This window comes from Rhizobium sp. CRRU65 (genome assembly GCF_048551595.1).
Lineage (GTDB): Bacteria > Pseudomonadota > Alphaproteobacteria > Rhizobiales > Rhizobiaceae > Rhizobium > Rhizobium leguminosarum_J.
Window position 1 is genome coordinate 511,985 of sequence record NZ_JBLYZH010000001.1, and the last position, 163,584, is coordinate 675,568.

Annotated in this window: 140 protein-coding genes and 4 pseudogenes (1 of these 144 running past the window's edge); 73 read left to right on the plus strand and 71 right to left on the minus strand. The window is 60.4% G+C overall.

The genetic code is table 11. From position 1 onward, the window contains the following. Window positions 1–95 carry the final stretch of an alpha/beta fold hydrolase gene (locus ACM5SV_RS02450; RefSeq protein ID WP_113327734.1) on the plus strand. The gene continues 691 nt to the left of window position 1, outside the view, so 95 of the gene's 786 nt are visible here — the last part of the coding sequence; its start codon lies off the left edge, out of view; it ends in the stop codon at window positions 93–95. A gap of 370 nt (window positions 96–465) precedes the next feature. Here ACM5SV_RS02450 and ACM5SV_RS02455 read toward each other — a convergent pair whose 3' ends face one another. The 3 genes from ACM5SV_RS02455 to ACM5SV_RS02465 all read right to left on the minus strand — a co-directional run bounded on the left by ACM5SV_RS02455 (window position 466) and on the right by ACM5SV_RS02465 (window position 4,799). Then, window positions 466–2,997 (minus strand): S8 family peptidase, encoded by a 2,532-nt coding sequence (locus ACM5SV_RS02455; RefSeq protein ID WP_245510189.1) that lies wholly within the window; start codon window positions 2,995–2,997, stop codon window positions 466–468. Then, on the minus strand, window positions 2,903–3,973 hold the full coding sequence (locus ACM5SV_RS02460) for an AAA family ATPase (protein WP_131607127.1): 1,071 nt from the start codon (window positions 3,971–3,973) through the stop codon (window positions 2,903–2,905). The genes ACM5SV_RS02455 and ACM5SV_RS02460 overlap by 95 nt, the downstream gene beginning before the upstream one ends. Window positions 3,974–4,157: 184 nt before the next feature. Further along, entirely contained in the window at window positions 4,158–4,799 is a 642-nt protein-coding gene (locus ACM5SV_RS02465) for a hypothetical protein (protein ID WP_419424987.1), read from the minus strand. A gap of 264 nt (window positions 4,800–5,063) precedes the next feature. On the opposite strand from ACM5SV_RS02465, the gene ACM5SV_RS02470 reads away from it, so the two are divergent. The 3 genes from ACM5SV_RS02470 to ACM5SV_RS02480 all read left to right on the plus strand — a co-directional run bounded on the left by ACM5SV_RS02470 (window position 5,064) and on the right by ACM5SV_RS02480 (window position 7,896). Further along, window positions 5,064–5,843, plus strand: a complete 780-nt coding sequence (locus ACM5SV_RS02470; RefSeq protein ID WP_131607123.1) for a phage Gp37/Gp68 family protein — start codon at window positions 5,064–5,066, stop codon at window positions 5,841–5,843. 21 nt (window positions 5,844–5,864) lie between these two features. After that, window positions 5,865–7,124: a three-Cys-motif partner protein TcmP gene (locus tag ACM5SV_RS02475; protein WP_131607122.1), complete on the plus strand. Its 1,260-nt coding sequence runs from the start codon at window positions 5,865–5,867 to the stop codon at window positions 7,122–7,124. 271 nt (window positions 7,125–7,395) lie between these two features. Beyond that, window positions 7,396–7,896 (plus strand): hypothetical protein, encoded by a 501-nt coding sequence (locus ACM5SV_RS02480; protein WP_131607120.1) that lies wholly within the window; start codon window positions 7,396–7,398, stop codon window positions 7,894–7,896. 932 nt (window positions 7,897–8,828) lie between these two features. Here ACM5SV_RS02480 and ACM5SV_RS02485 read toward each other — a convergent pair. The 4 genes from ACM5SV_RS02485 to ACM5SV_RS02500 form a co-directional block, all read right to left on the minus strand. Continuing rightward, window positions 8,829–9,689, minus strand: a complete 861-nt coding sequence (locus ACM5SV_RS02485; RefSeq protein WP_131607118.1) for an RES family NAD+ phosphorylase — start codon at window positions 9,687–9,689, stop codon at window positions 8,829–8,831. Window positions 9,690–9,752: 63 nt separating this feature from the next. Then, on the minus strand, window positions 9,753–11,333 hold the full coding sequence (locus ACM5SV_RS02490) for a hypothetical protein (RefSeq protein ID WP_419424988.1): 1,581 nt from the start codon (window positions 11,331–11,333) through the stop codon (window positions 9,753–9,755). A 6-nt stretch (window positions 11,334–11,339) separates the two neighbouring features. Beyond that, window positions 11,340–14,297, minus strand: a complete 2,958-nt coding sequence (locus ACM5SV_RS02495) for a TrlF family AAA-like ATPase (RefSeq protein ID WP_131607115.1) — start codon at window positions 14,295–14,297, stop codon at window positions 11,340–11,342. A gap of 50 nt (window positions 14,298–14,347) precedes the next feature. After that, a complete protein-coding gene (locus ACM5SV_RS02500) occupies window positions 14,348–14,866 on the minus strand; it encodes a hypothetical protein (protein WP_245510187.1) in 519 nt (172 codons plus the stop codon). A gap of 244 nt (window positions 14,867–15,110) precedes the next feature. Between ACM5SV_RS02500 and ACM5SV_RS02505 the strand changes: the two genes are divergently transcribed. Both ACM5SV_RS02505 and ACM5SV_RS02510 read left to right on the plus strand, forming a co-directional pair. Next, complete coding sequence (locus tag ACM5SV_RS02505) at window positions 15,111–15,737, plus strand: hypothetical protein (RefSeq protein ID WP_131607113.1); 627 nt, start codon at window positions 15,111–15,113, stop codon at window positions 15,735–15,737. A 190-nt stretch (window positions 15,738–15,927) separates the two neighbouring features. After that, entirely contained in the window at window positions 15,928–16,749 is an 822-nt protein-coding gene (locus ACM5SV_RS02510; RefSeq protein ID WP_205928536.1) for a potassium channel family protein, read from the plus strand. A 144-nt stretch (window positions 16,750–16,893) separates the two neighbouring features. On the opposite strand, the gene ACM5SV_RS02515 is transcribed toward ACM5SV_RS02510, so the two are convergent. Further along, window positions 16,894–18,042 carry an RHE_PE00001 family protein gene (locus ACM5SV_RS02515; protein WP_419424989.1) on the minus strand — a complete coding sequence of 383 codons (1,149 nt, stop codon included), beginning with the start codon at window positions 18,040–18,042 and terminating at the stop codon, window positions 16,894–16,896. Window positions 18,043–18,212: 170 nt separating this feature from the next. After that, window positions 18,213–19,103, minus strand: a complete 891-nt coding sequence (locus ACM5SV_RS02520) for a LysR family transcriptional regulator (protein ID WP_419424990.1) — start codon at window positions 19,101–19,103, stop codon at window positions 18,213–18,215. A 74-nt stretch (window positions 19,104–19,177) separates the two neighbouring features. Here ACM5SV_RS02520 and ACM5SV_RS02525 point away from each other — a divergent pair, with 74 nt between their 5' ends. Together ACM5SV_RS02525 and ACM5SV_RS02530 are read left to right on the plus strand one after the other, a co-directional pair. Further along, a complete protein-coding gene (locus ACM5SV_RS02525; RefSeq protein ID WP_003562163.1) occupies window positions 19,178–19,504 on the plus strand; it encodes a helix-turn-helix domain-containing protein in 327 nt (108 codons plus the stop codon). Window positions 19,505–19,547: 43 nt separating this feature from the next. Beyond that, window positions 19,548–19,697, plus strand: a pseudogene (locus ACM5SV_RS02530) (integrase); the annotation flags it as partial. A gap of 203 nt (window positions 19,698–19,900) precedes the next feature. On the opposite strand, the gene ACM5SV_RS02535 reads toward ACM5SV_RS02530, so the two are convergent. The 8 genes and pseudogenes from ACM5SV_RS02535 to ACM5SV_RS02570 form a co-directional block, all read right to left on the minus strand. Further along, window positions 19,901–20,080, minus strand: coding sequence for a hypothetical protein (locus ACM5SV_RS02535; protein ID WP_419424991.1), 180 nt, complete (start codon window positions 20,078–20,080; stop codon window positions 19,901–19,903). Continuing rightward, window positions 20,073–20,225: pseudogene (locus ACM5SV_RS02540) on the minus strand (type II toxin-antitoxin system RelE/ParE family toxin); the annotation flags it as partial. The pseudogene ACM5SV_RS02540 and the gene ACM5SV_RS02535, both read right to left, overlap by 8 nt. Before the next feature lie 158 nt (window positions 20,226–20,383). Beyond that, window positions 20,384–21,430 (minus strand): ABC transporter ATP-binding protein, encoded by a 1,047-nt coding sequence (locus ACM5SV_RS02545; protein ID WP_419424992.1) that lies wholly within the window; start codon window positions 21,428–21,430, stop codon window positions 20,384–20,386. Window positions 21,431–21,443: 13 nt separating this feature from the next. Then, a complete protein-coding gene (locus ACM5SV_RS02550; protein WP_419424993.1) occupies window positions 21,444–23,144 on the minus strand; it encodes a glycoside hydrolase family 32 protein in 1,701 nt (566 codons plus the stop codon). A gap of 2 nt (window positions 23,145–23,146) precedes the next feature. After that, on the minus strand, window positions 23,147–24,040 hold the full coding sequence (locus tag ACM5SV_RS02555; RefSeq protein WP_003562168.1) for a carbohydrate ABC transporter permease: 894 nt from the start codon (window positions 24,038–24,040) through the stop codon (window positions 23,147–23,149). Next, window positions 24,033–24,965, minus strand: a complete 933-nt coding sequence (locus tag ACM5SV_RS02560) for a carbohydrate ABC transporter permease (protein WP_003550718.1) — start codon at window positions 24,963–24,965, stop codon at window positions 24,033–24,035. Before ACM5SV_RS02560 ends, ACM5SV_RS02555 begins: the two co-directional genes overlap by 8 nt. A 73-nt stretch (window positions 24,966–25,038) precedes the next feature. Next, window positions 25,039–26,331: an ABC transporter substrate-binding protein gene (locus ACM5SV_RS02565; protein WP_419424994.1), complete on the minus strand. Its 1,293-nt coding sequence runs from the start codon at window positions 26,329–26,331 to the stop codon at window positions 25,039–25,041. 47 nt (window positions 26,332–26,378) lie between these two features. Continuing rightward, window positions 26,379–27,389, minus strand: coding sequence for a LacI family DNA-binding transcriptional regulator (locus tag ACM5SV_RS02570; RefSeq protein ID WP_419424995.1), 1,011 nt, complete (start codon window positions 27,387–27,389; stop codon window positions 26,379–26,381). Window positions 27,390–27,523: 134 nt separating this feature from the next. Between ACM5SV_RS02570 and ACM5SV_RS02575 the strand changes: the two are divergent. Beyond that, window positions 27,524–27,842 (plus strand): annotated as a pseudogene (locus tag ACM5SV_RS02575) (transposase); the annotation flags it as partial. A gap of 26 nt (window positions 27,843–27,868) precedes the next feature. Here the strand turns inward: ACM5SV_RS02575 and ACM5SV_RS02580 are convergent. From ACM5SV_RS02580 to ACM5SV_RS02605, 6 genes are all read right to left on the minus strand, one after another. Further along, the gene (locus tag ACM5SV_RS02580) at window positions 27,869–28,618 is read right to left on the minus strand and encodes a ribonuclease activity regulator RraA (RefSeq protein ID WP_419424996.1); all 750 of its coding nucleotides are present in this window, start codon (window positions 28,616–28,618) and stop codon (window positions 27,869–27,871) included. A 19-nt stretch (window positions 28,619–28,637) separates the two neighbouring features. Then, window positions 28,638–29,801, minus strand: coding sequence for a mandelate racemase/muconate lactonizing enzyme family protein (locus ACM5SV_RS02585; RefSeq protein WP_419424997.1), 1,164 nt, complete (start codon window positions 29,799–29,801; stop codon window positions 28,638–28,640). A gap of 33 nt (window positions 29,802–29,834) precedes the next feature. After that, on the minus strand, window positions 29,835–30,932 hold the full coding sequence (locus tag ACM5SV_RS02590) for an ABC transporter ATP-binding protein (RefSeq protein WP_128450170.1): 1,098 nt from the start codon (window positions 30,930–30,932) through the stop codon (window positions 29,835–29,837). Window positions 30,933–30,943: 11 nt separating this feature from the next. Continuing rightward, on the minus strand, window positions 30,944–31,834 hold the full coding sequence (locus ACM5SV_RS02595; protein ID WP_128450169.1) for a carbohydrate ABC transporter permease: 891 nt from the start codon (window positions 31,832–31,834) through the stop codon (window positions 30,944–30,946). Beyond that, window positions 31,831–32,790: a carbohydrate ABC transporter permease gene (locus ACM5SV_RS02600; protein WP_221975110.1), complete on the minus strand. Its 960-nt coding sequence runs from the start codon at window positions 32,788–32,790 to the stop codon at window positions 31,831–31,833. The genes ACM5SV_RS02595 and ACM5SV_RS02600 overlap by 4 nt, the downstream gene beginning before the upstream one ends. Window positions 32,791–32,862: 72 nt before the next feature. Further along, window positions 32,863–34,341 carry an ABC transporter substrate-binding protein gene (locus tag ACM5SV_RS02605; protein WP_128439846.1) on the minus strand — a complete coding sequence of 493 codons (1,479 nt, stop codon included), beginning with the start codon at window positions 34,339–34,341 and terminating at the stop codon, window positions 32,863–32,865. 203 nt (window positions 34,342–34,544) lie between these two features. Between ACM5SV_RS02605 and ACM5SV_RS02610 the strand changes: the two genes are divergently transcribed. From ACM5SV_RS02610 to ACM5SV_RS02625, 4 genes are all read left to right on the plus strand, one after another. Then, window positions 34,545–35,255, plus strand: a complete 711-nt coding sequence (locus ACM5SV_RS02610; protein ID WP_003562179.1) for a GntR family transcriptional regulator — start codon at window positions 34,545–34,547, stop codon at window positions 35,253–35,255. Between the two features lie 53 nt (window positions 35,256–35,308). Further along, window positions 35,309–36,475 (plus strand): mandelate racemase/muconate lactonizing enzyme family protein, encoded by a 1,167-nt coding sequence (locus ACM5SV_RS02615; protein WP_222052437.1) that lies wholly within the window; start codon window positions 35,309–35,311, stop codon window positions 36,473–36,475. Between the two features lie 76 nt (window positions 36,476–36,551). After that, window positions 36,552–37,913 (plus strand): mandelate racemase/muconate lactonizing enzyme family protein, encoded by a 1,362-nt coding sequence (locus ACM5SV_RS02620; RefSeq protein ID WP_222052436.1) that lies wholly within the window; start codon window positions 36,552–36,554, stop codon window positions 37,911–37,913. Between the two features lie 17 nt (window positions 37,914–37,930). Further along, window positions 37,931–39,130, plus strand: coding sequence for a mandelate racemase/muconate lactonizing enzyme family protein (locus ACM5SV_RS02625; protein WP_222052435.1), 1,200 nt, complete (start codon window positions 37,931–37,933; stop codon window positions 39,128–39,130). A 157-nt stretch (window positions 39,131–39,287) separates the two neighbouring features. Here the strand turns inward: ACM5SV_RS02625 and putA are convergent, their stop codons facing one another. Beyond that, the gene (gene putA / locus ACM5SV_RS02630; protein ID WP_419424998.1) at window positions 39,288–42,995 is read right to left on the minus strand and encodes a trifunctional transcriptional regulator/proline dehydrogenase/L-glutamate gamma-semialdehyde dehydrogenase; all 3,708 of its coding nucleotides are present in this window, start codon (window positions 42,993–42,995) and stop codon (window positions 39,288–39,290) included. A 27-nt stretch (window positions 42,996–43,022) separates the two neighbouring features. Next, window positions 43,023–43,229, minus strand: a complete 207-nt coding sequence (locus ACM5SV_RS02635; RefSeq protein ID WP_419424999.1) for a hypothetical protein — start codon at window positions 43,227–43,229, stop codon at window positions 43,023–43,025. A gap of 150 nt (window positions 43,230–43,379) precedes the next feature. On the opposite strand from ACM5SV_RS02635, the gene ACM5SV_RS02640 reads away from it, so the two are divergent. Continuing rightward, a complete protein-coding gene (locus ACM5SV_RS02640) occupies window positions 43,380–43,874 on the plus strand; it encodes an Lrp/AsnC family transcriptional regulator (protein ID WP_128406445.1) in 495 nt (164 codons plus the stop codon). Between the two features lie 87 nt (window positions 43,875–43,961). Here the strand turns inward: ACM5SV_RS02640 and ACM5SV_RS02645 are convergent, their stop codons facing one another. Further along, window positions 43,962–44,342, minus strand: coding sequence for a winged helix-turn-helix transcriptional regulator (locus ACM5SV_RS02645; protein WP_128406446.1), 381 nt, complete (start codon window positions 44,340–44,342; stop codon window positions 43,962–43,964). Window positions 44,343–44,502: 160 nt separating this feature from the next. Here ACM5SV_RS02645 and ACM5SV_RS02650 point away from each other — a divergent pair, with 160 nt between their 5' ends. Together ACM5SV_RS02650 and ACM5SV_RS02655 are read left to right on the plus strand one after the other, a co-directional pair. Further along, window positions 44,503–44,895 carry a DoxX family protein gene (locus ACM5SV_RS02650; protein ID WP_221975117.1) on the plus strand — a complete coding sequence of 131 codons (393 nt, stop codon included), beginning with the start codon at window positions 44,503–44,505 and terminating at the stop codon, window positions 44,893–44,895. Between the two features lie 40 nt (window positions 44,896–44,935). Then, window positions 44,936–45,682: an SDR family NAD(P)-dependent oxidoreductase gene (locus ACM5SV_RS02655; RefSeq protein WP_419425049.1), complete on the plus strand. Its 747-nt coding sequence runs from the start codon at window positions 44,936–44,938 to the stop codon at window positions 45,680–45,682. A gap of 83 nt (window positions 45,683–45,765) precedes the next feature. Here the strand turns inward: ACM5SV_RS02655 and ACM5SV_RS02660 are convergent, their stop codons facing one another. Beyond that, window positions 45,766–46,662 carry a LysR family transcriptional regulator gene (locus tag ACM5SV_RS02660; RefSeq protein ID WP_221975118.1) on the minus strand — a complete coding sequence of 299 codons (897 nt, stop codon included), beginning with the start codon at window positions 46,660–46,662 and terminating at the stop codon, window positions 45,766–45,768. A 94-nt stretch (window positions 46,663–46,756) separates the two neighbouring features. Here ACM5SV_RS02660 and ACM5SV_RS02665 point away from each other — a divergent pair, with 94 nt between their 5' ends. Genes ACM5SV_RS02665 through ACM5SV_RS02675 form a run of 3 tightly spaced genes read left to right on the plus strand, consistent with a single transcriptional unit; the run spans window position 46,757 to window position 49,206 of the window. After that, window positions 46,757–47,944 carry an MFS transporter gene (locus ACM5SV_RS02665; protein ID WP_017995971.1) on the plus strand — a complete coding sequence of 396 codons (1,188 nt, stop codon included), beginning with the start codon at window positions 46,757–46,759 and terminating at the stop codon, window positions 47,942–47,944. Between the two features lie 31 nt (window positions 47,945–47,975). Further along, the gene (locus tag ACM5SV_RS02670; RefSeq protein ID WP_221969043.1) at window positions 47,976–48,722 is read left to right on the plus strand and encodes an SDR family oxidoreductase; all 747 of its coding nucleotides are present in this window, start codon (window positions 47,976–47,978) and stop codon (window positions 48,720–48,722) included. 13 nt (window positions 48,723–48,735) lie between these two features. Then, window positions 48,736–49,206, plus strand: coding sequence for a cyclophilin-like fold protein (locus ACM5SV_RS02675; protein ID WP_003562190.1), 471 nt, complete (start codon window positions 48,736–48,738; stop codon window positions 49,204–49,206). Between the two features lie 134 nt (window positions 49,207–49,340). On the opposite strand, the gene ACM5SV_RS02680 is transcribed toward ACM5SV_RS02675, so the two are convergent. Further along, window positions 49,341–50,237: a LysR family transcriptional regulator gene (locus tag ACM5SV_RS02680; RefSeq protein WP_003562191.1), complete on the minus strand. Its 897-nt coding sequence runs from the start codon at window positions 50,235–50,237 to the stop codon at window positions 49,341–49,343. Window positions 50,238–50,366: 129 nt separating this feature from the next. Here ACM5SV_RS02680 and ACM5SV_RS02685 point away from each other — a divergent pair, with 129 nt between their 5' ends. Then, window positions 50,367–51,224, plus strand: a complete 858-nt coding sequence (locus ACM5SV_RS02685; protein ID WP_003562192.1) for an NmrA family NAD(P)-binding protein — start codon at window positions 50,367–50,369, stop codon at window positions 51,222–51,224. A 123-nt stretch (window positions 51,225–51,347) separates the two neighbouring features. On the opposite strand, the gene ACM5SV_RS02690 is transcribed toward ACM5SV_RS02685, so the two are convergent. Continuing rightward, a complete protein-coding gene (locus ACM5SV_RS02690) occupies window positions 51,348–52,385 on the minus strand; it encodes a class I SAM-dependent methyltransferase (RefSeq protein WP_419425000.1) in 1,038 nt (345 codons plus the stop codon). A gap of 180 nt (window positions 52,386–52,565) precedes the next feature. Here ACM5SV_RS02690 and ACM5SV_RS02695 point away from each other — a divergent pair, with 180 nt between their 5' ends. Both ACM5SV_RS02695 and ACM5SV_RS02700 read left to right on the plus strand, forming a co-directional pair. Next, complete coding sequence (locus ACM5SV_RS02695; RefSeq protein WP_017995975.1) at window positions 52,566–54,563, plus strand: putative bifunctional diguanylate cyclase/phosphodiesterase; 1,998 nt, start codon at window positions 52,566–52,568, stop codon at window positions 54,561–54,563. A 281-nt stretch (window positions 54,564–54,844) separates the two neighbouring features. Further along, the gene (locus ACM5SV_RS02700) at window positions 54,845–56,497 is read left to right on the plus strand and encodes an acyltransferase (protein WP_419425001.1); all 1,653 of its coding nucleotides are present in this window, start codon (window positions 54,845–54,847) and stop codon (window positions 56,495–56,497) included. 10 nt (window positions 56,498–56,507) lie between these two features. Here ACM5SV_RS02700 and ACM5SV_RS02705 read toward each other — a convergent pair whose 3' ends face one another. Continuing rightward, window positions 56,508–57,395: a LysR substrate-binding domain-containing protein gene (locus ACM5SV_RS02705; RefSeq protein WP_222017332.1), complete on the minus strand. Its 888-nt coding sequence runs from the start codon at window positions 57,393–57,395 to the stop codon at window positions 56,508–56,510. A 111-nt stretch (window positions 57,396–57,506) separates the two neighbouring features. On the opposite strand from ACM5SV_RS02705, the gene ACM5SV_RS02710 reads away from it, so the two are divergent. From ACM5SV_RS02710 to ACM5SV_RS02720, 3 genes are read left to right on the plus strand one after another with little or no spacing between them, the layout of a single operon-like run. Then, window positions 57,507–58,760: an aromatic ring-hydroxylating oxygenase subunit alpha gene (locus ACM5SV_RS02710; RefSeq protein ID WP_003562199.1), complete on the plus strand. Its 1,254-nt coding sequence runs from the start codon at window positions 57,507–57,509 to the stop codon at window positions 58,758–58,760. Between the two features lie 10 nt (window positions 58,761–58,770). Next, the gene (locus tag ACM5SV_RS02715; RefSeq protein ID WP_221995450.1) at window positions 58,771–59,841 is read left to right on the plus strand and encodes an FAD-binding oxidoreductase; all 1,071 of its coding nucleotides are present in this window, start codon (window positions 58,771–58,773) and stop codon (window positions 59,839–59,841) included. 60 nt (window positions 59,842–59,901) lie between these two features. Then, entirely contained in the window at window positions 59,902–61,182 is a 1,281-nt protein-coding gene (locus ACM5SV_RS02720; RefSeq protein ID WP_222017338.1) for a M24 family metallopeptidase, read from the plus strand. A gap of 116 nt (window positions 61,183–61,298) precedes the next feature. Here the strand turns inward: ACM5SV_RS02720 and ACM5SV_RS02725 are convergent, their stop codons facing one another. The 18 genes from ACM5SV_RS02725 to ACM5SV_RS02810 form a co-directional block, all read right to left on the minus strand. Continuing rightward, on the minus strand, window positions 61,299–62,312 hold the full coding sequence (locus ACM5SV_RS02725; RefSeq protein ID WP_419425002.1) for a GlxA family transcriptional regulator: 1,014 nt from the start codon (window positions 62,310–62,312) through the stop codon (window positions 61,299–61,301). Window positions 62,313–62,367: 55 nt separating this feature from the next. After that, window positions 62,368–63,366: a 4-hydroxyproline epimerase gene (locus ACM5SV_RS02730; protein ID WP_128439865.1), complete on the minus strand. Its 999-nt coding sequence runs from the start codon at window positions 63,364–63,366 to the stop codon at window positions 62,368–62,370. Window positions 63,367–63,382: 16 nt separating this feature from the next. Further along, a complete protein-coding gene (locus ACM5SV_RS02735) occupies window positions 63,383–64,234 on the minus strand; it encodes an ABC transporter permease (RefSeq protein WP_003562204.1) in 852 nt (283 codons plus the stop codon). Beyond that, on the minus strand, window positions 64,231–65,079 hold the full coding sequence (locus tag ACM5SV_RS02740) for an ABC transporter permease (RefSeq protein WP_017995985.1): 849 nt from the start codon (window positions 65,077–65,079) through the stop codon (window positions 64,231–64,233). Before ACM5SV_RS02740 ends, ACM5SV_RS02735 begins: the two co-directional genes overlap by 4 nt. Window positions 65,080–65,084: 5 nt before the next feature. After that, window positions 65,085–66,191: a quaternary amine ABC transporter ATP-binding protein gene (locus tag ACM5SV_RS02745; RefSeq protein WP_419425003.1), complete on the minus strand. Its 1,107-nt coding sequence runs from the start codon at window positions 66,189–66,191 to the stop codon at window positions 65,085–65,087. An 85-nt stretch (window positions 66,192–66,276) separates the two neighbouring features. Further along, complete coding sequence (locus tag ACM5SV_RS02750; protein WP_419425004.1) at window positions 66,277–67,128, minus strand: glycine betaine ABC transporter substrate-binding protein; 852 nt, start codon at window positions 67,126–67,128, stop codon at window positions 66,277–66,279. A 79-nt stretch (window positions 67,129–67,207) separates the two neighbouring features. After that, window positions 67,208–68,554 carry an NAD(P)/FAD-dependent oxidoreductase gene (locus ACM5SV_RS02755; protein WP_419425005.1) on the minus strand — a complete coding sequence of 449 codons (1,347 nt, stop codon included), beginning with the start codon at window positions 68,552–68,554 and terminating at the stop codon, window positions 67,208–67,210. Further along, window positions 68,551–70,068: an aldehyde dehydrogenase gene (locus tag ACM5SV_RS02760; RefSeq protein ID WP_419425006.1), complete on the minus strand. Its 1,518-nt coding sequence runs from the start codon at window positions 70,066–70,068 to the stop codon at window positions 68,551–68,553. Before ACM5SV_RS02760 ends, ACM5SV_RS02755 begins: the two co-directional genes overlap by 4 nt. Continuing rightward, window positions 70,061–70,972 carry a dihydrodipicolinate synthase family protein gene (locus ACM5SV_RS02765; protein WP_128450151.1) on the minus strand — a complete coding sequence of 304 codons (912 nt, stop codon included), beginning with the start codon at window positions 70,970–70,972 and terminating at the stop codon, window positions 70,061–70,063. The genes ACM5SV_RS02760 and ACM5SV_RS02765 overlap by 8 nt, the downstream gene beginning before the upstream one ends. After that, window positions 70,969–71,685 carry a GntR family transcriptional regulator gene (locus tag ACM5SV_RS02770; protein WP_017995991.1) on the minus strand — a complete coding sequence of 239 codons (717 nt, stop codon included), beginning with the start codon at window positions 71,683–71,685 and terminating at the stop codon, window positions 70,969–70,971. The genes ACM5SV_RS02765 and ACM5SV_RS02770 overlap by 4 nt, the downstream gene beginning before the upstream one ends. Window positions 71,686–72,187: 502 nt before the next feature. Continuing rightward, complete coding sequence (gfa, locus tag ACM5SV_RS02775) at window positions 72,188–72,760, minus strand: S-(hydroxymethyl)glutathione synthase (RefSeq protein WP_065283259.1); 573 nt, start codon at window positions 72,758–72,760, stop codon at window positions 72,188–72,190. A 54-nt stretch (window positions 72,761–72,814) separates the two neighbouring features. Continuing rightward, window positions 72,815–73,651 carry an S-formylglutathione hydrolase gene (fghA, locus tag ACM5SV_RS02780; protein WP_017995992.1) on the minus strand — a complete coding sequence of 279 codons (837 nt, stop codon included), beginning with the start codon at window positions 73,649–73,651 and terminating at the stop codon, window positions 72,815–72,817. A gap of 3 nt (window positions 73,652–73,654) precedes the next feature. Further along, window positions 73,655–74,782 carry an S-(hydroxymethyl)glutathione dehydrogenase/class III alcohol dehydrogenase gene (locus tag ACM5SV_RS02785; RefSeq protein ID WP_017995993.1) on the minus strand — a complete coding sequence of 376 codons (1,128 nt, stop codon included), beginning with the start codon at window positions 74,780–74,782 and terminating at the stop codon, window positions 73,655–73,657. A gap of 150 nt (window positions 74,783–74,932) precedes the next feature. Beyond that, on the minus strand, window positions 74,933–75,628 hold the full coding sequence (locus tag ACM5SV_RS02790; protein ID WP_419425007.1) for a dimethylsulfonioproprionate lyase family protein: 696 nt from the start codon (window positions 75,626–75,628) through the stop codon (window positions 74,933–74,935). A 15-nt stretch (window positions 75,629–75,643) separates the two neighbouring features. Next, window positions 75,644–76,585, minus strand: a complete 942-nt coding sequence (locus ACM5SV_RS02795) for an electron transfer flavoprotein subunit alpha/FixB family protein (protein ID WP_221975129.1) — start codon at window positions 76,583–76,585, stop codon at window positions 75,644–75,646. Between the two features lie 25 nt (window positions 76,586–76,610). After that, window positions 76,611–77,360 carry an electron transfer flavoprotein subunit beta/FixA family protein gene (locus ACM5SV_RS02800; RefSeq protein ID WP_012759168.1) on the minus strand — a complete coding sequence of 250 codons (750 nt, stop codon included), beginning with the start codon at window positions 77,358–77,360 and terminating at the stop codon, window positions 76,611–76,613. Window positions 77,361–77,379: 19 nt separating this feature from the next. Next, window positions 77,380–77,985, minus strand: a complete 606-nt coding sequence (locus tag ACM5SV_RS02805; RefSeq protein ID WP_221970247.1) for a dimethylsulfoniopropionate lyase — start codon at window positions 77,983–77,985, stop codon at window positions 77,380–77,382. Between the two features lie 48 nt (window positions 77,986–78,033). After that, a complete protein-coding gene (locus tag ACM5SV_RS02810; RefSeq protein ID WP_419425008.1) occupies window positions 78,034–80,070 on the minus strand; it encodes an FAD-dependent oxidoreductase in 2,037 nt (678 codons plus the stop codon). A gap of 146 nt (window positions 80,071–80,216) precedes the next feature. Here ACM5SV_RS02810 and ACM5SV_RS02815 point away from each other — a divergent pair, with 146 nt between their 5' ends. From ACM5SV_RS02815 to ACM5SV_RS02850, 8 genes are all read left to right on the plus strand, one after another. Beyond that, on the plus strand, window positions 80,217–80,846 hold the full coding sequence (locus ACM5SV_RS02815; RefSeq protein ID WP_128406586.1) for a TetR/AcrR family transcriptional regulator: 630 nt from the start codon (window positions 80,217–80,219) through the stop codon (window positions 80,844–80,846). Between the two features lie 11 nt (window positions 80,847–80,857). Then, window positions 80,858–81,652, plus strand: coding sequence for a pyrroline-5-carboxylate reductase family protein (locus ACM5SV_RS02820; RefSeq protein ID WP_419425009.1), 795 nt, complete (start codon window positions 80,858–80,860; stop codon window positions 81,650–81,652). A gap of 67 nt (window positions 81,653–81,719) precedes the next feature. Continuing rightward, window positions 81,720–82,721 carry an ABC transporter substrate-binding protein gene (locus ACM5SV_RS02825; protein ID WP_017996001.1) on the plus strand — a complete coding sequence of 334 codons (1,002 nt, stop codon included), beginning with the start codon at window positions 81,720–81,722 and terminating at the stop codon, window positions 82,719–82,721. A 95-nt stretch (window positions 82,722–82,816) separates the two neighbouring features. Then, window positions 82,817–83,704 (plus strand): ABC transporter permease, encoded by an 888-nt coding sequence (locus tag ACM5SV_RS02830; protein WP_012755274.1) that lies wholly within the window; start codon window positions 82,817–82,819, stop codon window positions 83,702–83,704. Continuing rightward, entirely contained in the window at window positions 83,697–84,776 is a 1,080-nt protein-coding gene (locus ACM5SV_RS02835) for a quaternary amine ABC transporter ATP-binding protein (protein ID WP_419425010.1), read from the plus strand. Before ACM5SV_RS02830 ends, ACM5SV_RS02835 begins: the two co-directional genes overlap by 8 nt. Window positions 84,777–84,880: 104 nt before the next feature. Further along, on the plus strand, window positions 84,881–86,866 hold the full coding sequence (locus ACM5SV_RS02840; protein WP_419425011.1) for an FAD-dependent oxidoreductase: 1,986 nt from the start codon (window positions 84,881–84,883) through the stop codon (window positions 86,864–86,866). After that, window positions 86,866–87,870 carry an Ldh family oxidoreductase gene (locus ACM5SV_RS02845; protein ID WP_419425012.1) on the plus strand — a complete coding sequence of 335 codons (1,005 nt, stop codon included), beginning with the start codon at window positions 86,866–86,868 and terminating at the stop codon, window positions 87,868–87,870. The genes ACM5SV_RS02840 and ACM5SV_RS02845 overlap by 1 nt, the downstream gene beginning before the upstream one ends. A 941-nt stretch (window positions 87,871–88,811) precedes the next feature. After that, a complete protein-coding gene (locus ACM5SV_RS02850) occupies window positions 88,812–89,813 on the plus strand; it encodes an AraC family transcriptional regulator (RefSeq protein ID WP_419425013.1) in 1,002 nt (333 codons plus the stop codon). A gap of 27 nt (window positions 89,814–89,840) precedes the next feature. Here ACM5SV_RS02850 and ACM5SV_RS02855 read toward each other — a convergent pair whose 3' ends face one another. From ACM5SV_RS02855 to ACM5SV_RS02885, 7 genes are all read right to left on the minus strand, one after another. After that, on the minus strand, window positions 89,841–90,125 hold the full coding sequence (locus tag ACM5SV_RS02855; protein WP_419425014.1) for a hypothetical protein: 285 nt from the start codon (window positions 90,123–90,125) through the stop codon (window positions 89,841–89,843). Beyond that, window positions 90,122–92,416 carry an FdhF/YdeP family oxidoreductase gene (locus tag ACM5SV_RS02860; RefSeq protein WP_419425015.1) on the minus strand — a complete coding sequence of 765 codons (2,295 nt, stop codon included), beginning with the start codon at window positions 92,414–92,416 and terminating at the stop codon, window positions 90,122–90,124. Before ACM5SV_RS02860 ends, ACM5SV_RS02855 begins: the two co-directional genes overlap by 4 nt. 82 nt (window positions 92,417–92,498) lie before the next feature. Then, window positions 92,499–94,427, minus strand: coding sequence for a diguanylate cyclase (locus ACM5SV_RS02865; protein WP_419425016.1), 1,929 nt, complete (start codon window positions 94,425–94,427; stop codon window positions 92,499–92,501). Window positions 94,428–94,837: 410 nt separating this feature from the next. Next, window positions 94,838–96,277, minus strand: coding sequence for a coniferyl aldehyde dehydrogenase (locus tag ACM5SV_RS02870; RefSeq protein WP_419425017.1), 1,440 nt, complete (start codon window positions 96,275–96,277; stop codon window positions 94,838–94,840). A gap of 21 nt (window positions 96,278–96,298) precedes the next feature. Further along, on the minus strand, window positions 96,299–97,405 hold the full coding sequence (locus ACM5SV_RS02875; RefSeq protein ID WP_419425018.1) for an NAD(P)-dependent alcohol dehydrogenase: 1,107 nt from the start codon (window positions 97,403–97,405) through the stop codon (window positions 96,299–96,301). Window positions 97,406–97,461: 56 nt separating this feature from the next. After that, the gene (locus ACM5SV_RS02880) at window positions 97,462–98,286 is read right to left on the minus strand and encodes a p-hydroxycinnamoyl CoA hydratase/lyase (protein ID WP_419425050.1); all 825 of its coding nucleotides are present in this window, start codon (window positions 98,284–98,286) and stop codon (window positions 97,462–97,464) included. Window positions 98,287–98,343: 57 nt separating this feature from the next. Next, window positions 98,344–99,930 carry an AMP-binding protein gene (locus ACM5SV_RS02885; protein WP_419425019.1) on the minus strand — a complete coding sequence of 529 codons (1,587 nt, stop codon included), beginning with the start codon at window positions 99,928–99,930 and terminating at the stop codon, window positions 98,344–98,346. A gap of 199 nt (window positions 99,931–100,129) precedes the next feature. Between ACM5SV_RS02885 and ACM5SV_RS02890 the strand changes: the two genes are divergently transcribed. From ACM5SV_RS02890 to ACM5SV_RS02900, 3 genes are all read left to right on the plus strand, one after another. Next, the gene (locus tag ACM5SV_RS02890; protein WP_419425020.1) at window positions 100,130–100,615 is read left to right on the plus strand and encodes a MarR family winged helix-turn-helix transcriptional regulator; all 486 of its coding nucleotides are present in this window, start codon (window positions 100,130–100,132) and stop codon (window positions 100,613–100,615) included. Between the two features lie 123 nt (window positions 100,616–100,738). After that, window positions 100,739–102,145 carry an adenylate/guanylate cyclase domain-containing protein gene (locus ACM5SV_RS02895; protein ID WP_419425021.1) on the plus strand — a complete coding sequence of 469 codons (1,407 nt, stop codon included), beginning with the start codon at window positions 100,739–100,741 and terminating at the stop codon, window positions 102,143–102,145. 428 nt (window positions 102,146–102,573) lie between these two features. Then, the gene (locus ACM5SV_RS02900) at window positions 102,574–107,514 is read left to right on the plus strand and encodes a glycosyltransferase (protein WP_419425022.1); all 4,941 of its coding nucleotides are present in this window, start codon (window positions 102,574–102,576) and stop codon (window positions 107,512–107,514) included. Window positions 107,515–107,981: 467 nt separating this feature from the next. Here the strand turns inward: ACM5SV_RS02900 and ACM5SV_RS02905 are convergent, their stop codons facing one another. Continuing rightward, window positions 107,982–108,881: an AraC family transcriptional regulator gene (locus tag ACM5SV_RS02905; protein WP_419425023.1), complete on the minus strand. Its 900-nt coding sequence runs from the start codon at window positions 108,879–108,881 to the stop codon at window positions 107,982–107,984. Window positions 108,882–109,147: 266 nt separating this feature from the next. Here ACM5SV_RS02905 and ACM5SV_RS02910 point away from each other — a divergent pair, with 266 nt between their 5' ends. The 8 genes from ACM5SV_RS02910 (at window position 109,148) to ACM5SV_RS02945 (ending at window position 117,691) form a co-directional block, all read left to right on the plus strand. Continuing rightward, a complete protein-coding gene (locus ACM5SV_RS02910; RefSeq protein ID WP_419425051.1) occupies window positions 109,148–110,581 on the plus strand; it encodes an aldehyde dehydrogenase in 1,434 nt (477 codons plus the stop codon). A gap of 65 nt (window positions 110,582–110,646) precedes the next feature. Then, complete coding sequence (locus ACM5SV_RS02915; RefSeq protein WP_222051599.1) at window positions 110,647–111,966, plus strand: ABC transporter substrate-binding protein; 1,320 nt, start codon at window positions 110,647–110,649, stop codon at window positions 111,964–111,966. Further along, window positions 111,959–112,726 (plus strand): ABC transporter ATP-binding protein, encoded by a 768-nt coding sequence (locus tag ACM5SV_RS02920; protein ID WP_419425024.1) that lies wholly within the window; start codon window positions 111,959–111,961, stop codon window positions 112,724–112,726. Before ACM5SV_RS02915 ends, ACM5SV_RS02920 begins: the two co-directional genes overlap by 8 nt. Further along, complete coding sequence (locus ACM5SV_RS02925) at window positions 112,723–113,451, plus strand: ABC transporter ATP-binding protein (protein WP_419425025.1); 729 nt, start codon at window positions 112,723–112,725, stop codon at window positions 113,449–113,451. The genes ACM5SV_RS02920 and ACM5SV_RS02925 overlap by 4 nt, the downstream gene beginning before the upstream one ends. After that, the gene (locus ACM5SV_RS02930; protein WP_419425026.1) at window positions 113,448–114,362 is read left to right on the plus strand and encodes a branched-chain amino acid ABC transporter permease; all 915 of its coding nucleotides are present in this window, start codon (window positions 113,448–113,450) and stop codon (window positions 114,360–114,362) included. Before ACM5SV_RS02925 ends, ACM5SV_RS02930 begins: the two co-directional genes overlap by 4 nt. After that, the gene (locus tag ACM5SV_RS02935; RefSeq protein ID WP_419425027.1) at window positions 114,359–115,396 is read left to right on the plus strand and encodes a branched-chain amino acid ABC transporter permease; all 1,038 of its coding nucleotides are present in this window, start codon (window positions 114,359–114,361) and stop codon (window positions 115,394–115,396) included. The genes ACM5SV_RS02930 and ACM5SV_RS02935 overlap by 4 nt, the downstream gene beginning before the upstream one ends. A 40-nt stretch (window positions 115,397–115,436) precedes the next feature. Further along, the gene (locus tag ACM5SV_RS02940) at window positions 115,437–116,222 is read left to right on the plus strand and encodes a coniferyl-alcohol dehydrogenase (RefSeq protein ID WP_221975150.1); all 786 of its coding nucleotides are present in this window, start codon (window positions 115,437–115,439) and stop codon (window positions 116,220–116,222) included. A 23-nt stretch (window positions 116,223–116,245) separates the two neighbouring features. Further along, window positions 116,246–117,691, plus strand: a complete 1,446-nt coding sequence (locus ACM5SV_RS02945) for an aldehyde dehydrogenase (protein WP_221975151.1) — start codon at window positions 116,246–116,248, stop codon at window positions 117,689–117,691. Between the two features lie 123 nt (window positions 117,692–117,814). Here ACM5SV_RS02945 and ACM5SV_RS02950 read toward each other — a convergent pair whose 3' ends face one another. Next, the gene (locus tag ACM5SV_RS02950) at window positions 117,815–118,663 is read right to left on the minus strand and encodes a hypothetical protein (RefSeq protein WP_419425028.1); all 849 of its coding nucleotides are present in this window, start codon (window positions 118,661–118,663) and stop codon (window positions 117,815–117,817) included. Between the two features lie 289 nt (window positions 118,664–118,952). On the opposite strand from ACM5SV_RS02950, the gene ACM5SV_RS02955 reads away from it, so the two are divergent. From ACM5SV_RS02955 to ACM5SV_RS02990, 8 genes are all read left to right on the plus strand, one after another. Beyond that, complete coding sequence (locus ACM5SV_RS02955) at window positions 118,953–119,300, plus strand: DUF488 domain-containing protein (protein WP_012755246.1); 348 nt, start codon at window positions 118,953–118,955, stop codon at window positions 119,298–119,300. 140 nt (window positions 119,301–119,440) lie between these two features. Next, complete coding sequence (locus ACM5SV_RS02960) at window positions 119,441–119,962, plus strand: DUF4142 domain-containing protein (protein WP_017996026.1); 522 nt, start codon at window positions 119,441–119,443, stop codon at window positions 119,960–119,962. A gap of 9 nt (window positions 119,963–119,971) precedes the next feature. Then, a complete protein-coding gene (locus ACM5SV_RS02965) occupies window positions 119,972–120,298 on the plus strand; it encodes a cupredoxin domain-containing protein (protein WP_003562258.1) in 327 nt (108 codons plus the stop codon). 46 nt (window positions 120,299–120,344) lie between these two features. Further along, window positions 120,345–121,058, plus strand: a complete 714-nt coding sequence (locus ACM5SV_RS02970) for an RNA polymerase sigma factor (RefSeq protein ID WP_017996027.1) — start codon at window positions 120,345–120,347, stop codon at window positions 121,056–121,058. A 382-nt stretch (window positions 121,059–121,440) separates the two neighbouring features. Continuing rightward, entirely contained in the window at window positions 121,441–122,826 is a 1,386-nt protein-coding gene (locus ACM5SV_RS02975; RefSeq protein ID WP_032996855.1) for a TadE/TadG family type IV pilus assembly protein, read from the plus strand. Further along, window positions 122,823–123,353, plus strand: a complete 531-nt coding sequence (locus tag ACM5SV_RS02980; RefSeq protein ID WP_017996029.1) for a TadE/TadG family type IV pilus assembly protein — start codon at window positions 122,823–122,825, stop codon at window positions 123,351–123,353. The genes ACM5SV_RS02975 and ACM5SV_RS02980 overlap by 4 nt, the downstream gene beginning before the upstream one ends. Before the next feature lies 1 nt (window position 123,354). Next, window positions 123,355–123,939, plus strand: a complete 585-nt coding sequence (locus ACM5SV_RS02985) for a TadE/TadG family type IV pilus assembly protein (RefSeq protein WP_017996030.1) — start codon at window positions 123,355–123,357, stop codon at window positions 123,937–123,939. A gap of 313 nt (window positions 123,940–124,252) precedes the next feature. Beyond that, window positions 124,253–125,035, plus strand: coding sequence for a pyrroline-5-carboxylate reductase (locus ACM5SV_RS02990; protein ID WP_128406614.1), 783 nt, complete (start codon window positions 124,253–124,255; stop codon window positions 125,033–125,035). On the opposite strand, the gene ACM5SV_RS02995 is transcribed toward ACM5SV_RS02990, so the two are convergent. Beyond that, the gene (locus ACM5SV_RS02995; RefSeq protein ID WP_017996032.1) at window positions 125,032–125,580 is read right to left on the minus strand and encodes a cupin domain-containing protein; all 549 of its coding nucleotides are present in this window, start codon (window positions 125,578–125,580) and stop codon (window positions 125,032–125,034) included. The genes ACM5SV_RS02990 and ACM5SV_RS02995 overlap by 4 nt on opposite strands. Window positions 125,581–125,723: 143 nt before the next feature. On the opposite strand from ACM5SV_RS02995, the gene ACM5SV_RS03000 reads away from it, so the two are divergent. Further along, window positions 125,724–127,058 (plus strand): aspartate aminotransferase family protein, encoded by a 1,335-nt coding sequence (locus ACM5SV_RS03000; RefSeq protein ID WP_419425029.1) that lies wholly within the window; start codon window positions 125,724–125,726, stop codon window positions 127,056–127,058. A gap of 83 nt (window positions 127,059–127,141) precedes the next feature. Here ACM5SV_RS03000 and ACM5SV_RS03005 read toward each other — a convergent pair whose 3' ends face one another. From ACM5SV_RS03005 to alr, 3 genes are all read right to left on the minus strand, one after another. Then, on the minus strand, window positions 127,142–128,164 hold the full coding sequence (locus ACM5SV_RS03005; protein ID WP_222005392.1) for a helix-turn-helix transcriptional regulator: 1,023 nt from the start codon (window positions 128,162–128,164) through the stop codon (window positions 127,142–127,144). A gap of 84 nt (window positions 128,165–128,248) precedes the next feature. Then, the gene (locus ACM5SV_RS03010; protein WP_419425030.1) at window positions 128,249–129,499 is read right to left on the minus strand and encodes a D-amino acid dehydrogenase; all 1,251 of its coding nucleotides are present in this window, start codon (window positions 129,497–129,499) and stop codon (window positions 128,249–128,251) included. Window positions 129,500–129,529: 30 nt separating this feature from the next. Next, window positions 129,530–130,663 carry an alanine racemase gene (gene alr / locus ACM5SV_RS03015; protein ID WP_419425031.1) on the minus strand — a complete coding sequence of 378 codons (1,134 nt, stop codon included), beginning with the start codon at window positions 130,661–130,663 and terminating at the stop codon, window positions 129,530–129,532. A 125-nt stretch (window positions 130,664–130,788) separates the two neighbouring features. Between alr and ACM5SV_RS03020 the strand changes: the two genes are divergently transcribed. Next, window positions 130,789–131,253, plus strand: a complete 465-nt coding sequence (locus ACM5SV_RS03020; protein ID WP_003562274.1) for an Lrp/AsnC family transcriptional regulator — start codon at window positions 130,789–130,791, stop codon at window positions 131,251–131,253. 95 nt (window positions 131,254–131,348) lie between these two features. On the opposite strand, the gene ACM5SV_RS03025 is transcribed toward ACM5SV_RS03020, so the two are convergent. The 8 genes from ACM5SV_RS03025 to ACM5SV_RS03060 form a co-directional block, all read right to left on the minus strand. After that, window positions 131,349–132,695 carry an NAD(P)/FAD-dependent oxidoreductase gene (locus ACM5SV_RS03025; RefSeq protein ID WP_128438752.1) on the minus strand — a complete coding sequence of 449 codons (1,347 nt, stop codon included), beginning with the start codon at window positions 132,693–132,695 and terminating at the stop codon, window positions 131,349–131,351. 1 nt (window position 132,696) lies between these two features. Next, complete coding sequence (locus ACM5SV_RS03030; RefSeq protein ID WP_017996038.1) at window positions 132,697–133,584, minus strand: dihydrodipicolinate synthase family protein; 888 nt, start codon at window positions 133,582–133,584, stop codon at window positions 132,697–132,699. A 47-nt stretch (window positions 133,585–133,631) separates the two neighbouring features. Then, window positions 133,632–134,339, minus strand: a complete 708-nt coding sequence (locus ACM5SV_RS03035; protein WP_017996039.1) for a GntR family transcriptional regulator — start codon at window positions 134,337–134,339, stop codon at window positions 133,632–133,634. A 222-nt stretch (window positions 134,340–134,561) separates the two neighbouring features. Then, complete coding sequence (locus ACM5SV_RS03040) at window positions 134,562–135,596, minus strand: L-idonate 5-dehydrogenase (RefSeq protein WP_012755231.1); 1,035 nt, start codon at window positions 135,594–135,596, stop codon at window positions 134,562–134,564. 9 nt (window positions 135,597–135,605) lie between these two features. Continuing rightward, window positions 135,606–137,012, minus strand: coding sequence for a TRAP transporter large permease (locus ACM5SV_RS03045; RefSeq protein WP_419425032.1), 1,407 nt, complete (start codon window positions 137,010–137,012; stop codon window positions 135,606–135,608). A 4-nt stretch (window positions 137,013–137,016) separates the two neighbouring features. After that, on the minus strand, window positions 137,017–137,589 hold the full coding sequence (locus ACM5SV_RS03050; protein WP_128438755.1) for a TRAP transporter small permease: 573 nt from the start codon (window positions 137,587–137,589) through the stop codon (window positions 137,017–137,019). 118 nt (window positions 137,590–137,707) lie between these two features. Next, on the minus strand, window positions 137,708–138,682 hold the full coding sequence (locus tag ACM5SV_RS03055; RefSeq protein WP_003562281.1) for a sialic acid TRAP transporter substrate-binding protein SiaP: 975 nt from the start codon (window positions 138,680–138,682) through the stop codon (window positions 137,708–137,710). A gap of 23 nt (window positions 138,683–138,705) precedes the next feature. Further along, window positions 138,706–139,464: a FadR/GntR family transcriptional regulator gene (locus tag ACM5SV_RS03060; RefSeq protein ID WP_017996043.1), complete on the minus strand. Its 759-nt coding sequence runs from the start codon at window positions 139,462–139,464 to the stop codon at window positions 138,706–138,708. A gap of 614 nt (window positions 139,465–140,078) precedes the next feature. On the opposite strand from ACM5SV_RS03060, the pseudogene ACM5SV_RS03065 reads away from it, so the two are divergent. Further along, window positions 140,079–141,463: pseudogene (locus tag ACM5SV_RS03065) on the plus strand (sensor histidine kinase). A 153-nt stretch (window positions 141,464–141,616) separates the two neighbouring features. Beyond that, window positions 141,617–142,351 carry a Crp/Fnr family transcriptional regulator gene (locus ACM5SV_RS03070; protein WP_003562284.1) on the plus strand — a complete coding sequence of 245 codons (735 nt, stop codon included), beginning with the start codon at window positions 141,617–141,619 and terminating at the stop codon, window positions 142,349–142,351. 665 nt (window positions 142,352–143,016) lie between these two features. Here ACM5SV_RS03070 and ACM5SV_RS03075 read toward each other — a convergent pair. Together ACM5SV_RS03075 and ACM5SV_RS03080 are read right to left on the minus strand one after the other, a co-directional pair. Then, window positions 143,017–143,337 carry a hypothetical protein gene (locus tag ACM5SV_RS03075; protein WP_003562285.1) on the minus strand — a complete coding sequence of 107 codons (321 nt, stop codon included), beginning with the start codon at window positions 143,335–143,337 and terminating at the stop codon, window positions 143,017–143,019. A gap of 177 nt (window positions 143,338–143,514) precedes the next feature. After that, window positions 143,515–144,219 (minus strand): transcriptional regulator NanR, encoded by a 705-nt coding sequence (locus ACM5SV_RS03080; protein ID WP_026157568.1) that lies wholly within the window; start codon window positions 144,217–144,219, stop codon window positions 143,515–143,517. A 176-nt stretch (window positions 144,220–144,395) separates the two neighbouring features. On the opposite strand from ACM5SV_RS03080, the gene oiaX reads away from it, so the two are divergent. From oiaX to ACM5SV_RS03165, 17 genes are all read left to right on the plus strand, one after another. Then, complete coding sequence (gene oiaX / locus ACM5SV_RS03085; protein WP_128406632.1) at window positions 144,396–145,652, plus strand: 3-oxo-isoapionate-4-phosphate decarboxylase OiaX; 1,257 nt, start codon at window positions 144,396–144,398, stop codon at window positions 145,650–145,652. Between the two features lie 5 nt (window positions 145,653–145,657). Next, on the plus strand, window positions 145,658–146,995 hold the full coding sequence (locus ACM5SV_RS03090) for a four-carbon acid sugar kinase family protein (protein WP_419425052.1): 1,338 nt from the start codon (window positions 145,658–145,660) through the stop codon (window positions 146,993–146,995). Between the two features lie 121 nt (window positions 146,996–147,116). After that, on the plus strand, window positions 147,117–147,944 hold the full coding sequence (locus ACM5SV_RS03095) for a phosphogluconate dehydrogenase C-terminal domain-containing protein (protein ID WP_017996050.1): 828 nt from the start codon (window positions 147,117–147,119) through the stop codon (window positions 147,942–147,944). 100 nt (window positions 147,945–148,044) lie between these two features. Beyond that, on the plus strand, window positions 148,045–148,986 hold the full coding sequence (locus ACM5SV_RS03100; RefSeq protein WP_003550404.1) for a D-ribose ABC transporter substrate-binding protein: 942 nt from the start codon (window positions 148,045–148,047) through the stop codon (window positions 148,984–148,986). A 73-nt stretch (window positions 148,987–149,059) separates the two neighbouring features. Beyond that, complete coding sequence (locus ACM5SV_RS03105; RefSeq protein WP_017996051.1) at window positions 149,060–149,704, plus strand: DUF2291 family protein; 645 nt, start codon at window positions 149,060–149,062, stop codon at window positions 149,702–149,704. Further along, a complete protein-coding gene (locus ACM5SV_RS03110; protein WP_222026892.1) occupies window positions 149,701–151,251 on the plus strand; it encodes a sugar ABC transporter ATP-binding protein in 1,551 nt (516 codons plus the stop codon). The genes ACM5SV_RS03105 and ACM5SV_RS03110 overlap by 4 nt, the downstream gene beginning before the upstream one ends. Continuing rightward, the gene (locus ACM5SV_RS03115) at window positions 151,248–152,312 is read left to right on the plus strand and encodes an ABC transporter permease (RefSeq protein WP_419425033.1); all 1,065 of its coding nucleotides are present in this window, start codon (window positions 151,248–151,250) and stop codon (window positions 152,310–152,312) included. The genes ACM5SV_RS03110 and ACM5SV_RS03115 overlap by 4 nt, the downstream gene beginning before the upstream one ends. Before the next feature lies 1 nt (window position 152,313). Next, window positions 152,314–153,348: a Gfo/Idh/MocA family protein gene (locus ACM5SV_RS03120; RefSeq protein WP_419425034.1), complete on the plus strand. Its 1,035-nt coding sequence runs from the start codon at window positions 152,314–152,316 to the stop codon at window positions 153,346–153,348. Continuing rightward, a complete protein-coding gene (locus tag ACM5SV_RS03125; RefSeq protein ID WP_419425035.1) occupies window positions 153,345–155,207 on the plus strand; it encodes a hypothetical protein in 1,863 nt (620 codons plus the stop codon). The genes ACM5SV_RS03120 and ACM5SV_RS03125 overlap by 4 nt, the downstream gene beginning before the upstream one ends. A gap of 54 nt (window positions 155,208–155,261) precedes the next feature. Beyond that, entirely contained in the window at window positions 155,262–156,266 is a 1,005-nt protein-coding gene (locus ACM5SV_RS03130; protein WP_419425036.1) for a dihydroxyacetone kinase subunit DhaK, read from the plus strand. 3 nt (window positions 156,267–156,269) lie between these two features. Continuing rightward, window positions 156,270–156,914: a dihydroxyacetone kinase subunit DhaL gene (gene dhaL / locus ACM5SV_RS03135; RefSeq protein WP_419425037.1), complete on the plus strand. Its 645-nt coding sequence runs from the start codon at window positions 156,270–156,272 to the stop codon at window positions 156,912–156,914. Between the two features lie 71 nt (window positions 156,915–156,985). Beyond that, window positions 156,986–158,239 (plus strand): ABC transporter substrate-binding protein, encoded by a 1,254-nt coding sequence (locus ACM5SV_RS03140; RefSeq protein WP_419425038.1) that lies wholly within the window; start codon window positions 156,986–156,988, stop codon window positions 158,237–158,239. Between the two features lie 92 nt (window positions 158,240–158,331). After that, the gene (locus ACM5SV_RS03145; RefSeq protein WP_003562299.1) at window positions 158,332–159,231 is read left to right on the plus strand and encodes a carbohydrate ABC transporter permease; all 900 of its coding nucleotides are present in this window, start codon (window positions 158,332–158,334) and stop codon (window positions 159,229–159,231) included. Further along, window positions 159,228–160,112 (plus strand): carbohydrate ABC transporter permease, encoded by an 885-nt coding sequence (locus ACM5SV_RS03150; protein WP_012755221.1) that lies wholly within the window; start codon window positions 159,228–159,230, stop codon window positions 160,110–160,112. The genes ACM5SV_RS03145 and ACM5SV_RS03150 overlap by 4 nt, the downstream gene beginning before the upstream one ends. 34 nt (window positions 160,113–160,146) lie before the next feature. Next, entirely contained in the window at window positions 160,147–161,667 is a 1,521-nt protein-coding gene (locus ACM5SV_RS03155; RefSeq protein ID WP_003562301.1) for a DUF5060 domain-containing protein, read from the plus strand. Window positions 161,668–161,678: 11 nt separating this feature from the next. Then, complete coding sequence (locus tag ACM5SV_RS03160; protein WP_017996057.1) at window positions 161,679–162,749, plus strand: ABC transporter ATP-binding protein; 1,071 nt, start codon at window positions 161,679–161,681, stop codon at window positions 162,747–162,749. A gap of 153 nt (window positions 162,750–162,902) precedes the next feature. Further along, window positions 162,903–163,412 (plus strand): N-acetyltransferase family protein, encoded by a 510-nt coding sequence (locus tag ACM5SV_RS03165; protein ID WP_419425039.1) that lies wholly within the window; start codon window positions 162,903–162,905, stop codon window positions 163,410–163,412. Window positions 163,413–163,584: the final 172 nt, after the last annotated feature.

Below are 163,584 nucleotides of genomic sequence, written 5' to 3' on the forward strand. Positions count from 1 at the left end.
AGGCAATCGAATTGAAAGCCAGCCATCTCTCGCTGATCTCGCACCCGGACGAGGTCGCGGAGCTTATCCTGGAAGCTGCAGGCCAGAAAGCCTAACCCGATCCGCGAAATTCAGACAGTCAGACACCGCTGCGTGACCTCCCCTAAACCTGCGCTAGTCGTCCAGTGACCTCTTTGCAAAGCGGACGGTTTCTAGGCAACGAGGCAAGCAGCGCAGTCGAGAGAGGACGACAGCCAAGACTGGGGGTGTCGTTCTTTCTCCGAGCTGTTAGGCAATGAATATATGTGTGCCAGGTTGTTCAGATTTATCTCTCAAGCAATCTAGCTCTTGAACCAATTCGAACCGCTGACCCCGTCATTAAGTCGGTATGTTCGACACGAAAATCCCTTCATGGCCAGATGCTTGTCCTCGAGTGTGGCCCACATGGGGGCCTACTGCAAACATCGATACCAGGTGTGAGCACATTTACGGCGTCGCTCGCTGTGGCGGCCGTGGCTGAAGGCGCGAGCGAACCTGGTCGTAGAGGCGCAATTCTCCGGGCATGGCGAGCGTCACGGCCAGCCCGAAGGGAACAGCGTCGTCGACTGGCGCTGCGGGGTCGGGATCTCGTTGGATCTTTAAGGTGATCGTTTTCCCCTCGGCGACAACGGCAGCGCGAACGCCAGCCCAATGGCGTGTGTAGACGGTACCACGGTTGGTCTGGTTCATGTCCGGCTGGTGACCATGACCATCGACTGCCAAACCCTCGAGATCTTCAGGTTCCAGAATCTTCATCCGCACGGATCGGTATGATTTTCTCCCGGGTAAAACCGGCGTGAACCAGGCCAATGTCGCCGAAATGGCGTGAGGACGGGCCTGACCACCCATTGCAGCGGGGATCGGAACAACTACATCGACAACGCGTCCGCGGCCGAGGTTGCCAACGCACCAGAAGGTCGCCCGATCTGAGGCGCAGGCTACGGCATCATCTGCGTCGAAGACACCATAGCCGAAGAACCTGCGGATATTATCCTTCTGACGTGAAGCCTGGCCTCTTCCAGACGGGCCCAGCAGGCGTTTCACAAGAGCCGCGGCCTCTTCGGGCCAGCGAGCGTGATGAACCATGAGCGCTTTAATCACCACGGCTCGGTGGGTTCCAGCCAACTGCAGGAATTCCTGGCCATAAGCAGCTTCGAGGGCGTCGTGGATGCGATGGGCAGTCCTTGATGCTAGCGCCGTAGCGGCGCTTGTGCCGTTCGTGTAAGCCTCGGCACCCTCCATCCCGGGCCGCGGTGGAGCGGCTACCTTGAGGCCCGCACCTCTCGCGGCACCCGCGGGAATAACGATAACGCCGCCGCCACTGCCGATGACACGAAGATGCTCGCGAGCCGCAGGCATAAGGATGTCCGGCTTTACGGAATTGGCGAAACCGGGTCCAAGTGCGCTGGATACATTCGCCATATCGAGGTCCGTAAACGGATTTACGTTGACCCGCGCCGATGCACGGTCAGCTTGCGGAACCCAGTCGAGGTTCCGGCCGCCGATCGTCAAGCCATTGACGGATTCAGACGGAGAAAGAAGCCGTCTGTCTGCGACGATTGCCCCGATGGCGCGAACAACGCCCTGCGCACGTAGGGTAGCACTCGCGTCTTCAAACGCCAGCCGGGTGTCGAAGGCGTGAACCGGGAAGCTCTGCGTGATATTGCCAGCACTGACAAGAAAAAGAATACCAAAGCGGTAGGCAAGGCGGTCAAGCAGGCGTGCCCAAGGTGACAGCTGTCCGTGGAAAGGCCGCCTGAGATTTCCCAGTGAGATGTTGACGATAATTACCCACGGCGCAGAAGGTTGCAGGCCGCCACGCATCTGCAACACAGCTTGATAGATCAGGTCGACGATCAAGCGGTCAGAAGGGAAGCGATCTTGATCGCCTAAAACCGGGATGCAATGGATTTGGCGGGGGAGGGGTGGTTCCGGTCGATTGCGGTCGCCGTGAACAATCAGTGACGCCATGGCGGTGCCGTGGACACGCTGGGCTACGAGCGCGTGGGGTTCAAGCCCGAAATGATCCTCGACATTCAGATGGCGCTGCAACAGCGGATGGCCTGCGACTGGAACGCCGTCAAGCAAGGCTAGGATCGACGCATTACTCACGGGCGCCTCCGAAACAGGCGCACCTGGCGCAAGAATGTCGTTCGCCTCAATGCCGGTGACCAAGCTCTGGGGTCGGATGTGCATGATCGGCTCGACGCCTGCCAGGCTGCCGGGTGCTCGCTCGATCACCAACCGGATTGCCGCGACAGGAATCTGGGCGAGAACAGCGTGGTAGGCGATATCGTCGATGCGAGCGCGATGGATAAGTCGGCCGCCCGCCTGTTCGATTGCCTGGACGACCGCACTCTCGGCGAGAGCGCCGGCACCTGCCGCCGCCCGGTAGATCAGCTCAAGTTCGAGAGTGAGGAGCTCGTCGTCGTCCCTTCCGTCCACTTCTTCCTCAAGGATTTCGGCATCCAATGGCTGAACGCGATCCGAAGGTCCCCAGACGCGAAGGTCGCGGAGGCAGGCAAACACGTCGCGCCAAGGCGCATACCCTTCAGCAAGCTCGCCTCGGGCGAGCCATGTCTGCCAGAGCGATAGGATCTGACGCAGAGCGGCGAGGTCTGGCACGAGGAGATATGCAAAAGGCGCCTTGTCCTCGTCGCCTGGAAGTTCCTCTTCATCGATCAGTTCAAGGCCGGGTACCCGATTAACGGCGCGGGCAAAATTGGCGACATCGCCCTTCACCTCAAAGACCAGAAGTCGCTCTGGAGCGAGCGCGGTCGGATCGACGCGCAAGGACAATCCAGTGGGATCGCGTTGAAGAACCTGCGCGAGGCGGGCAAATCGCGGCGTAAACTGCTGGTCTTGCCGCTGACGAGGGAATGGGTCAGGCCTTTGGATGTTTGCTGGCCGGCCGGTTTGCCTTTGAGCGGGTGCGCCCGGGCTCAGCCTCAGCATCGGTTTGGTCGGATCGCTCGCCATTCAGAATTTCCGGTCCCACGCGTGTAGCCCAGAGGTCGAGCTCCGAACGCAGAGCGTCATCGACGGATAGCTCCCCCAAGCCGAGTATCTGCCTTCTTCGCACGTTCTGGCAGAAATCCAAAGCCTCCGCGAAGCTTACCGGACCGAGTTTTCCACTGATAGTCTTTGGTGTTGCTTTAGGGATATCGGGCCATTGGGCGATAATATTATGGAGGAACCCCTCGATACGCTGGCGGTCCGGGGCTGGAAAACTCAGACGCATCTGAAACCGGCGCCAAACCGCACGGTCGAGCAGTTCCGCGTGATTGGTCGCAGCAATCACAACGACATAGCTCGGCAATTGGTCGAGTTGCATAAGCAGGAAGGAGACCACACGCTTGATCTCGCCGGTCTCGTGGGTGTCACCACGCTCCTTGCCGATCGAATCGAATTCATCGAAGAAGAGGACGCTTGGACGCGTGCGAATGTAATCGAACAACTTTCGTAACCGAGCGTTCGTCTCGCCAAGGTAGCTTCCGATCAACGCATCGTATCGGACCACGAAGAAGGGGAGGCCCAAACCCTCAGCGATCGCTTCGGCAAATGACGTCTTACCGTTGCCAGGCGGTCCAGACAAAAGGACGCGGTGGCGAGGTTCATAACCGTGGGCACGAAGAACGTCGGCACGTGTATGCTCTTCAACAAGCTGTTGGCCGCCCTGAGCAACCGGCAACGGCAGCATCAGTTGCCCGAGCGTTGTCCTCGGCTCAAGTTCGAGTATCGTATCCTTACCTGAGCCGGACTGGGAAGAACTCGTGGTCAGTGCAGGAGGTGTCACGTTGACAGCAGCAAGAGCCCGCTCAAGGCGATCGGCAACGCTGTGATGATTTTTTGCACGTTCGTCCGCAACCAATGCCTCGGTCGTCGACTTCAACGCCGCCCGATCACCGGCGGCGCCGGCTCTGACAAGGGAGATGAGAAGATCGCTTCGGGCCATATTGTGGTTGTCTCTGCGTTGCCTTTTCGTTCACATAACGAATCTTACCGTAAATAGTTTATCAAGTCTTCCTCCACCAGCCCGGCGAGGCAAGGACACACGGGATTATACATTAATTCGTGTCGCTGCGGCATGGCGAGGAGGAGTGGAAATCAGGCGGCGATGAGGAGCTTCCCTATCGGTCTCAAAAATCAATCTGCATCGGAATACCTAAGCCCATCGCCATAGCTTGCTTGGCGAACGGGGATTCCTCGACCGCGAACCCGTGTCGGCTGAAAACCGAGACAAGTTCCCCGTTTGCCGCAGTGAGCGTTATCTGATCAGCGCCGACGTCACGAGCGGCTTTCACAGCATTTTCGATCGTAGGGCCTAGTAACCGAAGGCTTTCATGCGATTGATCGTCATCGGCTTCCGCGCCACCTTTTGGTTTCCGCGGATCGAGTAGTTGTACATCACCGATATGAATGCGGTTCGGAAAGACATGGGCCACGAGAACCTGCGTTTTTGGCTGGATCGTCTCAGTTCCGGGCACGTTCGCGAGCCGGTAGCTGAGATCGAACAGAACTTTCCGGTTCAAGGCGCGGCTGACATGTTTCAGTAGATGCGGCTCCCTCCGATCTACCAGATCCCCAAGGATATTTGGCGCTACGCTGAACTTTCCGGACATCATAGCGGCGTGCCAAGTCGTCAAACCGAGTTCAAACATGGTTTGCGGTTTCAGTGTTGCGATTGATGGCAAATTCTTCAGACCGAAGGACGTGAATGTCGCTTCCAGGATCGCGGTTCGAACCCCATCCTCCGGAAAAATTGTGTGGAGCTTGCTCAATGGAAATGTACCCTCCCCTGGCCCGTTGGTTATTTGAAAAATAGCAAAATGGATAAATTGGCGAGGTCTTAGCGCGATCGACAACTAAGCGGCAATTCTGTGATTTGACGCTGCTTAATGGGATTCCTATTTTGTTCCGAATTTGCGGGGAGGATTGCAGAAAAAGCAAGCTTAGCAAATCAAGTAGAATCAAAGTGTTAACGCACAGTTTGTACTTTATCTGCCGGTGTCGTGTAGGTAAGCAAGAAAGAGGCGTCGAAGAAGATGGCTGAAACCCAGATCGAATGGACTGACGCAACGTGGAATCCGGTTGCCGGATGTACGATTGTAAGTGCCGGCTGCACGAACTGCTATGCGATGGAGATGGCGCGGCGGCTCGACGCGATGAAGATCGACAAGTATGTCGGCCTGACGCGACGAAGCGGGAAGCGTGTGGTCTGGAAAGGAATAGTACGCGAAGATCGCGAGGCGCTTCAGATTCCGTTGAAATGGAAGAAGCCAAGAAAAATCTTCGTGAACTCCATGAGTGACCTATTTCATGAGGGCGTGACGGACGACTTCATTTCCGATGTCTGGGACATCATGAAGCAAACCCCTTATCACCATTATCAAATTCTCACGAAGCGGCCGGAAAGGATGGCCGACTTTCTGAACGGTCGCGAAATGCAAATTTTGCCGAATGTCTGGCTTGGTACCAGCGTGGAAAACGCCGAAGTCGCTGGGCGGATCAGCGCTCTGCGTAGCGTTCCAGCGGCGATCCGGTTCATCTCCTTCGAGCCGTTGATCGGCAGCGTGGGCAACGTTGATCTCAATGGTATCCACTGGGCGATTGTCGGCGGCGAGAGCGGCCATGCCGCACGGCCGATCCGCGAGAACTGGATCGACGAGATTTATGAGCAATGCCAAGACGCAGATACCGCGTTCTTCTTCAAGCAATGGGGAACCTGGGGCAAAGATAACAAGCGCCGCTCGAAGAAGGCTAATGGCCGAATCTATCGCGACCGAGTATGGGATGAAATGCCGTCGGCTCCCAACTCAATTTGATTGCATCGCAGGAGATCCTCAATGGTTGCCAAGCCTTATACGTTCGCGAAGGGGGCAAAGCTCGAGGATCATACAAAGCAAAAGCATAAAATACTCAGAGAATATTTCGACCGCTACCTTTGGGTTCGTTGCCGGCTTCCCCAGCAATCGAAGTTCCGGGTAGCTATAGTCGATGGATTTGCTGGCGGCGGTCGATATGAAGACGGCAGTCCAGGTTCACCAATCATCTTCCTCGAGGCATTGCTGGCTGCAACCGAGACTTTCAACATACAGCGCGCGGCCGATAAAATGGCCGAACTGTCCATCGAATGTCTGCTGATCTTGAACGATGACGACCCGGAGGTCGTGGACTTTTTGAAGACCCAGGTCGCGCCGGTGTTGGCGGCGATCAAGGATACGCAGCCAAAGCTTCATGTTCATGTCGAATTCTTGAACAAGCCGTTTGAACGGGCTTATCCCGAGATCAAGGCGCTTCTCGAGCGGGGTAGCTATCCAAGCGTATTGTTCAATCTGGACCAGTGCGGTCATTCACAGGTACACAGTTCGACGCTGACAGACATCATGCGCTCGTTCCGTGCTCCGGAAATATTCTATACGTTCATGATCGAAGCGCTCATCGCCTTCCTACGCAAGGGAAACGCTGAGCAATATCGAAAGCAGTTAAAGCACCTCAATCTTACCCCTGAAGCGCTCGACGCACTCGGCGAGCAAATGAGCAATCACAGCTGGCTCGGATCCGCAGAAAAAGTGGTTTTCGAGTCGTTCCACGATTGCGCGGCGTTCGTCAGCCCCTTCTCCATCAACAATCCCACAGGATGGCGTTATTGGCTCATCCACTTCTCCAATAACTACCGGGCCAGACAGGAATACAACAACGTCCTGCATCGCAATAGCACCATGCAGGCGCACTTCGGCAGATCAGGCTTGAGAATGCTATCATACACGGCATCCGATCCGTCGAGCGGGCTGTATCTGTTTGAGGAGGCTGATCGGGTGCGCGCGCGCGATCAACTCCATGACGATATCCCGCGGCTGGTCAATGAATACGGGGACGCGATCCAAGTCGGCGACTTTTACCGGGGCATCTACAATATGACGCCAGCCCACATGGACGATATTCATGCCAGCGTCATGATCAACCCCGACCTTGAGATCGTGACCGATGCGGGCGGTGCCAGACGAACGTCGAACACCATCGCCACGACCGACGTACTACGCCTAAAGCCGCAACGCAGCTTCTTTCCGATGTTCCTGAATTCGCAGATCGATCCTAAGAAATGATAACCTAATGGCATCCCTCCCCTCGCATCGAAGGTGATTTACCCGGTCGAAACGGTACGATGCGGGATGGCTCAAGCGGCCTTCTTCTTTCCGCGAGCCGATTTGGCTGGCCGCGGACATACTTGAGCCCGTCTCGCCGCCATCGTTCTCGGTGCGAGCGAAAAAGTGCTCCGGTCTATGACTTAATCTTGCATATTCTCAATGAATACAATTAATTGATGCATACTTTAACCGTGTTACGCCGACAGGCCAGAGACGACCCGGATTTGATATGGCAACACTTGACCCTCGCCTTTTCGAGCTTTTCGAAACACTAAGGGCTTCGCAGTTGGACTGGATGATTTTCGAGCTTATGGAGGGTATCCAGGCCGGGAGGCACCCCAAGGAATCGCCCGACAATCTGGCCCGGGCACGCCACGAAGTTCAATCCGACAGCTCGCCCGAGTTTGTCGTCAGTCCCATGAGCGAAGCGGCTCCAATATCAGGTGACGAGCAGATCGAGTGGGCAGTGCAATACGTCGCGGATCGGCTGGACGCTACGCTGGCTGAGCTTGGCAAAGCAGCAGATAATCTCGACACGATCGTAAATGGGAATGCGGCGAAGACCACAATCATTCCGAAACAGGGACAGCAAGAAGTGACGATCGAGCTCGCCGACGGAGATGGCGCGCGCAAACTCGGACGCAATGACATCGTTGCAGCTTCGGTAGAACTGCCGGGTCTTCGCAAAGAGCTCGAAGCCTGGTCCGCTCAAGTTCGTGGGCAGGTGTAGTCATGATCCCAACCATTTCGACGGCCCTGAATACCATTTTGGGCAGGGCAACCATGCTTACGCACGCCTCCGGCGCAGGCAGAGCGTTCGAACTGTTTGTTATGACAGAAGTGGCGCTCGGTCTGCGGAGCAGTGGTTTTTCCGTTTGGTTACAACGCTCGGACGGCACCACGATCCGCTCTTCTGACCCTATCCGTCGGTTCATCCAACGAGGTGGAGCGCCAACGGGGGTCGCGCCAGCCTCGGCAGGTCCTGACAACGCAAGCGTGATCGGTTTCCGCTGGAGGACCCGCCCAGCATGGGAGATCTGGAACGGGATCCAGTTCTACGGACGTAGCCAGGCGATGCATGAAATCGACGTTGCAATCGTGCCTCAGAGCGTAGGCGTAGATCTTCGTTTGTCGGGTGGAAGTCCGGTTGGCCGGCCTCGGGTGGCAATAGAGTGCAAGGACGTAGGGACGGATGGTAGCCTCGATGAGATGCGCACACTGGTCGCACGCCTATACGATGTGACCTTACTTCACGCTCACCATCACCACCTGCCTTACCCTTTCGCCCAAGCGATCCACCCGGGAGCGGCAACAAGCTCGAAAGAAAGGGCCGTCATTACCTATCGGCAAGAAAACAAAAGGACCAAGAATATATTGGCAAGACGGACAGGTTTCGTTGCGGGCACAATACCGCTCGCGAGTTATCATCATATCGAATCCCATGCCAACATTACTGTCGGGAGCCCGGCTGTGGCTGAGTTGGTTGGATCCGTGGTCGGATGGGCGCGTCGCAACGCCCGATGATCTCTAAGGCCTGCAATCCGAAGACTTGAAGTCTCAACTCCTTCGGGAAGGCATTCGCGTAAAAATCGCATCGCATGAAGATCAGATATGCTCCATCGAGGTGACATGATCCGGTTCAGAGAGCACTGCCAATCTGCTCTATGAATTCGCGTCCTTTTTCGATCGGACACTCTTTCGCGATCGAGATGCTCTTGGCTTCTCCGCCCGGTACCAGCGGTTTCCGATCTCTTTGAAAGACACCTCCAATCCTGTGACTTGGTAGGGCGCGCAGTTGATAACGTCTGCGTCGCCCGGATTGAAGAGCACGATGTTGAGACCCTTCTCTCCAAACTGACTTTTATAACCGATCGCGTCATAGCCGGCGTTTCTGAAGACCTCCGCAAGAATCTGGGTTGGTACATAGTCCGCCATATCGTCGGACCGCGTTACAGGCTGGGAAAACGCATTGTCGATCGAGATCCAGACTGCCTTTTCTTTTTCCTCCGCAGACATTGGTGTCCCCTTGAGGATATGCCTCAAGACGAGGTTAAGGTGCGACTTCCCATGACCTCGTGACAAATCCAATGCGCGGAGCTTTCGCTTTAGTTTGAGCTGTGCGACGGAAACCTCGGCGCCCACCCAGGGGCGGATCTCCGAAATCACATTCTGTTCCGTCGTCCCGAGGTAGAGCACCGACATCCCGGCAGGGTTTGCACGGCCTTCCGTCGACCTATTCGGTCGAGGTTTCATCCGCTCAGCACCGTAACCGGATGGCTCCTCCGCTCGGTTCTTACCCGGCGAATAATAGTCGACACCTGCTTGTGCTCGAAAAAGAACCATCCCTTCGCTCAGATCGACATCGCGATCCTTAATCGTCGCCAGGACCGTTTCCACGAAGGCCTGCACTGGCCCATCCCAAACGTAGCGCCGTTGATGTCTGACCTGGAACGCGAAATTCCTATAACTATCGTAAGACGCAAACTCAGGTTTTGAAGGATCGTCCAGGTCGGTCGTCGTCATTATGTATCCCTCGTTCGAAATAAGCGCGTCAACAGGATTTTTCTGATGTAGATCGGCTGACTATCAGTCGCGTTTCGCACTACTCGTCCAATTTTCAAATCCGCCGGAGACGAAAGCCGGACCGTCACTGTTCCGGCGTCTGAGCGACTTCTCGACCCCCAGATCTACGAAATCGGAGATGTTCGAGCCCTGCGCGCGCACGACGTCGTCGACAACAAGCGGTTGCCCTCCAATCAACTTGATTTCATCGTCTGCCTTGGACATCGAAACGATCGGCACCTCAACGAGGGCGGAGTACAATATGCCGGCGATATCGACCGACATGGGTACCAAGATAACCTCTTGGCTATCGACGAAAGCATCATCTGCCCACCGGGGGAAGAACATGTTCACGCCGGGTGTTGAGCCCAGAGCCAAAAGCTCGGCATTGTGCTCAACCCACTCGTAGAATGATGACAATCTTATCTGGCCGCGAGCACGACGCTGAGATCTATCGATAGCATCACTAATGCGGCGCAGCACTGGAGCTACCGGAATCCAGTGCGAGAAGGGTCCTTTGTCGGATGAAATCTCCAGCGGCAGACGCGCTTCACCGAAATGTATAATGATCGTTTTGACGTCCCGAGCGAGGATGGCACCGAGCTCCACTATCGAGACAGCCTCGCCCAATTCAACGTCGCGCTCTCCTGAATAGTCGAAGTTAAATCCTGCCCAGCCTTTCTCAAAATCGAGGTTCACCTCGAAAAAGCTATTAGCGAACCGGATCTTGCTCCCTTCTCCAAACGGTGGAGCAATGAAGACGTCCACGCTGAGTGCAATCCACTCCCCCGAAGAAGCCTCGAACTCGATCGAAGCCGAGGACAGCGGTGGCGCATCCATCGCGAGGATTGCGTCACGGATGTAGAGCTGATCGTTTTTCAATGGTATCCCGAACCTGCGCCGCTCGATGGTCAGGTCATTCACTTCAATTTCGCGCGGTCCGCCGAGAAAAAGCTCCCCGAGCTTGTGGCGGGCATTCTCACCGGGGACGAAGAACCGCCCAACGGTCGGTTCCTCGTCGAATCCGCAACTCTTTCGGTAGTCAATCTTGCGGCTGACATAGCTGGTCGGGTCACTCCCGAGTATGTCGTGGAGGCTTGCCGAAAGCCCTTCTCCGTCCGGCCCGATTTCCACACCGCGCGTCAGGGGAACTGGAACCTTGACGGTATGGATCGCTCGGTTTCCGGCCGCTTCTTGCTCGCGAACTGCGCGCAATTTGTCGGCAATCACGCCATTGTCGATGGGTATGATTACCCGCTTGGTCGATCGTCGCGAACCCTTTGTGTAGTAGAGCACAACGATCGCGGCCGGCAAATCAGCGTCGACGAGATGCTTCAGGGCAGATAGCTTTATGCGTGGAGCCCTCGATTGTTGTTCGGTGGACTTGACCTGGATCAGGAACTTCGGGAGCGAATTTTGCTGGTCGAGAGGACGATCGGCGGAATGATCGGGGATTGCTTCGAGGAGAAAATCCCAACCCAGCCGGTCTGGGTCCGGCTTCTGCGCTATCAGATGTTCGGGCTCGCACCATCCTACCAGTTCGTTTTGTCCGCGCGTCCCGGGATCGGATTTCATAGTTTTGCCTTGCACTTCGGTTAAATTCATCGCCAGCTATCGTTCAAGGCGAACACGCAGCCGGCGAGCCCGCTCCATGAATGCCGCCTCACCACCTTCGAGGATATCGCAAACATCCTTGCGCATATCAGCGTCTTCGAGGCCTCCGGACCGATAGGTTATTGGCGGCAGCTCACTTGGCGCATGATGACCGGACCGCGCGACAATGATCTGATCCGCATCGGTATTGATCACCAGATTTGCATTATGGGTCACCATTATGACCTGGCGCTTTTCCTTGGCAGCGACGAAAAGCCCGACGAGCTCATCGAATATGGATTTTGGATCCAGGTTCTCCTCGGGCTGGTCGATGATCAGCGGACGGTGATCCTTCTCATCGAGCGCCAGATAGAGAAGCAGGAGAACGATCCCGCGGGTGCCGGGCGACAGCTTCGTAATGTCGGTTCCTTCGTAGTCGATCCCGTATTCAATCTGGATATGATCCGTGCTGAACAGCCATTTGGCAAAACGCATCAGCCAGCCGCGATAGGCGGGAGAATCATCATCCGCAACGTTTGCCACGGACATCAGCTCATCCTGCCATTCGTCGGTGAAGTGCTGAATAGCTTTGTCGATGGCAGCAACGTCGCCATTCTCCCATGCATGCTTGATATGGGTATTCGCCCACTTTTCAATTGACCCCTTCCCCTTGAAGTCTCCGCCGCGGCGGAGATCGAAAAGCTTCTCACCCGACGCAGCCCAGTCCTTCACGTCGGCCTTGCGTGTCGCCGAGAACGACAGCTTGCGCAACGTGCCCTCGGCTGCCTGCAGGCGATCGACCAGGGGTTTGTAGAGATCACGAAGGACAGTCTCTTCAGAAATGATTGAACTGAAGACCCGCAGATAGGCGTCTTTCCGGTTGCCGCTTAGCGTCCGCATTCGTTCGGCGGCGCCTTCAGCATCGGTCAAGCTTGTCTTCAGGTTTTCGATCTGTGAATTCTCTTCGGCGATCCGCCTCACCAGATCGCCAAACTTCTTGGCAGTCTCGGTGTCGATGTTGATCAATAACTGAAGGCGACCAGATTCGGCTTCGAGTACCGCAAGCGAGCAAGATTTTGGATCGACGTCTGTGCCTACATAAGACTGATTGGGATCTGGATTGGGGGCCGGCTTCGTGCCCCGCCAGGTGGCAGCGCTTTTCTGAGCCGCCGATAGTTTGCTTTGCAATGCAGCATCGACGTCGCCATGATATTCGAGGAGAAAAGCCTGCCAGTCGTTGTCGTCCAACCTTGCCGCGACATAACTTCCCTTCGTCACTCTTAGTGCCTCGGGAGCCTTGTTCTGGCGAAACGCGGACACCTCGTCCTGCAGCGACTGGATTGAAGTCTCTTGGTTTACGAAATACCGGACTTTCGATCGGACGGTTTCGACGGCATTGGCGATTTCAGTCAGTCTTTCCGCACGGGCCTCGCTGCCCTTGACGATGAGCTTGTCGCGATCGCCCTCGAGCCCCTTTACGGTCAATTCCTTCTGCTTGATCTGCTGTTTCAGACTAGCTATTCGCCGGCGCTTCTCACGTTCCAGACCGATCTGATCGGATAGAGATACTATCGCCTCAGCTTCCCGTTGTCGCGCGAGCCGGAAGCGCTCAGCGCGAAGTTCGAGCAACTGATCGAAACGGAAAGTACCATCCTTTTCCGGATGCGCATCGAAGATCACACGCTCGATCTCGGCAAGCAGCGCGTCGGTCACACCGTCTGCCGAGCAAAGCTCTTCGACGAATTTCTGAGACAGATACAAGGCACGCGCTGATCGCCCATCCAGTTCGGGATCGTATTCGTAGTCGAGAAGTGCCCGCTCTGAAGGGTCGCCGCTACCCCATTCGATTTCCACGGACGCGTCGGTCAGCAGGTCGCCGGCGCGAACGAGAAACGAGGCTGCGCTTAAATGTTGAGAGGCAGCATCACAGCCCGCAGCGATAGCGTCGGCCAGGGCCGTCTTTCCGGAACCCCGTGCGCCAATAATTGCAACCAAGCCAGGATTAAGGTGTATTTCAGGGGTCTTGGCCCACTCGGTATTCTTTATCGTGACCCTCGATATGACCTGAGATGGCGTGGCGCGCGTTGGCGGCGCCACTCCGACATAGGCCCGGCCGCTCGGATCAATCGCGGCCTGTTTCAAGGTGTCGAAATGCGCCCCACCCTTCACCCAGGAATAGCGGCTGCCGTCGGGGGCGCCGATTTTACTGTTGTCGTGGGCATCACTACCATGCAGGCAGGGCTTCAATCCGCCGTAACGGGTCCGGATATCGGACTCGGACGTCTTTCGCCCCAGCCAATATTCGCGCTGGCTGCTGCTGCTTGAAAAAATGATGTCTGCGAATTTCTCAACTTCCTGTCGCTGAGCGCCCTCAGCCTCCCCTCGCATGCCGGAGGTGCCATCGTGTTCACTTCCAGCAACCGCGATCAGGATGTTCTTCCCAGCCCATTCAACCGCGCGATATGACTCAACCAGCTGTTCGAAACTAACTTTGAACTGCGTCGCCCCGCGAGCCAGTGCCGCGCGTCCAGAAAGACTGCCATCAACTTTCGTTCCAAGCCGGGTAAGTCCTTCGGGCGTACAGTTGAAGCGGTCGCCAAATGCGTCGAAGGTCAGCTGTGAAAGGAAGCGCCGCGTCGCCTCTACGTGATCCGCCTCCTCTGGGTTGACGAGAAGATGGCAGTTTACCCAGTTTCCTTTGACGGTCCCGAAAGCGAGACGCAGCTCGACATTGGGGAAAATCAGGTCCACATCTTTCAATCGGCCGTCTCGGTGCTTGGCCTCGCGAATTTCTTGATAGGTGTCCAGAAGATAGTAGTCTGTCACCCCAAGAGCCCGGATTGTTGGGGACGCCGTTTCGATTTTGCGAAGGTATTGTTCCCGGCTGTCCGCCCCTTTGAATTGGTCATTCAAAACCGTACCCGGAGCATGAATGTGTGGCTCCCACCTGAGCCATCTCGATCCCGAATTTGTCATCTATCCCCGCGACAGTCTTTCCATAAGCGGACCAACAAATAAGCAAAAATTTAGAGATGGGCCTTCGCCCATATCAATGCGTTCAATGCAGCAGCCTTGGCGTCTTCCTGGGTGGAATAGTTTTTTTTGCCCATTTGGCTGCCGTCTCGATCCCGCCGCGCTACGGACACCCCAAAGCCGGTACCTCGTTGAAAGACGGTCAGATTAAAACCTTCGGTGTTGAGGTATAGATTTCCATGCCGGGACAATCGCCACTCACGCTTGCCCCAGGTAGTCCGACGTCTGGACAGTCGGCGAAGTCCGGCCTCGCGTTCACGCGGTCGGACGTAATCGTTTTCCATGTGTTCCGCACAAATGCAGCCCACGGCCAATGTTTCCGGATAATCCGGGTGCTCCATATAGTGGACGTATCGGATATCGACGCTCTCACACATCTCGCATTCCTGCGAGGGTTCTTCGAGATCGTCCACGGAAACGCAGTGCCACCCTTTGTGGGGAACCCCAGAGGCCGACCACTTCCCACGACTTGTATGGCCATCCGCCATAGTCAAACCCACCTCCTTCTGCATCTAACCTCATAGATATACACGGAATAAGCGAATTGCTATGGCTGTTATTGAGGCTTCAAAGGCTTTGTTGCGCACCACGCGATAGATCAGCACTGCGCTCGCAAGTAACTGATGCTGCATGTAGATATCATTCCGCTCAAGTTTGTCTTGGAAGCATCCCCTGCAAACGCTAACACTCTAACATGAGGCGATGATTCACGCTGCCGTCGGATCTGAATGGGTCGCTAAAATTGCAAGGAGCATCATGATCGCGCCGGTCGACCATCTCCCTCGGATCTTCCAGGCAAATCTGCACAGATTCTACACGCGTGTCGTCAAGACTGCGATAGATAACCTCGAGCCGGCTGAGCGCTGGGAATTCGAAACACCTGAATCTTTAGATGCGGGTCTTGATCGCGCGAGGGCACAGGTCAATGCCCATACACGCAACGAGGCCGCAAAAGCGTTCGTTCTTGTAATGTCAGCACTGTTTGAACGCCAACTGCGCCATTGGGCGAGCTTTATGTTCTCGTCGCCCCGAAAACCAACCGTGCAGACACAAGGCCTTGAAGCACTGCTGGCGGACTGCATTGCGCATGCCCGAATTGACGGGGTGAAGGACGGCGTTGCCGAGATGCTGATCACGGGGCACAACGTTGCGAATGTGGTGCGCCATGGCGATGGAAAGACCAGTGCAATGCTGCGAGCGTCCGCGCCGCAGTTTTGGCAGAGCGACCCCCAGCACTACGTCGACATCAACCCGGGCCCATCTCCCGAAAGTGCCTTGATCGTCATACCAGCCGACTATCTATTGCTCTATACTCGAGCAGGACTGCGGTTTTGGGGCCGCGCCGATCGATTGTCGGGAGCGATCGAGGAGCCGCCAATCTGATTTTTAATGTGGATCAAAGCGTCCGAGCCACCGGGGGGGCCAGGAGTGAGAAGGCCGGCAACACCGAATTCTCAACCGGTCTCCACGTGAGTCACTCGCTTTGCGCGCCGCCTGACAGAGGCACGAAGAGGCTGGACCCATAACGCTGGCTGGGGCAAGGAAGCGGGAATAACATGAATCGAAGATTAGAATGAAAAATTTCGCTTATATCGATGAAGCTCTTTCTGGCATTCGCCCTCTCTGGTTTCTGATAGCCTACATAGCAGCTATCCCTGTCTTTGGTGGCTTGTACACAGTTCTTGCCGCTCATGAATTTTACGCTCCCTATGCTCAGCGCGAGCCGTCAGCGATCGCTGACAGGATGTCCCTCATAGACATGCTGACAGATGCATCCAGAAGGGCCGCCCGAGGTTCAACAGATGGACTCCTCGTCGGCAAATGGCGAATTGACCCAAATTCGCTCCGGGTGGTTTCCGTGGATATTAAAGATGATTCCGAGCTCCTCTTCACACTGCGTTTTGAAGCCGCGATCGCTTCAAACCCAGACAGTGGCCAATTGGGTGGCCCACTCGCGCTGAAGGTTTCGAAGGACTCGGGCAAATTTACGGATGCCGCCGGTACAAGATCCTTCAGGATTGTCGACCTCCAGCGCGATGAGCCAACCACTTCGATTTCTCCCTCGTCGCAATCCCTTACCGAGGCGATCTTTAAGCCGACAGTGGGAACAGGCTATCAGGTGCCAGTGATTGAACTCAAAGCGGATGAAGAGGAGAAGGTTGTCAATTTCTTCCGTGGCGTCGACGGCGATCCCGCCAGTTTTAGCGGTGAATACTTTCGCATGACATACGTGAGCGCCGTCGTGATCACGACACTTGGGCTCGGCGACATTGTCCCTATAAGCCCGATGGCAAGGACGCTGGTAGCCGCTGAAGCTGTGATTGGTATCCTGCTGGCGGGGTTGTTCTTGAATGCCCTTGCCAGTCAGATGTCGAAACGGGAAGACCGAAAATGATTGAGGTGTCGGTTTCAAGTGGCAGACATCGGCTCCAACGAGAGCTAGAATTTTGGACAACGCCTCTCAGAAGGCGATCAAAGCAGTTGGTCGGCGCGCGAACAGCGAAGTTGTTCCGGTGTACGCCAGTAGCCACGCTACAGCCTATAAGACCCCCCACGCCCGAAACCTCCCCCTGCCCGTCATCTCGCGGAGGCCCAGCTCCAAAACAATCCGCCGCGCCGCCTGCGGCGTCACCTCGAGCGTCTTCGCCACCATCCCGGCCGACACCAATGGCTTCGCCATCACCAGCTCGACCAGTTCCGGCAGTTTTGAAGAAGTCCGGCGCCCGTCGAGCTTTCGGTCCATCATTGTCTTCGCCAGCGTCAACCGATCATGCTCTTTCAATCCAATCTCGGCGGCCGCGATCAGGCCGTGAGCCATGGCGAGCAACCGGGTCTCCCGATCACGATGCCGGCGCCGGTCGACCGGAATGGTTTTGAGGCCGACGCTAATGGCGGCGAGATGGGCACCGGTGGTGACGCCTGCCTGGCGCAGGATCGACGCGGCCAGCAGCCGGCCGAGCCATGGCGCGTGCTGAAGGACGGAGAGTTCGTTCCAGGCATCCAAGGCGACGATGGCCTGCAACACCGCCGGCAAATTTTCGGCCTGACGCAACACGCCGCGCCATTCGTCGAGCCTGGAATCCTCGTCCCAGTCGAGATCATAGACCAATGGATCCTTTTCGGCAGCCCGGCTGCCGCCGGCGCCGCCAGGCCGTGTTGCATTCTGAATCGCCGCGTCCGATCGGGCGAGCACCGCGTCAATCGCGGCATAGTCAACGCCGGGAAGATCCTCGGCGTCGTCACCATCCTCCCCCTCCCCTTCCTTATCAGCCGCGACCGCGCGCCGGATGGCGCCGGCGGTCGCCTCGTCGTCCGTTTCGAGCTGCGTGATGTCTGAGGTTTTCCGCAATGTCCGGATACCCTCTGCCGATAGCGCCCAGCCGGGGAGATGGGCGGCAATGCGTCGGCGGGTGCGCAGCACGTCGCGGGCGATTGTCAATTCGTGGGTTGGTGTGCGAATGTCTCTGATATCGTCGTGGAGGACGAGGTCTTCGAGATGGACGAGTTCGCCGTCGATCCACAGCGAGGCACAGGCCTCGGTGAACTGGGCGCGTTCGAGGAAGCCGGCGCCGACCGGCGAGCGGGCAATACGTTCGTCCAGACGTGCCAGTTCGATACCCGCCCGAAAAGCCGATCCCATAAGCGCTGTCATGCTGATTTTTGCGAGATCATAAGCCATTGAAATCATGGTAAATGATTTCTTAAAGGAACTCTATATGAATATTGAAGTTCCCCACATCGTATAATTGCCGGGTGGCGCCACAACCATCGATAAGTACCTCTTATCGATAGTAGATTGATTTCAGGGCGCAAATCGGGGCCATGGGGACCGCCACGGCGCCCGTGGGCTCCCTCGCCTCACCTGCCCGGCCGCGCCAACGACCTCGCGATATCGACGATGTCGTCACGCGAGGCGGTTGGATCCTCCTTGTTCCAGGCAACACCGAGCCCGATCCTGAAGTCGATGCCCCTCACCGCCTTCAGCTCGAAAGCCCGGTTCGGCAGGCCCTCGGTCCATTCCGGCGCAAAGCCAATGCCAAGGCCGGCCGAGACCAGCGACACCAGCGAATAGGTATCGTCGCAGCTATAGGCGATGTTGCGGGTCAGATCGTATTCCTCGAACTTCTCGTTGAAGTACCGCTCGGTGTAGGAGAGGTTCTTGCGATTGAAGGCGATGATCTTCTCCCCGCGCAGATCGTCGATGGCGATCTCCGCCTGCCCGGCCAGCCGGTTGGTGCGGGCCACCGCCAAGAGATAACGCTCATGGGCGATCGAGGAGAAGCGCAACGAGCCGATGTTTTCCACCGGTCTAATGAAGCCGAGATTGATCTGGCCGTTTTCCAGGCCGCGGATGATGTCGCCGGTATTGCCGCTTGATATATGGATGCGGATATCCGGGTACTTGCGGGCGATCTTTGCCAGAAACGCCGGCAGCACGCCGGTGGTCGCCGGATAGACGGTACCGATCCTGATCTGCCGGATTGTCTTGCCGGCCACCGCCCTGGTGATCTCGGCGGACAGATCGACCTCACTCAGGATCCCGACGCAGCGCTCGTGGAAGATCTCCCCTGCCCGCGTCAGCTCCACCCGCCGGGTCGAGCGGATGAACAGCGGACAGCCGAGCTCCCGTTCAAGCGCCTGCACATGGTTGGAGAGCGCCGGCTGGGCGATGCGCACCTTGGCGGCCGCCCGGCCGAAATGCAGTTCCTCGGCCACCGCGACGAAGTAGGGCGTAGTTCCATCAATCACCGCACATATTGTTCTCAATAGGCACCACGTATCGTACATAGACCCGTGTGGTTTGTCATGAACAAAATGTGGTCATGGAGCCATTCTCTTCAAATCTCAAACGACGCGCTGAACAACTTGGCATTTCGAACGCGGAGGTAGCTCGTCGCGCTGGCCTTAGCGACCGCCGCTACGGAAACTACATTACCGGCCGTCGTGAACCGGACTTGGCAACCCTCGTTCGCATCGCTTCGGTATTGAACGTGAGCATCGACGAGTTGCTTGGTAACAACGCTGAGGAGAACGTCAGAACGACGGATGAGCTGTTCCATGAAAGATTAGCCGTGGCGCTCAAGGCACTTCAAAGCGATGACCTTCGAAGACTGGTCGTGATGATCGAGGCGCTGGCCACCCAAAAATAACGGATGGATTACTTTTGGCAGCCTTTTCCCGCCGATGAATTGGCTGCGGCCTGGTTTTCTCACCGAGGCAGCCAACTGCGGTATTCCCCTCCCGGAGGCAATGGAACAGTTACGCCATCGCTCGGTTCAGCAGGCATCTAGTTATTTTAACAACGCGACGCGGCGAAGCAGGCGGGCCGCCCGGATGCTGTAGTGCTGATTTCCATAACCAACAAGCATCAATGTGGGCTACGTCAATCGACGGTTGCCATCAGAGTTTTGGACCGTGCCGAGATCGTTCAGCAATGCTGGACAGATCGACTTTCTTGCCCGCGACATCCGCAACGATCCTCAATGTGCCACCGAGTGACTCAACGTAGTCGCGAAGTGTGGAAAGCTTCATATCCGCACGTTTTTCTAGCCTCGAGACGTTCGTCTGCTTAAATCCGGTCCCGCAGACACCTGTTCTTGCGTCCGTCCGGCGAGCGCCCGCAGTTCTCGCAAATTGTGCGCCGTGACAAGTTCCTCAGCACGCTTTGCAACAGCGTGCTGTTCGGCTTCGGGAAGCGTCTGTAGCAGCTTGTCGAGGTCATCCATGTTTCTTCTCCAACTCGCTTAAGTGCTCGTCGTATCGTTTGTCCGCCAGATCAATCAGTCTTTTGTAGAAGAGTTTCTGGCTCAAGCCGCTCTTCGCTCCGCCGCAAAGGACGATGGCTTTTCGCTCGGGATCAAAAGCAAAGGCGAACCGCCATTGAACCTCTCCTTTTCATCGAGCGTCGTTTCGACCTGTGCTCTGTCTGGAAAACGCGGAAGCCGTCCGAGGATACCAGGCGTTTATCGACGGTCATAGCTTTTTGGCCGTCAAATGACGGACGCGGCTCAGCAGGAGGGGCCGGGGGATCAGTCTATGCGACTGCCTTCGGCGGAGAAGAGGTGGACTTTCTCGGATTTGGGCGCGAGGTGGATTTGCTGGTCAGGTTTTAAATCCACCCGCCGGTGCAGCGCGATGGTTGCCGTCTGCGTGCCGACACGCACCGAAAGATGGGTCTCCGCACCGGTTGGCTCGACAGTCAACACGGTGGCCGGAATGCCCGTCTTCGCAATGTCGAGGTCTTCCGGGCGGATGCCGTAGGTGCGCGCCGCGCTTTGGCTCAATCGCGGCGGAAGCGGCAGGCAAACACCGCCTCCGATACGGAAGCTGCCATCACTGATGCCGCCCTCGAAGAGGTTCATCGACGGCGAGCCGATGAAGGCGGCGACGAAGGTGTTATCCGGGCGGTCGTAGAGATCGAGCGGCTTGCCGATCTGCTCGATGCGGCCGGCGCGCATGACGACGATCTTGTCGGCCATGGTCATCGCCTCGATCTGGTCGTGGGTGACGTAAACGATGGTGGTGCCAAGGCGCTGATGCAGCTCCTTGATCTCGCTGCGCATGGTCACCCGCAGCTTGGCGTCGAGGTTGGACAGCGGCTCGTCGAAGAGGAACACTTTCGGATGGCGTACAATGGCGCGGCCCATGGCGACGCGCTGGCGCTGGCCGCCGGAAAGCTGTTTCGGCAGGCGCTCCAGCAGGGGTTCAAGTGCGAGAATGCCGGCGGCCTCGCTCACCAGCTTGTTGATTGTCGCCTTATCGCGCCCCTGCAGCTTCAGGGCAAAGCCCATATTTTCGCGCACCGTCATGTGCGGATAGAGCGCGTAGGACTGGAACACCATGGCGATATCGCGCTCCTTCGGCGCGACGTCGTTCATGACGCGGCCATCGATGCGGATTTCACCGCCGCTGATATCCTCTAGCCCCGCCAGCATGCGCAGAAGCGTGGACTTGCCGCAGCCGGACGGCCCGACGAGCGTGACGAACTCACCGTCCTCGATATCCGCGGAAACCCCGTGGATAACGGAGGCCGCGCCGTATTGCTTCTGAACCCGGTCGATTGCTACCGATGCCATTGTCTGTCCTCCCTCACAGTTTCAATTGCCAGACGCCGGCCCCGGCGACGGCGCCGGCGAGCGTTGCCGAACGTGCGGCGGCAAAGCTCGGAATGCGTTTGGACCCCGTCCAGCGACCGTTGTCAGCGAAGACCTCGATGGAGCCGGCATCGAGGAAGATGCGCAGGCTCGACGGTTTCGCGCCGGCGGCGACGTAACGCGGCGGCCTCATACCGGTGCGGGCGTCGAAGACAATCGCCAGACCATCGGCGTCGAGTTTCACGCCGAGATCGACATCCGGATGATCGAAGGTGAGATCGAAGGCGGCGCCTGGCGCGGTGAGATCAAGCACGATCTCGACGGCGCCGGTGCCGAGCGGCACGGTCTTGCCGGCGGCAAGCGCGGTGTCGTCCAGCAACCGATGGCGTAGGCTTTCGACGGCTGCGACCGGCGGGGTCAGCACGGTGTCGCCGTCGAGAAACATGCGGCGCGGCAGGGTCATGGCCGTCGGGAAATCGTCCTTCTTGGAAAAATCCGTCCAGTTGGCGAGCCAGGCGATGCCGACCGGCTCGTCGCCATCAACGAAGGCCTGGAAAGCATAGGCATCCGAACCGAAATCCAACTCCTGCACGAATTCCGCGACGAAGGTGCGGCCATCGAAACCACCGACGGTGACGGAGGTGAGGTTGCGGCGGCCGGTGGCCGGGTCGCGGCTGGTGAGCAGACCGAAGATCAGCGCCCAGCGGGTTTCTGCGTTTTTGCCGGAAAGCGGCACCATGCAGGGGCATTCCGCCGCCGTCATGCCGAAACCGTCCTCGCGATGGAGGATGCCGAGGAAGGTCCAGCCATCGGCGCCTTGCGCGTCTGCGGTTTCATAGAGCAGTACGACGCCGCCCTGCCTGTCGCGGCTGCCGAGCAGCATCTTCCAGCGCCCGTCCGGGCCTTTGAAGACATAGGGGTCGCGGAAATCGGTGGTGAGGTTCAAGCCTTCCGGGCGCAGCGGCATCACGATTTCCGACGGGCCGGCGACGATGCCGTCGCGGCTGACGGCGGAAAGCTGGATTTGCTCTTCCGGTAGACGGTCACGCACATGCTCGGTGTAGAAGACGCGGATTTCCTCGCCTTCCGGGCCGGAGCCGGGGATCGCCGAGCCGGAGAAGGCGCCGCCGCGGCCATCGTCCTTTTCCGATAGATGCGCCGCCGGGAAGAGGAACATGGGCAAATACGTCCAGCGGACAAAATCCTTCGAGACGGCATGGCCCCAGTGCATGGTGTTCCAGCGCGGCTCATGAGGATAATGCTGGTAGAAGAGGTGGGCGTTTCCGCCGAACCGTCCAAAACCGTTCGGATCGTTCATCCAGCCGAAAGGCGGGCGGAAATGGTAGCTGTCGGGCACGTCGGGGGCGGCGGTGCGGGCATCGCTGTGCAGGACGCGGATGCCCTCCTTCATCACGCATTCCGGCCGGAAGGCGTAAGCGACGGAGAGCGCTGTGGTTGTCGCATCATAAGACAGCGTGGCACGACCGCCTTTCGCGAGCGTCACAGCGAAGAACTCAAATTCCCCTGCGCGGTGGGTCGAGGGCTCGCCGATGTCGTTGCCATCAACGGCGACGAAGAGCTTCGCCTCGCCGCCGGCATGGCGCGCCTTCAGCCAGAGATGCAGCACCGTGCCTTCGGGCAGTTCCGCTTCAATGGTTTCAGGTGCTGACGTTTCGGATTTTGCCTGCAGAGACATGATCAACCTTTCACGGCGGAGCCGACGAATGAACTGACGAACCAGCGCTGGAAAGCCAGATAGAGAATGAGGACCGGGATCATCATCAGCACCGAGGCGGCCATGGCGCGGTCCCAGTAGATACTGTCCTGTCCGAAGAAGGTGGCGATGGCGACGGCAATCGGCCGTGCATAGTCGGTCTGGGTGACCAGCGTCGGCCAGAGATACTGGTTCCAGCTTTCGATGCCCATGAGGATCGAGACCGTGGCGAGCGCCGGCAGGCTGAGCGGCATATAGATCGACCGGTAGATGCGGAAGGTCGACGCGCCATCCATTTCCGCCGCTTCATAGAGTTCTTTCGGCAGCTGCGCGAAGAACTGGTAGAAGAGGAAGACATAGAGCGGGCTTGCCACCCAGGGCAGGATCTGCACCGCGAAGGTATCCGTCAGCCCCGCCCGCGACATCATGACGACGAGCGGCATGATGATGCTTTCCTGCGGGATGACATAGAGCGCGACGACCAGCGCCAAGAGCGCCGCCTTGCCGCGCAGCGAGCCCCAGGCGAGAACGAAGCCCGCCATGGAATTGACGACCAGTCCGGAGACGACAGTGGCGACGAGGATCACCAACGAATTGAAGAGATATCGGCCATAGGCCAGTTCGCCGGAGAAATGGGCGACCTCCTTGTAGTTCGACAGCGTCGGGTCGCTGACCCAGAAGGCGCGGAAGCTGCCCATGTCAGCGAGGATGCGGAAGCGGTCGTCCTTCAGGCTGGCGATCAGCAGCATGAACAGCGGCGAGATCATCACCAGCGCGATGACCAGGATGCAGAGACTCTGCACGATGCGCAGGCTTCTCTTGCCGTCGCCCCTTGCGATTGCCAGCGGGACGGGCTGGGTCAAAGCGAGATCAGACATCGAAGCGCCTCAGGAGTTTGCGTTGCAGGAGCGCGATCAGAAGAACGATGACGAAGAGGATGACGGACACGGCCGATGCGTAGCCGAGTTTCTGCTCCTCGAAGCCGGCGCGCACCATGTAGTGGACAACGGTTTCGGTGCTTTCGTTCGGGCCGCCCTGGGTGAGGATTGCCACCTGCGTATAGAGCTTGAAGGCCTGGATCGTGGTGATGACCAGCACGAAGACATGGGTCGGGCGAAGACCGGGCATGGTGACGTGCCAGAAGCGGCGCAGCGCGCTTGCCCCGTCGATGCGGGCGGCATCGTATAGTTCTTCGGGAATGCCCTGCAGGCCGGCGAGATAGATGATCATCTGAAAGCCATAGGCCTGCCAGGCTGAAAGCAACACGATCGAGAACATCGCCCAGTTGGGGTCGCCGAGCCAGTCGATTGGCTGAATCGTGCCGCCGGAAAGGAAACCGACGATCTGGTTGAGCGGGCCGCTCGGGTACTGGAAAAGCGTGCCCCAGATGACGCAGACCACCACCATGGAGGTGATCGCCGGCAGGAAGAACAGGCCGCGCAGCAGGTTTTGCATCGGCAGCTTCTGATGCAAGAGTAGCGCGGTCAGGAAGGCGAGGCCGCACTGCAGCGGCAGCACCCAGACGGTGAAGCGCGTGACGTTCCACAGCGAGGTCCAGAACAGCGGGTCGGTGAAGACGCGCTCGAAATTCAGGAGGCCGACGAAGCGCACCGGCGTCGGGCGCGGCACGAGCGGCTGGTTGGTCATCGCCGTCCAGAAGGACAAGAGGAACGGCGTGATCAGGAATATCGCCATAAGCAGAAAGGCAGGCGCGATCATCGCCATTTCCTGCCAGAGCCGCTTGTTGTCGCGGCGTTTGGCCGGACGTCGCAAAGCGGGCGTGGAGGTCTGTTGCAAAGTCATTGTTTCCTCCTCATCGGTCATCCTCCCGAGATAGTCCAGGGCCGGCAGGACGAGCCGGCCCCGTCAAAACCCCTTACTTCTGCTCGTCGAAGGGCGGGTAACCGGCGTTGTCCTCGATATCCTCGTCGATCTTCTCGGCAGCGGCCGTCAGCGCTTCCTGCGCGTCACCACCGTTGAAGATCTTGTCGACGGCCTGCATGAAGGCCGAGGTGATCGTCGGATAGGCCGGGTGCGGCGGACGGGCGACCGCGGTCTTGGAAGCCTGCTCAAAGGCGACGGCGAGCGGACCGCCTTCCGCATAGAGCGGGGATTCGGCGGCGAAGCTTTTCAAGCCCGGATAGGCGGACTGGGTCTTGGCGTACTCCCGGTACTCCTTGTCCTTCAAAAGGAAGCTCAGGAACTTGCCGGCGATCTCAGGGTTTTTCGAGGTCGCGGAAATGCCCCAGATCCAGGTTCCGTTCGGGCTCACGCCCTTGTCGCCGATCTTCGGCAGCGGCATGACGACGATATTGTCCTTCATCGCTGCCGACGCCTCCGCGTAGAACCAGTGACCGCCCATGGCGAGCGCGGCCGGCTGTCCCTCGGCGTAGAACTGGTTGGTGCCTGACGAAGTCGGTACGACCCAGCCTTTCTTCACCCAGTCCTGCATCATCGTCAGCGCCTTGACGCAGGCCTCGCCATCGAGCGTGCCGCTGGCCTTCCAAGTCTTGCGGTCGATCAGGTCGCAGCCGGCGCTTTCGAGCAGGGGGCCGTAGGCATAAGTGATCCATTCGGTCTTGATGCCGTAACCTCGGAAGGTGTCGATCGGCCACTTCACGCCTTCGAGCTTGGAAAGCTTTTCGAGATAGCCTTCGAATTCCTCGCGGGTCCAGGCATCATCGACCGATTTCGGGATGCGGGCGCCAATTGCTTCAAGATATTTCTTATTGCCGTAGAGCACGACCGAGGAGTCGGTGAGCCCGATCGCATAGAGGTCCTTGTCGATCGGATAGGTGCCCTGGGCGATATTCGAATCCGTCATGTCATCGAGCAGGTCCTTGTCAATGAGCGGCTTGACGGCCTGTAGATAGCCGGACCAGACATAATTGGCGAGGAACGGAGCATCGAGTTCCATGATATCGGGCAGCTGCTTGGCCATGACGGCGGCGCTGAACTTTTCGTTATAGGCATCGTGCGGCGCGTAGATCATCTCGATGTCGACATCGGGATTGACGGCCTCGAAGCGGGTGGCAACGTCGCCATAGGCCTTTACCCAGCCGGGATCACCCTGGTGCATGACGTGGATGACGGTCTTCGCCTCGGCGAAACCGGCGGTCGCGACCAGGGTAGCGGACGCTAGGAGTGCGGAAAGTAAACGATTACCCATCAAAATCCTCATTTTGTATTTTCCTCCTGTTTGGCACTATTCGATGTTCAGACGGATGCCCGTTCGACCAGATGGAACGGCAGTTTCCGCAGATGCGGCGGTTCGGGCTGCTCGGCCAGGAGGATCTCCATGGCAAGGCGGCCCATGGCGCGATGCGGCAGGGCCATCGTCGTCAATGGCGGGTCCAGCCGCGAGGCCAGCTCGACCTGGTTGTCGAAGCTGGCCACCGCGATATCATCCGGAATGCGAAGGCCGGCGCGGGCAAGCGCCGCATAGACTTCCATCGCCACACGGTCATTGCCGCACAAGATGGCGTCAGGCCGTTGACCGGATTTCAGAAGCGCCTCCACATGAGAGGCAACAAGGCTTGGCGCGCGGTCGCTGTAGACGCTGCGGCGCACCGCCGGCAACACGCCGACGGGGTCAATGCCCCCCTCCTCAAGCGCCGCACGAAACCCCATCTCGCGTAGCGTACCGGCGAGAATGCCCGGCAGGTTGATAAAGGCGATGCGACGGCGGCCGGCGACGAGGAGATAACGCACGATCTCCCGCGCGCCGCCCTCCTCGTCCGGCACCAGCGCGGTGACGCGGCCGGTAGCCTCGCGGCAGTTGATCGTGACGCCGACGGCGCCCGCCAACCTGTCCGGCAGGGCGACATCCTTGTGGTACATGGCGGCATAAGCAACCGCGCGCGGCCGGAACTGCTGCACCTCATCGAGCACCGAGCCGATAGACTGGCCGCTGCGGTGGTTGACCGCAAAGACCGCCATGCCGGCGCTGCGGGCCGCCCCGTCGAGGCCACGCACGATCTCGGTGGCGAAGGGCGACGTGATGAGGCCGTCGGAGACGACTCCGACCAGCGGTAGCCAGCCCTGACGCACGCCACGCGCCGCAAGGTTGGTCACGTAGCCGAGTTCTTCCGCAATGGCCTTGACCTTCTGGCGCGTATCGTCCGACATGCGGGCGGAGCCGCCGTGCAATGCGCCGGAAACCGTCTTCACCGAGACTCCCGCACGTTCCGCGATGTCAGAAAGAGATACTGCCACGATCCTCGCCATCCTCCTTGGGTTATCGATTACCCAATACTCGCGGTGGACGTGTTTTGTCAAGCGGCTTTTACGCGCACTGCTCGGCGTTTCGAACATCTATCTGTCAATCGGCGAACAAAACCATGCGAGCCCAGTTTCGGCTTTCCGATCCGGTCCCTGGCGAGTTGAAAGTGGAAGCAGTGCATGATGCGTCGCGCCGCAATCATCGATATTGCACGTTCATTTGCGATTTTGAACGCAGAAAGACGACCGCATTTCGCCGACCGGGAACCGGCGACCGCCAATGCCTGGCTGCTCCAGCAGCCCCAGATCGAGATCGTCGCACGAGACCGCGGTCGTGGATATGCCCAGACGGCCGCACAAGCCCTGCCACACACCGATCAGGTTGCCGACCGCCCGCATTTGATGGAGAACGCCAACCACGCCTTTCTCGACGCGGTGCGCAAGTCGATGCGGCAGGTCGCCGCCCGCCTCGGGTAATCGATAGGCTAACTGGGGTTCTCCAAGCGGTTTGTTTTGCGCCACTCTTCGTATTCTCCGCGGGCATCATCATGCAGCGGATAGTATCGCTGCAACGACCCGCCCTCCATAAGCTTCACTCGCGAGAACTCCTCCCAATCGTGATGCTTTTGCGACTCTTCGATTACCTTCGCGGCCACTGCGACCGGAAGCACCACAACCCCGTCGTCGTCGGCGACGATGATGTCGCCGGGGATGACCGTGACACCGCCGCAGGCAATCGGAACGTTGACGGCATTGGGGTAGATGCTGGTCTGCACATGGTAGTTGGGCGTCCAGCCGCGCAGCCAAAGGGGGAGATCCAGCTTCTCGACATTGGGCCGATCGCGCATGCAGCCATCGATCACGATGCCAGCGCCGCCTCTGCCTTTGAAATAGGTCGACATCATATCGCCGAAGACACCCGAACTCATATCGCCGCGCGCGTCGACCACGACCACATCGCCCTCCTGCGCGTGATAGAGCACGTGCCGATGCAACTGCGTCTCCGGATCGGCATATTCTCCCTCGGTGAAGAGGTCTGGCCGCTGCGGCATGAACTGGAGCGTCAGCGCCGGCCCAACGATCGACTTCCCGCGGTTCTGCGGTACGGGACCGACCATGTGCGGATTGCGGAAGCCCATGTGGCCAAGCGTGCCGGAAACCGTCGCGGCCCCGATTTCCTTCAGTGCGTCGATCATATCTTTGGGCGGTCGCGTAATGTCGGGAGTATGGGTCATTTTAAACTCCGGTGATGATCTACCAGTTCGTAACAGAACCGTCGCGGCGCTTCAGGTGAGGTGCTTCCCAGAACCGAAAGCTCTCCGCCTTGACCGCCTCTTCGTTGACCTCGACGCCGAGCCCCGGCAGATCGCTGACCGGATAGTCGGGGCCGTCAAGCCGCGGTTGCACGGGGAAAAACTCGGAATTGTCGAAGCCGAGCTTTGCTTCGGGCGCCCTGGTCTCGAGCCAAGCGAAATTCGCCGCCGCAGCGGCGAGATGGATGGTCGCGGCCGTACAGACTGGCCCGAGGGGATTGTGCGGCATCAGGTCCACATAATGCGCCTCGCTCCAACCAGCGACCTTCATCGCTTCAGTGAGCCCGCCAACGTTGCAAACATCGAGCCGGTTGAACTGATGGATGCCACGCTCGATATAGGGCAGGAATTGCCACTTGCTGGCAAATTCCTCGCCGATGGCGAACGGGATGTCGGTCATCGTGCGCAGGGATTCGTAGGCCTCCGGTGTCTCGTCTCGTATCGGCTCCTCGAGGAAGTCAAGCACGCCGCGGCCGACCTTGTTACAGAAGCTCGCCGCTTCTGCCACCGACAGCCGATGATGATAGTCGATGCCGAGGACGACCTCGTCGCCCAGCGCCTCGCGCGCCTTGTTCAGCATCGTTGCGGTAGCGCCGATCGACTCGCGCGGCTCAAAGAAGTCCTTGCTGTTTTGCCCGATGGGAAAGAAGCGGATCGCCTGCCATCCTTGTGCGCGTAGTTCGCGGGCTCGTTCGATGGCAACATCGCCCTCGGCCTCGTCACCGGTCGAGGCGAAGGTAGGAATGCGGTCGCGCTGCTTGCCGCCCAAAAGGTCGTAGGCCGGCACCCCCAGCGCCTTGCCCTTGATGTCGTGAAGGGCAATGTCGATGGCGGAAATCGCCGCCTGCAGAACGCGTCCGCCTTCGAAATATTGGCTACGATAGACTTCTTGCCAGATCCGACCAATCTGCATCGCGTCGCGGCCGATGAGAAACTCGCGATAGTGCTCGATCGCGCCGGCCACGGCCTTCTCGCGACCGCTCAAGCCGCTCTCGCCCCATCCGAAGATGCCGTTGTCAGTCTCGACCTTGACCAGCATCTGGTTGCGCGTTCCTACCCATACTGGATAGGGCGTGATCGCCGTGATTTTAAGCTTCGTAGTCATCCACGCCCTCGTTTCACACGCATCCGCTTGGTCTCAGTTGGCCTTGAGGGCCATTTCTGTTTCGCCGTCGAACAGATGCATCCGCTCCTGGTCGAACTCGAGCCAAATCTGCTCGTCGGGCGCAACGGCAATGGTCGGCGGCACGCTGACGTTGACGATGGCGCCAGACAGCAACGCCTGTACGAAGGTGACGTCTCCGGTCGGCTCCACCGTATAGGCCTTGGCAGGGATGCTTCCTGGTACCGCACTCTTGTGCAGCTTGATCGCCGAGTGACGTGCGCCGAGCACGACTTTCTTGGTTGTTGCCCTTGAGACCTTCTGGGCGTTGTGTGGCGAGAGCTCGAAGTGCCAGCCCTCCGCGCTGGTCAACACAGTGTTGCCGCTTGCCGTTGATGCCTCCAGCGGAACAAGGCTCATCGCCGGGCTGCCGACGAAGCTGGCGACGAACATGTTCACCGGATGGGCGAAGACCTGCGCCGGTGAATCGTATTGCTGCAGGTAGCCGCCGTTCATCACCGCCATCCTGTCGGCCATGGTTACCGCTTCGAGCTGGTCGTGCGTCACGTAGATGATCGTCGCCTTGAGGTCCTGGTGGAAACGCTTGATCTCTGAGCGCATCTGCACGCGCAGCTTTGCGTCGAGGTTGGAGAGGGGTTCATCCATCAGAAATACCGCCGGATCGCGAACGAGGGCACGGCCGAGCGCCACGCGCTGCTGTTGCCCGCCCGAAAGTTCGCGTGGCTTGCGCTCGAGCAGCTGCGTCATGTCGAGCACGCGCGCTGCTTCCTTGACCTTCCGGTCGATCTCGTCCCTTGGCAGTTTGCGCATCTGCAGCGGGAAGGCCAGGTTCTTGTAGACCGATTTCTGCGGATAGAGCGCGTAGTTCTGGAACACCATTGCGATGTCCCGGTCCTTGGGGTCGAGGTCGTTGACCACCCGGTCGCCGATGACGATGTCGCCAGATGTAATGGGGATGAGCCCCGCCACAAGATTGAGCGTGGTTGTCTTGCCGCAGCCTGAAGGGCCGACGAGCGCAACGAATTCGCCGTCGTTGACCGTCAGCGAAACGTTGTTAACAGCTTTGAAGCTGCCATAGGTCTTGACCAGATCGTTAAGGACCACGTGGGCCACCGGCAACTCCTCTAGTGCTTGACTGCGCCTTCCGTGAGGGCGCGTACGAAGTATCGTTGCAGGACGAGGAACAGGACCACGACGGGCACGCTCATCATAAAGCTGGCCGCCATCAGGCCCGGAAAGTCCGTCGTATTTTCCGAAAAGAAGCGCTGGATGCCGACCGGCAGCGTCAACTGCTCGTTCTTGGAGAGGAAGGTGTATGCGTAGATGTATTCGTTCCACGCGCCGATAAAGGAATATATCGCCGTGGCGATGATTCCTGGCGTCGAGAGCGGCATCACGATCAGGACAAAGGCCTGGAACCGCGTCGCGCCGTCGATGCGCGCCGCCTGCTCGAGCTGCACCGGAATGTTGTCGTAAAAGCCCTTGAGGAGCCAGATTGCCAGCGGCAGGCCAAATGTGAGGTAGGTGAGGACGAGCGACGCATGCGTGTTCACCAGCCCGATCGCGCGCATCAGGATGAAGAGCGGCACGAGAAAGATCACGGCCGGGAACATGTTGCGAAGCAAGACGGCGAAGAACAGAAAGTTTCGGCCCGGGAAGGTGAAGCGCGAAAACGCGTAGGCCGCAGGTACTGCCACGATGACCGAAAGGATGGTCGTGGCGGTGGAGACGAAAAGGCTGTTCCAGAAGAAGCGGAGGAAGTCCTGGCCGACGCTGTTTTGCGGATCGAGCAGTTTCTGGTAGCTGGCAAGGGTGGGTTGGTCGGGCCACCATTGCGGCGGGAATTGCATGGCCGCGAAGCCGGACTTGATCGAGGTGATCAGCATCCAGATCATCGGCAACGCGGTGTAAAGCATCATGAACACGAGGAAGATGCGTCCGCCCCACCGCCATCCGTCGATGCGCATACGGCGACGGGCTTTAACCCGAGGAGCAGTCTCGGCAATCGTGCTCATGCGCTCCCATCCTTCCGCTCGTTGCCGCTCAGAGCACGGACGTAAAAGTAGCCGAACGACATCAGGATCAGGAACAGCAGCACCGAATAGGCCGATGCCACCCCCCAGCGCTGGCGGCCGAAGGCGAGCTCATAAATGTGGGTGATCCAGATGTGCGATGCGTTCGACGGCCCGCCGCCGGTCATGATCCAGGGGATGATGAATGAATTGAAGTTGGCCACTGCCAGCAGAAGGATCGTCACCGTAGAGACGTTTCTCAAATGCGGGAAAGTGACGTGCCAGAACCGCTGCCATGCATTGGCTCCGTCAACTTTTGCGGCGCGCAGCAACTGATCGGGAACCGTCTGCAGGCCAGCCATCATCATGATCATGGCAAACGGAAACTCCCGCCAGATATTGACGACGATCAGGGAAGGCAGCACTGTGCTGACGCTGTCGATGAAATTCGGCGGCCTGTCGGCCAATCCGAGGCCGACCAGCACCGCGCCAATAATTCCAAAGTCCGAATGGTAGATCCACTTCCAGATATAGGACGCGGCGACCGCGCTGATGACCCAGGGAATGATCAGGATGGCCCGCAGGATGCCGCGGCCGACAAAGTCGCGATGAAGCGCCAGGGCGCAGGCAAACCCCAGGACAAATGAGATCAAAGTGGATCCTAAAGTCCAGATCAGAGTGTTCGAGGTGACTGTCCAGAACACCGGACTTGTGAGGATGGCAGTGTAGTTGTCGAAGCCGATAAAAATCTTGTCGCGGAGCTGCAGGCCAGGCGGTGTGTTGAAGAACGACAGCTCGATCGTATAGTAGATCGGATAGGCTATGACGATGAGCATCACGGCGATTGCGGGAAGCACGTACGCGTAGTCAGCGCGATGCTCCCAAATCTTTCGCAGCACGCCTGACCTGTCGGGTTGCAGTCTTCGGCGCGCCTCGGCCTTGCCAGTCAAGATCGTCACTGTGCCCTGCCCTTGTTCTTCGGAAGAAACCGGCTGCGGTGGAGGCGCAGCCGGTCAGTCGGCAGGCGTGGACTAAAGTCCGCCGTCCGTCAGGTCTTTTACCTTCTTGGCTGCGTCGTCGGCTGCCTGGTCGACAGTCATGGCTCCGGTGAGGGCGTTCTGCAACATGTCCGGGACGATGATGTTCATGATCTCGGGGGACTGGGGCAGCGCCGGAAACGGGATGCCGTACGGCAGCATCGAAGTCGTGACATCAAGGAACTTGATACTGTCCAGGCGTTCCTTCATCCATTTGGTCTTGAAGCCGTTAAGGTTTCCCGGGTTCGAGCCGGCATAAGCCATTTTCAGCGACCATTCGGGGCTTGCCCACATGCAGCTGATAGCCTTTGCAGCCGGCTCGTCGACCTTGCCGCCCTCGACATATTCGGGCTTCAGGATGTGAATGTTCGAGCCGCCAAACACGACGGCACGCTTGCCGTCGGGGCCAGTCGGAATCAGGCCGTAGCGCATATTGTCGATGACGGTCTGCGCTTTGTCCTTGTCGCTGCCCGTCGTCTTTTTCTGCAGGTCGAGCATGACGTTGTAGTCGGAGGGGTGCGAGACCATCATGCCGAGCTGGCCAGCGAGGAAGAGGGGCTGGTTATCTGCCTGCTGATTGGTGAGCGCCGAAACCGGAACCGATTTGTCGCGGACATACATATCGTAGGAGGCTTGCAATGCCGCTTTGCTCTGCGGGCTGTCGAGCTGGACCTGCTTGTAGGTCGGATTGGCGGTGGCTTCGTCGAAAACGCCGCCGCCATAGGCCCACAGCTGCGGCATGAAGCGATACGGCGTATTGCCGGCGTTCTTGCGCGCCACGAGGCCGTAACCGGCAATGCCGAGCTTGTCGTGGATCTGCTTGGAATATTTGACGACGTCATCCCAGGTTGCCGGAGCCTTTTCCGGATCGAGGCCTGCACGCTTGAAGACGTCGGCGTTCCAGATGAACGCCATCGTCTCGTTGTTGGTCGGGATGCCGTAGGTCACCCCCTCCCAGGTTACGGCCTTCATTGCACCGGGCCAGAAGTCGTCGGTCGAATATCCTACGTCCTCTGGTTTGAGGGGTTCTAGATAGCCCTTCGAGGCGAACTCGGTGCCGCCCAGGATTTGCAGACGCACCGCCATTGGCGCTGCATTGCCAAGGAGCGCGGTACGGAACTTGTCCAGCAGGTCGTTATAGGTGAGGGCTTGTTCCTCAAGCTGGATGTTTGGATAGGTCTTGCGGAAGGTCTCGAAGAACTCCTTGTAATACTGGCGCAGGAGGTCGGGGTCACCCTCGAACACGCCCTGATACCAGAAAGTCAGTCGCCCCTTGTAGTCGAGGGGGGTGACCTTGGCGCAATCGCCCGCCGTGTCAAAGTCCTGTGTGCCGGCAATGGAGCGCACATATTCTGGCGACCACTTGCTCAAGTCGACCGGCGCGCCCAGTGCAGACGCGGACATCAACGATAGCATCAAAGCAGTGGATACAGTTGCGCGCACGGCGGCACCGCCGAGTGAAATCCTCGTCATAGGTATCCTCCAGGTTCTCCCAAGCCGCTTTGCGTCGAGGCAAGCGGTCTTTGCTCCCGGCCGCGGGACTTCCACCCAATGTATCCCTTCGACCAGATCATACGTTTTCAGATTGTAGATTGCCTGTCAATTGAAGAAATCGTACATTGTTTCGAGAAGCCTTGCGTGATATCGGACCAATATGTGTATTGATGGGGACCGTCTTGGCCGAAACAAGCGATTTCAAAGCAAAGCCCCCCGAAGGGATCGACCCCATCGGGGCCTCCAGCGAGGGCGCCTCGCTTTATCAACTGATCAGGGAAGACATCATCGAAGGGCGGCTCGCTGCCAACGAGCGGCTTGTGGTCACCGATCTCGCCCGGCGCCACGGTACCTCAACCAACCCCGTGCGCGAGGCTCTGCAACTGTTGCGTGGCGAGGGCTTTGTCACCCTCGTTCCCAACCGCGGAGCACGCGTGCGGCCGATAGACCAGGATTTTGTTCGCGACATCTACGAGATCGGAGTCTTGATCGAGCCGGCCCTGACGCGATGGTTCGTGAATATGGCCACCGTCGAAGACATTGCTGAGCTCGAACGAATCCAGGGCCTGATTGAAGAAAACGACTTCGCGGACACGTTCAGGCACAGCGAGCTGGACACCGCCTTTCACACCGTCATGTACCAAAAGCACTACAACCGCCATGCCGCCGAGCTTTGGTGGAAGCATCGCGAAGTGCTTCGAGCCGTGAGCCGGCGTTTCAACTTCACGCTCGCCCGGCGTGCCGCGATCCTTAGCGAGCATCGCGAGCTTATCGCGCATGTAAAAGCGGGAAATGCGAGCGAGGCAGCCGAACTCATTGCACGCCATGTCGAGGGCTCCGGCCGGCACATCCTCGAACACATGCGGGCGCGTAACGCCGCTCGGGCAGGATAGAATACATCGCCTGGGATATCGTTATCCCGACCACTTAAGCAAAGGCAGTCGAGATGAAAATCACCAGCGTTCGGCCGTGGCTAATCAGATCCGATGCTTCTTATTGGGGAGAGTTTCTGTTCGTCGAAGTGACGACCGACGAGGGGGTGAGCGGCTGGGGAGAGATCACCACCACGACAAGGCTCGCCAATCGCGCCCTCTGCACGATCCTGCGCCAGATCGGTGCCGCTCTGACGGGCGAGGACCCGGCGCGTATCGAGTATCTGTGGCACAAGATTTTCCGCAGCTTCACTTACATGGGCAGTCGCGGCGCCGCAGTCGAATGTGTCAGCGCCATCGACATAGCCCTTTGGGACATCCAAGGCAAAGTCTTGGGCAAGCCAATTTACGAGCTGTTGGGTGGACCGGTACGCGATGAAATCACGCTCTACACCCATCCCAACCAGGCCAAGTTTACCAGCAAAGAGGCTGTGGTCCGGGAAATTCGAGACATCGTCGAGTCCGGCCACACTGCGCTCAAGTTCGATCCTTTCCCATACCAGGGCCGCAGCGGCGATGGACAGGCGCGCGAACAGCGGGACGGCTACCTCGACGGCAGCATGACCCGTAAGGATGAGCGCGAAGCCGCCGAACTCACGGCTTTGATCCGTGAAACGGCGGGCCCTGATGTCGACATCCTCATCGATGCCCATGGCCGGTTCGACGTTCCCACCGCCATTCGCCTTTGTCGGAGCCTCGAGGAAGCTGGTCAGATCGACTGGTTCGAGGAGCCCTGTCCACCGGAGAGCCTCAACGCTCTCAGACAGGTCCGTGAGAAGGTCAGCGCACCTATCTCGTGGGGCGAGCGCGGCCATACGAAGTGGGATTTCGTGCCGGTGCTCGAAAACAGGCTCGCCGACTACATCATGCCTGATGTCACCTGGACCGGCGGCATTACCGAACTCAAGAAGATTTCTGCCCTATGCGAAGCCTACTACATCCCGGTCTCGCCGCATGACGCCGCAGGACCGATCAACGTGGTTGCGGGAGCGCAGGTGATGATGGCCGTTCCCAACTTCTATAAACTCGAAACGTCGGAGTGGAACCTCGGCAAATACGATCATCTTATCGACAGACCACTCGATGTTTCGAACGGCAGCCTCAAGCTTACGCCCAAGCCTGGTCTCGGCATCGAAATGAACCGCGACTACCTTCAGGATCACGAGATAGAGCTGGATTAGCAAGTCTCGATTAGCAAGTCTCTATGCCGCCGCAGCCGTGCGCGCACGAACCCCGCCGACAGAACGAGGATAGATCATGCCAGAGGCAGATGGAGCCGACGAGGCGCTTAATCGGGTGAATACGCATTCCAAGCCGTCCGACCTTCGCATTACCGACATGCGGGTAGCTGAAATTGTCGGCGCGCCGTTCACTTCAGTGCTGCTCAAGATTTACACGAACCAGGGCATCGTCGGGCTTGGCGAGGTGCGCGACGGTGCCAGCGCCACCTACGCGCTGATGCTGAAGAGCCGGCTGCTTGGCGAGAACCCTTGCGACATCGACCGCCTGTTTCGCCGGATCAAGCAGTTCGGCGGGCACGGCCGGCAAGGCGGCGGCGTATCGGCGGTCGAAATCGCGTTGTGGGATCTTGCCGGCAAAGCCTATGGCGTCCCCATCTACCAGATGCTCGGGGGCCGGTTTCGGGACAAAGTGCGCGTCTACTGCGACACCGATGCCACCGTGCCCAGCGGCACCGAGACCGGCAGGCGCCTCAAGCAGCGCATGGAGCTCGGCTTCACCTTCCTCAAGATGGATCTGGGGCTGATGCAGATCGCAGATGTGCCCGGTGCGGTCGTGTCTCCTGCCGGTTCCCTTGAAGGGTACCGCAGCCACCCCGGCCGCGGCCCGCTGAAGACCATTGAAGAGCGGCGCGTGCGTAACGCTACGTATGATTTGCATAACGTCCCGCACCCGTTTACCGGCCTCCACTTTTCCGACAAGGGCCTCGACTTCCTTGAGCAATACATTGCCGAGGTTCGTGAGGTCATCGGCATGGATATTCCGCTCGCCATCGACCATATCGGCCACATCTCGGTGCAGAACGGCATTCGTCTTGCCAGGCGAATTGAAAAATACGTGCCAGCCTGGCTCGAGGATGTGATCCCATGGCAGTACACTGAGCAGTACCGACAACTGCAGGACTCAACCACAGTGCCGATCTGCACTGGCGAGGACATTTACCTCAAGGAGGGCTTCGAGCCTCTGCTCAAGAGCGGCGGTATCTCCGTTATCCATCCGGACCTGCTTACCAGTGGGGGCATCCTCGAGACCAAGAAGATCGGCGACATGGCGCAGGACCATGGTGTCGCCATGGCCATCCACATGGCAGAAAGTCCAATCGCTGCGATGGCCGCCGCACACGTGGCGACGGCGACTGAAAATTTCATGGCGCTCGAATACCATTCCGCCGATGTCGACTGGTGGGACGATATCGTCACCGGCCTTCCCAAGCCGCTGGTGAAGGACGGCTTTATCACTGTTTCGGATAAGCCGGGCCTGGGGATTGACGACGTCGTCGACGAGGTGATCTCGCAACATCTGCAGCCGGGCGTCACCGGCATTTGGCAGCCCACGGATCGCTGGGACGATGAGTATTCCTGGGATCGCACCTGGAGCTGAGGCGAAAAGGAACGAAGATGAAGATCACCGATCTGCGCTGCGCCGTTATCGGCAAACATCCGATCGTCCGCATCGTCACGGACGAGGGCCTCTATGGCTTGGGCGAAGTCGAGTTCACCAAGTCCTACCTCAAGCCCTTTGTGCTGCATTTCCGCGAAGCGCTGATCGGCGAGGACCCGACCGACGTCGAGAGAGTGATGCTGAAGATCCGCCAACGCGGCTCTTTCAAGCCCTACGGCGCGGCGGTAAGCGCGATCGAGCATGCGCTGTGGGATATTGCCGGTAAGGCGGCGGGCGTGCCCGCCTATAAACTGCTCGGCGGCAAGGTGCGCGACAAGGTGCGCGTCTACAACGGCTCGATCCGCCAGAAACGCACCGGCGACCGGCCGGAGGATTACGCCGCTGACGTCAAATGGATGATGGAGCAGCCGCAGAACTTCTTCATGGTCAAACAAGGGATCTCGTTCCACTCCAACATGAAGGACACCATCGAGGATTTCCACTACGGCGTGACGCAGAAGAAGGCCGGCTATCACGGTGCCATGGATCAGGGCGTAATCAGCGAGCGCGGCTTCAATCACATGCTCGACTGCGTGATCGCGATGAAGGAAGTGCTGGGCGACAAAGTCAGCCTGGCGCTCGACTGCGGTCCGGGCTGGATGCTGCCCGATGCGATCAAGTTCGCGCGCGCGGTAGAGAAGTACAATTTGATGTGGCTCGAGGACATGCTGACCGGCGACTATGTGCCGTGGGTCAATCCGCAGGCCTATCGGGAACTGACAATTTCCACCTCGACGCCGATCCACACTGGTGAGCAGATCTACCTGCGGCACAATTTCAAGGAACTGATCGAGACGCAGGCGGTACGCGTCATCGGCCCCGATCCAGCCGATATTGGCGGTATTGCCGAGCTCAAATGGGTCGCCGAGCACGCCTACATGCACTCGATCCTGATGGCACCGCACGGCACAGCTAACGGCCTGCTGGGGCTCGGCGCATTGATCAATGTCTGCGCCACCTTGCCGGCAAATTATATCGCCTTCGAATATCCGAGCGCCTCCGACCCCTGGTGGGAGGATCTGGTCATCGGCTTGCCGGCGCAGATCGTGAAGGACAGCATGGTGGACCTACTAGAAGCGCCGGGGCTCGGCCTCGATATCGACGCCGAGGCGGCCAAGCGATATCTCAGGGAAGAGGATGCTGGCTTCTTCGACTGAACCTCTCTCCACCTGCATGAAGTGAATCGTCTACGCATATTACTGGAATGACACGCTTCCGGTCATGCAGCGCTCAGTAGGGCCCGCCGGTATGGGAAGAGGCCCTCTTTTCCGCCTGGAGTTTCGAGGGCGCATTTTCTGCGCCCTCGTGTTCTACTCAGCCGATGGCCATAAGGCTTGCATTGCCGCCGGCAGCTGCGGTGTTGATCGAGGTCGACACCTCCTCGAGCAGCCAATTCAGGCAATAGGCTTCGGGATCGCTCGCCAATTCCTCGCTCGTCGCGGCCTGGACCAGCAGCAGCGGACCGGGCAGGTGAGCGATCTTCTGATTGACGGCGAGAACCCTGTCGCGATCCCCTTCGACGAGGGCACCTGAGAACGGCCCGTCCTTTTCCCAATCCGAGGTCCAGGAAATTCGGCTGGCGACAGCCGATGGAAGATCCGCCAGCACTGATTTCGATAGGGAACCGGCGTCGACGACGATTTGGTTGCCGGTCGATAGGGCTGCGGCGATCTGGCGATGAAGCCCGCCTTCGGTCTGCGGCACGAGGAGAATACGACCGCGGGGATGGAGCGCGTAGAGATTAAGCTCGCCGACCGGACCGGTGAGTTCGCGTTCGAGCCCGAGCGCCGAGCGGCTCGCATATCCACGCGCCACTTCCCCCTCGCCCGACAGGCCCTTCTTGTCGAGCCAGACGATGTAGTCACGAAGGGCGAGGTCCGTATGAACGGAATCCTGCTGCGGCGGCACGGGCGCACGCTGCACCAGCCGGCCGATATAAAGCGGACCGCCGGCCTTCGGACCCGTTCCCGACAGGCCGCGGCCGCCGAACGGCTGCACGCCGACGACGGCGCCGATGATGTTGCGGTTGACGTAGAGGTTTCCAGCCTTGATGCGGCTGGTCACATGCGCGATCGTTTCATCAAGCCGGGTGTGAAGCCCGAATGTGAGACCATAACCCGATGCGTTGATGTCGTCGATCAGACGGTCGAGCCCGTTTCGCTTGAAGCGGACGACGTGCAGGACCGGGCCGAAGACCTCCCTCGTCAGGTCTGCCAGGGATTTGATCTCAATGATCGTCGGCGAAACGAAGGTCCCCGCCGCAGCACTTTCGGGCAGCGGCAGTTGATCCACCTTGCGGCCCAAGCCGCGCATATGCTCGATATGCTGGTCGATCTCCGTCTTTGCGCTGTCGTTGATGACTGGGCCGACATCGATGCTCAGCCGATCGGCACGGCCGATCGTCAGTTCGCGGAAGGCGCCCTTCAGCATATTGAGGGTCCTGTCGGCGACATCGTCCTGAAGGCAGAGAACCCTGAGCGCCGAGCAGCGCTGACCGGCGCTGTCGAAGGCAGACGCAATGACGTCGGCCACCACCTGCTCGGCCAAAGCCGAGGAGTCGACGATCATTCCGTTCTGGCCGCCAGTTTCGGCAATCAGCGGAATCGGTTTGCCGCCTGCCGACAGCCGTTCGGCCAGTTGCGCCTGGATCATGCGGGCAACTTCGGTCGACCCGGTAAACATGACGCCTGCCGTCTCCTCCGCCCCGACCATGCCGGCGCCGAGACGGCCGCTGCCGGGCACGAACTGCAAAGCACCGACGGGCACGCCCGCCTCGTGGAGGATCTTCACGCTTTCCGAAGCGATGATCGGCGTGACGCCGGCCGGTTTTGCAAGCACGGGATTGCCTGCCACCAAGGCTGCGGCGACCTGCCCGGTGAAAATCGCCAGCGGGAAATTCCACGGGCTGATGCAGACGATCGGGCCGAGAGGCGCATGCGAAGGGCCCAGCGTCTTGCGCGCCTGCTCGGCGTAGTAGCGCAGGAAGTCGATGGCCTCACGCACTTCGCCGACGGCATTGGCCGCCGATTTACCGGCCTCGCGCATGACGATGCCCATCAGCACCTTGATGCGGGCCTGCATGATGTCGGCGGCCCGCTCCAGGCAGGCGGCACGCTCGGCCGGCGGCACGGCAGCCCATTGCGGCGCATGCTCGGCCGCCATGCGAACGATGCGCGCAGCCTCTTCGACCTTCACCTCGGTCACCGTGCCGACGACATCACGGTGATCGGCAGGATTGAGAACATCACGCGTCACCCCATCCGTAGAGCCGTCGGCAAGGAGCGGCAACGCATGCCAGGGGGCAGCAGCCGTGGAGACGAGCGCCTCAGCCAAATCCGAAAGGGTGGCCTCGTTCGAGAGATCGAGACCATCGGAATTGGTCCGGGCGTTGCCGTAAAGAGCCTTCGGCGAGGCGATCTGCGCGTGGGGCGCGCCAACGACAGGCATGGATGCGACGATTTCGGCGGGATCGGCGATCAGCGCCTCGACCGAGACATTCGGATCGGAGATGCGGTGCACGAAGGAGGAATTGGCGCCATTTTCGAGAAGACGTCGAACCAGATAGGCGAGCAGCGTCTCATGCGTTCCCACAGGCGCGTAAATGCGGCAGGGCCGGTCGAGTTTTTCCTTTCCGACGACCTCGTCGTAGAGCGGTTCGCCCATGCCGTGCAGGCATTGGAACTCGTATTTGCCGACGGTGAAATCAGGACCCGCCAGACGATAGATCGTGGCGAGCGTCTGCGCATTATGGGTGGCAAATTGCGGGAAGACCGCATCTGGAGCATCGAGCAGCTTGCGCGCGCAGGCGACATAGGCGACATCGGTGTAGATCTTGCGGGTATAGACCGGATAGTCGTCGAGACCGTCAAGCTGGGCGCGCTTAATCTCCGCATCCCAGTAAGCGCCCTTGACGAGACGGACCATGACCCGGCGCTCGGAGCGGCGGGCGAGATCGATGATATAGTCGAGGACGAAAGGGCAACGCTTGCCATAGGCCTGCACGACGAAGCCCAGCCCGTCCCATCCGGCAAGATCAGGGGCAAAGCAAAGCTCCTCAAGGAGATCGAGTGAAAGCTCCAGCCGATCGGCCTCCTCGGCGTCGATATTGAGGCCGATATCATAGGTCTTGGCGAGAACAGCCAGCGCCTTGACCTTCGGCAGCAGCTCGCTCATCACCCGGCCGGCCTGCGACCTCACGTAACGGGGATGCAGGGCCGAAAGCTTGATCGAAATGCCCGGGCCGTCATAGATGCCGCGTCCGTCCGACGCCTTGCCGATGGCGTGGATCGCCTTTTCGTAATCCCGGTAATAACGCTCGGCATCGGCGCCCGTCGTGGCCGCCTCGCCCAGCATGTCGTAGGAATAACGGAAGCCGCGCGCTTCCAGCGGCCGGGCGCGTTTCAGCGCCTCTGCGATCGTTTCACCGGTGACGAACTGCTCGCCCATCATGCGCATCGCCATATCGACGCCGCGACGGATGACCGGTTCGCCGGCGCGCGCGATCAGCCGCGTCAGCGCTGCCGAAAGGCTTCGGTCGTTGACCGTCGAGGTGAGTTTGCCGGTAACGACGAGCCCCCAGGTTGCGGCATTGACGAACATGGATTTACCGCCGCCGATGTGGGAGGTCCAGTTGCCCTCGGCGATCTTGTCGCGGATCAGCGCGTCCCGGGTTTCGGTATCGGGAATACGCAGCAGCGCTTCGGCGAGACACATCAGCGCCACGCCTTCCTGGCTGGAGAGCGAATATTCCTGCACCAGCCCTTCGACACCGGTCCCCTTGTGCTTGGCGCGCAACGCCTCGATCAGGCTGCGGGCCGTGCTGCGAATGTCATAGCGTTTTGCCTCGGAGACGCGCGCTGCCGCAACGAGCGGCGGCAGGCATTCGGTTTCCGGCCGGCGATAGGCAGCCGTAATGGCCTGGCGAAGTTCGGATTGCGGTCGGATCGGTGGGGCAAAGCCGGAAAACGGCGCGCCGTCGGTCGGATTATTGCAGGGGGCGGGGTCGATCGCTGCGTTCAACATGAAAGTACCTATCAATCGATATCTGGTTTAACGGATGAACGAGATGCCGGACTCGTCGTCCCACTGATCATCGTCCGTGCAGGCGGGGCCGGAATATTCCGTCTCTCGCAACGGGCGGGCATCCGGTCTGTCGCGCTTGAGGGTGAGCGCCGCGGCCACGGCTCTCATCGCAAGCGGCCGGTAGTGAGCGAGCAGGTCCGGCGCCCGATCGTCATCCGCTTCTTTGTTGTGCATGAATGATCCCCGTTTTGAGCGCGGCGCCGATACCGATTTCAGCACTCTTCTGCCCGGCCCACAATCTACCACAGCCTCAAATCGCGATCTCACTTGATTTCAGCCATTTACAGGCTGTATGAACTTATTAATTCACACTTGAGAGGTCAAATGGCCGCTGAAACCGACATCTTTAGTGAATTGGACCAGTTCGACAGAAAGATCCTCGCTGCACTCGCCGAGGACGGAAGGCTGTCGATCACCGATCTGGCCGCGCGTGTCGGATTGTCGAAGACACCGTGCCAGATCCGCTTCAAAAGGTTGATCAGCGACGGATATATCGAAGGCTTCAAGGCCATCCTCAATCCGTCGAAAATGCAGCTCGACCATATTGCTTTCGTCGAGGTGAAGCTTTCCGATACCCGCGAGGACGCGCTGAAGAGCTTCAACGATGCCATCAAGAAGATCAGCGAAGTCGAAGAGTGCCATATGATCGCCGGCAGGTTCGACTATCTGCTGAAGATCCGCACCCGCGATATCGGCCGCTACCGCCGCGTCCTCGGCGAGCGCATCTCGACGCTGCCTCACGTTGCCAGCACATCGACGAATGTCGCAATGGAAACGATCAAGGAAGGCTGGGACAAGTCCGGTTCGAGTTTTTCGTGAATGTGATCATTCCGATCGTTCCGAGCATTCGCATGAAGCACTGGCTAAAGCGGTTGCGGCAAGGATAGCAATCGACCCACAGGCAGTTCAGCCATCTCTGGCTTTCCGACCGCGTGTGCTCGGTTTCACCGGCACACTCTTGCCGTACTCATTCCACCATGCCGTCAAGGCTTCCATGGTGGGACCGAGGCCCCGCGCTTTTTGCGTGATCTCATATTCGACGCGCGGAGGAACCTCCGCAAAGATGGTGCGGGACACGAGGCCGTCTGCTTCGAGCTCGCGGAGCTGCGCCGTCAGCATGTGTTGGGTGATGCCGGGAATAGCCTTTCTCAGTTCGCCAAACCGGTGGACCCGCTGATGGAGCAGCCACATGATTTCCAGCTTCCATTTGCCGGAGAGCAGCGCGAATGCGCGACGCATCTCCTCATGCATATTGATTTCGCCATCGGCCATAGTCTGGTTTTCCATACTAGCTGCAAGTAATTCATCCTACTTGCAAAGATAGACCTTAGACGACATTTTCCATCCGTGCATCAGGGGGGCGCAGTAAAAGGAGCGCCTCTCACATAGAAACCGACAGACTCGACGAGAGGAATGTTGCTGCGTGGGCAGCGACAGGGATGAGCTTATGCTTGAATTTTACGGATACTGGATCAGCACGGCACTTCTATCCGCGCTCTATCTCGCTTCAGCCTACATGTACGCCACAAGGAAACAGTGGGTTCGTGAAGCGCTGACGGAACTCGGATACAGCGCGAATAGCCTCGTTCCGTTCATGATCATTGTTAAGGTCTTCGGCCCGATCGCAATCCTTTCGCGCGTCAGCGTGCCGCTCAGCGATCTCGCCTATGCGGGTATCTTCTTTCATCTGCTTCTGTCGGGTCTGGCGCATATCGGCGTTCGAAAACCTGTCGGTGCTCTGCCAGCGGCGATCGGCCTGGCGCTGCTGATCACCTCGTTCATGACGCAGAACGACGCTCGCAACGTCCCTTCGCCTTACGTCCAGGCCGCTGCCCACTGACACCTCGATGATTCCTAAGCCTTATCAAATGGAGATACACATGGGTCGACTTAATGGAAAAGTTGCCATTGTCACCGGCGCAAGCCGCGGCATTGGCCGCGCCACCGCAAAGCTGTTTGCGGCCGAAGGCGCGAAGGTCGCAGTTCTTTCGCGGACATCCGAAGGCGTCGAACGCGTTGTCGATGATATCGCCGAAGCGGGCGGCACCGCCCTCGGCGTCGTCTGCGACGTGGGTGAAGCCGATCAGATCACGGCCGCGGTGGACAAGGTTGTCGCTACATACGGCCGCATCGACATTCTGGTGAACAATGCTTTCGATGGCTCGGCGGTCTTGTCTTCGGTCATCGACCTTTCGGTCGAGCAACTGCAACGGAACTTCGACACCGGGCCGATCGCATATCTACGCTTCATGCAGGCTTGCTGTCCTCACCTGAGAGAAGGCGGAGAAGGGCGGATCATCAATTTCGGTTCGATGGCCGGCACCGTGGGGTTGGCTGGTTACGCTCCGTACAATATGGCCAAGGAGGCTGTGCGCGCGCTCACTCGCACGGCGGCACGCGAATGGGGTGCCGACAACATCACCGTGAACAACGTTCTGCCGATCGCGGACACCTGGGGCGCCGAGAAAAAGGATATCCCTCCCCCGACGAATGCGCTCGCTCGTTTCGGCTCGCCGGAAGACGACATTGCCCCGGTGGTGCTGTTCCTGGCCAGCAAGGATTCCCAATTCATTACGGGATACAGCCTTACCCCCGACGGCGGCGCAATCATCGACAGCGCCCGGTAACAGCCCTCGGCAACCTTCGATAAGCAAGGGACGCAGCGTGCTGCGCCCCGTTGTCCGGCAGAGCTTCCCGACATGAGTGTTGGTTACCGATGCCGGTAGCGAAAAGCTTCGACGAAGGCGGAGAAAGCAGGGGATGGATGGCGCCGGCTGGGGTAATAGAGATGATATCCTTGGAATGTTGGCGCCCAATCCGCGAGCACTTCGTTCAGTTGACCGCTGTCACAATATTGCCGGACGAGGTCTCTCGGCACATAAGACAGCCCGGCGCCATCGAGAGCGGCATTGATCGCCGGCCCTATGTTGCTCATCACGAGCTGGCCTTCCACACGTACGCTGAACTCGCGTCCATCCTTTTCAAACTCCCAGGCATAGAGAGCGCCTGACGTCGGAAGACGCAGGTTGACGCAATTGTGGTCCGTCAGGTCATGCGGGGTCGAAGGCACAGGGCGGGCCGCAAAATATCCGGGTGATCCGACCACGGCGTAAGAGATATCGGGTCCAATGCGAACGGCCACCATGTCGCGCGCAATCGCTTCGCCGAGCCGCACGCCGGCATCGAATTGGCGCTCCACGATATTTGTGAAACCGTTGTCGACGATGAGTTCCACGGTGATGTCGGGGCATTCCCGTAAAAATGCCGGGAGCCTCGAACGGAAGACCAGCTCCACGGCGTCATCGGGACATACGAGGCGGACTGTGCCCGAAGGCTTGTCGCGCAGCACGCCGAGGGCACTGATCCCGGCGGCGATGCTCTCGAAATGCGGCTGGATACTTTCCACCAGGCGCGCACCGGCCGCCGTGGGAGCCACGTCACGCGTCGTGCGGGAGAGAAGCCGGACGCCGAGCCGTGCTTCGAGCGCGCTGATCGTATGGCTCAACGCCGAGCGCGTGACTCCCAGCTTTGATGCAGCGCGCGTGAAACTCCGCTCTTGAGCCACCTCCAGAAACGCACGCATTTCCGTGAACTCGTCGCGCCGCATTGTTGAATCTCCTTCATCACGATGTTCAGATTATAGCTTCTAGTCGCGCAAAACCAGTCCAGCTATCTATCTGGCAACGGACAGGAGAATATGAATGACCGTCGAGTTGACATTGAATGAGACCTCACTGACGGACGACACGGCGACCTCGTGGTCTGCTGTCATCTGTCTTACGCTTCTTACATTCCTTCTGGTGGGGTTGGAGTTTCTCCCTGTGAGCCTTCTGACCCCGATCGCCAGGGACCTCTCGGTGTCAGAGGGGCAGGCCGGATTGGCGATCACCGTGTCGGGGGTCTTCGCGGTTGTCACCAGCCTTTTCGGCAACGCCTTCCTGGCGAAGATCGACCGGAAGTCTGTCGTCTTGCTTTATACCGCGGTTCTTGTTGTATCGAGCTTGGCGGTTGCCCTCGCACCCAACTTCCTTGTCTTTCTCGTCGGGCGGTCCCTGGTCGGCGTGTCGATCGGCGGTTTCTGGTCGCTGTCGACGGCTATTCTGGCACGCCTGACGTCAGACCGTGACCTGCCCAAGGCCATTGCGCTTCTTCAAGGTGGCACCGCATTCGCCCTCGTCCTTGCCGCGCCGCTCGGCAGTTTTCTTGGCGGGTTGATCGGATGGCGCGGAACCTTCTTCATCACGGTACCGATTGGATTTGCCGCGCTCGTCTGGCAACTGGTCGTCCTGCCGAGGATGCCGGCGACATCAACCGTCTCGGTGGCCAGAATATTCGGGCTGCTGCGCAATCGCACATTCGCGATTGGAATGGCGGCGACCGCTCTCGCCTTCATCGGCCAGAACGCGCTGTCTATTTATCTTCGTCCGTTCCTCGAAGGCGTCACAGGACTGGAATTGAATGTTCTGTCCATGGTGCTTCTCGGCCTCGGCGTCGGCGGACTGGCTGGAACCTCCGTCATTGGCTTCGTCGCCCGGCGCCACCTCCTCCTCGTTCTCGTAGGCTTGCCGGCTACTCTTGCGGTCCTTGCCCTGCTGCTGATCGCTCTCGGGCCAATCGCGGCGGTTACCGCATCCCTGCTCGTCATGTGGGGATTTTTCTCGACGCCGATTCCGGTCGCCTGGAACACCTGGATGGCCGCTATCGTCCCCGGTGAGTTGGAAGCGGCAGGTGGGCTGCAGGTGGCGCTGATCCAACTTGCCATTGCCGGCGGCGCTTTCGCTGGCGGCATGCTGTTCGACACCGTGGGATGGTGGAGCACCTTCCTTCTGGCTGCCTGCCTTCTTGCCGGTTCGGCAGTCCTTGCCGCGCTCGCCGGTCGCCGTTCCTGAACCTTCAGAAACCTCATAACAGGAGATCATCATGTCCCAAGGAATCGAAGACAAAGTGGTCGTCATTACCGGGGCAAGCAGCGGACTTGGCGAAGCCACCGCCCGTCACCTTGCCGAACGCGGCGCGTCCGTCGTCCTCGGCGCGCGACGTAGCGACCGCATCGCCAATCTGGCTGAGGAGCTGTCCGCCAAAGGCTATAAGGCAAAGGCAGTCCAAACCGACGTCACGGACCAACTTCAGGTCAAGACGCTTGTCGACACGGCCGTCAACACGTTCGGCCGCATCGACGTGATGCTGAACAATGCCGGCCTGATGCCACTTGCGCCGCTCGAACGGCTCAGAGTTGACGAGTGGGATCGCATGATCGACGTAAACATCAAAGGAGTGCTCTACGGCATCGCAGCAGCGCTTCCGCACATGAAGGCGCAGAAGTCGGGGCACATCATCAACGTGTCCTCCGTCTACGGCCACGTGGTCGATCCGGGTGCCGCCGTCTACTGCGCGACGAAATTTGCCGTGCGTGCCCTCTCGGAAGGGCTGCGGAAGGAAGTGAAGCCATTCAACATCCGCACCACGATCATTTCACCCGGCGCAGTGAGCACAGAACTCCTGGAACATATCAGCGAAAAGGACATCCAGGCGGGCGCTAAGGTGTTCGTCAGCAAGATCGCCATCAGCGCGGACACGTTCGCCCGAACGGTCGCCTTCGCGGTGAACGAACCAGACGATGTCGACATCAACGAAATCCTGTTTCGGCCCACGGCTCAACCTGTCTGACGCGAGGCGCGCAATGTCGACGACATCCAAAGTCATGAGCCGTCGCGCGGTGCTGGGTGGAACCTTGGCGGCCGCCGCTCTCCCTCTCGTGGCGCAAGGGCAGAACGACCGCGGCCCGGGGGATCCCGAGGCGACAGACGTCAGGATCAGGATAGGCTTCAACAAGCTAAGCCTGACCGCGACACTCTTCGACAATCCGACTGCGCGCGATCTCGTTTCCATGCTGCCCTTGAACCTCACGATCGAGGACTACAGCAGGAACGAAAAGATCGTCCATTTGCCGCGCAAGCTGACCGAAGAAGGCAGCGGTGCTTTCGGAAACGAGCAGCCGGGCGACCTTTGCTACTTCAAACCGTGGGGTAACCTGGCCCTGTTCTACGCAGATTACCGCTGGGACGGGCTGATCCGGCTCGGCCGCTTCGACAATGGCTTCGAGCCGTTGCTGGTGCGCGGCGAGTATCCGGTCCGCATAGAACGCATCTGACAAGGGCTTTACGGCCGGAGATATCACATCGACTTCCTCCCAAGCATGAAAGAACCCATAGACGATAAATTTCCCAGAACCAGAAAGCCGCGGCCGGCTTAAGCCGGCAGAGGCGCACGACGCGGCGCCTCCGTCTATTTGATGATCTCGACGCAGAAATCTATAAGGGCCCTGACCTTAGCCGGAATATGCTGACGCGAGGGATAGAAGGCGTAGAGCGGGAATGTCTCGTCCGACCAGTCGGGAAAGAGGTTCACGAGCTGCCCATTGCTCAGATAATCCGCCATCCCGAGTGAGAAGACTTGCGCGATGCCTATCCCCGCAAGGCAGGTCGCCAAGGTCGTGCCGGCATCGTTGACTAAAATGCGGCTGCGGGTCTCGATCGAGACGACCTCTTCACCCCACCGAAGCTCCCATTCGAAAGGCCTTGCAGTCAGCGGGTCCTGGAACTGGATACAGGTATGCTCGCTCAAATCCTGTGGACGGCTCGGCCGACCATACCGCTCGATATAAGCGGGAGCCGCAATCGTGATCACGCGCGTCTGCATCAACAGGCGCGAAATAAGCGACCTCTGTGCAGGCTCGCCAAAGCGCACCGCGACGTCCATGCCATCAGCAACAAGATCGCCGATCTCGTTGCGGGTGATGATCTCGATCTGGATATCCGGGTAACGATCGAGGAAGGCGCCGAGCCGGGGGCCGAGCACAAGGCGTGAGAAATATGGATCGACATTGACTCGCAGTCGGCCACGCACCGCCTGTCTGGCGCCAACAGCTGTCTGCGCAGCCTCTTCGATACCGCTCAAGAGTGGGGCCACCTGTTCGTAGAACCGCGCGCCGTCATCGGTCAGCCGCATCGTGCGTGTTGTCCGGTCGAGCAGCCGCAGACCGATCCTCCCCTCCAGTCGGGAAATGGCGCGGCTGACACCCGACGCCGATAGTCCCATTGACTCCGCCGCCCGCGCGAAACTTCCGCTCTGGATAACGGCGGCAAGTACGCTCACGCCATTCAATAATCGTCCGTCAAACATCGGGCATCCGTGATTTTTAGTCACCAATCATGTGACAGAAGCGCGCTTCAGTCAAATGCCGCCAAAGGACATGATTAGCGTAACACACCGCCAACCTGCTGGCGGTGAAGGCAGCAAAGGAGTCCAACCATGTTTGTGATCACCGGAGTAACAGGCCAAGTCGGAGGCATTGTCGCCGCGCGTCTGCTGAAGGCGGGGGTGCCGATACGCGCCGTCGCGCGCAATGCGGAGAAAGCAGCGGAATGGAAGGACAAAGGCGCGGAACTGGCCTTGGCCGAGATGACCGACGCCGACGCGCTCACCAAGGCTTTCGCCGGCGCCGACGGCGTCTTTCTGCTGATCCCGCCGACCTTCGATCCGACCCCTGGCTTGATGGAAGTGCGCGCTGTCATTGCCGCCCTGAAGACCGCGCTTCATTCGTCTCGTCCTGCCAAGGTCGTTTGCCTCTCCACCATCGGCGCGCAGGCCAGGGAACCTAACCTCTTGAGCCAGCTCGGTCTCGTCGAACAGAAGTTATCTGCCTTGCCAATGCCGATCGCCTTTCTGCGTGCCGGCTGGTTCATGGAGAACACGGCCTGGGATATCGCGCCGGCGCGCGAGACCTGTGTCCTCTCGAGCTTCCTGCAGCCGCTCGATCAGCCCTATCCGATGGTTTCTGTCTTCGACGTCGGAGCCAAGGCGGCAGAACTGCTGCAGCAGGAGTGGGTGGGCAAGCAGGTCGTCGAATTGATGGGGCCAGAGGGCGTCACACCCAACGATATCGCCGCTGTCCTATCGTCCGTCCTCGGCAAACCCGTCCGGGCGGAGCCGGTCGCCCGCGACACCTGGGAGCAGATTTTCACCGATCAGGGCATGCAGAACCCCCTCCCGCGGATGCGTATGATCGATGGCTTCAACGAAGGCTGGATCCGGTTCGAGGGCGAGCCGGTGAAGGGCACGACCACACTGGACACAGCCATGGGCCGTCTGATTTGCCCCGGCCGATAAACAACTCGAAGGCCGTGGCTGAGAGCAACCACGCCCTTTCTCATGCAGCCTCTGATAGGGTCGCCCCGGGTTTGAACTAAACGACTGCCCGAAGACTACCGGATTGGACGGCAGACATGCGGCCTAATGCGGTCTTTGAATTTCACAGTAGACAATGCTGCGGTTTGAGCCGGGCCAAACAGACACCTTCACATCCGTCCCGGTCACGCTTTCACTGGCGATCAAGCCCATCTCTCGTTCTGACCGCAACAGCAGCGCCCAGTTCATGAATGTCTCCATATAGCCATCGACGTCCGTCTCCGGGGAGAAGTTGGCAAATAGGAATGTGCCGCCAGGCTTCAGCATGCTGACGCACTTCTTGGTCAGCCTTACGGCTACTGCGTCTGGCAAATAGTCATAGAGACCCGCGGCATAAACGAAATCGAACATTCCAAGCGCATGCCTCCCACCGAGCAGGGATTTGACCGACCCGTTCACCGCCTCGACGGACGTGCCGGCGAAATCGCGGGCGACGGTTCCAACGCTCATCGGGTCTTGATCTAACGCCACCCAGCGTCTGATCGCGCCGGCGCTGAGAGCGCCCGACAAGGGGCCCTCACGAAGATGCCCGGCGGCGATGGCGAGGACTTCGGTGGAACCAGGCCGGGCCGAAGCGATTTCGTCAACGCGGCGAGCCAGAATGTCTCGACGCTCCCTCACCGCGACGGACGACGAAGCATTTCGAGTGTAGGCGTAGATCGAGCGTCCCAAGTTGCTCGATGATAAGACTGCGTCCTCAATCTCAGGTCGGCCGTAGATGAAGTCGAGAAGGCGTGCGTCGCCAGAATAGCCGCGCGGTTTTTCGAACGACCAGCGGGTTAATGGATCTTGATGAAGATAGTGAGCAACCGGATGAGATTGCGCGATCGGAACGATGACGTCCCACACCTCCGGATGAAAGCGCCGCCGTATCTGATGCAAGGCTTCGGCAAGACGCTCGATGATCGCATGGGGGGGGACGCCGGACTTGAACTGACGGGTCGACACGTCAAGGCTGAGGGCAAGCTCGGCTCTGGCAACGATCAGTTGGCCGGGATCTGGGGCAGCAACCCTCCTTGCGATCCGACGAATTTCGCCGGGCGCAACAAGACTTTCACCGTCCAAGACCAGGCTTTGTGCCATTTCGAGACCCCCTTGATATAGCGTTAAGCATAATCAACCTCGAAATAGGATGCGACTAGAATCCACACGGGATAAGGGTAATTCTACTCTTGCGGGTCAGATGCTACCCCTCTAACAAAGCTAAGCAATAAGACAAACCGGTTGCAGATTGCCGAACGCGATTTTGGAGGGCGCCGAAGTATGGCTTACTTTTCAACATACTTTAGATGGTTGTCAGGCCGGTGTTATTGCATGATCGCGCCTTACGCTAATGTCCAGCACGACGAATCCACCGCCAGTTTTTCATTCGCTGAGGCCCTCAAGTCTCTGAAAACTGAAAATGATGCTGTCCGAAGGCGGAGCTCACGACATGGTCTTTGGATCGCGGTTGCCGTTTATGTGGCCTTCGCACTTCCCGACCGATGGCTGATCCCCGATGTCGCGCCTGTGACGATCGCCGCGCGATTCGTCGTTGCAACGATCGCGCTGCTGGTTTTCGAGACCCTGCGCCTGGCAAACGCGAAAACCGTCTGGCTTGACATCACATGTGCCACTGCACTTCTTGTGGGCTATGTCGGCTGGCTTTACCCGGCGATTGCCACCCGCGACGTCACCGCCATGTCATACTACATGATATTCGGCGCCATCTTCATGATGGGCGCCAACCTGTTTTTCAGTTTCCCGTTTCGGCTTTCGGTGATCACCTCCGGCCTCGTTCTATGCGCATTTTTTATTACGATCGTGGAATTTTTTCCTTCAAGCGAGACCTACAAGCTTGCCTTCGGCATGTTCTACATTTCGTGCTTTGTCTTCACGTCTTTCGTCAATTGGCGATTGAACGTGGAGCGTCGAAACGTGTTGCTGAACGCGGCAGAAGCTCGCCACCAGCATTGGGAAGCGTCCGAGCGCGGAAGGTCACTGCTCGAGCTTTCACATACTGACTACCTGACAGGCATAGGCAACAGACGCGCGCTGGATCGGCGGCTCGACGAATGCTGGACCGCCTGGAAAGACGAACGCCGCGACTTCTCCGTGTTCCTCATCGACGTCGACTTTTTCAAACGCTTCAATGATCGCTACGGACATCAGGAAGGAGACCGATGCCTGACTGTCATCGCCAATGCGCTGAAGGCGGTTGTCGGGTCGTCGGATGGCATGATCGGCAGGTATGGTGGCGAGGAGTTTATCGTGGTCATGCCGGCTGCCCTTCCCAAGGTTGCGATGACTCTCGCCGAGAAGATCAGAATGGAAGTCGAGTCTTTGGCGATTGCTCACGACGAGCGACCAGATGATATGTCGACCGTAACCGTCAGCATCGGCGTCGCCTTCACCCGCGAGAAAGTTGGAGAGAAAGTTGAACGAATAGTCCGTGAAGCCGACCTTGCTCTCTACAATGCCAAAGCAAGTGGCCGAAACTGCATTCGCAGTTTTGATCCGTTTTTGCCTCGCCCCGACGACCATGCTGGCAAACTCGTCCCGCTGCTGGCGGCCGCCATCGATCGCAAACTGGTCTCGCTCGTGTACCAACCGATCTTCGACGTGACGAACGGGAAAGCAAGGGCTGTCGAGGCTTTGATGCGCCTCAGGATGCCGGACGGCACCGCGGTTTCGCCGAAGACATTCATCCCGGTTGCCGAACGAAGTGGTGCTATCCTCGAACTGGGCAGGTGGGCGATCGAGACGGCATGCCGGGATATACTGATGACCGATCGCATGGCGACCGTCAGCGTCAACGTGTCGCCGATACAACTGCGTTCCCCCGGCTTTGCTGCCAGTGTCGCTGATATCCTTGATCGGTGCGGGGTTTGCGGGTCGCGACTAGCCTTGGAAGTCACCGAGGGCCTGGACATGGATATGCAGTCGGAGGTGCTTAAATGCATTGCCGATCTGCGGGCACTCGGCGTCGAGATCTGGCTTGACGACTTCGGCTGCGGTTTCGCGGGCCTCTCTTGGCTGAGGGCAATCGAGTTTCAGACGGTCAAAGTCGACAGAACCTTCCTGCACGACTGCTCGAACCCACGCGGTCTGACGATGCTTCAGGACATGATTGCTCTCATCCGCAATCGTGGGAATACGATCCTGGTGGAAGGCGTCGAAACTGCAGCACAATTTTCCCTTCTCAAGGATCTTCGCATCGACCGCGTCCAGGGCTTTCATATGGGAATGCCGGTTAGCGCTGAACTTCTGAACGCGGCTTAACTCGACTTCACGGTTTCCAGATGGCTCAGCGCGTTGCCGATGATCGGTGCGTGGCGCATGACGCCTCTGCAAATCGCGAATTCGGCCGCCCACACGGCAAACCGCTATGAGCGCTTGTGATCGCATCGCTCGCCGGGAGGCCGGACCCCATTTCAACCAGGGCTGCGCCGCCATTGTCGGAAGTCTTGATTTTCGACGGATCAGGCCGTCTGATGCAGCGAGGCAATGGATCGCTGAGTCAGACGAATATTCTGCGGTTGAACCCGGGAATGAGGAGCAGAATGGATCACGTCAATAGCCCGCAATCGTCAGTGAGCGAAGAGAAGGAAGCGCGCAGGCTTCAATACCTGACCTGGGAACACATTGCGTCTGACCTCCGTCATCCCACTCACCTCGCCCGCAAGGCGGAACTCAGGCGATCATGCAGTGCGGAACTGGCCGAGACGTCCTACATTGCCGAGCATGCCGCAATCTTCACCGAAAGCCTGACGATGGGCGAGCGGTCCTGGATCGCCGGGCACGCGCTCGTTCGCGGCCATGTGATCCTCGGCGACGATTGCACCATCAATCCCTATGCCTGTGTTTCCGGAACGGTGACGTGCGGTCATGGCGTTCGGATTGCTTCGCATGCATCGATCGTCGGCTTCAATCATGGCTTCGACGATCCGACCATTCCTATACACCGCCAGGGCGTCGTCAGCATCGGCATCGCGATCGGCGACGATGTCTGGATCGGCGCAAATTGCGTGATCCTCGATGGCGCAACAATTGGAAACGGTGCGGTGATCGCCGCCGGCGCTGTGGTCACGGGGGACATTCCCGCCATGGCAATTGCCGGTGGCGTGCCCGCCCGGGTGCTGCGAAGCCGAGGCTCGGCGCCGACGAAAACCGGCACCGGCGACATCGAAGATCAATTGGTGAGGCTCGGCCAGAAAGCGAAAGACCAGTGGCCGGACATCCTTGCACGCTGGAAAACGCGAGGGTCCTATGAATCGCTGGAAGCGGACGGCATCCGCAGACCGGCGATCCGGCACCTCTGCGATGCAATCGAGATCGCTGCCGGCTTCGGCCACCTGCCGCCCGATCTCGATGCGGCGGAGACCGTCGAGCGTCTCCAAGGTCTTCAGGACCGAGAGACCGGCCTTTTCCCGGAAGGACATTCGCGCATCCTTGGCAAGGCGCTGAGGGATGATCCAAAGGCGCTCTATAACGTCCTTGCGGTTGGCTATGCACTTGAACTGCTTGGTTCAGGTCCGCGCCAACCCGTCCATGCAGTCGAGCTCGAGGCCGGGGAACTGGATGAATGGCTGAGCGCCCTGCCCTGGTCGACCCGGGCATGGCACGCCGGAAGCGTGGTCGATGCGATCGGAACTGCCATGTACTTCAATGCGAAGTCTTTCGGCATCAGGCATTCACGGCAGGCGCTCTTCGAGTGGCTAAGCCGCAATGCCAACAGCGTTTCGGGGTTGTGGGGTGAACCGACCGCGGCGGAAGGATGGCTTCAACCGGTGAACGGCTTTTATCGCCTGACGCGCGGCACCTACGCCCAGTTCGGCGTGGCACTTCCCCACCCGCACGCCTCACTCGAAACGGTTCATCTCAACTATCGCAACCACAAGGGCTTCGTTGCCGCAAAATACAATGCGTGCAACCTGCTCGATACGATTCATCCTCTGCTGCTGATTGCCCGGCAGACCGACTACAGACGGGCCGACGGCGAGGCGATCGCCCGCAAGGTCATCTCAAGGGCGCTGGATAGATGGCGGGATGGCGAAGGATTCCCGTTTGCCGATGGTGGTGAACCGAGCTTGCAGGGGACGGAAATGTGGCTTTCCGTCATTCACCTGGCGGCCGATTTTCTCGGCCTGTCAGATCGCTTCGCCTTCGTCCCGAAAGGCGTTCACCGAACCGCAGCCGTGGGACTGGGCTTGTAAAATGGCTTGATCACCCGTGCAGTGATGCAGTCAGCCAGGCGGCGGCAAGGTCGCGTGCGTTGCTTCGCTTGGCTTTGACGGGCACGATCACGTTGTAGCGATCTTCCGCCGCAAGCTCGCCGCCGTCGACCTGCACCAGGGTTCCATCCTCCAGAAAGGTCCCCACCAGCATGCGCCATCCCAAGGCAATCCCTTGGCCTGCGCGCGCGGCTGCGATGGTTTCGGTATAGTGGTTGAACCGAAGCGACGGCTTTATCTCGAGGTTGGCGCCGGTGAGCGAAAACCACTGCGCCCAGCTATACCAGGAACGATCGAGAACGTCCGTTTCGATGAATTCGTCGGCGGAGCCGAGTGGACCATTTCCGCGACGCTTGAGATGGTCGGGAGAGCAGACGGGGCAGATGACGTCGCCATGCGAGGCGATGACGGTGCTATCGCTGAAGGGAGGCACACCATATCGAATTGCCACGTCGACTTCTCCGTCATCGAGAGCGATCGGGCTGTCCTGGGATATCACCCGCACCAGGATGCCTGGGTTCGCACGGCGAAACTCGGCCAGCCGCGGCAGCAGCCAAAAAGAAGAGAATGCAACGGTCGCCCCTATGGTCAACACGTCCTGGCTGCGCGACTGGAGCGCTTCCACGCCCTCGGCAATATCGGCAAAGCTCTTGGCCAGAGTGGCTCCGAGGTTGATGCATGCCGCCGTCGGCTCGATCGCTCGATGCTTGCGCACGAATAGGGGCTGGCCGAATTCCTCCTCCAGCAATGCAATCTGCCTGCTGACCGCCGCCTGGGTGACACCCAATTCGGTCGCGGCCGTGGTGAAGCTCTTCTTTCTGAGCACCGCCTCCAGGGTCACCAGTGCCGTCAGCGACGGGATCCGTCTTCTAAAGTGCATCACAGAACCCTTCATCGCATGATAAAAACTTATGCGAACCTAATTTTTTATGCCGTTGAAACATCGGGACTGCAAGGGCAATCTGGGGAAACTCTCGCATAAGAGGTTCTGATGCTAAACAAGCTCCCATCGTCCATTTCTGCCCTTCTCGACGCTCGTGCCAACGGTCACTCCCTGCCGGCCGGCCTTTACGTCAGAGAAGACGTGTTTGAAGCAGACATCGACGTCTTCTTCCACAATCACTGGATCTGTGTCGGTCTCGACTGCGATGTCCCCGAACCCGGTGACGCCACGGTGATCGATATCGGCAAGACGAGCCTGATCCTTCTGCGTGACGACGACGGAGAAATTCGCGTCCTGCACAATGTCTGTCGCCATCGCGGCTCCCGCCTTCTCGATCCGGGCAAGTCGATCGTCTCGAAGCTCGTCTGTCCCTATCACACCTGGACATACGAACTGACGGGTGAGCTCAGCTACGCGCCTCACATGGGCAAGGACTTCGACAAGGAGTGTCGGAGCCTCAAGCCCGTCACTTTCAAGTCGATCGGCGGGCTGATTTATGTCTGTCTCTCCGACAATCCGCCCGAGGACATTGCTCTCCTCGAACAGGCCATGACCGAGCGCCTCGCCCCCTACGACATCCGGAACGCAAAGGTTGCCTTCCAAACGGATGTCATCGAGGATGGCAACTGGAAGCTGACGATGGAAAACAATCGCGAATGCTACCATTGCTCCGCGAACCATCCGGAGCTTTGCGTCTCCTTCGTCGATCTCGACTTCGGCTTCGACCCCGAGACGCTGAGCCCGGAGGATCGCGAACAGGCCGAGGAGCATTTCAGGCTGTATGAAGAGCGCACAAACGCGTGGGAGTCCGACGGCTTTCCCTCGGCGGCCGTCGAGCAGCTCGCCGACTGCGCCACCAACTTCCGCACCCAGCGGCTGATCATCGCAGGCGCCGGCGAATCCCAGACCCACGACGCCACCGCCGCGTCCTCCAAGCTTCTTGGGCATATGACCCGCAAGGATCTCGGCGACACGCATCTTTGGGGCCACAACAGCTGGAACCACTTCATGGGCGACCATGCCGTGGTGGCAACCGTCATCCCGCTCTCGGCGGGCAAGACGCTTGTGAGAACCAAGTGGCTGGTCCACAAGGACGCCGTCGAAGGCGTGGACTACGATCTCGACAAGCTGACGGATGTCTGGGTCGCGACGACGGACCAGGACGCCGATCTCGTCGCGCGCTCCCATGCAGGCACTCTCGACCCGGCCTATCAGCCTGGCCCCTACTCCCGCTTTTCCGAGACGAACCTCGACAAGTTCGCCAGCTGGTACATCGATCGGATGCGCGCCCATGGATACTAGGAGCCCGCAGATGCCCGTAGGCAGGGCCGCCCTTCACGACGTCTGGAACCCGGAAGAAGACGACGCGCTCATCTGCCTCGACGTCCAGCAGGAAACCCACGACGTCAAGACATTCACCTTCGCATCGCGCGAAGGCAAGCGGTTCGCGTTCAAGGCCGGGCAGTATTTTCTGTTCGACCTGGAACATAGTGGAGACGCTGAAAACAGGTGCTACAGCATCTCCTCCTCGCCGCATCGGACAAACGCCTTCTCCGTGACGGTGAAGCGCGTTCCCGGCGGAAAGATCTCCAACTGGCTTCATGACACCCTGGTTCCCGGCGCGACCGTCAAGGCGAACGGGCCGCTCGGCCACTTTGTCAGGCCCGAGACGTCGGGACGCAAGCTTCTGCTTTTGTCCGGCGGCTCCGGCATTACCCCCGTCATGTCCATTCTGCGGGAGATCGCCGACAGTTGCGAACCCGCCGACGTCGTCTTCATGCACGCCGGCCGGACGCCACAGGATCTGATCTTTCGTGACGAACTCGCCTGCATCGCCCGCAGGCTGAAAGGCCTTCGCCTCCATTTCCTCCCGGAGACCGTGGCCGGCGAGCCGTCCTGGCCCGGTCTGACCGGTCGCATTTCGAAAGATTATATGCGGTTGGCAGTTCCCGATATCGCCGAGCGAACCGTGATGTGCTGCGGCCCCGCCCCGTTCATGGCCGCCGCGCGCGGCATTGCCGCCGAGCTCGGCGTCGCCGCCTCAAACTACCTGGAGGAAAGCTTCGACGCGGCGGTCATCGACGAAGCCGAGATCCCCGCGGTTCAGGAGGCAGCTGCGAGGGTCTTTCAGGTCACCTTCTCGAAACAGGCCCGCAGCATCGAGGTAACAGGCGACCAGAGCGTGCTCTCTTGTGCCAAGAAGTCAGGCGTCAGGATCCCGTCGTCCTGTGCGAATGGCGTCTGCGGCACCTGCAAGTCGAAGCTTACGTCAGGCACGGTCGACATGAACCACAATGGCGGAATTCGTCAGAGGGAAATCGACGCCGGCTTCTTTTTGCCCTGCTGCTCCAAGCCGCTCAGCGATCTCGTCATCGAGCGCTGAGCGCTGAGCGCTGAGCGCCCGGTACGCCGCGTCATTCACCGACAACAGGGGCTCACTGAAATGTTGCGAGAGGAAAGCGATTCCGCCGAGTTGGCCGGCCCGGCAGTCTTCAAGGATGAGCGAAAGCAGGCATATCTCAATCCTGAGGGAGCGGATCGGCCTCTTATCAGTCCTTTGCCGGCCACGACACTCGATCGGGCTCGCCGCTATCGTCTGGGACGCCTGCGCACGAAGATGCGCGAATGGGATTGCGGCGCCCTGCTTCTCTACGATCCCGTCAACATCCGATATGCCTTCGATTCATCGAATATGAGCATCTGGACGATGCACAACGCCTCGCGCTACGCTCTGATCCTGGCCGATGGTCCGGCGATACTTTTCGAATTCGAAGGCGCCGAACACGTCAATGTCGGGCTTCCCGGCATCGACGAGATCCGGCCGGCGAAATCCTGGATATTCTTCACATCAGGCAACCTTATAGAACCCCGCCTGAAAGCCTGGACGGACGAGGTCGCGGACCTCGTGAGCCGCAATGGCGGCAACAAGCGCGTGGCCGTGGACAGGCTCGAACCCGCCGGGGCGTTCGAATTGCGGGAACGCGGCTTCACGCTCTTAGACGGTCAGGAACTGGCCGAGCGGGCGCGATCCATCAAGAGCACTGAGGAAATCGAGCTGATGAGATGGACGATCCGTGTCTGCGAAGCGGGCATGGCGCGGATGTACGAGGTGTCCGAGCCCGGCCGCACCGAAAGAGAGATCTGGGCCGAGCTTCACTTCGAAAACGCGCGCAGTGGCGGCGAGTGGCTCGAGACCAAGCTCTTGACCGCGGGCCCGAGAACAAACCCCTGGTATCAGGAATGTTCGGACTACGTGGTCAAACGCGGGGAGATGATATCCTTCGACACCGATATGATCGGACCATACGGCTATTGCGCCGATCTCTCGCGATCGTGGACAGCGGGACACGTCGCGATGAACGCCAGGCAGAAGGAACTCTACGCCGCTGCCAGGGATCAGATCGAGCACAATCTCGCAATCCTGAAACCCGGCATGACCTTTGCGGAGTTCAACGCGCTGTCGTGGCGGATTCCGGAGAAATACCAGCCTTATCGATACACGCTTGCTCTGCACGGAACCGGAATGGCGGACGAATGGCCGGGGATCCTTCTGCATCCGGATTTCGACCCGGATTTCAGCGGCATCATCGAGGAGGGCATGGTGCTTAACGTCGAAAGCCTGATTGCCGAAGCCGGATCCGAGAGCATCAAGCTGGAAACTCAGGCTCTGATCACGGCAAGGGGAGCGGAGCGGCTGGACACATTTCCGTGGGAAGAGATCTGAATAGGCCTAGAGCATGATGCCGAAAAGTATGAGCGGTTTTCGGACGACATCATGCTCTAACTATTTAATGTAGAACAGGATGATTTTAGGCCGACCCGGCCTAAAATCATCCTGTTCTAGTGCGCTCTCGAAGCGGCTGCGCGATGCTGCGACGGCGTTTGCCCAAATGTGCGCTTGAAGGTTCTGGTGAACTGCGAGGCGTTTTCAAAGCCGACATCCAGCGCGATCTCGATCATTGGCGCCTTCGACTGGGCAAGGATCGATTTTGCCCGCTCCATGCGAACACGATTATAGGCCTTGGCGGGAGACATCCCCGTCTTGTCGATGAAGATCCTCTCCAGTTGGCGCCGTGACAGGCCAACCGTCGCGGCAAGCTTCTGTATAGACATGCTGCCATCGACGAACTGTTCCATCGTAATCATTGCCGCCTTGACGCGGGCGTCGTCATAGTCGTCGTAGAGCGGACGCCGGGGCTGTATATCCGCTGAAGTCCGGGCCTTGTCGATCTGAAGGACCTCCAGCGCGTTTCGTTCGGCGTCGCGGCTGATACATTTCCTGACCAGCAACGCCGCCATGTCGGCCGAACTGCTGCCGCCTGCGCAGGATCCGCGCTGGCGATCGAGATTGAAGAGCCGGTCGGAACGAACGTTGAGATCGGGAAACCGCTCCCGAAACTCCTTGTAATGCAGCCAGCTCACACAGCATTCGTGCCGCTTCATCAGGCCTGCCGCAGCAAGAATGAACGAACCCGTACACACGCCGATCAGCGGCACCTTCTTGGCGTCGGCCTGCTTTAGGAAAGCGATGGTCTCCTGGTCGACAGGGTTTTCCACCGTCAGAAGGCCGCCGACGACCACGATGTAATTGAACTTCGACGGATCGACGAAATCGGACGTCGGAGCGACCTGGACACCGCAGCTCGCGGTGATCAGGTGCCGCGTGCTGCCGATCACCTGCCAGTCGGCAAGGACCCTTCCGGAACGATCCTGCTCGTCGCTGGCAAGCCGTAGCGTGTCCACGAAGAGCGCGAAAGCGGACAGCGTGAAGGATCGCGCAAGAACGAAGCCGACCTTGAGCCGGCCAGCCGACTTCGCGGCGTCGTCTGCCTGTCGATGCTGCTCGGGTCGCATAGTCATCTCCTCGCCGCTCTTACCGCACCGCCCGTCTTTTCAGACGAAAACGCGCTCATCGGATCTGAAAGCCATGCGCTAGCGGATCACGGTCGTCAACGAAAATGGTGTTGTGCCCGATGACGCGTGCCCAGCCCCCAATGCTTGGAAGAATACCGCTGTAGGGCCCAATGCGTGCCTCGGCTTCGACCCGGCCCTCGAAGACGGTTCCGATCAGGCTTTCATGCCGGTATCTCGACCCGACGGTAAGCCGTCCCTTCCCATAGAGCTGGGCCATGCGGGCGGAAGTGCCGGTGCCGCCCGGCGAGCGATCGATGGCCTTCTCGCCATAGAAGACCGCGCAACGTCCATCCGAAGTGTCGTTGACGGGGCGATCACACCAGATGGCATGATGCACGCCGCGGATCCTGGCGTCGTCGGGATGAATGGGATCGCAGATATCGGCAAGTGCTGACCTGAGCTTCTGGCTGCAACCGACGATGTCGGATGCGGTCATGCCGTCGAGCCCGCTCCAATTGTCTTGCGGTTCGATGACCGCATAATAGTTGCCGCCATAGGAGATGTCGACGCGCAGACGGCCCATTCCCGGCACGTCGACGTCGACATCAGCCTCATGAAGATAGCTCGCAACGTTGTGGAGACGAACGGATTCGACATATCCGCCCTTCTCCTCATAAGTGACGTCGACCCTTCCTGCAGGCGTCTCGATGGCAACCCGGCCGGGCTCCCGCGGCTTGACGATCCCCTCCTCGATCGCGGCGGTCACGGTGCCGATGGTGCCGGCGCCGCACATCGGCAGACAGCCGCTCACCTCGATGAAAAGCACGGCGAAATCGCAATCCTCCCGATAGGCCGGATAGATGATCGCGCCTGACATGATGTCGTGCCCCCTTGGCTCGAACATCAGCGCCTGGCGCACCCAGTCATGGTCCCGGACAAAAATCTCCCGACGCTCACCGATCGGCGCATGCGGAAGCAGCGGACCGCCTCCAGCGACGAGGCGGACGGGATTGCCGCAGGTATGCGCATCGATACAGAAGAAGCTGTTTCTCATCTTTTCATGTCCTTGCTCATCCTGCCTTCCGTGGCCTGTCGCGGTCGAGCAGGCCGCGGGACAGCCGGTCGAGCAGAAGGGCGACAGCAACGATCGCCAGGCCCGCCCGCAGGCCAAGCCCCATCTCCATGCGCGTCAGGCCGCGCGTCACCTCGGCGCCGAGACCGCCGGCACCGACGAGCCCGGCCAACACCACCATCGCCAGCGACAGAAGGATGCACTGGTTGAGCCCGACCAGGAGCGTCTGCCTGGCCAAGGGGATCTCGATCTTCCAGAGCACCGAACTGGGAGGCGCGCCGATGGCGCTGCCGAGTTCCACAAATTCTCTCGGCACCTGGTTGAACGCCAGCGTGGTCAGGCGGAGCATCGGCGGAATGCCATAAACGATGGTGGCGATGATTGCCGGCACGCGTCCAAGGCTGAAGATCATCACCGCAGGAATGAGATAGACCCACGGCGGCACGGTCTGCATCACGTCGAGAACCGGGCGAACCATTGCCTCCAATGTCTTGTGGCGCGAGCACAGGACGCCGACCGGGAAGGCGATAAGCACGGAGATCAGAACCGCGACAGTGACCAGGGAGAGGGTCTGCATCGATGCCGTCCACAGTCCCATGAGGAGACAGAACCCCAGGCAAAGCCCCGCGAGGATCGCGGCGCGCAGACCGACGGCGACGAATGCCAGGACGACGACGATCGCGATAAGCCCATAGGGCGGCACGAACAGGAGGAGCGCCTCGAATCCGGAAAGAACCGCTTCGATCAGATAGCTGATCGCCGCAAACAGCGGATGCAGGTTGGTGTTGAGCCAATCGACTGACGGCGCCAGGAAAGCGCCGGGCGAAAACTGCAGGATGGATGGGTTCATGACTTCCTCCCCGTTCCCAAGCGAGCTGCGCTCTGGGTTATCCGGTCAAGCACCATGGTCAGTACCACGATGGCGATCGCTCCATTGATAGAGGTCGCGATGTCGAGCGTTCTGATCGCGCCATAGATCGTCTCGCCAAGCCCGCCGGAGCCGACGATGCCGGCGATGACGACCATGCCGAAGGCCATCATCAGGCTCTGGTTTATGCCTGCCATGATGCTCGGCAGCGCAAAGGGAAGGCGGATCTTGAAGAACATCTTCGCCGGCGTCATCCCGAGCGCCTCTCCAAGTTCGATGAACTCCTTGGGCGTCATCCGGATACCGAGAGAGGTCAGGCGGATCGCCGGCGGTACGGCGACGATCACCGTCGCGATCAGTGCCGTCGCCGGTCCGTAGCCGAGCAGGGCGATCGCCGGCAGCAGGTAGATGTATGGCGGAAGTGTCTGGATCAGATCCAGGCCGGGCTCCATGAATCGATCAAGGGCGGGGAAAAAGCCGGCGGCAATACCGATTGGGATCCCGATCGCCAGGGCGAGTGCGGTTGCGGTCAATACCAGCGCCAGCGTGCTCATCGTCTCTGGCCAGAGCCCCATGGAAAAACAAAGCGCCAGTGCTGCGCCGCTCAGCAGAGCGAACCAGACATTGACCAACCGCCAGCCGATGAGCGCCACGATCAGCGCGACCAGGTAGAAAGGCGGAAGCTGCAGGAGCCAGAGGATCCCGTCATAGAGCCCTTCGAGAAGCTGCCTGATGGAATCGAAAAGGAATTCGCCATTGTCGCTCACCCACTCGAGCGCGGCGTCCGTCCATTCATCAAAAAGATCGGTGAAGCCTGAACTATCCATGTCAATCAGCTCCAGTTGTGGGACGCCGGCGTGAGATCGTGGGTGGAGGTTCCCTTGACGCCCATCAGCAGGCTGCGTGGTGTCACCACGCCGACGATCTGATCATTGTCGACGACGGCGATGGCATCGCGCTCCGACTGCATCGTCAATGTGATGAGTTCGTCGATATCGGCGTCCGGCGTCGTGCGCGCCAGCGACGCGATGTCGGAATTCGGCGCGCTCTGCTGGAATTCGGCGACGCTGCGCATGACGGAATGCGCCTTGATCAGATGAAGGCGGGATATGCCGGCGACAAATTCGGCGACATAGGCATCCGCAGGGTTGAGGATGATCTCCTCTGCCGTGCCGGTCTGGATAATGACGCCGTCCTTCATGATCGCAATGCGATCGCCGATCCGGATCGCCTCGTCGAGATCATGGGTGATGAAGACCGCGGATTTGCCCAAGGCTTTCGTCAGCTGCCGGAATTCGTCCTGAAGTTGACGCCGGATGAGTGGATCAAGAGCGCTGAACGGCTCATCCATCAGGATGATCTCGGGGTCGGAAGCAAGCGCGCGGGCCAGCCCGACGCGTTGCTGCATGCCGCCGGAAAGCTCGTTCGGATATCGGCTCACCCAGTCGGCGAGGCCGACCTTCTCGAGCGCTGCAACGGCGGTCTTGTTTCGCTCCGGCTTGGCAATTCCCTGAACCTCGAGGCCGAAGGCCGCATTTTCGAGGACCGTCCGATGCGGCAACAGAGCGACGCTTTGAAACACCATGCCGATGTTCCTGGCGCGCATCTGCCGGAGATCGACCGGCGACAGGGCGGCGAGGTCGCGTCCCTTGACGAGGACCTTGCCCGAGCTCGGCGTGATCAGCTTGTTGAGAAGGCGGATGAGTGTCGATTTTCCGCTTCCCGACAAGCCCATGATGCAGAAGATTTCGCCGCGCCGGACCTCAATGCTCGCGTCGGACACGCCGACGACGCAGTTGAACTCCTTCAGGACCTCTTTTTTGCCGAGGCCGCGCTCCTTGATCGACTTCATTGCCGCAGCGGACTTGTCACCGAAGACTTTCCAAAGGGATTGGCAGTCGATCAGGACGTCATTGATATCGGCATTTACGGTTTTCATAGCGATCCCCATCGAGCCATTCAGCGCTGGCTTCTTCATTAGGTTTCAGGGTGGCCGCCCGACGGATCGGACGGCCACGACGCGTTTAGCTCTTCTTGATGTTTTCCCAGCGCTTGATCAGGTCGGCATGCGCGCCGATCCAATCCTGCACGGCCTGGTCCATGGTCTTGCCTTCATTGACTGCGCCGTTGATGGCGGTGATGTCGGCAATCGGCACGTAGACACTGGCCATCACTTCACGCGCATGCGGGTTCTCTGCGGAGAAGCCCTTATGGCCGATCCAGTAGTAGCTCTGCGGCGGCGGGAATACGCCCTTCGGATCCTTGAGGTACTTGACCTCGTACTTCTGGACCATCCAGGACGGCTCCCAGATCGTCACCGCAATCCACTCCTTGCGATCATAGGCGGACTTCAGCGCCGCCGTCATCGCGGCGGTGCTGCCCTCGACGAGCTGGAGCTTGAGGCCATAATCCTTGACCGCGTTCGAAGTATCGCGCATCAGGCCGGCGCCCGGTTCGATACCGATGATCTTGCCGCTGAACTTGTCGGCGTTTTCGTTGAGCTGTTCCAGCGAGTCGATCGGGACATATTTAGGAACCGCGACGCCCTGATAGAGGCCGTGCGAAACGGGTGAGATCTTCTCGAGCCGGTTCTTGTTCTTGTCCCAGTAGTCTTGCGCAACATAGTCCGTCTGCGAGGTGAGGACCTGGATGTCACCCTTGGCGAGAGCGGCATAGGCGATGCCCCATTCGGAGAACTCGGTCACCTTGACCGTATAGCCGGCGTCTTCGAGAACCTTCTTGGTGATACCGGTGATGGGCGTCAGGTCCTCCCACGACATCGTGCCCATGGTGATCGTCTTTTCTTCCGCGCGAGCAGGAAGGATGCTGACCCCGATCATCGCAGCGGCGCAGAGCGCCTTCCACAAACTCTTCATTGTTCTTACTCCTGTTTTTCGTTCCCATTGTCATTGAAGTCTGCGAGCGGGCAGTCTTCATATTGCGCGGGCCGAGAGATCATCCCTCGCGGCCTGCACGCAATTCCTGAAAGCGGATAACCGAATTGACCCCCAGCCACGCAAAGGGCTCGGGAGGTAATTTGCTCGGTTCCGGCTGGTTCCTGTATCGGTCGAGTTCGGGGCTACCCGCGCCGGCAGCCAGATCGGCCGCCATCATCCCTGCGAGCGTGCTCTTGACAGTGCCGAGACCATTCTCGCAGCAGGCGGAAAAAAGCCCCTCTTCGACCTCGCCGAATGCTGGCACATGGTTTCTGCTGAGGCAGAGAGCACCCGCCCAGCTATATTCCATCGGCAGGCTTTCCAGTCCGGGAAAGCGCGCGTCGAATGACCGGCGCTGCTCGGCCGCCACGCCGGCGACCCGCTTCTCCGACACCTGGAGGCTCGGGTCGTAGGTGAACCTCGTCCTGATGACGATTCGCGAACGACCATCGGTGGTGATCTTTCTGACCGTCGCTCCCATCGGGTCTGCCGGCAGCAGCGCCCAGCGATCTGCGCCGGTGACATCGCCGCCGAACTCATTCTGGGAAAAGGCTGATGTCATCGACGCGTAGGTGAAGATGTGCATCAGCCGTCCGCGAAAATGGCCGAAGCTTTGAATATGGCCGTTCACGCCGAGAATGACCTTCGGCGCGGAAACAGATGCTCGACCGGATTTCGCCTTCCAGGACCTGCCCTCGCGCGAAAGCTCCAGCACAGGCGAGTGCTCGTGGATGGCGACCTTTGAGCTAAGTCCGCGCGCCAAGCCGCGGATATAGTCGGCCGGCTGGATCATCACGGCGCCTGGCGTATAGAGCCCTCCGCGATAATAGCGCGAGCCGGTCATCTCCCGCATCTGATCGGCATCGAGAACGCGATGCTCCTCGCCAATCTTTGCGAGCGACTTCCTGTAGTTGTCGTTAAGCCCAAGCCCCCGCTCGGAGGCGGCCGCATTCACCTTGCCCGACGGATCGAAGGTTTCCCTGGACAGGCCGTATTCCGCCGCGACATCGGCTGCGAAGGAAATCGCCAGACGGTTCTGCCTGATCTCGTCCTTGGTCGCCTCTTCGTCGGCCACCGAATATTCGCCTGAGGACAGATTGTGCGGCACGTCGATCATGAAGCCGGAATTCCTCCCGGCCGGTCCCTTGGCGACTTCGCGAGCCTCGAGGACGACGATCTTGTCCTCAGGGCGCAATTGCGAAAGGCGGCGCGCCGCCGACAGGCCGGCAAACCCCCCGCCGACGATCAGCCAGTCCGCGGTCATGTCGTGCTCAAGCGCTGTTGCGGGAAAGGCGCGTTCGCTGATCGCCTCCCATCCCGAAACGCCGGTGTCGATCGGCAAGCGCTTGATCACATGGCGGGTCATCGGATGGTCTCGTCGACCGAGCGTTCCGAGACATCGATCCAGATGGTCTTGAGTTCGCAGTAGTTGTCATGGGCAAAGACCGACTTGTCGCGGCCGCCGAAGCCGGACTCCTTATAGCCGCCAAACGGCGTGCTGGCGTCGCCTTCTCCAAAGCAGTTGACGGTGACGACGCCGGCGCGGATCTCGCGCGCAAGCTTGATGGCGTTCCTCAGGCTGCCGGTATAGACGGACGCCGTCAGACCGTAATTCGTGTCATTGGCAAGAGCGATTGCTTCGGCAAGCGAATTGAAGGTGGTGACCGAAAGCACCGGCCCGAAGATCTCTTCCTGGAAAAGACGGCTGGCAGGCGTCACACCCTCGACCACTGTCGGTTCGATAAAGATGCCGCCATGCGTTTCGCCACCGTGGGTGACCGTCAACTTCTCCTTCCTGGCGTCGTCGAGGAAGGATTTCACCTTCTCGAAATGGGCCTTGCTGACAAGCGCGCCGATGCGGTTTGCAGGGTCGAGCGGATCGCCCGTCTTCCATTCGCGCATATAGGCGCCGATGCGCTTCAGCAGCTCGTCCTTGACCTTGGAATGAACGATCAGACGCGACGTGGCCGAGCAGTTCTCGCCCATGTTCCAGAAGGCGCCGTTGACGACCTGCTCGGCAACGAGGTCCAGGTCTTCGGCATCGTCGAGAACGACGGCGGGGTTCTTGCCGCCGCATTCGAGCACGACGCGCTTGAGGTTCGAGTCCGCTGCATAGCGCAGGAAGCGGCGGCCGGTGGGCGTCGATCCGGTGAAGGCCACCATATCGACATCCATGTGCATGCCGATCGGCTCGCCGACCTCCTTGCCGCCGCCGGTCACGACATTGAACACGCCGGCTGGAATACCCGCTTCATGGGCAAGCTCGGCGACGCGCAGCGTGGTGAGCGTCGTCTCCTGTGCAGGCTTGACGATCACCGAGCAGCCGGCAGCAAGCGCCGGGCCGATCTTCCAGGCCAGCATCAAAAGCGGAAAATTCCACGGAAGCACGCATCCGACGACGCCGACCGGCTCACGCACGATCATCGTCAGTGCGTTGGCGCCGACAGGCGCGGTATTGTCATAGAGCTTGTCGATCAGTTCGGCGTGCCAGCGGATCGTGTGAATGGTATCGGGAACATCGACCGTCTGGCATTCGCCGACCGGCTTGCCGCTGTCGAGGCTCTCCATGACAGCGAGCTCGTGACGATTGTCCTCGAGCAGCCTGGCGAGCTTGAGGAGCACCGCCTTGCGTTCGCCTGGCGAACGCAGCCGCCAGCGGCCGTCGTCGAAGGCTTGCTTTGCCTTGGCGACGGCGGCGTCGACATCGGTGGCGTCGCATGCGGCGATCTCGGCGAGAACCTCGCCCGTCGCGGGATTCGTCGAGGTGAATGTCTGCCCGGAATTGGCCGGACGAAATGCGCCGTCGATGAAGGCATTCGCTGGAAACTGAAGGCCGGCCGCGATCGCCTTGTATTCGGAGGCGGTCAAGGGTTCATGCATGATTTGCTCCCGAGGTGATCTGGGCGACCGTGCGCTTTAACGTGGCGACGACGGTCTGAAGGGTTCGCTTTTCTTCGGAGTTGAGCGGACGCAGCGGCGCGCGGACCGATCCGACATTCAGCCCGATCAATTCGCATCCGTGCTTGATCGATTGAACGAACTTCCCGCATTCCAGGAAATCCATGAGCGGCAGCATCGCCATCATGATCGCGCGACCCTTGTCGAAATTCTTTTCGAGCACGCAGGCCTCATAGAGGGCGACATGTTCGCGCGGGAGGAAATTGGAGCCGGCGCAGACCCAGCTCTTCGCGCCCCAGGCGAAGAATTCGAGCGCCTGGTCGTCCCAGCCGCAGGACAGCGCAATATGCGGAAATTTCCGGGCAAGCAGGTGCAGATTGCCCATGTCGCCGGAGCTTTCCTTGATGGCGATCACGTTCTTCGACTTGCCGAGGCGGGAGAAATACTCCTCGCCCATCATCACGCCCATGCGGGCCGGATAGTTGTAGAGCATGATCGGCAGGTTTGCCGCGCGGTCGACGGTCAGGGCGTGGACCGCATTCTCGCGTTCGGTCGGCAGCGCGTATGGCGGTGACGACACCAGGATCGCGTCCGCGCCGATTTCCTTGGCCGCCTTTGCGTAATCGACCGAATCTTCGGTCCGCGTGGCGCCGGTTCCGATAATGAGCGGCAGCCGCGTGCCGATGACGTCCCTCGCATAGGCGGCGAGCTCGAAACGCTCCTGGCTGCTCTGGGCGTAGTACTCGCCCGTCGAGCCTCCGACGATGATGCCGTGGACGCCCGCCTCGATCAGCGATTCGAGCACGGCGGCAAATCCAGCCCTGTCGATCTGACCATTTTGGTCGAGCGGCGTCACCGCCGGCGTATAGATCCCCTCAAACTTCACGACGATTTCTCCAATAATTGCGTGGCGGGGCCGCCGAGGAAGGCGTCCGCCTTGAGGCCTTGCGGGGCGATGAACATTTCCATGTTCTCGCGGGACAATTCCCAGTGTTCGAAGACGAGGTCGACGACGGCGTTTTCGTCGTGAGCGCCGAGCGCATCGATGAAGCTGTCATGATGGCCGACGGCCACTTGAAGCCGCCGCTTCATGTCCTCGTTCCTCGGCCGGAAGAAGGTGTGGCCGATGCGCGCGTGGTCGATGAGCAGCCGGCCGAGACTCGGCTGCAGATAGACGTTGCCCGACATCTCGCCGAAGATTTCGTGAAAGCGATTGTTCTCGAGGACCATCGCCAGAGCGTCCATGTTCTCGCTGGCGGAGCGGAACCGCTCCTGGGTCTGCTTCAGGTCTGAAAGCTGAGTAGGCTTGAAGTTCTGCACGGCGAGACGGCCGATCGCCGCGTAGATCATCGGCGCAACAAGAAAGAAATTTCGCAGGGTGGAGTGGTTCATCGGGATGACCCGCGCGCCCCTGTTCTCGCGGATGTCGATATAGCCCTCACCGGCAAGGCGACGGAATATGTCGCGGACCGGCGTCCGGGAGAGGCCGTATTTTTCGCTCAAACTGGCCTCGTCCAGATCGGCATCCGGATCCAGCTCCATCGTCAGAATCTGCCGTTTCAGATCTTCGTAGAGATTGCTCTTCGGTGTCTTCGCCATCGTCGCTCTCCGGCCGCTGGTTGCTCTACGCCGTGAAGATGGCACGCCTCTCGCAGGGAGTCAATAATTGTGTACTCTGCGTACACAATTAGTATTTCTTAAATACACAATAGTGCCGAGCAAAGCGTCCCGGGTGCGCCTCAGGCGTCATTTCAAAGCGCTATCCAGGATCGACGTTGCGCGGCGGCGGCCAACGCGCAGTTTCCCAAGCGGATTATGGTGGCAAGGTCTGTGAGGATTTCTGTGCAGTCGAGGTTGATGCGGTTTTTATACGCATCAACCTTGATCATCAGGCGTCGGAAGCCTGGCCGCCGGAAGGCCGGCGCGCGGCATCACGGAGTATCTCGATATCCGGATAGCGGTGGTTTTGTCGGGGAGCGCCGGCTCGGCGTTCCCCGAGCATTTCCGCTTTCTCTCAAGTCACGGAAATGCTCTCTTTTGTTTTTACGCAATCCCGGACGCAAAACCGCTGCGCACTTTTGCTGGGAATTGCTTTAGCCAATCACGCAGCCAGGACGCCACTCTTCTTGGCCATCCAGGTTGCGATGTAGTCCATCAGGCCAGGGTTTAGGCAATCGTAAGGCTCGAGGCCGGACGTCCTCAACTGCGCCCTGACGGCATCCATCTTCGCGGGGTCGAAGCCGCTTTCGATGATCGACGACACGAAGGCCGCAAAGCCCGGTTTCGCCCAGCCGCTTTCCTGAAAGCGTTCCGGATGGACGAACGACAATCCCTGGAACGGATGTTCGCGCACGACCGGCCCATACATATGCACGCCGCATTCCTTGCAGGCGTGGCGCTGGATCAAGGCGGTGGAATCGACGACGGCGAGCTTGTCGCCATTCTCTTGAACTTCGACGCTTTCGGTCGGCGCAACTGCCACCACTGAAAAGACGAAGCCCTCGGGCTTCCAGCATTTCGTGCAGCCGCAGGCGTGATTATGGGCGATGTCGCTCTTGATCCTGACCTTCACGGGGTTGCTGGCGCACTTGCAGACGAGCGTCCCGCCTGCGAAAGCTGCGTCAGTCGCCCGAAAGCCTGAATCCACTGCCGGATGTATGGCTATGCTGGTCATGGGTTTCTCCTCCCCTTCTGGGCCGTTTGCGATATGCCCGGCCAAGCTCTGCAATCAGTCTCCCAATCTCCGCGCGTGCCAGCGCAGATGGTCTTCCATGAATGTCGAAATGAAGAAGTAGGAGTGGCCGTAGCCTTCCTGCATGCGAAGCCGCAGGCTGATGCCAGCCGTCTCGCAGGCTTGCCTGAGCTCTTCGGGGCGCAATCCATCCTCCAGGAAGCTATCCGCCGTGCCCTGGTCGACGAGGAATTCCGGGAACCGGTGCCCGTCTTCGATCAGCGAGCAGGCATCATATGCCCGCCAGGCCGTCTCATCCGATCCGAGGTATTTCTGGAATGCCGGCTTTGACCAGCCGGAGACCGAGGGATGGCTGATCGGCGCAAAAGCCGAGCAACTGCCGAAGCGTCCGGGGTTCTTGAGCGCAATCGTGATCGCGCCGTGTCCGCCCATCGAGTGACCGAAGATGCCCTGTCGGTCCATGTCGACCGGAAACTCGGCCGCGATAAGCTTGGGCAATTCATCGACGACGTAGCTGTACATCCGATAGTTCTGTGCGAATGGCGGCTCGGTGGCGTCGAGATAGAAGCCGGCACCCTTGCCGAACTGCCAATTGCCAGGTTCGTCCGGGACGGCATCGCCCCGCGGACTGGTATCGGGGCAGACGATGATCATGCCGAGTTCTGCGGCAAGACGCCGATACTCTCCCTTTTCCATGACGTTCGCATGGGTGCAGGTCAGACCGGAAAGGTACCATAGAACCGGCAGCTTGCGTGCTTTGGCCTGCGGCGGCAGGAATACCGCAAAGGTCATGTCGCATTGGCAGACATCCGAGCGATTGACGTAAACGCCCTGGGTGCCGCCATGACAATTTTCGGTCGAGATCGTCTTCATGGCTCAGTACACGACCACGCCGCGGATGCTTTCGCCCTTGTGCATCAGCTCGAAACCCTTGTTGATGTCTTCGAGCGGCATGGTGTGGGTGATCATCGGATCGATCTGGATCTTGCCCTGCATGTACCAGTCAACGATCTTCGGCACATCGGTGCGGCCGCGGGCGCCGCCGAAGGCGGTGCCCATCCAGTTGCGGCCGGTGACCAGCTGGAACGGACGGGTGGAGATTTCCTGGCCGGCGCCGGCAACGCCGATGATAATCGACTTGCCCCAGCCGCGGTGCGAGGCTTCCAGCGCCTGGCGCATCACCTTGGTGTTGCCGGTGCAGTCGAACGTGTAGTCGGCCCCGCCGATCAGATCGCCGTGGCGCTTCGTCAGGTTGACGAGATAGGGCACGATGTCGTCGCCGACCTCCTTCGGATTGACGAAGTGGGTCATGCCGAACTTTTCGCCCCAGGCTTTGCGGTCAGGGTTGATATCGACGCCGATGATCATGTCGGCACCAGCAAGACGCAGACCCTGCAGCACGTTGAGGCCAATGCCGCCGAGGCCGAAGACGATCGCCGTGGCGCCCATCTCCACCTTGGCGGTGTTGATGACCGCACCGATGCCGGTGGTGACACCGCAGCCGATGTAGCAGATCTTGTCGAACGGCGCGTCGGGATTGACCTTGGCAAGGGCGATCTCCGGCAGCACGGTGAAGTTCGAAAAGGTCGAGCAGCCCATATAGTGGTGGATCTTGTCCTTGCCGATCGAGAAGCGCGAGGTGCCGTCCGGCATCACGCCCTGGCCCTGGGTTGATCGAATCGAGGTGCAGAGATTGGTCTTGCGCGAGGTGCAGGAATAGCACTCGCGGCATTCCGGCGTGTAGAGCGGAATGACATGGTCGCCCTTCTTTACCGAGGTGACGCCTGGACCGACATCGACGACGATGCCGGCGCCTTCATGGCCGAGGATCGCCGGGAAGAGGCCTTCCGGATCGGCGCCCGACAAAGTGAAATCATCGGTGTGGCAGATGCCGGTCGCCTTGACCTCCACCAGCACTTCGCCGGCCCGCGGCCCTTCCAGTTGCACGGTCATCACTTCGAGCGGTTTTCCTGCCTGAACGGCAACGGCGGCGCGAACGTCCATTTTGATATCCTTCCTCTTAAATTGAATTCTGATGCTACATATTCGAAGGGGCCGGCTTCTCACCGATTTGCTGCTGCGTCACAGCCGAGATATCATGCTCTCGCCTTCGCGCTTTTCATTCATCTCAGGCTCATTGTCGCCAAGGGTCTATCACCTCTCCCGCTCAACCTGGCACCAGACCGCCAGCAGCGGCCGGGCTGTGCATCTTATCGCGAAGGATTCGCCGGCGTCATTCGCAAAGACCGTACCGATATCGGCGGAGAACCAATGGGAATCGCCAAGGCGGATTTCACCCGGCGAAAGCAGAATGAAGGCGCGGGGCTGCGTCTGAACATGATCGGGAAATCTTGTATAGCGATCCATATAGATCACGCCGACCCTGAGATCGGCGCGTTCCTCCATGCCGCCGGGACCGACGAAGACTGCATGGGAGTGCGTATTGCCAAAATTCAGGCTTGCGAACGGACCGGAGCGGCCGCGTCTCCAGAGCAGCTTATCGGCGAGACTCTGGAACTGGCCGGCGATCGCCTCGTATTTCCGTCCCGATTTTGCAAGATGGCCGACGGCGTCATCCAGCCCGTTGGGCGCGCCGGGAAGAGGCCCACCCTCCGGACGCACCTTGCCGGTCTTGAGCAGTTTCTGGAGGACCTTGCCCGCGACGAAACTGGCGACGGCAGGAGCCTCGGCCGACAACATCAGCCCGCCGACATCATTGAGGAATTCCTGCAGCGGCCGAGAGCGCCTCTCCCTCCCGATGTCGTGCAGCCGTATGTATGCCGGCTTTTCGTCATCGTTCAGAAGAAGGTCGGCACCAGGTTTGATTGGACGTCCCACGACGCGCGCCACGTTCGGTCTCCCCCGCTAGAGCGCCTTTTGCAATTCCGGCAGGGCGTCGAAGAGATCGGCGACCAATCCGTAGTCGGCGACCTGGAAGATCGGCGCCTCCTCGTCCTTGTTGATGGCGACGATGACCTTCGAATCCTTCATGCCGGCCAGATGCTGGATGGCGCCTGAAATGCCGCAGGCGATATAGAGCTGCGGCGCCACCACCTTGCCGGTCTGACCGACCTGCCAGTCGTTCGGCGCATAACCGGCATCGACGGCCGCACGGCTTGCACCGACGGCAGCACCCAGCTTGTCGGCAAGCGGCAGGATGACCTCCCTGAACTTTTCCGCCGAGCCGAGCGCCCGGCCGCCGGAAATGATGATCTTCGCCGAGGTCAGTTCCGGACGGTCGGAGGCCGACAGCGCGTCCCTGACAAAGGTCGAAAGCCCCGGATCGGAAACCGCCGGAATTGCTTCGACGGTCGCCGAACCACCCTCCGGTGCGGAGGCGAAGGAGGCGGTGCGCACGGTGATCACCTTCTTGGCATCGCTTGCCTGCACCGTCTGGATGGCATTGCCGGCATAGATCGGCCGCTTGAAGGTATCGGACGAGATCACCTCGATGATCTCGGAGACCTGGGCGACGTCGAGTAGGGCAGCGACGCGCGGCAGCACGTTCTTGCCGACCGAGGTGGCGGCAGACAGGATCGTGTCGTAGCTGCCGGCCAGCGAGACGATCAGATCGGCCAGCGGTTCGGCCAGATTGTTGGCGAGTTCATCGCTTTCGGCCAGCAGCACCTTGGAGACGCCGGCAAGCTTGGCGGCGGCATCGGCGGCAGGCTTGGCAGCTTTGCCGGCGACGAGGATGTGAATATCGCTTGCCTGTTCCTTGGCGATCTTGGATGCTGCCGTCAGCGCCTTGGCGGTCTGATCGGACAGGCTGGCATTGTCGTGGTCAGCCAGAAGAAGAATGGTCATGATGATGGCTCCTGTTCCAGGCTGATTACAGCACGCCGGCTTCGTTTTTGAGCTTGTCGATCAGTTCGGCGACCGACTTGACCTTGACGCCGGCCTTGCGGCCCGACGGCTCCTCGGTCTTCAACACCTTGAGGCGCGGCGTGGTCGAGATGCCGAAGTCGCTTGGCGTCTTCTTGTCGAGCGGCTTCTTCTTCGCCTTCATGATATTCGGCAGCGAGGCATAACGCGGTTCGTTCAAGCGCAGATCTGATGTGATCACCGCCGGCAGCTTGATCTCGATCGTCTGCAAGCCGCCATCGACTTCGCGGGTTACCTGAGCCTTGCCATCACCGATCTCGATCTTCGAGGCGAAGGTCGCTTGGGCGGTTCCCATCAGCGCTGCCAGCATCTGGCCGGTCTGGTTGCTGTCGTCGTCGATCGCCTGCTTGCCAACGATGATCAGCCCCGGCTGTTCGGCATCGGCGACAGCCTTCAAGATCTTGGCGACAGTGAGCGGCTCGATCTGATCGTCGGTCTCGACCAGGATCGCCCGGTCGGCGCCCATGGCAAGTGCGGTGCGCAGCGTCTCCTCGGCCTTGGCAGGACCGATCGACACCACCACCACTTCCTCGGCCTTGCCGGCTTCCTTCAGCCGCAGCGCTTCTTCCACCGAGATCTCGTCGAACGGGTTCATCGACATCTTCACATTGGCAAGCTCGACACCCGTGCCGTCCGGCTTCACCCGGATCTTCACGTTGTAGTCGACAACCCGTTTGACGGGCACGAGAATTTTCATGGGCAACCCCCCTTTATTTCTAAACTGCTGGCCGTTCGGCAAGTAATGCCCAGAAGGCGAAGAGCGGCGTGTCGAGCGACCTCATGGCATGCTTGATGTCGGGGACATTGTAGAAGGATCCGCCGATACCAGGCGAAAACCAGTCCCCTTCCCCCTGCTGGAACTCTCCCTCGGAAAGCACGAGATAGACTTCCTCGGGCGCATGATCATGATCCGGATAGCGCACGTGAGGCGCCATCAACGTCACACCGATCCACAGGTCGCTCCGCTCTTCCAATCCTCCCGGGCCGATAATCATGGCATTGGCATGCTCATCGACAAAGTTGTCGCTGGCCGTGTGGTCATACTTGGTGCGCTGACGCCATTCAAGCTTTGGCTCGATGCCTTTGAACCCGTCGATCAATCGCGTCAGCGAAGGATAGGCCGTATCGATCGAGAGCGCCACATCAAGCTGAGCGCAAACCGGCAATCGCCTTCCCTCCCCCACGCGCGCAGCCCCCGGGCGCTCCAGCGCCGCAAAAATCTGACGGATCGAGCGGCGGGCTTCCGGGGCCTTGGCGAACTCGTCGAAAGCCACGAAAGCCGCATCGAGGAAAATCTGCAGGCTTTCCTTGCGTGAACTCATGTCATCACCTCCGGAGACGATCGGCCGGCAAGCGGCCCGCGCTTGCGATCAGATATCTTTTGCGATGCGCAACCCGTCATAGACGGCGGCATGGGTGTTGCGTGCGGCGACCGCATCGCCGATCCGGAACAACTGGAACTTGCCATCAGGATTGCGAATGACGGACTGAGGTTCTCCGGAAAGAAGCTGATCATGCGACATTTCGCCGAGATTGCTCGAGCTGGGCTTCAACTCGAAATAAAGCTCATCGAGCGGAATGGTCCCATGATTGACGACGATCTGGTCGAAGCTCTGCTGCCTGGCAATCCCGCCGTAATCGCTGCCGACATGGGCAACGAGCTGGTTGCCGCTCTTCTCCACGGCTTCGAGACGGTAGGTAACGGTGAAGGTCACGTCATGCTTCTGCAGAGAGCGCATATAGGGCACCAGGTTCATGGCCATGACCTCGGGCGCGAAGGACCGGTCCGGCGTCATGATCTCGACCTTGGCGCCTGCCTTGGCAAGAAACTCTGCCGCCTGCAGGCCGGCATGGTCGCCGGCGTCGTCGAAGATCAGCACATTGGTTCCAGGCTTCACGTCGCCGGAGATGATGTCCCATGACGAGACCACCAGGTCGTTGCCGCTGGCGAGAACCTCGGTATGCGGCAAGCCGCCTGTCGCGATGATGACGACATCGGCATTCTCGGCCTCGATGGTATCGGCTTCCGCCCAGGTGTTGAAGCGGAAGGTGACGTCGTATTTCTCGCACTGGCTCATGCGCCAGTCGATGATGCTGATCATCTCCCTGCGGCGCTCGCTTTGGGCGGTGAGCCGGATCTGGCCGCCGGGATTGTTCGCCGCTTCGAAAACCACGACCTGGTGGCCGCGTTCTCCGGCGACGCGCGCCGCTTCCAGACCGGCCGGGCCGGCGCCGACGATGACGACCTTTTTCTTGGCGTCGGCCTTCGCCACGATATGCGGCATGGTCAGTTCGCGGCCGGTGGCGGCATTGTGGATACAGAAGGCCGCCCCGCCCTGGTAGATGCGATCGAGACAGTAATTGGCGCCGACGCAGGGACGAATATCGTCTTCGCGCTTTTCGATGATCTTGCGGACGATATGCGGGTCGGTCATGTGGGCGCGGGTCATGCCGATCATGTCGACCTTGCCGGAAGCGATCGCATGGCGCGCGGTGGCGACGTCAGGGATTTTCGCCGCGTGGAAGGTCGGAAAATCGGTCGCGGCGCGAATTTCGCCGGCGAAATCGAGATGCGGTGAATTCGCCATGCCCTGGATCGGGATCACGTCGGTGAGACCCGCATCGGTATCGATGTGGCCACGAATGACGTTGAGGTAATCGATCAGGCCGCTTGCCTTCAGGCGCTTGGAGATTTCGATGCCGTCGCCCTTGCCGGTGCCGCCGGGAAGACATTCATCGGCGGTGTAGCGCACGCCGAGAATGAAGTCGTTCCCCACCCTTTGCCGGATCGCCTTGAAGACGTCGAGACAGAAGCGCAAACGGTTATCGAGCGATCCGCCGTAGGGACCTTCGAGCTCGTTGGTGAGCGGCGACGTGAACTGGTCGATCAGATGGCCGTAGGCCTCCAGTTCGACACCATCCATGCCGCCCGCCTTCATGCGTTCCGCAGCATCGGCAAAATCCTTGATGATGCGCTCGATGTCCCAATCTTCCATCTTTTTCGGAAAGGCGCGGTGGGACGCCTCGCGCTGATGCGATGGCGCCACGACCGGCAGCCAGTCGCCCTTGTCCCAGCGCGTGCGCCGGCCGAGATGGGTGAGCTGGATCATGATCGCCGCCCCCTCTTCATGCACGGCGTCGGTCATTTCCCGGATCCAGGGTACGATCTCGTCCTTATAGGCAAGCAGATTGTTGAAGACCGGCGGGCTGTCCCTGGACACCGCGGCCGAGCCGGCCGTCATCGTCAAGGCCACGCCGCCCTTTGCCCGCTCCACCGTATAGGCGCGATACCTCTCCTTCGGCATGCCGTCTTCCGGATAGGCCGGCTCGTGGGAGGTCACGATGATACGGTTGCGCAGCGTCAGATGCTTGAGCTGATAGGGCTGAAGAAGGGGATCGTTCGACATGGGCCGTGGTTCCGGATTAAAACATCGGAGGGGACGCTAAGCATAATGTACATATGTGTCAATATTGAAAACAACTGGGTCGTTACTTTAGACACAGATGTACATTTTTCTTGTGCGCCGCCTCGCAATTTGATAGGAGATCATCCATGGATCAGGCTTTGAATGACACTGGCTGGCGCGGATCGCAGGAGGGATGGCTGGAAGCAGCTTACCACTCGCTGCTGGATTCCGGCGTGGATTCGGTGAAAATTCTGCCGCTGGCGAAGAAGCTCAACCTTTCGCGCACGAGCTTCTACTGGTTCTTCAAGGACCGGGAGGAACTGCTGGCCGGGCTCGTGGCGCGGTGGCGCGATAAAAACACCGGCAATATCATCAAGCAGTCCGAAGCCTATGCGGAATCGCTTGCCGAGGCGATGCTCAACGTCTTCGATTGCTGGCTCAACAATGAGCTGTTCGACGCCAGGTTCGAATTCGCCGTGCGCAGCTGGGCGCTGCAGTCCGACGAGATCCTCGCCGAGGTCCGGCAAGCCGATCAGCTTCGACTGGAAGCCCTCAAGCTGATGTTTATCCGGTTCGGGCTACCAGAAGCGACATCGGATGTCCGAGCGCGAACAACTTACCTCGTGCAGATCGGATATATCTCCATGCAAGCTAGGGAGGAACTCGCCGTCCGCATGAAACGGATTCCCGAATATATCGCGATCTACACCGGTGAAGTGCCGCAACAGAGGGAGCTCGATCGCTTCTTCTCGCGGCATGGCTACAGGCCGGGTTAGGGAAGGACGGGATGAGCGTTTCCTTGAGGATCGGTATCATTGGCGGCGGCGGCTGGCTGGGCGGAGCAATCGCCGGCTCGATCCTTGATGCCGGCCTGGTCGAACCTCGAAATCTCTCCCTCTCCTATCGCAGTGAGCAGCCGCGCCGTTTCCCGAATTCTTTCCTGACCACCGACAATCAGGCGCTTGCCTCCCGCTCGGACGCGATCCTTCTCTCCGTCCGTCCTGATGACTGGCGTGCTCTTGATGTCGATGCCGGCGGCAAGCTGGTCATCTCGGTCATGGCGGGCATCCGCCTGGACGCACTTTCCGAGTGCCACAACACCGGTCGCGTCGTCCGCGCTCTGCCGAACGCCGCTGCCGAAGTCGCCAAGTCTTATACGCCGTGGATTGGCAAGAGCGATGTCACCGAAGACGACCGGGCGCTCGTCCGCGCGATTTTTCAGGCATGCGGATCTGAAGACGAGGTCGCAAGGGAAAGCGACATCGATTACCTCACCGGCCTTTCCGGGTCTGGACCGGCATTCCCGGCGCTGCTCGCCGCCGCCATGATGCGCGACGCCGTCGCCAATGGCCTGCCGGCGGAGATTGCGCGCCGCGCCGTCAACACGGTGATCACGGGCGCCGGCCGCCTGTTGGAGCGCCAAGACGAATCTCCTGACGATGTCGTGCAAACCTTTGTTGGCTATCGCGGCACCACCGCGGCGGCCATCGAAGGCATGCGCGCTGCCGGGTTCGACGCTTCGGTTGCGGAGGGACTATCGGCAGCATTCAAGAAATCGGTGAGTATGGGAGACGCTTCCTGACAACCGTTGGAGTGGGTCCTGCGGCGCCCCGCTCGGCAAAACCGGCCGCTAAACAGAGGGAACGAGAATGAAAAAACTACTCGCATCGACATGTCTGACGTTCGGCCTGATCGGCGGGGCGTCTTTCGCCAGCGCCGCCGAATGCGGCACGGTGACCATCGCCAGCATGAACTGGCAGAGTGCAGAGGTTCTCTCCAACCTCGACAAGTTCATCCTGAACGAAGGTTATGGCTGTGATGCCGAAATCACCGTCGGCGATACCGTCCCGACGATTACCTCGATGGCCGAAAAGGGCCAGCCTGACATCGCGCCGGAAGCCTGGATCGACCTGCTGCCCGATGTCGTCAAGAAGGGAACGGATGAAGGCCGGATCGTCCAGGTCGGCTCTCCCTTGCCCGATGGCGGCGTCCAGGGCTGGTGGATTCCCAAATATCTGGCCGACGCTCATCCCGATATCAAGACCATCGGCGACGTGCTGAAGCATCCGGAACTCTTCCCCGCTCCTGAGGATGCGAAGAAGGGCGCCATCTATAACGGCCCGCAGGGCTGGGGCGGCACCGTGGTGACCACGCAGCTCTACAAGGCCTTCGAAGCCGATAAGGCCGGCTTCACCCTCGTCGATACCGGTTCTGCTGCCGGCCTCGATGGTTCGATCTCCAAGGCTTACGAACGCAAGGAAGGCTGGGCCGGCTATTACTGGGCACCGACCGCGCTGCTCGGCAAGTATGAAATGGTCAAGCTCGAAGCCGGCGTGCCGAACGACGCCGCCGAATGGAAGCGCTGCAACACCGTCGCCGATTGCCCCGATCCGAAGCCGAACGCATGGCCGGTCGACAAGATCGTCACCCTCGTTGCAAAGCCTTTCTCGGAAAAGGCCGGGCCGGAGGTCATGGACTACCTGACGAAGCGCTCCTGGAGCAACGACACGGTCAACAAGCTGATGGCGTGGATGACCGACAACCAGGCGACCGGCGAGGACGGTGCCAAGCACTTCCTCAAAGAAAACAAGGACCTGTGGACCAAGTGGGTCTCGCCTGAGGCAGCCACGAAGATCGAAGCTGCTCTTTAACGCCGACTACTGCGGTGCGCTTGATGCGCACCGCCTCTCGCTGCCGATAAAATCAAAAAGACTGCCACGGCTCTTTGAAGAAAAAGGGGAACCGAATGGAATGGTTTTATAAATTCCCGCATATGGATGACGATGCCCTTCGCAATCTGAAGAAGGCGATCGATGACGGTTTTCGCGCATTTACCCGCAGCTATGGCGACGCGATCGAAAGCCTTTTCTCCCCGCTGCAGCATTTCCTGATCGCCGCCGACCGCTTCATGACGCAGACGCCGTGGCCGATCATTACGGCAATCATCCTTGTCATCGCATGGTTTGGGAGCCGCAGCCTGAAGATCGTCCTCGGCTGTCTCGTCACACTGCTGTTGATCGGCTATTTCGACATGTGGGACGATACGATGCGGACGGTCTCGATGATCTTCGTCTGTACCGTGCTCTCCATCGCCATCGGCATTCCGATGGGGATATTGATGGCGCGTTCCGACCGGCTGCAGCGCGTTATCAATCCGATCCTCGACGTCATGCAGACGATGCCGAGCTTCGTCTACCTGATCCCTGTCGTCATGCTGCTCGGCATCGGCAAGGTGCCGGGACTGATCGCCGTGGTCATCTACGCCATCCCGCCGATGATAAGGCTGACCGACCTCGGTATCCGCCTGGTAGACAAGGACGTGCTCGAGGCAGCGGATGCGTTCGGAACGTCGAGCTCGCAGAAGCTGTTCAAGGTCCAACTGCCGCTGGCGCTTCCCACCATCATGGCCGGCATCAACCAGACTATCATGATGGCGCTCGCCATGGTCGTCGTCGCTTCGATGATCGGCGTCCAGGGCCTTGGCCAGCCGGTTCTGAAGGCGATCGCCAACCAGTACTTCACCCTGGGTATTTTCAACGGCCTTGCCATCGTCGGCATCGCCATCATCTTCGACCGGGTCAGCCAGGCGTATGGCAAGCGGCTCCAGAAACATCGGGAGATCGTCCATGGCTGATCAACGTTTCGGCGGCATCAAGATCCGCCATCTCTACAAGATCTTCGGTCCCAATCCCGGCGCTCATGTCGATGCCGTCAAGAAGGGATTGTCGAAGACCGAGCTCAATGAAAAGCACGGCCACGTCCTCGGCCTGAAAGATATCAATGTCGAGATACCCTCGGGCCGCATCCAGGTCATCATGGGCCTTTCGGGTTCGGGCAAATCGACGCTCATCCGCCACATCAACCGTCTGATCGATCCAACATCAGGCGAAGTGCTTGTCGACGGCGTCGATGTGGTGAAGATGAACGAGATAGAATTGCGGACGTTTCGGCGGCACCAGACGGCAATGGTGTTTCAGAAGTTCGCGCTTCTGCCGCACCGGAACGTTCTCGACAATACTATCTTCGGCCGCGAAGTGCAGGGCATGGAGCGCTCGAAAGCCGTCGACGTCGCCATGGGCTGGCTGGAGCGGGTCGGCCTGAAGGGCTTCGAGAGCAAATATCCCAACCAGCTCTCGGGCGGCATGCAGCAGCGCGTCGGGCTGGCGCGAGCCCTCTCGAACGATGCGCCGGTTCTGCTGATGGACGAGGCCTATTCGGCGCTCGACCCATTGATCCGCACCGATATGCAGACGGTCCTTCTCGACATTCAGAAGGAAATCAAGAAGACCATCGTCTTCATCACCCATGACCTCGACGAAGCCCTTCGGCTGGGCGACCAGATTGCGATCCTGCGCGATGGCGAAGTCATCCAGCAGGGCACCAGCCAGGACATCGTTCTGCGTCCGGCCGACGGCTACATCGCCAACTTCGTCAAGGAGGTCAATCGTGGCCGGGTCATCCAGGTCGATGCCATCATGACATCCTTGCATTCCGGTGCGGTGCCAGGCGGATTGACGATCGCATCCGGCACGACCGTCGAAGATGCCGTCCGGATCCTGGCATCGGCGGCGCACGACGATGCCAGGGTGGTTTCACCATCCGGGGAAGCATTGGGGCTTGTCACCTTCCGTCAGCTCGCGGGCGCGATGGTGAACTCGCAGGAGGTGGCTCCCCGACGCGATAGTGCCCTCTCGGTCGCACTTTGAAGCTCCAAATGCGGCCGACTTTCCGGTTCGTTGGTGACACCGATATCAGGCACGTCGCTATCTCTGGAACTGGAAAGTCGGCCGCCTGACGCCTGGGGATCACCATGTCAAAACTCTTCCCGCGTCTGTTTTCGCCGATCGGCCTGCGCGGACACACCTTGCGCAACAGGATCGTCTTCGGAGCGCACACGGCAAACATGGCGAGCGACGGTGTACCCGGCGAACGCCACGTCGCCTATTATGCCGAGCGCGCGATCGGTGGCGCCGCAATGATCGTGGTCGAACCGATGCCGGTGCATCCCGCAGCCGTGCTGACGCGCGGAAATTTTCTTCCCGGCGACGACAGCGTGATCCCTCACTTCAGCAAGGTCACGACCGCGATCAAGGAAAACGGCGCGGTCGCGATCCAGCAGCTCTACCATGTCGGCGCGCATGGGGATTCCGACAATTCATACCACCCGCATTGGTCTCCTTCCGGCTTGCCCAGTTATCACGACAGCGATGGCTCGCATTCCATGAGCGAGGCTGAGATTTGGGAAACCATCGACGGCTTCGTGCAGGCGGCGCGGCGCTGTCGCGAGGCCGGTTTCGATGGCGTCGAAGTCTGGGCGGCCTATCTCGGCCTGATCGAGCAGTTCTGGACGCCTTGGTCGAACCGGCGAGAGGATCAATGGGGTGGTTCGCTGGAGAACCGGACCCGCTTCTCGCGGGAAATCATGAGCCGCATCCGGGCAGTGTGCGGTCAGGATTTCATCATCGGGCTTGCGATCAGCGATGAGCCCGATCATAGCGTTGCGCTGACGCGGGACGAGCTTGCCGAGATCGTCGCTCTCCATGACGAACTCGGTCTCGTCGACTATGTGACCTGCGGTTCGGGCGGCTATCTCGACTTCCACAAGCTGATGCCGACATTTCTCTACCAGGAGAAGCTCGGCGCCGATCTTGCCGCAACGATCAGGCGATCGGTCAAACATGCGCTCGTCATTGCCGAAAGCCATATCAGGACACCGGAGAACGGCGAAACCGTTCTTGGAGAAGGAGCGGCGGACCTCGTCTCGATCGTGCGCGGCCAGATTGCCGATCCGCATCTGGCTCGAAAAGCCGGTGAAGACCGCCCCGACGATGTTCGTGGCTGCATTTCGTGCAACCAGATGTGCTGGGGCCGGCGTTCGCGCGATTATTGGATAAGCTGTCTCATCAACCCGTCGGCCGGACGGGAATATCAATGGGGCGGCGACCGCTTCGCACCGGCCGGCCAGCCGAGGACGGTGCTCGTCGTCGGCGCCGGGCCTGCGGGTCTGGAAGCCGCCCGCGCCGCCGCCGAAAGGGGCCACCGGGTCATCCTCGCGGAAGCATCCAGCCGGCTCGGCGGCAATTTCCTGCTCGCCGGCATGCAGCCTCGCCGGGCGCAGATCCTCGACCTCATCGGCTGGTACGAGCGGCAGCTGACGAAGCTCGGTGTCGATATCCGGCTCAACTCTTATCTCGAGGCGTCGGATGTCGAAACCATCGGCGCAGACGCCGTCATCCTGGCAACGGGTTCCTATTCACCCGAAACCGGCTACCAGAAGGCCCTGCCCTCAGTCGCGACGCTGCCCGGTATCGAAAGAGGAAACGTCTTCACCGTCGAGGCCGTCATGGCGCGGCAGGCAAGGCCAGGGAAGAGAGTTCTGCTGATGGACGAGGGCGGCGGCTGGCGCGGCTGCGGAACCGCCTGGAAGCTCGCCGAAGATGGGCACCTGGTGACGATGCTCTCGCCCGACCCGTTCATCGGCAAAGAACTTCAGCGCACCACCGCCGACGTCCCGCTGCGCCGGACGTTGAAGACGCTGGGCGTCAAATGGCTTCTGGAGGTCAGCGTGCTGGAATGGCACGGCAATGGCGTCACCCTGCTGGATCACAATACCGGCGAGCGTTTCTTCGAGGAAGGCGACAGCCTGGTGCTCGCCACCACCAATGCGGCGGCCAATTGGTTGGGTGAGGAACTGCGTTCACACGATCGCCAAGTGGTGGAGATCGGGGACTGCGCTGCACCGCGCCAGGCGCCTTATGCCTTCTATGAGGGTAGGCGAGCCGCATTGGAGCTATGATGGCCGGGCAGAGGATAAGAATGCCGATCGACGAGCTCCGCCAAGTGGCGCTCGAAGCCTGCCTCGCCTGCGGCGGCAGTCCGGCCATGGCGAAGGCGCTTGTCGATGCAACGCTCTCGGCCGCCTGCTTCGGGCGCACCGAGCTCGGCTTTCCGCATTTCGTCGATTATCTCACCAGCCTGCGCGACGGGCGGATCAATGGAGACGCCAAACCCCACTTCAACCATGTACTGCCTACCCTGATCCAGGCCGATGCAGACGGCGGCATAGCGCAGCTTGGGTTCGACCTCATTTACGACGACTTCACGACACGCGTGAAAACCTTCGGCATTTCAGTCCTCACGCAAAGAAACAGCTATACCGCCGGGGAATTGGGATACTACGTCCGACGCCTCGCTCAGGACGGGTTGATGTCCATCGCCGCCGCCAACGGACCGGCATTGATGGCCGCCGCCGAGGGCGGGGAGCGCGTCTACTGCACCAATCCGCTCGCTTTCGGCGTGCCCCTGCCGGAACCCTTGCCGCCCGTCGTCATCGACCAGGCAACAAGTGCGACGGCGTTCATAACGCTTGCCGAGGCGGCAAAGGCGCAGTCGCCGATTGCTCACGGCATAGCCATCGACGAGACCGGCGCCATCACCACCGATCCGGTCAAGGCGATGCTCGGCGCTCTCCTGCCCTTCGGCGGTTACAAAGGCGGCAATATCGCCCTTATCGTCGAGATGCTTTCGGCGGGTCTTTCCGGGGCCGCGTGGTCGCTCGATGCCGGCCACTTTCTCTCGGGCGAGCACCCGGTGAATGCGGGAATGACCGTGATCGCGCTCTTTCCCGCGGCCGCGGATTCGGATTTCCCGGAGCGCGTCAAGACCCAATTGGAACGGCTGCGTTCCAAGGGAGTCCGTATCCCCGGAGACAGAGCGATGCCCGCGAGCGTCGCGGAAACCGATCATCTTGACGTCGACATAGGCGTGTTGGAAACGATCCGTCGCTTTTGCCTTCAGTGATAAAATCATTGTTCAACTGAAAGAACCGAATGCATCGCGCCCGGCGGCATCATGCCGGCATTCATTGCGCGCAACAGGCGGCTTCAGCGGGGCCGGTTCATATACATTTTGCGCAAGGTCAGTCCAGACTGCGTCACGAAAAGCCGGTTGGCCGACAATATCGGGGCCTGACAATTGCTCCATAGCTGAGGAACAGTAAGATCAATCTCGACCAAGGCCATGATGGTTTGCGGTCCTAAAGCCAAACCCATCCATCCCATCACCCCCAAAAAGGATGGAAGGGATCGTACATACGCACTCCATCCCGTGCGTATGCCTGCATGCCTGTCTGCCTGCCGAAGGCCATCTTTAAGCGGTCCACTAAGACCCTTCGGCAGGCGACTGCTCTCGAATGGGGCGCTCTCCATAAGCTTCAGATGATGCGCATCTCGGCAAGATCGCCGCGGTCGAACCTGTGGCGTGGCGGAGACAGCTGTAAAATCGCTCCTTCAGCGTAATCGTTTTATCAGCGGGTTGTCGTCATTGCCGGCAGCGTGGCGTCTTGCCAATGGCCGCGGGTTCTGTCAGTTCCTGATCTGGATGGGAACTAATGTATTCAACGGGTTGGTCTTTTGACGTTTGCCATGCCCGAATTCGGGCTGCATCGGCTGGCACAAACCGCTGACCTTGATGCCGATATCACGCGGAGATCCACCTGCTCCGCTGCAAACTGCTGCACTCTATCCAACAATCGTCTAATATACGTCCAAGGCCGCTCATCCATGCCGTCTACAGGCTCTGATGAAGCGCCGCGGCCCAGGACGACCATTCCATGACGACTGGCAAAGCTGGCAGAGGTACGTGCACCAATCCGACACTCTCGCCGGCGGCGCGTCGCGCTGGCACCTGCGAGCGGTGGAGAAGGGTATGTCGAAACAGCCAGATCGAACAATGGGAGCGGGATGACAGAAAATAGCACTGCGCCATTCTCATTTCGATTTAGCGGTTCGTCCTTCGACAACATGGTCGAAACGCTGGGCGGCGCTTTTGGCGCATTTGATGCCGAGCCCGTCGGCCGCGCCCAGGACTTCCATTGGGGATTGGATTTCTCGGTCTGTGACAAAGCCGTCCTGCTCACCGGTTATCATGAGGCGGAGTTTCAGTTCAATATCGAGCCGACCGTCGATACGGCGGAGTATCTGTCGATCGTCGTACCGCGCAGCGGCGGCATGGGGGTAACCTATGGATCATCCCGCATCGCCGAGGCCGGGCAAGGAAAATTGCTTCTCTATAACAATTTCGAACCCAACAGCGTCATCATGCATGGGCAATCGAACGTCATCGACGAGTTGCTGATCAACTGGCCTGTCATCCTGCAGACGATCGGCCAGACGTTCGAGATGCCGTTCAGCGGCTCTCTCGATCTGCTGCCCGAACTGGATCTGTCGAAGCCGGAAGGCCGGTTGATCGGCAACCTCACGGAAACGATCATCTCAGGCATGCGCGACGATGGCCCCTTGCTGCAATCGCCGATCGCCATGGCGCATATGACGCAGGCACTCGCCGATCTGGTGGTGCGCCTGGTGCCGCACCGGCTGTCGCATTTCCTGGAGAGTGGCCCCGCCCTGATCGCCCCCCGGCATGTCCGCAGGGCGATCGAATTCATGCACGCCAACATCGATCAGCCGATCACCATGCCGAAGGTCGCCGAAGCGGCCGGCGTATCCAGCCGGGCGCTCGAAACCGGTTTTCGTGCGTTCAGAGGAACCTCTCCCGCTGCCTATCTGCTGACGCTTCGGCTGCGTGCGGCGCGCCAGGATCTGCTCGATCCCGTGAGCAAAGAGACCATGAAGGCCATCTGCCTCAAATGGGGCTTCTTTCATTTCGGCCGGTTTTCCGCAGTCTATAAAACCACATACGGAGAATACCCTTCCGACACCAGGAAGCGCGTGATCCGTCGATAGCGGCCATGGCTTGCAGCGCGGGGGTGTTTACGCCTCATCCGGCGGCGGCAATGTGTAGTGCACTCGCATGGTCCTCGGATCCCGCTTGACGATCCGCAGCCCCCCTTCGCGTTCCGCCAGGACGTTGAGTTCCCTGAGCACGAGAGAATGCGCAATCCCCAGCATGCGCGCAAAGGTGCGGCTGTCACCCGCAATCCCCAATTCCGCGGCGACAAGGAGACTGGCCTGGATGGATGTCAGCCTGATATCCCTGCCTTGCGCCGCAGCGACGAGAGCAAGAAAGCGATCGGCCTCGGAGGCCTCGTCGCTCACGCGGCTTGTCGCCGGCGGAAGGACACCATGATGGATTTCGAGGTGGGCGTATCGCTTTCGACGCCCGCGCTGCCAAGCGGCACGAGCACGTTCAGCTCGGGATAATAACCCGCGATGCTTCCCCTCGGAATGTCATAGGGCACAAAGCGGAAATCCTCTGCGATGCGCTCGATACCGTCATCATGCTCGCCGACCACGTCGACCCGGTCGCCGGCCTCGGCATTCATCGCCTTCAGGTCGGCTGGGTGAATGAAGATGACCTGCCGCTCCCCGTAGACGCCGCGATATCGGTCATCGAGACCATAGACCGTCGTATTGTATTGATCGTGCGATCGGAACGTCTGCAGGGCGAAACGCCCCTCGCCCTTTCGCGCCCGCTGATGCACCGTCTCCTCGGGAAGCGCCTCCCAAGAGAATGATGCCTTGCCTGCCGGTGTATGCCACTCCCGATGGGCGGCCGTGTTGCGCAGGTGGAAACCGCGCGGCTTGCGTAGGCGCGCATTGTAGTTTTCGAAACCTGGAATGGTTGCCTCGATATGATCGCGGATGCGGTCGTGGTCGTCGGCAAGCTCTGCCCAGTTGACCACGGCTGAGCCGACCGTTGCCTGTGCAATGCCGGCGATGATGGCGACTTCCGAAAGGAGGTGCGGCGAAGCCGGGCGATTGATGCCGGCGGACCCATGCACCATGCTCATCGAATCCTCGACGCTCACCAGCTGGGAGTTGCCCGCCGCGTTCAGATCCATCTCGGTGCGCCCGAGGCATGGCAGGATGAAGGCCGTCTCGCCGGGCATGAGATGCGAATGGTTGGGTTTGGTGGCGATATGCACCGTCAGCTTCAGCCGCCGCAGCGCCTTTTCAACAAGTGCGCTGTCGGGCGTGGCGCGGGCGAAATTGCCGCCAAGCCCGATGAAGGCCTCGGCCGAGCCATCGAGCATCGCGCCGATCGCGGCAAGGACATTGTGGCCATGTTCGCGGGGAACGGTGAAGCGGAAGTGCTTCTCCAGCGCATCGAGGAAATCATCCGATGGCTTTTCATTGATGCCGACGGTGCGGTCGCCCTGCACGTTGGAATGGCCGCGAACCGGGCAAAGGCCGGCACCTGGCCGGCCGATATTGCCGCGCAGAAACATGAAATTGGCGATCTCGCGGATCGTCGAGACGGAATGCAGATGCTGGGTCACACCCATCGCCCAGGTGCAGATGACCCGCTCGGCGCTGATATAGACATCGGCCGCCCGTTCGATCTCCTGCCGGCTCAGTCCCGATTGGTCCTCGATCTCGGCCCAGTTGGTCGCCTCGACCGCTGCCCGGTATTCTGCAAAACCTGCGCAGTGTTCGGCGAGAAATGCATGGTCGAGAACGGAGGTCAGACCGGCGGCCACGGCTGCGTCTTCCGCGGCCAGCACAGCCTTCGCCATCCCACGCACCGCGGCCATGTCGCCGCCGAGCTGTGGCTGCAGATAAAGGCTGGCGATATCGGTCGAACCGCCGCGCAGCATTTCGACCTTGTCCTGCGGGTCGGAGAAGCGCTCCAGGCCGCGTTCGCGGATGGGATTGAAGACGACGACGCGCGCGCCGCGGATCGCCGCCCGGCGCAAGTCGCCCAGCATCCTCGGATGGTTGGTGCCCGGGTTCTGCCCGATCACGAAGATCGCGTCGGCCTCTTCGAAATCCTCCAGCAGTACGGTACCCTTGCCGACACCGACCGCCTGGCGCATGGCGATGCCGCTCGCCTCGTGGCACATGTTGGAGCAGTCGGGAAAATTGTTGGTGCCGTAGACGCGCACGAACAGCTGGTAGAGGAAGGCCGCCTCGTTGCTCGCCCGGCCCGACGTGTAGAATTCCGCCCGGTTGGGGCTATCGAGGCCAGTCAGAATGCTGCCGATCTCGGCAAAAGCATCCTCCCATGCGACCGGCAGGTAACGGTCGCTCGCCGCATCGTAGCGCATCGGATGCGTGAGGCGGCCGTTGAGTTCCAGTTCATAGTCCGTCAGCTGGCGAAGCTGCGATACAGTCTTTTCCGCGAAGAAGGCGGGCGTGGCCCGTTTCTCCGTCGCCTCCCAGGCGACGGCCTTCACGCCGTTCTCGCAGAATTCGAACGACGATCCGTGCTCCGGATCGCCCCAGGCGCAGCCCGGGCAATCGAATCCATCCGGCTGGTTCGCCTTCAGCATCGTCCGCGCGCCTGAAATCGGCATGCCGCTTTGCAGCAACTGCTTCCCGCAGCTCTTCAAAGCGCCCCAGCCGCCGGCTGCCGCCGATTTCTTTCCAATGAATTTTGTGTCCATGCGCCCTGTATTGTCGAAGCGGGGAAAACATCAAGGGCGCCCGCGCGATGGCTCGATAGGAAAAACCTATCAAGGATTCGATCTAACCGACGTCCTTCATGGAGTGCCGCTCCTCGGGCGAATGTGCCAGGATGCGATTGCGGCCTTGGGTCTTGGCGTCGTAGAGGGCGGCATCGGCCTCGCTCAGGAGGCGGTTCGGGTTGATCCTCAAGGTGGCTCCCGTCGCACAGGATATGCCGATGCTGGCGGTCACCCGGCCGAATTCGCTGCCGGTATGAACGATATTTTCCTGGCTTAGGAGACGTGCGAACTGTTCGGCAACGATCATCGCCCCCTTCGCACTGGTTGCAGGCAGCAGAACCACGAATTCCTCTCCGCCGTAGCGTGCGACGATGTCGGCCGGGCGGCTTACGGACTGGCGAAGACACCTGCTGACGACACGCAGGCATTGGTCCCCGGCGGGATGACCATAGGTGTCGTTATAGGCCTTGAAGCGGTCGATATCGACCATCAGAAGGCTGAACGGCGTGTTTTTCCTGGCGCTGCCTGCGGTCTCGCGGGCGAAAGCCTCGTCGAAGGCCCGGCGGTTGACCATGCCGGTGAGCCCGTCGGTCTCGGCGAGGGACTTCAGCTGCTCCGCCGACAGCCGGAGGGCGATTTCCGCCTGCTTGGTCGCCGTGATGTCGGAGACAACGGCCATCGCCGTGCCGTCTTCCGCTAACCTTGTCCGGATGCTGCGCCAGTCGCCGTTGTGAAGCTGAACCTCTTCGTCCTTGTTGCTGTGCAACGTCGCACTGACGGACCTGATCCACTCTTCGCGGTCAGCGTCCGGGATACCCGTGCGCTCGCCGGTTTCGGCAACGCGGCGAAGGATGTCGCTGATATGAGCGCCAACCACGCGGGCGTCTCCGGATAGCGGAAAGGCGGCGCGATACTGGTCGTTGCAAAAAACCAGAAAACCCTTGCTGTCGTACATGGCGATGCCATCGGACATGCCGGCCATCGCATGTGACAGCAGGTTCTTGCTCTTGCGCAATTCCCGCTCCAGAGCAGTCCGCTCCGTCACGTCACGCGTGACGCCGGCCAGGCCGATCACCCGTCCCTGCCTATCCTTCAGCGGCACCTTGGAGGCGAGCAGGTATCTGTCTTCGACACGCTCGACGGAGTCGATCAGGGGCACCCCGGTGTCCATGACCTGCTGTTCGAGATAATAAAATTCTTCGGCGCGCGGCCGCGAGATAAGATTGAAATCCGACAATCCGGTCATCTCCGCCGTGGTTCTGAAACGAAAAAGGCGGATCATATTTTCGTTGACGGTGATGAACCGGCTGTTTCGGTCCTTCACGTAGAGATAATCGGGCGACTGCGAAAATGCGGTCACCAGGATGCTTCGCTCCAGCTCCCATTGTTGCGTCTTCAACAGAACGAAACCACACAGCACCGTCGCCAGGCAGTTCAATACCGTCATCGGCAGACCGATGATGGCCAATACGCGGGCGTGCACCAGGGTAGGAAGCACCGCCATCAAAACAATAAGTGCGCCGCCGAGCGCGAGGCTCAGCAGCGCAACGTCTATGAGCTCGGGAGATCTCTTGCGGATCCAGACGTGGGCAGCCAGGCCGATACCGGTCGCGACAGCAATTGCGATCAGACCGTCGATCATTGCCGCGCCGCCGACCCAGAAGCGGAAGACTATCGCCAGCGACGCCGCAAAGGCCGCCGCGATCGGTCCGCCGAACATGCCCGCCAAAGCAAGCGGCGAAAAGCGGATGTCGATATAAATGCCGGGATTGACTTCGACGGCCAGCAATATGGACCCGATGGAGGCGCCGCCGGCTATGATTCCGAAGGCGATTTTTTCCTGTGTGACCGAACGACGCTGAAATTGGATCGAGAAATGCGCCCAGAGCGAAATCGCCAGGCACACGAATGACAGGTTGCCACCGAATTGCGTCCAGATGCCATTCACTGCGTTGGATCCACCTTCCAATACATGTATCGAACCAATCATAGGGCAACACTGGTTTGAGCTTCGTTAAATCAAAGACCTATCAAGCCATATTCCTTCGCAGACGCGTCTCCCGGCCGGTCGGCAGCAATGCGATGACAGGAAAGCAGGCGTCCGCCCGACGATTAGGTATGGGCACCCAGGCCCGCTGCCAGATTTGGCAACATCTATGGAAAGGTCGCGCTCCAGCACGGCAAGAGACATCATGTCCGCCACACCCTGCGGTTCAACGGCTAGCAGCCGCTGCATAAGGTATATTTAACAACAGCATCCTCTGCGTCGGGACACATATCCCAATGACACAATATAGCGTTATCCGGATAAGCCTGCGCAATCGGGCCATTCGTTGCAAGCAGCCATCCCATGCCGCCAGCAGCCGCGGCTGCCGACGGCATCGTCCAACGCTTCTTCGACTACTTGCAGATCGCCGCCGCCAAGAAGCCACGCATCGCATCGCCATAGGGCGGCCGCATCATGTATTCCGCTTCCACCATCCTGCTCTGGTGATAGACGGCGCGCGGATGCGAGAAGGCGAGGAGGCCGAATTTGCCGTGATAGGAACCCATGCCCGAATGGCCGACGCCGCCGAAGGGCAGGCCTTCCGCCGTGACGTGGCTCATGCAGTCGTTGACCGTCACCCCGCCGGAGGTCGTATTGTCGAGCACGCGGGCCTCCTCCTGCTGATCCTGGCTGAAGTAATAGAGAGCGAGCGGGCGCGGCCTGGCATTGATGCGATCGATGACGTCGGCAATATCGCGATAGGGAAGAACCGGCAGCACGGGTCCGAAGATTTCCTCCTGCAGCACGTGCATCTCTTCCGTGGGATCGAGTATTAAGGTCGGAGGCATGCGGTGGGCCGATTGCTGGGAGAAATTCTCTGCCGCCGGGTTGATCTCGACGATCCTCGCGCCCTTGGCCCTGGCATCGTCGATCAGGCCCTGGATGCGGGCGAGATGGCGGGCATTGACGATCGAAGTGTAATCAGGATTTTCCTTCAGCGCCGGATACATCGCGCCGACCGCCGCGACCGCGTGGCCGGCAAAGGCTTCGACGCTTTCCTCGGGCACATAGACATGATCAGGTGCAAGGCAGATCTGGCCGGCGTTCAGCGTCTTGACGGTCATGACCCGGCGCGCCGCGTCTGCGAGGTCGCCCGAGCGGCCGACGATGACGGGCGACTTTCCGCCGAGCTCCAGCGTCAGCGGCGTCAGGTTTTCCGCCGCCGCGCGCATGACATGATGGGCGACCGCGGTTCCGCCGGTGAAGATCAGGTGGTCGAAGGCAAGCGATGTAAAGGCCGTGCCCGTCGCCGGTCCGCCCTGAACGACTGATATTTCCGTTTCGTCGAAGGCCCCGGCAATGAGGTCCGCCATCAAGGCGGCCGAGGCCGGCGTCACCTCCGACGGCTTGATCATGGCGCGGTTGCCGGCGGCGAGAATGCCGGCAAGCGGCGCGAGGGCGAGCTGATAAGGGAAATTCCACGGGCTCAGGATCCCGACAATCCCCTTCGGCTGATAGACCACTTCGGCCACGGCGTCCGGGAACAATGCCTCGTGCTGCTCGGGCTTCAGCCATTCGACAAGATGGGCCTTGGCATATTTGAGCGAACCGACACAGGTGAAGACATCGAGAAGCAGGCTCGCCTCGACGCTGCGGCTGCCGAAATCCTCCGACAGGGCAGCGGCGATTGCATCCTTATGATCGACAAGAAGGGCGATGACGCGGTCGATGCGATCGATGCGGGTGTCGATGCCCGGCGGGCCATCCCTCAGGAACGACGCCCTTTGCCGGCCAAGCAGCGCCTTCATGACATCGGGGCTGGTATCGGTGGCGATTGGGGTGACGGTGTTCATTGTTTCCTCCCTTGAACGATGTCAGACGGCCGGCTGACGCACGACCGGTTTCAGCACGATGCCCTTTTCCGAATCCTCCACCGCCTGGTTGATGTCGGCGAAATCATAGAAGGTGATGAGCCTGTCGAACGGGAAGCGGCCCTGCCGATGCAGGTCGATCAACAATGGGATCAGCACGTCGGGATTGGAATCGCCCTCGACGATGCCGCGGACCCGGCGCCCGCCCGACAGGATATGGGTGAGGTCGAGCGTCAGCGTTGCGCCATGGGGCGAGGCCCCGACGATGCCGCAGGTGCCGCGCGGCGCCAGCACCCGCACGCACTGGTCGATGACGGCGGGCACGCCGGAGGCATCGATCGAATAATCGACGCCAGCGCCGGTCAGCGCCATGATCGCGGCAACCGCGTCGCTCGCCTTGCCGTTGATGATGTCGGTCGCGCCGAGTTCCGCCGCAAGCGCCAGCCGCGTCTCGTTGACATCGACGGCGATGATCCGTGACGCGCCGACGATCCGCGCCGCCATCACGGCGGCAAGCCCGACGGAGCCCATGCCGAAAACCGCGAGCACCTTTCCCGGTTCGATCTTCAGCGCATTCATGACCGCGCCGGCGCCGGTCTGGATGCCGCAGGCAAGCGGCCCGAGCAGCGCTAGGTTCGCTTCCTTCGGCACTTTCACGACATTGCGCTCATGGCACAGAGCGTGGCTGGCAAAGGAGGATTGTCCGAAAATATTGCCGTGAACCCGCTCTCCCTCGCATGAGAGCCCGCTCGAACCATCGGCGCGCGCACCGAAGAAATTGCGCGGGAAGAATTCGTGGCAATAGGTCTCCTCGTGATCGTTGCAGCTCGGGCAATGACCGCAGGAATTGAAGGTCATGACCACGTGATCGCCTGGCTTGACCTTGGCAACGCCCGGCCCGACACGCTCGACGATGCCGGCGCCTTCATGGCCAAGCACGACCGGCTGCGGCACCGGCAGATGCTGGTCACGCATGACGATATCGGTGTGGCAAACCCCTGTTGCCACGACGCGAACCAGGATTTCACCTTCGCGCGGCTCCTCCAGATCGAGCCTTTCCAGCGAAAACGGCGTATGGGGCGCACGCGCCACCGCAGCATGGATCTTCATTGCTTTCCTCCTCCCAATGATCGGCTCGTCAACGGCCCGGCGAGCCGGGCCCGTCCTCAGCGGTCGCGCTTGTAGGCGCCGAGCCCCGGCTGATAGGTCTTGTCGTCGAGGAATTGCTTCAGCCCCTCGTCGCGTCCCTTGGTCTTGTCGAGAAACAGCATCTGTTCCAGCTTGGCGTAGATGTAATCGTCGGCGAGATCCCAGGGCAGGTTGCGCACGCGCTTGTAGGTGTCCTTGGCGGCCTTCAGCGTCACCGGGTTCTTTGCGAGCAGGCTGGCGCAGATCTTGCGGACCCGGATTTCAAGCTCCGCCAGCGGCACCGCCTCGTTGACGAGACCCATTTCGGCGGCCTTGCGCCCGCCGAACAGTTCGCCGGTCATGATGTAATAGAGAGCATCGCGATGGCGCATCACTTCAGCGACCGCGCGGGTGACGTTGCCGCCCGGCAAAATGCCCCAATTGATCTCGGAGAGGCCGAAATTCGCCTCCTCGGCGGCGATGGCGAGATCGCAGGAAACCAGCGGCGTGAAGGCGCCGCCGAAGCACCAGCCGTTGACCATGGCGATCGTCGGCTTTTCGAAATACATCAGCCGGCCCCACCAGTTGCCGGACTGGCGCCGCGCCTTCAGCGTCGCATCACGCGGCTTGTCGTCATTGTCGCGGAAATATTCCTTCAGATCCATGCCGGCCGACCAGGATTCACCGGCGCCGCGCAGGACGAGGACGCCGCAACGCTCGTCGCCCTCGAGCTCGTCGAGCACTTCGAGCATCCTGATATTCAAGGCCGGGTTCATCGCATTGCGCTTTTCCGGACGGTTGAGGGTCACGAAAGCGATGCCGCTGTCGAATTCGACCAGAACCGGCGATTGCCTATCAGTCATGTTCTTTTCAGTCATGAGGTTACTCCATGGGTTTCGGCGTGAATGCCGGGGGCCGCGTCACAGGGCCTGTCGTTGAAGGGTTTCGTCAAAATGGAACTGGCGCAGGACATGTTTCTGCACCTTGCCGGAGGCGGTGCGGGGAATGGCCTCGACGAAGAGGATGCGGGCCGGGCGCTTGAAGGCTGCGAGCCTTGCGGCGCAATGGCCGGCGATCTCATCGCCCGTTGCCACGGCACCCGGCCGCAGCACGACATAGGCGACACCGCATTCGCCCCATCGGATGTCGGGAATGCCGACGACCGCGGCCTCGAGAATATCGGGATGGCTTGCGAGTGCCGCTTCGACCTCGGCGGGATAAACATTCTCGCCGCCGCTGATGTACATGTCCTTCAGCCGGTCGACGATGCGATAGAAGCCGTTCGCTTCGCGCCGGCCGAGATCGCCGGTGCGGTACCAGCCGTCGGTGAAGGCGGCAGCGGTTTCCTGAGGCTTGTTCCAGTAGCCCGGCGTCACCGCCGGCCCGCGCAGCCAGAGTTCACCGATCTCGCCTTCATCAACCTCGCGGCCGTCCTCGCCGACAATGCGAATGTCGAGCAAGGGTGCCGGAAGACCGACGCTGCCGGGATTGTCCTGCACGGCGCGCCGGTCGATCGGCACGTGCAGCACCGTTCCGGCCTCGCTCATGCCGTAACCATTGACCAGCGCAACGCCGTCGTCGAGATAGCTTTCGATCAGCGCCTGCGTCAGCGGCGCGCCGCCGACGAAGAGCGCATGCAGGCCGGCCAGCGCCGCGGCGCCATAGGCGGGATCATTGCGCAAGGCGAGTGCGATCTGCGGCACGGCGAAATAATGGGTGACGGCACGCTGCCGGTCGGCAAGGGCTGCGAGTGTGCGCGCCGGCGTGAAGCGGTCGGAGACAACAAGGGTGCCACCCAGCATCAATGTGGTGCGCGCGACGGCAATCAGCCCGATCGTGTGGAAGAACGGCAGGTCGCACAGGGCGACGGATCCCGGCCCGATCTCTCCGACGACGGAAAAATTAATGGCCGCGAAAAAAGCGTTGCGGCGGGTGATGACGACGCCCTTCGGCTGGCCCGTCGTGCCCGAGGTGTAGAGAAGGACGCAGGCTCCATCGGCATCGGCGGACACCGGCGCGGCCGGAAGGCTCGCCTCGATCCGCGCGGCGAACCCGGCCGGACTGTCGCCCGTCGATATCACCGCCATCTCAGGATCGGCTCCCGCAAGGCTGGCGACGGTTGCCGCAAACTCCTCGTCGTGAACCAGCAGAACCGGGGCGCAATCGGCAAGGATCGGCCGAAGCTCGGCGGCGTTGAGGCGCCAGTTGAGCGGCACGTAGATGGCGCCGGCACGCTGGCAGGCAAAGGCAAGCACGATCGAATCCAGGGAATTGCGCGCCAGCAGGGCGACACGCCCCCCGTCGCGGCGTGCTCCGAGTTCATCGCTGAGGAGGCCGGCGCACCGGGCGATCCGCGTATCGAGCTCGGCATAGCTGAGCTGCCGGTCGGTGGCGATCTCGAACAGAGCCGGACGGTCCGGTGCGACGCGGGCGCGGTAAAGGATCGGATCATCCGTCACCAGTCCGCAATCCGCCGACGAAGCCATCCCGGAAAAGGAATGCGCCATTTCTCCTCCCATGCCCGCTGCTCCCCGCGGCAGGCATCACATTTGTATGCAACACATACTAATATCTTTTTCCTGTGATGCAAGAGGCTGTTTACGGCAAATCCGATCGCTCGATTGGCGCGAGGAAATCCGCACTACGGATATTGACTAACCTGCTGATTTTGATGGTTATGGCGCCTGGACGAGGCGAGAACGAACGATGGCAACAAAATCACCGCAGGACGATTTAGAGGGTGAAGATGCTCCGGCGACGCCGGGCCTCGACGTCGGCCGGCTTGGCGATCTGCTGGGATTTCATCTGCGCATGGCCCATGTCGCGATCTATCGCGACTTCGCCGAAACCATGGAGGAACTGGCGCTGACGCAGAAGCAGCTGGCGGTGATGGAACTCGTCGCCGGCAATCCGGGCGCATCGCAGATCGACCTTGCCAATACGCTCGGCACCGACCGGGCGACGATGATGGCCCTCGTCAACCGGCTGGCAGCCCGCGACTTCATCGAGCGCCGCCCCTCCGAGGCAGACCGCCGGCGCCAGGAACTTCATCTGACGAAGGCGGGACACGCAATGCTCGCCCGGGCGCGTGCGCTGATCGACAGGCACGAGCAGCGTTTCATCGACCTGTTTTCGCGCGACGAACTGGATGCGCTGCTGACGGCGCTGAAGCGGATATACAAGGGGAACTGAAACCCGCCTTCGCTCGGGAAGCAAGCAGCATCCAAGCCTTTAGATTTCTATTGGGTAACCCCCGTGTTATGATCCCCATCCTGGCGTCGTCCGCCGTGGGTTCTGCACACGGAGACTTGTCTCATGAGCGAAGTGGACGTACTTTTTGCCTCCCTGCGACAGGCGGCTGACCCGCGGACGGTCGAGTGCATCGAAAACGTCGTCACGCATGGCTCGGATCGCGAGCTCAATCGCATCAATGCGCTCGCTTTCGCCGATAAGCACGATCTCGACCAAGAGAAAACCATCGCCGCATTTCTCCATGCAGCCCGCATAGGCGCGTTCGAGATGACCTGGAATGTCCTTTGCCCGGGATGCGGCGGCGTCCTCGACAGCGGCGCAACCCTCAAAACCGTCGTCCATGAGACGTATCATTGCGCGCTCTGCGCGGCCGGATACGAGCCGACCCTCGACGAAATGGTCGAAGTCACGTTTACGGTCAGCCCGCGCGTGCGCAGGATTGCCGCCCACGACCCCGATCGGTTGCCGCCGCTTGAGTACTACCGCCAGATCTTCTTCAGCTCCGGTGTCGACTTGCCTGACGATCTCGAAGCGAGGTTTTCACGCATCCAGCTGGAGATGATCGAGTTGGCTCCGGGCGAGAAGGCTTTCGTCTCCCTGCAGCTGCCGGCGCAGTTCGTTATCATCTTCGATCCGGTGACACACTCGGCGCAGTTCATCGACGTGCAGGGCGAGCCCACCGACGAACGTCAAACCCTCTCGATGATCATCAGCCGGACACATGCGCTGAACGAAACGCTGACCCTGCGCCCGGGCTCACTGCGGCTCACCCTCGAGAACCACACCGATCGCAGAGTGGTGCCGAATGTCTGCATCGCAGGAGACGAGCTGCACGACTTGCTGGGCCGCAGGCGGCCTTTCCTAACAGCCAAGCGCCTACTGACGAACCAGAGCTTCCGCGACATCTATCGGACCGACACACTCGACGTCGACCAGCGCCTCAAGATCACCAGCCTGACTTTCCTCTTCACTGACTTGAGGGGATCGACCGCGCTTTACGAGCGCGTCGGAGATCTTGCCGCTTTCGATCTGGTGCGAGCGCATTTCCGGGTTCTTCACGAGATCGTCGCCACAGAGGCCGGAGCCGTCGTCAAGACCATAGGCGATGCCGTGATGGCGACCTTTCCGAGCCCGGACCGCGCCGTGGCGGCGGCGCTCAAGATGCGGGAGGCGATGCTTCGGCTAAATGCCGAACACGGCAGCGACGATCTTCTCCTGAAGATCGGCATTCATGAGGGACCATGCCTCGCCGTCAACCTGAACGACCGGCAGGATTACTTCGGCCAAACCGTCAATATCGCCTCCCGCGTCCAGGGCCTTGCCGATCCCAATGTGATCATGACGACCGAGGCAATCGTCGAGGATGCCCAGGTTTCAGAGATCCTCCGCGACAGCGGCATCACATCGGCCTCCCGGATGGCGGAGCTTCAGGGCATCGGGAGAGAGGTGAGGATTTTTGCGCTGTCGTGAGGTTGGTCCGCTCTTCGACGTGAAGCAGCTGTTGCAGTTTCCGCTAACGGCGGCCTTTAGCGGACTTTCATCGGCAATCAGTGTTCGGCAGCTTCGCGCCCCCATTTCCGTCGTTTAGGCTGATTGCTACTTAACCTAAAAAGCGACATTCGTTCATTCCGTCACAAAGCTACGGAGGATTACGCTGTGACGTCATGATCAGGACGGGACGGACATACTTGTCCCGTTTGGTTCGGGAGGGCATCGACGCCGAGCAGCCTAACCCCATCCGACAATCAAATAGAGGAAGATGAAGCACAGCAGGCTGACGGCTTCGCCCCTGGCCAGAAGCCCTACGGCGTGCACAGGATGTCGATGCACTTGGCAGCAAATGGCCCCGTTCATCGAATCGGGTTAAGACGATTGGCGCGCGATTAGGGATCGGCTACATGGCGATGGAACAGGATGAAGGGCTGGCGGTATTCAATTGGAGTCGCCGCTGGACACCCATGGAATGGACCGCACGATGGGTGCCGGCTGAGCTGCAGCGCCACGCCGGTGTGGACGGCCCGAAGATGGTCACGCTAAGCGATTGGGCGGACACGCACTGTCTAGTGCTACTTGGGGATGCCGGGCTCGGCAAGACGCATGAGATCGATCGCCTGGCGTCTCGCCTGCGGACCGATGGCGTAGCGGTCGATCTTCTTAGAGGCCGCGATCCGGATCTCCCGGCAGCGCTCGATGCGCTGCTGTCCTCACCACATCATGCCGCCTGGTCGGGCGATCAGAAGGCTTGGTATATTTTCATCGACGGGTTGGATGAAATCACACCGTCGACGGACGCGGCAAGGCTGTTGTCCGGCTTTCTCGACCGGCTCTTTGCAACTCACCGGGATACGGACCGTCTGCGGCTAATAGTTACCTGTCGGACCTCGGCCTGGGGCGAGGCGTTCGATCGGGTGCTTGAGGATCGATGGCCTGTGAGCAACCTGCGCAAGCTCGTTCTCGCGCCGCTTGATCGGGTCGACATCGAGGAGGCGATCGCGCAAAGCGAGCGTGATCCTATCAAGCAGGCTCACCTTGAAGAGCAGCTGCTTGCCCCACAGCTGCGGACCTTAGCCGGGTTGCCGCTTTTCCTCCACTTACTTCTGATGCGCCATCGCTCCGGCGCGCCTCTGCCCAATGGGCCAGCCCATCTCCTGCCATTCGCCATCGAGGGCGCGCTCGCCGATCCGTCAGTCGACGAGGTCGAAAGGCGCCTGCGGACAGTCGGACGTATGGCTGCGGCCAGCCTCCTATCGGACCAGCCGCGCCTGATGTTGAAAGCCGGCCAGGGTGCGACTGACGCGTTGGCAGTGTCGCGCATCGCCGGCGGGACCGAAGCCGTGTCCGGCGGGTCCTTTGTCGTGACGCCGGCTCGCATGGCGCGCTGCCTTCAATCCAGCCTCTTCACCGAGGTCGCGCCGGACGTTTTTGAATGGTCGCATCGCATTGTGAGCGACTTTCTCGCGGCGCGCTATCTCGCCGAACATCAGCTTTCAGCTGAGCAGATCCTGTCGCTGCTAACTATCCAAGAGGTCGGCGGACCGGGTGGCGTCCAACCCCGGCTACTTGAAATGGCCGGCTGGGCAGCCACCATGATCCCGACCTTTTTCGACGCGCTGCTGGAGCGGCAGCCGGACGCGCTGCTGCGGGCCCAGGCTACGATGCTGAAACCCGAGCAACGAGCGCGTCTCGCCGATGCGCTTCTACTCCGCTTCGGCAGGGGCGATCTACTCGAACAGTATGAGCAGCTTGAGCCGTTGCTCGGCCGGCTCGATCATCCGGGTCTGGCGGAACAGTTGCGCCCCATCATCACCGATACCGAAGCCGCACCGTTCCGGCGCCGCGCCGCCATCGATATGGCCGTCGCGGCCCAGTTGGAGACGCTTGCGGATACGCTGCTCGACGTCACGCTCGACACCGGCGGGGACGCGGTTTTGCGTTCCATCGCGTTGCGGGCGGGGCTACAACTCGACCCTATGCAGGCCAAAGAGCGGCTGAAGCCGCTGCTTGCGGGTGACCTGTTAGGGGACGAGGAGGACCGTCTGAGAGGCGCGCTGCTCGATCTCTACTGGCCCGACCAGTTGAGTTTCCGCGAGCTGCTAGGCGTGCTCACCATCCCGAAGAGGCGCGATTTCATTGGTCATTATCAGCTCTTCCTCTACAGGTTCGTCACACCCGATCTGACTCCGGATATGGCGCTCGATGCGCTTACTTGGCTACACCAGCGTTTCGACGTAGATGGGAGGGACCATTATCAGTTGCTCCCCGTCATGCAGCGAGTTTTCTGGGCGGCGGCGACGCAGACGGCGGTTTCCGGAGTCCGCAACGCGATGGCGGAGCTGGTCGACGATGTCGGTCACGAGCTAGGCGAACTGACAACTAGGCAGAACAAAGATATTGTCCCGTGGCCCGAAGGTTCTGAGGTGCGCGTTGACATAGTGCAGGCAATATTGGAGCGAGCTAGCGAACCAGCGCGCGCCATAGCGGTAGTTTTTCTATATTTGCCCGATCTCGTTCGCCCAGCTGATATTGGGATGTTTGTCTCGCGGTTGCCAGGCGTCGACGAGCGGATTTGCGGTGCATGGGCCCAGATCATCGTCGATCTAGGACTCAATTTGCCGATCAACATGCTGACGCCGGTCTGGCAGATGGCATCGCGGGTTCCTCAGCTCAAGACGCTTCTGGCCGAGCGCTACACGGTCGACATCGCATCGCCAGCAGCGGACCGGATGCGGCGGAAGTGGCGGCGCGAGGTAGAGGAGCAGCAGCGCGCGGCCGAGGAGGAGGATGCCGAGACTAGCTGGCTCGCGACAGTGGTCGATCTGCTCGACCGGATCGAGGCGGGGGATGCCGGGCTGTGGTGGCAGCTCAATCTCCAACTCTTCTATGAGCCAGTCGGCGGCTATCACTCGAATCTCGAATTCATCGCGGATCTGACCCGGACGCCTGGATGGAAGGCGCTTAACGATCAGGATCATCATCGCATCCTGCGCACGGCGGAACTTTACCTGCGTGATGCGCCCCTTGCCGATTCTGCTTGGCTGGGCACGATTACCAGCCATCGTCCCGCCAACGCCGGGCTGCGGGCGTTGTTCCTGCTCCACCAGCACGCGCCCGCGGTCCTGGCGCAGCTGCCCGCGGAGACATGGGCGGCATGGGCGCCAGCGACGATCGGCTTTTTCAGCAATGATTTTTATGATGATGGCGATGTGCAGCGCGAGCTCGTCGCCGAAACTTATCGCGTCGCGCCGTCCGCGATCCATGACGCCGTTCGCCAGATCGCGCTCGGCGGGCAGTCGGAGGGCCTAAACCAGCGTGTGTTCGAGCTGCTCGACAGCGTTTTCGACGCGCCACTGGCTGAGCTGCTCGAGAATTTGCGTCAGGCTGACGGACTCAAGGGAAAGAATGCCCGCGCCGACATTCTGACCTTTCTGGTGCGGCACAGCGATGCGCGCGCTACGGATCGGGTGCAAACCGCACTCTCCCGCCGGGAACAGCAGACACTGCCATCATCGTCAGACGGGGGGGAGCTGGTGACGGCGGCGGTCGAGATGCTGTTTGCCCGGCCCGGCGAGCACTGGAACATGCTTCTTGATTTGCGCGAGTCCAATCCAACGCTCGCCAGTGCGGTCTGGGCAGGGATTGCGCAGGCATTCGCCTTCAGCCGGGCGCTGTCCTTGGAGGAACTCAGCGAATATGAGCTGGCTCAGACCTATATTGACCTCGCCATCCTGTTACCCGAGCGGCCGCCTGAAACGTCCGGCGCGCGCGTGCTGGGCGTTCCGGATCATATAGCGCAGTTGAGCAGCGCCGTCCTCGCCAGGCTGGTGAATGTAGGCACCAATGCCGGGCTTGAGCAGCTATATCGGATCCAGCGCGCGCTTCCGCATGTGGCCGACAGTCTGCAATGGTCAATCGGCACGGCCCGCCAAAATGTCCGCAGCAAGACCGTCCGTCGCGAGGATCCCGCCGAAGTGCTCTCACGCATCGCCGATATGAGCATGGCCCTAACAGGATCCGTTCCGGAACCCGCTGCCGGATCTAGGCGTGACGCTCCCAGCGCGCTGCCCGTTCCCACTGGGATCGATGTCCCGACTCCCGCCCTGCAACCATCAGGTCCACTCGATCCGGCTAGCCACCGCGTCATCCTGCTGGTGGCAACGGAATGGTCGTCAAGCCATGGCGGCATTTCAACACTCAACCGTGATCTGTGCGTGGCGCTTGCGGCGCTCGGGCATCGGATTCTGTGCCTTGTCGTCGAAGCCTCTGAGGCCGAGCAGAATGACGCCCGCGCGAAATCTGTCACCCTAATTAGGGCACGCGAGTCCGTGGGCATTAGAGGTCGCGAACGGCTCCTCCTATGCGAACGCGAAGATCTGGAAAAAGCGCCCGACATCGTCATCGGCCATGATCATATCACTGGCCGCTACGCGCGCGCTATCGCAGGCCGTTTCGGCGCGAAATATGTTCACATCCTCCACACCATTCCGCAGGAAAATGAAGCGCTGAAGGACTCACGCGATGGGATCGAGCGCGACCTTCTTGCCGGCGAGATCAAACTCGAGGATCAGATCTCGCTGGGGCAGCAGTCCGATCTGATCGTCGCAGTGGGGCCTAGGATCGAACGTCATTTTCGAGCTGAGGCTTATAACATCCCCGACGTTGTGGTGATGGTACCCGGATTGAATACCGAGCTATTGAAGGTCACGGTCAATCATCTCAGCCTCCGGCTTAACAGCTGTCTCATGTCGGGTCGGATGGAGGACGCTGGCGTCAAGGGTGGGCGGCTCGCCTGTGACGTCATCAAGCAAGTGGCGCAGTTGCGCCAATGGCCTACAGGAGACACACCCCAGCTATCCATTCGGGGGTTCAGCAAAGAGAAGGCTGATGCGGAATTTGCACGGATTGGCTTTGCCAAAGACTATGCTCAGTTCGTGCGCTTCCGTTCCTATTCGACCAATCCGGATGAATTACGGCAGGATTATCTCAAGTCAGCGCTGATTATCATGCCGTCTGTCGCAGAAGGCTTCGGACTGACGGGCCTCGAGGCGATTTCGGTTGGTGTGCCCGTGGTGCTCTCGTCGGAAAGCGGCCTCGCCCACTATCTTTTGGCGTCAGAGCTGAATGACGGCCTGGACCAGGCGCTGGTCGAGCCGTCGATCGCACCGGTCACGCTGTGCGATCAGGACAACCTAGCCGCATGGGTAGAGAAGGTAGACGCGATCCTCTCGGATCGTGCGGCCGCGTTCAGGCGTGCCGCTGAACTGCGTGATGCGCTAAAGGCGAGGCTCAACTGGGACATAGTTGCTCGCAGATTGTCCAAGGATCTTGAGCGACTGCACTAGGAAACAGTCCGGTCGTCTAACACAGGCTAAGGACTATCGCGAGGGGGCAGCCCTCGGGGACGTCTCTGAATACCCACGCTATTCTTGGGCAGGAAAGAAACCCCTCACGACATTCATCGTAGTTTAAGGCGGTTATATTCGTCGTAATTCGCCGGATTTGAGCGTCCGTAGATTCTGTATTTATCAGCGGTGGGAACACAGCGAGGCGCGGCGCAAAGGCTTGCCCGCTAGTAAATCGTTGGTGCTCTTGCGATCCGAGTCGGCAGCCGGTTATGCGACGTCCGCTTCTGTGCGCATCTTGTCCGAGAGCCGTCAATCCACAAACGACACGATGTCGGCCATAGCCGATTGCGGCACGCGATGACCGGTATGGCGCATTGCAGTCCTACGCCAGCTTGGGATTCCATGTCAGCATGATCTGCGATCCAAGACCGGCAAATTTGAGCTTTGACCAGCGAGCCCCAAACCTAAGGCCAATCCGCATAGCCTGAAGACAGCATGCTGTTTCCCGAGCCGGCTGAAGCGCGGGCGATTTCGCGGTAGCCGGCGGGTGAAAGGCCGGTCTTGCGCTTGAAGAAATGGCTGAAATAGGTGGGGTCGCGAAAGCCGAGGCTGTCGGAGATTTCCTGGATATTGCGGGCCGATCGCTCCAATCTGAGCTTTGCCTCCTGCACGACGCGCTCGTGCAGGAGCTGGATCGGCGAGCGGCCAAGCGCCCTTTGGCAGGTGGAATGCAGCCGGTCGGCCGTGACGCCCAGCTCCGCGGCATAATCGCTGATCGGCCGGTGCTGGCGGAAGCCGGCCTCGACGAGTTGCCGATATCTCTGCAGGATCGATCCCACTTCGCCCTGCCCGCGCTGCTCGTTTCTTTCGCTATCGGAACCGCGCCAAAGCGCCATCAGGATGAGCCTGATATAGGCGGATGCGACCATCCAGGAGGAGCGGGAGGGATCGCCGAGTTCCCGCACGAAGCCGGAGATCAGCGGACTGATTTCGGTAACCGTCAAGGGATCCAGTGCCTCGACCAGCTTGCGCTGTTCGGTGAAGATGCGCAGCGAATAGGATTCCACCTTGTCGCCGATCGCATCGACCATGATCTGCGGCGAAGCGCCGACCAGATGAGCCGCGGTTCCGGCTGATATCGACAGGTCGCATCGCGCCTGTGGCGGCAGGAAGGCAAGCAGCGGCCCGTGCAGCGGCCGATGTTCGCCATTGTCGAAGTGAAGTTCCCCACTCCCCTCGCCGAGCAGAAGGAAATGGTGGAAATCGGCATACAGTCCTTTTTGGAAACGGATGCGCCGGTGCGACAGTGACGGCCCGTGCCACTCGCCCCTGGCATAGTGATGAATCCCTCCGTCCGTTGCCAACGCTTTTCCTCCATTCCCGCATCAAACAATGCTGATATCACCGGATAATTACAATATTAACCCAATAAATCGCATTCCATCCGTGCCAGATCGGCGTAACCTTTTCTCCATCAGCCTTTGGGAGGAGGCACTTCAACAGATGCAGGAACGGTCAGGCGGCCCTCGTGGCGTCGCGTCCGCTCGTTTTCTCCCATGGCAACAATGCGAGCGTCATCACGTGGAAGCAACGCGTGGGGAATGGTGGAACGGTGTTTTCGGCAAAGCTGATGATCAACAACGAGGCGATGGATGCTTCCGAAGGGGCCACCTTCGAACGCAGCGATCCGTTGACCGGCGATGTCGCAACGATCGCCTCGGCAGGATCCGTTGCTGACATGACGAGGGCAGCCAATGCGGCAGCAGCGGCCTTTCCGAACTGGTCGCAGACCGGCCCGAGCGAACGACGCAGGCTCCTGAATGCCGCCGCCGACATCCTGGAGGCCCGCACCCCCGAACTCGTTGCCGCCATGACCGGTGAAACCGGCGCCACCGCGCAATGGGCGGCGATCAATTGCGGGCTCGGCGCGGATATTCTTCGCGAGGCTGCGGCGATGACCACGCAAATATCCGGCGAGATCATTCCCTCCGCCATTCCGGGAAGCCTTGCCATGGCGGTCCGCCAGCCGGCAGGCGTCTGCGTCGGCATTGCCCCCTGGAATGCGCCAATTATCCTAGGCACCCGCGCCGTCGCCATGCCGCTTGCCTGCGGCAACACCGTCGTCTTCAAGGCGTCAGAACTTTGCCCGAAGACCCATTGCCTGATCGGCGACATCCTGTGTGATGCCGGCTTTCCGCGCGGCGTCGTCAATGTCGTCTCCAATGCGCCGAGCGATGCCGCCGCCGTCGTCGATGCGCTGATTGCCCATCCGGCCGTGCGCCGCATCAACTTCACCGGCTCCACCCGCGTCGGCAGGATCATTGCCGAATCCGCGGCAAGGCATCTCAAGCGCTGCCTGCTCGAACTCGGCGGCAAGGCGCCGTTCATCGTCCTTGCCGATGCCGATATCGATGAGGCGGTGCGTGCGGCCGCCTTCGGCGCCTTCATGAACCAGGGCCAGATCTGCATGTCCACCGAGCGGATCATCCTCATGGACGAGATCGCCGACGGCTTCGTCGGCAAATTCCGCACCAAAGCCGCAACCCTCGTCGCCGGCAATCCCAAGGACGGCGACACGCCGCTCGGCACGCTGATCAACGCTGAGGCCGTCCGGCGTGTCCGGTCGCTCGTCGATGATGCCCTGCAAAAGGGCGCTGTCCTCGTCTGCGGCGGCCAGGTCAACGGCACGCTGATGGACGCGACCGTCATCGATCACGTGACGCCTGCCATGCGCATCTACCGCGAGGAGAGCTTCGGGCCGGTCGCGGCGATCGTCCGGGTCGGCAGCGTCGACGAGGCCGTCACGGTTGCCAACGACAACGAATACGGGCTGTCGGCCGCCGTTTTCAGCGCCGACGTCAATGCAGCGCTTGCCGTTGCCATGCGGCTCGAATCCGGCATCTGCCACATCAACGAAGCGACAGTTTCCGACGAGCCGCAAATGCCCTTCGGCGGCGTCAAATCAAGCGGCTACGGCCGCTTCGGCGGCAAGGCGGCGATCGATGAATTCACCGAGCTCAGATGGATCACCATGGCCTCGGGAAAACGGCACTACCCGATCTAATAGATCGGCCGACATGAACAATGAGAACGGGCTGGGAGGCCCGATCAAGAGGGAGGAATGATTTCATGAACGGCATTTTCCGCAACGGAAAAATCAACGCGGCATCGCTGAGCCGCCGCTCTTTCATCGCATCTACCGTGGCGGGCGGTGCGGCGCTGGCGCTTTCCGGCCGCACGGCCTTCGCTCAGAGCGGCGATACGCTGAAGGTCGGCTTCATCAGCCCGCGCACCGGCCCTCTTGGCGGCTTCGGCGAAACGGACGGCTATGTGCTGGAACTGGCGCGCAAGGCGCTGGCGAACGGCCTGCAGGCAGGCGGCAAGACCTGGAAGGTTGAGATCCTCGACCAGGACACCCAGTCCGATCCCTCGCGTGCCGGCCAGCTGGCGAAGGACCTGATCAACAACCAGGCGATCGACCTGATGCTCGCCGTCTCGACGCCCGAAACCATCAATCCGGTGGCCGACGCCTGCGAAGCATCAGGCATTCCCTGCCTCTCGACGGTCATGCCCTGGGAAGCCTGGTATTTCGGCCGCGGCGCCAAGCCGGGCGCGCCCTCGCCGTTCAAGTGGACCTATCATTTCGGCTTCGGCGTCGAAGAGTTCCACAAGGCCTATGTCTCGCAGTGGAACCTGATCGAGACCAACAAGAAGGTCGGCGTGATGTATCCGAACGACGCCGACGGCAATGCGATCCGCACCCATCTGGCGCCGGCACTCGCCAAGGAGGGCTTCACCATCGTCGATCCCGGCGCCTATGAAACCGGAACCACCGACTTTACCGCGCAGATCGCTCTCTTCAGGCAGGAGGGCGTGGAGATCTTCAATTCGTTCCCGATACCGCCTGACTTCGCCGCCTTCTGGCGTCAGGCCGCACAGCAGGGCCTTACCCAGCAGATCAAGATCTGCCAGATCGCCAAGACGGGCCTGTTTCCGTCCGACATCGAGGCGCTCGGCGATCTCGGCCTGAACATCGGCAGCGCCGCCTACTGGCACAAAGCCTTCCCCTATAAATCCACGCTGACGGGCGTCTCCGGCACCGAACTTGCCGACGGTTATGAAACCGCAAGCGGCAAGCAGTGGACGCAGCAGCTCGGCGCCAGCCTTGCACTTCTCGACGCCGGGTTCGATGCGCTGAAGGCGAGCACCGACGTCAAGAGCAAGGAGGCTGTGGCCAAAGCGATCAGCACGCTGAAGACCACCACGATCGCCGGCAAGGTCGACTTCACCAGCGGCCCCGTCGCCAACGTCTCTCCCGGACCGATTATCGGTACGCAATGGGTGAAAGCGCCGGAGGGCTCGAAATTCGCGCTCGACTACGTTGTCACCGAAAACGCCACCGACCCCAATGTCCCCGTCGGCGCCAAGCTCACCGCTTACAATGGATAACCAAGTGCAGCGACAGGAAGCGCAAAGACGGCCGGGGGGAGCCTTTCTCTCGGCCAAGGGGATCCACAAGCGGTTCGGCGCGCTGGTGGTGCTGGAGAATCTGGATTTTTCCATGGGCGATGGCGAGGCGATCGGCATTGTCGGGCCGAACGGCGCTGGCAAGACGACCCTGCTCAGCGTGCTCGCCGGCGCCTTCCCGCCGAATGAGGGAAGCATCACCTTCGACGGCGTCGACGTCACGCGCCGGACGGCGGCGGAGCGCTGCCGCTCCGGGCTCGTTCGGACCCATCAGATTCCCAAACCCTTCGGCGGCATGACGACTTTTGAGAATGTTTTCGTCGCCGCATCGCACGGCAATGCCGCAAGCCGCGACGAGGCCTATGAGCGCGTGGTGGATTCGCTTTCGCTCTGCGGCATGCTTGGCGTCGCCAACCGCCCGGCCGACACGCTCGGCCTGCTGGACCGCAAACGGCTGGAGCTTGCCCGTGCGCTTGCCACGCAGCCGAGGCTGATGCTGCTCGACGAGATCGGCGGCGGCCTGACGGATGGCGAGGCGAGCGAACTGGTGGAAACCATCCTCGAACTGCGCCGCCGCGGCATCGGCATCGTCTGGATCGAGCATATCGTTCATATCCTCCTGCAGGTGGCGGAGCGGCTGATCTGCATGGACGCCGGCAGGATCATCGCCGACGGCGAACCGAAATCGGTCATGAGCGACGCGGAAGTGGTCAAGGCCTATCTCGGAGGGACACCCGCATGAGCCTTCTCTCCATCCGCGACCTCGACGTCCGCCACGGCCTGCTCCAGGCGGTGCGCGGCGTCAGTTTCGATCTTGCCAGGGGCGAGGTGCTGGCGCTGGTCGGCGCAAATGGCGCCGGCAAGACGACGCTGCTCAGATCGATCGCCGGCGCCCATCTGCCATCCTCCGGCCGCGTCCTTCTTGACGATGAAGATCTGGCCGCCGTCCCGTCCCATAAGCGGATCGCCAAGGGCATCGCCCTGGTGCCGGAAGGCCGGCGCCTGTTTTCGCAGATGACGGTGGAGGAAAACCTGCTTCTCGGAAAGAGCTCCGGCCGCAAGGGCGAGTGGAGCATCGACCGCGTCCTCGACGCCTTTCCGAACCTGAAACCGCGCCGTCACGCCAAGACAGGACACCTCTCGGGCGGGGAACAGCAGGCGACCGCCATCGGCCGGGCGCTGATGAGCAATCCCGATATTCTTCTCCTGGACGAGGTCTCGCTCGGACTTTCGCCTCTGGTCGTCGATCGCGTCTATGCCCAGCTGCAGGCGCTGCTCACGTCGGGAACGACCATCGTGCTCGTCGAGCAGGATCTCGCTCGCGCCATGAGCGTGGCAAGCCGTGTCATCTGCATGCTGGAAGGACGCATCGTCCTCGACCGGCCGGCCGCCGCCGTCACGCGCGAACATGTCACTCAAGCCTATTTCGGATTGCACCGGACATCAGGCGAAAGGAGCGCATCGTGATCAACACCCTGCTCCAGGGCATTCTGCTCGGCGGCTACTACGCCGTTATCGCCTGCGGACTGTCCTTTATGTTCTCGGTCATGCGGATCATCAATCTCGCGCATGGCAGCCTGGCGGTCGCAGCCGCTTATGGGCTGTGGCTGCTGGCCGCCAAAGCCGGCATTCCACCCTTCACCGGCCTGCTGATCGTGCTGCCGGTCATGGCGGCGGCGGGATGGCTGCTGCAGCGCTTCATTCTGGAACGCAGCGCCCGCGGCGGCACGCTCCTGCCGATCCTGACGACCTTCGGCCTGTCGATCGTCATCGACAACCTGCTGTTCGAGCAGTTCGGCGCCGACACCCGGTCGCTCGCACCATTCATCGGCAACCTGTCCTATGCATCCTGGCAGCTGCCGGGCCACATCTACGTCGGCAAGCTTGCTGTCATGATGATGGTGACGGCAGTCCTCGTTCTCGGCGGGCTGCAGTTCTTCCTCAGCCGCTTTGCGCTTGGCCGCGCGATCCGCGCCACGGCGGAAGATCCCGATACGGCGGGGCTGGTCGGCATCGACGCCCGCAGGGTCAACGCCGTCGCCACCGCGATCACCATGGTCACGGTCGGGATCGCCGGTGCTTTTCTCGGGATGCGGGCAACCTTCAGCCCCTACTCCGGTGGCCCACAACTTCTCTTCGCCTTCGAGGCGGCCGTCATCGGCGGCGCGGGATCGCTATGGGGCACGCTTGCCGGCGGCATCGTTCTCGGTCTTGCCCAATCGCTCGGCGCCCAATTGCATCCGCAAGGCTTCCTGATCGGCGGCCATGCCGTGTTCCTGCTGGTGCTTTTCGTCAGGCTATCCCGGTTCGGCATGCCGTCTCTCGACAAACTTGGCGCCTTTCTCAAACTGCGCACCCGTCTCCGGAGCCCGACATGAGCCCAAACGCGACCCTTGCCTCCAACGGAATATCGATAGAACGCTGGACGAAGGCGTCGCGGGTGGCGCTCGGCTGCATGGCCGCGGTGCTTGTCCTGCTGATGTTTGCCCCCGTTGTCCTCGGCGCCGGCGCGATCGACCGGATGACGGCCCTGTTCATCTACGTGATCCTTGCCGCCATGTGGAATGCACTTGCCGGTTTCGGCGGGCTGGTCTCGGTCGGCCAGCAGGTGTTCTTCGGCCTCGGCGCCTATTTCACCATCCGGCTTGCGGATGCGGGGCTCAATCCCTTCGTCTCGCTGTTTGCCGCCGCGATCGTGACCGGCGCGCTGTCGATCCCGCTTTCGCTGTTCATGCTGCGCCTGAAGGGCGGCGAGTTCGCAATCGGCATGTGGGTGATAGCAGAACTCGCCCACCTGCTCGTCAACCTCGACCGGCTGATCCAGGGAGAAACCGGAACCTCGCTGATCTCGCTCAACGTCTATGACGGCGCGACGCGGCGGGCAACGATCTACTGGCTCGCCTTGACGGCCATGGCCGCGCTGCTCGGTGCTCTCTTCATGCTGATGCGCAGCCGCGCGGGTGCGGCCATGCAGGCGATCCGCGACAATGAGGAGGCGGCAACCTCGCTCGGCGTGCGGGTGATCGCGACCAAGAGACTGCTCTTCGTGCTCGCCGCCTTCGGCATCGCCGTCGCCGGAGGCCTGTGGCTGGCGACCGCCACCACCTTTCAGCCGAAGACCTATTTCAGCGTCCAATGGACGGCCTACATGATCTTCATGGTGCTGGTCGGCGGGATCGGCAAGTTCGAAGGCGCGATCCTCGGCGCCATCCTGTTCTTCGTGATCGAGACCGTTTTCGGCGGAGCCGGCGTCTGGTACCTGATCGGCCTTGGCGCCACCGCCCTGATTTTCTCGCTCTACCTGCCGCGCGGCCTTTGGGGCGAAATCGAGCGCCGCTTCGATTTTCAACTTCTGCCGGTCGGCTACCGGCTGAAATTAGCCGGTCCGAACAAAATCAAATGGGAAGAATGAGCCGGCTTGCTTCCGGATTCTGTTGCGAAAGGTGACGTTGATGCTTTTTGGTAAAACAATCCTGGTGACTGGCGTCTCATCCGGCATCGGCGCCCGCACGGCGGAGCTGGCCGGCCAGATGGGTGCCGAGGTCATCGGCGTCGATGTGCGCGAACCGGTGGGTGGAAGTGCCGCCTTCATCAAGGGCGATCTGTCCACGGCATCAGGCGTTGCCGAGATCGTCGCGCAGCTTCCGGTGCGCCTCGACGCGCTCGCCAATGTCGCCGGCCTTTCCGGCAACACGGGTGTCGTCTCGACGCTCGCCGTCAATTTCTATGGCCTTCGCGCCCTGTCGGAAGTCGTGGCGCCCCGCCTGCGCGAAGGTGGGGCCATCGTCAACGTCGCCTCGATCGCCGGCTACGGCTGGCGCGCCAACCTCGAGCGGGCAAAGTCGCTGACATCAATCGAAGGCTTTCCCGAGGTGGCGGCGGTCGTCGCCGAACACGGCCTCAAGGACGAGGAAGGCTACCCGCTCTCCAAGGAGCTGCTACTGCTCTGGACCATGCGGGCAGCCCATCAGCCGCTGTTCAAAAACCGCGGCATCCGGGTCAATGCGGTCAGCCCCGGACCGGTGGAAACGCCGATCCTCAAGCAGTTCCGCGCCGTGCTCGGCGATGCCAGGGTCGATAGCGACATCACCCGCGTCGGCCGCGCCGGCACCTCCGCCGATATTGCGCCGCCGGTGCTCTTCCTCTGCTCGGATGGCGCACGCTGGATCAACGGCGCCAATCTTGCCGTCGACGGCGGCCTCGAAGCTTCCATCAACGCCGAAGTCCTCGGCTTCTAGTTCTTGTCCCCAGGAGACCTCCGATGAATATTTCCCTCCTCATAAACGGCGCCGACCGCGCAGCCTCCGGCGGCCGGACCTTTGATCGTATCGATCCCTTCACCGAGAAGCTCGCAAGCCGCGCCGCCGCGGCAAGCCTGGACGATGCTGCCGCTGCGGTCGATGCCGCCGCCGCTGCCTTCGGCGCCTGGTCGAAGACCGGCCCCGGCCAGCGCCGCGCGATCCTGATGAAGGCCGCCGATATCATGGATTCCAAAGTCGGCGAGTTTACCCGACTGATGATCGAGGAGACCGGTTCAACCGCACCCTGGGCTGGTTTCAATGTCATGCTCGCCGCCAATATCCTGCGCGAGGCCGGCGCCATGACGACGCAGATATCAGGCGAAATCATCCCTTCCGACAAAGCCGGCACGCTCGCCATGGGCGTTCGCCAGGCCGCCGGCGTCTGCCTGGCGATCGCTCCCTGGAACGCGCCGGTCATCCTCGCCACCCGCGCCATCGCCATGCCGATCGCCTGCGGCAATACCGTCGTGCTCAAGGCATCCGAACAATGCCCAGGCACCCACCGGCTGATTGCCACCGTGCTGACCGAAGCGGGCCTGCCGGCCGGCGTCATCAACGTCCTCACCAACGCGCCGGAGGACGCGCCTGAGATCGTCACCGCGCTGATTGCCCATCCAGCCGTCAGGCGCGTGAACTTCACCGGATCGACCAAGGTCGGCAAGATCATCGCCGAGACCTGCGGCAGGTATCTCAAACCCGCCCTTCTTGAACTCGGGGGCAAGGCGCCGCTTGTTATCCTCGACGACGCCGATATCGACGGTGCCGTCAACGCCGCCATTTTCGGCGCCTTCATGCATCAGGGCCAGATCTGCATGTCGACCGAGCGGATCATCGTCGACGAGACGATCGCCGATCAGTTCGTCGCCAAACTGGCCGCCCGCGCCAGCCAGCTGCCGGCCGGCGACCCACGTGGCCACGTCGTTCTCGGCTCGCTGATCAGCCTCGATGCGGCGAGGAAAATGGAAGAGCTGATTGCCGATGCGACGGCCAAGGGTGCAAAGCTCGTGGCCGGCGGCAAACGCTCGGGCACCGTGGTCGAGGCGACGCTGCTCGATCATGTCACGCCCGAGATGCGCGTCTATGCGGAAGAATCCTTCGGCCCGGTCAAGCCGATCATTCGCGTTACCAGTGAGGAAGAAGCCATCCGCATCGCCAACGACACCGAATACGGCCTGTCATCCGCCGTCTTCAGCCGCAATGTCCAGCGGGCAATGGCGGTTGCGGCGCGGATCGAATCCGGCATCTGCCACATCAATGGCCCGACGGTAAACGACGAGGCGCAAATGCCCTTCGGCGGCGTCAAGGGCAGCGGCTACGGCCGCTTCGGCGGCAAGGCGGCAATCGCTGAATTCACCGACCTGCGCTGGATCACGGTCGAGGATTCCGCCCAGCACTATCCTTTCTGACGTCGACAGCGGCGAAGGGCAGATCGCGCCAATTCAAGCGATAGAGCGTCCTGTCGGACACGCGGCGCTCTATCGCAGTTGTCCCGGTCATTGCGGCCATCACCGGCCTGGACAAACATCCTCTTAGTCATCGCGCTTCAGATCTTTGGGAACGATATATTTCGCTCCGTCGTAACGCAGCCGGTGTTTGCCAATCGTCGTTTTATCTTCGCTCTGGCAATCACCATCCTTTCCGACAGTGGCAACGGAAGTGGTCGTTTTTTCGGCTACGACTATATCGGCAAACACGCCTTTTGCTGGTGAACCCATTGAAAGCGTGCGCGTGGTTTCATCAAACTCACCGGCACAGGCGGTATCCCATTCTCCGTGGTTCTCGCTGGCGACAATATTGTCGAGAACCGGCTTCAGCCCATCAGCGTCAACTGAGAAGAGCCATAAGGTCGTTTCGCCGAATGGATTGGCGCGCGAACTACCTTCCAGCGTAACACGCAATCCAAAAGCCGTTTTCCCAGGAGCGAGTTGATAACGTGCGGTATCGAAGGCGACGCTTTCTACATGAATGGCATCGTCGGACATAAGTCCCTGAAGACGCAGGCGCTGCTTTACATGAAGATTGGTGCTGTCGACCACGAGCAGTTCGATGTCCCCCTCGTTTTCCGAATCCGACTGCTCTGTCATCAAGGGGACAGCAACAAGGGTCAGTTGCGGTTGAGCTGGCCAGATCCGGCAATTCACCCGACGCGGATCGCCGTCGACATTGTCGTCTGTCGGCAATGTGATGGTTGCGCCCCCAAACAGAAAAGCGTCGTCGGCGTTTTTGGCACCCGGATAGGCAAGACGGATGATGTCTGAGGCGCGGCCGGCGCATTGGTTCTGGCCCGCCGATGCCGCTGGAGCGCTGACAGCAACGCCGAGTCCGATCAGAACGATCAGTTCGAAGAATGAAGCGCGGGCGTTCGAAAGCTGCGTCAATGCAAATCCCTCCGCAAAGCCACAGGCATATTCGAAACGTGACATTTGGCAATATTGGGAGAATCGAAAAATATCAGCGGCCAAGGACCGAAGAGCATCAGTTGGCCGCGACAATGCTACAGCAATCGGAGGCGTTCATCTGTGGCCGACCGACAACCTATATTCCTAAGTTGAGTGCGATGGCTGCCTGTGCCACCCACCCGGTCGAGCCGCGGGCTCGAGCCCGGAACCAAAACCCCGTCACGCGTATTCGTCTAGATTGGCTTTCGAACTTATGTCGGGTGAACAAATGTCCTTGCACCTCAAACGAATCTACGAGCCGAAAGACGACAAGGACGGCACGCGCATCCTGATCGACCGGCTATGGCCGCGCGGGTTGAGCAAGCAAGATGCGGCAGTCGATATCTGGCTGAAGGATATCGCACCAAGCCCGGCGCTACGCCGATGGTTCGGCCATGATCCGGCCAAATGGACCGAGTTCCAGCGCCGGTATCAAAACGAGCTGGAGAAAAATCCATCCTCCGTCGAGGAGTTGAAACGCCAGATCCGACAAGAGGACGTGACGCTTCTCTACGCTGCAAAAGACATGGCCCACAATCATGCCATCGTGCTTCAGCGCTTCCTCGGCAAAGACTGACGCGTCGGTGACAAGCTGTTTCTCTGGGTCCCGAAATTTCCGGGAACCTTTTCGCTCGATCTGCATCCAATGTTCGCTTCCCAAGGCGCATCACCGTTGCTGCCGGAAGACATTCGGCCACGACACAAGGGAGACAGATCATGTTGAAACGAATTCTCGGCGCCACCCTAATGGCGGCCTCACTCGGCACCGCTTCGATCGCCGCCGATGCCAAGCCGACCGATCCTCAGATCGCCCACATCGCCTATACGGCGGGGCAGATCGATGTCACCGCGGCAGAGCAGGCTTTGAAGAAGAGCAAGAATGCCGACGTCATAGCATTCGCCAAAACCATGGAGCGCGACCACAAGGCCGTCAATGATAAGGCGCTCGCCCTCGTCAAGAAGCTGAAGGTGACGCCCGAAGACAACGCAGTCAGCCAGTCCCTGTCGACACAGGCGACCAAGGAACTGACGACGCTGGAGGCGCTCGACGGCGCGGCGTTTGACAAGGCCTATGTCGAAAACGAAGTCGCCTATCACAAGTCGGTCAACGACGCGCTTGCCAACACCTTGATCCCGTCGGCTGAGAATAAAGAGCTCAAGTCGCTGCTGGAAACGGGCCTGACGCTATTCAAGGAGCACCAGATGCATGCCGAGCATCTGGCTTCCATGATCAAATAGGCTTGAGGAATGGGCTCGCTGATGAAATCGCTACGGCTCCCGCTGCTGTCTGCACTGCTTTGGGCGGGCAACGGGGTTGCCTCGGCGGCCGACTATCAGATCACCATCACCGGCATGAAATTCGGCTCGCCGCCTGCCGAGCTGCGTGTCGGCGATGTGATCGTCTGGCGAAACGATGATATATTCCGGCACACGGCAACCGCTCGCGACAAGAGCTTCGATATCGACCTGCCGCCGAAATCGGAAGCCCGCATGACGGTCGCCCAAGCGGGAGCGGTCGATTTCTATTGTCGCTTTCATCCCGCCATGACGGGCAAGCTGGACGTCCGGCCATAGGCCGGGCTCCAATCGAAAGACTGGCGAGCGGGGCGGAGGACTCCCTATGACAGCCATTCCGGTTACGGCCGAGCGACACCGGCAGCAGATGTCGATACTGTCCGACACCGATCTCGTGCTCTTGGCAAAAGCAGGCGACGAGCTCGCCATCCGCGCCATCGTTCAACGTCACAATCAGCGCCTGTTCCGGACGGCGCGCGCCGTCATCCGCAATGATGCGGAGGCGGAAGACATCGTCCAGGCCGCCTATATCAAGGCCTTCACCAGTCTTGCGACATTCCGGGGCGAGGCGCAACTTTCGACATGGCTGACCCGCATTACCCTCAACGAGGCGCTCAGCCGTGTGCGGGCCCGAAGGAACACCACCGGACTCGAGGAAATCGACATGCAGACGACGGCGCCGGGTGGCGAAGTGTTACAGTTTCCGTCTTCCCTGTCCGCAACTGATCCGGAAACCGAGCTGTCCAGGAGCCAGGCGCGGCATCTCCTCGAAAATGCGGTCGACGGGCTCCCGGACGATTTTCGCGCCGTGTTCGTGCTGCGGGATGTCGAAGGCATGAGCACGGAGGAGGCTGCCTCGTATCTCGGCATAAGACCCGAAACGGCCAAGACCCGGCTGCACCGGGCGCGCAGGATGATGCGCCAGTCCATCGAAAAACAGCTCTCCGGCGCATTCTCGGCCCTCTTCCCGTTCGACGGCGTCCGTTGCGCTTTCATGGCCGACCGCGTCATCGCCGCCCTTGGCAACGAGATGTCATGATGTCTCGCACTATTGACGGGATAAATCCTCCGGCCTTGAGCGTCTCGAGCTCGGCCCGCTTCGTCGGTCAGGTCTCCGGCGCAAGAGCAGTGGAAATTAGAAGAACATGCTGCCGAACGTGCGGATCTCCGCTTGGACAGCTAAGGCTGTTGAATGATGACGCTGGAGAGGTCGCGGATGAGGGCCGGGCGTGTGCCCACTTCCGGCCGCACGTATGCGATCCGCTCAGCGTGAAAGGCCATGCGATGTCGTTCCGCGCCTATCCATAATTCGCAGACATATACAATTTGCGCAGGAAATAGCGCGGCGACGGCCATTTTGTGGCGGAAAATACAATAATTAACAGAGACTTAAGCAATCCGGATACTTCTTGCATATTAGTATGACTTATTTGACGGTGGTCTTTTTGCGCTCGGGTCTTTCATATTCACTTGCTCGGGTCTTCCAAACCCTTCGTGGTCTCGGTAGGGATAGGGGCGGCAATGTCGCGATCGTCGTTGCCCTCACCCTGGTGCCGATGATCGTCGCGGTCGGCGCGAGCTTTGACTACATCAGGACCTACAATGTCCGCCAGAGGATGCAGAGCGACCTGGACACGGCGCTGATCGCCGCAGTCAAAGAGATCGATACCGACGACGCCGTCGCCCTCAAGCAAAAGGTTTCCGACTGGTTCCACGCGCAGGTGGAAAACAGCTATACGCTTGGCGACATCAACATTGACACATCAAACCATAAGATCACGGCGACAGCCAGCGGCACGGTTCCGACGACGCTGATGAAGATCGCCAACATCGACACCGTTGACGTCAGCGTGGCAAGCGCCGTCAAGGGGCCGGCCACCTCCTATCTTAACGTCTATATCGTCATCGACACATCCCCGTCGATGCTTCTGGCGGCAACAACGGCCGGCCAGGCGACCATGTATTCCGGCATCGGCTGCCAGTTCGCCTGCCACACGGGCGACGCGCACAAAATCGGCAACAAGACATACAACAACAATTACGAATACAGCACTGCCAAGAACATAAAGTTGCGCGCCGACGTCGCCGGTGATGCCGTCAAGGACGTGCTTGCGCTGATCGACACCTCAGACAGCAATCATCAACGCATCAAGGTCGGATTATATAGCCTCGGCGATACCCTTACGGAAGTTCTGGCCCCGACGCTCAGCACGGACACGGCGCGCAACCGCCTCGCGGACGCAAGCTACGGCCTCACCAGCGCGACCTCGAAGGCAGCCACCTATTTCGACGTCTCCCTGGCAACGCTCAAACAGAAAGTCGGCACGGGCGGGGACGGGACGGCCTCGAACTCGCCGCTCAAGCTGGTTCTCCTGCTGACGGACGGCGTCCAATCGCAGCGCGAATGGGTGACCGACAAGGTCACATGGTCGAACAACAAGGCAATTTCCGGGACGTACTGGAACAAGGTGGCGCCGCTCAATCCAGCCTGGTGCGCCTACCTCAAAGACCAGTCCGCCACCATGGCGGTGCTCTATACCGAATACCTGCCGCTCACGTCGGATTGGGGCTACAACGCAACTGTCGGTTCGACCATGGCCAGCGCCAACTGGAAAGGCACCTATGGTGGCATCATGCAAAGTGGCGTGTCGACCAGCATCACGAGACGGGATTACATCCCCTATGCGCTTTCCGACTGCGCATCGTCCAAGAGCCTGTTCCTATCAGCATCGTCATCGACCGAGATCACCGCAGGCCTGTCGGCGCTTTTCACCCAATATCTCGCATCCGTCCGGTTGACCCAATGAGGCGAGGGAAACGCTTCGCATCGTTGCGCCGCCTGTTCGGCGATCGCAAAGGGGTCGCTGCGATCGAATTTGCGATCCTGGCTCTGCCGCTCTTCATCATGATATTCGGCATTATCGAAGTGTCGCTGATGTTCTTCGTCAACTCGGCGCTGGACGCGTCCGTGCACAAGATCTCCCGAATGATCCGCACCGGCGAGGTTGCATCCTCCAAGATCACGCTGGCCGATTTCAAGACCAGAATCTGCAACGACATGCTTCTGTCCTTCAGCTGCTCCAGCGGTCTGCTGGTCAAGGTGATCGTGCTTTCCGACCTCTCGTCGGCCGCCAGCACCGACCCCATCGACGACAGCGGCAATCTCACGGTCACCGAGACCTATGACATCGGCAAAGGCAGCGACTACATCCTGGTTCAGACGTTCCTGCCATGGACAGCCGTCGTCAATTTCTTCAGCCTTTCGAGCGCCAAGCTTTCCGACGGCCGCTACCTGCTCGGATCTTCCGTTCTGTTCCGCAACGAGCCTTTCTGAGATGATCATGAAACGGAGCCTGTCCTTCTTCCGCTTCGCCCGATCCCGCACCCGTCATCTCGTGCGAGACCGGTCAGCGGCTTCGGGTGTGGAATTCGCGCTGGTGTTGCCGATCCTGGTGATGCTCCTGTTCGGCACCGTCGATCTCGGCCATGCGCTCACGGTCAGCCGAAAGATAGACGAGATTGCCTCCTCCACAGGCGACATGATTTCACAGCAGGGCTCCTGGACGAAGTCCGACGTCGCCAAGCTTCTCTCTGGCGCCAGCTTCATCCTGCAGCCCTATGAGACGACAGGGCTGACGATCACCGTCGCGGTGGACGATATCGCCAAGAGCGGCAGCGCGACGGTCAACTGGTCTGCAGCACTCAACACCTCCGCCCTTAACTCCGGCGCGGCGAGTACAATCGAGGTCCCTTCGGAAATCCAGGATGATGGCGTGCAGGTGGTGCTGACCAGGGTGCAGTACACATTGACGACGCCGGTCTCGGCGTTCTTTTCAAACTTCACCGGGCAGAATGGCTACAGCTTCGATCGCCATTACTTCAATCGCCCGAGGGTCGGCGACAAGATCACTTACAAATAAGCTCCAGGCTTGTCGCAATCGCCTGGAGGCCCCACAGCTGCGACTATCATTATAGTCCTCCACGATTGATCGTCTCCAGGTCCGGCATATCGCCACCGCGTTCGACCGGCCCTTTCCAACCACGGCTTCCGCTCATCCGACCGCAGAACCGCGTGACCCCGGATGTGACGTAGACGGCATTGACCCGGTCCCTGTCGGGTGCATAGTCGCGGGGTACTGGCTTGGAGGTGGCAACGGTCGCCTTTGTCGTGTTGTAGGCGATGTGGCTTGGCCTATGTCGCGTTAGGCCCGCTGCGGGCTGCGGAGTAATCAAATGAAAATCGACAGTATCGGCTTCGTCGGAACCGGCGCAATTACCGAGGCCATGGTTCGCGGCCTTCTGACTGAGCCGGCCTATGCCTCCGAAATTCACGTTTCTCCACGAAGCGCTCACATCGCCGCGACGCTGGCAGAAGAATTCGCCGCCGTCAGAATTGCCAAGGACAATCAGGACGTCGTCGAACGCAGCGACATGGTGTTCCTGGCGATACGGCCGCAGGTCGCCGAGGAGGTCGTGCGCGCGCTATCGTTCAGGGATGGCCAAATGGTCGTCAGCCTCGTTGCGGCGACGGAGCGCCAGGCCCTCTCCGAATGGATTGGCGCCGACGTGCATCTGGTGCAGGCGATCCCCCTGCCCTTCGTCGCCGGCCGGCAAGGCGTCACCGCCATCTATCCGCCTGATACCGCCGTCGCGGCGCTTTTCGACACGCTCGGAACGGCCGTCCAATGCCAGTCCAGAAAGGAATATGATCTTCTCGCGGCAGCGAGCGCAATGATGTCGACCTATTTCGGCATCATGGAGCAAGTTGCCGTCTGGCTGGAAAGAAGCGGCCTCGAAAAGGCGAAGGGACAGGCCTACATTGCGCCGCTCTTTGCAAGCCTCGCGCAGAAAGCGAACAGCCCCGGCAATGAACCGTTCAGCGCGCTGAGCCGCGAATTCGCGACCAAGGGAGGACTGAACGAGCAGGTTCTTTCAGACTTCGAGAAGAAGGGCGGCCTTGCCGCGCTGACCGCCGCACTCGATGGCGTGCTTGCCCGCATCGAGGGCAAGAACTAGAACGTCGGCGGCGTGCAGGCGCTGATGACCTCGCAGGGCACCGGTCCGACGCAGCGGAAGCGGTGCGGGCGCCTGCTTTCGAAATAGTAGGCGTCACCCGCTCCAAGGATACGCCGCTCGTCGTCGACCGTCACCTCGAGCCTTCCAGAGAGCACGATCCCGCCCTCCTCCCCCTCGTGAACAAGCGGAACCTTTCCGGTATCGGCGCCCGGCTGGTAACATTCCTTGAGTATTTGCAGGCTGCGCCCGAACAGGTTTTCTCCAACCTGCCTGTAGGAAATGGCGCCCTTGCCGATCTCCACCAACTCCTCGGCCGCATAGAAGGCCTTCCTTGGACGCTCGGGCTCGAAGGCGAAGAATTCCGCCAGGCCGATGGGGATACCGTCCAGAATTCGCTTCAAAGCCCCGACCGACGGGTTGGAGGCGTTCGATTCGATCAGCGAGATCGTCGAGTTCGGCACGCCGGTGCGCTTGGCGAGCTCACGCTGGGAAAGCTTATGGGCGATGCGGAGATAGCGAAGGCGGTTGCCGATATCGACTGACATGATGCTACCCGTTTGTGTTGTCCAGAATATCCAAATTAATATCCTTCCAACCATTGAATTTCAATAGCTTGCACCGACAAAGAAAAGGACTTGTTTGAAAGGAAGAAATTGCCATTCTCGGCGCCATCCCAAAGGAGGCCAGGATGGACCAGCTCAGCAAAACGAACGCGCCCGTACTCGAAAATTTCTGGATGCCGTTCACCGCGAACCGGCAATTCAAGGCCACGCCGCGGCTACTCGCAGCCGCAGAGGGCATGTACTACACCGACATCGATGGACATCAGGTGCTTGACGGCACGGCCGGGCTCTGGTGCTGCAACGCCGGCCACGGCCGCAAGAAGATCGCCCAAGCCGTCGAGCGACAGCTTGCAACCCTCGACTACGCGCCGACCTTTCAGATGGGGCATCCGATCGCCTTCGACTTCGCTGCAAAACTGGCTGCGAACGCGCCGGGCGGTCCTGACGCCAAGCTCGACAGGATCTTCTTCACCGGCTCAGGCTCGGAATCGGTCGATACGGCGCTCAAGATCGCCATCGCCTATCAGCGGGCGATCGGCCAGGGCACCCGCACACGGATCATCGGGCGCGAGAAGGGATATCATGGCGTCGGGTTCGGCGGCATTTCTGTCGGCGGTCTCGTCAACAACCGGCGGGTCTTCCCGCAAATACCGGCCGACCATATGCGCCACACGCTCGACATCGGGCGCAATGCGTTTTCAAAGGGCTTCCCCGCCCACGGCGTCGAACTGGCGGACGATCTCGAGCGCCTGGTGCAGTTGCACGGCGCCGAGACCATCGCGGCTGTCATCGTCGAGCCGATGTCGGGATCAGCAGGCGTCGTCTTGCCTGCGAAGGGCTATCTGGAGAAGCTGCGCGCAACCGCCGACAAGCACGGGATTCTGCTGATCTTCGACGAGGTCATCACCGGCTTCGGGCGTCTCGGCACCCCTTTTGCGACCGACTACTTCGACGTCGTGCCCGACCTGATCACCACGGCAAAAGGCATCACCAACGGCACGATCCCGATGGGCGCGGTCTTTGCCAGCCGCAAGGTCTATGACGGCCTGATGGTCGGACCGGAAAATGCGATCGAACTCTTCCATGGCTATACCTATTCCGGCCATCCGGTCGCCTGCGCAGCCGGGCTCGCTACGCTCGAGATATACGAGGAAGAAGGCTTGCTGACGCGCGCATCCGAGCTCGCCGAATACTGGCAGGAGGCCCTTCATTCGCTGAATGGCCTGCCTCACGTCGTCGACATCCGCAATCTCGGACTGGTCGGAGCGGTCGAACTGGCTCCCCGGGACGGAGCACCGGGCACCCGCGCCTACGACATCTTCGTCGACTGCTTCGAAAAGGGCCTGCTGATCCGGGTGACCGGCGACATCATCGCGCTTTCTCCGCCGCTTATCATCGAGAAAGACCAGATCGACACGATCGTCTCGATGCTCGGCGATGCCTTGAAGCGCGCAGCATAGATCCGCATCCGACGTGGTGTTCCCGTCGGCGATCGGACGTCTGGTCCATCGTCGACGAGCCATCCGGCACGCCGACATAGAGCTCAGCGCTTCAAGGTCTGTGACGGCAGTTGGCCGAAACGCTTCCTGTATTCGGCTGCAAATCGCCCGAGATGCGTAAATCCCCATCTGAGCGCGACATCGGCGATGACCTGCTTCCCATCGGATTCCAGCAAATCGCGATGGGCGGCGGCCATCCGAAGGTCATGCAGATAGGACATCGGGGTCGTATCCCTGAATTGCCGGAAACCCTGTTGCAAAGTCCGAACGCTGACCTTGGCTGCCATCGCGATATCGTTGAGCGAAATCGGCTCGGCGACGTGTTCCTGCATGAAGTCGATGGCCCATTTCACATGGCGCGGGGCCGGCGCCGGAGCAGGCAGCGCAAGCTCGTTCGAATAACGATTGGGGCAGGTCTCCAGAAGCAGATAGATCGCCGCGTCGCAGAGCGAACCGGCAGCCAGCGGCGACCGCTGCAGCGGTCCGTTCCCGCTGAGGCCGCGATGGAGGCTCGAGACAATTTGCTGCAATACAAGCCCCGGACCGGTCGTCAGATCGATGTGAGGATGAAAATCGACGTCGCCGCTGATCGTTCTCTCGAACATATGCGTGAGGTGGCTGGTGATCTTGGCTTGGCCGACGAACAGGCCGAAATGACGGCGGGGGCCGAACAGGCGAGCACCCGCGGCACGACCTGCCTCAAGGATCGTGCCACGGGCGGGAACAGAATATATTTGCTCCCGCATGCCTTCGAAGGATGCGTTCCCTGCCATCGGTAGAAAAACGATCATCCTGTCGCTGGGCGCTTCCCGCCTGATCAGGATTGTGCCTTCGTAGGTACAGTCGGCGACGGTTACCTCTTCTCCGACGGAGACGAAATTGCAGTGGTATGCAATCGGCATATTGCCTTCCGCCACAACCTTGATCGGGGAGTTTGGCGTCGACAATACTACCGAGAGCTCATCCGGGTCCGTTCCACTGTGCGCCGTTTCCCGAAACAACATGCTCTGCATCGCCAGCTGTTGGGCGAGGCTGCCATCGTTATGTATATGAGAATTAACGGACATTCGTGACCCCGAAAGACGATGTACACAAGTGATAATGGATTTTCGCAATCATGTTCGTCTCTTTTTTTGCGTTGCCGGGCGGTGTCAACCGTAGCGGCTGATTGCGAGATCTCTCACGTCGATTTCCGGCTGGCCGCCGCTGACGAGATCGCCGATGAGCCTGGCCGAACCGGTACTCATGGTCCAGCCGAGCGTGCCGTGACCGGTATTGAGGAAGAGGCCGGCGACCTTGGTCGCGCCGATGACCGGCGTGCCATCAGGCGTCATCGGGCGCAGGCCGGACCAGAAGGAGGCCTTGGAAACATCGCCGCCGGGGAAGAGATCGGTGACAGAATGTTCCAGCGTGCTGCGGCGAGCCAATCCGAGATCGTTGGTATAGCCCGATATTTCCGCCATGCCGCCGACCCGGATGCGGTCGCCGAGCCGGGTGATCGCAATCTTGTAGGTCTCATCCATGACGGTCGATTCCGGCGCCCGTGACGCCTCGGTGATCGGGATGGTGAGCGAATAGCCCTTAACGGGATAGACGGGCAGCCTGATGCCGAGCGGCTTCAGCAGCAGCGGCGAATAGCTGCCGAGCGCAACCACCACAGCCTCCGCGCTCATCCGCTCACGATCGGTGATGACTCCGCGCACCCGGCCGGCCTCGACATCCAGTGCCTTGATCGTCGTTCCGTAAACGGAGCGGACACCGAGCGCCTCGGCCTTGGCGGCCAGCGCGTTGGTGAACTTGAAGCAGTCGCCGGTTTCGTCCTTCGGCGTCAGCAGACCGCCGACAATCTTGTCGCGCACATGTTTCAGCGCCGGCTCGAAGCGGATGCAGCCGTCCCGATCCAGCACCTCATAGGGAATGCCGTCGGCAGCCAGCGCTTTGACATCCTTTGCCGAGGCCTCCAGTTGCTGCTGCGTGCGGAACAGCTGCAGGGTTCCCTGCATGCGTTCGTCGTAGGCGATGCCGGTCTCGGCGCGAAGATCAGCCAGCGCGATGCGGCTGTAGTCGGCAAGGCGCAGCATGCGGCTCTTGTTGATCGCGTAGCGCTCGGAGGTGCAGTTCGACAGCATCCTGGCCATCCAGGAGAGCATGGCCATGTCGAGTTTCGGTCGCAGGACGAGCGGCGCATGTTTCATGAACAGCCACTTCATGGCCTTCATGGGAATGCCGGGTGCCGCCCATGGCGAGCAATAGCCGAAGGAGACTTCGCCGGCATTGGCAAAGCTCGTCTCCAGCGCCGGACCAGGCTGCCGGTCGACGACCGTGACCTCATGGCCGGCCTTGGCCAGTTGATAAGCGGACGTGACGCCGACGATGCCGGCTCCTAGAACGATGACCTTCATGATGTCCCCAATGATTGGAGCCGCCGGCTCTCAGCGATATTGCCTGTCGTAACGATCGCCCAGGCCCGTTAGGATTTCGTAAGAAATGGTGCCGGCATCGCGGGCGATGTCCTCGAGCGTCTGATGGCGGCCAAGCACCTCGACGAGACTGCCGAAGGTCAGCGCCCCTTCGGGCAGTGCTGATATGTCGACGGTCGCACTGTCCATCGACACGCGGCCGACGATCGGCAGGCGGATTCCCTTGAAATAGACGGCGCCGCGGTCGCCGAGGCATCGCGGCAGACCATCGGCATAGCCGGCTGCAATGGTGGCGAGACGCGTTTCCCGTTGCGTCACATGCGCGCCGCCATAGCCGACCTTTGCACCCGCCGGAACGGTGCGCGTCTGCACGACGGCGACATTGAGGCTGACGACCGGCTCCATCGGGTTCTTCTCGCCGGCGTTCGGAGCGCCGCCATAAAGCGCGATGCCGGGGCGGGCGAGTACGCCGTGATAGGGGTCGCCTAGGAAAACGCCGCCGGAATTGGCGAAGGAAATGTCGAAGCCGGGAAACTCGTCGGCGATGCGGGACATCTCGGCAATCTGCTCGCCGTTCTGATTGCTATCCATGTCATCGGCCGAAGCCAGATGGCTCATGATGAACAGGATTTCGACATTGGTGCTGCCGCTAAGGGCTGCCGCCAGCTCCGCCCTTTCCTCCTCGGGAAAACCGAGCCGCGACATGCCGGTGTCGAACTGCAGGACGGCTGGCAGGCAGCGCTTCAGAATGCGCGCAGCCGTCGACCATTGCCGCCACTGCGCCAGTGAATTGAGAACCGGAACGACGCCCATCTCGGCGCAGGCGATCTCGTTACCCGGCTGCAAGCCGTTCAGCACGAAAATCTGGGCATCGTGCGCAAGGGCCGGCCGGAGCCTCAAGGCCTCGACAAACTGGGCGACGAAGAAGTGCCTGCAACCTTCACTGTAAAGCGTTCTTCCGACCCGCTCGGCGCCAAGGCCATAGGCGTCGGCCTTGACGACGGCGCCGGCGCGGACCGACGCCAGCATCGATACGAGCTTGCGATAGTTACGACCAAGGGCGGCAAGATCGATCGTCAGATAGCCCGTGGCTCCCTGCGTGGTCGTCGCAATGCGTGTGCGGGAAACCAAAATATCGCTATCCATGTCCACCCCTTTTCGATCTCAGGAGTTTATGAAAGAATGAGCGAAATTGCCGGCCATTCAGCAATCGATTATTGCATGATTTGCTAAATATTCGCATAATCAATCACAATTTGGAATGATCCACCATGGCTGCCCTCGACGCGATCGATCGCAATATTCTGAGACTGCTGCGTCTTGATGCCCGCATGAGCAATGCCAAGCTCGCCGCCGAAATCGGTCTCTCTCCCTCGGCCTGCCTCAGGCGCATCAAGATCATGGAAAAATCAGGCGTGATCCGCGGCTATACGGTGCTGGTAGACACCGGCAATGCGGATGAGATGATCGCCGTGATCATCAACATCACTCTCGAACGACAAACAGAAGACTATCTCGACCGCCTCGAGGCGGCAGTCCGGCGGCATCCCGAGATCCGGGAATGTTTTCTGATGACGGGCGGTTCGGACTATCTGCTGCGCGTGGAGGTTGCCAATGCCGGCGAGTTCGAGCGGATCCACAAGGAGATCCTGTCGACCTTGCCCGGTGTCCTCAGGATTCATTCCAGCTTCTCGATCCGCAATGTCCTGGCGACGCGCACGAGGGGCCGGCGCTGAACCGCGATACCACCCGCACACCCAGCCGGATCGCGCGCATGACCAGCCTCGCTGTATCGTCAACTTCGGCGCTGGCGCAGACTGGAGACCCCTCGTCACTCGGATCCTGCGCTCCACTCGCGATAGGCGAGGTGGATCTTTGCTCCGATCGTCGTGAACGGCTGCGGCGGCAATGCCGTCGGGGCAGCCAGGCGCGCGTAGACGCGGCCGAGTTCGGAATCATGTCCGAGCGCCAGCTCCGCAGCCGCGATCCCTGATGCTGTCGAGTTCGACGCTCCAAGGCCGTTGCAGCCGCATGCCGCGAATACGCCACGCTCGATCTCGCCGAATGCCGGAACATGATTGCGTGTGAGCGCCATCGCGCCGGCCCAGCGATACTGCATCCCGACGCCGCCAAGGGTGGGAAAGCGTTTTGAAAACTTGCCGTCGTGGAGGCGGCCGGCCCGCTGGATCGCGGCGTCGCTGACTGCGATGCTCGGATTATAGCTGTAGCGCGAGCGCACCAGGATCCGGTCGCCGGCGCCGGTGCTGATGCGGCGGACGGTCGTTCCCATCGGCAGGGCGGGAGTGGCGGCCCACTTCCGCTCTCCACCGAGGCGCGAGGGGTCGAACGCCTCGGTGAGGGAGGCGTAGGTGAAGACGTGGAGCAGGCGTTGCGGGAAGAAGCCGAAGCTCTCCACATGTCCATTGTTTGCCATGATGATCTTTGCCGCCTGCACGGAACCCTGCGGCGTCTTGACGAGCCATCCCGTACCGGAGCGCTCGAACGAGAGCGCCGGCGTCCGCTCGTAAAGGGTGACAGGCTCCTTCAGGCAGTCGGCGACCGCGCGAATGTAGGCGGCGGGCTGCACGATGATCGTGCCGGGCATGAACAGACCGGAGGTGTAAACCGGCGATCCCGTTACTGCCTCGATCTCCCCGGCGCTCAGGAGCCGATGGTCTTCGCCCATGTTCGTGAGCTGCTGCGCATAGTCATCGAGGTGCTTGTCGCCTTCCGCGCTAATGGCGACGCTGTATCGGCCACAGGGATCGAACACCTCCTTGCCCCAGCCATCTTCCGTCGCCATCTCGGTCGCCAGAGCGATGGCCGAGCGCTGAATGAGCACGGATTGCCTGAACCTGGCCTCCGACTCTCCGCTGAAATCGTCGGACGAGACCTCGTGCGGCAGGTCGATGATGAAGCCCGAATTCGCGCCCGCTGGCCCCTCGCCGACAATGCCCGCTTCAAGGACGGCGACCCGCGCGGCCGGGTCCAAACGTGAGATGCGCCGGGCCGCGGAAAGGCCGGCGAAACCACCGCCGATGATCGCGACGTCGGCAATGACCGGTCCGGTCAGCGCCGGCCGTGGCGTGCGGGGCGCAAGCATGGCCACCCAGCCCGAAACGCCTGCGCGTTTCGGCAGCCTGGAAGCGACGAAGACATTCCTTGCGGCCTGGGTCACGTCAGATCGCTTCCCGCTCCATGAGCGTTTCGAGGGAGCGCCGGATGGCCGGAAGCTTTTCGGGGGCAAGCCCCCGCAGCGGTTTTCGCGGAACGCCGGCGCCGTAGCCCACCAGATCCGCCGCCGCATAGACGGACTGCACGTAATCGCCTTCCCAGATCAACCCCATCGACGTCTCCAAGATTTTCCAGAGCGCGCGAACCTCGTCCCACTTGTGCTCGGCGGCGGCCTCGACGAGGGCGACGCAGGTTTTCGGAGCGAAGTTCGCCCCACCCCAGATCAGGCCGTCGCATCCGGCATAGAGCGCATAGGGAACGAGAGGGTCAGCGCCGTTCATGACGAAACGGCCGGTGCGGATAAGTGCTGCCTGCTTTCCAAGATCGCCGCTGCTGTCCTTGACGGCACAAAAGCCGGGGATTTCGCTCAGCTTGTCGAGAAGTTCGGGCGTGACGGCGACGCCGACCGCCTGGGGAACGTTGTAGCCAATCACCGGAAGACCGGCCTTCGCAACCTCGCTGTAGAAATCGACGATGTCTAGGTCGTCGGTCGGCCCTTCGAAGAAGGGCGGTAGAACCATAACGCCTTCGGCGCCGGCGTCGCGCGCGCGGATCGTGCGTTCGACGACGTCTTCCACCAGAAGCGCGGAAGTCTGCGCAATCACCTTCGCCCGGCCATTGACGATCTGCGCTCCGCGCCGGATCAGCTCCTCGGATTCCTCCTTGGAAAGATAGACGTGCATGCCGGTGCCGGAGCTGAACAGGAAGCTCCTGACGCCCGCTGAGAGATAGCGCTCGACATTGTATTCGAGCCTGCCGTAGTCGATGCGTCCGGCATCGTCGAACGGCGTGGTAATGGCAAGATTCAGGCCTGGAAACTGGAAGTCAGACATTCGTTTGGTGTCCTGCGTTAGGCTGTCGAAGGGTCGAGCCAAAGGTCCTAGAGGGTCGGCGTCTCCAGCCCCTCCGGGGCCGCGTACATGGCCATGTTTCGTCGTGAAAGCTCGAGGTGAAGCCGCGCCAGTTCTCCGGCTGCGTCGGGATTGCGTTTCCCGATGGCTTCGATCATCTCATCATGTTGTTGCGTGGCGAGCTCGAGTTCTTCCTGCATGCGAGGCGTGTTCGGGTGCTTGTAGAAAACCTTGCCGATGCGCGCATGGTCGATCTGCAGTCGCCGCAGGCTCGGAACCAGATAGACGTTGTGCGCCATCTCACCGATCTGGCGGTGGAACTGGTCGTTGTAGAAGACGCGCCCTTCGACGTCGCAATTGTCGACGGCCTTTCGAAATGATTGCTGAACCTGCTTGAGCACGTCGAGCTGCCCGCGCGTTCCGTTCTCGGCCGCCAGCTTGCTGGCGGTGATGTAGATCATCGGCGCAAGAAGGAAGAAGTCATGCAGCGACTGGTAGCTCATCGAACTGACCCGCGCAGCACGGTTGGCTTCCAGCTCGATATAGCCTTCGCCAGCCATCTGTCGCATCAGCTCGCGAACCGGCGGTCGGGACAACCCAAACTCCTCGCTCAGCGCCACTTCGTCCAGTACCGCACCCGGCGGCAGTTCCATCGTCAGGATGCGTCTGCGAAGCGTCAGGCTTAGATTCGTTTTACGGTCGGGGTTGCCGACCTCGGAGATAATTTCATCGTCCATCTCATAATCCTTTTGAAAGACATTATGTAGACATAAGATAGACGTCAAGAATTTCTTGAGACTCCGGAATCGAATCCGCTCGCCCAGTCAGCGAGAAAGAAGGTTCGGGTCAGGAAAAGTTGCCGCCTTCGCGGCACAGCGAATGCTGCGTCGCCAAGGCGACTGGCGACCTCGATTGCTCATCGGCCCATCCGGCAACAGCTATGAGTAATGCGCCGCGCTCTAAAAGGTCAGTTGCACCTTGCAGGCGGCTGCGCGATCGCCGGCGAGCGTGAAGGCGGCGGTGGCTTGTTCGAGCGGCAGGCTGTGGCTGATGATCGGCCGCACATCGATCTTGCGGCTGGAGATCAGCTCGACGGCAGTACCGAATTCCTCGTGGAAGCGCTGCGTTCCGTGGAGTTGAAGCTCCTTGCCGACGATGGCGTTGAGAGGGATCGGGACGTCTCCTGTGACGCCGACCTGCACGATCGTTCCGCGTGGTCTGATGGCGGCAATTGCGCCGCGGATGGCCGGGGCGGCGGCCGAGCATTCGAAGACGAGATCGAAATAGCCCTTTCCCGCCTCGAATTCCGCAAGCGCCTGGGCATTTTTGGAAACATTGACCGTGCGGCTGGCGCCCATCGCTTTGGCTCGGTCCAGCGCTGCATCCGCGAGATCGGTCACCACGATCTCATCTGCGCCGAAATAACTGGCGACAGCAACCGTCAGGGCGCCGATCGGGCCGGCTCCGGTGACCAGCACGCGTTTGCCTGTGATATCTCCAGCGCGCGATGCCGCGTGCAGGCAGACGGAGAGCGGTTCGCTGCAGGCCGCTTCCGCGGCAGTTGTTGCAGCTCCGACCGCAAAGCACTGCTTGGCCGGCACCACCATCCATTCCCGGAACATGCCCTGCTCATGCGGCAGGCGCATCGCACTGCCCATGAAGCGCATGTCCAGGCAGTGGATCGGCATGTTTTTCTCACAATATTCGCAATGCCCGCAGGGTTGGCTGGGATTGACCGCCACCAGCGTCCCGGCCTTCAGGTCGACCCCCTCACCCGCTTGGCTGACGGTCCCCGAGGCCTCGTGGCCAGGTATGATCGGCTCGCGAACCCGGACCGGCCCGAAGCCACCGTCCTGATAATAATGCAGGTCGGAGCCGCAGATGCCTGCGGCCGCCATTTTGAGAAGCACCTCGCCGGGACCAAGGGCCGCAACCGCGACGGTCTCGATCCTGAGGTCGCCCTTTTGGTAAAGCCGTGCCACACGTGTCCGCATCTTCCGCTCCTATCTCAGCAGCCCGAGTTGCTGCGGCAGCCACAGCGATATGGCGGGCACGAAGGTGATCAGGATCAGCGCCAGGAAGAGCGGCACCAGCCAGGGCAGGATCGCCATGGTCGTGCGTTCGACGGAGAGTTTCGCAACCCTCGACAGCACGAAAAGCACCATGCCGAGCGGCGGGTGTAACAGGCCGATCATCAAGTTCAGCGTCATGATGAGACCGAACTGGACCGGATCGATCCCGAATTTCAGGACGATCGGCAGAAGGATCGGCACGAGGATGGTGATGGCCGCGATCGTATCCAGGAAGCAGCCGACGAAGAGCATCAGCAGGTTCACGAGGATCAGGAAAACCCATTTATTGTCGGTGATCGACAGGATCGCATCGGAGAGCAACTGCGCCGCCTGGCTCACCGTCAGCAACCATGCGAAGACCGATGCCGCAGTGACGATGAAGAGAACGGACGCCGTCGTCTCGATCGTATCGAAACTTGCCTTGGCGAGCGTCGAGGGCGTCATCGTGCGGTAACGCACCAGACCGAGAAACAAAGACCAGAGGACAGCTGCAACCGCTGCCTCCGTCGGCGTGAACCAGCCCATCGTCATGCCGCCGATCAGGATGACGGGCGTCATCAGCGCCATGACGGCGGAAAAGCGGAAATACCAGTCGAGGGCGAGAAGCAGAGCAAGGGCAATGCCCGCCGCAACATTCATCGATACGCCCGCCTGCATCAGCAGATAGATGGCCAGCGGCACCGCCAGGACGACGACGATTTCCATCCCTGCCGACAGCAACTGCTTGACATCGAACGGCGCGTCGGAGCCCCAGCGCTTCCAATAGGCAAAGGCGGCGACGGTGATCATCATCAGGAGCGTCATCACAATGCCGGGCAGGATGCCTGCCATGAAAAGAGCGCCGATCGAGACGTTCGCCATCATGCCGTAAATCACGAAAGGCAGCGACGGCGGGAAGATCGGGCCAAGCGTTGCCGAAGCCGCCGTCACGCCGACCGCGGCCTCGACCGGATAGCCATGATCCTTCATTGCCTTGATCTCGATCGTGCCGATACCGGCCGCATCGGCGAGCGCCGTGCCGGACATGCCGGAGAAGATGACCGAGCCGATGATGTTGACTTGCGCGAGACCGCCCTTCATCCAGCCGACGAGAGCGACGGCAAAGGAATAGATGCGGCCGGTGACGCCGGCCGAGTTCATCAGGTTGCCCGCGAGGATGAAGAAGGGCACGGCGAGCAGCGGGAAGCTTTCGACGCCGGCGATCATGCGCTGGGCGACGATAATGTCCGGCGCGACGCCATAAAGGACGATGTAGAGCACGGATGCGACCGCCATCGAAATGGCAACGGGCACCCCGACCAGCATCAGCACCAGAAACGAGCCAAGAAGCAGTAGCATCAGATCAATCCTCGACGGTCTGGAATTCTTCGGGGCGCTCCAAAACGGAGTAGCCGCGGCGCATATTGGCGATGAAGACGACGATCGCGCGGATCAGCATCAGCACGAAGGCGATGAGAACGCTGTAGAAAACGACGTTGCGCGGCAGATCGACGGTGACCATCTGCTCGTCCGCGACGATATCGACGTAACGCCACATCAGGTGGCAGCCATAGGCGAAGAAGCCAATGCGAACGATATCGACGAAAGTGGCGAGCACGCGTGCCAGACCTGCCGGCATATAGTGATAGAACACATCCACCTGGATATGCCGCGAGGTGCGCACGCACATGACGGAACCGAGAAAGACGACGCCGATCAGGCAGTTGATCGCAATCTCCTCGGTCCAGGCGTAGCTGTCGTTCAGCACATAGCGCGTGAAGAACTGCAGGAAGACGCAACCCGCCATCAGCCAGAAGACGATCAGCGTGATCCAGTCTTCAATGGCATAGTCCGAGACGTTTGCGGTCGGCGCGTGCCCTTCGAACTCGTGACCGATTTCTTCGGCCGTGATTTGCGTATGAATTTCTTGCGACATGATCGGCCCTGTTCCAGTTCGGAATGAAGGAGCGCGGCGCCTGCAGCAACCAACGTGTTACTGCATCCTTGCGCGTCTGAAAGACGCGCGGCGCTGTAAGGCGCCGCGCCGCGTGGGTTTACTGGATCGCGCGGATTGCTTCCCAATCGGCCTTCTCGTAGCCGAAATCCTCGAACTTGACCTTTTCCATCACGGTCTTTTCGAAATCGGCCTTGTCGACCTCGGCGACATTCAACCCTTTTTCCTTGAAGGTCGCGATGAGGCTGTTTTCCTTGCCGGCGATTGTCTTGCTCGTACGCTCGGCGGCCTCCTGCATGACCTCGCCGAAGATCTTCTTGTCCTCGTCGGAAAGGCTCGCCCACCGCGTCTTCGAGACTACGGTGTTGAGGTGATCGACGATGTGGCCGGTGAGGATGATGTTCTTCTGGACTTCGTAGAACTTCTTCGCCTCGATCGTCGTCAGCGGATTTTCCTGTGCCTCGACCGTACCGTTCTGCAAAGCGAGATAGACCTCGGCAAAGGCGATCGGCGTGGTGTTGGCGCCACAGGCGCGCGGCATGGCGAGATAGGCCGGAACGTCAGGCACGCGGATTTTCAAGCCCTGCATATCGGCGCATTTGGTGATCGGCTTGTTTGATGTCGTATGGCGCGTGCCGTAATAGCTGACGGCCGCGATGTGGTTGCCGGTCTTGTCTTCATAGCCTTTGGCAAGACGCTTGAAGACATCGCTCTTGGTATAGGCGATCAGGTGATCGGGACCGCGGAAAATGTAGGGGAAGTAAGTCACGCCGATCGGCTTGTAGTCTCGCGCCGCGAAGCTCGATCCCGAGATGATGATGTCGACGGTCCCTAGCTTGAGGCCCTGGTTGATGTCGGCTTCCTTGCCCAGCTGCGACGCCGGATAGACCTCGATCTTATAGCGCCCGTCTGTGCGCTTGTTGATCTCTTCTGCGGCCCATACGGAATCCGTGTGGAAGGGCTCTGACGTTTCATAGACATGAGCCCATTTCAGCACTGTCTGGGCCTGTGCGATCGCGCTGCTCGCCATGATTACGGCTGCAGTGCAAAGTATCGTTGCCAGTCTGCTTTTCATTGCTCTCTCCTCCCGAGCTTGGGTTAAGTCTTGGCAGTTCCTTTCGGCGGCCGCTTGTTGCGTCCGCGCTCCTCTTCCCCCGAGAACTCCTCCCCGAAGCTTTCGGAAAACCTCTTCTGCGACATGGTCAGATGGGCGCGCATGGCAGCCTTGGCGCCGGCGGCATCGCCGGCGGCGATCGCGTCGCGAATGGCCCGGTGCTCATCCAGAGCGCTGCGCCATGTCGTCGGCCCCTCGAAGTGGCTAGCGAGCCTTGCGAAATAAGGCGTCATGCGCATGTCGAACATCTCCCCCGTCACGCGAATCAATGTCGCATTCCCAATGATGGCGGCAATGCCGGTGTGGAAGGCGCGATCGGCATCGAGCACTGCGATTGCATCGTTGACCACACCACCCATGCGCGTCAGAGCTTCATCGAGCAGAGCGATATCGTCCGGCTTGGCGCGACCGGCCGCTTCTTCGGCGATGGCGCATTCGATGAGGGCCCGCGCCTGGAGCAGTTCGAAAGGCCCCTCCACCGGCTCGCGCTCGGCCCCAGCGACGGTCGCAGCATGCTGGCGCACCACATAAATGCCGGATCCCATGCGGATATTGACGAGGCCTTCGACCTCCAGGACGATCAGCGCCTCGCGGACGGTCGGGCGCGAAACCGACAGTTGCTCCGCCAGATCGCGCTCGGCCGGCAGCCGCTGGCCGACGGCAAGCTCGCCGCTGGCGATCATCATACGAATCTGATCCGCGACCTGCCGATACAGGCGCCGTGATTCAACAGGCGAAAACATCGTGGCCTCCCTGGGCGGCTTCTCCTTAAGCGCGCAGCTGGTCAATTGGCCTGACCAATTAAGTTATAGGTAGCATCCCTTGGGTTGTGCGTCAATCCGCCGCATAAACTGGAAAAATATTGTTTATCCAAAGGCAGAGCACGACTTGTTCTCGCCGACGAGGGGCAAGCCCCGATCGCTACTGGTGCAAAGCCTGAGGACGGCGGCAAATATACGACCAATCGACGAACGACAGGTCGGTTAACTAGAAATCCAAGGGCGCCAGCCTCCATACGACGTCGGTGGCCGCCGAGTGTGGCTCGAGAATGCTGTCCAGAAAAAGAAAGCTCCGGATCCGCCAGCTGCGATAGATTTTTCGCTTTTGAACGGTCGTATCGCTCTGCTCGCGTCGTTTGGCGAGAGCACGCCGTCTCCCAGCCGCGAGCGCCACGAAGTCTGCTCGGCGATGCCGAAATTTTGAGCCCCGGGGTGGCCGATTGCAAGGCATTTGACCCACCGTGCCTCTTTAGCACGCGGTTCGCCGACCGGGTTTTGTACGCAATCGCACGCGTCGAGAAATTCCTTTAGCAGATGCTAAAGTCTCACCTACGGTAATCCAGCTGGGGGTCACTGGTATGGATCAATATTCCTTCCCGAGCGGCGAGGATGAAATCCATCGCCACATCGTCGAGAGCGCGCTCGACTATGCGATCTTTGCCATGGATCTCGATGGCACTGTGGCGACGTGGAGTGCCGGTGCGGAAAACCTCTTCGGCTATTCGGCATCCGAGATGATCGGACAGAATGGGGTCATCATCTTTTCATTCGAGGATCAACTCGCCGGAGCGCCGCTCAAAGAGAAGCGGCTTGCGCTGACCACCGGCCGCGCCGACGACAATCGGTGGCACGTCAGAAAAGACGGCAGCATGTTCTGGGCGTCAGGGCTGATGATGCCGCTTCGCAACGACGTGGGTGGGATCTACGGCCTGGCGAAAATCGTCCGGGACCGGACCCTGACGCTTCAGCAGGACGAAGCGTTGCGCGCCAGCGAGGAACGCCTCCAGCTTATTCTTAAAAGCGCGATCGATTACGCGATCTTTTCCTTTGATCAAGATGGGCGGATCATCAGTTGGAACACCGGGGCTTGCCGCATCTTTGGATATCCGGAAGATGAGATTCTCGGTCAAGACGCACGCATTCTCTTCGTACCGGAAGACCGCACCGAGGCCATGTGGCGCTTGACCGCGAGATGGAGACGGCGCTTGAGCGCGGCCGGGCTGAAAACGAACGATTTCATTTGCGTAAGGATGGATCCACGTTCTGGGGCAGCGGATTGACCATGCCGCTGCGCGCCCATCATCAAAGAGCCGGCTATCTCAAGGTACTTCGGGATGACACCGAGCGTCACTTTGCAGATGAGCACCAGCAAATCATGCTGCGCGAGATGAGCCATCGTGTCAAAAACAGCCTGACACTGGTCACCGCCATGCTTTCGATGCAGGCCCGCTCGGCTGAACAGCAGGAGGTGGGAGAGGCTTTGCGCGATGCCGAAGCGCGCGTCGGCACCATTGCCGAGGTACACGATCAATTGTGGCGCCAACCGAACATCGAAACGGTGGAACTGGCGGATTTTCTGTCAAGCCTGTGTCTGCGCCTGCAGCAGGCGGCATCAAAGCACACGGTTTCGGTCGACGCGGATGCGTGCGTTATCGATGCAGACCGGGCAATCCAGCTTGCCCTTCTCGTCAACGAACTGGTGACGAACGCCTTCAAGCACGCTTATTCCGATATTTCAGGCACTGTCACCGTCAGTGCGCGCGCCACCGCCGACGAAATCCGCCTTGAAATCGCCGATGATGGAAAAGGTTTCCCGGACGGATTTTCCGTCTCTAAAAATGACGGCAAGAGCTTGGGCATGAAGGTCGTGCGCGTTCTGGTGCAGCAGTTGAGGGCCGAGCTTCACATCGAGAATCGGCGGCCCGGCGCGAGTTTTCTGATCCGTCTGCCCCGGAATCCCTGACAGATTTCCCGGGCAGCCCGCAAGTTTTGTCAAAACCGCACAAAGCGCCTTCCAAATATGGATATGGCTGCTGTTTTGACGCATAAGCTGGTCATTACCGCGATCTCATAGCTGCCGGTATGAGCGCGGGCTCCCTCCCGCTGGAGAGGGGTCATGCCCGCACAGGATCAGCGTATTGTTCATAACTTGCTGTTGAAGGCTTTGCCTGCGGAGGCCTTTGACCTGCTGGCCGCCGATGCCCAAGCCGTCGAGCTGCCGTTGAGACATGTGCTGGTCGAGTCAGACCAGCCGAACGAACATGTCTGTTTCGTCGAAAGTGGTCTGGCATCGATGGTGGCGACGAACGCCGAAGACGAAGCCGTCGAGGTCGGACATATCGGATTTGAGGGCATGGCAGGACTGCATGTTGTTCTGAAGACGAATACGACACCCAATCGGACCTTCATGCAGGTCGCGGGATCCGGCCTGCTGGTCTCCGTCGAGACCTTCGGGCGGGTGCTCGCAGCGTTTCCTGCCGTCAACGATCTGTTCCTCCAATATATGCATTGCTGTGATATACAACTGGCTCAGTCGGCTCTCGCCAACGGGCGCTACAACATGCATGAGCGGCTCGCCCGCTGGCTGTTGATGTGTCACGATCGGCTGAATGGCAACGACCTGCCGCTCACGCATGAATTTCTGGCGCTGATGCTCGGCGTACGCCGCTCGGGCGTGACGAACGAACTGCATGTCATCGAAGGAATGAGAGCCATTAGGTCGACCCGCGCCAACGTCAAGGTTCTCGACCGAGAAAGGCTGGAGGAGATCGCCGCCGGAAGCTACGGCATTCCGGAACGGGAATACGAGCGCTTGATCGGACTGCCGATCCGGCGTTCCGCTAGAGCATGAAGCCGAAAAGTGTGGGCGGTTTTCGGACGACATCAATTTAGAACAGGATGTCTTAGTCGGAGCTTCTGATCGTCTCTGACGAAAAGCACAGTCAGAAAAACGGTTCCCTGTTCGTCACCGATGTGTATCTTTCTCGCCGACATGTCTTTTCCCGCAAGCACTGCTGGCTCATCAGCGCTCTCGCATCTTGCACGTTGCCTTGCGTCCTCGATCGTCGCCAGTTCGGTGCCTTCCCAGACGGCAGGCGTCGAAGTTCCTGAAACGATGACTTTGGTCTGCTCCTTAGAAAAGGACCAGTTCGCCACTCAACGGCACCAATAGTTGTCCTCTCGCCCCCTTTTGGCCGGCGCCGGATGAATTGGGGGGTCTGGCGGCGCATTTTTAATAACCGGTGTTGGGCCTTGCATGGACGGCATCGCTGGAGTTTTTCAAGTCCAAATGCATACGATATCGGACAAACACGTCGCTTTCATCCGATCCGGCACGTTTCGCGTTGGTGAATCATGCCATCGAGAAAAGAGGGCTAGCGGCCTGAAGCCGTCGTGCCGGCAGCGGTCCTGCCCGACGGACGTGCTTTGCTGAAGTTCGGCCACGCAAAACCCCCGAGGTTGGATGTCCAACTTTCGGGGGTCAGGTCACGATGGGAATTTTCGTGAGGAAGCCGATCAATTGTTGTGAGCCGCGCAGGCTTCATCCATCGGGGTGGCGTTGCTCGTACCGCCCTGTGTCTGAAGATTGGCAGAGTTATTGACCGGATTGGGGCACTTGGTCTTATCCATCTTCATCGTGCCGCTGGTCGTGGAATTCGTCGTGGTGGAATCCGTTGCCATCGGCTTTTTAGTCTTCGTGTCGCTAGTGGCGCCGCCGCCCTGATCGGCTTGATTCTTGTCGATCGTTGCGCCGGCCGGCGCTGGGTTGGACTGGGCGAAAGCGGATGTGGCCATCCCGATAGCGAAGAGGGAAGCTGCTACAAGTTTCATGCGCATTGTGATGTCCTCCTTGGGGATCTTTGCGTGCTTGACCCATTCACAACCTCGTTCTTTGATCATTGTTCCGCTGCGGCCGATAAATGCACTGCCGCGTCCGACAGCCGCGACGCAGTCAACAATCGAGGTCTTTTAAGCAGGAGGATGAGCACCCATTGCTCACAAGGTAATCGGCGATTATTTCGCGTAAAGCGCCCGCGACCGCTCAAGATGCTTGAGCAGCGCCGTTTCCGAGCCATCCACATCGTTTGCTTCAAGGCGGTCGACGATCTCGTCGTGTTCGGCGAGCGTGAATTTTTCCTTGCCGGTCCAGATCAGCATCTCGGTATGATATTCCTTCAGCCAGGCAAGCATTGCTTCGCTGACGGCAATGTAGATCGGGTTGCCTGATATCTGCGCGATGCGGGTGTGAAACTCCATGTCGGCGTCGATGAACTCTTCGGCCCGGCCAAGTGACATTCGCTGGCGTTCGATGATGTTCCTGAGGTCGGCGATATCGCTTGCCGAGGACCGCTGCGCGGCCTCGCGCGCCATGCCCCGCTCGAAGAAGATGCGCGCGCTCTTCAAATATTCCAGCGAGTCCGACGATTGCGACAGCATGATCTTGGCGGTGAGATCGACCTGGCGGAATATCGATTTTGCCGTCAGCCGGAGAACCTTGGCCCGCTCGCCATGTGAAATGCTGACCAGACCTTTGTTGGCGAGGGATTGCATGGCCTCCCTGATCGCCGGCCGGCCGACGCCGAAGCGTTCCATCAGCACCCGCTCGGAAGGCATTTCGTCGCCGGGCTGGAGCTCGCCCGAGGTAATCATTCGCTCAAGTCGATCAAACACTTCGTCAGAGAGTTTCCGGCGGACGATTTGTTCGAGGGGCTGGGTCATCATATCTCGCTGGCTCAAATGTTTCCTCCTAACAGTTTCCGGGTCGAGAACAAAGCTGTCGGCGAAAATTTGCGGATCCGAAGATTCTACTTTTCATGAGTTGGAATACTCATTATACCAGATCACAAGTTGACGCCATGGTAATCTGCGTGGCGAGAGGAGCAACCGTCCGTTTCATGATAATTACCCTGACCTACCGTATCGAAACGCCCGGCAGCGTCGAGGCGATGGCGGAAAAGATCGCGAGCGACCAGTCGACCGGCACCTTCGTTCCCGTCCCCGGCGAGACCGAAGAGCTGAAATCGCGTGTCGCCGCCCGTGTGCTCGCGATCCGTCCGCTCGAAGGCGCCAGTCATCCGACTTGGCCCGAGGTCGGCCCCGGCACGCCGCTTCATCGCGCCGATGTCGACATCGCCTTTCCGCTGGACGCGATCGGGACAGACCTTGCGGCATTGATGACCATTGCAATCGGCGGCGTCTACTCCATCAAGGGCATGACCGGCATCCGCATCGTCGATATGAAGCTCCCCGACGCCTTCAAAAGCGCGCATCCGGGACCGCAGTTCGGCATCCCCGGAAGCCGCCGCCTCACCGGCGTCGAAGGCCGGCCCATCATCGGAACGATCGTCAAGCCGGCGCTTGGTCTCAGACCGCACGAAACGGCGGAACTCGTCGGCGAGCTGATCTCATCCGGCGTAGACTTCATCAAGGATGACGAAAAACTGATGAGCCCGGCCTATTCCCCGCTCAAGGACCGCGTTGCGGCGATCATGCCGCGCATTCTCGATCACGAGCAGAAGACCGGCAAGAAGGTCATGTATGCCTTCGGCATCTCGCATGCCGACCCCGACGAGATGATGCGCAACCACGACATCGTCGCCAAGGCCGCCGGCAACTGCGCCGTCGTCAACATCAACTCGATCGGCTTCGGCGGCATGAGCTTTCTGCGCAAGCGCTCCAATCTGGTGCTGCACGCGCATCGAAACGGTTGGGACGTGCTGACGCGCGACCCGGGCGCCGGCATGGACTTCAAGGTCTATCAGCAATTCTGGCGGCTGCTCGGGGTCGACCAGTTTCAGATCAACGGTATCAGCGTCAAATATTGGGAACCGGACGACAGTTTCGTCTCGTCCTTCAAGGCCGTCAGCACGCCGCTGTTTAATGCCTCCGATTGCCCGCTTCCGGTTGCCGGCTCGGGTCAGTGGGGAGGACAAGCGCCTGAGACCTACAAGCGGACCGGCCGGACAGTTGATCTTCTCTATCTCTGCGGCGGCGGCATCGTCAGCCACCCCGGCGGCCCGGCGGCCGGCGTTCGGGCCGTGCAGCAGGCTTGGCAGGCCGCGGTCGCGGACATCCCGTTGGAGACCTACGCGAAAGATCATCCGGAGCTCGCCGCTTCGATTGCCAAATTCAGCGACGGCAAGGGCGCATGACCGCGATGGATGGACCTCTCGTCAGTTATTACGGGGATGACTTTACCGGCTCCACCGATGTCATGGAGGCATTGGCATCGAACGGCGTGTCGACCGTGCTCTTCCTCGACATTCCCACGCCGGAACTGCTTGCGCGCTTCAGGGATTGCCGCGCAATCGGCGTTGCCGGGACAAGCCGAAGCGAGACCCCCGCATGGATGCAAGAGCACCTTGCGCGCGCTTTCGAGTGGCTGAATTCGCTCGGCGCTGACATCTGCCACTACAAGGTCTGCTCGACCTTCGATTCCAGCCCCGAAATCGGCAATATCGGCAAGGCGATCGAAATCGGCCGATCGGTATTCGGGCAATCCGTGGTGCCGGTCATCGTCGGCGCGCCGCAACTGAAGCGCTACACGGCATTCGGCAATCTCTTTGCAGCTTACCAGGGCCGGATCTTTCGCATCGACCGCCATCCCGTCATGAGCCGCCATCCGGTGACCCCGATGGACGAGGCGGACCTTGCGGTGCACCTGTCGAAGCAGACCCGCCTTCCCGTCCTGCTCGCCGATCTCGTCGCCATCACCGCGCCGGACGCCGATGCGCGGATCGACGAACTGGCGTCGGCTTCAGAAGGGATCCTGCTCATCGATGTCGACTCCGAGGCGACGCAGGAGGCCGCGGGTCGACAGTTGCTTCGTGCCACCGGCCGTTCGGGAAGCTTTGTCGCCGGCTCCTCGGGGGTCGAATATGCCCTGCTCAGCGCGTGGCGGCGGAGCGGCTTCATCGGCAACAGCGGCGCCGAGTTTCCCGATATCGGCCCGGTTGATCGCCTCGCCGTCGTCTCGGGCAGCGTATCGCCAACGACCGAGCGCCAGATCCGGACGGCTGTCGACAACGGCTTCGAGAGTATCGCGCTCGATCCGCTTGCACTGGTCTCGGAGCATGGCGAAGGCGCGGTGGATGCAGCGGTCGAGGCCGGCATCCAGATGCTCCGGCAAGGCAAGAGCGTCATCCTTTATACCGCGCTTGGCCCGTGCGCAGACCGCGGCGCCGACATCGACAGGGTTCCGGGCGCGCGTCATCGGCTCGGCAGCGCGCTCGGCACGATCTTGCGCCGCCTGATCGAGAGCGAAGGACTTTCACGTGCGGTCGTCGCCGGCGGCGACACGTCCAGTCACGCCCTCAGGCAGTTGAAGATCGACGCCCTGACGACGCTTCTTCCGCTGCCCCAGACGCCGGGTTCTCCGCTTTGCCTTGCGCATGGCGACCATCAGCCGACCAACGGCCTGCAGATCGCGCTTAAAGGCGGCCAGGTCGGGACGGACGGCTATTTCACGCAGATCCGCGATGGAAGGAAACTGTGATGGTTTCCCCGAACCGGCTTGGCGCAGAAAAACGTGTGGATCATATGAATTAAGTGATATGGTGATTGACTCATCATACCAGTATATGATCCTATCCAGAAACGGAAAAGGTGAGGAAAACATGACTAAGATTGCCCTCTTCGGCGCAGGCGGAAAAATGGGATATCGGCTTGCCAAAAATCTCAAAGGCTCGCGTTTCCAAGTGCGCCATATCGAGGTGAGCGACGCAGGCAAGGCCCGTTTGAAGAATGATCTCGGTGTCGATTGCGTGCCCGTGGATATCGGGCTCGACGGCGCCGACGTGGTGATCCTTGCCGTGCCGGACACGGCAATCGGCAAAGTCGCGGCAGGCATCGTCGACAAGCTCGCATCAGGTACCATGGTGATCGCGCTGGACGCTGCGGCTCCCTTTGCCGGCCACCTGCCGAAGCGCGACGATCTTACCTATTTCGTCACCCATCCCTGCCATCCGCCGATCTTCAACGACGAGACGGACATGCAGGCGAAGAAGGACCACTTCGGCGGCCTCTTCGCCAAGCAGCATATCGTCTCGGCGCTGATGCAGGGTCCGGAAAGCGCCTACGCGCTCGGCGAGGAAATCGCCAAGCTGATCTGGGCCCCGGTCATGCGCTCGCACCGGGTCACGGTCGATCAGCTTGCCATGCTCGAACCGGGCTTGTCGGAAACCGTCTGCGCATCGCTGCTCGTCGTCATGCGGCAGGCCATGGACGAATGCGTGGCACGCGGCGTGCCGGAACAGGCCGCCCGCGACTTCCTGCTCGGCCATATGAACGTGCTCGGCGCGGTCATCTTCAAGGAAGTCGACGGCGTGTTCTCGGATGCCTGTAACAAGGCGATCGAGTTCGGCATCCCGGCGCTGATGCGCGACGACTGGAAAAAAGTATTCGAACCGCAGGAGATCGCCGAAAGCATCCGGCGCATCACGTGAACCGGCTTGGGGAGGCAAGCCCTCCCCCTCAACTGCCCCGGGGAGACGGGGTCTAGCCGCCCCAGGGAGACGGGGCTTCATTCACAACAGGGAGGAAAATATGAAACTGACGCGCAGACTGACACTTGCAGCTTTTGCCGGCGCACTGGCGCTTGGAACGGCTCTTCCGGCCTTTTCGGCCGATCTCATCGCCATCATCACGCCGGCGCATGACAATCCCTTCTTCAAGGCCGAAGCTGTCGGCGCTGAAGCCAAGGCGAAGGAGCTCGGCTATGAGACGCTGCTCATGACGCATGACGACGACGCCAACAAGCAGTCCGAAATGATCGACACGGCGATCGGGCGCGGCGCCAAGGCGATCATCCTCGACAATGCCGGAGCCGACGCCTCCGTCGCAGCCGTCAAGAAGGCAAAGGATGCAGGCATCCCCTCCTTCCTGATCGACCGTGAAATCAACGCGACCGGCGTTGCCGTCGCCCAGATCGTCTCGAACAACTATCAGGGCGCCCAGCTCGGGGCGCAGGAATTCGTCAAGCTGATGGGCGAGAAAGGCAATTACGTCGAGCTGGTGGGCAAGGAGTCCGACACCAATGCCGGCATCCGCTCGCAAGGCTATCACGACGTCATCGACGACTATCCGGACCTGAAGTCCGTCGCCAAGCAGTCGGCCAACTGGAGCCAGACGGAAGCCTATTCAAAGATGGAAACCATCCTCCAGGCAAATCCCGACATCAAGGGCGTCATTTCAGGCAACGACACCATGGCCATGGGCGCCATCGCCGCGCTGCAGGCGGCCGGCCGCAAGGACGTGATCGTCGTCGGCTTCGACGGTTCCAACGACGTGCGCGACTCCATCAAGTCGGGCGGCATCAAGGCAACGGTCCTGCAGCCCGCCTATGCGCAGGCTCAGCTGGCGGTGGAACAGGCAGACGCATACATAAAGAACAAGACGACGCCAAAGGAAGAGAAGCAGTTGATGGATTGCGTTCTCATCAACGCCGACAATGCCGGCAAGCTCGAAACCTTCGCCCTGACGAACTGATCAGCCGCGAATTGCGGAGGGCGCAGCGCTGCGCCCTCCGCAATGCATTTTGCAAGACGTCGAGGTTTAAAGCATGTTGAGAATGAAGGGCGCCCTGCTCGCTGCCGTCGTGGCGGCCGCCTTGCCCGGTTGCAAGATCATCAAGACGCCGACGGCTGAGGAAAAGGCTGCGGCAGCGGCCAAGACCGCCTTCGATCCGAATGCAAAGGTCGAGGCGATCTGGCAGTCCGAGGCAGTGCCCTATTTCGAAAAGCGCGCCGGCGACCTCAAGGACGTCATGCAACTGGCCACCTCCAGCCCCGACGCCGCCGGCGAGAAATACGGCAATCCCCGCAAGCAGAGCAGCTCGCCATGGACCTATGCGGTGAAGATCACCGGCAAGGTTGTCGCGGCCGATACGGCCTCGCGCGCGGCAACACTCGATGTCGACGCAGATGGCGACGGCAAGGCCGACGCCAAGGTGCAAATCGGGCCAGCGCTGCGCGGCACGGCGCTGCGCGACACGCTGGAGTTCGTCAATTTCAACGAATTCAAGAACCAGATCGAGTGGGCGCAGTTCGGCAAAGCCTTCAACGAGAAGGCCAATACGGCCTTTCTGTCAGCCGTTCCGCGCGAAGGCCTCGCCGGCAAGACGGTGACCGCGATCGGCGCGTTTCCGCTGCCGAAGAGCGGCGAGCTGCCGCTCATAACACCTTCGGAACTGAAGGTCGGCCCATGACCACAGGAGAGGCAGAAAAGGACGACATCATCCTGCGCCTCGACGACGTGTCGAAGGTCTATTCTGGCATCGTCGCCGTCAAGCGCGCCAATCTCGAGCTGCGCCGCGGTGCAGTGAACGTCCTCGTCGGCGAAAACGGTGCAGGCAAGTCGACGTTGATGAAGATCATCGCCGGTGTCGAGCGTCCGACGCTCGGCCGCATCATCCTCGATGGCAAGCCCGTATCCTTCGACAGCCCGGCGCACGCGCAGGCAAATGGCATCGGCATGATCTTCCAGGAACTCAATCTCTTCGCCAACATGTCGGTCGCCGAGAATATCTTCACCACGCGTGAGATCACCCGCGGCATCCTCGGCATCGATCACAAGGCGCAGGTGCAAAAGGCCAATGCATTTTTGAAGCGCCTGGATGCCGGAATCGAGGCGGATGCGATGGTCGAGGATTTGCCGATCGGCCAGCAGCAGCTCGTCGAGATCGCCAAGGCGATGTCGTTGAATGCCCGTATCCTGATCATGGACGAGCCGACGTCGGCGCTTTCGGCGGCCGAAGTCGAGATCCTGTTCAAGGTGATCGCGGAACTCAAGGTCCAGGGTGTGGCGATCGTCTATATCTCGCACCGGCTCGAGGAGTTGATGCGGATCGGCGACTACATCACGGTGCTGCGTGACGGCCAGGTCACCGGCGAAGCGATGGTCCGCGATATCGACACGCGCTGGATCGTGCGTTCCATGATCGGCTCGGATGCCAAGGATTTTGCAAAGTCCGTGGACCACGCCGTCGGAGCCGAGGTCTTTCGCGCCGAAAACATCAGCCTGCCGCGGCCGACGGGTGGGCTTTCGGTCAACGATGTCTCCCTGTCGGTCAGGGCGGGCGAAATCCTCGGCATCTACGGCCTGATGGGTGCCGGGCGCAGCGAATTCTTCGAATGCGTGATCGGCCGTCACACACACTCGACCGGCAAGATCTTCATCGACGGCAAGCAGGTTCGTGCCCGCGACACTACGCGGCGCATCCGCCGCGGCCTTGCGCTCATTCCGGAAGACCGGCAGCGCGAAGGTCTGGTCCAGGTGCTTTCCATCGCCTCCAATCTGACACTGGCGAGCCTCGGCCGCTTCACCCGGCTCTTTCACATCGACAGGGGGGCGGAGAAAAATGCCGTTCGCGATGCAATCCGCGATCTCTCGATCAAGGCGCCGAATCCGGATTTCGAGGTGACCTCGATGTCCGGCGGCAATCAGCAGAAGGTCGTCATCGGTAAGGCATTGATGACCAATCCGAAAGTGCTTCTAATGGACGAGCCGAGCCGCGGCATCGATGTCGGCGCCAAGGCCGACGTCTTTCGCACCATGCGGCGGCTGGCGGCCAATGGGCTTGCCATTCTGTTTTCGACTTCCGACCTCGAGGAGGTCATGGCGCTTTCCGATCGCATCGCGGTCTTGAGCAACGGCCAGCTGGTCGCCGTCTTCGACCGCAACGAGGCGACGGAAGAAGCCATTATCGCGGCTTCGGCCAAGGGACACGGACATCAAGGGAAACTCGCGTCATGATGGCGGCAACATCAACCACTCTTGCGCCGAAGAGCGCCAACGGCTCGGCGCTTCTGACGCTGATGAAGCTCAGGACGTTCATCGCGCTATTTGCCGTCATCATCTTCTTTGCGATCTTTGCGCCGAACTTCACCTCGACAGCAAACATGATCCTGATGTCGAAGCACGTGGCGCTGAACGCCTTCCTGGCCATGGGCATGACCTTCGTCATCATCACCGGCGGCATCGATCTCTCCGTCGGATCGATCGTCGGGCTTTGCGGCATGGTCGCCGGCGGCCTGATCCTTTACGGCATCGAATTGCCGATCGGCTACACCATCTTTTTCAACCTCTTCGAGATCGTGCTGATCACCTTGTCGATCGGCCTGCTCATCGGTCTGATCAACGGCCTGCTGATCACCAAGCTCAACGTTGCGCCCTTCATCGCCACACTCGGCACGCTCTATATCGCCCGCGGCCTCGCTTTGCTGTCGTCGGACGGCCAGACGTTTCCGAACCTTGTCGGCCGACCTGAATATGCGACGACCGGCTTCGATTTCTTCGGCGCGGGACGCATTCTCGGCCTGCCGGTATCGATCTGGATTCTGATCGTGCTTGCGCTGCTGGCCGCCTATGTCGCACGCTCGACGCCGATTGGCCGTCACATCTTCGCCGTCGGCGGCAATGAACGGGCCGCGCGCATGTCCGGTATCCGGGTCGATGTCGTGAAGATCTTCGTCTACATGTTCTCCGGACTGTGCGCCGCAATCGTCGGCGTCGTCATCTCGTCGGAACTGATGGCAGCCCATCCGGCAACCGGCGAAAGCTTCGAACTCAATGCGATTGCGGCAGCCGTGCTCGGCGGCACCTCGATGTCGGGCGGTCGCGGCACGATCGGCGGCACGATCATCGGCGCCTTCGTCATCGGCATCCTCTCCGACGGATTGGTGATGATGGGCGTCTCCTCCTTCTGGCAGATGGTCATCAAGGGCCTGGTCATTATCATCGCCGTCGTGGTCGATCAGGCGCAGCGCCGCCTGCAGCAGCGCGTCACCCTCATGCAGATGGCAAAGGCAGGTTGAGATGACGGAATTGAAAGGGGCTTTGATCGGTTGCGGTTTCTTTGCGGTCAACCAGCTGCATGCCTGGAACGACGTTCGAGGTGCCGGCATCGTCGCGATCTGCGACCGCGACCCGGAACGGCTGAAGATCGTCGGCGATCAGTTCGGCATCGCTCGCCGCTATGGCGATGCCGAGGCATTGTTCGCCGATGGCGGTTTTGATTTCGTCGACATTGCCACGACCGTCCAAAGCCATCGTTTTCTCGTCGAAATGGCGGCTCGGAACAAGGTGCCGGCCATCTGCCAGAAGCCGTTCGCCAAGACCTTGTCGGACGCGAAGGCGATGGTCGAGGCGTGTCGCAATGCCGGCATACCGCTGATGGTGCACGAGAACTTTCGCTGGCAGACGCCGATCCAGGCGGTGCGCAAGGCGCTGGAGACCGATGCCATCGGCACGCCCTTCTGGGGCCGCTTCTCCTTCCGTTCGGCCTACGACGTCTTTTCCGGCCAACCCTATTTGGCCGAGGGCGAACGGTTCATCATCGAAGACCTCGGCATCCATACGCTCGATATCGCCCGCTATATCCTTGGCGACGTTCGCTCGCTCACGGCCCGCACCAAGCGGGTCAATCCCAGAATCAAGGGCGAGGATGTCGCGACCATTCTGCTCGATCACGAAAACGGCGCCACGTCAGTCGTCGACGTCAGCTACGCCACCAGGCTTTCCAGGGAGCCGTTCCCCGAGACCTTGATCGAGCTCGACGGTTCTGAAGGCACGATCCGCCTGACCCAGGGTTACGGCCTCGAAATCACCAACGCCAGGGGCACCACCACCACTGACGTATCGCCGAAGTTGTTGTCATGGGCCTCGCGGCCCTGGCACAACATCCAGGAGAGCGTCCACGCGATCCAGCAGCATTGGGTCGATCAGCTGGAGCGCGGCGCGGAACATTCGACGTCAGGGGCCGACAATCTGAAAACTTTTGCGCTCGTCGAGGCCGCCTATGACAGTGCGGCCAGGGGACAGACGATCGATGTCGGAGCGATGCTGCGATGAAAGTCGATGCGTTCCAGCTCTACGGCACCCGCCTCGTTGAAACGCCGCCGGTTCGGCTGAGAGCCGGAAAACTGGAAGCCGATCTCGCCAATGGCAACCTCCGCACCATCCGCTACGATGGGACCGAGGTGCTGCGAGCGATCTCCTACCTCGTTCGCGACCCGGACTGGGGCACCTACAGCCCTGTAATTGTTGATCTCCGCATCGAGCAGAGTGACAATCGTTTCGCGGTCGCCTATCGAGCCCGCTGCGAGGGACCTGATGACACGAGGCTTGTCATTGACGTTCGCATCACCGGAAGCGCGGACCGGCTCGACTTCGAGGCCGAAGCCATCACAGAGACCGGCTTCGAGACCAATCGCTGCGGCTTCTGCATCCTGCATCCGATCGTCGGCGTAGCGGGTTCACCGGCGACGGTCGAACATGTCGACGGCCGGATAGTGGCAACCCGGTTTCCCGATGTCATCGAGCCCTGGCAGCCTTTCAAGGACATGCGCGCCATCACTCATGCGATCATGCCTGACGTTCAGGCGGAATGCCGGATGGAGGGCGACACCTTTGAAATGGAAGACCAAAGGAACTGGTCGGACGCATCCTATAAGACATATGTCAGGCCGCTCGCCCTGCCCTGGCCATACCAGATTGCCGCCAATCAGCCCGTTCGGCAAAAGACGTCGCTTGTTATCAGGGATATCGGCGGTTCGACACGGCATCCTCCAGCTGCGGCGTCAGGCGGCGCCATAAAACTCGAACTCGGGGCGCGAACCAGCACCATGCCTGATATCGGCGTGATTGTTACGCCCGAGGAAGCCGATGCGACCCTCTCGGCAAAGTCCGTGCTGTCGGAAATCGCTCCCCAGGAGCTCCTCTTCCATTTCGACCCCAGTGCCGGACACGGCGTCGACGCGCTCACGCAGTTCGCCATGCTCGCCGCGGCCCATCGCGGCCGCTCGACGCTGGAGATCGCCCTTCCCTGCACATCGTCGCCGTCAAGCGAGGTGGCCGAAATCGCCCACCAGATGCGGCTGGCGGAATTCAGGCCGGATGCGATCATGATCTCGCCTTCGGTTGACCGGCAGTCGACGCCGCCCGGCAGCACATGGCCGGAATGCCCGCCTTTGGATGAAGTCTATACCGCCGCTCGCGCCGCCTTTCCCGGCATTCGCATCGGCGGGGGTATGCTGAGCTATTTCACCGAGCTCAACCGGAAGCGCGTCCCGGATGGACAGCTCGACTTCGTCAGCCACTGCACCAATCCGATCGTGCATGCCGCCGACGATCTTAGCGTCATGCAGACATTGGAAGCGCTGCCCTTCATCACACGGTCGGTGCGTGCGATCTACGGTGACAGACCCTACCGGATCGGCCCGTCGACGATCCCGATGCGACAGAATCCCTATGGCAGCCGCACGATGGATAATCCGTCGGGCGCACGCGTTCCCATGGCCAACCGCGACCCGCGTCACAATGGACGCTTCGCGGAGGCCTTCGCGCTCGGCTACGCGATACGGGTACTGGATGCCGGTCTGGAATGCCTGACGCTCTCGGCCTTGTCAGGCCCGTTCGGTCTGATCGCCGGTCCAGCCGAACCGACCGAGCAAGGCGGGCGGCGCCCGCTGTTCAACACAGTGCGGACATTGTCTCGATTGGCTGGCGCATCCTGGCAGGCATGCGTCTCCTCCTCGCCCTCCGAGGTGCTGTCTTTCGTTGCACGCGATGCCGCAGGCGCCAGGCTTCACGTCGTCAATCTGACGGGCGAAGAACGAAAGGTCGATTGCGGCGCATGCCGGCCGGCAGATTCGGGCAAAGAGTTGCTGCTCGCGCCGTTTGCGACCGTCGTCCTGCAACTGGCGGATTGACCTCCGGCGCTGCAGCCGCATTTATGCAGGCGGAGCTCGCACTGGGAGGACAGCGTGAAGACGAAGAAGCTTATCAATGCCGGCGCAGATGCCGTCGATGAAATGCTGCAAGGGGTGTTGGCGGCGCATCCGCGCCACCTCTACGCAGTGGGGGACATGCCCCGGGCGATCATTGCCAGAAACGGGCCACGCAAGGGCAAGGTCGGCTTGGTCATCGGCGGCGGATCCGGGCACGAACCGACATTTCTGGGGTTTGTCGGCAAGGGGCTCGCAGACGCGGCCGCGATCGGCAACGTCTTCGCCTCGCCACCGCCCGATCCGATCATCGCCTGCGCCAAGGCGGTCGATGGCGGCACCGGCGTCCTATTCATGTATGGCAATTATGCCGGCGACGTGATGAACTTCGACATGGCAGCCGAGATGCTGGCGCTTGACGAGATCGAGGTCCGCACCGTGCTTACCACGGATGACGTGGCGTCCGCGCCTGCCGATCAGCGGGACAGGCGACGGGGCGTGGCGGGCAACGTCTTCATCTTCAAGTCCGCCGGCGCAGCCTGCGATCTTCTCTACTCGTTTGACGATGTCGAGCGTGTCGCCCGCCATGCCAATGCGCGAACCTACACGATGGGCGTCGCGCTTTCCCCCTGTTCGCTGCCCCAGACCCTCCGGCCGAACTTCCTGATCGGCGAAGGGGAGATGGAGATCGGAATGGGCATTCATGGAGAGCCTGGCGTGGCGCGTGAGCCGCTGAGGCCGGCCGACGCGGTGAGCGACGAACTCATGGACAGCATTCTTCGCGAAATGAAAGCAGACCGGGGCGATCGTGTCGCCGTGCTCGTCAATTCGCTGGGTTCGACGCCGCTGATGGAACTCTACATCATGATGCGGCGCGTGAAGTCCCGGCTCGACGATGCCGGGCTCGTCATCCATACGTCGCTCGTCGGAAACTACTGCACCTCTCTCGAAATGGCAGGTGCGTCGATCACGGTCATGCATCTCGACGACGAGCTTCAGCGATTGATCGACCACCCCTGTGATTGCGCGATGTTTGTGAGGTAATCGATGACGTTTACGACCGAAGACCTGCAGCGCATGTTTGCCGGGATTGCCGAGGATATTGCGGCAGAGAGCGACCATCTCTGCGCGTTGGACGGCGCCATCGGCGATGGGGATCACGGCCTTGCCATGGATGCAGGCTGCCAGGCCGCGGCGAAAGCGGTCGGCGAGCTCGACGCCGGGATCGCCCCAACAACCGCATTCAACGTCGCGGCTAAGGCCTTCCTGAATGCGGTCGGCGCTTCGTCCGGCCCGCTCTACGCCACGGCCTTCATGCGCGCCGGAGCAGCCGCCAAAGACAAGCAGACATTGAGTGATGACGATTTCCTGCGTGTCTTTGCGGCAATGGCGCAGGGAATCCAGGAACGTGGAAAGGCCGAACCCGGTGAAAAGACGATGGTTGACGCCTGGAGGCCTGCGGCCGACGCAGCACTCGATGCCTGGCAGTCGGGAAAGCCCCTCCCCCAATGCTTCGAGGCGGCCGAGCGGGCAGCGCGGTCAGGCTGTGAAACGACCAGCAAGATGACGGCGACCAAGGGACGGGCTTCGCGATTGGGGGACCGCGTGATCGGGCACATCGATCCCGGCGCCGCGTCCGCAGTCATCATCATCGCCGCGATGGCCAAATTTGGTCAGCATCACGATGGTTAGCTCATCATACCAGTTGACATGTCAATGACTATCTGCAACAAGGGGCCCGGCTTTACAAGAGGAGGACGGTAATGCTGACCCTTTCTGCGAAATTGAAGACTGCGAGCATCGTTGCGATCGCCGTGGCGTCGCTATCGGCCACGCCGGTTCTTGCGGAAGACATCACGCTTTGGACCCTCAACTTCGACAACAATGCTGCCAACACGGCTCTGAAAAAGGTGGCGACGGACTTCGAAGCGGCAAACCCCGGAACGCATGTCGAGATCGTTCAGCGCGCCGTCGACGAGCATAAGACCGCCTTGCGCGTCGCTGCTGGCTCCGACAAGGGACCTGACATTTATTTCAGCTGGGCGGGCCTCGGCCTCGGCGGCGAGTATGTGAAGGCCGGTCTGTCCCTGCCCCTCGACAGATACTATGCCGAGTATAAGTGGAGCGACGAATTGCTGCCCTCGGCAGCGGCTTTCGCCGACCTCTATCCCGGCGGCAAGCACGGCGTCCCCTTCACCTTCAAGGGTGAGGCCGTCTATTACAACAAGAAGCTTTTCGAACAGGCCGGCATCAAGGAAGAGCCCAAGACCTACGAGGAATTCCTTGCCGCGGCCGATAAGCTGAAGGCTGCCGGCATTCCCGCCTTCACCTTCGGCGGCACGGTCAACTGGCACGTCATGCGTCTCATGGACGTCATCCTTGAAACGAAGTGCGGTGCTGAAAAGCACGATGCGCTGAAGGCGATGACGCTGGACTGGACCAAGGAACCCTGCGCGACGGATTCATTCGCGGAGTTTGCGAAGTGGACGAAGGACTATACGCTGCAGCCGTTCATGGGCATCGACAACAAACAGTCCTACAGCCTCTTCACCGCGGGTCGTGCAGCGATGATGCTCGAAGGCGACTGGCTGGTCAGCCAGCTTAACGGCTCCGGCGCCAATCTCGACGACTACGGGATTTTCCCCTTCCCGACCAACACCGATCGTCTCTACGGTTTCGCCGAGTACAACTACATCAGCACCAAGAGCAAGAGCCCTGATGTAGCGGCGAAGTTCCTCGACTACTTCCTCTCGACGAAGGTCCAGCAGGACCTGCTCGGCCAGCTGAGTTCAACCTCCGTCAACAAGAACGTCCAATATGCCAACCAGAAGCCGCTCGAGGCGGAATGGCTGGGGATCTTCCAGAAATACGGCAAGGTCTACATGAACGGCGACCAGGCGTTCCCGCTCGACGTCACGACGGAGTACTTCCGGGTCATCAACGATGTTGCTTCCGGCAACACCGAGCCGGCCGATGCGGCCAAGCAGTTGCAGAGCTTTATCGCAAGCCGAACCTGATTCCTCCCGAGGTGCCAGTCGATCGACCAGTTGTCGATCGACCGGCACATTCTTTCATCAGCTGGCAGCCGCTTCACTGCCAGGAGGAAAGCATGTCACTTCGACAATCGACACATGATCCGCGCGTCCAAGCGCTCATCCTGCTCGTGCCAGCCCTGGCGATCTATGCCGTCTTTGCCCTCTATCCGATGCTCAATGTCGTCATCCTGAGCTTCCAGAAATGGAACGGGCTGGACCCGCAGCGGCAATTTGTAGGGCTTGCAAACTACTCGGCGATTTTCACGAAGGATCCGGTCTTCTGGGTTGCGTTCCGCAATACCGTGATCTGGACCTTGATGAGCCTGATCTTCCCGCCGATGATCGGACTGCTGCTGGCGCTGAGCCTCAATCAGAAGATATTCGGCCGAAATGGCCTCAGGGCCATCTTCTATCTGCCTGTTATCATCGCGCCGATTGCCGTCGCCACCATGTGGAAGTGGATGTACGATCCGTTCTTCGGCCTTTTCAGCCAGTTGCTCACCTCGTGGGGCATGCAGGGCTGGATCAATGACTGGCTGGGCAACAGGGATATCGCCCTTTATTCGGTCTTCGTCGCCTATCTCTGGCAGACGGTCGGCTTCTCGATGGTCCTGTTTCTGGCGGGCCTGCAGAATGTCTCTCAGACGCTTGTCGAGGCAGCGCGCATCGATGGCGCCGGCCGCTGGAAGGTGTTCAAGCATGTGACATTGCCGGCCTTGCGCCCGACGATCACGATCGTTCTCGTTCTTTCCGTCATCTCCTCCCTGAAGGCTTTCGACATCGTCTACGGTCTGACGGGTGGCGGACCGGCGCAGTCTACCCAGATGCTGGCGCTCTGGGCGTTCACGCAGGCGATGCAGATCTTCGATTTCGGACGAGGTGCGGCGATTTCGGTCGTGCTGCTGCTGATCACCATGGCCGTCGTCATTCCCTATCTGAAATGGACCCAGAAGCACGAGGAGGTTGAATCGTGACAGCAGTACCGACCGACCAGACCGCAGTGCATTTGCAGGTCGAACCATCATCGATGAAGCGGGATCCCATTCTGATCGGTCTCTGGATCACGCTTGTTATCGTGGCGCTCGTCTGGGTCGCGCCATTCGTCTTCATCGTCTTCACCTCCTTGAAGACGCCGGCAGCGGTGACCGGCACGGGCGCCTTCGTGCCGCCAACCGAGCTGGCTTTCGAAAACTACAGCGCTGCATGGAGCCGCGGCAACTTCGCAAACTCCTTCTTCAACAGCGTCATCATAACGGTCATCAAGGTGCCGCTCGGGCTGTTCCTTTCGGCGATGGCCGCCTATGCCCTTGCCAAGATCAAGCTGAAGATCACCAAGGCCCTGCTGCTGCTTGTCGTGTTCGGCACGATGATCCCCTTCCAGGTGATGCTTGCGCCGCTCTTTACCCTGGTGAATTCACTCGGCCTGATCGACACCTACCCCGGCGTCATCCTTCCCTACATCGCCTTCGGCGTTCCCTATCAGGTTTTCATCCTGCACGGTTTCTTCAAGAGCATTCCCAAGGAGCTGTCGGAAGCAGCACTGATCGACGGTGCAAGCCACTTCATCATCTTCAGACGGATCTTTCTGCCGGTGTGCCTGCCCGTGCTCGCCGCACTGCTCATCCTCGACTTCGTCTCCACCTGGAACGAATTCGCCATGGCGCTGGTGCTGCTCCAGGACCAGCACATGTGGACCTTACCGCTCGGCCTGATGTCGTTTCAGGGGCAGTTCTCGAGCAATTACGGCCAGCTCAATGCCGCCATCGTGATGACCGTCCTGCCGGCGACGATCGTCTATCTCATCTTCCAGCGTTACTTCGTCTCTGGCCTGACATCCGGCGCCGTCAAAGGCTAGGGCCACGAAAAGCATTCCACGAGGAGAATATTCTATGTCTGATGCAACGGTCGAAAAATGGGGCGTGTTCGAGGCCTCCTTTGATGGACCCTCCAGCGGCAATCCCTATCTCGACGTGGCATTCGATGCCGTGTTCACCCATAAGAGCCGCGCAGTCCGCGTGCCGGGCTTCTATGACGGCAACGGAACTTACCGCATCCGCTTCATGCCGGACATCGAAGGCGAATGGTCGTTTCTGACCCGTTCCAGGACTGCTGCACTCGACGGCAAGACCGGCGCATTGACTGCGACCGAGCCTTCGGCCGGCAATCACGGCCCGGTTCGCGTGCGCAACAAATTCCACTTCGCCTATGCCGACGGCACCCCGTTCCTGTCCTTCGGGACGACCTGCTACGCCTGGACGCACCAGCCGCTCGACATGCAGAAGCAGACCCTCGAAACCCTCAAGAAGGCCCGCTTCAACAAGATGCGGATGGGCGTGTTTCCGAAGGATTATCCCTACAACGTCAACGAGCCGCTGCACGCCTGCTTCGAACGCGGCGCGGACGGAAAGGAAGACTTCGATCGTCCGAACCCCGCCTCGTTCCGGCACTTCGAGAAGCAGGTCGCAGCGCTCTGCCAGCTGGGGATCGAAGCCGATATCATCATTTTCCACCCCTACGACCGGTGGGGCTATGCCGACATGTCGGCGAAGCAGGATTTTCGCTATGTCGAGTATCTGGCCGCTCGTCTCGCTGCCTACCGGAATGTCTGGTGGTCGCTTGCCAATGAATATGATTTCCTCATCGATACGAAGCCGATGGAGCAGTGGGATCGCTACTTCCACATCCTGGAGGAAAACGACCCCTACCAGCACCTGCGCTCCATCCATAACGGCGACGTGACGGCGAATTTCGATCATCGCAAGCCATGGGTCACGCACACCTGCATTCAAAACCCTGACGTCAAGCGGACCCAGGAATGGCGCGATGCCTACGGCAAGCCTGTCGTCAACGACGAGCCGGAATATGAGGGCGACATCCTGCAGTCATGGGGCAACCTCAATGCGCAGGAACTCGTGCATCGCTTCTGGATCACCATGGCGCGTGGCGGCTATGCCGGTCATGGGGAAACCTATTCTCATCCCGAGGACCTGATCTGGTGGGCCAAGGGCGGGGAACTGCGCGGCGAAGCGTGGAAGCGCATCGCCTTCCTCCGCGACCTCCTGGAAGCCGATGTCAAACACGGCCTCGAGCCGCTCGGCATCATCGGTGAGTGGCCCTGGTCCCGCGTGTCGGGCGCGCGCGACGGCGACGGCGATTTCCGTTTGATCTATTTCGGCGAGCATCAGCCGGTGATCTGGTCGACGGGCCTGCCGGTCGATAGCGATGACTACGATGTCGATCTCATCGACACCTGGGAGATGACGATCACGCCGGTCGAAAAGGTGGCGGCTCCCGTTCCGCATCCGACGCGCCATGGCTCGGTCGTGCGCGGCGGCAAGCCGGACGCGGCCTTCGGCGTGAAAATTCCGCGCAAGCCATTCCAGGCGCTGCGTGTGCGCAGGAAACGTTGAAGGATAGATCCATGTCTGGCTTGAGCATCAGAAACGTCAAGAAATCCTTCGGCACGGTCGACATCATTCATGGTGTCGACGTCGAGATCGCCGACGGTGAATTTACCATTCTCGTCGGCCCCTCCGGCTGCGGCAAGTCGACATTGCTGCGCATGATTGCCGGGCTCGAGGATATCACCGCCGGCCAGATCAGCATCGATGGTCGGGTCGTGAACAATCTGCAGCCGAAGGATCGCGATATCGCGATGGTCTTCCAGAACTATGCATTGTACCCGCAGATGACGGTCTCCCAGAACATGGGATTTGCGCTCGAGCTCGCCGGGGTCAAGCGGCCGGAAATCGAACAGAAGGTCGGTGAGGCTGCAGCAATTCTCGGATTGCAGCCGCTTCTCGATCGAAAGCCGGCGCAGCTGTCGGGCGGACAGCGGCAGCGCGTCGCCATGGGCCGCGCCATTGTTCGAGATCCGAAAGTCTTTCTCTTCGACGAGCCGCTTTCCAATCTGGATGCGAAACTGCGGGTGAAGATGAGGGCGGAGATCAAGGCTCTGCACCAACGCCTGAAGACCACGATCGTTTACGTCACCCACGACCAGATCGAAGCCATGACCATGGCTGACAAGATCGTCGTGCTCCACGGCGGTCGCGTCGAACAGATCGGTAGCCCGCTCGAGCTCTATGACCGACCACGCAATATCTTTGTCGCCGGCTTCCTCGGCTCCCCCGCGATGAACTTTCTCGAGGGAACCCTTGAGGGCGCAGGCAACCCGGTATTGTCGCTGCCGGGTGGGTCGCGCGTAACGCTTTCGCGGGCTCCAGCCAATTCCGCCAACAGACCGCTGACGCTGGGCATTCGCCCCGAAGACATCACCTTCGGTGGCGAAAACGGTGTGGATGCCGTGGTCAAGGTGGTCGAACCCACGGGATCGGAAACCCATGTCGCGGTGGAGCTCGAAGGCAGGGAGCTGACATGGGTCGTTCGTGAACGTGTCGAGCTGGTGCCGGAACAGCCGGTGAAGCTTTCTTTCGAAACGGCCAAGGTTCACTTCTTCGACCGGCAGACGCAGCAGCGCCTGAACGCCTGAAGACGAAAGGCCTGGAGCAAGTCCGTCGAACGCGGAACCGGAATGTGACGGCATGCGGAGTTCTTGATCACTCCTCGCCTTCGCAGCGAATTGGCGACTTGTAATCTCTGATCTCGCCGATAGGCTGTACCTCCAAAACGAGGTAGCCAAGGCATGCACATTCGAAGAGCCGTCTCCGCCGACGCGGAGGAGCTGAGCAGTCTCTTGAACGAAATCATTCTTGCCGGCGGAACAACCGCACTCGAGACGCCGCTTTCGGCTGCCGAGTTCGCGGACTGGTTCATCGACGGCGAGTTTCCTCTGACCTGCCATGTTGCCGAGCGCGATCAGTCGCTTGTCGGCTTTCAGTCGCTGAGCTTATACGGCGATCCGCCGAAAGGCTTCGCCGACATCGCAACCTTTGCCCGCTTGAACCCAAGAACCCCCGGCGTTGGCAGCGCTCTCTTCCCCGCAACCCGAGCCGCAGCGGAAGAATTCGGGCTCGAATTCATCAATGCCACCATTCGCGCCGACAATTTCAGCGGCCTTGGCTATTACGCAAAGATGGGCTTCGAGACATATGACCGGTTGGTCCAGGTTCCGCTTCAGGACGGGGCGTCGGTCGATAGGATCAAGAAGCGTTTCAGAGTAGGCGCCAGACACCACACGATACCCGACGCCTGAAACGTGTTCGACTGCGCTGAGGCCACACTTTAATGTACGGCGATAGTACGTGGGGCAAAATCCATGGCGGCGTTTTGGTGAGCGGTCATAGAAGTGTGCATAACCGCGCGCTTTGAGAAGTGATTGCTAGTCTGGGGATTCTCAAGCCGGGGCAAATCATGATTCGATTCTG

Coding starts and splice junctions, on each gene's coding strand:
- ACM5SV_RS02455 (WP_245510189.1), bottom strand. CDS start 2,997: ATGGCGAGCGATCCGACCAAACCGATGCTGAGGCTGAGCCCGGGCGCA.
- ACM5SV_RS02460 (WP_131607127.1), bottom strand. CDS start 3,973: ATGGCCCGAAGCGATCTTCTCATCTCCCTTGTCAGAGCCGGCGCCGCC.
- ACM5SV_RS02470 (WP_131607123.1), top strand. CDS start 5,064: ATGGCTGAAACCCAGATCGAATGGACTGACGCAACGTGGAATCCGGTT.
- ACM5SV_RS02475 (WP_131607122.1), top strand. CDS start 5,865: ATGGTTGCCAAGCCTTATACGTTCGCGAAGGGGGCAAAGCTCGAGGAT.
- ACM5SV_RS02480 (WP_131607120.1), top strand. CDS start 7,396: ATGGCAACACTTGACCCTCGCCTTTTCGAGCTTTTCGAAACACTAAGG.
- ACM5SV_RS02485 (WP_131607118.1), bottom strand. CDS start 9,689: ATGACGACGACCGACCTGGACGATCCTTCAAAACCTGAGTTTGCGTCT.
- ACM5SV_RS02490 (WP_419424988.1), bottom strand. CDS start 11,333: ATGAATTTAACCGAAGTGCAAGGCAAAACTATGAAATCCGATCCCGGG.
- ACM5SV_RS02495 (WP_131607115.1), bottom strand. CDS start 14,297: ATGACAAATTCGGGATCGAGATGGCTCAGGTGGGAGCCACACATTCAT.
- ACM5SV_RS02500 (WP_245510187.1), bottom strand. CDS start 14,866: ATGCAGAAGGAGGTGGGTTTGACTATGGCGGATGGCCATACAAGTCGT.
- ACM5SV_RS02505 (WP_131607113.1), top strand. CDS start 15,111: ATGATCGCGCCGGTCGACCATCTCCCTCGGATCTTCCAGGCAAATCTG.
- ACM5SV_RS02510 (WP_205928536.1), top strand. CDS start 15,928: ATGAAAAATTTCGCTTATATCGATGAAGCTCTTTCTGGCATTCGCCCT.
- ACM5SV_RS02515 (WP_419424989.1), bottom strand. CDS start 18,042: ATGATTTCAATGGCTTATGATCTCGCAAAAATCAGCATGACAGCGCTT.
- ACM5SV_RS02525 (WP_003562163.1), top strand. CDS start 19,178: ATGGAGCCATTCTCTTCAAATCTCAAACGACGCGCTGAACAACTTGGC.
- ACM5SV_RS02535 (WP_419424991.1), bottom strand. CDS start 20,080: ATGGATGACCTCGACAAGCTGCTACAGACGCTTCCCGAAGCCGAACAG.
- ACM5SV_RS02545 (WP_419424992.1), bottom strand. CDS start 21,430: ATGGCATCGGTAGCAATCGACCGGGTTCAGAAGCAATACGGCGCGGCC.
- ACM5SV_RS02550 (WP_419424993.1), bottom strand. CDS start 23,144: ATGTCTCTGCAGGCAAAATCCGAAACGTCAGCACCTGAAACCATTGAA.
- ACM5SV_RS02555 (WP_003562168.1), bottom strand. CDS start 24,040: ATGTCTGATCTCGCTTTGACCCAGCCCGTCCCGCTGGCAATCGCAAGG.
- ACM5SV_RS02560 (WP_003550718.1), bottom strand. CDS start 24,965: ATGACTTTGCAACAGACCTCCACGCCCGCTTTGCGACGTCCGGCCAAA.
- ACM5SV_RS02565 (WP_419424994.1), bottom strand. CDS start 26,331: ATGGGTAATCGTTTACTTTCCGCACTCCTAGCGTCCGCTACCCTGGTC.
- ACM5SV_RS02570 (WP_419424995.1), bottom strand. CDS start 27,389: ATGGCGAGGATCGTGGCAGTATCTCTTTCTGACATCGCGGAACGTGCG.
- ACM5SV_RS02580 (WP_419424996.1), bottom strand. CDS start 28,618: ATGACCCATACTCCCGACATTACGCGACCGCCCAAAGATATGATCGAC.
- ACM5SV_RS02585 (WP_419424997.1), bottom strand. CDS start 29,801: ATGACTACGAAGCTTAAAATCACGGCGATCACGCCCTATCCAGTATGG.
- ACM5SV_RS02595 (WP_128450169.1), bottom strand. CDS start 31,834: ATGAGCACGATTGCCGAGACTGCTCCTCGGGTTAAAGCCCGTCGCCGT.
- ACM5SV_RS02605 (WP_128439846.1), bottom strand. CDS start 34,341: ATGACGAGGATTTCACTCGGCGGTGCCGCCGTGCGCGCAACTGTATCC.
- ACM5SV_RS02615 (WP_222052437.1), top strand. CDS start 35,309: ATGAAAATCACCAGCGTTCGGCCGTGGCTAATCAGATCCGATGCTTCT.
- ACM5SV_RS02620 (WP_222052436.1), top strand. CDS start 36,552: ATGCCAGAGGCAGATGGAGCCGACGAGGCGCTTAATCGGGTGAATACG.
- ACM5SV_RS02625 (WP_222052435.1), top strand. CDS start 37,931: ATGAAGATCACCGATCTGCGCTGCGCCGTTATCGGCAAACATCCGATC.
- putA (WP_419424998.1), bottom strand. CDS start 42,995: ATGTTGAACGCAGCGATCGACCCCGCCCCCTGCAATAATCCGACCGAC.
- ACM5SV_RS02635 (WP_419424999.1), bottom strand. CDS start 43,229: ATGCACAACAAAGAAGCGGATGACGATCGGGCGCCGGACCTGCTCGCT.
- ACM5SV_RS02640 (WP_128406445.1), top strand. CDS start 43,380: ATGGCCGCTGAAACCGACATCTTTAGTGAATTGGACCAGTTCGACAGA.
- ACM5SV_RS02645 (WP_128406446.1), bottom strand. CDS start 44,342: ATGGAAAACCAGACTATGGCCGATGGCGAAATCAATATGCATGAGGAG.
- ACM5SV_RS02650 (WP_221975117.1), top strand. CDS start 44,503: ATGCTTGAATTTTACGGATACTGGATCAGCACGGCACTTCTATCCGCG.
- ACM5SV_RS02655 (WP_419425049.1), top strand. CDS start 44,936: ATGGGTCGACTTAATGGAAAAGTTGCCATTGTCACCGGCGCAAGCCGC.
- ACM5SV_RS02660 (WP_221975118.1), bottom strand. CDS start 46,662: ATGCGGCGCGACGAGTTCACGGAAATGCGTGCGTTTCTGGAGGTGGCT.
- ACM5SV_RS02665 (WP_017995971.1), top strand. CDS start 46,757: ATGACCGTCGAGTTGACATTGAATGAGACCTCACTGACGGACGACACG.
- ACM5SV_RS02670 (WP_221969043.1), top strand. CDS start 47,976: ATGTCCCAAGGAATCGAAGACAAAGTGGTCGTCATTACCGGGGCAAGC.
- ACM5SV_RS02675 (WP_003562190.1), top strand. CDS start 48,736: ATGTCGACGACATCCAAAGTCATGAGCCGTCGCGCGGTGCTGGGTGGA.
- ACM5SV_RS02680 (WP_003562191.1), bottom strand. CDS start 50,237: ATGTTTGACGGACGATTATTGAATGGCGTGAGCGTACTTGCCGCCGTT.
- ACM5SV_RS02685 (WP_003562192.1), top strand. CDS start 50,367: ATGTTTGTGATCACCGGAGTAACAGGCCAAGTCGGAGGCATTGTCGCC.
- ACM5SV_RS02690 (WP_419425000.1), bottom strand. CDS start 52,385: ATGGCACAAAGCCTGGTCTTGGACGGTGAAAGTCTTGTTGCGCCCGGC.
- ACM5SV_RS02695 (WP_017995975.1), top strand. CDS start 52,566: ATGGCTTACTTTTCAACATACTTTAGATGGTTGTCAGGCCGGTGTTAT.
- ACM5SV_RS02700 (WP_419425001.1), top strand. CDS start 54,845: ATGGATCACGTCAATAGCCCGCAATCGTCAGTGAGCGAAGAGAAGGAA.
- ACM5SV_RS02705 (WP_222017332.1), bottom strand. CDS start 57,395: ATGCACTTTAGAAGACGGATCCCGTCGCTGACGGCACTGGTGACCCTG.
- ACM5SV_RS02710 (WP_003562199.1), top strand. CDS start 57,507: ATGCTAAACAAGCTCCCATCGTCCATTTCTGCCCTTCTCGACGCTCGT.
- ACM5SV_RS02715 (WP_221995450.1), top strand. CDS start 58,771: ATGCCCGTAGGCAGGGCCGCCCTTCACGACGTCTGGAACCCGGAAGAA.
- ACM5SV_RS02720 (WP_222017338.1), top strand. CDS start 59,902: ATGTTGCGAGAGGAAAGCGATTCCGCCGAGTTGGCCGGCCCGGCAGTC.
- ACM5SV_RS02725 (WP_419425002.1), bottom strand. CDS start 62,312: ATGCGACCCGAGCAGCATCGACAGGCAGACGACGCCGCGAAGTCGGCT.
- ACM5SV_RS02730 (WP_128439865.1), bottom strand. CDS start 63,366: ATGAGAAACAGCTTCTTCTGTATCGATGCGCATACCTGCGGCAATCCC.
- ACM5SV_RS02735 (WP_003562204.1), bottom strand. CDS start 64,234: ATGAACCCATCCATCCTGCAGTTTTCGCCCGGCGCTTTCCTGGCGCCG.
- ACM5SV_RS02740 (WP_017995985.1), bottom strand. CDS start 65,079: ATGGATAGTTCAGGCTTCACCGATCTTTTTGATGAATGGACGGACGCC.
- ACM5SV_RS02745 (WP_419425003.1), bottom strand. CDS start 66,191: ATGAAAACCGTAAATGCCGATATCAATGACGTCCTGATCGACTGCCAA.
- ACM5SV_RS02750 (WP_419425004.1), bottom strand. CDS start 67,128: ATGAAGAGTTTGTGGAAGGCGCTCTGCGCCGCTGCGATGATCGGGGTC.
- ACM5SV_RS02755 (WP_419425005.1), bottom strand. CDS start 68,554: ATGACCCGCCATGTGATCAAGCGCTTGCCGATCGACACCGGCGTTTCG.
- ACM5SV_RS02760 (WP_419425006.1), bottom strand. CDS start 70,068: ATGCATGAACCCTTGACCGCCTCCGAATACAAGGCGATCGCGGCCGGC.
- ACM5SV_RS02770 (WP_017995991.1), bottom strand. CDS start 71,685: ATGGCGAAGACACCGAAGAGCAATCTCTACGAAGATCTGAAACGGCAG.
- gfa (WP_065283259.1), bottom strand. CDS start 72,760: ATGACCAGCATAGCCATACATCCGGCAGTGGATTCAGGCTTTCGGGCG.
- fghA (WP_017995992.1), bottom strand. CDS start 73,651: ATGAAGACGATCTCGACCGAAAATTGTCATGGCGGCACCCAGGGCGTT.
- ACM5SV_RS02785 (WP_017995993.1), bottom strand. CDS start 74,782: ATGGACGTTCGCGCCGCCGTTGCCGTTCAGGCAGGAAAACCGCTCGAA.
- ACM5SV_RS02795 (WP_221975129.1), bottom strand. CDS start 76,585: ATGACCATTCTTCTTCTGGCTGACCACGACAATGCCAGCCTGTCCGAT.
- ACM5SV_RS02800 (WP_012759168.1), bottom strand. CDS start 77,360: ATGAAAATTCTCGTGCCCGTCAAACGGGTTGTCGACTACAACGTGAAG.
- ACM5SV_RS02805 (WP_221970247.1), bottom strand. CDS start 77,985: ATGAGTTCACGCAAGGAAAGCCTGCAGATTTTCCTCGATGCGGCTTTC.
- ACM5SV_RS02810 (WP_419425008.1), bottom strand. CDS start 80,070: ATGTCGAACGATCCCCTTCTTCAGCCCTATCAGCTCAAGCATCTGACG.
- ACM5SV_RS02815 (WP_128406586.1), top strand. CDS start 80,217: ATGGATCAGGCTTTGAATGACACTGGCTGGCGCGGATCGCAGGAGGGA.
- ACM5SV_RS02820 (WP_419425009.1), top strand. CDS start 80,858: ATGAGCGTTTCCTTGAGGATCGGTATCATTGGCGGCGGCGGCTGGCTG.
- ACM5SV_RS02825 (WP_017996001.1), top strand. CDS start 81,720: ATGAAAAAACTACTCGCATCGACATGTCTGACGTTCGGCCTGATCGGC.
- ACM5SV_RS02830 (WP_012755274.1), top strand. CDS start 82,817: ATGGAATGGTTTTATAAATTCCCGCATATGGATGACGATGCCCTTCGC.
- ACM5SV_RS02835 (WP_419425010.1), top strand. CDS start 83,697: ATGGCTGATCAACGTTTCGGCGGCATCAAGATCCGCCATCTCTACAAG.
- ACM5SV_RS02840 (WP_419425011.1), top strand. CDS start 84,881: ATGTCAAAACTCTTCCCGCGTCTGTTTTCGCCGATCGGCCTGCGCGGA.
- ACM5SV_RS02845 (WP_419425012.1), top strand. CDS start 86,866: ATGGCCGGGCAGAGGATAAGAATGCCGATCGACGAGCTCCGCCAAGTG.
- ACM5SV_RS02850 (WP_419425013.1), top strand. CDS start 88,812: ATGACAGAAAATAGCACTGCGCCATTCTCATTTCGATTTAGCGGTTCG.
- ACM5SV_RS02860 (WP_419425015.1), bottom strand. CDS start 92,416: ATGGACACAAAATTCATTGGAAAGAAATCGGCGGCAGCCGGCGGCTGG.
- ACM5SV_RS02865 (WP_419425016.1), bottom strand. CDS start 94,427: ATGATTGGTTCGATACATGTATTGGAAGGTGGATCCAACGCAGTGAAT.
- ACM5SV_RS02870 (WP_419425017.1), bottom strand. CDS start 96,277: ATGAACACCGTCACCCCAATCGCCACCGATACCAGCCCCGATGTCATG.
- ACM5SV_RS02875 (WP_419425018.1), bottom strand. CDS start 97,405: ATGAAGATCCATGCTGCGGTGGCGCGTGCGCCCCATACGCCGTTTTCG.
- ACM5SV_RS02880 (WP_419425050.1), bottom strand. CDS start 98,286: ATGACTGATAGGCAATCGCCGGTTCTGGTCGAATTCGACAGCGGCATC.
- ACM5SV_RS02885 (WP_419425019.1), bottom strand. CDS start 99,930: ATGGCGCATTCCTTTTCCGGGATGGCTTCGTCGGCGGATTGCGGACTG.
- ACM5SV_RS02890 (WP_419425020.1), top strand. CDS start 100,130: ATGGCAACAAAATCACCGCAGGACGATTTAGAGGGTGAAGATGCTCCG.
- ACM5SV_RS02895 (WP_419425021.1), top strand. CDS start 100,739: ATGAGCGAAGTGGACGTACTTTTTGCCTCCCTGCGACAGGCGGCTGAC.
- ACM5SV_RS02900 (WP_419425022.1), top strand. CDS start 102,574: ATGGCGATGGAACAGGATGAAGGGCTGGCGGTATTCAATTGGAGTCGC.
- ACM5SV_RS02910 (WP_419425051.1), top strand. CDS start 109,148: ATGATCAACAACGAGGCGATGGATGCTTCCGAAGGGGCCACCTTCGAA.
- ACM5SV_RS02915 (WP_222051599.1), top strand. CDS start 110,647: ATGAACGGCATTTTCCGCAACGGAAAAATCAACGCGGCATCGCTGAGC.
- ACM5SV_RS02920 (WP_419425024.1), top strand. CDS start 111,959: ATGGATAACCAAGTGCAGCGACAGGAAGCGCAAAGACGGCCGGGGGGA.
- ACM5SV_RS02925 (WP_419425025.1), top strand. CDS start 112,723: ATGAGCCTTCTCTCCATCCGCGACCTCGACGTCCGCCACGGCCTGCTC.
- ACM5SV_RS02935 (WP_419425027.1), top strand. CDS start 114,359: ATGAGCCCAAACGCGACCCTTGCCTCCAACGGAATATCGATAGAACGC.
- ACM5SV_RS02940 (WP_221975150.1), top strand. CDS start 115,437: ATGCTTTTTGGTAAAACAATCCTGGTGACTGGCGTCTCATCCGGCATC.
- ACM5SV_RS02945 (WP_221975151.1), top strand. CDS start 116,246: ATGAATATTTCCCTCCTCATAAACGGCGCCGACCGCGCAGCCTCCGGC.
- ACM5SV_RS02955 (WP_012755246.1), top strand. CDS start 118,953: ATGTCCTTGCACCTCAAACGAATCTACGAGCCGAAAGACGACAAGGAC.
- ACM5SV_RS02960 (WP_017996026.1), top strand. CDS start 119,441: ATGTTGAAACGAATTCTCGGCGCCACCCTAATGGCGGCCTCACTCGGC.
- ACM5SV_RS02965 (WP_003562258.1), top strand. CDS start 119,972: ATGGGCTCGCTGATGAAATCGCTACGGCTCCCGCTGCTGTCTGCACTG.
- ACM5SV_RS02970 (WP_017996027.1), top strand. CDS start 120,345: ATGACAGCCATTCCGGTTACGGCCGAGCGACACCGGCAGCAGATGTCG.
- ACM5SV_RS02975 (WP_032996855.1), top strand. CDS start 121,441: ATGACTTATTTGACGGTGGTCTTTTTGCGCTCGGGTCTTTCATATTCA.
- ACM5SV_RS02980 (WP_017996029.1), top strand. CDS start 122,823: ATGAGGCGAGGGAAACGCTTCGCATCGTTGCGCCGCCTGTTCGGCGAT.
- ACM5SV_RS02985 (WP_017996030.1), top strand. CDS start 123,355: ATGATCATGAAACGGAGCCTGTCCTTCTTCCGCTTCGCCCGATCCCGC.
- ACM5SV_RS02990 (WP_128406614.1), top strand. CDS start 124,253: ATGAAAATCGACAGTATCGGCTTCGTCGGAACCGGCGCAATTACCGAG.
- ACM5SV_RS02995 (WP_017996032.1), bottom strand. CDS start 125,580: ATGTCAGTCGATATCGGCAACCGCCTTCGCTATCTCCGCATCGCCCAT.
- ACM5SV_RS03000 (WP_419425029.1), top strand. CDS start 125,724: ATGGACCAGCTCAGCAAAACGAACGCGCCCGTACTCGAAAATTTCTGG.
- ACM5SV_RS03005 (WP_222005392.1), bottom strand. CDS start 128,164: ATGTCCGTTAATTCTCATATACATAACGATGGCAGCCTCGCCCAACAG.
- ACM5SV_RS03010 (WP_419425030.1), bottom strand. CDS start 129,499: ATGAAGGTCATCGTTCTAGGAGCCGGCATCGTCGGCGTCACGTCCGCT.
- alr (WP_419425031.1), bottom strand. CDS start 130,663: ATGGATAGCGATATTTTGGTTTCCCGCACACGCATTGCGACGACCACG.
- ACM5SV_RS03020 (WP_003562274.1), top strand. CDS start 130,789: ATGGCTGCCCTCGACGCGATCGATCGCAATATTCTGAGACTGCTGCGT.
- ACM5SV_RS03030 (WP_017996038.1), bottom strand. CDS start 133,584: ATGTCTGACTTCCAGTTTCCAGGCCTGAATCTTGCCATTACCACGCCG.
- ACM5SV_RS03035 (WP_017996039.1), bottom strand. CDS start 134,339: ATGGACGATGAAATTATCTCCGAGGTCGGCAACCCCGACCGTAAAACG.
- ACM5SV_RS03040 (WP_012755231.1), bottom strand. CDS start 135,596: ATGCGGACACGTGTGGCACGGCTTTACCAAAAGGGCGACCTCAGGATC.
- ACM5SV_RS03045 (WP_419425032.1), bottom strand. CDS start 137,012: ATGCTACTGCTTCTTGGCTCGTTTCTGGTGCTGATGCTGGTCGGGGTG.
- ACM5SV_RS03050 (WP_128438755.1), bottom strand. CDS start 137,589: ATGTCGCAAGAAATTCATACGCAAATCACGGCCGAAGAAATCGGTCAC.
- ACM5SV_RS03055 (WP_003562281.1), bottom strand. CDS start 138,682: ATGAAAAGCAGACTGGCAACGATACTTTGCACTGCAGCCGTAATCATG.
- ACM5SV_RS03060 (WP_017996043.1), bottom strand. CDS start 139,464: ATGTTTTCGCCTGTTGAATCACGGCGCCTGTATCGGCAGGTCGCGGAT.
- ACM5SV_RS03070 (WP_003562284.1), top strand. CDS start 141,617: ATGCCCGCACAGGATCAGCGTATTGTTCATAACTTGCTGTTGAAGGCT.
- ACM5SV_RS03075 (WP_003562285.1), bottom strand. CDS start 143,337: ATGCGCATGAAACTTGTAGCAGCTTCCCTCTTCGCTATCGGGATGGCC.
- ACM5SV_RS03080 (WP_026157568.1), bottom strand. CDS start 144,219: ATGACCCAGCCCCTCGAACAAATCGTCCGCCGGAAACTCTCTGACGAA.
- oiaX (WP_128406632.1), top strand. CDS start 144,396: ATGATAATTACCCTGACCTACCGTATCGAAACGCCCGGCAGCGTCGAG.
- ACM5SV_RS03090 (WP_419425052.1), top strand. CDS start 145,658: ATGGATGGACCTCTCGTCAGTTATTACGGGGATGACTTTACCGGCTCC.
- ACM5SV_RS03095 (WP_017996050.1), top strand. CDS start 147,117: ATGACTAAGATTGCCCTCTTCGGCGCAGGCGGAAAAATGGGATATCGG.
- ACM5SV_RS03100 (WP_003550404.1), top strand. CDS start 148,045: ATGAAACTGACGCGCAGACTGACACTTGCAGCTTTTGCCGGCGCACTG.
- ACM5SV_RS03105 (WP_017996051.1), top strand. CDS start 149,060: ATGTTGAGAATGAAGGGCGCCCTGCTCGCTGCCGTCGTGGCGGCCGCC.
- ACM5SV_RS03110 (WP_222026892.1), top strand. CDS start 149,701: ATGACCACAGGAGAGGCAGAAAAGGACGACATCATCCTGCGCCTCGAC.
- ACM5SV_RS03115 (WP_419425033.1), top strand. CDS start 151,248: ATGATGGCGGCAACATCAACCACTCTTGCGCCGAAGAGCGCCAACGGC.
- ACM5SV_RS03120 (WP_419425034.1), top strand. CDS start 152,314: ATGACGGAATTGAAAGGGGCTTTGATCGGTTGCGGTTTCTTTGCGGTC.
- ACM5SV_RS03125 (WP_419425035.1), top strand. CDS start 153,345: ATGAAAGTCGATGCGTTCCAGCTCTACGGCACCCGCCTCGTTGAAACG.
- dhaL (WP_419425037.1), top strand. CDS start 156,270: ATGACGTTTACGACCGAAGACCTGCAGCGCATGTTTGCCGGGATTGCC.
- ACM5SV_RS03140 (WP_419425038.1), top strand. CDS start 156,986: ATGCTGACCCTTTCTGCGAAATTGAAGACTGCGAGCATCGTTGCGATC.
- ACM5SV_RS03145 (WP_003562299.1), top strand. CDS start 158,332: ATGTCACTTCGACAATCGACACATGATCCGCGCGTCCAAGCGCTCATC.
- ACM5SV_RS03155 (WP_003562301.1), top strand. CDS start 160,147: ATGTCTGATGCAACGGTCGAAAAATGGGGCGTGTTCGAGGCCTCCTTT.
- ACM5SV_RS03160 (WP_017996057.1), top strand. CDS start 161,679: ATGTCTGGCTTGAGCATCAGAAACGTCAAGAAATCCTTCGGCACGGTC.
- ACM5SV_RS03165 (WP_419425039.1), top strand. CDS start 162,903: ATGCACATTCGAAGAGCCGTCTCCGCCGACGCGGAGGAGCTGAGCAGT.